Source organism: Enterobacter sp. BNK-29, from assembly GCF_048684785.1.
GTDB lineage: Bacteria > Pseudomonadota > Gammaproteobacteria > Enterobacterales > Enterobacteriaceae > Enterobacter > Enterobacter cloacae_M.
Genome location: NZ_JBLQTU010000001.1, coordinates 1,770,977 through 2,001,662 on the forward strand (window position 1 = coordinate 1,770,977; position 230,686 = coordinate 2,001,662).

194 protein-coding genes, 10 tRNA genes, 6 rRNA genes, 1 pseudogene and 1 riboswitch (2 of these 212 cut by a window edge) are annotated in these 230,686 nt (G+C 55.9%); of the genes and pseudogenes, 84 read left to right on the top strand and 127 right to left on the bottom strand.

Features of this window, described 5'->3' with window-relative positions:
* On the bottom strand, positions 1-483 hold the 5' portion of the coding sequence (locus tag ACMGGX_RS08505; RefSeq protein ID WP_008503103.1) for a phenolic acid decarboxylase. The gene continues 21 nt to the left of window position 1, outside the view; 483 of the gene's 504 nt are visible here — the first part of the coding sequence; it begins with the start codon at positions 481-483; the stop codon falls past the left edge of the window.
* Between the two features lie 99 nt (positions 484-582).
* Here ACMGGX_RS08505 and ACMGGX_RS08510 point away from each other — a divergent pair, with 99 nt between their 5' ends.
* Entirely contained in the window at positions 583-1,464 is an 882-nt protein-coding gene (locus tag ACMGGX_RS08510; RefSeq protein ID WP_032662157.1) for a LysR family transcriptional regulator, read from the top strand.
* A 32-nt stretch (positions 1,465-1,496) separates the two neighbouring features.
* Positions 1,497-2,291 carry an SDR family NAD(P)-dependent oxidoreductase gene (locus ACMGGX_RS08515; RefSeq protein WP_047646797.1) on the top strand — a complete coding sequence of 265 codons (795 nt, stop codon included), beginning with the start codon at positions 1,497-1,499 and terminating at the stop codon, positions 2,289-2,291.
* A gap of 5 nt (positions 2,292-2,296) precedes the next feature.
* Here the strand turns inward: ACMGGX_RS08515 and ACMGGX_RS08520 are convergent, their stop codons facing one another.
* Positions 2,297-2,824 carry an NlpC/P60 family protein gene (locus ACMGGX_RS08520; RefSeq protein WP_032667969.1) on the bottom strand — a complete coding sequence of 176 codons (528 nt, stop codon included), beginning with the start codon at positions 2,822-2,824 and terminating at the stop codon, positions 2,297-2,299.
* A 239-nt stretch (positions 2,825-3,063) separates the two neighbouring features.
* On the opposite strand from ACMGGX_RS08520, the gene ACMGGX_RS08525 reads away from it, so the two are divergent.
* Positions 3,064-3,726 carry an HAD family hydrolase gene (locus ACMGGX_RS08525; RefSeq protein ID WP_014885577.1) on the top strand — a complete coding sequence of 221 codons (663 nt, stop codon included), beginning with the start codon at positions 3,064-3,066 and terminating at the stop codon, positions 3,724-3,726.
* Between the two features lie 60 nt (positions 3,727-3,786).
* On the opposite strand, the gene ACMGGX_RS08530 is transcribed toward ACMGGX_RS08525, so the two are convergent.
* Together ACMGGX_RS08530 and ACMGGX_RS08535 are read right to left on the bottom strand one after the other, a co-directional pair.
* Complete coding sequence (locus tag ACMGGX_RS08530) at positions 3,787-4,812, bottom strand: TerC/Alx family metal homeostasis membrane protein (RefSeq protein ID WP_024908851.1); 1,026 nt, start codon at positions 4,810-4,812, stop codon at positions 3,787-3,789.
* A gap of 167 nt (positions 4,813-4,979) precedes the next feature.
* Positions 4,980-5,378: a potassium channel family protein gene (locus ACMGGX_RS08535; protein WP_023309546.1), complete on the bottom strand. Its 399-nt coding sequence runs from the start codon at positions 5,376-5,378 to the stop codon at positions 4,980-4,982.
* 317 nt (positions 5,379-5,695) lie between these two features.
* Between ACMGGX_RS08535 and ACMGGX_RS08540 the strand changes: the two genes are divergently transcribed.
* Positions 5,696-7,030, top strand: coding sequence for an MFS transporter (locus tag ACMGGX_RS08540; protein ID WP_181594001.1), 1,335 nt, complete (start codon positions 5,696-5,698; stop codon positions 7,028-7,030).
* A 37-nt stretch (positions 7,031-7,067) separates the two neighbouring features.
* Here the strand turns inward: ACMGGX_RS08540 and ACMGGX_RS08545 are convergent, their stop codons facing one another.
* Positions 7,068-7,805, bottom strand: a complete 738-nt coding sequence (locus ACMGGX_RS08545; RefSeq protein ID WP_023309548.1) for an IclR family transcriptional regulator — start codon at positions 7,803-7,805, stop codon at positions 7,068-7,070.
* A gap of 169 nt (positions 7,806-7,974) precedes the next feature.
* Between ACMGGX_RS08545 and ACMGGX_RS08550 the strand changes: the two genes are divergently transcribed.
* Together ACMGGX_RS08550 and ACMGGX_RS08555 are read left to right on the top strand one after the other, a co-directional pair.
* The gene (locus tag ACMGGX_RS08550; RefSeq protein WP_420298276.1) at positions 7,975-8,667 is read left to right on the top strand and encodes an RraA family protein; all 693 of its coding nucleotides are present in this window, start codon (positions 7,975-7,977) and stop codon (positions 8,665-8,667) included.
* Positions 8,667-9,605: an NAD(P)-dependent oxidoreductase gene (locus tag ACMGGX_RS08555; protein WP_420298751.1), complete on the top strand. Its 939-nt coding sequence runs from the start codon at positions 8,667-8,669 to the stop codon at positions 9,603-9,605. Before ACMGGX_RS08550 ends, ACMGGX_RS08555 begins: the two co-directional genes overlap by 1 nt.
* A 32-nt stretch (positions 9,606-9,637) precedes the next feature.
* On the opposite strand, the gene ACMGGX_RS08560 is transcribed toward ACMGGX_RS08555, so the two are convergent.
* Complete coding sequence (locus tag ACMGGX_RS08560; RefSeq protein WP_033147086.1) at positions 9,638-10,834, bottom strand: NAD(P)/FAD-dependent oxidoreductase; 1,197 nt, start codon at positions 10,832-10,834, stop codon at positions 9,638-9,640.
* Positions 10,835-11,062: 228 nt separating this feature from the next.
* Between ACMGGX_RS08560 and pitA the strand changes: the two genes are divergently transcribed.
* The 3 genes from pitA (at position 11,063) to ACMGGX_RS08575 (ending at position 13,512) form a co-directional block, all read left to right on the top strand.
* The gene (pitA, locus tag ACMGGX_RS08565; RefSeq protein ID WP_023309552.1) at positions 11,063-12,562 is read left to right on the top strand and encodes an inorganic phosphate transporter PitA; all 1,500 of its coding nucleotides are present in this window, start codon (positions 11,063-11,065) and stop codon (positions 12,560-12,562) included.
* Positions 12,563-12,737: 175 nt separating this feature from the next.
* Complete coding sequence (locus ACMGGX_RS08570) at positions 12,738-13,127, top strand: polymorphic toxin type 44 domain-containing protein (protein ID WP_063409084.1); 390 nt, start codon at positions 12,738-12,740, stop codon at positions 13,125-13,127.
* A complete protein-coding gene (locus ACMGGX_RS08575; protein WP_348562153.1) occupies positions 13,105-13,512 on the top strand; it encodes a hypothetical protein in 408 nt (135 codons plus the stop codon). Before ACMGGX_RS08570 ends, ACMGGX_RS08575 begins: the two co-directional genes overlap by 23 nt.
* Positions 13,513-13,555: 43 nt before the next feature.
* Here the strand turns inward: ACMGGX_RS08575 and uspB are convergent, their stop codons facing one another.
* Complete coding sequence (uspB, locus tag ACMGGX_RS08580) at positions 13,556-13,891, bottom strand: universal stress protein UspB (RefSeq protein WP_003861224.1); 336 nt, start codon at positions 13,889-13,891, stop codon at positions 13,556-13,558.
* Between the two features lie 283 nt (positions 13,892-14,174).
* Between uspB and uspA the strand changes: the two genes are divergently transcribed.
* A complete protein-coding gene (uspA, locus tag ACMGGX_RS08585; RefSeq protein ID WP_003861223.1) occupies positions 14,175-14,612 on the top strand; it encodes a universal stress protein UspA in 438 nt (145 codons plus the stop codon).
* A gap of 96 nt (positions 14,613-14,708) precedes the next feature.
* Here the strand turns inward: uspA and rsmJ are convergent, their stop codons facing one another.
* Together rsmJ and prlC are read right to left on the bottom strand one after the other, a co-directional pair.
* On the bottom strand, positions 14,709-15,461 hold the full coding sequence (rsmJ, locus tag ACMGGX_RS08590; RefSeq protein WP_420298277.1) for a 16S rRNA (guanine(1516)-N(2))-methyltransferase RsmJ: 753 nt from the start codon (positions 15,459-15,461) through the stop codon (positions 14,709-14,711).
* Between the two features lie 7 nt (positions 15,462-15,468).
* Complete coding sequence (gene prlC, locus ACMGGX_RS08595; RefSeq protein ID WP_420298278.1) at positions 15,469-17,511, bottom strand: oligopeptidase A; 2,043 nt, start codon at positions 17,509-17,511, stop codon at positions 15,469-15,471.
* Between the two features lie 207 nt (positions 17,512-17,718).
* Between prlC and ACMGGX_RS08600 the strand changes: the two genes are divergently transcribed.
* The 3 genes from ACMGGX_RS08600 to ACMGGX_RS08610 all read left to right on the top strand — a co-directional run bounded on the left by ACMGGX_RS08600 (position 17,719) and on the right by ACMGGX_RS08610 (position 21,816).
* Positions 17,719-18,561, top strand: a complete 843-nt coding sequence (locus ACMGGX_RS08600; RefSeq protein WP_181594004.1) for a 23S rRNA (adenine(2030)-N(6))-methyltransferase RlmJ — start codon at positions 17,719-17,721, stop codon at positions 18,559-18,561.
* Positions 18,562-18,632: 71 nt separating this feature from the next.
* Positions 18,633-19,985, top strand: a complete 1,353-nt coding sequence (gene gorA, locus ACMGGX_RS08605; RefSeq protein WP_181594005.1) for a glutathione-disulfide reductase — start codon at positions 18,633-18,635, stop codon at positions 19,983-19,985.
* Between the two features lie 181 nt (positions 19,986-20,166).
* Entirely contained in the window at positions 20,167-21,816 is a 1,650-nt protein-coding gene (locus tag ACMGGX_RS08610; RefSeq protein ID WP_420298279.1) for an alpha,alpha-trehalase, read from the top strand.
* A gap of 59 nt (positions 21,817-21,875) precedes the next feature.
* Here ACMGGX_RS08610 and ACMGGX_RS08615 read toward each other — a convergent pair whose 3' ends face one another.
* The gene (locus ACMGGX_RS08615) at positions 21,876-23,465 is read right to left on the bottom strand and encodes an STY4199 family HEPN domain-containing protein (protein ID WP_023309577.1); all 1,590 of its coding nucleotides are present in this window, start codon (positions 23,463-23,465) and stop codon (positions 21,876-21,878) included.
* A gap of 148 nt (positions 23,466-23,613) precedes the next feature.
* Here ACMGGX_RS08615 and ACMGGX_RS08620 point away from each other — a divergent pair, with 148 nt between their 5' ends.
* Positions 23,614-24,153 (top strand): GNAT family N-acetyltransferase, encoded by a 540-nt coding sequence (locus tag ACMGGX_RS08620; protein ID WP_420298280.1) that lies wholly within the window; start codon positions 23,614-23,616, stop codon positions 24,151-24,153.
* A 71-nt stretch (positions 24,154-24,224) separates the two neighbouring features.
* Positions 24,225-24,323 (top strand): annotated as a pseudogene (locus tag ACMGGX_RS08625) (lysozyme); the annotation flags it as partial.
* A gap of 97 nt (positions 24,324-24,420) precedes the next feature.
* Here ACMGGX_RS08625 and ACMGGX_RS08630 read toward each other — a convergent pair.
* Positions 24,421-25,179: an SDR family NAD(P)-dependent oxidoreductase gene (locus tag ACMGGX_RS08630; protein ID WP_085841549.1), complete on the bottom strand. Its 759-nt coding sequence runs from the start codon at positions 25,177-25,179 to the stop codon at positions 24,421-24,423.
* 119 nt (positions 25,180-25,298) lie between these two features.
* Here ACMGGX_RS08630 and ACMGGX_RS08635 point away from each other — a divergent pair, with 119 nt between their 5' ends.
* The 3 genes from ACMGGX_RS08635 to ACMGGX_RS08645 all read left to right on the top strand — a co-directional run bounded on the left by ACMGGX_RS08635 (position 25,299) and on the right by ACMGGX_RS08645 (position 28,859).
* Positions 25,299-26,198: a LysR family transcriptional regulator gene (locus ACMGGX_RS08635; RefSeq protein ID WP_181594008.1), complete on the top strand. Its 900-nt coding sequence runs from the start codon at positions 25,299-25,301 to the stop codon at positions 26,196-26,198.
* Between the two features lie 52 nt (positions 26,199-26,250).
* Entirely contained in the window at positions 26,251-27,276 is a 1,026-nt protein-coding gene (gene yhjD / locus ACMGGX_RS08640) for an inner membrane protein YhjD (protein ID WP_038417846.1), read from the top strand.
* Positions 27,277-27,536: 260 nt separating this feature from the next.
* Positions 27,537-28,859 carry an MFS transporter gene (locus ACMGGX_RS08645; RefSeq protein ID WP_023309582.1) on the top strand — a complete coding sequence of 441 codons (1,323 nt, stop codon included), beginning with the start codon at positions 27,537-27,539 and terminating at the stop codon, positions 28,857-28,859.
* Positions 28,860-28,965: 106 nt separating this feature from the next.
* Here ACMGGX_RS08645 and ACMGGX_RS08650 read toward each other — a convergent pair whose 3' ends face one another.
* Both ACMGGX_RS08650 and pdeH read right to left on the bottom strand, forming a co-directional pair.
* Entirely contained in the window at positions 28,966-31,008 is a 2,043-nt protein-coding gene (locus tag ACMGGX_RS08650) for an AsmA family protein (protein ID WP_181594009.1), read from the bottom strand.
* 65 nt (positions 31,009-31,073) lie between these two features.
* Positions 31,074-31,847 (bottom strand): cyclic-guanylate-specific phosphodiesterase, encoded by a 774-nt coding sequence (gene pdeH, locus ACMGGX_RS08655; protein WP_023309584.1) that lies wholly within the window; start codon positions 31,845-31,847, stop codon positions 31,074-31,076.
* Positions 31,848-32,076: 229 nt separating this feature from the next.
* Here pdeH and ACMGGX_RS08660 point away from each other — a divergent pair, with 229 nt between their 5' ends.
* The gene (locus ACMGGX_RS08660; RefSeq protein ID WP_181594011.1) at positions 32,077-33,006 is read left to right on the top strand and encodes a sugar kinase; all 930 of its coding nucleotides are present in this window, start codon (positions 32,077-32,079) and stop codon (positions 33,004-33,006) included.
* A gap of 66 nt (positions 33,007-33,072) precedes the next feature.
* On the opposite strand, the gene ACMGGX_RS08665 is transcribed toward ACMGGX_RS08660, so the two are convergent.
* The 9 genes from ACMGGX_RS08665 to bcsR form a co-directional block, all read right to left on the bottom strand.
* On the bottom strand, positions 33,073-34,566 hold the full coding sequence (locus ACMGGX_RS08665) for a M16 family metallopeptidase (RefSeq protein WP_047059905.1): 1,494 nt from the start codon (positions 34,564-34,566) through the stop codon (positions 33,073-33,075).
* 226 nt (positions 34,567-34,792) lie between these two features.
* Entirely contained in the window at positions 34,793-36,079 is a 1,287-nt protein-coding gene (locus ACMGGX_RS08670; RefSeq protein WP_023309587.1) for a dicarboxylate/amino acid:cation symporter, read from the bottom strand.
* 159 nt (positions 36,080-36,238) lie between these two features.
* On the bottom strand, positions 36,239-38,245 hold the full coding sequence (gene hmsP / locus ACMGGX_RS08675) for a biofilm formation regulator HmsP (RefSeq protein ID WP_047743411.1): 2,007 nt from the start codon (positions 38,243-38,245) through the stop codon (positions 36,239-36,241).
* A 119-nt stretch (positions 38,246-38,364) separates the two neighbouring features.
* Positions 38,365-41,847: a cellulose synthase complex outer membrane protein BcsC gene (gene bcsC / locus ACMGGX_RS08680; protein ID WP_348562146.1), complete on the bottom strand. Its 3,483-nt coding sequence runs from the start codon at positions 41,845-41,847 to the stop codon at positions 38,365-38,367.
* Positions 41,829-42,935: a cellulose synthase complex periplasmic endoglucanase BcsZ gene (bcsZ, locus tag ACMGGX_RS08685; protein WP_126304246.1), complete on the bottom strand. Its 1,107-nt coding sequence runs from the start codon at positions 42,933-42,935 to the stop codon at positions 41,829-41,831. The genes bcsC and bcsZ overlap by 19 nt, the downstream gene beginning before the upstream one ends.
* Positions 42,936-42,941: 6 nt before the next feature.
* Positions 42,942-45,362, bottom strand: coding sequence for a cellulose biosynthesis cyclic di-GMP-binding regulatory protein BcsB (gene bcsB / locus ACMGGX_RS08690; RefSeq protein ID WP_050583714.1), 2,421 nt, complete (start codon positions 45,360-45,362; stop codon positions 42,942-42,944).
* Positions 45,363-45,372: 10 nt separating this feature from the next.
* Positions 45,373-47,988, bottom strand: a complete 2,616-nt coding sequence (gene bcsA / locus ACMGGX_RS08695; protein ID WP_348562145.1) for a UDP-forming cellulose synthase catalytic subunit — start codon at positions 47,986-47,988, stop codon at positions 45,373-45,375.
* Positions 47,985-48,737: a cellulose biosynthesis protein BcsQ gene (gene bcsQ, locus ACMGGX_RS08700; RefSeq protein ID WP_023333774.1), complete on the bottom strand. Its 753-nt coding sequence runs from the start codon at positions 48,735-48,737 to the stop codon at positions 47,985-47,987. The genes bcsA and bcsQ overlap by 4 nt, the downstream gene beginning before the upstream one ends.
* A gap of 11 nt (positions 48,738-48,748) precedes the next feature.
* Entirely contained in the window at positions 48,749-48,937 is a 189-nt protein-coding gene (bcsR, locus tag ACMGGX_RS08705) for a cellulose biosynthesis protein BcsR (protein WP_008503237.1), read from the bottom strand.
* A 175-nt stretch (positions 48,938-49,112) separates the two neighbouring features.
* Here bcsR and bcsE point away from each other — a divergent pair, with 175 nt between their 5' ends.
* From bcsE to bcsG, 3 genes are read left to right on the top strand one after another with little or no spacing between them, the layout of a single operon-like run.
* Positions 49,113-50,675 carry a cellulose biosynthesis c-di-GMP-binding protein BcsE gene (gene bcsE, locus ACMGGX_RS08710; protein ID WP_368744112.1) on the top strand — a complete coding sequence of 521 codons (1,563 nt, stop codon included), beginning with the start codon at positions 49,113-49,115 and terminating at the stop codon, positions 50,673-50,675.
* Positions 50,672-50,866, top strand: coding sequence for a cellulose biosynthesis protein BcsF (gene bcsF / locus ACMGGX_RS08715; RefSeq protein ID WP_126349245.1), 195 nt, complete (start codon positions 50,672-50,674; stop codon positions 50,864-50,866). Before bcsE ends, bcsF begins: the two co-directional genes overlap by 4 nt.
* Entirely contained in the window at positions 50,859-52,538 is a 1,680-nt protein-coding gene (bcsG, locus tag ACMGGX_RS08720) for a cellulose biosynthesis protein BcsG (RefSeq protein WP_023309595.1), read from the top strand. Before bcsF ends, bcsG begins: the two co-directional genes overlap by 8 nt.
* A gap of 48 nt (positions 52,539-52,586) precedes the next feature.
* Here bcsG and ACMGGX_RS08725 read toward each other — a convergent pair whose 3' ends face one another.
* The 12 genes from ACMGGX_RS08725 to pepQ all read right to left on the bottom strand — a co-directional run bounded on the left by ACMGGX_RS08725 (position 52,587) and on the right by pepQ (position 65,135).
* Positions 52,587-53,579, bottom strand: a complete 993-nt coding sequence (locus tag ACMGGX_RS08725; RefSeq protein ID WP_047173989.1) for a glycosyl hydrolase family 8 — start codon at positions 53,577-53,579, stop codon at positions 52,587-52,589.
* 16 nt (positions 53,580-53,595) lie between these two features.
* On the bottom strand, positions 53,596-54,558 hold the full coding sequence (birA, locus tag ACMGGX_RS08730) for a bifunctional biotin--[acetyl-CoA-carboxylase] ligase/biotin operon repressor BirA (protein ID WP_420298281.1): 963 nt from the start codon (positions 54,556-54,558) through the stop codon (positions 53,596-53,598).
* Complete coding sequence (murB, locus tag ACMGGX_RS08735; RefSeq protein ID WP_063442130.1) at positions 54,555-55,583, bottom strand: UDP-N-acetylmuramate dehydrogenase; 1,029 nt, start codon at positions 55,581-55,583, stop codon at positions 54,555-54,557. The genes birA and murB overlap by 4 nt, the downstream gene beginning before the upstream one ends.
* Before the next feature lie 124 nt (positions 55,584-55,707).
* Positions 55,708-55,823 (bottom strand): 5S ribosomal RNA (gene rrf / locus ACMGGX_RS08740).
* A gap of 73 nt (positions 55,824-55,896) precedes the next feature.
* A 23S ribosomal RNA gene (locus ACMGGX_RS08745) occupies positions 55,897-58,801 on the bottom strand.
* Between the two features lie 181 nt (positions 58,802-58,982).
* Positions 58,983-59,058: transfer RNA gene (locus tag ACMGGX_RS08750), tRNA-Ala, on the bottom strand.
* Between the two features lie 42 nt (positions 59,059-59,100).
* Positions 59,101-59,177, bottom strand: a tRNA-Ile gene (locus ACMGGX_RS08755).
* 69 nt (positions 59,178-59,246) lie between these two features.
* Positions 59,247-60,786: ribosomal RNA gene (locus ACMGGX_RS08760) — 16S ribosomal RNA — on the bottom strand.
* The 16S, 23S and 5S rRNA genes sit together here with 2 tRNA genes alongside, the layout of an rRNA operon.
* Before the next feature lie 354 nt (positions 60,787-61,140).
* Positions 61,141-61,686 (bottom strand): menaquinone-dependent protoporphyrinogen IX dehydrogenase, encoded by a 546-nt coding sequence (gene hemG, locus ACMGGX_RS08765; protein WP_029739672.1) that lies wholly within the window; start codon positions 61,684-61,686, stop codon positions 61,141-61,143.
* Between the two features lie 10 nt (positions 61,687-61,696).
* Positions 61,697-63,148 (bottom strand): Trk system potassium transporter TrkH, encoded by a 1,452-nt coding sequence (trkH, locus tag ACMGGX_RS08770; protein WP_023309600.1) that lies wholly within the window; start codon positions 63,146-63,148, stop codon positions 61,697-61,699.
* A gap of 41 nt (positions 63,149-63,189) precedes the next feature.
* Positions 63,190-63,804: an IMPACT family protein gene (locus ACMGGX_RS08775; RefSeq protein WP_063442062.1), complete on the bottom strand. Its 615-nt coding sequence runs from the start codon at positions 63,802-63,804 to the stop codon at positions 63,190-63,192.
* Positions 63,804-65,135 (bottom strand): Xaa-Pro dipeptidase, encoded by a 1,332-nt coding sequence (gene pepQ, locus ACMGGX_RS08780; RefSeq protein ID WP_032662849.1) that lies wholly within the window; start codon positions 65,133-65,135, stop codon positions 63,804-63,806. Before pepQ ends, ACMGGX_RS08775 begins: the two co-directional genes overlap by 1 nt.
* Positions 65,136-65,325: 190 nt before the next feature.
* Here pepQ and fadB point away from each other — a divergent pair, with 190 nt between their 5' ends.
* Positions 65,326-67,515, top strand: a complete 2,190-nt coding sequence (fadB, locus tag ACMGGX_RS08785; protein ID WP_420298282.1) for a fatty acid oxidation complex subunit alpha FadB — start codon at positions 65,326-65,328, stop codon at positions 67,513-67,515.
* A 9-nt stretch (positions 67,516-67,524) separates the two neighbouring features.
* Positions 67,525-68,688, top strand: a complete 1,164-nt coding sequence (gene fadA, locus ACMGGX_RS08790; protein ID WP_109846471.1) for an acetyl-CoA C-acyltransferase FadA — start codon at positions 67,525-67,527, stop codon at positions 68,686-68,688.
* A gap of 182 nt (positions 68,689-68,870) precedes the next feature.
* Here fadA and fre read toward each other — a convergent pair whose 3' ends face one another.
* Together fre and ubiD are read right to left on the bottom strand one after the other, a co-directional pair.
* A complete protein-coding gene (fre, locus tag ACMGGX_RS08795) occupies positions 68,871-69,572 on the bottom strand; it encodes an NAD(P)H-flavin reductase (protein WP_008501516.1) in 702 nt (233 codons plus the stop codon).
* 42 nt (positions 69,573-69,614) lie between these two features.
* Positions 69,615-71,105, bottom strand: coding sequence for a 4-hydroxy-3-polyprenylbenzoate decarboxylase (gene ubiD / locus ACMGGX_RS08800; RefSeq protein WP_161496003.1), 1,491 nt, complete (start codon positions 71,103-71,105; stop codon positions 69,615-69,617).
* Positions 71,106-71,278: 173 nt separating this feature from the next.
* On the opposite strand from ubiD, the gene rfaH reads away from it, so the two are divergent.
* Complete coding sequence (gene rfaH / locus ACMGGX_RS08805) at positions 71,279-71,770, top strand: transcription/translation regulatory transformer protein RfaH (protein ID WP_033146887.1); 492 nt, start codon at positions 71,279-71,281, stop codon at positions 71,768-71,770.
* Here rfaH and tatD read toward each other — a convergent pair.
* The 9 genes from tatD to udp all read right to left on the bottom strand — a co-directional run bounded on the left by tatD (position 71,767) and on the right by udp (position 79,677).
* On the bottom strand, positions 71,767-72,549 hold the full coding sequence (tatD, locus tag ACMGGX_RS08810) for a 3'-5' ssDNA/RNA exonuclease TatD (protein ID WP_348562328.1): 783 nt from the start codon (positions 72,547-72,549) through the stop codon (positions 71,767-71,769). The two genes, rfaH and tatD, sit on opposite strands and share 4 nt — an antisense overlap.
* Positions 72,550-72,590: 41 nt before the next feature.
* Positions 72,591-73,361, bottom strand: coding sequence for a Sec-independent protein translocase subunit TatC (gene tatC, locus ACMGGX_RS08815; protein WP_023309607.1), 771 nt, complete (start codon positions 73,359-73,361; stop codon positions 72,591-72,593).
* 2 nt (positions 73,362-73,363) lie between these two features.
* Positions 73,364-73,906 (bottom strand): Sec-independent protein translocase protein TatB, encoded by a 543-nt coding sequence (gene tatB / locus ACMGGX_RS08820; protein ID WP_032662846.1) that lies wholly within the window; start codon positions 73,904-73,906, stop codon positions 73,364-73,366.
* A 3-nt stretch (positions 73,907-73,909) separates the two neighbouring features.
* A complete protein-coding gene (gene tatA / locus ACMGGX_RS08825) occupies positions 73,910-74,164 on the bottom strand; it encodes a Sec-independent protein translocase subunit TatA (RefSeq protein WP_023309609.1) in 255 nt (84 codons plus the stop codon).
* A 76-nt stretch (positions 74,165-74,240) separates the two neighbouring features.
* On the bottom strand, positions 74,241-75,881 hold the full coding sequence (gene ubiB / locus ACMGGX_RS08830; protein WP_348562329.1) for a ubiquinone biosynthesis regulatory protein kinase UbiB: 1,641 nt from the start codon (positions 75,879-75,881) through the stop codon (positions 74,241-74,243).
* Entirely contained in the window at positions 75,878-76,483 is a 606-nt protein-coding gene (gene ubiJ / locus ACMGGX_RS08835) for a ubiquinone biosynthesis protein UbiJ (protein WP_181594018.1), read from the bottom strand. The genes ubiB and ubiJ overlap by 4 nt, the downstream gene beginning before the upstream one ends.
* Positions 76,484-76,496: 13 nt before the next feature.
* Positions 76,497-77,252, bottom strand: coding sequence for a bifunctional demethylmenaquinone methyltransferase/2-methoxy-6-polyprenyl-1,4-benzoquinol methylase UbiE (gene ubiE / locus ACMGGX_RS08840; protein WP_023309612.1), 756 nt, complete (start codon positions 77,250-77,252; stop codon positions 76,497-76,499).
* 66 nt (positions 77,253-77,318) lie between these two features.
* Positions 77,319-78,776: a DNA recombination protein RmuC gene (gene rmuC, locus ACMGGX_RS08845; protein ID WP_348562330.1), complete on the bottom strand. Its 1,458-nt coding sequence runs from the start codon at positions 78,774-78,776 to the stop codon at positions 77,319-77,321.
* 139 nt (positions 78,777-78,915) lie between these two features.
* On the bottom strand, positions 78,916-79,677 hold the full coding sequence (gene udp / locus ACMGGX_RS08850; protein ID WP_003860792.1) for a uridine phosphorylase: 762 nt from the start codon (positions 79,675-79,677) through the stop codon (positions 78,916-78,918).
* 255 nt (positions 79,678-79,932) lie between these two features.
* Between udp and ACMGGX_RS08855 the strand changes: the two genes are divergently transcribed.
* Positions 79,933-80,739 (top strand): dienelactone hydrolase family protein, encoded by an 807-nt coding sequence (locus ACMGGX_RS08855; RefSeq protein WP_133551151.1) that lies wholly within the window; start codon positions 79,933-79,935, stop codon positions 80,737-80,739.
* 84 nt (positions 80,740-80,823) lie between these two features.
* On the opposite strand, the gene metE is transcribed toward ACMGGX_RS08855, so the two are convergent.
* Positions 80,824-83,085 carry a 5-methyltetrahydropteroyltriglutamate--homocysteine S-methyltransferase gene (gene metE / locus ACMGGX_RS08860; protein ID WP_420298283.1) on the bottom strand — a complete coding sequence of 754 codons (2,262 nt, stop codon included), beginning with the start codon at positions 83,083-83,085 and terminating at the stop codon, positions 80,824-80,826.
* A 236-nt stretch (positions 83,086-83,321) separates the two neighbouring features.
* Between metE and metR the strand changes: the two genes are divergently transcribed.
* Complete coding sequence (metR, locus tag ACMGGX_RS08865) at positions 83,322-84,275, top strand: HTH-type transcriptional regulator MetR (RefSeq protein WP_023309616.1); 954 nt, start codon at positions 83,322-83,324, stop codon at positions 84,273-84,275.
* Here the strand turns inward: metR and ACMGGX_RS08870 are convergent.
* From ACMGGX_RS08870 to pldB, 3 genes are all read right to left on the bottom strand, one after another.
* Positions 84,163-85,062, bottom strand: a complete 900-nt coding sequence (locus tag ACMGGX_RS08870; protein WP_032665167.1) for a carboxylate/amino acid/amine transporter — start codon at positions 85,060-85,062, stop codon at positions 84,163-84,165. The genes metR and ACMGGX_RS08870 overlap by 113 nt on opposite strands.
* Before the next feature lie 82 nt (positions 85,063-85,144).
* Positions 85,145-85,945 carry a sugar/pyridoxal phosphate phosphatase YigL gene (yigL, locus tag ACMGGX_RS08875; protein ID WP_029741831.1) on the bottom strand — a complete coding sequence of 267 codons (801 nt, stop codon included), beginning with the start codon at positions 85,943-85,945 and terminating at the stop codon, positions 85,145-85,147.
* A gap of 31 nt (positions 85,946-85,976) precedes the next feature.
* A complete protein-coding gene (gene pldB / locus ACMGGX_RS08880) occupies positions 85,977-86,969 on the bottom strand; it encodes a lysophospholipase L2 (protein WP_420298284.1) in 993 nt (330 codons plus the stop codon).
* A 110-nt stretch (positions 86,970-87,079) separates the two neighbouring features.
* Between pldB and rhtB the strand changes: the two genes are divergently transcribed.
* Positions 87,080-87,700 carry a homoserine/homoserine lactone efflux protein gene (rhtB, locus tag ACMGGX_RS08885; RefSeq protein WP_008501533.1) on the top strand — a complete coding sequence of 207 codons (621 nt, stop codon included), beginning with the start codon at positions 87,080-87,082 and terminating at the stop codon, positions 87,698-87,700.
* Here rhtB and rhtC read toward each other — a convergent pair.
* From rhtC to pldA, 3 genes are all read right to left on the bottom strand, one after another.
* Positions 87,697-88,317, bottom strand: a complete 621-nt coding sequence (gene rhtC, locus ACMGGX_RS08890) for a threonine export protein RhtC (RefSeq protein ID WP_025757538.1) — start codon at positions 88,315-88,317, stop codon at positions 87,697-87,699. The genes rhtB and rhtC overlap by 4 nt on opposite strands.
* A 61-nt stretch (positions 88,318-88,378) precedes the next feature.
* A complete protein-coding gene (gene recQ, locus ACMGGX_RS08895; RefSeq protein WP_029741834.1) occupies positions 88,379-90,208 on the bottom strand; it encodes an ATP-dependent DNA helicase RecQ in 1,830 nt (609 codons plus the stop codon).
* 90 nt (positions 90,209-90,298) lie between these two features.
* Positions 90,299-91,168 carry a phospholipase A gene (gene pldA, locus ACMGGX_RS08900; RefSeq protein WP_023333803.1) on the bottom strand — a complete coding sequence of 290 codons (870 nt, stop codon included), beginning with the start codon at positions 91,166-91,168 and terminating at the stop codon, positions 90,299-90,301.
* A gap of 163 nt (positions 91,169-91,331) precedes the next feature.
* On the opposite strand from pldA, the gene yigI reads away from it, so the two are divergent.
* Positions 91,332-91,799 (top strand): acyl-CoA thioesterase YigI, encoded by a 468-nt coding sequence (yigI, locus tag ACMGGX_RS08905; protein ID WP_008501538.1) that lies wholly within the window; start codon positions 91,332-91,334, stop codon positions 91,797-91,799.
* Between the two features lie 51 nt (positions 91,800-91,850).
* Positions 91,851-92,747, top strand: a complete 897-nt coding sequence (rarD, locus tag ACMGGX_RS08910) for an EamA family transporter RarD (protein ID WP_262771603.1) — start codon at positions 91,851-91,853, stop codon at positions 92,745-92,747.
* 77 nt (positions 92,748-92,824) lie between these two features.
* Here rarD and corA read toward each other — a convergent pair whose 3' ends face one another.
* The 8 genes from corA to lptM all read right to left on the bottom strand — a co-directional run bounded on the left by corA (position 92,825) and on the right by lptM (position 99,785).
* Positions 92,825-93,775 carry a magnesium/cobalt transporter CorA gene (corA, locus tag ACMGGX_RS08915; protein WP_008501540.1) on the bottom strand — a complete coding sequence of 317 codons (951 nt, stop codon included), beginning with the start codon at positions 93,773-93,775 and terminating at the stop codon, positions 92,825-92,827.
* Between the two features lie 151 nt (positions 93,776-93,926).
* Positions 93,927-93,983, bottom strand: a complete 57-nt coding sequence (gene ysgD / locus ACMGGX_RS08920; RefSeq protein WP_212743980.1) for a YsgD/CorL family protein — start codon at positions 93,981-93,983, stop codon at positions 93,927-93,929.
* A gap of 149 nt (positions 93,984-94,132) precedes the next feature.
* On the bottom strand, positions 94,133-96,295 hold the full coding sequence (gene uvrD, locus ACMGGX_RS08925) for a DNA helicase II (protein WP_033146899.1): 2,163 nt from the start codon (positions 96,293-96,295) through the stop codon (positions 94,133-94,135).
* A 107-nt stretch (positions 96,296-96,402) separates the two neighbouring features.
* Positions 96,403-97,119, bottom strand: a complete 717-nt coding sequence (gene yigB / locus ACMGGX_RS08930; protein WP_033146900.1) for a 5-amino-6-(5-phospho-D-ribitylamino)uracil phosphatase YigB — start codon at positions 97,117-97,119, stop codon at positions 96,403-96,405.
* The gene (gene xerC / locus ACMGGX_RS08935; RefSeq protein ID WP_023309625.1) at positions 97,119-98,021 is read right to left on the bottom strand and encodes a tyrosine recombinase XerC; all 903 of its coding nucleotides are present in this window, start codon (positions 98,019-98,021) and stop codon (positions 97,119-97,121) included. The genes yigB and xerC overlap by 1 nt, the downstream gene beginning before the upstream one ends.
* Positions 98,018-98,725 (bottom strand): DUF484 domain-containing protein, encoded by a 708-nt coding sequence (locus ACMGGX_RS08940; RefSeq protein ID WP_048989630.1) that lies wholly within the window; start codon positions 98,723-98,725, stop codon positions 98,018-98,020. Before ACMGGX_RS08940 ends, xerC begins: the two co-directional genes overlap by 4 nt.
* The gene (dapF, locus tag ACMGGX_RS08945; protein WP_008501545.1) at positions 98,722-99,546 is read right to left on the bottom strand and encodes a diaminopimelate epimerase; all 825 of its coding nucleotides are present in this window, start codon (positions 99,544-99,546) and stop codon (positions 98,722-98,724) included. The genes ACMGGX_RS08940 and dapF overlap by 4 nt, the downstream gene beginning before the upstream one ends.
* Positions 99,547-99,581: 35 nt before the next feature.
* Positions 99,582-99,785: an LPS translocon maturation chaperone LptM gene (gene lptM, locus ACMGGX_RS08950; RefSeq protein ID WP_420298285.1), complete on the bottom strand. Its 204-nt coding sequence runs from the start codon at positions 99,783-99,785 to the stop codon at positions 99,582-99,584.
* 135 nt (positions 99,786-99,920) lie between these two features.
* On the opposite strand from lptM, the gene cyaY reads away from it, so the two are divergent.
* Positions 99,921-100,241, top strand: coding sequence for an iron donor protein CyaY (gene cyaY, locus ACMGGX_RS08955; protein ID WP_023333807.1), 321 nt, complete (start codon positions 99,921-99,923; stop codon positions 100,239-100,241).
* Positions 100,242-100,336: 95 nt separating this feature from the next.
* Here the strand turns inward: cyaY and cyaA are convergent, their stop codons facing one another.
* Positions 100,337-102,880 (bottom strand): class I adenylate cyclase, encoded by a 2,544-nt coding sequence (gene cyaA, locus ACMGGX_RS08960; protein ID WP_023309629.1) that lies wholly within the window; start codon positions 102,878-102,880, stop codon positions 100,337-100,339.
* Positions 102,881-103,230: 350 nt separating this feature from the next.
* Between cyaA and hemC the strand changes: the two genes are divergently transcribed.
* From hemC to ACMGGX_RS08985, 5 genes are all read left to right on the top strand, one after another.
* Positions 103,231-104,172, top strand: coding sequence for a hydroxymethylbilane synthase (hemC, locus tag ACMGGX_RS08965; protein WP_033146903.1), 942 nt, complete (start codon positions 103,231-103,233; stop codon positions 104,170-104,172).
* Positions 104,169-104,909, top strand: a complete 741-nt coding sequence (gene hemD / locus ACMGGX_RS08970) for a uroporphyrinogen-III synthase (RefSeq protein ID WP_033146904.1) — start codon at positions 104,169-104,171, stop codon at positions 104,907-104,909. Before hemC ends, hemD begins: the two co-directional genes overlap by 4 nt.
* Positions 104,910-104,929: 20 nt before the next feature.
* Positions 104,930-106,132, top strand: a complete 1,203-nt coding sequence (gene hemX, locus ACMGGX_RS08975; RefSeq protein ID WP_420298286.1) for a uroporphyrinogen-III C-methyltransferase — start codon at positions 104,930-104,932, stop codon at positions 106,130-106,132.
* 2 nt (positions 106,133-106,134) lie between these two features.
* Positions 106,135-107,334 (top strand): protoheme IX biogenesis protein HemY, encoded by a 1,200-nt coding sequence (gene hemY, locus ACMGGX_RS08980; protein WP_008501551.1) that lies wholly within the window; start codon positions 106,135-106,137, stop codon positions 107,332-107,334.
* 172 nt (positions 107,335-107,506) lie between these two features.
* A complete protein-coding gene (locus ACMGGX_RS08985) occupies positions 107,507-108,718 on the top strand; it encodes an MFS transporter (RefSeq protein ID WP_348562343.1) in 1,212 nt (403 codons plus the stop codon).
* Between the two features lie 507 nt (positions 108,719-109,225).
* On the opposite strand, the gene ACMGGX_RS08990 is transcribed toward ACMGGX_RS08985, so the two are convergent.
* From ACMGGX_RS08990 to trxA, 17 genes are all read right to left on the bottom strand, one after another.
* A tRNA-Pro gene (locus ACMGGX_RS08990) sits at positions 109,226-109,302 on the bottom strand.
* A 45-nt stretch (positions 109,303-109,347) separates the two neighbouring features.
* Positions 109,348-109,432: transfer RNA gene (locus tag ACMGGX_RS08995), tRNA-Leu, on the bottom strand.
* A gap of 22 nt (positions 109,433-109,454) precedes the next feature.
* Positions 109,455-109,530: transfer RNA gene (locus ACMGGX_RS09000), tRNA-His, on the bottom strand.
* A gap of 67 nt (positions 109,531-109,597) precedes the next feature.
* Positions 109,598-109,674: transfer RNA gene (locus ACMGGX_RS09005), tRNA-Arg, on the bottom strand.
* Between the two features lie 102 nt (positions 109,675-109,776).
* Complete coding sequence (gene thrP / locus ACMGGX_RS09010; RefSeq protein WP_023309635.1) at positions 109,777-111,162, bottom strand: bifunctional threonine/serine APC transporter ThrP; 1,386 nt, start codon at positions 111,160-111,162, stop codon at positions 109,777-109,779.
* 197 nt (positions 111,163-111,359) lie between these two features.
* Positions 111,360-112,100 (bottom strand): lipopolysaccharide N-acetylmannosaminouronosyltransferase, encoded by a 741-nt coding sequence (wecG, locus tag ACMGGX_RS09015; protein ID WP_320711522.1) that lies wholly within the window; start codon positions 112,098-112,100, stop codon positions 111,360-111,362.
* A 12-nt stretch (positions 112,101-112,112) separates the two neighbouring features.
* A complete protein-coding gene (gene wzyE, locus ACMGGX_RS09020; RefSeq protein WP_047059105.1) occupies positions 112,113-113,465 on the bottom strand; it encodes an ECA oligosaccharide polymerase in 1,353 nt (450 codons plus the stop codon).
* The gene (locus tag ACMGGX_RS09025; protein ID WP_420298287.1) at positions 113,462-114,541 is read right to left on the bottom strand and encodes a TDP-N-acetylfucosamine:lipid II N-acetylfucosaminyltransferase; all 1,080 of its coding nucleotides are present in this window, start codon (positions 114,539-114,541) and stop codon (positions 113,462-113,464) included. Before ACMGGX_RS09025 ends, wzyE begins: the two co-directional genes overlap by 4 nt.
* Positions 114,538-115,788 carry a lipid III flippase WzxE gene (gene wzxE, locus ACMGGX_RS09030; RefSeq protein ID WP_420298288.1) on the bottom strand — a complete coding sequence of 417 codons (1,251 nt, stop codon included), beginning with the start codon at positions 115,786-115,788 and terminating at the stop codon, positions 114,538-114,540. The genes ACMGGX_RS09025 and wzxE overlap by 4 nt, the downstream gene beginning before the upstream one ends.
* Before the next feature lies 1 nt (position 115,789).
* Positions 115,790-116,920 carry a dTDP-4-amino-4,6-dideoxygalactose transaminase gene (gene rffA / locus ACMGGX_RS09035; protein ID WP_023309640.1) on the bottom strand — a complete coding sequence of 377 codons (1,131 nt, stop codon included), beginning with the start codon at positions 116,918-116,920 and terminating at the stop codon, positions 115,790-115,792.
* Between the two features lie 4 nt (positions 116,921-116,924).
* Positions 116,925-117,602, bottom strand: coding sequence for a dTDP-4-amino-4,6-dideoxy-D-galactose acyltransferase (gene rffC, locus ACMGGX_RS09040; RefSeq protein WP_348562347.1), 678 nt, complete (start codon positions 117,600-117,602; stop codon positions 116,925-116,927).
* Positions 117,599-118,861, bottom strand: coding sequence for a UDP-N-acetyl-D-mannosamine dehydrogenase (wecC, locus tag ACMGGX_RS09045; protein WP_181594035.1), 1,263 nt, complete (start codon positions 118,859-118,861; stop codon positions 117,599-117,601). The genes rffC and wecC overlap by 4 nt, the downstream gene beginning before the upstream one ends.
* On the bottom strand, positions 118,858-119,988 hold the full coding sequence (gene wecB, locus ACMGGX_RS09050; RefSeq protein ID WP_024907964.1) for a non-hydrolyzing UDP-N-acetylglucosamine 2-epimerase: 1,131 nt from the start codon (positions 119,986-119,988) through the stop codon (positions 118,858-118,860). Before wecB ends, wecC begins: the two co-directional genes overlap by 4 nt.
* Before the next feature lie 56 nt (positions 119,989-120,044).
* Entirely contained in the window at positions 120,045-121,091 is a 1,047-nt protein-coding gene (gene wzzE / locus ACMGGX_RS09055; RefSeq protein ID WP_420298289.1) for an ECA polysaccharide chain length modulation protein, read from the bottom strand.
* A gap of 13 nt (positions 121,092-121,104) precedes the next feature.
* A complete protein-coding gene (gene wecA, locus ACMGGX_RS09060) occupies positions 121,105-122,208 on the bottom strand; it encodes a UDP-N-acetylglucosamine--undecaprenyl-phosphate N-acetylglucosaminephosphotransferase (RefSeq protein ID WP_420298290.1) in 1,104 nt (367 codons plus the stop codon).
* 242 nt (positions 122,209-122,450) lie between these two features.
* Positions 122,451-123,710, bottom strand: a complete 1,260-nt coding sequence (gene rho / locus ACMGGX_RS09065; protein ID WP_008501566.1) for a transcription termination factor Rho — start codon at positions 123,708-123,710, stop codon at positions 122,451-122,453.
* 345 nt (positions 123,711-124,055) lie between these two features.
* Positions 124,056-124,385 (bottom strand): thioredoxin TrxA, encoded by a 330-nt coding sequence (gene trxA / locus ACMGGX_RS09070; RefSeq protein ID WP_006179218.1) that lies wholly within the window; start codon positions 124,383-124,385, stop codon positions 124,056-124,058.
* A 144-nt stretch (positions 124,386-124,529) separates the two neighbouring features.
* Here trxA and rhlB point away from each other — a divergent pair, with 144 nt between their 5' ends.
* Both rhlB and gppA read left to right on the top strand, forming a co-directional pair.
* Entirely contained in the window at positions 124,530-125,798 is a 1,269-nt protein-coding gene (gene rhlB, locus ACMGGX_RS09075; protein WP_023309646.1) for an ATP-dependent RNA helicase RhlB, read from the top strand.
* Between the two features lie 6 nt (positions 125,799-125,804).
* On the top strand, positions 125,805-127,289 hold the full coding sequence (gene gppA, locus ACMGGX_RS09080; protein ID WP_048975637.1) for a guanosine-5'-triphosphate,3'-diphosphate diphosphatase: 1,485 nt from the start codon (positions 125,805-125,807) through the stop codon (positions 127,287-127,289).
* Positions 127,290-127,347: 58 nt separating this feature from the next.
* Here gppA and rep read toward each other — a convergent pair whose 3' ends face one another.
* Positions 127,348-129,372: a DNA helicase Rep gene (rep, locus tag ACMGGX_RS09085; protein WP_023309648.1), complete on the bottom strand. Its 2,025-nt coding sequence runs from the start codon at positions 129,370-129,372 to the stop codon at positions 127,348-127,350.
* Between the two features lie 112 nt (positions 129,373-129,484).
* Here rep and ppiC (ACMGGX_RS09090) point away from each other — a divergent pair, with 112 nt between their 5' ends.
* Positions 129,485-129,766 (top strand): peptidylprolyl isomerase PpiC, encoded by a 282-nt coding sequence (gene ppiC / locus ACMGGX_RS09090; protein ID WP_023309649.1) that lies wholly within the window; start codon positions 129,485-129,487, stop codon positions 129,764-129,766.
* A gap of 50 nt (positions 129,767-129,816) precedes the next feature.
* A complete protein-coding gene (gene ppiC, locus ACMGGX_RS09095) occupies positions 129,817-130,098 on the top strand; it encodes a peptidylprolyl isomerase PpiC (RefSeq protein ID WP_420298291.1) in 282 nt (93 codons plus the stop codon).
* Positions 130,099-130,183: 85 nt separating this feature from the next.
* Here ppiC (ACMGGX_RS09095) and ilvC read toward each other — a convergent pair whose 3' ends face one another.
* A complete protein-coding gene (gene ilvC / locus ACMGGX_RS09100; RefSeq protein WP_023333828.1) occupies positions 130,184-131,659 on the bottom strand; it encodes a ketol-acid reductoisomerase in 1,476 nt (491 codons plus the stop codon).
* Between the two features lie 152 nt (positions 131,660-131,811).
* Between ilvC and ilvY the strand changes: the two genes are divergently transcribed.
* Positions 131,812-132,702: an HTH-type transcriptional activator IlvY gene (ilvY, locus tag ACMGGX_RS09105; protein ID WP_032641403.1), complete on the top strand. Its 891-nt coding sequence runs from the start codon at positions 131,812-131,814 to the stop codon at positions 132,700-132,702.
* Positions 132,703-132,747: 45 nt separating this feature from the next.
* Here ilvY and ilvA read toward each other — a convergent pair whose 3' ends face one another.
* The 7 genes from ilvA to ilvL all read right to left on the bottom strand — a co-directional run bounded on the left by ilvA (position 132,748) and on the right by ilvL (position 139,298).
* The gene (ilvA, locus tag ACMGGX_RS09110; RefSeq protein ID WP_024907958.1) at positions 132,748-134,292 is read right to left on the bottom strand and encodes a threonine ammonia-lyase, biosynthetic; all 1,545 of its coding nucleotides are present in this window, start codon (positions 134,290-134,292) and stop codon (positions 132,748-132,750) included.
* Positions 134,293-134,294: 2 nt separating this feature from the next.
* Positions 134,295-136,145 carry a dihydroxy-acid dehydratase gene (gene ilvD, locus ACMGGX_RS09115; RefSeq protein WP_047366694.1) on the bottom strand — a complete coding sequence of 617 codons (1,851 nt, stop codon included), beginning with the start codon at positions 136,143-136,145 and terminating at the stop codon, positions 134,295-134,297.
* A 60-nt stretch (positions 136,146-136,205) separates the two neighbouring features.
* Positions 136,206-137,135 carry a branched-chain-amino-acid transaminase gene (gene ilvE / locus ACMGGX_RS09120; protein WP_023326297.1) on the bottom strand — a complete coding sequence of 310 codons (930 nt, stop codon included), beginning with the start codon at positions 137,133-137,135 and terminating at the stop codon, positions 136,206-136,208.
* Between the two features lie 18 nt (positions 137,136-137,153).
* Positions 137,154-137,417 carry an acetolactate synthase 2 small subunit gene (gene ilvM, locus ACMGGX_RS09125; protein WP_024907956.1) on the bottom strand — a complete coding sequence of 88 codons (264 nt, stop codon included), beginning with the start codon at positions 137,415-137,417 and terminating at the stop codon, positions 137,154-137,156.
* Positions 137,414-139,060 (bottom strand): acetolactate synthase 2 catalytic subunit, encoded by a 1,647-nt coding sequence (gene ilvG, locus ACMGGX_RS09130; protein WP_348562358.1) that lies wholly within the window; start codon positions 139,058-139,060, stop codon positions 137,414-137,416. The genes ilvM and ilvG overlap by 4 nt, the downstream gene beginning before the upstream one ends.
* Positions 139,061-139,062: 2 nt before the next feature.
* The gene (gene ilvX, locus ACMGGX_RS09135) at positions 139,063-139,113 is read right to left on the bottom strand and encodes a peptide IlvX (protein WP_166792073.1); all 51 of its coding nucleotides are present in this window, start codon (positions 139,111-139,113) and stop codon (positions 139,063-139,065) included.
* Positions 139,114-139,199: 86 nt separating this feature from the next.
* Positions 139,200-139,298 (bottom strand): ilv operon leader peptide, encoded by a 99-nt coding sequence (gene ilvL, locus ACMGGX_RS09140; protein ID WP_001311244.1) that lies wholly within the window; start codon positions 139,296-139,298, stop codon positions 139,200-139,202.
* Between the two features lie 342 nt (positions 139,299-139,640).
* Here ilvL and ACMGGX_RS09145 point away from each other — a divergent pair, with 342 nt between their 5' ends.
* On the top strand, positions 139,641-141,161 hold the full coding sequence (locus tag ACMGGX_RS09145; RefSeq protein ID WP_420298292.1) for a YifB family Mg chelatase-like AAA ATPase: 1,521 nt from the start codon (positions 139,641-139,643) through the stop codon (positions 141,159-141,161).
* 30 nt (positions 141,162-141,191) lie between these two features.
* Here ACMGGX_RS09145 and ACMGGX_RS09150 read toward each other — a convergent pair whose 3' ends face one another.
* Positions 141,192-141,530 carry a DUF413 domain-containing protein gene (locus ACMGGX_RS09150; protein WP_023309658.1) on the bottom strand — a complete coding sequence of 113 codons (339 nt, stop codon included), beginning with the start codon at positions 141,528-141,530 and terminating at the stop codon, positions 141,192-141,194.
* 118 nt (positions 141,531-141,648) lie between these two features.
* Here ACMGGX_RS09150 and hdfR point away from each other — a divergent pair, with 118 nt between their 5' ends.
* Entirely contained in the window at positions 141,649-142,470 is an 822-nt protein-coding gene (gene hdfR, locus ACMGGX_RS09155; protein WP_023309659.1) for an HTH-type transcriptional regulator HdfR, read from the top strand.
* A 99-nt stretch (positions 142,471-142,569) separates the two neighbouring features.
* Here hdfR and ACMGGX_RS09160 read toward each other — a convergent pair.
* The 9 genes from ACMGGX_RS09160 to btuB form a co-directional block, all read right to left on the bottom strand.
* Positions 142,570-142,645 (bottom strand) — tRNA-Trp (locus tag ACMGGX_RS09160).
* 53 nt (positions 142,646-142,698) lie between these two features.
* A tRNA-Asp gene (locus tag ACMGGX_RS09165) sits at positions 142,699-142,775 on the bottom strand.
* A gap of 55 nt (positions 142,776-142,830) precedes the next feature.
* Positions 142,831-142,946, bottom strand: a 5S ribosomal RNA gene (gene rrf / locus ACMGGX_RS09170).
* 71 nt (positions 142,947-143,017) lie between these two features.
* Positions 143,018-145,923: ribosomal RNA gene (locus ACMGGX_RS09175) — 23S ribosomal RNA — on the bottom strand.
* A 181-nt stretch (positions 145,924-146,104) separates the two neighbouring features.
* Positions 146,105-146,180: transfer RNA gene (locus tag ACMGGX_RS09180), tRNA-Ala, on the bottom strand.
* A 42-nt stretch (positions 146,181-146,222) separates the two neighbouring features.
* Positions 146,223-146,299, bottom strand: a tRNA-Ile gene (locus ACMGGX_RS09185).
* 69 nt (positions 146,300-146,368) lie between these two features.
* Positions 146,369-147,908, bottom strand: a 16S ribosomal RNA gene (locus ACMGGX_RS09190).
* Positions 147,909-148,291: 383 nt separating this feature from the next.
* Positions 148,292-149,143: a glutamate racemase gene (murI, locus tag ACMGGX_RS09195; protein ID WP_420298293.1), complete on the bottom strand. Its 852-nt coding sequence runs from the start codon at positions 149,141-149,143 to the stop codon at positions 148,292-148,294.
* Complete coding sequence (gene btuB / locus ACMGGX_RS09200) at positions 149,088-150,935, bottom strand: TonB-dependent vitamin B12 receptor BtuB (protein ID WP_063439145.1); 1,848 nt, start codon at positions 150,933-150,935, stop codon at positions 149,088-149,090. The genes murI and btuB overlap by 56 nt, the downstream gene beginning before the upstream one ends.
* 65 nt (positions 150,936-151,000) lie before the next feature.
* Positions 151,001-151,177, bottom strand: a riboswitch (cobalamin riboswitch).
* 104 nt (positions 151,178-151,281) lie between these two features.
* On the opposite strand from btuB, the gene trmA reads away from it, so the two are divergent.
* Entirely contained in the window at positions 151,282-152,382 is a 1,101-nt protein-coding gene (trmA, locus tag ACMGGX_RS09205; protein ID WP_047059188.1) for a tRNA (uridine(54)-C5)-methyltransferase TrmA, read from the top strand.
* Between the two features lie 79 nt (positions 152,383-152,461).
* Here trmA and ACMGGX_RS09210 read toward each other — a convergent pair whose 3' ends face one another.
* Both ACMGGX_RS09210 and fabR read right to left on the bottom strand, forming a co-directional pair.
* Positions 152,462-152,821: a YijD family membrane protein gene (locus ACMGGX_RS09210; RefSeq protein ID WP_008501783.1), complete on the bottom strand. Its 360-nt coding sequence runs from the start codon at positions 152,819-152,821 to the stop codon at positions 152,462-152,464.
* Positions 152,822-152,830: 9 nt separating this feature from the next.
* Positions 152,831-153,469: an HTH-type transcriptional repressor FabR gene (fabR, locus tag ACMGGX_RS09215; RefSeq protein ID WP_008501784.1), complete on the bottom strand. Its 639-nt coding sequence runs from the start codon at positions 153,467-153,469 to the stop codon at positions 152,831-152,833.
* Between the two features lie 196 nt (positions 153,470-153,665).
* Here fabR and sthA point away from each other — a divergent pair, with 196 nt between their 5' ends.
* Complete coding sequence (sthA, locus tag ACMGGX_RS09220) at positions 153,666-155,066, top strand: Si-specific NAD(P)(+) transhydrogenase (protein WP_023333838.1); 1,401 nt, start codon at positions 153,666-153,668, stop codon at positions 155,064-155,066.
* On the opposite strand, the gene oxyR is transcribed toward sthA, so the two are convergent.
* The gene (oxyR, locus tag ACMGGX_RS09225; protein ID WP_023309664.1) at positions 155,049-155,966 is read right to left on the bottom strand and encodes a DNA-binding transcriptional regulator OxyR; all 918 of its coding nucleotides are present in this window, start codon (positions 155,964-155,966) and stop codon (positions 155,049-155,051) included. The genes sthA and oxyR overlap by 18 nt on opposite strands.
* Positions 155,967-156,456: 490 nt before the next feature.
* Between oxyR and ppc the strand changes: the two genes are divergently transcribed.
* The 4 genes from ppc to gldA all read left to right on the top strand — a co-directional run bounded on the left by ppc (position 156,457) and on the right by gldA (position 161,874).
* Entirely contained in the window at positions 156,457-159,108 is a 2,652-nt protein-coding gene (gene ppc, locus ACMGGX_RS09230; RefSeq protein WP_023309665.1) for a phosphoenolpyruvate carboxylase, read from the top strand.
* Between the two features lie 94 nt (positions 159,109-159,202).
* A complete protein-coding gene (locus tag ACMGGX_RS09235) occupies positions 159,203-159,967 on the top strand; it encodes a helix-turn-helix transcriptional regulator (RefSeq protein ID WP_420298294.1) in 765 nt (254 codons plus the stop codon).
* A 128-nt stretch (positions 159,968-160,095) separates the two neighbouring features.
* The gene (fsa, locus tag ACMGGX_RS09240; protein ID WP_420298295.1) at positions 160,096-160,758 is read left to right on the top strand and encodes a fructose-6-phosphate aldolase; all 663 of its coding nucleotides are present in this window, start codon (positions 160,096-160,098) and stop codon (positions 160,756-160,758) included.
* Between the two features lie 12 nt (positions 160,759-160,770).
* Complete coding sequence (gene gldA, locus ACMGGX_RS09245; RefSeq protein ID WP_008501794.1) at positions 160,771-161,874, top strand: bifunctional L-1,2-propanediol dehydrogenase/glycerol dehydrogenase; 1,104 nt, start codon at positions 160,771-160,773, stop codon at positions 161,872-161,874.
* A gap of 84 nt (positions 161,875-161,958) precedes the next feature.
* On the opposite strand, the gene katG is transcribed toward gldA, so the two are convergent.
* The 3 genes from katG to argE form a co-directional block, all read right to left on the bottom strand.
* A complete protein-coding gene (katG, locus tag ACMGGX_RS09250; RefSeq protein WP_045404251.1) occupies positions 161,959-164,139 on the bottom strand; it encodes a catalase/peroxidase HPI in 2,181 nt (726 codons plus the stop codon).
* A 147-nt stretch (positions 164,140-164,286) separates the two neighbouring features.
* Positions 164,287-165,174, bottom strand: coding sequence for a methylenetetrahydrofolate reductase (metF, locus tag ACMGGX_RS09255; RefSeq protein WP_023309676.1), 888 nt, complete (start codon positions 165,172-165,174; stop codon positions 164,287-164,289).
* Positions 165,175-165,444: 270 nt separating this feature from the next.
* Positions 165,445-166,596, bottom strand: coding sequence for an acetylornithine deacetylase (gene argE / locus ACMGGX_RS09260; protein WP_420298296.1), 1,152 nt, complete (start codon positions 166,594-166,596; stop codon positions 165,445-165,447).
* Between the two features lie 88 nt (positions 166,597-166,684).
* Between argE and argC the strand changes: the two genes are divergently transcribed.
* The 3 genes from argC to argH all read left to right on the top strand — a co-directional run bounded on the left by argC (position 166,685) and on the right by argH (position 169,920).
* Entirely contained in the window at positions 166,685-167,689 is a 1,005-nt protein-coding gene (gene argC, locus ACMGGX_RS09265) for an N-acetyl-gamma-glutamyl-phosphate reductase (protein WP_032662767.1), read from the top strand.
* A gap of 6 nt (positions 167,690-167,695) precedes the next feature.
* Positions 167,696-168,472, top strand: a complete 777-nt coding sequence (gene argB / locus ACMGGX_RS09270) for an acetylglutamate kinase (protein ID WP_090420882.1) — start codon at positions 167,696-167,698, stop codon at positions 168,470-168,472.
* A gap of 74 nt (positions 168,473-168,546) precedes the next feature.
* The gene (argH, locus tag ACMGGX_RS09275) at positions 168,547-169,920 is read left to right on the top strand and encodes an argininosuccinate lyase (RefSeq protein WP_023309680.1); all 1,374 of its coding nucleotides are present in this window, start codon (positions 168,547-168,549) and stop codon (positions 169,918-169,920) included.
* Between the two features lie 60 nt (positions 169,921-169,980).
* On the opposite strand, the gene ACMGGX_RS09280 is transcribed toward argH, so the two are convergent.
* Together ACMGGX_RS09280 and metB are read right to left on the bottom strand one after the other, a co-directional pair.
* Complete coding sequence (locus ACMGGX_RS09280) at positions 169,981-172,413, bottom strand: bifunctional aspartate kinase/homoserine dehydrogenase II (protein ID WP_032662744.1); 2,433 nt, start codon at positions 172,411-172,413, stop codon at positions 169,981-169,983.
* 2 nt (positions 172,414-172,415) lie between these two features.
* Entirely contained in the window at positions 172,416-173,576 is a 1,161-nt protein-coding gene (metB, locus tag ACMGGX_RS09285) for a cystathionine gamma-synthase (RefSeq protein WP_033146933.1), read from the bottom strand.
* A 276-nt stretch (positions 173,577-173,852) separates the two neighbouring features.
* Here metB and metJ point away from each other — a divergent pair, with 276 nt between their 5' ends.
* Positions 173,853-174,170, top strand: coding sequence for a met regulon transcriptional regulator MetJ (gene metJ / locus ACMGGX_RS09290; protein ID WP_007369220.1), 318 nt, complete (start codon positions 173,853-173,855; stop codon positions 174,168-174,170).
* A gap of 48 nt (positions 174,171-174,218) precedes the next feature.
* On the opposite strand, the gene rpmE is transcribed toward metJ, so the two are convergent.
* The gene (rpmE, locus tag ACMGGX_RS09295) at positions 174,219-174,431 is read right to left on the bottom strand and encodes a 50S ribosomal protein L31 (protein ID WP_003862040.1); all 213 of its coding nucleotides are present in this window, start codon (positions 174,429-174,431) and stop codon (positions 174,219-174,221) included.
* Positions 174,432-174,631: 200 nt separating this feature from the next.
* Here rpmE and priA point away from each other — a divergent pair, with 200 nt between their 5' ends.
* The 7 genes from priA to rraA all read left to right on the top strand — a co-directional run bounded on the left by priA (position 174,632) and on the right by rraA (position 182,588).
* Positions 174,632-176,827 carry a primosomal protein N' gene (priA, locus tag ACMGGX_RS09300; RefSeq protein WP_348562317.1) on the top strand — a complete coding sequence of 732 codons (2,196 nt, stop codon included), beginning with the start codon at positions 174,632-174,634 and terminating at the stop codon, positions 176,825-176,827.
* A 119-nt stretch (positions 176,828-176,946) separates the two neighbouring features.
* Entirely contained in the window at positions 176,947-177,972 is a 1,026-nt protein-coding gene (gene cytR, locus ACMGGX_RS09305) for a DNA-binding transcriptional regulator CytR (protein ID WP_023309683.1), read from the top strand.
* 93 nt (positions 177,973-178,065) lie between these two features.
* Entirely contained in the window at positions 178,066-179,052 is a 987-nt protein-coding gene (gene ftsN / locus ACMGGX_RS09310; protein WP_348562315.1) for a cell division protein FtsN, read from the top strand.
* Between the two features lie 94 nt (positions 179,053-179,146).
* Positions 179,147-179,677 (top strand): ATP-dependent protease subunit HslV, encoded by a 531-nt coding sequence (hslV, locus tag ACMGGX_RS09315; RefSeq protein WP_008501802.1) that lies wholly within the window; start codon positions 179,147-179,149, stop codon positions 179,675-179,677.
* 9 nt (positions 179,678-179,686) lie between these two features.
* Positions 179,687-181,021, top strand: coding sequence for an HslU--HslV peptidase ATPase subunit (gene hslU / locus ACMGGX_RS09320; RefSeq protein WP_023309685.1), 1,335 nt, complete (start codon positions 179,687-179,689; stop codon positions 181,019-181,021).
* Positions 181,022-181,089: 68 nt separating this feature from the next.
* Positions 181,090-182,010, top strand: a complete 921-nt coding sequence (gene menA / locus ACMGGX_RS09325) for a 1,4-dihydroxy-2-naphthoate polyprenyltransferase (RefSeq protein ID WP_033146936.1) — start codon at positions 181,090-181,092, stop codon at positions 182,008-182,010.
* Between the two features lie 92 nt (positions 182,011-182,102).
* Positions 182,103-182,588 (top strand): ribonuclease E activity regulator RraA, encoded by a 486-nt coding sequence (gene rraA, locus ACMGGX_RS09330; protein ID WP_023309687.1) that lies wholly within the window; start codon positions 182,103-182,105, stop codon positions 182,586-182,588.
* Positions 182,589-182,672: 84 nt separating this feature from the next.
* On the opposite strand, the gene zapB is transcribed toward rraA, so the two are convergent.
* Positions 182,673-182,912, bottom strand: coding sequence for a septal ring assembly protein ZapB (gene zapB, locus ACMGGX_RS09335; RefSeq protein WP_010436935.1), 240 nt, complete (start codon positions 182,910-182,912; stop codon positions 182,673-182,675).
* A gap of 399 nt (positions 182,913-183,311) precedes the next feature.
* Between zapB and ACMGGX_RS09340 the strand changes: the two genes are divergently transcribed.
* The 4 genes from ACMGGX_RS09340 (at position 183,312) to fpr (ending at position 187,695) form a co-directional block, all read left to right on the top strand.
* Positions 183,312-184,157 carry an MIP/aquaporin family protein gene (locus ACMGGX_RS09340; RefSeq protein WP_014885705.1) on the top strand — a complete coding sequence of 282 codons (846 nt, stop codon included), beginning with the start codon at positions 183,312-183,314 and terminating at the stop codon, positions 184,155-184,157.
* A gap of 21 nt (positions 184,158-184,178) precedes the next feature.
* A complete protein-coding gene (glpK, locus tag ACMGGX_RS09345; protein WP_023309688.1) occupies positions 184,179-185,687 on the top strand; it encodes a glycerol kinase GlpK in 1,509 nt (502 codons plus the stop codon).
* Between the two features lie 154 nt (positions 185,688-185,841).
* A complete protein-coding gene (gene glpX, locus ACMGGX_RS09350; protein ID WP_045355537.1) occupies positions 185,842-186,852 on the top strand; it encodes a class II fructose-bisphosphatase in 1,011 nt (336 codons plus the stop codon).
* Positions 186,853-186,948: 96 nt separating this feature from the next.
* A complete protein-coding gene (fpr, locus tag ACMGGX_RS09355; RefSeq protein ID WP_325760953.1) occupies positions 186,949-187,695 on the top strand; it encodes a ferredoxin--NADP(+) reductase in 747 nt (248 codons plus the stop codon).
* Here the strand turns inward: fpr and ACMGGX_RS09360 are convergent, their stop codons facing one another.
* Complete coding sequence (locus tag ACMGGX_RS09360; RefSeq protein ID WP_045404241.1) at positions 187,696-188,115, bottom strand: DUF805 domain-containing protein; 420 nt, start codon at positions 188,113-188,115, stop codon at positions 187,696-187,698.
* A gap of 112 nt (positions 188,116-188,227) precedes the next feature.
* On the opposite strand from ACMGGX_RS09360, the gene ACMGGX_RS09365 reads away from it, so the two are divergent.
* Positions 188,228-188,824, top strand: a complete 597-nt coding sequence (locus ACMGGX_RS09365; protein ID WP_023309692.1) for a DUF1454 family protein — start codon at positions 188,228-188,230, stop codon at positions 188,822-188,824.
* A gap of 111 nt (positions 188,825-188,935) precedes the next feature.
* Positions 188,936-189,703, top strand: coding sequence for a triose-phosphate isomerase (tpiA, locus tag ACMGGX_RS09370; RefSeq protein WP_014172206.1), 768 nt, complete (start codon positions 188,936-188,938; stop codon positions 189,701-189,703).
* A gap of 99 nt (positions 189,704-189,802) precedes the next feature.
* Here the strand turns inward: tpiA and ACMGGX_RS09375 are convergent, their stop codons facing one another.
* The 6 genes from ACMGGX_RS09375 to cpxP all read right to left on the bottom strand — a co-directional run bounded on the left by ACMGGX_RS09375 (position 189,803) and on the right by cpxP (position 195,943).
* Positions 189,803-191,107 (bottom strand): SLC13 family permease, encoded by a 1,305-nt coding sequence (locus ACMGGX_RS09375; RefSeq protein WP_420298297.1) that lies wholly within the window; start codon positions 191,105-191,107, stop codon positions 189,803-189,805.
* Positions 191,108-191,180: 73 nt separating this feature from the next.
* The gene (locus ACMGGX_RS09380; protein WP_420298298.1) at positions 191,181-191,924 is read right to left on the bottom strand and encodes a CDP-diacylglycerol diphosphatase; all 744 of its coding nucleotides are present in this window, start codon (positions 191,922-191,924) and stop codon (positions 191,181-191,183) included.
* Positions 191,925-192,031: 107 nt separating this feature from the next.
* Complete coding sequence (locus ACMGGX_RS09385) at positions 192,032-193,021, bottom strand: sulfate ABC transporter substrate-binding protein (protein WP_023309695.1); 990 nt, start codon at positions 193,019-193,021, stop codon at positions 192,032-192,034.
* Positions 193,022-193,253: 232 nt separating this feature from the next.
* Positions 193,254-194,216: a 6-phosphofructokinase gene (gene pfkA, locus ACMGGX_RS09390; protein ID WP_023309696.1), complete on the bottom strand. Its 963-nt coding sequence runs from the start codon at positions 194,214-194,216 to the stop codon at positions 193,254-193,256.
* A 174-nt stretch (positions 194,217-194,390) separates the two neighbouring features.
* Positions 194,391-195,284, bottom strand: coding sequence for a CDF family cation-efflux transporter FieF (gene fieF, locus ACMGGX_RS09395; RefSeq protein WP_181594054.1), 894 nt, complete (start codon positions 195,282-195,284; stop codon positions 194,391-194,393).
* A 152-nt stretch (positions 195,285-195,436) separates the two neighbouring features.
* Positions 195,437-195,943, bottom strand: coding sequence for a cell-envelope stress modulator CpxP (cpxP, locus tag ACMGGX_RS09400; protein WP_420298299.1), 507 nt, complete (start codon positions 195,941-195,943; stop codon positions 195,437-195,439).
* A gap of 150 nt (positions 195,944-196,093) precedes the next feature.
* On the opposite strand from cpxP, the gene cpxR reads away from it, so the two are divergent.
* Complete coding sequence (cpxR, locus tag ACMGGX_RS09405) at positions 196,094-196,792, top strand: envelope stress response regulator transcription factor CpxR (RefSeq protein WP_006179159.1); 699 nt, start codon at positions 196,094-196,096, stop codon at positions 196,790-196,792.
* A complete protein-coding gene (cpxA, locus tag ACMGGX_RS09410) occupies positions 196,789-198,162 on the top strand; it encodes an envelope stress sensor histidine kinase CpxA (protein ID WP_023309731.1) in 1,374 nt (457 codons plus the stop codon). Before cpxR ends, cpxA begins: the two co-directional genes overlap by 4 nt.
* Before the next feature lie 53 nt (positions 198,163-198,215).
* Here the strand turns inward: cpxA and yiiM are convergent, their stop codons facing one another.
* From yiiM to ACMGGX_RS09425, 3 genes are all read right to left on the bottom strand, one after another.
* Positions 198,216-198,890, bottom strand: coding sequence for a 6-hydroxyaminopurine reductase (gene yiiM / locus ACMGGX_RS09415; protein ID WP_420298300.1), 675 nt, complete (start codon positions 198,888-198,890; stop codon positions 198,216-198,218).
* Between the two features lie 194 nt (positions 198,891-199,084).
* Positions 199,085-199,705: a superoxide dismutase [Mn] gene (gene sodA, locus ACMGGX_RS09420; protein ID WP_004203668.1), complete on the bottom strand. Its 621-nt coding sequence runs from the start codon at positions 199,703-199,705 to the stop codon at positions 199,085-199,087.
* Positions 199,706-199,908: 203 nt separating this feature from the next.
* A complete protein-coding gene (locus tag ACMGGX_RS09425) occupies positions 199,909-200,457 on the bottom strand; it encodes a helix-turn-helix domain-containing protein (protein WP_202772744.1) in 549 nt (182 codons plus the stop codon).
* Between the two features lie 103 nt (positions 200,458-200,560).
* Between ACMGGX_RS09425 and ACMGGX_RS09430 the strand changes: the two genes are divergently transcribed.
* Together ACMGGX_RS09430 and ACMGGX_RS09435 are read left to right on the top strand one after the other, a co-directional pair.
* Complete coding sequence (locus tag ACMGGX_RS09430) at positions 200,561-201,220, top strand: AzlC family ABC transporter permease (protein WP_023309745.1); 660 nt, start codon at positions 200,561-200,563, stop codon at positions 201,218-201,220.
* Positions 201,220-201,543 carry an AzlD domain-containing protein gene (locus ACMGGX_RS09435; protein WP_032662707.1) on the top strand — a complete coding sequence of 108 codons (324 nt, stop codon included), beginning with the start codon at positions 201,220-201,222 and terminating at the stop codon, positions 201,541-201,543. The genes ACMGGX_RS09430 and ACMGGX_RS09435 overlap by 1 nt, the downstream gene beginning before the upstream one ends.
* 39 nt (positions 201,544-201,582) lie before the next feature.
* On the opposite strand, the gene ACMGGX_RS09440 is transcribed toward ACMGGX_RS09435, so the two are convergent.
* Both ACMGGX_RS09440 and fdhD read right to left on the bottom strand, forming a co-directional pair.
* Positions 201,583-201,795, bottom strand: coding sequence for a DUF1471 domain-containing protein (locus ACMGGX_RS09440; RefSeq protein WP_033146958.1), 213 nt, complete (start codon positions 201,793-201,795; stop codon positions 201,583-201,585).
* 114 nt (positions 201,796-201,909) lie between these two features.
* A complete protein-coding gene (fdhD, locus tag ACMGGX_RS09445; RefSeq protein WP_048976994.1) occupies positions 201,910-202,746 on the bottom strand; it encodes a formate dehydrogenase accessory sulfurtransferase FdhD in 837 nt (278 codons plus the stop codon).
* Between the two features lie 373 nt (positions 202,747-203,119).
* Between fdhD and fdnG the strand changes: the two genes are divergently transcribed.
* The 5 genes from fdnG (at position 203,120) to ACMGGX_RS09470 (ending at position 209,936) form a co-directional block, all read left to right on the top strand.
* The gene (gene fdnG, locus ACMGGX_RS09450; RefSeq protein WP_202772745.1) at positions 203,120-206,170 is read left to right on the top strand and encodes a formate dehydrogenase-N subunit alpha; all 3,051 of its coding nucleotides are present in this window, start codon (positions 203,120-203,122) and stop codon (positions 206,168-206,170) included.
* Positions 206,171-206,182: 12 nt separating this feature from the next.
* Complete coding sequence (fdxH, locus tag ACMGGX_RS09455; RefSeq protein WP_008501831.1) at positions 206,183-207,085, top strand: formate dehydrogenase subunit beta; 903 nt, start codon at positions 206,183-206,185, stop codon at positions 207,083-207,085.
* Positions 207,082-207,717 carry a formate dehydrogenase cytochrome b556 subunit gene (gene fdoI, locus ACMGGX_RS09460; protein ID WP_010436852.1) on the top strand — a complete coding sequence of 212 codons (636 nt, stop codon included), beginning with the start codon at positions 207,082-207,084 and terminating at the stop codon, positions 207,715-207,717. Before fdxH ends, fdoI begins: the two co-directional genes overlap by 4 nt.
* A complete protein-coding gene (fdhE, locus tag ACMGGX_RS09465; protein ID WP_181594060.1) occupies positions 207,714-208,643 on the top strand; it encodes a formate dehydrogenase accessory protein FdhE in 930 nt (309 codons plus the stop codon). The genes fdoI and fdhE overlap by 4 nt, the downstream gene beginning before the upstream one ends.
* Before the next feature lie 372 nt (positions 208,644-209,015).
* A complete protein-coding gene (locus ACMGGX_RS09470) occupies positions 209,016-209,936 on the top strand; it encodes an alpha/beta hydrolase (protein ID WP_420298301.1) in 921 nt (306 codons plus the stop codon).
* A gap of 8 nt (positions 209,937-209,944) precedes the next feature.
* On the opposite strand, the gene fabY is transcribed toward ACMGGX_RS09470, so the two are convergent.
* From fabY to yihX, 4 genes are read right to left on the bottom strand one after another with little or no spacing between them, the layout of a single operon-like run.
* Positions 209,945-210,886 (bottom strand): fatty acid biosynthesis protein FabY, encoded by a 942-nt coding sequence (fabY, locus tag ACMGGX_RS09475; RefSeq protein ID WP_023309755.1) that lies wholly within the window; start codon positions 210,884-210,886, stop codon positions 209,945-209,947.
* Between the two features lie 44 nt (positions 210,887-210,930).
* A complete protein-coding gene (dtd, locus tag ACMGGX_RS09480; protein WP_008501836.1) occupies positions 210,931-211,368 on the bottom strand; it encodes a D-aminoacyl-tRNA deacylase in 438 nt (145 codons plus the stop codon).
* Complete coding sequence (locus ACMGGX_RS09485; protein WP_045888499.1) at positions 211,365-212,246, bottom strand: virulence factor BrkB family protein; 882 nt, start codon at positions 212,244-212,246, stop codon at positions 211,365-211,367. The genes dtd and ACMGGX_RS09485 overlap by 4 nt, the downstream gene beginning before the upstream one ends.
* Positions 212,240-212,839 (bottom strand): glucose-1-phosphatase, encoded by a 600-nt coding sequence (gene yihX / locus ACMGGX_RS09490; RefSeq protein ID WP_143347721.1) that lies wholly within the window; start codon positions 212,837-212,839, stop codon positions 212,240-212,242. Before yihX ends, ACMGGX_RS09485 begins: the two co-directional genes overlap by 7 nt.
* 406 nt (positions 212,840-213,245) lie before the next feature.
* Here yihX and ACMGGX_RS09495 point away from each other — a divergent pair, with 406 nt between their 5' ends.
* The 4 genes from ACMGGX_RS09495 (at position 213,246) to ACMGGX_RS09510 (ending at position 217,762) form a co-directional block, all read left to right on the top strand.
* Positions 213,246-214,022, top strand: coding sequence for a hypothetical protein (locus ACMGGX_RS09495; RefSeq protein ID WP_023309758.1), 777 nt, complete (start codon positions 213,246-213,248; stop codon positions 214,020-214,022).
* 2 nt (positions 214,023-214,024) lie between these two features.
* The gene (locus ACMGGX_RS09500; protein WP_023309759.1) at positions 214,025-214,309 is read left to right on the top strand and encodes a hypothetical protein; all 285 of its coding nucleotides are present in this window, start codon (positions 214,025-214,027) and stop codon (positions 214,307-214,309) included.
* Between the two features lie 68 nt (positions 214,310-214,377).
* The gene (locus ACMGGX_RS09505) at positions 214,378-215,652 is read left to right on the top strand and encodes an HlyD family secretion protein (protein ID WP_420298302.1); all 1,275 of its coding nucleotides are present in this window, start codon (positions 214,378-214,380) and stop codon (positions 215,650-215,652) included.
* Positions 215,645-217,762, top strand: a complete 2,118-nt coding sequence (locus ACMGGX_RS09510; RefSeq protein WP_420298303.1) for a peptidase domain-containing ABC transporter — start codon at positions 215,645-215,647, stop codon at positions 217,760-217,762. Before ACMGGX_RS09505 ends, ACMGGX_RS09510 begins: the two co-directional genes overlap by 8 nt.
* Positions 217,763-217,917: 155 nt before the next feature.
* On the opposite strand, the gene typA is transcribed toward ACMGGX_RS09510, so the two are convergent.
* On the bottom strand, positions 217,918-219,741 hold the full coding sequence (typA, locus tag ACMGGX_RS09515; RefSeq protein ID WP_023309762.1) for a ribosome-dependent GTPase TypA: 1,824 nt from the start codon (positions 219,739-219,741) through the stop codon (positions 217,918-217,920).
* Between the two features lie 378 nt (positions 219,742-220,119).
* On the opposite strand from typA, the gene glnA reads away from it, so the two are divergent.
* The 4 genes from glnA (at position 220,120) to ACMGGX_RS09535 (ending at position 224,396) form a co-directional block, all read left to right on the top strand.
* Positions 220,120-221,529 carry a glutamate--ammonia ligase gene (gene glnA / locus ACMGGX_RS09520; protein ID WP_023309763.1) on the top strand — a complete coding sequence of 470 codons (1,410 nt, stop codon included), beginning with the start codon at positions 220,120-220,122 and terminating at the stop codon, positions 221,527-221,529.
* A 171-nt stretch (positions 221,530-221,700) separates the two neighbouring features.
* Positions 221,701-222,750 (top strand): nitrogen regulation protein NR(II), encoded by a 1,050-nt coding sequence (gene glnL, locus ACMGGX_RS09525; protein ID WP_008501857.1) that lies wholly within the window; start codon positions 221,701-221,703, stop codon positions 222,748-222,750.
* Positions 222,751-222,761: 11 nt separating this feature from the next.
* Positions 222,762-224,174: a nitrogen regulation protein NR(I) gene (gene glnG, locus ACMGGX_RS09530; protein WP_023309765.1), complete on the top strand. Its 1,413-nt coding sequence runs from the start codon at positions 222,762-222,764 to the stop codon at positions 224,172-224,174.
* A 111-nt stretch (positions 224,175-224,285) separates the two neighbouring features.
* Positions 224,286-224,396, top strand: coding sequence for a YshB family small membrane protein (locus ACMGGX_RS09535; protein WP_023333898.1), 111 nt, complete (start codon positions 224,286-224,288; stop codon positions 224,394-224,396).
* 72 nt (positions 224,397-224,468) lie between these two features.
* Here the strand turns inward: ACMGGX_RS09535 and hemN are convergent, their stop codons facing one another.
* Positions 224,469-225,842, bottom strand: coding sequence for an oxygen-independent coproporphyrinogen III oxidase (gene hemN / locus ACMGGX_RS09540; protein WP_348562302.1), 1,374 nt, complete (start codon positions 225,840-225,842; stop codon positions 224,469-224,471).
* Between the two features lie 188 nt (positions 225,843-226,030).
* Entirely contained in the window at positions 226,031-226,546 is a 516-nt protein-coding gene (yihI, locus tag ACMGGX_RS09545) for a Der GTPase-activating protein YihI (RefSeq protein ID WP_032644299.1), read from the bottom strand.
* A gap of 577 nt (positions 226,547-227,123) precedes the next feature.
* Here yihI and yihA point away from each other — a divergent pair.
* Complete coding sequence (gene yihA, locus ACMGGX_RS09550) at positions 227,124-227,753, top strand: ribosome biogenesis GTP-binding protein YihA/YsxC (protein ID WP_023309768.1); 630 nt, start codon at positions 227,124-227,126, stop codon at positions 227,751-227,753.
* A 310-nt stretch (positions 227,754-228,063) separates the two neighbouring features.
* On the opposite strand, the gene polA is transcribed toward yihA, so the two are convergent.
* Positions 228,064-230,686, bottom strand: partial view of a DNA polymerase I gene (gene polA / locus ACMGGX_RS09555; protein WP_420298304.1) — the 3' portion only. The gene runs 170 nt beyond the window's last position; the window shows 2,623 of its 2,793 coding nt (coding positions 171-2,793); its start codon lies off the right edge, out of view; it ends in the stop codon at positions 228,064-228,066.

Genomic DNA, 230,686 nt, shown 5'->3' on the forward strand with positions numbered 1-230,686 from the left:
TTTCGGTAATTCACTGGCCGCACAGGCGATAACGCTTTCATTATTGGCACCACAGTCGCGCACAAAGGTGATCGTAGCAAATTCATCAATCACTTCCGTAGGATACGCCGGACCCGCATCGCGATAGCTATTCATCAGCGGAATATGGTCGTTCTGGAAGCAGACGGTTTTTTCCGGATTGTTCATGACCCAGCGTGGGAAGAAGATAGTGCCATGGAACAGCTTGTCGCCCAGGTTCACGATCAGGCTGACGTCGGTGCCGGTTGGTTCGGTCCAGGAAATTTTATAGATGCTCTCGCCTACCCGCACGATATAAGCCTGCTGATCTTTCACCCAACGGTTGGCCACAAGACCGCTGTGAATACGGTAATCAAGCGTAGTCTCATTTTTTACGTAAATCTCGTAGTTCCAGCCGTTATCGTAGGTATATACAAGATGTTTACCAACAAAGCCGCTTAAGTCGTGTTTGTCGAAGGTGTTCATAAGATGTCTCCTTTGTTTTGATGAGACGATCGTACCCCTTCAAAAAATGAATGAATAACGCTATCTTTTAATCAAATTCATCCAAATTTTAGATAAATCATGCATAAGACGACGCTGGAACAATGGGCTTTACTGGAAAGAGTGGTGGAAGCGGGCAGCTTTGCCAAAGCCGCGGAAGAAACCCACCGCAGCCAGTCCTCGGTAAGCTATAACCTGTCGCTGCTGCAGGAGCGGCTCGGCGTGGCGCTGCTGGTCCCGGAGGGGCGACGGGCGGTGTTAACTCCGGCCGGAGAGCTTCTTCTCAACCAGGTTAAACCGCTGCTGAAAGCGTTTTCGTATGTTGAGACGCGCGCAGCGACCCTTCGCAACGGGATGCGCACGCGGTTAGATCTGGTGGTGGACTCCATTTTCCCGCGCCGCCGCCTGTTCGCTATTCTTCGTCAGTTCCAGCAGCAGTATCCGCAGACTCAGGTACGTCTGACCGAGGTGCTGGAAAATACCCGCGCCGATGCCATTAACGACGAAGCCGATGTGATGGTCTTAACCCGCCGCCAGGACATTACCGGGCTCGGAGAATGGCTGATGAATATCGACTTTGTTGCCGTGGCCCATTCCCGGCATCCCCTGTTTCACCTCGACGCGCCGCTCAATGATGAGATGCTGCGCCCGTGGCCGCTCATCCAGATTGCGGACAGCCAGCCCGCCGCGCGTGCTGCCGGCGAGTCGTGGACCTTCTCCACCATCGATGCCGCCATAGAGGCCGTCGTCTCTCAGGTCGGCTACGGCTGGCTGCCAGAGGAACGCATCCAGACCCAGCTGGATCAGGGCGTACTGAAACGCCTGCCGCTGAGCCACGGCGCGCGCAGGGCAACGCCGCTTCACCTGATTGTTAAGCGTTCCCTCGCCCCGCTTGATGAACAGGTTGAGACGCTGTTGCGCCTTTTTAGCCAGGAGCCGTCATCCTCACCTGCTACGCTTTAAGGTCCGAACGTTAAAACGATAAGGAGCAGATGATGAAAATCGACTTTGCGGGGAAAGTGGCGCTGGTGACCGCCTCAACCGGCGGGATCGGATTCGCCATTGCCAGAGGTCTGGCAGAAAGCGGTGCGGAAGTGATCGTCAATGGCCGCAGCACGGAATCGGTGAATAAAGGCATTCAGCAGCTCCAGCAGGTGGTGCCGGGCGTACAGGTCCGTGCCGCGATTGCCGATCTCAGCACGGCGGAAGGGGTCGAGTCGCTTCTGAAGGTGGCGAATAACGTCGATATTCTGGTCAACAACGCCGGGATTTACGGTCCGCAGGATTTCTATGCCACCGACGATGAGACCTGGGAGCGTTACTGGCAGACTAACGTGATGTCCGGCGTGCGTCTGTCCCGCGCCCTGCTGCCGGGTATGGTGCAGAAAGGCTGGGGACGCGTGGTGTTTATCTCCTCCGAGTCGGCCTGCAATATCCCGGCGGATATGATCCACTACGGCGTGACCAAAACGGCGCAGCTCTCGCTGGCGCGCGGTCTGGCGAAGTTTGTGGCGGGGAGCGGCGTGACGGTGAACAGCGTCCTGCCGGGCCCGACGATGTCTGACGGTTTCGCAGAGATGATGAAAGATGAAATCGAAAAGACCGGCAAATCGCTGGAGCAGCTGGCGAAAGAGTTTGTAATGGCCAACCGCCCCAGCTCGGTTATCCAGCGTGCCGCCACGGTTGAAGAGGTGGCCAATATGGTGATTTATGTCTGTTCGCCCCAGGCCTCCGCCACCTCGGGCGCGGCGCTGCGCGTCGACGGTGGCGTCGTGGATGACATCATCTGACGCTGTCAGGCCGCACTGCCTGCAATGCGACGGGCGGTAATGTAGTGTGCCTGCCAGTAATCATCCGTCAGGGTTGAAACCGTTACGCCCTGACTGGTTGAGGCATGAATAAACTGGTTTTCGCCAATATAAACGCCGACGTGCTTGCGGTTCGGGCCCGTCTGGAAGAAGACCAGATCGCCGGCTCTCAGGCGGTATTGCGCCACCTGCACGCCGCGATGGATCTGTTCACTCGTCGTGCGCGGCAAATTAAGATGCGCCGCATCGGTGAACAGGTGCTGCATGAGCGCGGAGCAATCTACCCCGCGATGCGTGGTTCCGCCCCACCGATACTGGGTGCCTTTCCACTTCTGGTATTGATCGAGAATACGCGAGCGCAGCGGGCCTGTTTCCTGATGCACCAGCGCAGATTTCGCCGGTGATGCTGCCAGTTCACTGTTCATCGATAACATCGATGCTGGAAGTTGAAAGCTGAACGCAGAAAACGAAGCAAAACTTAACGTGAGGATTGAAATAAGCGATCTAAGAGTCATATCAAAAAAGAAGTAGTGAGTGAGTTTTTCCTTACCTGTGGGGGCCAATGGTTCCCCTAAATATCTTGCGATGTGGCGATAATATAGACAGCTCGTTTTTTCACCAATTGTTATCGAGGCCAAAAATGGACTCACTTTGAGATCGCAAGAGCGAGAAAAAAAGAGTGGTGATATAAGGACTGTCCAGCTAAAGCAGGTAAACTGATCCGCAGAATGTGTATTTCAGCTAAGACGTATTTATGACCAATATGATTGCCGACGAGACGGTGGCTAAATCCAGCGTGCTCTCTGTCTTTGACTTTGACGGGACATTAACGCACCACGACAGCTTTATTCCTTTCCTGCGTTTTGCCTTCGGCAAACGTTACTTCGCGGGCCGCCTGGTGCGCATGGCGCTGCCTACGCTGCACTGCGTGCGTCGCAAGCTGACGCGCGATGAGCTGAAGGAAGTGCTGATTAAAACCTTCCTGACGGGCGTGGATGAACACTGGCTGCGCCAGCAGGCGGAAGCCTTTTGCGAAAAATACTGGAACAAGCTGATGCGCCCCGAAGGGGTTCTGGCGGTGGCGGCTGAGGTGAATTCTGGTGCGGAAGTGACCATCTGTTCCGCGTCCCCGGCGCTGGTGCTCCAGCCGTGGGCTGATAAGCTCGGCATTAAGCTGATTGGCACACAGCTGGAAGTGAAAGACGGCAAGCTGACGGGGCGCATCACGGGCAATAACTGCCGCTGCGCCCAGAAGGTGGCAAGGCTGGAGAAAGTGTATGGCGATCTGAACGCCTATCACCTGCGCGCCTGGGGCGACACCCGCGGCGACCACGAGCTGCTGGCGGCGGCGCAGGATCCGCACTGGCGGCACTTCCATCACCCGCGCAAGCGCCGGAATTCACCGATTAAGGGTTAGGTGCGGTCCGGTGCCCTCACCCCGGCCCTCTCCCACGGGGAGAGGGAGAAAGGTGGTACATCAGGCCTCACGTTTCCCCGGGAACATCACGCTCGCAATAATCCCCAGCGCCAGCACGCCAAGCACCACAAACAGGCTGGCCGTGGCGCCAATGCTGTAACCGTGATGCCAGAAGTGATCGGTGGCATTTAACCCCAGCTTGAACGCCACGAAGAACAGCAGCAGAACCACGGCTTTCTCAAGGTGCACCAGATACTGCTTCAGCGCTTCCAGCACGAAGTAAAGCGTACGCAGGCCGAGGATGGCGAACATCATGGCGCTGTAGATAATCAGCGGCTCGCGGCTCACGGCAATAATGGCCGGCACGGAGTCAAACGCGAACATGACGTCAGAGAGCTCGACGACGGCTACGCAAAGCAGCAGCGGCGTCGCATAGCGCTTCGCCTTCTTCACGCGTCCGACCATCACGTCCTGGTTTTCCGGTTTTTCGAGCTCCGCATCCACCTCTTTCTGAGTCAGAATAAAGGCGTTGCTGCTGATTTTCGGCCAGACCGGGTAGAAGCGCTTCACCAGGCGATAGGCGAGATGACCCGAGTAATCCTCAACTTCGTCGCTCTCTTCATTGCGCCTGAGCATCATCACCGCCGTCCAGCCGACGACCAGCGCGAAGATCACCTCAACGTACGGCCCCAGGCTTAACAGGCTGGTGCCGATAGCCACAAAGATGCCGCGGAAGACAATCGCCCCCAGCACGCCCCAGTAGAGAACGCGGTGACGGTACTTATCCGGCACGCCGAACCAGGCGAAGATCGCCATCATCACGAACAGGTTATCGACGGAGAGCACCTCTTCCAGCGCATAGCCGGTGAGGAACAGGCTCGCCATCTCGGCGCCGTGGTGAACATACAGGAATCCGGCGAAGGCCATCGCCATCATGACCCAGAAAATGGACCACATCGCCGCGCTTTTCAGCGAGACGGGTTTATCGTGACGGTGCATAAAGAGGTCGATAAACATCGCCCCAACGGCCATCACCACAAAGACAACAACGGTTTCCGTCGGGAAACCGAGATGAGCAGCAGACATACAAAACCCTTTTGGCAGACAAAACACAACACCATGCAAACTGGCGTAAACCAGGAACAGAAAAGGGCGAGCCGTTAATCAGCCTCTTCGCCCTCAAATTCGCGGCCTTCTGGCCGCGCAAGGAGGGGGTACTTTACCTTACCAGGCGGGGATCGCGCATCTGCCGTTTAGGCGCTCATGCCGCGCAAACGCTGCAGCACCGCCACCAGAACCGCCACGGACCAGCCCACCATCAACGCGCCCACCAGCCCTTCCACACCGCCGATGAGCCGCCAGTGCTGGGGTAACGTGACGTCGCCGTATCCCACGGTGGCGTAGCTGACCAGTGAAAAATAGAAGCTGGTGTTCCAGTCATTAAACGCGTCGATGACGAAATAAAACGCAGCAAACAGTCCGGCCTCAAGGAGGTGGGCGAAGATCATGGAGATCACGATACCGACGTTGCGTAAAACAATGCGGACCGCCGAATCGACTTCTAATTTGATGAACTTTAAAACACCAAACATCCACAGCGAATGGATCACTACGGTGAGGGTAAGCAAAATAATAATACTGAGTAGCTGCATGATGCGTGCTCGACCAAAAGGAATATGGCCCCGCGAACGAGGCGGGGCACCCGGTCGAAGCTTAGTTGAACGGAGAGGAAAAGTTGGTGCAATAATTGCGTTGCGTGATTATCCCCCTTGCGGCGTGCTCTCTTTGCGGCAGGTTCGACTACTGTGAACGATATATCTGAAGCGCACTATCTGTGAGTCACCTCTTATTTACATCATTTAAACCTTCCATTAACTGGATAAAAATAACGCGCCGTCGCTATAGTGGTTTTGTTTAATAAAACTAAGTTGTACCTAATAAAACAAAGAACAAACCCTGCGAGGACACAATGACAGAACATTTACGTAACGGCGCTACCGCCACTGAGGACATAGAAAGAGAGACGATGCGGAAGGTGATCTGGCGTATTCTCCCGTTTCTGATTGTCAGTTACCTGGTCTCCATTATCGATCGCGGGAATATCGGCATGGCTTCGCTGCAGATGAATGAGGACCTTGGCCTCAGCAAAGCGGCCTTTGGCTTCGCCAGCAGCCTTTACTTCGTGGCCTATTTTTTGTTTGAGGTGCCCAGCAACCTGGCCATGCAGAAAGTCGGCGCCCGGCTGTGGATCCCGCGCATTATGATCAGCTGGGGCATCGTTTCCATGTGTATGTCCCTGGTGCAGAACACCACGTCGCTCTATATCGTCCGTTTTCTTCTCGGTGCTGCAGAGGCGGGCTTCTTCCCGGGCGTCGTGCTGTATCTGACCTGGTGGATCCCGTCCCGCTACCGCGCACGCATTATTGCGTCCTTTATGGTCGCCATCCCTCTCGCTAACTTCATCGGCTCTCCGCTTTCCGGGTTGATACTGTCACTGGATGGCTGGCTGGGTCTTCGCGGCTGGCATCTGCTGTTCATTATTGAAGGCTTGCCGGCGGTGCTGCTGGGTATTGCAGCCTGGTTTATTCTCCGGGATCGCCCTCATCAGGCGAGCTGGCTTAGCAGAGAACAGAAACAGTGGCTGGAAACCACGCTGGAAACCGAGCGTAGCCAGCAAAAGAACATTGGACACCAGACGACGTGGCAGTTGCTGAAGCATCGCCAAATCTGGCTGATGGCGCTGATTTACGCAGGGGCGTCTTCCGCGGGCACCACCATCAGCGTCTGGTCTCCTCAACTGCTGAAATCCTTCCATCTCGATAACCTTGAGACAGGTCTGCTTAACGCTATTCCTTACGGTCTGGCATCTGTTCTGATGATTGTATGGGGACGGAATTCCGATCGTACCAACGAACGTCGCTGGCATACTGCACTCACGCTGTTCATGATTGCCGCCGGTGTGTTCGCCGCCTTTGTAAGCGTCTCGCTGTCTGCCACGATCGTTATCCTCAGCATTATGCTGATAGGCGCTTATTCAATGAAAGGGCCTTTCTGGGCGCTGGCATCCGGTTGGATGAGCAGTACCTCAGCGGCGGCGGGACTGGCCGCGATTGGCGCCATCGCAAACCTGATAGGCGGGGCGGTGATGGTAAACGCGTACGGCATTATCAATGAGCGGACAGGCAGCTACACGCTGGCAATGCTTCCGCTGGCCGCGCTGTGCGTGGCCGGGGGTATCGCGGTGCTCATTATGGGGCGGCAGGCCCGCCGCGCTCAGCTACACGAAAAACAGGTCACGCATTAACGATGACAGAAGCGGGACATTTGTCCCGCTTCTGCGTTTAAAGATTTTCTTCCGCCGCGTCGCTCGTTTCACCAAAGAACTGCTGACAGAAGGGCTTACTGGCTCCCATTTTCTGCGAAAGACGGCTTGCAGCCGCCTTCATCAACTGCCCTATTTCCTTCTCACGACGATCTTCCGTCAGCCGCGAGATGGGGCCGGTCAGGGCTAAGGCCGCAACCAGCTTGTCGTGAACGCCGAAGACAGGCATCGCAAACGCAGCGGTATGGGGATCGCGTGCGCCTGACGTGTAGAAAGGGAGTTCAGCGTCTTCCTCCGGCAGGCTTTCATTGAGCCCCCAATGACGCAATACCTTACTGATGGCCGAATTATCGAGCGGGAACTGGCTGCCGGGAAGATTGCTGTGTCGCAGGCCATGCGACGCTTCAGCGCGAAACAGGCAAAGCCGCTGCCCTCCCTCCAGCACATACCAGCTGGCACTCTCCTGAGACGCCAGGGATAAGGCCTGAAGCTCTGGCTGGACCACCCGGGAAAGGTGGAAAGATTGTTCATACAGCTTGCCGAGGTAAAGCAGACGTGGGCCCAGCGCATAATTGCCGTCTTCATGCCTGACGACGTAATTCATCCGTTCAAGAGAATTCATCAAGCGGTAAACCGTGGTTTTGTGATAACCCGACAGCTGTGCCAGCGCGGTCAGCGTCAGGCTCTCATCTCCAGGACGGAAGCAATCCAGTAAAGCCAGCGCTTTTTCAACCGCTACAACGCCTTCATTCCCCATCATTATCTCCTTGTTAGCCCGGCAGTGAGTGTACCTCAAATTTTGTGAGTCACTTCGTGTTTACATCACAAACGCCACCTCGGGTCTGGCTAAAAGGAAAGCAACACCGCTATAGTTGTTTTGTTCTGTACACCTGCATTGTACTCAGTAAAACAATATGGAGGCATTTATGTCCGTTACTGAAAAAAAACCGATTAATCGCCATTTCGAGCGCGTTTCTGCCGAGGACGTTCGTCGGGCTGCCGAGTATCAGGCAGCTATTCTGGCCGATGTGGCCGGTCGCCGCGGTACGCTTCATGGCCGCATCAAACCGCTGGCCCCACACATGTCCGTTGCAGGTCCGGCCATCACCGTTGAAGTTCGTCCGGGTGATAATCTGGCGATTCATGCCGCGATGGCGGTGGCGCAGCCCGGCGATGTCCTGATCGTCGATGGCAAAGGCGACCTGAGCTGCGCGCTGCTTGGGGAAATCATGGCCACTCAGGCTCAGGCGAGCGGCATTGCGGGCATTATTATTGATGGCGCTGTACGTGACGCAGATACCCTGAGCAAAGGTCACTACCCCGTCTTTTCTGCCGGTCTGAACCCCTGCGGCCCGACAAAGTTAATCTCTGGCCGGGTTAATCATCCCATTTCAGTCGCCGGGGCGACGGTTCAGGCCGGGGATCTGGTTGTCGCGGATATCGACGGCGTGGTCGTTATCCCGCGAGATGAGATTCAGGAGGTTATCGCTCTGGCAAAAGAAAAGCTGGAGATGGAGACCCGGCGTCTTGCCGCCATCCGTGAAGGCGATTTACGTCCACACTGGCTTGATGACGCGCTTCGTAAGGCAGGTATGTTGAGCGACGGGGAGACGCTGTGATGGGGGGCAAAGACGTAGTTCTGATTACCGGAAGCGACCTGGCGGAGCAGGCCATGGTGATGTTGCAGGGCTTTGAGGTAGTGTTTGCGGGCCGCCAGCCCACAGAAGATGACCTGATCGCGCTGTGTAAACGACACAATCCTGTGGCGATCCTGGTACGTTACGGCAGGATCACCGCGAAAGTTATGGATGCCGCCCCGGCTTTGCAGGTTATTTCCAAGCACGGAAGCGGGATCGATGTGATAGACCAGGAGGCAGCGGCCGAGCGCAACATCGCCGTCCGGGCTGCGCCAGGCGCAAACGCGGCGGCAGTGGCTGAACATACCTGGGCGCTGATCCTCGCCTGCGCAAAATCAGTGGTGCCTCTGGACAAGCGGCTGCGAGACGGGCACTGGGATAAGGCGACGCATAAATCCATTGAACTGGAGGGCTTAACGCTAGGGTTAATTGGGCTGGGTGCTATCGGCTCGCGCGTGGCGACTATTGGTCACGCTTTCGGCATGAAGGTGCTGGCTTACGATCCCTATGCTAAGACTATGCCTGCCCTGTGCGAACGCGCAGAAACGCTGAACGGACTTCTTTCCCGTTCCGATATCATCTCTTTGCACTGTCCGCTGACCGATGAGAATCGGGGGATGATCAATAGCGAGACGCTCGCACACTGCAAGCGGAACGCAATTCTGGTCAATACGGCACGCGGTGGACTGATCCACGATGAGTCGTTACTGGCGGCGCTCAGGGATGGCACGCTGCACAGCGCCGCGCTGGACAGCTTTACCCACGAGCCGCTGACCGCGCCGCATCTCTGGCAGTCCGTAGAAAACGTGGTTATTTCACCGCATATTGGCGGCGTTACCGCAGCGTCATATATCAAGATGGGGACCGTGGCCGCGAGCAATATTCTGGCCGTGACGGACGTCACCACCGTCGGTCCATAAAGCCAACCGTGACGAGTGGCTGTGCTCTTATGTCACTTGTCTTCTGCCAGCGCCTGAGCGCACGCCCAGGCACTTGCCCATGCCCACTGGAAGTTGTACCCGCCGAGCCAGCCGGTCACATCCATCACTTCGCCAATAAAATAGAGCCCCGGCACGTTGCGCGCTTCCATGGTGCGGGACGAGAGCTCATTCGTATCGACGCCACCCAGCGTGACCTCTGCCGTGCGGTAGCCTTCGGTGCCGTTTGGCTGAACGCGCCAGTTTGTCAGGGTCTCGACCAGCGTTTCCTGCTCGCGGCTGTTAAGCTGCTTAAGCGACACGTCCGGGATCTGCCCCAGCGCCTGCAAACATTCCACCAGACGTTTTGGCAGCTGCATTGCCAGGGTGTTTTTCAGGCTTTGATTCGGGTGCGCGGTACGCTGCTCGTTAAGGAACGCGTCGAGATCGCAATCGGGGAGCAGATTCACCGTGACAAACTCCCCCGGCTGCCAGTAGCTGGAGATTTGCAGTACCGCCGGGCCGGAGAGGCCGCGATGGGTAAAGAGCAGATTTTCGCGGAACACCGTCCCGTCTTCGGCGGTAATGACCGAGGGAACAGACACGCCGGACAGCGTCTGAAGCTGTTCAAGAAGCGGTTTATGCAGCGTAAACGGCACCAGCCCGGCGCGCGTGGGCAAGACTTTAAGGCCAAACTGTTCGGCAATCTTATAGCCGAACGGGGAGGCGCCCAGCCCCGGCATCGACAGGCCGCCGCTGGCGATCACCAGGCTATCCGCACTGACGGTTTCACCATTCAGCTGCAGCGTATAGCCCTGGTCGTCGCGGGCGACCTCCAGCACTTCCGTGCGCAGGCGCATGACGACGCCACCCTTCTCGCACTCGGCCACCAGCATATCGACAATCTGCTGCGCGGAGTCGTCGCAGAACAGCTGTCCCAGCGTCTTTTCATGCCACGCGATACCGTGCTTACCCACCAGGTCGATAAAATCCCATTGGGTGTAGCGCGCCAGCGCAGATTTACAAAAATGACGGTTTTGGCTCAAATAGGCCGCGGGTTCAACATACAGATTAGTAAAGTTGCAGCGCCCGCCGCCGGACATCAGGATCTTACGGCCGGGCTTTTTACCGTTATCCAGCAGCAGCACGCGACGACCCGCCTGTCCGGCCATTGCCGCACAAAACATACCCGCCGCACCGGCGCCAATTACCACGGCATCAAACCTTTCCACGTCAAAACCCTCTTTGTTAACTGCCGCGGATTGTAAAGTTTCCTCTGTGGTCACACCAGCGTAAAAAGATATTACAAAGCCATTCCATTGAAATTTAAAGAATATCCTTTCTGGTGCTTTTCTCAAATCAGGTGGTATGTCAAAAAAAGTCTATATTTCACTTTGCCCGCCGCGCATTTGTCCTGGATAATGCGCCGCGTTCATGTCCTCAAAATGGCGTAACGTCCTATGCTACATTTGTTTGCCGGCCTGGATTTACATACCGGGCTTTTATTATTGCTTGCTCTGGTTTTTGTACTGTTTTACGAAGCGATCAACGGCTTCCACGACACTGCAAACGCAGTAGCGACGGTTATCTACACTCGCGCAATGCGATCGCAGCTTGCGGTTGTTATGGCGGCGGTATTTAACTTTTTTGGTGTTCTCCTGGGCGGGCTGAGCGTTGCGTATGCCATCGTGCATATGCTGCCAACGGATCTGCTGCTTAACGTTAGTTCTGGCCATGGCCTCGCTATGGTGTTCTCAATGCTGCTTGCTGCAATTATCTGGAACCTCGGTACCTGGTATTTTGGCCTGCCTGCATCCAGTTCTCACACGCTCATCGGCGCGATTATCGGCATCGGGTTAACCAACGCCCTGATGACCGGGACATCGGTTGTTGATGCGCTGAACCTGCCTAAAGTATTGGGCATTTTCGGCTCCCTGATCATCTCCCCTATCGTGGGTCTGGTAGTCGCGGGGGGATTGATTTTCATCCTGCGTCGCTACTGGAGTAACACGAAAAAACGTGCGCGTATCCACCTGACGCCAGCAGAGCGTGAGAAGAAAGACGGCAAGAAAAAGCCGCCGTTCTGGACGCGTATCGCCCTGATCATTTCTGCTATCGGCGTGGCCTTCTCTCACGGCGCGAATGACGGGCAGAAGGGCATTGGTCTGGTGATGCTGGTTCTGATCGGCGTCGCACCGGCAGGCTTCGTGGTGAACATGAACGCCTCGGGTTACGAAATCACCCGTACCCGCGATGCGGTCAACAACGTTGAAACCTATTTCCAGCAGCATCCTGACCTGCTGAAAAAAGCGACCGGCGTTGATCAATTGATCCCTTCTCCGGAAGCCGGTGCAACCACCGCGCCTGGCGAGTTCCACTGCCATCCGGCAAACGCGATTAACGCGCTGGAACGTGCGAAAGGCATGCTGGGCGATATCGAAAGCTACGACAAACTGGCTGTAGAACAGCGTGGTCAGCTGCGTCGTATAATGCTCTGTATCTCTGATGTGACCGATAAAGTCGCGAAGCTGCCAGAGGTGAATGGTGACGACAAACGTCTGCTGAAGAAACTGAAAAGCGATATGCTCAACACCATTGAGTACGCGCCAATCTGGATCATCATGGCCGTCGCGCTGGCACTCGGTATCGGTACGATGATTGGCTGGCGTCGTGTGGCGACCACCATCGGCGAGAAGATCGGTAAGAAAGGCATGACCTATGCGCAGGGTATGTCCGCGCAGATGACGGCGGCAGTGTCTATCGGTCTGGCGAGCTACACCGGTATGCCGGTATCCACCACCCACGTACTCTCTTCGTCCGTGGCAGGTACCATGATTGTTGACGGAGGCGGTCTGCAGCGCAAAACCGTGACCAACATTCTGATGGCCTGGGTGTTCACCCTTCCGGCATCCATCCTGCTGTCTGGCGGTTTGTACTGGATTTCGCTGAAGCTGATTTAATCGGTTGAAGGCGACAAAAAAGCGGGTCAGGAAACTGACCCGCTTTTTTTATGGCAGTTATTTTCCATGAAGTATTTGATAACATGAGGATTTCCTGAACATTTTTTGTTCAATCTTAAAATACAGAAAAAACTATCATGGCGGCCAGAAGAAAAATCCAGACAAAGGAGAATGTATGGCTTCTGTACCTATCTCAGGACCGGGTTCAATCGTTATAGCGAACAATATGCGTGAGGCACGACTTAACGGAATGTCACGCAATATGGCTACGCCCTCAACGTATTATTGGTTCTACCAAAAAGTCCGAAATGGCGGTCCCTGGGATTATAAAAAATTCGACCCTTATTTTGCTGCATTTGGTAACTTCAACTTCGGAGCCGCCGGTACTGCGGCAGGTATCCCTGCAAACATCCTCCTTATGGGCGCAGGCTGGGCTCAAGGCCGGGCAGGTACCTCAAAACCGGAATGGGGAAAATGGTACGAAAAGCCGCCTTACGGAGACGACCCAACGGACCAACGCAACATCAGAGAAGGAATAGACTATGCCATTCAAAACGGCTATTAAATGGATTCATCGCCTTGTTACCTTTTCACTTCTGGTTCTGGTCATTGGATTTTTCTGGTTAAACCATCAGCCCAATCAGCGAAATAGCGATGAGCTACAGCGCGTTTATAAATTATCCGATAGCGTCTGGCTCTATATGACCTTTAACAATCAGGGTGGCACAACCGTACCACCAATCTACCGTTACTATCTCTCGGGGGCGCTTGCAGGGAAAGACACTGATATTATCCATCAGCTTGCGATGAAGTATCCGGTAATCGAAGGTACAGGCACGATAACCTCGGCCAGTATTGATACAAGCGGGGAAGTGAACATTGCCTATAGCGGAAAGGTTATTTCGATTGAGAACAATATCTCCAGTCTCCGGTTCTCAGTTAAGCCCTGAGCCAGATGAAAGAAGGCGGGGCTTTCCCCGCCTGCTGTGATGCTCAGTGCCAAATCATCAATGCAATCATACTGACCACGACCAGCCCGCACAGGGCGCTGGTCAAAATGAACTGACGACGCAGGCGCTCGCAGCGACGAATAAACTCTTCATCGTGATGATCGCGGTAGCGCTGGTAGTAGATGTATCCCACCAGACGCATCTGCTTGCTGGGCTGTCCATGCGAGGTGAAGAACCCTCCACCGTCCACATACTGATAAAGCAACGGATCGCAACCACGAAGTACCACTAACAGCGCACGTAACGATGAGAAGTAGCGCGCCATATTCACTATGCAAACCACGCATAACGCCCAAAACAATGCGACGGTGCTAATCATACATCCTCCCCGGCGTCCGCCCACGAAGCAAGGCTCCTGAGCTACCGCACCCCAATGCCCTGACAGACAGTTCAGTGAAAGAATGACCAGAAGTCGATCCGGTTCGCGTTTTAATATCCGAACGGCTCATTTAATAGTGTAGGAGATCCGTTAATTTTTTTGCCACAAGGTTAATCGTTATCAACACCAAAGCTTGAAAAATATGTTTAACTGGGCCGTAATGAAAGTATCAGACGACGGCATTCTCACTTAGTCATCGATAACTTAAGGAAGGAGTAACACTATGGCTTACAAACACATTCTCATCGCGGTTGACCTCTCCCCTGAGAGCAAAGTGCTGGTTGATAAAGCGGTATCCATGGCACGTCCCTACAACGCAAAAGTTTCGCTGATTCACGTTGACGTGAATTACTCCGACCTCTACACCGGTCTGATCGACGTGAATCTTGGCGATATGCAAAAACGCATTTCCGAAGAGACTCACCATGCCCTGAGTGAACTCTCCACCAACGCGGGCTATCCAATTACCGAAACCCTGAGCGGCAGCGGCGATCTGGGCCAGGTGCTGGTTGATGCGATCAAGAAATACGATATGGACCTGGTGGTTTGCGGTCACCATCAGGACTTCTGGAGCAAGCTGATGTCTTCAGCGCGCCAGCTGATTAACACCGTTCACGTGGATATGCTGATTGTTCCACTGCGTGACGAAGAAGATGAGTAAGTGCGTTAAATTCCCCTCACCCTAACCCTCTCCCAAAGGGAGAGGGGATAGATCGAGGACACAGGCCGGGTAAGGCGAAGCCGCCACCCGGCTTTTTTATTCCGGCGTACCCGGATAAATATCAAACCGGTGCCCTTTGGTGGTCACCGCGTTAGCGGTCGCAACATCCGCCAGCGGCGGTGCATAGTCCGGGCGCTTTACCACCACCCTCTTCGTGGCAAGCTGACGAGCCGGCTCCAGCAGGCCATCGGCATCCAAATCCGGCCCCACCAGCGACTGAAACACCCGCATCTCTTTCTTCACCAGCGCGCTTTTCTGCTTATGCGGGAACATAGGGTCGAGATAGACCACCTGCGGGCGCGGGGTGATATCCGTCAATGCCGTCAGGCTGGAGGCGTGGATCAGCTGCAAACGATCCTGCAGCCAGGTGCCGATTTCCGGGTCCGCGTAGCCTCGCGTCAGCCCGTCGTCGAGCAGCGCAGCGACCACCGGATTACGCTCCAGCATCCGCACGCGACAGCCGACAGACGCCAGCACAAACGCATCGCGCCCCAGTCCCGCCGTGGCATCGACCACGTCCGGGAGGTAGCTCCCTTTGATGCCGACCGCTTTGGCCACCGCTTCGCCGCGACCGCCGCCGAACTTGCGCCGGTGCGCCATCGCGCCGCCGACAAAGTCGACAAAAATCCCGCCGAGCTTCGGTTCGTCGCGCTTGCGTAATTCGAGATGTTCCGACGTCATAACCAGCGCCATCAGGTTTTCTTCATCGTGCTCCAGCCCCCAGCGGGCCGCCAGAACAGATAAGGCGCCGTCTCCGGCGCCTGTTTCATCTACTAAGCAGATCTTCACGTAACAATCAGCCTTTGATCCCGTAATGCTCAAGCATCGCATCCAGCTGCGGCTCGCGTCCGCGGAAGCGTTTGAACAGCACCATTGGCTCTTCAGACCCGCCTCGGGTCAGAATGTTATCGAGGAACGACTGGCCGGTTTCGCGGTTGAAGATCCCCTCTTCTTCGAAGCGGGAGAAGGCATCTGCCGCCAGCACGTCGGCCCACAGGTAGCTGTAGTAACCCGCCGCGTAGCCGCCGGCGAAGATATGGCTGAACGCGTGCGGGAAGCGGCCCCAGGTTGGCCCTGGAATAACGGCAACCTGCTTTTTAATCTCGGCCAGGGTCTCAAGGATTTTCGCACCCTGCTCCGGGCTAAACTCGGCGTGCAGGCGGAAATCGAACAGGCCGAACTCCAGCTGGCGCAGGATGAACATCGCCGCCTGGTAGTTTTTCGCCGCCAGCATTTTATCCAGCAGCGCTTTCGGCAGCGGTTCGCCGGTTTCATAGTGACCGGAGATAAACGCCAGCGCGTCCGGCTCCCAGCACCAGTTTTCCATAAACTGGCTTGGCAGCTCGACGGCATCCCACGGCACGCCGCTGATACCGGCCACGCCTGCGGTTTCGATGCGGGTCAGCATGTGGTGCAGACCGTGACCGAACTCGTGGAACAGGGTGATCACTTCATCGTGGGTGAAGAGCGCCGGTTTGCCGTTCACCGGACGGTTAAAGTTACAGGTCAGGTAGGCGACCGGCTTCTGCAGGGAACCGTCGGCTTTACGCATCTGGCCCACGCAGTCGTCCATCCACGCCCCGCCGCGCTTGTTCTCACGCGCGTAGAGATCGAGGTAGAAGCTGCCGCGCAGTTCGTTTTTCTCGTCATACAGCTCGAAGAAGCGCACGTCCGGGTGCCAGACGTCGATATCGGTACGCTCTTTGGCGGTGATGCCATAGATGCGTTTTACCACCTCGAACAGGCCGTTAACGGCTTTGTTTTCCGGGAAGTACGGGCGCAGCTGCTCGTCGCTGATGCTGTAGAGGTGCTGCTTCTGTTTTTCGCTGTAGTACGCGATATCCCACGGCTGCAGCTCGTCCACGCCGAACTCCGCTTTCGCGAAGGTGCGCAGCTGGGCCAGCTCTTTCTCACCCTGAGGACGGGCGCGTTTCGCCAGATCGGTCAGGAAGTCGAGTACCTGCTGCGGGTTTTCCGCCATTTTGGTGGCGAGGGATTTATCGGCGTAGTTTTCGAAGCCCAGCAGCTGCGCCAGCTCGTGACGCAGGGCGAGGATCTCCGCCATTACCGGGCTGTTGTCCCACTTACCGGCATTCGGCCCCTGATCGGAGGCGCGGGTGCTGTACGCGCGGTACATCTCTTCGCGCAGGGCCTGGTTGTCGCAGTAGGTCATCACCGGCAGATAGCTCGGGATATCCAGCGTTAACAGGAAACCTTCCTGCTCTTTCGCCTCGGCCTGGGCTTTTGCCGCTGCCAGCGCGCTTTCCGGCATACCCGCCAGCTCCGCTTCGTCGGTAATCAGCTTCGTCCAGCCCATGGTGGCGTCGAGCACGTTGTTGCTGTACTGGTTGCCCAGTTCGGACAGGCGCGCGGCAATTTCACCGTAGCGGGTCTGCTTCTCTTTTGGCAAACCGATACCGGACAGCTCAAAATCACGCAGGGCGTTATCGACCGATTTTTTCTGCGCCGTGTTCAGTTCGGCATAATGGTCGCCGTCGCGCAGGTCGCGGTAGGCTTTGTAGAGACCTTCGTGCTGGCCGACCCAGGTGCTGTACTCAGAGAGCAGCGGCAGCGTCTGTTCGTAGGCTTCGCGCAGTTCCGGGCTGTTTTTTACCGAGTTCAGGTGGCTCACCGGGGAGAAGATACGCCCCAGCACGTCGTCCACTTCGGCCAGCGGCTGACACAGATTTTCCCAGGTGTACGGCGCGCCCTGCGCTACCACGCTTTCTACCGCCGCGCGGCAGTTGTCCAGCGATTGCGTAACGGCTGGAACCACATGCTCAGGGAGGATTTTAGAAAACGGCGGCAACGAAAAAGGCGTCAGTAATGGATTGGTCATAAACGCTGTCCTGTTGAAATAGGTGAATGAAGCGCGCATCCGGCGCTGTGCATATGGGATCTAGAATGGGGTTAAGTGTAGAGGATTTCAATGCCGGACGTGGCGGAAAAGCGCCCGGTGGCGCTGCGCTTGCCGGGCCTACGGGTAATCTGCGCCGTTCTGCTGTAAACTGTGGCAAATCGTCAATTCAGCGGAATATCATTACCCATGCTCAGTTATCGCCACAGCTTCCACGCAGGCAACCACGCCGACGTCCTTAAACACACCGTTCAGAGCCTGATCATCGAATCGCTCAAAGAGAAAGAGAAGCCGTTTCTCTATCTGGACACGCACGCGGGCGCGGGCCGTTATCAGCTGAGCGGCGAGCATGCCGAGCGTACCGGTGAATATCTGGAAGGGATTGCCCGCATCTGGCAGCAGGACGATCTGCCTGCCGAGCTGGAGCCATACATCGGCGTGGTGAATCACTTCAACCGCAACGGCCAGCTGCGCTACTACCCGGGCTCGCCGCTGATTGCACGCCAGCTGCTGCGCGAGCAGGACAGCCTCCAGCTGACCGAGCTGCATCCGAGCGACTTCCCGCTGCTGCGTTCTGAATTCCAGAAAGACAGCCGCGCCCGCGTGGAAAAATCCGACGGCTACCAGCAGCTGAAAGCCAAGCTGCCGCCGGTTTCCCGTCGCGGCCTGGTGCTGATCGACCCGCCGTACGAAATCAAAACCGACTATCAGGCAGTGGTGACCGGTATCCACGAAGGCTACAAACGCTTCGCCACCGGGACATACGCCCTGTGGTACCCGGTGGTGCTGCGCGCGCAAATCAAACGCATGATCAAAGACCTGGAAGCGACCGGCATCCGCAAAATCCTGCAGATTGAGCTGGCGGTACGTCCGGACAGCGATCAGCGCGGCATGACCGCCTCCGGTATGATTGTGATCAACCCGCCGTGGAAGCTCGAAGCGCAGATCAACAACGTGCTGCCGTGGCTGCATAAAACGCTGGTGCCAGCGGGTACAGGCCACGCCACCGTCAGTTGGATCGTGCCGGAGTAATCGCAGCCATCGGTGGAAACTATTGATTTCAGGTATACAATCGCGGCAATTCACGATTAAGGACAAAAGCTATGACTAAGCATTATGACTACATCGCAATCGGCGGCGGCAGCGGCGGCATCGCCTCCATCAACCGTGCGGCCATGTACGGCCAGAAGTGCGCGCTGATTGAAGCCAAAGCGCTGGGCGGCACCTGCGTGAACGTGGGTTGTGTACCGAAGAAAGTGATGTGGCATGCGGCGCAGATCCGTGAAGCTATCCATATGTATGGCCCGGACTACGGCTTTGACACCACCATCAACCACTTCGACTGGGACAAGCTGATCGCCAGCCGTACCGCCTACATCGACCGTATTCACACCTCGTACGACAACGTGCTGGGTAAAAACAACGTTGACGTCATCCACGGCTTCGCCCGCTTTGTGGACGCGAAAACGATCGAAGTGAACGGCGAGACGATCACCGCCGATCGCATCCTGATCGCCACCGGTGGTCGTCCGAGCCACCCGAACATCCCGGGCGTGGAATACGGCATCGACTCCGACGGTTTCTTCGAGCTGCCTGCCCTGCCAAAACGCGTTGCCGTTGTTGGCGCGGGTTACATTGCGGTGGAACTGGCCGGCGTGATTAACGGCCTGGGCGCAGAAGCGCACCTGTTCGTACGTAAACACGCGCCGCTGCGCAGCTTTGACCCGCTGATTGTCGATACGCTGGTTGAAGTGATGAACACCGAAGGCCCGACCCTGCACACCAACGCCGTGCCAAAAGCGGTGGTGAAAAACGCGGACGGTAGCCTGACGCTTGAGCTGGAAGATGGCCGCAGCCAGACCGTCGATTGCCTGATCTGGGCGATTGGCCGTGAACCTGCGAACGATAATTTCAACCTGGGCGTGACCGGCGTAAAAACCGACGAAAAAGGCTATATCGTCGTCGATAAATTCCAGAACACCAGCGTACCGGGCATTTATGCGGTCGGCGATAATACCGGAGCGGTTGAGCTGACGCCGGTGGCCGTTGCGGCGGGTCGTCGTCTCTCCGAGCGCCTGTTCAATAACAAGCCGGACGAGCATCTGGACTACAGCAACATTCCGACCGTGGTCTTCAGCCATCCGCCAATCGGCACCGTCGGCTTAACCGAGCCGCAGGCGCGCGAAGAGTATGGCGACGATCAGGTGAAAGTGTATAAATCGGCGTTTACCGCGATGTACACCGCCGTCACCTCACACCGTCAGCCGTGCCGCATGAAGCTGGTCTGCGTAGGTCCGGAAGAGAAGATTGTCGGTATCCACGGCATCGGTTTCGGCATGGACGAGATCCTGCAGGGCTTCGCCGTAGCGCTGAAGATGGGCGCAACCAAGAAAGACTTCGACAACACGGTGGCCATCCACCCGACGGCCGCGGAAGAGTTTGTGACCATGCGTTAATCCTGATGCCCCTTCCCGGAGGGGCATTTTTTTAACATTCATAAATCGTTGCAAAACGAATGCTCCGAAAATAGTGATCTACCGCACATATCCCTCCCCATCTACCGAAGCGAATGTCTACGCTTATAAGACGCCCGGATAAACCTGTCTTTTGAACACACAACCGGAGGTCCCTATCACCATGTTCAACCAGAAACTACAGGCTGCCGAGAACATCGAGTTCGAGATTGCAGAAGAGCTGCGCTACGAGACCGATCCCTGCGAGTTGAAACTGGATGAAATGATTGAGGCGGAGCCGGAACCCGAAATGATCGAGGGGCTACCTGCCTCCGATGCGTTGACGCCCGCAGACCGCTATCTTGAACTGTTCGAGCATGTGCAGTCGACGCGGCTGTTTGAGGACAGTAAAACCTTCCCCGACTGCGCGCCGAAGATGGATCCGCTGGATATCCTGATCCGCTACCGCAAGGTCAGACGCCACCGGGATTTCGACCTGCGCCAGTTTGTGGAGAACCACTTCTGGATGCCGGAAACGTACGGTACAGAATATGTCTCCGACCCGGGACTCTCCCTGAAAGAGCACATTGATAACCTGTGGCCGGTGCTGACGCGCGAGCCGCAGGATCATATTCCCTGGTCTTCACTGCTGGCCTTGCCCCAGGCCTATATCGTCCCCGGCGGGCGATTCAGCGAGACCTACTACTGGGATTCCTATTTCTCCATGCTGGGGCTGGCGGAGAGCGGTCGTAACGATCTGCTCAAGTGTATGGCGGACAACTTCGCCTGGCTGATTGAACGCTACGGGCATATCCCCAACGGCAACCGCACCTATTATCTCAGCCGCTCGCAGCCGCCGGTCTTTGCCCTGATGGTGGAGCTGTTCGAGGAGGACGGCGTGCGCGGTGCGAAACGCTATCTGGAACACCTCAAAATGGAGTACGCCTTCTGGATGGACGGCGCGGAGTCGCTGCTGCTTAACCAGGCTTACCGCAGCGCCGTGCGTATGCCGGACGGTTCACTGCTCAACCGCTACTGGGACGACCGTGATACCCCGCGCGACGAATCATGGATTGAGGACGTGGAAACCGCCCGCCACTCGGGTCGTCCGCCCAATGAGGTATATCGCGACCTGCGCGCGGGGGCGGCGTCCGGCTGGGATTATTCGTCCCGCTGGCTGCGCGATCCGTCGCGGCTCGCCAGCATCCGCACGACGCAGTTTATCCCCATCGATCTGAACGCCTTCCTGTTCAAGCTGGAAAGCGCTATCGCCAATATCTCCGCGTCGAAAGGGGATAAAGAGACGGCAGAGGCGTTCCGCCAGAAAGCCAACGATCGCCGCGCGGCGGTGAACCGCTATCTGTGGGACGAGGAGAGCGGCTGCTACCGCGATTACGACTGGCGACGCGAAGAGCTGGCGCTGTTTTCTGCCGCCAGCATTGTGCCGCTGTATGTTGGAATGGCGACGCACGAGCAGGCAGAACGTTTGTCGGATGCGGTCAAATCGCGGCTGCTGACCCCGGGCGGAATTCTGGCGACCGAATACGAAACCGGCGAGCAGTGGGATAAACCCAACGGCTGGGCGCCGCTGCAGTGGATGGCAATTCAGGGGTTCAAGCAGTACGGCAACGACTCGCTGGGCGATGAGATCGCCTGGAGCTGGCTGCATACGGTGAACCATTTTTATAAGACGCATCACAAGCTGATTGAGAAGTACCACATCGCCAGCAGCACGCCGCGCGAAGGTGGCGGGGGTGAGTATCCGCTGCAGGACGGTTTCGGCTGGACGAACGGCGTGGTGCGGCGGCTGATTGGATTGTATGGGGAGCCTTAAGCGGGGTGCGGTCTGGTGCCCTCACCCCAGACCTCTCCCACAGGGAGAGGGAGAAGAAATCAGCGAATCACTTCATAAATGGCAGTCTGAATGGACTGCCATTTTTTCGTGGTGGCATCCGGCTGCGACTGCGCGCGGCGTGTGGCCATGTCGAGATCGTGCTGCTGGCGTTTCACCACGGCAGGCACGGTGCAGAACGCTTTGAGATACTCTTTACGAACCGAGGTCAGAGACTCGCCGTTCGACATGGCGTGGCTGAGCGTGTTGATGAAGCGACGGCACGGCTTCTCTTCCACCATGTTCTGTCGGTAGCGTAGCATCAGCTCCAGCACATCGTCATAGCCTGCCGACATCGCCTCTTCGGTCCAGGACAGCTTCCAGTCCATGCCGCCCTGCAAAAACAGCAGGGTCACGCGGGTATCGTTGCGGTTAATGGCCGAGCGGAAATTATTCTCGTCCCAGGTGACCCCCATGCGCGTGAGCGTTTCGCGCGAAGAAGGCGTCTCGCGCATTTCCTGCGGAGAAGCCGCTTCAGCCGCGCTGGCGGTTGCAGGCTGCGGTTTGCTGCTGGTCACCAGCCAGAAGCCCCCCGCCACGATAGCAATCACCATGACGCCAACCGCCCCCCATAGCGCACCGGAAATGAGCTGCTCGCGTTGTTCGGGGGTACGCGGCGCGCGCTGGGTCGGCTTTTCAATGGTGTCACGGACTTCAAACAGATCCCCACCGGTGACCCGATCCATTTTCTGCGCCTTTTCCCAGAAGGTATGCAATTCGCTGGCATCTACCGCCATGAATCCGGCCGGATTGACGCGCGTTCTCCCCTCTTCAAACGCGCGCTGAACGGGCCGCGCGATCTGCGCGTAGTAGTTATCCAGCAGCTGGATTTGCGCCGAGCTTAGCGTTTTCTGAACGGTAATGCTGTTGCGGATTTGCCGAATGTCATCGAGGAAGGTTTGCAGCGTTTTGCGCGGTTCAACCAGCAGCGTCAGCATGGACGGGTCGCTGAACAGCGAAGCGTAATAGCGGCTGAACTCTTTTTTATCCACCAGCATCTGCGCCAGTTCGCTGAACATCATGCCGCTGAGGACATCGTTGATCTCGCCAAGCTTCAGCCAGCGCCGCACGCGGTCAGCGTTAAACAGGGTCTTAAGATGGTTGTTCAGCCGCACCTGATCGGGCCAGGCCTGCTGGATGAGCCCTTTAATCATCAGCTCAATCGCGCGTACCTGCTTGTGCGCCTGCTGCTGCTGGAGTTCGCTTCCCGGTGCCAGGTCAGTGCTGTAGGTCAACAGCGGCTGCTGCAGCCGAAGATGTTCCAGCGCGGTCACAAACCGCATCGCCGCAATAAGCTGGTTTTCACTCACATCCTGTCCGCTTTCATACTGCGGAACGCGCTGCTGCAGCAGGCGCAGCTGGAGCGTAAATTCCGACATCTCGGCATCATTCAGATTGAGTTTTTTCGCAACGGCTCCCCAACCGCCCAGAGCTAATCGCGCGCTGTCGAGTTGTTCCAGGAACCAGCGTGGATCTTTGCCCTCAGAAGCATGTACATTCAGAAGGAGTAAAATTTCCACCGACGCATGGCGAATGACCGCCAGACAGTGTTCAAACTGTTCGCGAATATGATGTGATGTACTGAGAGTCATTGTTTTCCTTAAGCGACAACGAAGACATCCGGAATGGGCACGAAACGCCCTTTATTCTTTTTATTTATACGCGGTTAACCATACCTGACTTTCTGTTGAAATAAAGTGACAACCCTAAAATGATTTAAAATGTTTCAGGAGAATCTGAATGCCGGTTTTAATTACCTCTCGCCTGATCTGTTCGCCCCTGCAGGAACAAGACTGGCCCTTTTTTCTGGCGCTACAGCAGCACCCGGACGTGATGCGCTTTGTGGCGGAAGACCGTCCCGTCGCGGCGATCCGCGAGGCGTTTGATTCGCGCCTGACCCCATGGGCACCGGGCAGCGCGCACTGGCTTTGTCTCGTCGTACGTGACACCGCCTCACAGGCCCCGCTGGGCGTTACCGGATATATTCATCGGGAGGAGGACTGCGCAGAAGTGGGCTTCCTTTTCGCACCCGAGGCGCAGGGGAAAGGTTACGGCTTTGAATCCCTGAAAGCACTTTGCGATTACGCTTTTCATCAGGGCGGTATACGGCGACTCACCGCCACCGTCACCGCGGGAAATGTCGCGTCAAGACGCCTGCTGGAAAAAGCCCGCTTTCGTCTGGAAGGTGAATTACGCGAGAGCTATTACCTTGCGGGGCGCTGGCAAAATGACTGGCTATTTGGTTTATTACAGCAGGAATACCTGAATAATAATTCCTGACCAACCGCTTTTTAGCAGATATTTCCCGGACGTCGTTTCCTCTTTAATGTCACTATTAAGAGGAAACGAATATCAAACGTCATTCGCTGAAAATATTTTCAGCGGCCATTGCGTTAATAAAAAAACATCCAGATCTTTCTCTGGAGAAATATCGTGATGAAAAGGGGTTATCGGCTATGGCTGCCTGCGTTCTTCATCACTGTCAGTATGCAGACACATCCATACTAAGGGTTTCATTAAGGGGCTCCTTCCCCTTAAGCCCGCGCATCACAGGAACATACCGCCTGACACTTCAATACGTTGCGCATTCATCCAGCCCAGCTTATCGCTGAGCAGTGCCGCAACGGCATCGCCAATATCGTCCGGCAGCCCCACCCGTCCCAGCGCCGTCTGCGAGGCCAGAAGCTGATTCAGCTCCGCGTTGTCGCGCACGCGTCCGCCGCCAAAGTCAGTTTCTATCGCGCCCGGCGCAATGATATTGACGGAAATTCCGCGCGCGCCCAGCTCTTTCGCCTGATAACGCGTCAGCACTTCCATTGCCCCCTTCATGGCCGCGTAGGTCCCTGAGCCCGGCTGGGTAAAACGGGCCAGCCCGCTGGAGACGTTGAGGATACGTCCCCCGTCGTTAAGCAGCGGCAGCAGGCGCTGGGTCAGGAAGAAAGGTCCTTTGAAATGAATGTTCAGCGCTTCATCAAACTGAGCCTCCGTCGTGTCGGCATAGGGCGCGTATAAACCCGTTCCGGCATTGTTCAATAAATAGTCAAAGGTTTCGCGCTGCCAGACGGTCTTAAGGGTTTCCTGAAGCTGTCGGGCAAAATGATCAAAACTCGTAATATCACCGACGTTGAGCTGTAATGCCGCTGCGTTGACGCCTTTTTGCTGAATTTCATGCACAACATCCAGCGCTTCCTGCTGGCTACGGTTGTATGTCAGGACAATTCCCGTGCCGTCTGCCGCCAGCTTTAACGCAGCGTTTTTACCCAGACCACGGCTACCACCCGTCACTAATGCGATACGTTCACTCATCATAAACCTCGTTTTGGCTGTTAAGGAGATTGAGAAAGAGCTTATTAGGTGATAGAAAATCAATAAAGATGGGTTAAAACGCTTCACTGTTTCAACAGAAACAACAATGAGCTTCCTCTATGGATAAAATTCACGCAATGCAGTTGTTTGTCCGCGTCGCGGAACTGGAGAGTTTTTCCCGCGCGGCCGAAACATTAACCCTGCCGAAAGGCAGCGTCTCACGGCAAATTCAGGCCCTGGAAAACCGGCTTGGCACCCAGCTATTGCACCGCACAACGCGCCGCGTCAGCCTGACGCAGGACGGCATGGTCTATTACGAACGGGCGAAAGATCTGCTGGCAAACCTTGATGAACTCGACGGTATGTTCCAGCACGATCCCTCCAGCATCAGCGGTCGGCTCCGCGTGGATATGCCCGTCGGCGTTGCTCGAAATTTAGTCATCCCTAAACTGCCTGCTTTTCTGCAGCACTATCCGGGCATTGAACTCGAGCTCAGCAGCAGCGATCGTCTGGTGGATGTGATCCGCGAAGGGTTTGATTGCGTGGTGCGCGTCGGCACATTGAAGGATTCAGGGCTGATTGCCCGTCCGCTGGGCAAGCTGTCGGTGATTAACTGCGCCAGCCCGGATTATCTGACGCGATTTGGCTATCCGGAAACCCTGGACGATTTAGGCTCGCACGCAGTGATCCACTACGCCGCGATGCTGGGAACCCGCCCGCAGGGCTTTGAGTTTTATAACGGCAGTGCGACGCAGTGGATAAAAACGGGCGGGGTGTTAACCGTCAACAGCACGGAAACTTACCAGGCTGCCTGTCTCGCCGGGCTGGGCATTATTCAGGTTCCGCGGGTTGGGGTGCGCGATTTACTGCGCGCGAAGAAACTGATTGAGATCCTCCCGCAATACCGGGCCGAAGCGATGCCTGTCTCCCTGATTTACCCTCACCGCCGCAACCTCTCCCGCCGGGTCCATCTGTTCATGGAGTGGCTGACCGAACTCACAAAAGCTTACGTGGACTAGCCGCAAGCTATAATTCAAAAACACATCCAGCTCAACGAAAAGGAAAATGCGCGTGACGCCGGAAAACAACCCGCAACGACCCACCCAACATTTAGAGTATGAGCCCGTCAAAAAGATGGAAACCGGGCCCGAAGAGGCCAAAACGCCAGGCACCGCCAGCAAAGCGCTGGGGACCGTCACCGGCATCGCCGCGAGAATTCAGCAGTTTCCCATGGTTGCGCATCTGATACGCGCGACCGAGCGCTTTAATGACCGCATGGGGAACCAGTTTGGTGCCGCCATCACTTATTTTTCCTTCCTGTCGATGATCCCGATCCTGATGGTGTCGTTTGCAGCGGCCGGTTTTGTGCTCGCGTCGCACCCGACGCTGCTGCAGGATATCTTCAGTAAGATCCTGAATAACGTCAGTGACCCGACTCTTGCCAGCACGCTCAAGAGCACCATTAATACCGCCGTTCAGCAGCGAACCACCGTGGGTATTGTCGGTTTGCTGATTGCCCTTTACTCCGGCGTTAACTGGATGGGCAACCTGCGCGAGGCCATCCGCGCCCAGTCGCGCGACGTCTGGGAGCGTAAGCCGCAGGACCAGGAGAAAATCTGGGTAAAGTATCTCCGCGATTTTGTTTCGCTGATTGGCCTGCTCGTCGCGCTCATCGTGACGCTTTCCATTACCTCCGTGGCGGGCTCGGCGCAGCAGATGATCATCTCCGCGCTTTACCTTGATTACATCGAATGGCTGAAGCCCGCCTGGCGAGGCATTGGGCTGGCCATATCCATCTTCGCCAACTACCTGCTGTTCTTCTGGATCTTCTGGCGCTTGCCCCGCCATCGTCCGCGCAAGAAGGCGCTGATCCGCGGCACGTTGATTGCGGCGATCGGCTTTGAGGTGATCAAAATCGTGATGACCTACACGCTGCCGTCGCTGGTGAAATCCCCTTCTGGCGCGGCGTTTGGCTCGGTGCTGGGACTGATGGCCTTCTTCTACTTTTTCGCGCGCCTGACCCTGTTCTGCGCGGCATGGATTGCCACCGCCGAGTACAAAGGCGACACGCGAATGCCCGGTAAAACGCACCGCTAGCCCCGCTCTCGGGCTGAAATTTCAGCCCGATTCATCATTTCAGCATATAAATCCAGTCCGTAACTTTTATTTAACCAAATACCAGTTTAATTGACTGATATTTAAAATCTGTGAAGCATTTCATAGACGTGTTTTCGCTGGCCTGAAAATTATCCGCTTTTTGTTGCTTTTATCACCAGCGCGCGGCTTTGTTACAGATTGAAATGTCGCTTTTGCTGTGCGTAATATGGCCTTTCGTTCGACAAAAATAAGAAAATATTATGCAAGCAACAGCCACCACACTCGACTCAGGAACGGAAAACGTTCCGGTAAACTCGCGCAATAAAGTTGTCGTCGCCTCGCTGATTGGCACCGCCATTGAGTTCTTCGACTTTTATATTTATGCCACCGCCGCGGTCATCGTCTTCCCGCATATTTTCTTCCCGCAGGGCGATCCTACGGCGGCCACGCTGCAGTCTCTGGCGACCTTTGCCATCGCGTTTGTTGCGCGTCCGATTGGCTCTGCGCTGTTTGGACACTTTGGCGATCGCATTGGCCGCAAAGTCACCCTGGTGGCCTCGCTGCTGACGATGGGCATCTCTACCGTGGCCATCGGTCTGCTGCCGACCTATGAAACCATCGGCATTCTGGCGCCGGTCCTGCTGGCGCTGGCGCGTTTCGGTCAGGGTCTGGGGCTGGGCGGTGAATGGGGCGGCGCGGCGCTGCTGGCCACCGAGAACGCTCCGGCGCGCAAGCGAGCGCTGTACGGTTCATTCCCGCAGCTGGGCGCACCGATTGGCTTCTTCTTTGCCAACGGGACGTTCCTGCTGCTCTCCTGGCTGCTGACGGATGAACAGTTCATGAGCTGGGGCTGGCGTCTCCCGTTTATCTTCTCAGCCGTGCTGGTACTGATTGGCCTGTATGTGCGCGTTTCGCTGCATGAGACTCCTGTTTTTGCGAAAGTGGCCGCGGCGAACAAGCAGGTGAAAGTGCCGCTGGGTACGCTGCTGACCAAACACGTCCGCGTGACCGTGCTGGGCACGTTCATCATGCTGGCAACCTATACGCTGTTCTACATCATGACCGTCTACTCCATGACGTTCAGTACCGCCGCCGCGCCGGTTGGCCTGGGGCTGCCGCGTAACGAAGTGCTGTGGATGCTGATGATGGCGGTGATCGGGTTCGGGGTCATGGTACCGATTGCGGGCCTGCTTGCAGATAAATTCGGTCGTCGTGCAAGCATGATTACGATCACCACGCTCATCATTCTGTTTGCTCTGTTCGTCTTCCCGCCGCTGCTGGGTTCAGGTAGTCCGGCGCTGGTGATGGCCTATCTGCTGATTGGCCTGAGCCTGATGGGGCTGACCTTCGGCCCGATGGGCGCGCTGCTGCCTGAGCTGTTCCCGACGGAAGTGCGTTATACCGGCGCGTCGTTCTCCTACAACGTTGCCTCTATTCTGGGCGCGTCCGTTGCGCCGTATATCGCCACCTGGCTGCAGGCGAACTATGGTCTGTTCTATGTGGGGGTCTATCTGGCGGCCATGGCGGCGCTGACGCTGATTGCGCTGCTGCTGACGCACGAGACTAAGCATCAGGCTCTGTAATTCACTGCGGCCCGATGCCCTCACCCCGCCCCTCTCCCACAGGGAGAGGGAGAAAGTCCCGTAGGCCGGGTAAGCGCAGCGCCACCCGGCAAAAACGGGCCGCACCTTACTTCTTCATCTGCGACAAAATAGTACGGCACTGATTAGCCTCGCCCTCAGACGGCGAAATCAACGCCAGCAGCGCTGCGGCTGGGGTGACCAGCGTCGCCAGGGCCGCAGCCACCGCACCGCGCGCAATCAGCGGTCCGGGCTTCACGCCCGCCTGCGGGTTTTTGAAGGTTCCGCGCACGTAAAGCGGCGAGCGCAGGGTGATGATGCGGATCCCCTTACTTTCCGGGTCAATCGTCAAATCAAGCTGCTCCGAGGCCATGCTGGCGGTCCCGGTCACGTTAATCACCGCGTTTTCCGTGTCGAAGGCAAATATTTGCGGACGCGCCACGCCGTTAACCAGATCCAGATTGGCCGCCGCGCAGTTTACCCGCACCTCGTCATCACCGAAGATTTGCCCGATGACGTAGTTACCGACGTTCAGCCCCAGGATCTCCATCAGGTTTCGGCTCACCAGCCCGTCGTTCATCAGCAGCTTCAGGTTACCATTGCCGCTGCCCAGCAGCGCCGCCACCGAGTTTCCCACGCCGCGAATGTCAGCATCACCGTTCATTTCCCCGAGGGTTTTCTGCATCAGCTCTACGTTCGGCATCAGCTCTTTCAGCTTCAATCGACGCGCCTGGATCTCCGCTCTTCCCTGCATCGGCTTTTTATCACCTTCCAGATGAATGTTCGAAGAAATTGTCCCGCCCGCCATGCCGAACTTCAGCGGCTGCAGGCGCAGGTCAGCGTTTTTGAGGAGGATATGGGTCGAAAGATTGCTGATCGGCAGCGTACTGCCATGTTCAATTTTTCCGCCTTTGAAGCGCACATCCGCATCCATCACGTTCCATTTGTCGGTTTCGAAGCGATCGTATGGCAGCACTTTGCCGGCAGGCTGAACATCCTTTTTGACCTCTTTCGACTTGGTCCCTTTACCCGAGTCCACGCCAATTAGCGGGCCCAGGTCGGCCAGACGCAGCTGACGGGACTCAACATCCCCTTCCAGTTTCGGGCGCGGTTTTCCGGTGGTGTAGGTCAGCGTGCCGTGAATATCACTGTCGCCGATGCGGCCGTTGAAATCCCGGTAGTCAAAAACGGACGCTTTTTCGGTATCGATTTTGGCAACCAGATGCCCGTCCGTTTCGAACGGCGGGGTATCCGGCAGCAGCACGCCGGTCAGTTCATACAGCTCGCCCAGCGAATCGCCGGCAAATTTGAGCTGAAGGTCGACGCCGCCCATATTCATCGGATCGTTGACCGTGCCCACGAACGCCACGCGGGTGTTACCGGAACGGAAGTCCGCCTGAACCGGGAACGGCGTGCTTTCGCTCCGCAGCGCCAGCATGCCGCCTATTTTTCCTTTACCGCTGAGAGGCTGATCGTTGTAGCGTCCTTTTGCCGTCAGGCCGAAGACATAGTCACCCACGCTTGCCGCGTCGCCTTTTGCTTTTGTGCCCGTGACCTCGCTAAACGGTAGCGGTTTGCCCAGCGGATCGACGAGGATCTCCACATCCGCCTTGCTGACCTTATCGTCGATGGCGATCCGTCCGCGATCGAAAAGAATATTGTCGAGACGGAATGACCAGGAGGAAGGCTGGGCATTCGGATCTTTTTCGCTGTCGCTGGCAAGGTTAAACGTCCAGTTGTTGTTTTTTTCTGAAAGTCGGATCAGACGCGCATCGGGCTGCTGAAGTTTGATCCACGGCAGATAGACCGTTTTGGTGAAGAGCGCCAGCGGAGCCAGCGTGGCTTCAACGCGCGGCAGGTGGATCATGGTGACGTCCGGGATATCCGGCGGGTTGCCGAGAATGATGTCGTCGGCATGGACGTGTGGCCAGGGGATCCAGCTGCGCCAGCCGGGCTCCTCTTTCTGACGCTCCCATACCACCCCTAAATCACCGCGTATGGCGAAGGGGCGGTTCAGTTCGGTTGAGACTTTCTGGTTGATGGTCGGCTTGAGACGGTTCCAGTCAAACGTCGCAATAATGATGGCGACGACCACGATCAACAACAAGAAAATCCCTGCTGTCCAGGAGATTACCCTGGTTGTTCTCGTCATTTTTATCCCCTTTCCTGATGACCTGTCCTGTAAAACTATAGTCCAGACAAAGGGAAGCGGGCTTATCAGAGGGTCGTTATAACGCTATCGAGGCGATCCATGGGTACCGGGCGGGAGAGATAATAGCCTTGCGCCGCCGCTGCGGGGGAGTTTTGCACATCACGCCACTCTTCCAGTGTTTCCACACCTTCAACAATCACGCCCTGGCAATAGCGGTTCATCAGCTGTAATAACAGCGTAAACAGATTCCGCCCTTCCGGGGTTTGACGCAGCATAATGAACAGGTCGCGGGCCACTTTGATGTAGTCGTAGCGCACTTCACTCAGGGCGGAGAAGTTCGCCATGCCGGTGCCAAAGTCATCCAGCCACAGCGGGCCGTATTCGCATATCGAAGCAAACGAGGAATCCTGCGGCAGGCGGACATGCTCCACCAGCTCAAAGCGCATCCACGGCAGGGTGGCGATCAGCTCCTGCAATTTTGCGTTCTGACGCAGTGCCAGCAGGGTTGGACCATCGACGTTCACCGAGGCGAGGATATCGTGCTGTTCGAAAAAAGGTTGCTTCGTCGCCAGCATACGAAGCTGCTCTTCCAGCACGTCCAGACGCTGGCGAACGGCAACTTCGGCAAAATAGCGATCCGGCGCGATGCGCTGAGTAGGGTTTGAGGGATGCGTAACGACGGTCAAAATTTCAATTGCCATCAGTCGACCATCTGTTCGGTAGATCGGCTGATAGGTGTACGCACGCTCACATTGCAGCCAGTAGCGATGCTCCTGCAAGTTCTCAATACTTGCCTCAGGCGTAGTGCTCAGCCGCTGGATAACCTGCTCTGACTTCATTTCAGATGTCCTGTTGTTGGGATAGCCTTTCTGGACTCGTCACAGGATTATCGGCGCGACAATTGAGAACTTTATGTTCAATTCACCGGGAAAATGAAATTAAGATGACAGAAATGCGCGGGAACACGCGCTGGCTCAAACAAAATAATGGAACGTTGTTTTAATATAGTTGACCGGTTAATTCACTCAGCGCACACTGCTGATAATTCTTCTGTTCAGGTTCACGACTATGTCCAAAAAAATTGCCGTGATTGGCGAATGCATGATTGAGCTGTCACAAAAAGGCGCGGAAGTCAGCCGCGGATTTGGTGGCGATACGTTAAACACGTCCGTTTATATTGCCCGTCAGGTTGCACCTGAGGCGCTTACCGTGAACTACGTGACCGCCCTGGGCACGGACAGCTTCAGCCAGCAAATGCTGGAGGCCTGGCAGAGTGAACATGTCGAAACGTCGCTGATTCAGCGTATGGAGAACCGCCTCCCGGGGCTTTATTACATCGAAACCGACAGCACCGGCGAACGCACGTTTTATTACTGGCGTAACGAAGCCGCGGCCAAATTCTGGCTGGAGAGCGACGCGGCCGCGGCCATCTGCGAAGAGCTGGCGACCTTTGACTACCTCTATCTGAGCGGGATTAGCCTGGCGATCCTGAGCCCTACCAGCCGTGAAAAGCTGCTCTCGCTGCTGCGCGAATGCCGTGCAAACGGCGGCAAGGTTATTTTCGATAACAACTACCGCCCGCGCCTGTGGGCCAGCCGCGAAGAGACGCAGCAGGTCTATCAGCAGATGCTGCAGTGCACCGACATCGCCTTCTTGACGCTCGACGATGAAGACGCCCTGTGGGGTGAGAAACCGGTAGAGGACGTGATTGCACGCACGCAGGCGGCTGGGGTGAATGAAGTGGTGATTAAGCGCGGGGCGGATTCATGCCTGGTCGCGGTTGCGGGCGAAGCGCTGGTTGACGTTCCGGCGGTGAAGCTTGCCAAAGAGAAAGTGATTGATACCACGGCGGCCGGCGATTCATTCAGCGCGGGCTATCTGGCGGTACGTCTGACGGGTGGAACGCCGGAAGCGGCGGCACAGCGTGGTCACCTGACGGCCAGCACGGTGATTCAGTATCGCGGGGCGATTATTCCGCGTGAGGCGATGCCTGTTTAAAGAGGCTGCGGGCTGATGATGCCCGCAGCCTAACCCTCTCCCACAGGGAGAGGGAATGTTTAAGCATTACTGCCCCTGCGGAATATCCGTCGCGTCCGGATGTAAATCATCGGCCGTGGCGGCCTGCGCTGGCTGCGGCGCGGTAGCCATAATGGAATCCCAGGTCGTCTGAAGTTCCTTCATGTCATATTCCGGCTCGCCCTTCGGCTGCAGGAGGATCAACGCCATCTCCTGCGACAGCTGCTGACGAAGGTCCTGATTGAGCATCTCGACGGTCAGACCGTTCAGGAAGTCCTGACGAAGCTTCTGATACTGTTCCGGCGCAATGTCCACCACCTGATTCTGCAGGGAACGAATACGCTGGCTGATCAGAATGTCGGTATCGGCGCGAGCGTAGGTTGCAAACAGCTTCTGCAGCTCGAGTTTTTTCTGCGCCACGAGAGCGTTGAATTCCTCTTCGGAAAGCCCCTCTTTACGCACTTTTGCCAGTTCTTTTGCGACCACGCCCAGATTGGCATTCAGCTTATCGCCCGGCGATTCAACGTTGATGGCACATTGCGCACGCTGGAACAGCACGCGGCAGTCAAAGCCAAGACCGATATTCTTCACGTTGTTCTTGCTCAGCGTCTGCTGAACGTGCCAGAACAGCGCTTCACGCGCCAGATCGGCACGCCAGTAGCGCAACATCGCCGCGGACTCGCGGATGGGCTGCCAGGCGTTATCCCACATGACGGAGAGGCGATCCTGACGCACGGCGTCCGTCATAATGCTGACAGGCTCTGCACGCAGCGGTGAGAGCGTCGGGACAGGGGCTGGCGTTTCACGCTTGCCTTTCAAATCACCAAATGCTTTGTTGATCTGCTCCACCACCGCGCGGCTGTCCACGTTACCGACCACGATCAGCGTCATCGCGTCCGGGGTGTACCACTTCTGGTAGAACGATTTTACCTGTTCGGCGTCCACCGGCTGTTTCAGCGGTTCGGCCGGGTCATGTCCCAGCAGCGTCGAGCCCTTCAGGCGGTAACGCCACCAGCCCTCTTTGGTATCCCCGGGCCAGGTCGCCACCATGTCGCTGTTGCTCAGCGCATAGTTGACGGTGTCCGGCGTAATCGCCAGATTGCCGGAGGCATCGGAGAGATACGTAAGCGCTTCTTTTAGCAGATCGTTTCGGTTATTAGGCAGGCTCAGGTTAAACATGGTGTAGTCATACGAGACCACAGCCGGAGGGAGCGGGCGTTTCGGATCGATGGCCTGCTGCCAAAGCGAACGCACCTGAACCGCTTGCAGGCTGCCGCTCTGCGTGAGCGCCAGCCGGGGAATAAAATGGCTAAAACCGGTTTGCTGAGTGCTTTCCGCGAGGGAACCGGTATTAATGGACAGACGGATTTCTACACGGTCACTGGGACGTTGCGGAGTGGCTAAAACCTGCCACTGAAAACCGTTTGCTAATGTCCCTTGTTGCCAGGCCGGGTCTGGCTGGAGCGCATCTGCCTGCACATAACTGGCTGCTGCCATCATCAGCAAACCGCCGGTTAAGAGTCGAATTTTTGTGCCCTGCATGTGAACCCCTGATCAACATTCCTGGTTAAAAAGAGTGTTTCGCGACGCGCTTCACTCTTAAAGATGACGATGAAAACACGTCGATTAGACCGCGCGTTCGGCAAAACGTCACGGTCAGAAGTGAAATATACCCAAAAAAAATCTTGTCGAATTATGACAGGTACGAACAGTTATTATGCGCAGGAGCCCGCATCCCGACAAGGGAATACGGGCATTTGTGACAAGATTAAGAGGTTAAGCCAGGATTTTTGCTGTCAGTTGAACGATTATTCAGAGTATCGTCGAGCTTTTTGTGATCCAGCTCTTTCACCCATTTCGCCACCACCACCGTTGCCACGCCGTTACCCACCAGGTTGGTTAACGCACGCGCCTCTGACATGAAGCGGTCGATACCGAGAATCAACGCCAGACCCGCCACCGGCAGGTGACCCACAGCGGAAATAGTAGCAGCCAGCACGATAAAGCCACTGCCCGTCACGCCTGCCGCGCCTTTAGAGGAGAGCAGGAGCACCACCAGCAGGGTAATCTGATGGAAAATATCCATATGGCTGTTGGTCGCCTGAGCGATAAACACGGCCGCCATCGTCAGGTATATCGAGGTGCCGTCCAGGTTGAAGGAGTAGCCCGTCGGGATCACCAGCCCGACCACCGATTTACGGCACCCCAGCTTTTCCATCTTGTCGAGCATACGCGGCAGCGCGGATTCTGAAGAGGAGGTCCCCAGAACAATCAGCAGCTCTTCGCGGATGTAACGGATAAATTTGAAGATGTTGAAACCCGTCGCGCGGGCGATGGAGCCCAGCACCACGACCACGAAAAGGATACAGGTGATATAGAAGCAGATAATCAGCTGACCCAGCTGCACCAGCGTACCGACGCCATACTTACCGATGGTGAAAGCCATCGCACCGAAAGCACCTATCGGCGCCAGGCGCATGATCATATTGATGATGCCGAAAATTACCTGGGAGAAGCTTTCGATCACATTAAAGATAAGCTGGCCTTTGCTGCCCAGACGGTGCAGGGCAAAGCCAAACATCACGGCGAACAGCAGAACCTGCAGGATGTTTCCGCTGGCGAACGCGCCAATGACGCTGCCCGGTATCACGTCCAGCAGGAATGCCACCACGCCCTGATCCTTCGCCTGCTCGGCATACACCGCGACCGCTTTGGCATCCAGCGTTGACGGGTCTACGTTCATCCCCGCGCCCGGCTGCACCACGTTGACGATGATCAGACCGATAATCAGCGCAAGGGTACTGACCACTTCAAAATAGAGAAGCGCCACTGCACCGGTACGACCGACCGCCTTCATGCTTTCCATGCCAGCGATGCCCGTCACGACGGTACAGAAGATCACCGGCGCGATGACCATTTTAATGAGCTTAACGAACGCGTCGCCAAGCGGTTTCATTTGCGCGCCCAGCTCAGGGTAATAGTGACCCAGCAGAATACCGATGGCGATGGCTGTCAGGACCTGGAAATAAAGACTTTTGAAGAGTGAGGTTTTCATAAGGTGTCCTTGGGAAGAAAAACCACAGGCTTTGTAAGGTTATGGTTAACCTGCGGCTTTAAAATAACACCCACATAACAGGACAGAAATAAACTCAGTTCAAATTTGAAACACAAATGTTAAGAACTTTGAGCTGGCTCGCACAAGCCAGCAACAAAATTACACTTTTGCGTTATTGTCAGCACCAGAAAGGTATCGTTCTTCAAAGACATCCGAAGGAACAGCAGGGGCAAAAAGGAAGCCTTGTCCGCTCTCCACGCCCGCCTCTGCCAGCCAGGCGCGTTGCGCTTCGGTTTCAATTCCCTCGGCAATAAGATGCAGGTTGAGGCTGCGCGCCATCTGGATAATCGCCTGCACCATGCTGCTGTCGCCCGGCAGACCGTCGACAAACGCTTTATCAATTTTTAGCACATCCACCGGAAGGGTTTTCATATGCTGAAGCTGACGCAGCCCGGCGTATCCCATGCCAAAATCGTCCAGCGCAATGCGAATGCCGGCATTACGCAGCGGTTTCAGGATCGCGACTGCCTGATTAGGGTCGTCGATGCGTCGGCTCTCCGTCACTTCCAGAGTTAACGTATCAGGCTTGATTCGGTAACGATGGATCAGCTCCAGCATCTCTGAAACCATGGTCGGGTGCATAAGCTGCAGGGCAGACAAATTGACCGACAGCGGCAGCGTCACGCCGCGCTCCTGCCAGGCGGCAAGCTGACGGCAGGACTCTTCCAGCACCCAGTAGCCAACGGTAACCATCAGGCCACAGGACTCAATGCGCTCAATCAGCCCTTCCGGCAGCTCCCATGAGCCATCCGGCTGCTGCACGCGCAGCAGTGCCTCGGCGCTTTTCACTTCTCCCGTTAGCAAATTCACCTGCGGCTGTAGCCAGAGGGCAAACTGGCGGTTATCCAGCGCGGTCAGGATGTCGCTCTCTTCCGTCAGGCGCTGCTGCGCCTTTTCCATCTCTTCCGGCGCGAAGAACTGGATCTGATTTTTCCCTTTGCGCCGGGCGGTGAACGCCGCCGAGAACGCGCGATGATAAAGCTGCTCTGCCGTTAAATCGCCATAGTACATTGCAATACCGATACTGGCGCTTGGACGAAGCTGGATACCCTGAATGGGCAACCGCTCATTAATGACAGTGAGTACTTGCTGACCTAAAGTGATTGCATGCCAGGGTTCTTTTACGCCGTTGGCAATCACCACCAGGTCGTAACCGCTGACCTGGGTCAGCACCATGCGCGGGGCCAGGACAGATTTCACTTTTTCCACCAGGGTCAGCAGCAGCATTTCGCGCTGGCTCTCCTTGAGCACGCCAGCCGTGTCCTGCAGGGTTTCACAGGCGATAACCATCAGCGCCGTAGTTTGCTGACGGGCAACGGTCTGCTCCAGCATCGCCATCAGGAAGGCTTTATTAGGAAGCTCCGACACCGGGAAGCGCGTGGCGCTGCTGTTTAACTCATCCTGCTGGCGCTGGATGCGCTGCTGGTTGAGGTTGTAGCTGCGCACCAGCATACCTATCTCATCGTCATGATGCAGACGCGGTAGCTCAAGCTGATGCCCCATCTGATCCTGCGGCGCAAGCGTATTCAGCTCGCGGGCGATACGGCGCAGCGGATGAACAATCAGCCGGTTAATGCACCAGGTGAGCGCCACGCTGAGAATAAGCGTCATAAGTAAGCAAGTGGTCACTAACGTAACCACCCAGCTCATGACGAATTTATACATGCGGTAGGAGTCCGCCTGTAATACCAGGTAGGCCAGCGGCTGCGGGTTGGCAGGGCGTTCGAGTGAATAAACGGGCAGCGAAATTTGCACCGGCAGTTCAAACAGGCGCATCACCATCATCGGGACGGGACGCTCCGGGATAAAGCTCATCCGCAGCGCCTGAAACTGGTTGGGCAAGACGACGTCGGCGCGGCTCACGACGCCGGCAGGCTGAATGCGTTTTAAAATGGTTTCCGCTTCGGGAATATCCCCTTTCAGGATAGAGGCAGAGAGCGGGCCGCGCACCGAGCGCGCGATACTTTCTAACTGCGAAGCCGTGTTATAGCGATTCTGCTGTACGGAATGAAACAGCAAAATTACGCAGAAGAGCAGTACAAACAGCATGGTGACGGCAGAAACCATCGCCATCTGTTTGATTGTTAAGGAACGGCTGACACGCAAAATGACTCTCCACAAAACTCGAAGCGCAGGGCGCGCCAGGGTGTAAACCTGGCGCGCCTGAGTATACCCGATTGCCGCGCTATTAAGAGAGACTTACAAATGGATTAAGGAAAATCCGATTACCAGTCCGCGTAAGGGATAAGCGGCTGCGGCGGTAAGTCCATATCGCCCTGCCAGCCTGCAGCAGAGTAACGCACATAGATCAGCGCATGGCTTGGGGTATAGTCTTTCGCTTCCTGAATATCTACGCCCATGCCCACAAACCAGTTGGACGTTACGCGGCGTTCGATAATGGCCCGCGCGGTATAACCCGTGCCTGAGGAGCTGCTGCCGGTTTCCATCGCGCCCCGGTCGGTATAGCGGTCTGGCTCATCGGTCGGGATCAGGTTCTGAATCGGGTAGCGCAGCTCGTCTTTGGTTTTAGAGTGAGACCAGGACACCGAGCCGCCCAGCTCCCAGGACCAGTTCTCCGTGCGTTTACGCCAGGTCACCGGCAGTGCGAAGGAGACATACTCCTGCGGGCTGTAGTAGCCGCCCTGACCCAGGGTATAACCGCTCAGGTCTTTGTCATAGTGCCAGAGCATATTGGAGACGCCGACCGTCAGGCGCTCGTTGTTTTTATTAATGAGCTTGTAGTAGTAACCCGTCATCCAGCGGACGCGCCAGTTATCTTCCACATTTTTACCCGTCAGCGTTTCCGCGTTCAGGCTTGACCAGACGCCGTTCGCTTCCCCTTTGTCATAGCTCATGCTTACGCCGCCACCGGTGGCACGTACGCCGCCCCAGGTGGTGCCGGTGTTAGTATCTTTTTGCCCGGCGAACGCCAGCAGGGAGCTGGAGATTGGGCGGCGATGGGCGTTAACGGTATAGCCGATGGGGCCCAGATCGCTGCTGTAGCTGATACCGCCCACCACGTCGACGACGTCAAAGCCCATTGGCGTAGTGCCAATATCCATCGCCCAGGTTTTATTCTGCCAGCCGACGGCGACGCTTGCGCCATTGTCGGACTGATGGGTGTTGCCGCTACACGGCGTTTCGTAGCAGGTCCCCCATTTTGGATCGTAGGTCCCGTTATTGTTATCAAATGAACCGGCGTCCATGTTGACCAGATCGCTTCTGAAGAACATGCGCCCGTCAGACAGCGGGGCATCCACCTGCAGCATGGTAGTGTGCGCTTTCAGGTCGGAATAGCCGCCCGTGCCGCTGGAGCCCCAGTAGTCGTGCTGCAGCGTGACGTTAACATCCTGCTGACGGTACAAGTCACCAGCATCACTGCGCACGCCGCGCTTCAGCCAGTCATCTTTTTCATCGTTACGCGTCAGGCGGGTGAAGCTGTCGTTGTCGGCCGGACGCGTCGTGGTGATACCCGTCGACACCATCGCGTCTTTATAGGTTTCCAGCGCCTGCTGAGGCTGACCGTTTTGCGCCTGGAAACGCGCGGCATCACGTAACACCAGCGCGTTTTCCATGGAGCCGGGCTGCGATTTAGCCTGCGGAATGATTTTGTTGAAGGTCTGTTCTGCGGCAGCAGAATCGCCCAGGCCTGCCTGCGCCATCGCGATCCGGCGCTGCATGTTGAGCGACAGCGGCTGGCCGTTTTGCGCGGCGGGCAGTTTCGCCAGCTCTGCGCGCGCGGCATCTTTGTCACCCTGCGCGCTGTAAATCTCGGTCAGGCCGAGGATCGCGTCTTCGTTCTGCGGTTCACGCTGCAGAACGGCGCTGTACGTCGTTTTCGCCGACGCCAGATCGCCACGCTGCTGCGCCCAGTCCGCCAGCGTCAGGTCGATGCGGGTGGAGGTCGGCTGCTGACGCAGAAGGTTTTCCGCCTCCTGCTCTTTGCCGCTGTCGCGCAGACGGTTGGCGGTTTCCAGCACCTGGTTGCTTTGCAGGCGGTCGGCAAGCTCCTGAATATTGCCGTTCCACTGGCTGCGCGGCAGCGTGTCCAGATGCGCCAGCGCGGCGCGGTCCTGATCGTTACCGGAAAGGTAGAGCCCGTTGGCATACACCTGATCCGGGTCGGACGGTTTCTGGCTGACAAGCTGACGCATCAGGGTATCCGCCTGGCTGCGCTGACCCGCGCTGTAGAGATCGCGCGAGAGACGATAGGTTATCCACACGTCGCCGGGAGAGAGTGCCAGACGACGACGCTGAATCTCTGCCGCCTGGGCGTATTTCCCCTGATTTTCCAGCTGTTCTGCCTGAGCGGAGAGCTGCTCGTTGGTCAGGCTGCGTTCAATATCATCAATGCTCCGGCGCTGGCTGGCGGAGAGAGACTGGATAAACTGCGAGGCCTTCTCCGGGGACTGGGCACGGTAAATATTGGCCAGGCCGCGGACCGCATTGCTGTTGCCGCTGTCCATACGCAGCGCCTGGCGATAGTAACGTTCCGCCGCGTCGTTATCTTTACGCGCCGCGGCGGCATCGCCCAGCCCCAGCACCGCATAACTGTCGGTATTGTCGATACCGCGCGCCTGCTGATAGTAACGCTCCGCCTGCGCAGGGTTATTCGCCTTGAGGGCCGCATCGCCCTGCTGGATCAGCAGCCAGTAGCGGTTGACCTTCAGCAGACTGTCCCATTTACCCCGGTTATCGCTCTGGGGATCGAGGGCAATCGCCTTTTCAAACTGCGCCACCGCGCGAGCGCGGTCGCCTTTCTGGGAATAAGCCTGACCAAGGGCACCCACCGCTTCACTGTCGGCATGGTTGGCGCTGACGGCTTTTTGCAGCTCAGCCACCGCCTTACTCCCCTGCCCGGCATCCACCGCCGCCAGCCCTTCCGCTTTCGCGCGGAACGCCGGGTCAGCGAGCTGTTTTTGCTGTTCTTCGAGCTGCGCACGCGCCGCCGCGACGCTATCGCCGTCGCTGAATACGCTCAGGTATTTTTGCAGCGCGCTGACGCTGGCGCTGCTGGCAGGCTGGCCTTTGATTTGGTCATACCACATATCAGACGCCTGGCTGCGCCCGTTGGTCGATTTAGCCATCTCCTGCAATACGGCAAAGCCTTCATCACGGCGTCCGCTCTGGAACAAAAGCTGGGACAGCGTTGCCTGCAGCTGCGTATTTCCGGGGCTGCTGGTGTTGATTTTCTTGAGCTGGTTAATGGCCGCATTCCGGCGAGCAGGATCTTTCGCGACCACATTCCAGTATTCCGTCGCCACGTCGCCGCCCGGCGGGTTGCCGTCAAACAGCTTGTCATAGGCTGCAATCGCCTCCTGCGTGTGTCCCGTGGTGGCGAGCAAACGCGCCTGCTGGAGCTGCTGGCGACCATCCGGGGTGGAAAGCAGCATCGTATTGCGGGATGACTGGTACGCACTCGAGCCCGGCGCGATCCCTTTCAGACGATCCAGCTCTTTTTGCGCACCGGCGTTATCGCCCTGGCGCAGCAGGTAGCGAAAGCGTGCGGCAATGACGTCAGGGTTGTTCGGGTCAATCAGCTCAAGACGATAAAGCGACTGACGAACCAAATCCTCACGCTGTGTCGATTCGCCCAGCCGAACCTGTTCCAGCAGCTGTTTCTGCTGCGGAGAGTTGGCGGCCTCAGCCATCGGCATCAGTGCCAGGCCAAGCGATAAAGTGAGTAGATTTACTGTGAACTTGCGCATTCCTGGCCCCAATCCGGTATTAATTCACCTTTTGCGGTGAAGCGAAAACGATGCTGATCCCATCCTTGCCCAAAGAGAGTCAGCACGTAGCTGTAATAGGCATTATTATCGGGAAAATGGTCTGCAACGCGCTGGCGCTGAACCGCCTGGGCATCACGTTGTTGTAAAAACGGCAGCATGGCGGCAGAGAACCCGACCGGACCATTCCCGGTGCGTTTACCCGTCGCCACATCCACTTTCTCCGGCGGCACACCCCGTTTCATTGTCTTTGCCGCCATCGGCTGGAAGCGCGTCAGCAGCCGGGCTTTCTGAGGATCTTTATCACTCATCATTCCCACCCAGAGATAAACGCGGATGGCGTCGTAGCCGCCCACCAGCGATTTATCCTGCTGTAACCGCCAGCCTTTGTTTTTCTGATACTGAACCCAGTCCGGCGAAAAACCTTTCGGCGCGCTCTCCAGCAGCAGACGCTGATTGGTTTCACGAAGCTGGGTCCACGGGGTACCAAAGCGCGTGAAATAACTCGCTAACTGCGGAGGAAGATAGCTGGGGTTAAAACGCCAGACGTTTTCATCGGCAAAACCGACTTTACCGGGAAGCAGCATTGCGCCGAGCCCCGGCACTTTCACCACTTCCTCACTGACAATGCGTTTTAGCAGCGCCTTACCCGTGCGGGTATAGTCCGGATGTTTCCACAACCGGCCCGCTTCGAGCAGAGACCAGGCGATCCAGACATCGGCGTCAGAGGCGGAGTTGGTATCAATCACCGCCCACGTCTCTTTATCTTTCTGGCCCCATAGCCAGGCGGGCAGGTTGTCGTTGAGATTGCCGCTGGCAAGATTATCGCGCGTCCAGGTCAGCAGCTGGTCAAACGCGCTGCGATCGTTCGCCGCAAGGGCAAAGAACAAGGCGTAGCTTTGCCCTTCCGAGGTCGTAATTTTGCGCGTGTCGCTGGGATCAACGACACGCCCGCCCTCACTGATGTAATCCTTTTTAAACTGCTCCCAGGCAGGCCAGGTACAGGCGGCGCGAAGAGGAAGCGCCGCCAGCATCAACGCTGCTAATGCACACCAGCGAAAGGCTTTCATCACATCTTACTCATCCGGGTTCAGGCGACGACGGCTGATGATACGCAGCAGACGCCACAGCACCCATGCCAGCAAGACCACGCTGACCGCCGCCAGGATGGCGAGCAGAACCGGATGGTTAGCCAGCGCATACCACAGGCGTTCGAACCACGGCAGATGGCCCACGTAGTACACGTCGCCCACGCGCAGGCTATTGACGCCGGACTCACGGATCACCGAAACGGAACCAAACATCGCGGCACGTTTACCGCTGTCGTTCATGGCCGTATTGAGCAGTTCATACCCGCGCGGGCTATCCGCCAGGAGAGCCACCACGCTACGCTGTTCGTTGTAAGGTGACTGGAAGCCCACCACCGCGGCCATTGCCCCCTGAGACGTTACGGTCGTCTGCGCGCTGGCCTGACGGTCGTTCACATCCGGCATAATGCTCGGGAACTCGGTCTGGCGCAGCGGCGTGTTAACCCAGGACTGGGCCGCTTTCACCAGCAGATCGATACGTTTGTCATCCTTCAGCTTATCCGGAATGGTACCGATCACCATGATGTCAGCGTCTTTGTTCTGAATCTGGCTGCCATCGTCCGTCAACGTGACGTTAATCGCTGGTAATCCCGTCTGTCCCCCAACGGTCGCCATGGTATCCAGCAGGGTCGTGACCTGCCCTTCGCTTGGCGCTTTTGGCATCACAACGATGGACTCAGAGAGATCGGCCATGCGGCTGAACGGGAAGCCCGCGTTAGCAAAGGCGCGCAGATCCGGCATCGCCAGGAAGTGATAGTACTTCGAGAAGTCGATGGTCGACTCATCGCCAATCACAACGTGGTTCTGTACGGGCTGGAAGGTGATGCAGTTTTCCGCCGAGCCGCCAGGCATCGGGTTCATGTACTGGAAGTCGAAGCGCAGCTGGTTTATCGCACCCAGCTTCAGTGCCGGGATGGAGACATCCGTTTTACCGTCCAGCAGCCCCTGCAACACCGGCAGGCGAAGCATCAGGCGGTTAGTATCCTGCGTGCTTTGCAGGCTGAACGATTGCAGGAACTGGTTGTTCAGGCTGATATCCATGCGCGAGCTGTCTTTGGTCGCTGGCGCGGTATAGCGGTAGTTCAGATTGATATCAATGCCGTTGGTGCGCAGCAGGTACAGATCCGGCGGCAGATTCAGTGACAGGCTAATCGGCGCTGGCTCAAGCCCCGTCGCCTGCAGCTGTTCTTCATAGGTTTTCAGCTCGCCAAATGTCACCGCACGGTCGGTACGCACCCAGTTTGGCGCATCATAAGGTTTACGCGCCAGCAGCGGTTTGACCTCATCCACCACCACGCTGTCACCGCGGAAAAGGACGTTGCCCTGGGCAATGGCTTTTGCGGCCTGCACCAGATCTTTATCGTCGCGGCCAAAGACCACCAGCAGCTTCACGTACGGGTTTTCCGGATGGCTTATCATCTCAACGGTCGGCGCTTTGACGTCCGGATGATCGCGCAGGAAGGCCGGGCGTTTCGCGTTGGTCGCAAACACAATCGCATTTCTGTCCGGCAGTTTGTCATACATCGCCGGGAAGCTCTGTCCACGCCAGCCAGCACGTGAACCAAACCAGGACGCCACAATGGTGGCCGCCAGCTGCTCGGTCACGTCCGGGGATGATGCAAACACCATCGGCAGCGTGAGCGGACGGTTATCACGCGGATCAAAGAACGGAACCGGGAATGCCGAGAGATCGTTTTTCAGCGCCAGCGACTGGTAGGTCATCTGCAGCGAGGAGTTACGCCCGACGTCCATCCAAAGCGTGTTGCTGGCCGGGTTTTCGCAGACATCGCGGTAGTGGCCGACAAATTCCAGACGGATACGGTTAAAGTCGGTGATGAACAGCGGGTTGATCGGCACCTGAGCCTGGGTTTTCTTACCCAGCTGCTCTTTGGTAACCGGCAGTACGTCCATCAGCTCATCATTCAGGTAGACCTTCAGCTGAGACTGCGTCGGCAGCAGAGACGGCGACGGCGTGTATTCCAGGTTCAGCACCGCGTTAGAAACGACCTCATCGCTGCGCATGCCAAACTCAATGCCGCCGTTAGGGTTGATGCCGCGCAACACCATACTGCCCGGAGGCGGTGCAATTTGCGCGAAGGTCAGCTTCACGTCCCGCGACGGCGCATTGTCCGCAACGACGGGCGCATTCGCCCCCCGGACGCCCGGCATCACCTGCCCGATGACCTGGCCGTCTGCCGGCAGGGTGTTCCCCTCCGTAGGCTGGTTCGGCATGATATTTTCTGTTTGACCAGGTGCCGCGGTGACAACCGGATCGGTTGCCTGCGCGACGACAGGTACCGTTGGCGCAGGCGTTGCCGCTGCGTTACCAGGAGCTGCGTTAGCCATTGTTGCAGGGAGGACATTCATCCCCATTGCCACTGCACATAACCAGGAAAGTTTTGTTTTCATCGCGTTATCATCATTGTTGAGCCATAACCGGGTCCGCCTGCTTCGCCTCATCCCGCTCAGGACGACGAGGAATGAACGACACGACCCAGGAAACCAGCGAAGTAAGTGACCGGAAAATTAATTTCACCGACGACGGGGCGAATTCTGCAAGGTGACGATAGCCACGGAACCCCAGCTTCAGAATATCCAGCAGGCTTTCCAGAGGTTTATCTTCCGGGAAGCTGTCCTGCCAGAGAGCCCACGTATCCGCGCGGGCAAACGTACACTGCACAAAATCGATATGTTGCTTTTTGGTCAACGGCATCAGCTGCAAACCGACTTCATTGCCCGCCACGCGCACAACCTGCGTCGGGAAGACATACTCCTGCTGACCGCGCTTAAGCAGCAGGTTAACTTTCTGGCCTTCCAGCACCTTCGCCTGGCCGTTGATTTTGATCCCCAGACCACCGTCAGAGAAGTCGTGCACGGTACAGGAGAAGAGATGGCCATCTTCACGGGCGATCGCAGCAGGCATGCAGATTTCAACGCGATGCGCACGACGAACCTGCTTGCTCTCCACCGACACCGCTACCGCGCCGCCGAGGATAATCAGGTTGTAGAAGACCCAGGCCATACTCACAAAGACGGTCAGGATTTCGTTTTCCGGGCCGTAGAAGTAACGCCAGATACCGGCGATGACGCCAACGATATTCAGCAGTACCAGGAAGATATACGGACGGGAAATCACCCAGTCGACGTACTCTTCTTCCACCAGGCCGCCCTTCGCGGTGACATTAAATTTCCCTTTGTGCGGGTTAATCAGCGCCACCATCGTCGGCGGCGCGATATACCAGGCCAGCACCGTTTCGTAGATTTCACTCCAGAAGGAATGGCGGTATTTACCCTGTATCTTCGAGTTCGTCAGGCTCGCGTGGATCATGTGCGGCAGAACAAACAGCGCAATCATCAGCGCCGGGGCGTAAATGATATAAGCGTGAAGGAGCAGGAACGCCAGCGGCGCGGTCAGGAAGATCAGCCGCGGGATACCGGATAAGAAGTGGAACATGGCGTTGACGTAGCAGAGACGTTGCGCCAGCTTGAGCCCTTTCCCAATCAGTGGGTTATCGAGACGGAAAATCTGCACCATGCCGCGCGCCCAGCGAATACGCTGACCAATGTGCGCCGACAGTGACTCCGTTGCCAGACCGGCGGCCTGCGGAATACGCATATACGCCGAGGTATAGCCACGACGGTGCAGGCGCAGAGAGGTGTGCGCATCTTCAGTGACCGTTTCGACGGCGATACCGCCAATTTCATCCAGCGGCTTACGGCGGATAACCGCACACGAGCCGCAGAAGAAGGTGGCATCCCACATGTCGTTCCCGTCCTGCACCAGGCCATAGAACAGGGTGCCTTCGTTCGGGGTTTTTCGGAAGCGGCCAAGGTTACGTTCAAACGGATCCGGCGAGAAGAAGTGGTGCGGCGTCTGCATCATCGCCAGCTCTTTCTCCTTCAGGAACCAGCCCATGGTCATCTGCAGGAACGAGCGCGTCGGCACGTGGTCACAGTCAAAGATCGAGACAAACTCCCCTGTGGCATACTTCAACGCGTTGTTGATGTTCCCGGCTTTCGCATGCTCGTGAGTCGGACGGGCGATGTATTCGACGCCGACCTCCTCTGCGAACTGGCGGAACGCCGGACGGTTGCCGTCATCCAGGATCCAGACCTTGAGCTTGTCTTTCGGCCAGTCGATGCCCAGCGCGGCATAAATGGTATTTTTCACTACGCTCAAATCTTCGTTGTATGTCGGTACAAAGAGATCAACAGACGGCCACTGCGCGGTGTCTTTTGGCAGCGGAACCGGCTGGCGGTTGAGCGGCCAAATGACCTGGAAATAGCCCAGCACCAGCACGATCCAGGCGTAGGTTTCGGCAAACAGCAGCACCAGGCCGCACACCAGGCTGACCGGGTCGTCCCAGTTCAGGGTTGAGGTATAACGCCACCAGATGTAGCGACAGGAGACGGTCAACGACAACACAATAAGCATCAGCGCCGAGAAGCGGCCCGGAATACGGCGGACCAGCAGCGCCACGCCCCACAGCAGTATCAGGAAGGTGAACTGCGCCAGAGGGTTGAAAGGCTGCGTAATACAGACCAGCGCCAGAATGAGCGAGAACACGACGATCACGCCGAGGATAAAACGCCGCAGGCCCGGGTGAAGATGCCCGAGCTCTTTATGGTTATCCAGATGGCTGGTCTTATCGCTTACGCTGTTGGGCAGTCTGTCCAGCCACTGGTGGTAGCGCTCACGTAACTGCTGGACGCGGGAGAAGCTGCGCCAGTGCGGCGTTATTTTCTCTGAGCGGGATGACGTGACCACCAGCCAGATGGCCTGAATGAGATAGCGCGCCGGATCCAAAGGACGCGGCCGGTTGGGATTAATGTGCGGATATAGCTCACTGTGCCGGGCACGTATGCGCTGCCAGCGCGGGTGTTCGAGTGGAATAAACATCCAGGCCAGAATCATCCAGAAACAACCGAGCGCGGCGCTAAATGCCGAAGCACCGTGCCGGCGGAAATGCCGGTAATGATCGCTCAAACGCGAACTGACCGGTGGGATGAGTAACCAGCTGGCGAGACGACTCATACAGAACTCCCTGCATGCTCCGCCCTGTTGGCGAAGTTCAGCAGACACCAGTTAGCCAGCGTCAGGATCTCTTCTGCCGCCAGTGAATCGCTGCGGTATTCGCCGAGCGGTTGCTTAGACGCAAGGCATTCCGCCATCCCCTCATCACGATGGATGACAATGGGAAGCAGACGGCGCTGGCTTTGCAGCCAGACCTGATACAGATCGTCCTGGATCTGGCTGCCAATGCGCAAATCGTTAATCAGAAGGTGAGCGTTCTGAGGCAGCCCCTGCTGATGCAGGCGGATATGGCAGTTCGCATCGACGTTGACGATGGAAAGTATATGATCGCACTGGGCGATAAGCTGTCGGGTCAGCGTGCCGGCGCCGTGCGGCAGATCCAGCAGGATCCACTTGTAGTGTCCCTTTTCTTTCAGGGTTTGCAGCGCCAGCGTGAACTGCGAAAACAGGCGCTGATACGCGGCTTCATTCTCGCGTTCCGTGGTGGTCAGTTGCCCAAACGGCAGCAGATCGAGCTGGGAGGTATAGCGCATCCCTGCATCCTGCCAGTCTTTATCATCAAGCAGTGCCCGGGCCCAGCCCTCTTCACGAGAAAAGTCGACGTTAAACGACATACGCAACAAATTATCGGCGCAGGCGTCAATAACCAGCACCGATTCACCTAAAAGCTGTAATGACCACGCCAGCGCCGCGGTAACTGATGTGGTACCCACACCGCCACGGACACCCTGTAATCCGAGTATGGCCATCAATGGCTCCCTTATTGTTGATGGGCGAATTCAGCTAATAACGGCCAGCGTTTAATAGCCGCGGCCAACTGTTCCCGCTGGGAAATATCGGTGTAATCTATTTCAGGTAAAGAAAAGGCCTGCGTCAGCGCCAGAAAATCGTTTTGGAATGTGTAACCCAGAGTCGAGTCGACTGGGGTTCCAGGTTCGTTATTATCCATTCTTTTTCCATCCCTTTAAGGAAAATCGCACGCTAAAGAAGTTGCGGGGCTTCCTGCCCTGACAAATTTCATTTACATGCTAAATCTGATGTTCTTTAATTTCAATGTTAGGTTTATTTCTACGCTTTCGCTAGTAAACTGAGATACAGATAAATTAGACGAAAAGAGGGACACCGTGGACTCCATATTTTCTATTGGCATCCAGTCATTATGGGACGAATTGAGCCACATGCCAGTCGGAGGAGTCTGGTGGATTAATACGGACCGTAATGAAGATGCTATCAGTCTGGTAAACCAGACAATTGCTGCTCAGGATAAGGATTCCCGCGTGGCCGTCATTAGCATGGGCGAAGATCCGAAGAAAATTATTACGCTTGAAAGTGGTCGCGGCCCCCAGACGGTGCGATTATTTTCCATGACATCGGAAGCCGATAGTCTATACTTTTTGTCCCGCGACGTTCAGTGCTCTATTGATCCGGATCACTATTTAGTGATTCTGAAATGCGCAAATAACGTCCTGCAAAATATGCCCGCTGAAAAACTGCTGCCGTGGCTGGAAAAAATCAATAAATGGGCAAAATTTCAAAATTGCACGCTATTGATAGTCAATCCCGGCAGTAATAATGACAAGCTGTTCTCACTTTTAATGGCCGAATATCGCTCTCTGTTCGGTCTGGCAAGCGTTCGTGACCAGGCAGGCAGCTATCTCTACGATATTGCATTCTGGTGTAATGAAAAAGGCGTGAGCGCCAGGCAACAGCTTACGCTGAAACATATCGAGGGCGAGTGGCACCTGGCGCAGCAGGAAGAAACCGTGGTGCAGCCGCGCAGTGATGAAAAACGCATCCTGAGCCATATCGCGGTTTTAGAGGGGGCACCCGCCCTGTCGGAAAACTGGACGCTGTTTGATTCTAACGAAGCCCTCTTCCATGAAGCCCGCACAACCCAGGCGGCAACCCTTATTTTCTCGCTGATGCAGAATAACCAGATTGAGACGCTGGCACGGCAAATCCACACCTTACGCCGCCAGCGCGGAAGTGCGTTGAAAATCATCGTGCGCGAAAATAATACCAGCCTGCGCGCCACCGATGAGCGCCTGCTTCTGGGCTGCGGCGCCAATATGGTTATTCCCTGGAATGCGCCGTTGTCACGCTGCCTGACGCTTATCGAAAGCGTTCAGGGCCAGCAGTTTAGCCGCCACGTACCGGAAGATATTTCCACGCTGCTCTCCATGACGCAGCCGATGAAGCTGCGTGGGTACCAAAAATGGGATACCTTCTGCGACGCCGTGGGCAACATGATGAACAACACGCTTCTACCTGCTGACGGAAAAGGGGTCATGGTTGCCCTGCGTCCTGTACCGGGTATTCGCGTTGAACAGGCTCTCACCTTATGTCGCCCGAACCGTACAGGGGACATCATGACCATTGGCGACAATCGCCTGGTGCTGTTTTTGTCCTTCTGCCGGGTAAACGATCTCGATACGGCGCTTAACCACATCTTCCCCCTGCCTACAGGGGATATTTTCTCGAACCGTATGATTTGGTTCGAAGATAATACGATTAGCGCGGAGCTGGTGCAGATGCGTGCGCTCCAGCCTGAGCAATGGGCCAAACCGCTCGCAATCAAGAGCGATGCCAAACCGATCCTCAATGCCAGACATGATGGACACGTCTGGCGTCGGGTTCCGGAACCCCTTCGCTTATTAACAGACAACGCGGAGAACGCATCATCATGAACATCAGCGATATCATTCAACTGGTTATATTCTGTGCGCTGATCTTTTTCCCGCTTGGCTACTATGCGCGCCATTCCATACGCCGTATCCGTGATATGGCCAGAGTGCTGTTTATTAAACCTCGCTATGTAAAACCAGCCGGAACACTGACACGGGCATCACACGTCAAGGCAGACCGAAAACATGACTAATTCTACCTATACCGCTTCGTCACCCTCGCCGCTCTGGCAATACTGGCGCGGCCTTTCCGGCTGGAACTTCTACTTTCTGGTGAAGTTTGGCCTGCTGTGGGCAGGCTATCTGAATTTCCATCCCCTTCTCAACCTGGTGTTTATGGCCTTCCTGCTGATGCCGCTGCCGAATATCAGGCTACATCGCTTGCGCCACTGGGTCGCTATACCTGTCGGCTTTGCGCTGTTCTGGCATGATACCTGGCTACCGGGGCCGGACAGCATTATGAGCCAGGGGTCCCAAGTGGCGGGCTTTAGCGCCAGCTATGTCCTCGATCTGACCGAGCGCTTTATTAACTGGCAAATGATTGGCGCGGTATTTGTGCTGCTGGTTGCCTGGCTGTTCCTGTCACAGTGGATCCGCGTCACGGTGTTTGTCGTCGCGATTATGATCTGGCTTAACGTGCTGACGCTGGCTGGGCCGAACTTTTCGCTGTGGCCTGCCGGTCAACCGACCACCACGGTGACCACCACAGGGGGAAGCGCGGCGGCAACCGTCACAACGGCAGGCGATACGCCTGTGGTGGGCGATATCCCAACCCAGACCGCACCGCCGACCTCAACCAACCTGAACGCCTGGCTCTCCAGTTTCTATACCGCGGAAGACAAGCGACAGACTAAATTCCCGGATGCGCTGCCGGCGGATGCTCAGCCGTTTGAACTGCTGGTGATCAACATCTGCTCTCTTTCCTGGGCCGACGTGGACGCCGCCGGTTTGATGTCTCATCCGCTGTGGTCACACTTCGATATTCAGTTTAAAGATTTCAACTCTGCCACCTCGTACAGCGGCCCGGCGGCGATCCGCCTGCTGCGTGCAAGCTGCGGTCAGACATCGCATAAAAACCTGTATCAACCCGCAGGCAACCAGTGTTATCTGTTCGATAACCTCGCAAAGCTGGGCTTTACGCAGCACCTGATGCTGGGGCATAACGGACAGTTCGGTAACTTCCTGAAAGAGGTGCGCGAACAGGGCGGCATGCAGGCACCGCTGATGGATCAAACCGGTCTTCCTGTCTCTCTGCTGGGCTTCGACGGTTCGCCCGTTTATGACGATACTGCCGTCCTGCAGCGCTGGCTGCAGACCATCGAAAAAGACAGTAATCCGCGCAGCGCGACGTTCTTTAACACCCTGCCGCTCCACGACGGTAACCATTTCCCGGGCGTGAGCAAAACGGCTGATTATAAAGTGCGTGCGCAGAAGTTCTTTGACGAGCTGGACGCGTTCTTCACGGAGCTGGAAAAATCAGGCCGTAAAGTAATGGTGGTTGTGGTGCCTGAGCACGGTGGTGCGCTGAAAGGTGACAGAATGCAGGTGTCGGGTCTGCGTGATATCCCAAGCCCGTCCATCACTAACGTGCCTGCAGGCATTAAATTCTTTGGGATGAAGGCTCCGCATCAGGGCGCACCGATTGAGATTACACAGCCAACCAGCTATCTGGCGATCTCAGAACTGGTTGCCCGCGCCGTTGACGGGAAGCTGTTTGTGGAAGATAGCGTGAACTGGGATCAGCTCACCAGCAAACTGCCGCAAACGGCAGAAGTCTCAGAGAACGCTAACGCGGTCGTCATTCAGTATCAAAACAAACCTTACGTTCGCCTGAACGGCGGGGATTGGGTACCGTATCCGCAGTAACACGGTATGACGTCCCTCTCCCCATCGGGGAGAGGGACAATCTCGACATTATTGCTGGGCGATCCACACCAGCATTTTCAGACTTGCCGAATAGTAGTCGTCTTTAGCGGTGATTTCGGGTTCACCGGAAGACTGCCCCATCGTGAAATCACGTACAGCCAGCAGGCCGCCTTCCATCATGTAGGGCGCATATTCGTTGGTCGTCACGTTAACCCAGGCGGGCGTTTGTTCCCGGGGGAACTGGCCGAACCAGGCCTTCCACGGCGTCAGCAGCGGGCTTTGCTTATCAGACCAGGCAACGTACAGCGGAACACGAATCGCGTCATAGCTCATTCGCGGTGGCCAGCCTTTTGCGGGAGCCAGCTTGCCACCTGATGCCAGTGAAACCCAGTCAGTGGGCAGATTCGCTTTACCCGACCCCATTTTCCCCAGCAGGCGTTTCCCGTCCTTAATCAAATCGCGCCAGACCGGCAAATGACTGCGTCTGGAGAAGGCCTGCCAGGCCGGAAACACGAAATAGGAAGGATTGAGGACCACTTCACCCTCAAGCTTAAACCCCTGGACGCCGGGCAGCATCACGCGGTAACCGGCATAGCGGATCACGCTGTGGTCAATCAGTGCTTTTGTAATTGCATCCGATGCGGCGCTGTAGCGTTTGTCATGCCAGCGGGCGTCGGCTTTCAGCAACGCCCAGGCAATCAGCACGTCGCCGTCTGCAGCGTTGTTTTTGTCGGCGACCGGGTTGGACTCTGCGGGATTATAGCGCCAGTAAAACAGACCATTTTCTTTGTTCTTCAGCTGACTGTCTGTCCATTGCCAGAGCTTATCGAACGTGGCTTTATCGTCGTTGGCCACCGCCATCAGCATGGCAAAACCCTGACCTTCCGTATGCGACACGCCGCCATTACCGGTATCAACAATGCGGCCTTCCGGTTTGAAAAAGCGGGCCTTGTAACTCTCCCAGGCCCGATCCGCATGAGAGAGAGGCGAGAACAGCAGACTCATCATGACGGCCAGCGTTGCGCACACGGGTTTTCGCATAATTAACTCGATCCGGTTATTCGGCACTTCGCAGTGAAATCTCACCGCCCATCCAGGGTTTAATCACGCCATCCTGCTCCAGGAGCAGCGCGCCCTGTGCGTCAATACCGCGTGAAGTCCCGTAGATCTCTTTATCACCAATCAGCAGTTTCACCGGGCGGTTAATGAAGTTATCCAGCTTTTCCCAACGAGACAGGAACGGTGCCAGCCCTTCCTGCTCAAAAAGCGTGAGTGAACTGCGCAACTCTTTAATCATACGCACGGCAAGGGTGTTACGATCGATGACGATCCCCGCCTCCTGGAGGTTAGTCCAGGCCTGATTCACCACATCATTTTGTACATTGCGCATCACCATGTTGAGGCCTGCGCCAATGACGATTTGCGCCGCATCGCCCGTTTTTCCCGTCAGTTCGACCAGAATACCGGCAAGTTTACGATCGTTGAGGTAGAGGTCATTAGGCCACTTAACACGTACCTTATCCGCTCCCAGATCGTGCAGCACTTCCGCCATGACGATGCCGATGACCAGACTCAGGCCAATAGCAGCGGCCGGGCCCTGATCGAGTCGCCAGTACATAGACAAATAGAGGTTAGCGCCAAATGGCGAAAACCATTTGCGACCGCGACGGCCGCGACCGGCCTGTTGATATTCAGCAACGCAGGCATCGCCGGATGTCAGCTCAGGCAGACGATCCAGAAGATACTGGTTCGTCGAATCAATCACCGGCAGCACCGCAACATTGCCGTGTCCGATCTGGCTGCGGATCGTTTCTTCATTCAGCAATTGAATCGGCTCCGGCAGGCTGTAGCCTTTTCCAGGAACCGTGAACACATCAACACCCCAGTCGCGAAGCGTATGGATATGTTTATTGATAGCAGAACGGCTCATGCCAAGCTGTTCACCCAGCTGCTCGCCAGAATGAAACTCACCGTCAGCAAGGATGCCAATCAGGGTTAAGGGAATGGTATTGTCCTTCACGCGATAGCCTCCACGGCATTAACTTCACCTGTGCAGCCAATGAAGCGAACTTCTGGCTCCAGCCAGACGTTAAATTTTTCGCCCACACGCTGACGAACATAATGAGCCAGCTGTACAACATCATCGCTGGTCGCATCGCGCTGATTAATCAGCACCAGAGCCTGCTGCTGGTGAACGGCAGCACCGCCTACTGAAGTGCCTTTTAGCTGGCATTGATCGATAAGCCATCCTGCGGCAAGCTTCACGCTGCCATCCGCCTGAGGGTAATGTGGCGCGGCTGGCCATCCTTCAAGAAAGACTTTTGCATTTTCGCTGCTGATAACCGGGTTTTTGAAGAAACTTCCTGCGTTTCCGTTTACTTTTGGATCGGGAAGTTTGGTCATCCGCATATGGCAAACCGAGTCAAAAACGTCGCGGGCGGTTACGGTAGCCGGGTCGAGACGCGTTAAATCCCCGTAGGTCAACACGGGCTGCCAGTTCTTCGACAGGCACAGACCCACGGCGACAATCACGTAGCGATCCTGATATTCATGTTTGAAGATACTGTCACGATAGCCAAACCGGCACTGCTCCGCCGTTAAACGCTTAGCCGTTCCGGTCGCCAGTTCGATGCAGTCGACATATTCGCAGACGTGTTTCAGTTCGATGCCGTAGGCACCGATGTTTTGAATAGGTGACGATCCGGCGCAGCCTGGAATAAGCGCAAGGTTTTCCAGGCCCGGCATCCCTTTTTCGAGGGTGAATTGCACCAGATGATGCCAGTTTTCACCGGCCCCCACGTGCAGGTGCCAGCTGTCGGCACGCTCTTCAACATCAATCCCCATGATGCGGTTAACGATCACCGTTCCCGCAAAATCATCGAGAAACAGGACATTACTTCCTTCGCCCAGAATCAGTACGGGTTCGTTATTTTCTGTTGCGCTTTGCCATGCATCCAGCAGTTGCTGTGCAGTATCGGCACGTACAATTTGTTTAGCATTGCGTTGAATGCCAAAGGTATTCCAGGGCTTAAGGGAGTGGTTCATAGACGCTATCCTGATGCAAAAACGCAGGTAGTTTACCGTATAAGCAGGGCGTTGGGGGATTAGTTTGTGCAGCGTATAAACGCAAAAAGGCCATCCTTTCGGATGGCCTCTTCACTTATTTGATGCCTGGCAGTTCCCTACTCTCACATGGGGAGACCCCACACTACCATCGGCGCTACGGCGTTTCACTTCTGAGTTCGGCATGGGGTCAGGTGGGACCACCGCGCTAAAGCCGCCAGGCAAATTCTGTTAAATCTGTATCAGGCTGAAATTTGAATGTGTCGTCTCTTCGCCGAAACAGCTTCGGCGTTGTAAGGTTAAGCCTCACGGTTCATTAGTATCGGTTAGCTCAACGCATCGCTGCGCTTACACACCCGACCTATCAACGTCGTAGTCTTCAACGTTCCTTCAGGACCCTTAAAGGGTCAGGGAGAACTCATCTCGGGGCAAGTTTCGTGCTTAGATGCTTTCAGCACTTATCTTTTCCGCATTTAGCTACCGGGCAGTGCCATTGGCATGACAACCCGAACACCAGTGATGCGTCCACTCCGGTCCTCTCGTACTAGGAGCAGCCCCCCTCAATTCTCCAGCGCCCACGGCAGATAGGGACCGAACTGTCTCACGACGTTCTAAACCCAGCTCGCGTACCACTTTAAATGGCGAACAGCCATACCCTTGGGACCTACTTCAGCCCCAGGATGTGATGAGCCGACATCGAGGTGCCAAACACCGCCGTCGATATGAACTCTTGGGCGGTATCAGCCTGTTATCCCCGGAGTACCTTTTATCCGTTGAGCGATGGCCCTTCCATTCAGAACCACCGGATCACTATGACCTGCTTTCGCACCTGCTCGAGCCGTCACTCTCGCAGTCAAGCTAGCTTATGCCATTGCACTAACCTCCTGATGTCCGACCAGGATTAGCTAACCTTCGTGCTCCTCCGTTACTCTTTGGGAGGAGACCGCCCCAGTCAAACTACCCACCAGACACTGTCCGCAACCCGGATTACGGGTCTACGTTAGAACACCAGCCATTAAAGGGTGGTATTTCAAGGTTGGCTCCACGCAGACTGGCGTCCACGCTTCAAAGCCTCCCACCTATCCTACACATCAAGGACCAGTGTTCAGTGTCAAGCTATAGTAAAGGTTCACGGGGTCTTTCCGTCTTGCCGCGGGTACACTGCATCTTCACAGCGAGTTCAATTTCACTGAGTCTCGGGTGGAGACAGCCTGGCCATCATTACGCCATTCGTGCAGGTCGGAACTTACCCGACAAGGAATTTCGCTACCTTAGGACCGTTATAGTTACGGCCGCCGTTTACCGGGGCTTCGATCAAGAGCTTCGCGTTGCCGCTAACCCCATCAATTAACCTTCCGGCACCGGGCAGGCGTCACACCGTATACGTCCACTTTCGTGTTTGCACAGTGCTGTGTTTTTAATAAACAGTTGCAGCCAGCTGGTATCTTCGACTGATTTCAGCTCCACCCGCAGGGGCTTCACCTACATATCAGCGTGCCTTCTCCCGAAGTTACGGCACCATTTTGCCTAGTTCCTTCACCCGAGTTCTCTCAAGCGCCTTGGTATTCTCTACCTGACCACCTGTGTCGGTTTGGGGTACGATTTGATGTTACCTGATGCTTAGAGGCTTTTCCTGGAAGCAGGGCATTTGTTACTTCAGCACCGTAGTGCCTCGTCATCACACCTCAGCGTTAAAAGGTACCGGATTTACCTGGAACCTCCGCCTACATGCTTAAACCGGGACAACCGTCGCCCGGCTAACATAGCCTTCTCCGTCCCCCCTTCGCAGTAACACCAAGTACAGGAATATTAACCTGTTTCCCATCGACTACGCCTTTCGGCCTCGCCTTAGGGGTCGACTCACCCTGCCCCGATTAACGTTGGACAGGAACCCTTGGTCTTCCGGCGAGCGGGCTTTTCACCCGCTTTATCGTTACTTATGTCAGCATTCGCACTTCTGATACCTCCAGCATGCCTCACAGCACACCTTCAACGGCTTACAGAACGCTCCCCTACCCAACAACACTTAAGTGTCGCTGCCGCAGCTTCGGTGCATGGTTTAGCCCCGTTACATCTTCCGCGCAGGCCGACTCGACCAGTGAGCTATTACGCTTTCTTTAAATGATGGCTGCTTCTAAGCCAACATCCTGGCTGTCTGTGCCTTCCCACATCGTTTCCCACTTAACCATGACTTTGGGACCTTAGCTGGCGGTCTGGGTTGTTTCCCTCTTCACGACGGACGTTAGCACCCGCCGTGTGTCTCCCGTGATAACATTCTTCGGTATTCGTAGTTTGCATCGGGTTGGTAAGCCGGGATGGCCCCCTAGCCGAAACAGTGCTCTACCCCCGAAGATGAGTTCACGAGGCGCTACCTAAATAGCTTTCGGGGAGAACCAGCTATCTCCCGGTTTGATTGGCCTTTCACCCCCAGCCACAAGTCATCCGCTAATTTTTCAACATTAGTCGGTTCGGTCCTCCAGTTAGTGTTACCCAACCTTCAACCTGCCCATGGCTAGATCACCGGGTTTCGGGTCTATACCCTGCAACTTAACGCCCAGTTAAGACTCGGTTTCCCTTCGGCTCCCCTATACGGTTAACCTTGCTACAGAATATAAGTCGCTGACCCATTATACAAAAGGTACGCAGTCACACCACGAAGGTGCTCCCACTGCTTGTACGTACACGGTTTCAGGTTCTTTTTCACTCCCCTCGCCGGGGTTCTTTTCGCCTTTCCCTCACGGTACTGGTTCACTATCGGTCAGTCAGGAGTATTTAGCCTTGGAGGATGGTCCCCCCATATTCAGACAGGATACCACGTGTCCCGCCCTACTCTTCGAGTTCACAGCCTGTGTGCTTTCGTGTACGGGACTGTCACCCTGTACCGTGCGACTTTCCAGACGCTTCCACTAACACACAAGCTGATTCAGACTCTGGGCTGCTCCCCGTTCGCTCGCCGCTACTGGGGGAATCTCGGTTGATTTCTTTTCCTCGGGGTACTTAGATGTTTCAGTTCCCCCGGTTCGCCTCGTTAACCTATGTATTCAGTTAACGATAGTGTGACGAATCACACTGGGTTTCCCCATTCGGACATCGCCGGGTCAAAGGTTCATATCACCTCGCCGGCGCTTTTCGCAGATTAGCACGTCCTTCATCGCCTCTGACTGCCAGGGCATCCACCGTGTACGCTTAGTCGCTTAACCTCACAACCCGAAGATGTTTCTTTCGATTCATCATCGACTTGCGAAAATTTGAGAGACTCGAACACACCAATTAAGATGTGTCGTTTCAATTTTCAGCTTGATCCAGATTTTTAAAGAGCAAAACTTCGCAGTGCACCTTTTCAGGTTCACTCTGAAGTTTTTTTGGGTTCGCAGTAAAAGATGGTGGAGCTATGCGGGATCGAACCGCAGACCTCCTGCGTGCAAAGCAGGCGCTCTCCCAGCTGAGCTATAGCCCCATCGTTTATAATCTCTGTACCGCTCATCCTTTAAAAGGAGTTTGGTAGGCCTGAGTGGACTTGAACCACCGACCTCACCCTTATCAGGGGTGCGCTCTAACCACCTGAGCTACAAGCCTGCAGAGATTTTTACTGCTGTTTTTCATCAGACAATCTGTGTGAGCACTGCAAAGGCAGGTTCTTTAAGGTAAGGAGGTGATCCAACCGCAGGTTCCCCTACGGTTACCTTGTTACGACTTCACCCCAGTCATGAATCACAAAGTGGTAAGCGCCCTCCCGAAGGTTAAGCTACCTACTTCTTTTGCAACCCACTCCCATGGTGTGACGGGCGGTGTGTACAAGGCCCGGGAACGTATTCACCGTAGCATTCTGATCTACGATTACTAGCGATTCCGACTTCATGGAGTCGAGTTGCAGACTCCAATCCGGACTACGACGCACTTTATGAGGTCCGCTTGCTCTCGCGAGGTCGCTTCTCTTTGTATGCGCCATTGTAGCACGTGTGTAGCCCTACTCGTAAGGGCCATGATGACTTGACGTCATCCCCACCTTCCTCCAGTTTATCACTGGCAGTCTCCTTTGAGTTCCCGGCCGGACCGCTGGCAACAAAGGATAAGGGTTGCGCTCGTTGCGGGACTTAACCCAACATTTCACAACACGAGCTGACGACAGCCATGCAGCACCTGTCTCAGAGTTCCCGAAGGCACCAATCCATCTCTGGAAAGTTCTCTGGATGTCAAGAGTAGGTAAGGTTCTTCGCGTTGCATCGAATTAAACCACATGCTCCACCGCTTGTGCGGGCCCCCGTCAATTCATTTGAGTTTTAACCTTGCGGCCGTACTCCCCAGGCGGTCGACTTAACGCGTTAGCTCCGGAAGCCACGCCTCAAGGGCACAACCTCCAAGTCGACATCGTTTACGGCGTGGACTACCAGGGTATCTAATCCTGTTTGCTCCCCACGCTTTCGCACCTGAGCGTCAGTCTTTGTCCAGGGGGCCGCCTTCGCCACCGGTATTCCTCCAGATCTCTACGCATTTCACCGCTACACCTGGAATTCTACCCCCCTCTACAAGACTCTAGCCTGCCAGTTTCGAATGCAGTTCCCAGGTTGAGCCCGGGGATTTCACATCCGACTTGACAGACCGCCTGCGTGCGCTTTACGCCCAGTAATTCCGATTAACGCTTGCACCCTCCGTATTACCGCGGCTGCTGGCACGGAGTTAGCCGGTGCTTCTTCTGCGGGTAACGTCAATTGCTGAGGTTATTAACCTCAACACCTTCCTCCCCGCTGAAAGTACTTTACAACCCGAAGGCCTTCTTCATACACGCGGCATGGCTGCATCAGGCTTGCGCCCATTGTGCAATATTCCCCACTGCTGCCTCCCGTAGGAGTCTGGACCGTGTCTCAGTTCCAGTGTGGCTGGTCATCCTCTCAGACCAGCTAGGGATCGTCGCCTAGGTGAGCCGTTACCCCACCTACTAGCTAATCCCATCTGGGCACATCTGATGGCAAGAGGCCCGAAGGTCCCCCTCTTTGGTCTTGCGACGTTATGCGGTATTAGCTACCGTTTCCAGTAGTTATCCCCCTCCATCAGGCAGTTTCCCAGACATTACTCACCCGTCCGCCGCTCGTCACCCAGGAGCAAGCTCCCTGTGCTACCGCTCGACTTGCATGTGTTAGGCCTGCCGCCAGCGTTCAATCTGAGCCATGATCAAACTCTTCAATTTAAGTTTGATGCTCGTGAATTAAACTTCGTAATGAATTACGTATGTTCACTCAGAGACTTGGTATTCATTTATTGTCCGAAGACATTAAGAATCCATGTCACTTTGAGTGCCCACACAGATTGTCTGATAAATTGTTAAAGAGCAGTGCCGCTTCGCTTTTCGCTGCGGCGCGGGGTGTGCATATTACGCCTTCCCGCTTCAGAGTCAAGCGTTTATTTTCGCTTTTCTCTGCTGACCCGGCGGCGTGTGTGCCGTTGTTCCGTGTCAGTGGAGGCGCATTATAGGGAGTTATTCCGACGTGACAAGCATAAAATACAAAAAACTTTTCGTTCGCTCACTTTTCAAACTTAACGCTTATTTATGTCGCGAATCGCCCGTTAAATGTGCGATTTCCCGCGCAAAACTGGCCACCTGCGACCAGTCGGTATAAACCACTTCTTTACGCGTATCGGTTTCACCCCCGGTCATCTTCATAATCAGGCGGATCATAAAGCGGTCATACCAGCGGTAGCGAGGGTAGCGCAGCGCGCCGGCAAAGACGGCGCAAAGGTCAGGCTGCCACGGCGAGCTGAGCAAAAACTTGCGCGTGTAGCTGTTGGTCTGCGGCGTACGCTTCTCGGCTTTACGTGCGACCAGGTTGACCGAGTAAAAGGCACCGGGCAATTTGTTGAGCACCGCCGTGTGCTTTTTCACAAAGCGATCCAGCGCCGGATGGAAATGCCCGTAACGAATTGACGCGCCAATCACCACGCGATCGTACTCCTGCCAGGCAATCTGCTCCGCACGGTTCAGGTTCACCACATCAGAGTAAATACCCAGTTCTTTTAATTCCGACGCCAGATAAGCGGCAATCTCACGCGTTTGCCCGTCTCGCGTAGAGAAAAGAATCAATGTTTTCATCAACGGCTCCTCACTCGCGCCAGAATGTAGGGGTGAACAGCACCAGCAGCGTAAAGACCTCAAGACGACCAAACAGCATATTGGCGATGAGGATCCATTTCGCGACCGGGTTCATGCTGGCAAAGTTATCCGCCACAACGCCCAGACCGGGCCCGAGGTTATTCAATGTTGCTACGACGGACGCAAAGGCGGAGAAATCATCCACCCCCGTCGCGATAATCGCCAGCATACTGACGATAAAGACCAGCGCATACGCCGAGAAGAATCCCCACACCGCTTCGAGGATACGTTCCGGCAGCGCGCGGTTCCCCAGCTTAATGCTGTAAACCGCGTTCGGGTGGACCAGGCGCTTCAGCTCACGGTTCCCCTGCTTAAACAGCAGCAGAATACGAATCACCTTCAGGCCACCGCCCGTAGAACCCGCACAGCCCCCGATAAATGCCGAGCATAACAGCAGCACCGGCAGGAACAGCGGCCAGCGCGCGATGCTGTCGGTGGTAAACCCGGCGGTCGTCGCCATCGATACCACCTGGAAGAACGCCTGATTTAGCGTGGTCAGCGCGGAGTTGTAGACATCATGGAACCACAGCACCAGGGTACAGATGATCACCAGCGTAAGCTGGACGCCAATGAACATGCGGAACTCCGGGTCACGCCAGTATACTTTCAGGCTTCGCCCGCTCAGTAAAGAGAAGTGCAGACCGTAGTTACAGCCTGAAATCAGCAGGAAAATGGCAATAATCGTGTTAATCGTTGGGCTGTCGAAGTAGCCGACGCTGGCATCGTGGGTGGAAAACCCGCCGATAGCGATCGTCGCAAAGCTGTGTCCGATGGCGTCGAAAGCGGGCATCCCGGCAAACCATAGCGCCAGCGCACAGGCCACCGTCAGTAATACATAGATAAGCCAGAGGGTTTTCGCCGTCTCGGCAATACGCGGGCGCATTTTGTTATCTTTCAGCGGCCCGGGCATTTCAGCGCGATAGAGCTGCATGCCGCCAACGCCCAGAATAGGGAGAATAGCCACTGCCAGGACGATGATCCCCATCCCCCCGAACCACTGCAGCATCTGGCGATAAAAGAGAATGGCGTGCGGGAGAGAATCCAGACCCACCAGCGTCGTCGCCCCGGTGGTTGTTAAACCGGAGAACGATTCAAAAAAGGCATCCGTAATGCTCAGGTTAGGCTGTTCAGAGAAGATGAAGGGCAGCGAACCGACGCTCCCCAGCACCGTCCAGAACAGGACCACAATCAGAAATCCTTCGCGAGATTTCAGTTCACCTTTCTGACGACGGTTTGGCCACCACAGCAGCGAGCCAATCGCCAGCGCGACAAAGAAGGTCTGGGTAAATGCCCGCCCCGCGCCGTCCCGGTAGATAAGCGCCACCAGTCCTGGGAGAATCATCGTCCCGGAAAAGAGTATGACCAGTAGTCCAACGATTCGGGTTATGGCACGAAAATGCATCTCTGCCGCTTCCTTTGGTATTCAAAAAAGTGAGGTGGGGATTATTCTTCAATCGGCAGCAATTGCAACGAACCACGACTAAAATCAGCCAGTTTTGCTGAAAAAGCAGCCAGCTCCGCCTGAGGAAGCGCCACGCGTAATTGCACCATTGCCTGATATTCACTGTGCGCGATGACGCCGTTAAACTGTTTGAGCAGCGTTTCAATGCCCGATAGCTGAGCGTAATCGCACAACAAAGTATATTCGGTGAGCGGCGTTTTGCGGATAGTTGTGAGCATATTCAGTGCCTGCTGAACTCCGCCGCCATAGGCTTTTACCAGCCCACCCGTGCCTAACAGGATGCCGCCGTAGTAGCGCACCACCACGGCGGTAATTTCACCCACGCCGCTGCCCATCAGCTGCGAAAGCATGGGTTTACCGGCCGTGCCCGCCGGTTCACCGTCGTCGGAAAACCCCAGCTGTTGTGAATCATCCGGCGGCCCTGCCACCCACGCCACACAGTGGTGACGCGCGTCAGGATGTTCAGCCCGAACGGATTCGACAAACGCCTTTGCCGCCTCTACGCCGTCGGTATGCGCCAGCAGCGTAATAAAGCGGCTTTTCTTGATTTCCTCAACAAAGGTGACCGGTTCAGCCGGTATCAGCCAGCTTTCCATCAGGCCAGCTTCAGGTCTCGCGTCATATTCTCGATACCGTTTTCGTGAACCACCACGTTATCTTCGATGCGAATACCGCCAAACGGCTTCAGCGCGTCAATTTTTTCCCAGTTGAAGTGTTTGCTGAACTGGCCTTCACGCCACGGCGCCAGCAGGGATTCGATAAAGTAGATCCCCGGTTCAATCGTCAGCACCATACGCGGCTCCAGAATACGGGTGCAGCGCAGGTAAGGATATTTAGACGGTGCCGCCAGGTGCGTGCCGGTGTCATCCTGCATAAAGCCCGCAACGTCGTGAACCTGCAGGCCCAGCGGATGGCCGATACCGTGCGGCATAAATGGCCCGGTCAGATCGTTCTCGACCATCGCCTCTTCGCTCATGTCTTTCACAATCTGATGCTTACGCAGCAGTTTTGCGATGCGCTGATGGAACTGGATGTGGTAATCCACATAGCTGGTTCCCGCCTTCATAGTGGCAATCAGCGCCAGCTGTTCATCGTTTACGTCTTTAATCAGCTGCGCGAAATCGGTATCCGCATTCGCCGCCCAGGTACGGGTCAGGTCGGCCGCGTAACCGTTGTACTCGGCGCCTGCGTCAAGCAGGAAGCTGCGCATCTCCGACGGAACGTGGTGATCCAGTTTGGTGTAATGAAGCACAGACGCGTGCTCGTTCAGCGCGACGATATTGCTGTACGGCACGTCGGTATCACGGTGGCCCGTCGCGGTCAGATAGGCCTGATTGATGTCGAACTCGCTCATCCCCGACTGGAACGCTTCGTGCGCGGCACGGTGGCCATTCACCGCCGTTTTTTGCGCTTCACGCATGCAGTAAAGTTCGTAGTCGGTTTTATACGCGCGGTAATAGTGCAGGTAATCCAGCACGCCTTTCGGATTGAGTTTGTCTGCCGGAATATCCAGACCCAGCGCGCGCTCCGGAACAGGGCCAATGTAGCCGATGTTGCCTCGCGCGGCAGGCAGCTGGCTGCCAATGCCGTCCGCTTTCGGCAGTGCAATCACATCAATCTCTTCCGTCCAGAAAGAGGTCGGCAGCGGTTCTACGTTGTGCCAGTAATCGACCGGCAGGTAGAACCACAGTTTCGGCTTGTTCACGCCGTCTACCAGCAGCCAGCAATTTGGAACCTGAGTCACCGGCACCCAGGCTTTAAACTGCGGGTTCACCTTAAACGGATAAGCGTGGTCATCCAGAAAGGTATTCATCAGCTCGCCGGAGTGGATCAGCAGCGCATCCAGCTTAAAGCGGGCCAGTACATCGCGGGTACGTTCCTGTAGGGTAACGATATGATTTTTATAAAGCGAAGCCAGTGAGTCCATCATTCTTCCTTTCGTTTTTTTGACCTCAAGTCATCGCATCTTAGCACACCTCACTCCGGCTGCGTGATTTCCACCGACCGTGATCAATGCAGCATTTTCTTAATGAGTAATTTGCATTTTATTAACATAAATCCCACACTCCGATTCATCTGGTATGACCAGATCCAATTGCTGGATTCAGGAGACTGACATGCTCTACAAAGGCGACACCCTGTACCTCAACTGGCTGGAAGATGGCATTGCCGAACTGGTGTTCGATGCCCCCGGCTCAGTGAACAAGCTTGATACCGCGACGGTGGCCAGTCTTGGCCAGGCGCTGGATGTTCTTGAAAAACAACCTGAATTAAAAGGGCTGCTGCTGCGTTCGAACAAAGCGGCCTTTATTGTCGGTGCCGATATCACCGAGTTTCTTTCGCTGTTCCTGGTCCCGGAAGAACAGCTGAGCCAGTGGCTGCACTTTGCCAACAGCGTCTTTAATCGTCTGGAAGATCTGCCTGTCCCGACCATTTCCGCCGTTAACGGCTACGCGCTGGGCGGCGGCTGCGAGTGCGTACTGGCGACCGACTACCGTCTGGCGACGCCGGACCTGCGCATCGGCCTGCCGGAAACCAAGCTGGGCATTATGCCGGGCTTTGGCGGCTCCGTGCGTATGCCGCGCATGCTGGGTGCCGACAGCGCCCTTGAGATCATTGCCGCAGGTAAAGATGTCGGCGCAGAACAGGCTCAGAAAATCGGCCTGGTCGACGGCGTCGTGAAGCCAGAGAAACTGGTTGAAGGTGCACTCGCCATTCTGCGTCAGGCCATTAACGGCGATCTCGACTGGAAAGCCAAACGCCAGCCGAAGCTGGAACCGTTAAAACTCAGCAAGATTGAAGCCACCATGAGCTTCACCATCGCTAAAGGCATGGTGATGCAGACGGCGGGTAAACACTACCCGGCGCCGATCACGGCGGTGAAAACCATTGAAGCGGCTGCTCGTCTCGGACGCGATGAAGCGCTGAAGCTCGAAAATCAGAGCTTTGTCCCTCTGGCGCACACCAATGAAGCTCGCGCGCTGGTCGGTATCTTCCTCAACGATCAGTTCGTGAAGGGTAAAGCCAGGCAGCTGACTAAAAACGTTGAGACGCCAAAACATGCGGCGGTACTCGGCGCGGGCATTATGGGTGGCGGCATCGCTTACCAGTCGGCCTGGAAAGGCGTGCCGGTAGTGATGAAAGACATCAGCGAGAAATCCCTGACGCTGGGCATGACCGAAGCGGCCAAGCTGCTGAATAAACAGCTGGAGCGCGGAAAAATTGACGGGCTGAAGCTTGCAGGTGTGATCTCCACCATTCAGCCCGTGCTGGAATACAGCGGTTTCGACCGTGTCGATGTGGTGGTCGAAGCCGTCGTCGAAAACCCGAAAGTCAAAAAAGCGGTGCTGGCAGAAACGGAAGACAAAGTTCGTCCTGAGACCGTGCTTGCCTCTAACACCTCCACCATTCCAATCAGCGAACTGGCGAGCATGCTGAAGCGTCCGGAAAACTTCTGTGGGATGCACTTCTTCAACCCGGTACACCGTATGCCGCTGGTCGAAGTGATCCGCGGGGAAAAAACCTCTGACGAAACCATCGCTAAAGTGGTGGCATGGGCCAGCAAGATGGGCAAAACGCCGATCGTTGTTAACGACTGCCCGGGCTTCTTCGTCAACCGCGTGCTGTTCCCTTACTTCGCCGGCTTCAGCCAGCTGCTGCGCGACGGTGCGGACTTCCGCAAAATCGACAAAGTGATGGAGAAACAGTTCGGCTGGCCGATGGGCCCGGCGTATCTGCTGGACGTGGTCGGCATTGATACCGCTCACCACGCTCAGGCGGTGATGGCGGCAGGCTTCCCGCAGCGCATGCAGAAAGATTATCGCGACGCCATTGACGCTCTGTTCGACGCTAACCGCTTCGGCCAGAAAAACGGCCTGGGCTTCTGGCGCTATAAAGAAGACAGCAAAGGCAAACCGAAGAAAGAAGAAGATGCCGTGGTGGATGGCCTGCTGGCCGACGTTAGCCAGCCAAAACGCGACTTCACCGACGATGAGATCGTCGCCCGCATGATGATCCCGATGATCAACGAAGTGGTGCGTTGCCTCGAAGAAGGCATCATCGCCAGCCCGGCAGAAGCCGACATGGCGCTGGTGTACGGCCTTGGCTTCCCTCCGTTCCACGGCGGCGCGTTCCGCTGGCTGGACACGCTCGGCAGCGCCCGCTATCTCGATATGGCTCAGCAGTATCAGCACCTCGGCCCGCTTTATGAGGTGCCGGAAGGGCTGCGTAACAAAGCGCGCCATAACGAACCCTACTATCCAGCAGTTGAGCCAGCCCGTCCGGTTGGCGAGCTGAAAACGGCTTAAGGAGTCACAATGGAAAAGGTTGTCATTGTTGATGCGATTCGCACCCCGATGGGCCGTTCAAAAGGCGGCGCGTTCCGTAACGTGCGTGCAGAAGATCTCTCCGCGCATCTGATGCGTAGCCTGCTGGCGCGTAACCCGGCGCTGGATCCTGCTGCGCTGGACGATATCTACTGGGGCTGCGTGCAGCAGACCCTGGAGCAAGGTTTCAACATCGCCCGTAACGCGTCGCTGCTGGCGGAGATCCCGCATTCGGTTCCGGCCGTCACCGTCAACCGCCTGTGCGGTTCATCAATGCAGGCGCTGCACGACGCGGCACGCATGATCATGACCGGCGATGCGCAGGCCTGCCTGGTGGGCGGGGTCGAGCACATGGGTCACGTGCCGATGAGCCACGGGGTCGATTTTCATCCTGGCATGAGTCGTAACGTGGCGAAAGCCGCGGGGATGATGGGCCTGACCGCCGAGATGCTCTCTCGTCTGCACGGCATCAGCCGTGAAATGCAGGATGCCTTTGCCGCGCGCTCTCACGCTCGCGCATGGGCGGCGACGCAGTCCGGTGCCTTTAAGAATGAGATCATCCCGACCGGCGGCCACGACGCAGACGGCGTACTGAAGCAGTTCAGCTACGACGAAGTCATCCGCCCGGAAACCACCGTAGAAGCGCTTTCTACCCTGCGCCCTGCGTTTGATCCGGTCACCGGTACGGTAACAGCAGGTACTTCGTCAGCACTGTCCGACGGTGCCGCCGCGATGCTGGTGATGAGCGAAAGCCGCGCCCGCGAGCTGGGCTTAACGCCTCGCGCTCGGGTACGTTCGATGGCGGTCGTGGGCTGCGATCCTTCAATCATGGGTTACGGCCCGGTTCCGGCCTCGAAGCTGGCGCTGAAAAAAGCGGGATTAACCGCCGGCGACATCGACCTGTTTGAAATGAACGAAGCGTTCGCCGCGCAGATCCTGCCGTGCATTAAAGATCTGGGGTTAATGGAGCAGATCGACGAGAAGATTAACCTCAACGGCGGCGCGATCGCCCTCGGTCACCCGCTGGGCTGCTCCGGAGCGCGTATCAGCACAACGCTTATCAACCTGATGGAACGCAAAGATGCCCAGTTTGGTCTGGCAACGATGTGTATCGGGCTGGGTCAAGGTATCGCGACGGTGTTTGAGAGAGTGTAAATCAGGAAAAGTATCTCAAAGCCAATGGCGTCAGAACAAGGCGGCAAGCGAGCGAATCCCGATGAGCTTACTCAGGTAAGTGATTCGGGTGAACGAGCGCAGCCAACGCAGTTATGGCGTCATTGGCGAAGAGAGACAGTTTAGTTGCCGTTCTTCCCGCCTGTCAGGGGCGGGTTTTTTATTTAAATGAAGGCAAACGCATCGCCAAACAGGCGGTCTTCACGCGCGTCACGTTCGTTGCAGAACAGGTCGCGGGCAATTTTCGCCATCTCAAAACGGCCAGCAATGTAGATATCGTGCCCTGCCAGCGTGCCGTGATCCTGCAGCACCGCCGTCAGCACCGTCCCGCTACGACCACGCCATCCCTCTTCCGGCTGCTCAACCACCGGCTCAATGCGCAGGTTAGGATGGGTTACGCTCAGCGCTTCCAGCTCAGACAGGTCGTACAGATGTTTCTCTTCGCGGCCACCCCAGTAAATGGTGATGTCACGGTCAGGGTTACGCGCCAGGGCGGTCAACAGAATAGAGCGCACATAAGAGAAGCCCGTACCGCCAGCGATCAGGATCAGCGGACGGTCTTCGTCATCGCGCAGCCACGCATCACCGTGCGGAATATCCACCACGATTTCACGTTCCTTCAGGATCCGATCCATCACCGCCATCGCATACAGGTTAAGCTCTGACGCACCAATATGAAGCTCAATAAATTCCTGCTCCGCTGGCGTTGAGGCCATAGAGAAAGGACGCTTATCACGCTCATCCATCACAACCATCAGGTACTGACCCGCGCGGAAAGAGAATGGCGCTTCAGGCACTAAACGGACGCGATATACGGTGTCGGTGATGGCATCTACCGAGGTCACTTTACAGCTTAAGGTTGTCATTCGCTCTCTCTGTCGGGAAGTCTATAGGGCTTAACGGTTAGCTCAGGGTTTACCGTTATTCATTATGGCCAGCTCGTCCCAGATCGCGTCAATTCGCGCGGTCACTGCAGGATCTTTTTTGATCGGGCGACCCCATTCACGGTCGGTTTCGCCAGGCCATTTATTTGTGGCATCCAGTCCCATCTTTGAGCCAAGACCGGAAACCGGCGAGGCAAAATCCAGGTAATCTATCGGCGTGTTTTCGACTAACACCGTATCGCGCGCCGGGTCCATTCGCGTGGTAATGGCCCAGATTACGTCATTCCAGTCGCGGGCGTTAACGTCATCATCGCAGACAATAACAAATTTGGTATACATAAACTGGCGCAGGAAAGACCATACGCCCATCATCACGCGTTTAGCATGACCAGGATACTGCTTCTTCATCGTGACCACCGCCATGCGATACGAGCATCCTTCAGGCGGCAGATAAAAATCAACAATTTCCGGGAACTGCTTTTGCAGGATCGGCACAAACACTTCATTCAGCGCCACGCCCAGCACCGCCGGTTCATCCGGTGGACGTCCGGTATATGTGGAGTGATAAATCGCATCTTCACGCTGCGTAATGTGCGTCACGGTAAACACCGGGAAGTTATCCACTTCGTTGTAATAGCCGGTGTGGTCGCCGTAGGGGCCTTCTGGCGCCATTTCACCCTGCTCGAGGTAACCCTCCAGCACAATTTCCGCACTGGCCGGAACTTCGAGATCGTTAGAGATACACTTCACGACTTCGGTTTTAGTTCCGCGCAGCAGGCCTGCAAATGCATATTCAGAGAGCGTATCCGGCACGGGCGTGACGGCTCCCAGAATGGTGGCCGGATCGGCGCCTAAGGCGACAGACACCGGGAAACGCTCCCCCGGATGCGCAGCGCACCACTCCTGGAAATCCAGCGCGCCGCCGCGATGCGACAGCCAGCGCATGATGAGTTTATTCTTGCCAATCAACTGCTGGCGGTAAATACCGAGGTTTTGCCGCTCTTTGTGCGGGCCGCGCGTAACGGTCAGCCCCCAGGTGATCAGCGGAGCGGCATCTTCAGGCCAGCACTGCATGATAGGGATTTTGGTCAGATCAACCGCATCGCCTTCCAGCACTTTCTGCTGGCACGGCGCGCCGCGCAGGCGTTTGGTAGGCATGTTCAGCACCTGCTTAAACTGCGGCAGTTTGTCGAACAGATCGCGGAAGCCCTTCGGTGGCTCAGGCTCTTTCAGAAACGCCAGCAGTTTACCGACTTCACGCAGCGCAGAGACGTCTTCCTGCCCCATTCCCAGTGCAACACGACGCGGTGTACCAAACAGGTTGCACAGCACCGGCATGGAGTAACCTTTCGGATTTTCAAACAGTAATGCGGGGCCACCGGCACGCAGGGTGCGGTCAGCAATTTCTGTCATTTCCAGATAAGGATCGACAGGAAGTGTAATACGTTTGAGTTCACCCTGCTTTTCCAGCAGCGTCAGGAAGTCGCGGAGATCGTGGTATTTCATGCAGTTAATCATGGCCTCTCTGTAAGCGCTTCATTATACGGCGTAAGCCTGCTTGATGCTGTAATTTTGTTAAATAAGCGTGAACTTATGCGTTCTGTTCCATTTTCCCCCATTATAATCAACTTAGCGATCCCGCCAGGGTTTTGATATGCTTGCGCCCCGAACTAAGGGAAAGAGTGATTATGCAGGCCTGGTATTTACTGTATTGCAAACGCGGGCAACTTCAGCGCGCGCAGGAACATCTTGAACGTCAGTCTGTCAATTGCCTGACACCCGTGATCACGCTTGAAAAAATGCAGCGCGGGAAGCGCACAACCGTCAGTGAGCCGTTGTTCCCGAACTACTTGTTTGTGGAGTTCGACCCGGAAGTCATCCACACCACCACCATCAGCGCAACGCGCGGCGTCAGCCACTTCGTTCGTTTTGGTGCCCACCCGGCAACGGTTCCGTCGACGGTCATTCATCAGCTGTCGATTTATCAACAGCCTGAAGGGATCACCGACCCCGAAACTCCTTACTCGGGCGATAGCGTCGTGATTACCGAAGGCGCTTTCGAAGGCCTGCAAGCGATTTTTGCCGAGCCGGACGGGGAAGCGCGCTCTATGCTGTTGCTCAATCTGCTGAACAAGCAGGTGCTGCAGAGCGTTAAAAACACCGACTTCCGCAAGCTTTAAACGTTTATTCCGAACAGATTACGCACGTTGTCATCCGTCTGCGCCGAAAGCCAATGCGGATCCTCTCCGCGCCACTTCGCGACGCTCTCAACAATGTGCCCCAGATACGCGGGCTCATTCCGCCGCGATGCCGGTTTGGGCTTCATATCGCGCGGTAGCAGATAAGGCGCATCGGTTTCGAGGAGCAGCCGGTCAGCCGGGATTACCGGCAACAGCTCACGAAGTTCAAGCCCGCGGCGCTCATCGCACACCCAGCCGGTAATACCCAGATAAAGCCCTCGCTTCAGGCAATCCAGCGCTTCCTGCCGTGAACCGGTGAAGCAGTGCAGTACCGCGCCGGGCAGTTTCTCCAGCCACGGTTCCAGAAGTGCCAGGAAACGCTCATGCGCGTCGCGGCAGTGCATAAACACGGGCATTCCAAGCTCTGCTGCCAGCGCAAGCTGGGCAGTAAACGCCTTTTCCTGCTCTTCAGGTGTGGAAAAGTTACGGTTGAAATCGAGACCGCATTCGCCGATCGCCACAACCTCTGGCGTCTTCGCCAGCCTGTAGAGGGTGTCGCCACTTTCCGCTGTCCACTGGCTGCTGTCGTGAGGATGCACGCCCGCAGTAGACCAACAGCGATCGTATCGTTGCGCCAGCTGCTGCGCCTGCTCGCTCTCATGCAGGTTGGTGCCCGTCAGCAGCAGTCCTTTGACCGCGGCGGCAAACGCGCGCGCAACCACCTCATCACGATCTTTCGCAAACTGCGAGCTGGTCAGGTTGAGTCCGATATCAAACATGCAAATCCCCATATAACAACCGCCCTGACGGGCGGCTGGTTTTACTCTTCAGTGGTCTTGTCGGACGTATCGTCTTCGTCATCCGCTCGACGTCCTTTACCCACGTAGAAACGCGAGAAGAAAACGCCGACCTCAAACAGACAGTACATCGGTATGGCCAGCAGCGTCTGCGAGAACACATCCGGCGGTGTCAGCAGCATGCCGACCACGAAGGCGCCCACCAGAATATATGGACGCTTCTTACGCAGGTCATCCGGGGTCGTTACTCCTACCCAGCAAAGCAGCACAATGGCAACCGGCACTTCGAATGCCACGCCAAACGCCATAAACAGCGCCATCACAAAGCTGAGGTAGCTGGCGATATCCGTCGACACCTGGACCCCTTCCGGCGCGGTATGCGTCAGGAAGCCGAAGGCCAGCGGGAAGACGACGAAATAGGCAAACGCCATGCCGATATAGAAAAGCAGCGAGCTGGACACCAGCAGCGGGATCACCAGCTTGCGTTCATGCTTATACAGCGCTGGCGCCACAAACGCCCACACCTGGTAAAGAATGACCGGTGCAGAGGCAATCAACGACACCCAGAAGGTCAGCTTTATGGGGGTAAAGAATGGAGAAGCAACGTCTGTTGCAATCATCGTTGCGCCCAGCGGCATCTGCTTGATCAGCGGCGCAGAGACCACCTGATAGATATCGTTGGCAAAATAGACCAGGCACAGGAATATGAGCAAAACCGCAATAATGCAGTTTAACAGGCGCTTACGCAGCTCAATGAGGTGCGTAATCAGCGGTTGAGTATCATCTACTGCCATGTTTACGCTTTATCACTCGACGAAGGGGATGATTCGGAAACGGACGCAGCGGGCTTCACTTCCGCCGCTTTTGCCACCGGCTCTTCCGGCTGCGCCTGTTTTTTCAATTCGGTTTCCTGCGGCGTCTGTTCTGGTGCGGCAGCCTGATGTTCAGCACTGGCAGGCGTTACGCCCTCGCGCTGCTCCTCGCTGCCCTTAACCACCGGGTTATGGATGGTGTTCGCTTCATCGCTCGCTTTTTCAGGATCGTTAACGCTATAGGAGCGCTTCATCGATTCCGCCGCTTCGCGCAGCTCATCCATTGACGCTTTCAGTTCCGGCGTCAGGTTATCCATGCTCGCCTTCTCGACCTTTTTCAGGCTTTCCTGAAATTCCTGCAGCTTAAGCTCCTGCGCCAGTTCATTCTGAACGGTCGATGCCAGCGATCTCAGCGCACGAACCCAGCCCGCAACGGTTTTCACTGCCACCGGCAGACGCTGCGGCCCCAGCACAATCAGGCCAATCACAAAGACCAGCAGGAGCTCACTAAAACCAATGTCGAACACGACTTACACCTGCTCTTTATCGTGGCGTTTAGCGTCTTCCTTTTTGGCTTCTTCTTGCTTGTCGGCGATGGATTTAGCAGTAAAGTCAGCGTCCTGGCTGGTTTTATCCTGCTTGCTCTCATCATCGCTCATCGCTTTCTTGAAGCCTTTGATAGACGCGCCCAGATCGGAACCAATAGAACCGAGCTTTTTGGTGCCAAACAGCAGCACGACGATGACGGCAATAATGACTAATTGCCAGATACTGATACCACCCATACATGTTCCTCAGGGATAGATGATTAATGAGTCAGGTCGCATTATACGTATGCGACCCGTCGATAGCGACGCACGCTCAGCGCGTTTTTCGCCAGCCTGCTAGCCAGACTACCACCCCGCCAGCCATCAACCAGGCGGGCATCATCTGCCAGTCCGGACGGTTGATCAGCAGCAGCGTACCGCTCAGCAGCAGCGTTGCGCCAATTCCAAAGAGATAGCGTGACTGCCCCTGGCGAACACGGCTGGACTGAAGTTCGCGGGCGATTTTATCCATGCTGTGCTGAAGGTTCTTGCTCTGACGCAAACTGTCATAAACCAGTTCAGGAATTTCAGGCATTTTTTCTATCCAGAACGGGCCTTTCTCTTTCAGCGAGCGCACCAGCGCCGGAATGCCAACCTGATCCTTAATCCAGGATTCAAGGAAAGGTTTCGCGGTCTTCCACAAGTCTAACTGAGGATAGAGCTGTCGGCCTACACCCTCAACGTAAAGTAATGTTTTCTGAAGTAAAACTAGCTGTGGCTGAACTTCCATATTAAAACGGCGAGCCGTGTTGAACAGGTTTAACAGCACGTGCCCAAAGGAAATTTCCGCCAGCGGTTTTTCAAAAATCGGTTCACAAACGGTCCGGATCGCGAACTCGAACTCTTCTACGTTGGTATCCGGCGGCACCCAGCCGGAATCGACGTGCAGCTCGGCCACCTTACGGTAGTCGCGGTTGAAGAACGCGATGAAATTCTCAGCCAGATACCGTTTATCTTCCTTGTTCAGCGAACCCACAATTCCGCAGTCGATACCGATATACTTCGGATCCTCAGGATGCTCGTAGCTCACGAAGATATTGCCCGGATGCATGTCCGCATGGAAAAAGCTGTCGCGGAACACCTGGGTAAAGAAGACCTGTACGCCACGTTCGGCCAGGAGCTTCATGTTAGTTCCCTGTGCCTCCAGGGCCACCACATCCGAAACCGGAATACCGTAGATACGCTCCATCACCATCATGTTCTGGCTGCAGTAGTCAGAATAGACTTCAGGTACATAGAGCATCGGGCTGTTTTCAAAGTTGCGACGCAGCTGAATGGCGTTTGCCGATTCGCGCAGCAGGTTAAGCTCATCAATCAGCGTTTTTTCATATTCCCGCACCACTTCCAGCGGACGAAGACGACGCCCGTCCGGCAGCAGGCGTGGCACCCAGCGCGCCAGACGATAAATCAGCTTCATGTCCGCTTTGATGACTGGCAGGATATCCGGACGAATGACCTTAATAACGACTTCTTTGCCGTTTTCTTTCAGACGCGCGGTGTGCACCTGAGCAATAGAGGCCGATGCCAGTGGCTTAATGTCGAAATCGTCAAACCAGGTCTCGACGGGTACATTTCCCATCGCCTCTTCAATTTGCTTTTTCGCGCGCGCGCCGTCAAACGGTGCGACGCGATCCTGCAGCATCGCGAGCTCATCGGCAATCAGAGGCGGGAAGAGATCGCGGCGGGTCGACAGCATCTGCCCGAATTTAATCCAAACCGGACCAAGCTCCTGCAGCGCCAGGCGCAGACGCTCACCCAGCGGTTGACCTTTATGACGATTGGGCATCCAGAACAGCATCCGCCGCCAGATACGAAGCGGCAGCGTAATACGCATTTTGGGGATAAGTTCGTCGAGCCCGTAGCTCAAAAAGGTGCGAATAATAAAATAGAGGCGCCGAATTTCACCAGGCGTCATTTGCCCTCCAGTTTTTCCAGCCGTTTGGTTAACGCATCAACCGCACGTTCAACAGCAGCGGTCTCTTCCGCAAACCATGCAATTTCCAGTGGCCCGGGCGCCATTCGCCACTCCTCAGTCAGCACTTCCGCCGCATAGCGTTGCTGGCGCTGGAGGCTTTTACGCGCAAAGGAGGCGCCGCCATGAAGAACTTTCCCGATGCCTTCGGCGGCAATGTCGCCGATAAAAGGCGCGAGCAGCTCCGCCGGATCGAACTCCGCCAGATCGGTGAGCGCAACGAAGTTCTGCACGACCTGAATGTCGCCCTCCACTTCCAGCTCACCGCTGCGGATAAGCGCCGTTAACTGCTGGCGATCGCGCAGTTTTGGCAGCACGCTCATGTGCGTGATGACCGAGCAGTCGGCCTCACCTTCCCACGCCCCCAGAACGTCAAGCTGGCGTTCGCTGAATACCAGCACAAGCGGCGTCGAGAACTCTTTTAAAACAATACGTAATACCTTCCCGTTAAGCCGCTGACGTGCAGCTTTAAGCGCAGGAGCGCGATACAGAAAAGCGTTCAGTACATTCTCGACGCCTGCGGAGACTAAGGGTTTAAAGGGCACGGGACACCTCCACTCAGAATTTGTAACCGCGATGCAGCGCGACGACACCCGCCGTCAGGTTGAAATATTCAACGTTCTCAAATTCCGCGTCCTGCATCATGGCTTTTAATGTGTCCTGATCCGGGTGCATACGGATAGACTCCGCCAGATAGCGGTAGCTTTCAGCGTCGTTAGCCACCAGCTCGCCAATACGCGGCAGCACGTGGAAGGAATAGGCGTCGTAGGCTTTGCTCAGCGGCTCAATGATCGGTTTAGAGAACTCGAGCACCAGCAGACGTCCACCCGGCTTCAGCACGCGGTACATAGAGCGCAGCGCTTTTTCTTTATCGGTCACGTTACGCAGACCGAAAGAGATCGTGATGCAGTCAAAGGTATTGTCCGGGAATGGCAGCGCTTCGGCGTTTGCCTGCACATACTCCACATTCCCCACCACGCCAATGTTACGCAGCTTTTCGCGTCCCATTTTCAGCATGGAGTCATTAATATCGGCGAGAACAACGCGACCGGTTTCGCCCACCAGACGGGAGAATTTCGCGGTTAAATCGCCCGTACCACCGGCTAAATCCAGCACCGTTTGTCCACGACGTACGCCACTACAGTCAATGGTGAAGCGCTTCCACAAGCGATGAATGCCGAACGACATCAGGTCATTCATCACATCGTACTTCGCCGCCACGGAATGAAATACGTGGGCCACCATGTCAGCTTTCTGCGCTTTGGCGACAGTCTGAAAGCCAAAGTGCGTTGTGTCTTGTGAATCGTCAGCCATCTCAGAGCCTGCTTATCAGTAAAATGTTCGTGAAGTGTAACAGATTGGGCGCGTTTGCCCTACGTTTCAACCACCGCGAAAGAAACGCGCTGGAGTCTCGTCTGGTGATAAATCCGCCGCTAACGTATTGTCTTCACTGTTTGTATTTTGTTCGTCCGTACCTTCTCGCAGGCGAAACTCGTCGTCCTGGGCGGTGGCCTGTTCGACCAATTCCGGATTAATCTCGCGTTTAACCTCAACCCCCAGGCTACGGAATGATTCGGCCTGCGCCAGCAGATTGCCGCGTCCGGAGGCGAGTTTTTTCATCGCCTGGCGGTAGTTATCCTGCGCACGATCCAGGCTCTGCCCGACTGAAGACATGTCGTCCACGAAGAGGCGCATTTTGTCGTACAGCTTGCTGGCACGATCGGCAATCTGCTGAGCGTTGCGGCTCTGGTGCTCATAGCGCCACAGGTTCGCAATGGTGCGTAACGCCACCAGCAGCGTGGTGGGGCTGACCAGCATAATGTTATTTTTGAGCGCTTCGGTGATAAGTTCAGGCTGTCTGTCGAGTGCCAGCAGAAATGCGGGTTCTACCGGTATGAACATCAGAACATAGTCCAGCGAGCGCAGCCCCGGCAGCTGCTGGTAGTCTTTTCTGCCAAGCAGGCGAATATGGTTACGCACGGAGGCAATGTGCTCCTGTAGCGCAGACTCGCGGGTGTAGTCATCTTCCGCATTAAAGTAGCGTTCATACGCCACCAGCGTCATTTTGGCGTCAATCACCACATCTTTACCCTGCGGCAGCCGCACAATCACATCCGGCTGCATGCGAGAGCGGGCATCGTTTTCGATACTCACCTGCGTTTCGTATTCGTATCCTTCGCGCAGACCAGAGGCCTCCAGCACGCGGGTCAGCACCACTTCTCCCCAGTTGCCCTGGGTTTTGTTATCCCCTTTCAGCGCGCGGGTCAGGTTGACCGCTTCCTGCGCCATTTGCGCATTCAGCTGCTGAAGATTGCGAATCTCATGCGCCAGCGTGTGCCGCTCGCGGGCTTCCTGACCAAAGCTGTCCTGCACCTGACGGCGAAAACCGTCCAGCTGTTCGCGCAGCGGCGTCAGCAGGCTGTTGAGGCTCTGGCGGTTCTGTTCGTCAACGCGGCGGTTGCTGTGCTCAAAAATTCGGTTGGCGAGGTTCTCAAACTGTTCGCTGAGGCGCTGCTCGCTGTTGATCATCTGGCGGATTTTGTCTTCCGCATGCAGCTGGGTGGATTCAAGGCGGGTGGTCACTTCGCGGAGATCGGCCTCCAGCGAGGTGTTGATATCTCGCAGGTTGCGCAGCTCGTTGTTGAGCAGCTCGCACTCGTCGCGCCAGTGTTCGCTCAGAGCAAGCTGCTGTTTTGCCGCGCTTAAATCGGCGACCATCTCTTCTCGCTCGGCCAGCTGGTCGGCCTTCTGCTGCGCATGCTGGTAGCTGGAAATCAGCCAGCCAATCCCTAAGCCCACCAGCGCAATCACCGCGTAAATCAGGATTGAGATATCCACAAAACCCCCTGCATCAACGTATTACCCGCACAAAATAGAATTGTGCTGTATAAACGTCCAGTTTGAAAGGCTTTTCCTGCGAGGCGCTACGCAAAAAATAAAGGCCGAACGCGTCGGCCTTTGATGTCAGAAGAGAGGATTAGATCAGGCGACGCGCTGCTTCCACCACGATTTTCACTGCATGACTTTCGGTCTGCTTCATGGTTTCGGCGTTCGGGATCTCCTGCTGGGTACGGTTGACGATAACGCCCGCCACCATACCGGCACGCAGACCCTGGCTTGCGCACATGGTCAGCAGCGTTGCGGATTCCATTTCATAGTTCATCACGCCCATGGACTGCCACTCTTCCATTGAGCCTTTGAAACGGCTTACCACGCGGCCTGAGAAGGTGTCATAACGTTCCTGGCCCGGGTAGAAGGTGTCGGAAGAGGCGGTTACGCCCACGTGGGTGGTTGCGCCCACGGATTTCGCGGCTTCAACCAGCGCGGTGGTGCATTCGAAATCAGCCACTGCCGGGAATTCCATCGGTGCAAAGTGCAGGCTTGCGCCGTCCAGACGAACGGACGCGGTCGTGACCAGCACGTCGCCGACGTTAATGTGCGGCTGGATAGCGCCGGTGGTGCCGATACGCAGGAAAGTACGAATGCCCAGCTGTGCCAGCTCTTCAACAGCAATAGACGTAGACGGACCACCGATACCGGTAGAGCACACGATCACCGCTTTGCCATCCAGCTCTGCGCGCCAGGTGGTGAACTCACGATGGGCAGCCAGCTTGACCGGCTTATCCATCAGCGCGGCGATCTTTTCCACACGCTCAGGATCGCCAGGGACGATAGCGAGCGTAGCCCCTTGTAAATCGTTTTTGGTGAGGCCGAGATGAAAAACATCAGACTTAGACATAGGTGACTCCTCTGTGGGTCGGTTAGTCAGAAGAAGTAAAACGGTACTTTACAGAAGCAGTAAGCATATTTTCGTGACACACCTCACCATGAATGAAAATGATTACATTGAATTTCCATAAAAAAGTGATTCACATCACATTAACAAGTTATATCGCCAGGTGCTGCACAAAAGATAGACCGTTTAAGGCACTGTGAGTTGTTAACCTGGTGTCTATATTTACCTTTGCGCTAACTCATTGGTACGGAGAATGCCATGACTGAAAAAACCGGTTTTGCACCTGCTGCGGCCCCACATGCTTCAACCATCGTGTCGACGCCAGAAGCGGCAATTACCGCGGGTGAGACCTCCATTCCCTCGCAGGGGGAGAATATGCCTGCCTGGCACGCAAGGCCAAAATCGGCAGACGGTCCGCTGCCCATCGTGATTGTGATTCAGGAGATATTTGGTGTTCACGAACACATTCGCGACCTCTGCCGCCGGCTGGCGCTGGAAGGGTATCTGGCCGTTGCGCCAGAGCTCTACTTCCGTCAGGGCGATCCGAACGACTACAGCGATATTCCCACGCTGCTCAGCAACCTGGTGAGCAAAGTCCCGGACGCGCAGGTGCTGGCCGATCTCGACCACGTCGCCAGCTGGGCGGCGCGCAACGGCGGCGATCCGCATCGTCTTCTGGTCACCGGTTTCTGCTGGGGCGGACGCATTAGCTGGCTGTACGCCGCGCATAACCCGCAGCTCAAAGCCGCTGTCGCCTGGTACGGCAAACTGGTGGGTGAAAAAACGCTGAATTCGCCGAAACATCCCGTCGATATCGCCACCGAGTTAAACGCCCCCGTGTTAGGGCTTTACGGCGGTCAGGACACCGGTATTTCGCTGGATTCGGTTGAGACCATGCGCCATGCGCTCCGCGCGGCAAATGCGAAGGCGGAGATTGTGGTCTACCCGGATGCCGGGCACGCGTTTAACGCCGATTATCGTCCGAGCTATCACGCAGAATCAGCCAAAGATGGCTGGCAGAGAATGCTGGCGTGGTTTAGCCAGTACGGCGGTAAGAAAGCGTAATAAAAAAGCCCGGTGGCGGCTATGCCTTACCGGGCCAACAGGTAGGCCGGGTAAGCGTTGTCGCCACCCGGCAATCCAGCACCGCTACGCCTGACGCAAATTCTGCGCCGCCTTCACCATGTTCGCCAGCGCAGCGCGCGTCTCCGGCCAGCCGCGGGTTTTCAGTCCGCAGTCCGGGTTCACCCACAGGCGTTCTGACGGAATGCGCTGGGCCGCTTTTTTCAGCAGGGCTTCAATCCACTCCACGCTCGGCACGTTCGGGGAGTGAATGTCGTACACGCCCGGCCCGATTTCATTCGGGTAGTCGAACTCTTCAAACGACTCCAGCAGCTCCATGTCTGAACGCGAGGTCTCTATGGTGATCACGTCGGCGTCCAGCGCGGCAATCGAATCCATGATGTCGTTAAATTCGCAGTAACACATGTGGGTGTGGATCTGGGTGTCATCCTTCGCCACCGCAGCGTTGATGCGGAACGCCTCCACGCCCCACTGCAGGTAGGCATCCCAGTCGCTGCGGCGCAGCGGCAGGCCTTCGCGCAGAGCGGGCTCGTCAATCTGGATAATGCCAATGCCTGCCGCTTCCAGATCCGCCACCTCATCACGCAACGCCAGGGCAATCTGTTTGGCGATGGTTTCACGGGTCACGTCTTCACGCGGGAACGACCAGCAGAGAATGGTCACCGGACCGGTCAGCATCCCTTTTACCGGCTTGTCGGTCAGGGACTGGGCATACTTCGCCCACTCCACAGTGATCGCTTCCGGGCGGCTGACGTCACCGATAACCACCGGCGGCTTGACGCAGCGGGAGCCGTAGCTCTGCACCCAGCCGTTCTGGGTAAAGACGAAGCCGTCCAGGTGCTCGCCGAAGTATTCCACCATGTCGTTACGCTCGGCCTCGCCGTGCACCAGCACGTCCAGCCCCAGGTGCTCCTGTTCGATAATCGCCTGCTTGATGTGTTCGGCGATGCCGGTGCGGTAGTGATTCGCATCCAGATTGCCCTTCTTGAAGTCCAGACGCAGGCCGCGGATCTCCGTAGTTTGCGGGAAAGAACCGATCGTCGTTGTTGGCCACGCGGGCAGATTGAAGCGGGCGCGCTGCGCTTCGGCGCGCACCTCGTACGGGCTCTGACGCTGGCTGTCCCGGGCGGTGATGGCCGCCAGGCGTTTTTCCACCGCCGGGTTGTGCACGCGCGCCGAGTGACGGCGCGCCTGGATCGGTGCGCTCCATTCGGTAATCGCCGCCGTGTCGCCGCTGTTCAGCGCGTCGCGCAGCAGCGTCAGCTCTTCACATTTTTGCAGGGCGAAGGCAAACCAGCTTTTCACCTCGGCATCCAGACGCGTTTCCACGCTCAGATCGATCGGGCTGTGCAGCAGGGAACAAGATGAGGCCACCCACAGCTCACGTTTGCCGACGATGTCTTTGATTTGCGCATATTTTTCGGTGAGATCGGCGCGCCAGACGTTACGCCCGTTAATCAGCCCAGCAGAGAGCAGCCAGTCCGCTGGCAAACGCTTGTGCAATTCCGCGACATCGTCTTTACCGTGTACAAGATCAACGTGCAGGCCCTGAACCGGCAGCGCGGTAATGGTCTTCAGGTTCGGCGTCACGCCTTCAAAATAGGTCGTCAGCAGGAGTTTTACCTGACCGGTGAGCGCGTCATACGCCGGTTTGAAGGCATCGAGCCAGTCCTGCGGCAGCTCAAGCACCAGCGCCGGTTCGTCGATTTGCACCCACTGAATGCCGCGTTTGCCCAGCTCACTCAGCACCTGTTTGTAGACCGGCAGAATATCCTTCAGCAGGCTGAGTCGGTCAAACGGCTCGCCCTTTACTTTACCCAGCCACAGGTACGTTACCGGCCCGAGCAGCACCGGCTTCACCTGGTGGCCCAGCGCCAGCGCTTCATCCACTTCGTCCAGAAGCTGCGTCCAGGTCAGCCTGAACTGCTGGCCTTTGACGAACTCCGGCACCATATAGTGATAGTTGGTGTTAAACCACTTGGTCATTTCCGCCGCTGCCGCTGGCTCACCCGTTGGCGCGCGGCCACGGCCGATGCGGAACAGGGTATCGATATCTACCGATCCATCTTTGTTCTGATGACGAGCCGGTACGTTGCCAAGCAGCAGGCTGGTCGTCAGAACATGGTCGTACCAGGCGAAATCGCCCACCGGCAGCAGGTCAATGCCCGCCTGTTTTTGCTGATCCCAGTGGCGGGCGCGCAGCTCGCGTCCTACCGTCAGCAGCTCTTCACGGGTGGCATTACCCGCCCAGTAGCTTTCTTGCGCTTTTTTCAGCTCGCGACGCAGGCCGACGCGAGGGAAACCGAGAGTGTGATTGCGGATTGTCATGTTTTCTTCCTCTAATTAATTGTAAATCCTTTGGATTTTGAATTTAGGGAAGGCGGCAAGTTTGCTCATCCCCGGGAGCTTACATGAGTAAGTGACCGGGGTGAGTAAACGCAGCCAACGCACCATAAATTTAAAAGACGAAGGATTTTAGCCGTCCAGATGTTTACACATCCATAATTGGCAGTTACTGTATATTCCTCAAGCGCAAAATGTTCATGGCGAAGTGAAGGACTTTCATGATCGAGATTAAACACCTGAAAACGCTACAAGCGTTGCGGAACTGCGGTTCGCTCGCGGCGGCTGCGGCCACGCTGCACCAGACCCAGTCCGCCCTTTCTCACCAGTTCAGCGATCTGGAACAACGCCTCGGCTTCCGTCTTTTTGTGCGTAAGAGCCAGCCGCTACGCTTTACGCCGCAGGGTGAAATTCTTCTTCAGCTGGCGAATCAGGTACTTCCGCAAATCGCCAGCGCGCTGCAGGCGTGTAACGAACCGCAGCAGACCAAACTGCGTATCGCCATTGAATGCCACAGCTGTATTCAGTGGCTCACCCCCGCGCTTGAGAACTTCCGTCAGAAGTGGCCGCAGGTGGAGATGGACTTCAAATCCGGCGTGACCTTTGACCCGCAGCCGTCGCTGCAGCAGGGCGAGCTGGATCTGGTCATGACCTCTGACATCCTGCCGCGCAGCGGCCTGCACTATTCGCCGATGTTTGATTATGAAGTGCGCCTTGTGCTGGCGCCGGACCACCCGCTGGCCGCCAAAACGCGCATCACGCCGGAAGACCTGGCGACAGAAACGCTGCTGATTTACCCGGTCCAGCGTAGTCGTCTGGATATCTGGCGCCACTTCCTGCAGCCGGCCGGCATTAGCCCGCAGCTGAAAAGCGTGGATAACACCCTGCTGCTGATTCAGATGGTGGCGGCCAGAATGGGTATCGCGGCGCTGCCGCACTGGGTGGTGGAGAGTTTTGAACGCCAGGGTCTGGTGCAGACCAAAACCCTGGGTGAAGGATTGTGGAGCCGACTGTACGCCGCCGTGCGCGATGGCGAGCAGCGTCAGCCGATTACGGAGGCGTTTATTCGCTCAGCGCGGAACCACGCGTGCGACCATCTTCCGTTTGTGCGGAGCGCGGAGCGACCCATCGGCGATGGACCCACAGCGAAGCCAGGATCACCGCTCCCCCAATAATAAAGCTCGGCCAGTGCGGCTGTTGCTGCCAGATGGCGAGGTTGACCAGCAGCCCTGCCGGGACATGCACGTTGTTCATGATCCCCAGCGTACCGGCGTCTACCTGCGTAGCGCCGTAGTTCCACATGAAGTACCCCAGCCCTGACGCCACTACGCCCAGCCAGACCAGAACGCCCCACTGCACGGCGGTGGTCGGCAGCTTTTGCGGATTACCGAGCATAAACCACGCCGCTACCGCGACAATCGCGGCGCCCATATAGAACCACGCAAACGCGTTGTGCTGCGGCATCGGGCGGGTTTCCATCAGGCGTTTATAGCCCACCATGCCGATGGCGAAGCTGATGTTGGCGAGCTGGACGAACATCAGCCCGGTCCAGAAGTGATCGCTGACTTTGTCATAGCGAATAATCGCCGCGCCGATCACCGCCAGCGCCGCGCTCAGCAGGTATCCCCAGCGCAGACGGCGTCTGCTGAGCAGGTCGTAAATCAGCGTGATATAGAGCGGCGTCAACACGGTAAAGAGCAGGAATTCGGAGACGGACAGGTAGACGTAGGCCCGGAAGCTGAACAGATACATTATGCCGAGCTGCATCGCCCCCACCAGCATATACAGCACAATCGTTTTCAGCGATTGCCCGCGCGTGCGCAGAAACGGCAGGAACACCAGTGCCGCCAGCCCCACGCGCATCAGCACCGAGAAGTAGCTGTCGACCGAACCGGCAAGGTATTCGCCAATCAGGCTAAAGGAGAAGGCCCACAGGATAGTGGTGATAATGAGTAGCGCCACAATGCTTGTCTCTCAGAAAGAAGGAGAGGCATTGTAGCGAACTCTTTAGTTGACAACTGAGCAATAAACAACCGAATGAAGATTATTCAAGGAACAGTTTACGCAGATACTTCGGTACCGCGTTGTCAGCGTTAGAACCAATCACTTCCAGCTCAGGGTGCAGATCCTTCAGACGCTGGTGCGCGTTCTGCATGATGCAGCCCTTGCCCGCCATCGAAAGCATCTCGGCGTCGTTCATGCCGTCACCAAAGGCGATACAGTCTTTCAGCCCGAAGCCCAGACGTTTCGCAACCGCTTCCAGCGCGTGACCTTTAGAGACGCCACCCGCCATCACTTCCAGACAGGTCAGGGTTGAGAAGCTCACGTTGACGCGATCGCCCCAGCGGGCGTTGATCGCCTGTTCCAGCGGGAGCAGCTCTTCGTGGCTATCACAGGTGAAGAACACCTTGCTGATCCCTTCCGGCTCCAGCAGGCCCGGTTCGTAAAGGGAGTAGTTGAATACCGCTTCCTTGAAGAAACGCATTTCGTCCGGACGGTGGCGGTTCATAAACCAGTCGTCGTCGCGGTAAACGTTAGTGACGATAGCCGGGTTGTTATGCACCACGCCGAACAGATCGGCGGCAATATCGCGATCCAGATTGTGGGTAAAGATCAGATTGCCGTCGGTATCATGCACGCGCGCACCGTTGGAGGTGATCATGTACGATTTGATCTCAAGATTATCGCGGATCTGCCCCACGTCCACATGGTGGCGGCCGGTGGCGAACACAAAGTTCACGCCACGGGCAGTCAGGAGTTTTAAGGTCTCTTTCGCGTAAGGCGACAGGGTGTGGTCGGGGGAAAGCAGCGTGCCATCTAAATCAGATGCAACAACCTGGTACATAGGGATTTCAACCTCTGGTGGAAAACAAGAATCAATTATGCCTGTTGAAAAATTCAACAATGGCGTTAAGCGCGACTGAGCGCATAGCGTCCTTTTCAAAAAGGATCTCATGGAACGCGCCGTTAATGACCAGCGGTTTACCCCCTTCACAAGGGTGACCGGCTGCAGCGCGCAGTTCACAATAGCGGTCATGCATGCGGTTATCCACCACACGCTCTTCTTCCGCCTGGATCAGAAGCGTCGGCGTGTCATCATCGCCTACGCCCGCCAGCACCTGCTCACCGGCCAGAATCCCCTCCCGCACCCAGTGCCAGGTCGGGCCGCCGACGCGCAAGCGCGGTTCATCGGCATAAAAGCGCAGGTTGCGACGATAGCGCTGCCGGCTGTGGGTTAAGACGTTGATGGCGAACGGCAGCGCGCGCCAGCGTCCTGTGCCAATGGCGTAACCTTCACGAATGCGCTGATGGCCCTCAGCCCAATCAAGAAGATGGCGCACCATCCAGTCAGGAAAACGGATGACGATACCGTACATCGGCGCGGTGAGCGCAATGGCGTCGCACTCGTGCGCGTAACGCTGCAAAAACAGCGTCGAAATGGCGCCACCCATGGAGTGCGCAAGAATATACCGCTTGCGCCAGGGGCCGGGCTGCACTTCCTGCTGCCAGAACGCGGCAAAATCGTCGACGTAATCGCTGAAGCGATCGACGTGCCCGCGGTGCGTGTCCGGCAGCATACGTCCGGACAGCCCCTGTCCACGATGGTCGATGATCAGGACATCGAACCCCATATTGACCAGGTCGTAGGCCAGCTCGGCGTATTTAACGTAGCTTTCAATACGCCCGGGGCAGACCACAATCACCCGGTCATTTTTTTCATTTCGGAAACGAACGAAACGCACCGGGACGCCCCCGACGCCCGTAAACTCATCTTCCTCACGCTGCCGCCAGAAATCGGTCAGCGGCCCCATAGAGAAAGCAGCAAAAGCGTTTTCTCGTGTTTCCCAGTCCTTTTTCTGCTGAAACATTGGGTTTCCACTCACGTAATCCAGGGAATATCGTTTTTTTCGTCACCGGTCACAAAATGACTCAATAATAGCGTATTGTGGCATAAAAATAGACGGTTCGGGAGTTTCAAATGACCTTCGAATGGTGGTTCGCCTACCTGCTGACATCCATTATCCTCAGCCTTTCTCCGGGTTCGGGTGCTATTAACACCATGACCACCTCCATCAACCACGGCTACCGCGGTGCAGCGGCGTCGATTGCCGGTTTGCAGACCGGGCTGGGCATTCATATTGTGCTGGTCGGGATCGGTCTGGGAACCCTGTTCTCCCGCTCCGTGCTGGCCTTTGAGGTGCTGAAATGGGCCGGGGCAGCGTATCTGATTTGGCTCGGCATCCAGCAGTGGCGCGCGGCAGGCTCCATCAACCTGAATACGCTGGCTCAGACGCAAAACCGCGGCCATCTGTTTAAGCGCGCGGTGTTCGTCAACCTGACCAACCCGAAGAGCATCGTTTTCCTCGCCGCGCTGTTCCCGCAGTTTATCGTTCCGCATCAGCCGCAGGTGATGCAGTACGTGGTGCTGGGCGCGACCACCATTATCGTCGATATCATCGTGATGATTGGTTACGCGACACTGGCGCAGCGAATTGCGGCATGGATTAAAGGGCCTAAGCAGATGAAGGCCCTGAATAAAGTCTTTGGCTCGCTTTTTATGCTGGTTGGCGCGCTGCTTGCGTCAGCGCGTCACGCTTAGCGAGAAATGATGAGATGAATGCCGAAGCCGGCGAACAGCGCGCCGGCGAAGCCGTCAATCCACTTCGCGATACGCTGGTAGCCGCGGCGCATTGCCGGTAAAGCGAACAGGCTGGCCACGATGGTAAACCAGGCAAAGGTTTCAACGACGATCAGCAGGAAGATGCCCCAGCGTGCGCCCGCGCCGACGCTATCGCCGACAAACAGCGAGAACACCGAGCCGAAATAGATAATGGCTTTCGGGTTCGCCAGATTGGTCAGCAGCCCTTTTACAAAGCTGCGGCCGCCCGTTGCCAGCTCCACCTTCGGCTCTTGCGGTTTTTTCTCTTCTTTCTTCAGCGCCCCGCGCAGCATCTGGTAGCCCATCCAGCACAGGTACAGACCGCCGCCGACCATAATGATGTTATGCAGCCAGGCCATCTTCGCCAGGATAAGGTTCAGACCGAGCAGCGCAACGGCCGCCCAGACCATAACGCCCATGGTGATACCGAGCACGCCCATCATCGCCTCTTTGCGCGAGCGGCTGACGGCCGTTTGTGATACGAAGAAAAAATCCGGGCCGGGGCTCATCAGCGCAACGATGTGCACTAACGCCACGGTGAGAAATAGCATTAACATAATTAGCTCGCGGGGAAATAATTTAGTGAGTCATCATCCTGGCACTTTTTCGCCCGGCTGACTACTCCTCATCATCACCATCGGCGTGAGAGCGGATGAGCGCCATAAACTCTTTACCGAAGCGCTCCAGCTTGCGTGTTCCCACGCCGTTGACGCTGAGCATTTCGCTGGCGCTGAGCGGCATCTGCTCGGCCATCTCGATCAGCGTCGCGTCGTTGAACACCACGTAAGGCGGGATGTTTTCTTCGTCGGCGATGGCTTTACGCAGCTTGCGCAGTTTGGCGAACAGCTTGCGGTCGTAGTTGCCGCCGTAGGATTTCTGCATCACGCGCGGCTTCAGGGCGATGACGCGCGGCACGGCGAGCTTGAGTTCAACGTCACCGCGCAGGACCGGACGCGCCGCCTCGGTCAGCTGCAGGGCGGAGTGCTGGGCAATGTTCTGCGTGGCGAAGCCAAGGTGAATCAGCTGGCGAATGATACTCACCCAGTGCTCGTGGCTCTGCTCCTTGCCAATACCGTAGACCGGCAGCTTGTCGTGGCCCATATCGCGGATACGCTGGTTATTGGCGCCGCGCAGCACCTCCACCACGTAGCCCATTCCGAAGCGTTGATTCACACGGTAAATGGTCGAGAGCGCCTTACGCGCATCCATCAGGCCATCGTACTGCTTTGGCGGATCGAGGCAGATATCGCAGTTGCCGCACGGCTCCTGGCGCCCTTCACCAAAGTAGTTGAGCAGAACCAGACGGCGGCAGGTTTGCGCTTCGGCAAATGCGCCCATCGCGTTGAGCTTGTGGCGCTCGATATCCTGCAGCTGTCCCTGCGGCTTCTCTTCCAGACAGCGGCGCAGCCACGCCATATCGGCCGGATCGTAAAACAGCATCGCTTCCGCAGGCAGGCCGTCACGCCCGGCGCGGCCGGTTTCCTGATAGTAGGATTCGATATTGCGCGGAATGTCGAAGTGCACCACAAAGCGCACGTTCGGCTTGTTGATGCCCATTCCGAAGGCGACCGTCGCGACGACGATTTGCAGGTCATCGCGCTGGAATTTCTCCTGCACGTCGGCGCGGATGTGGTTCTCTAACCCGGCGTGATAGGCGGCGGCGCTAAATCCACGGTTTTGCAGACGCGCGGCGGTGTCTTCCACCTTCGCACGGCTGTTGCAGTAGATGATGCCGGACTTGCCGCGCTGCTCCTGGACGTAGCGCAGGAGCTGATCCAGCGGCTTGAACTTTTCCATCAGCATATAGCGGATGTTTGGGCGGTCGAAGCTGCTGACCTGAATATAGGGGTCGTTCAGCCCGAGCAGGCGAACGATATCCAGCCGCGTGGTGTCATCCGCCGTGGCGGTAAGCGCCATAAACGGCAGCTCGGGGAAACGCTGACGCAGCTGGCCGAGGGCCGCGTATTCCGGGCGGAAATCGTGTCCCCACTGGGAAATACAGTGCGCTTCATCCACCGCCAGCAGCACCGGGTTCCAGTGCGCCAGGTGGTCGAGGAAGTTATCCAGCATCAGGCGTTCCGGCGCGATATACAGCAGGCGGATCTGTCCGGTGCGACAACCGGCCATCACCTCTTGCTGCTGCTCCCTGGTTTGGGTCGAGTTGAGACAGGCCGCCGCCACGCCGTTGGCGAGCAGCTGGTCAACCTGGTCTTTCATCAGAGAAATAAGGGGGGATACCACGACCGTCAGGCCGTTAAGCACCAGCGCGGGCACCTGATAACAGAGGGACTTGCCGCCACCGGTCGGCATTACCACCAGGCAATCACGACCTTCCAGCACCGTTTCAATGATGGTTTCCTGGCCAGGGCGGAACTGCTGGTAGCCAAAGGTTTCATGCAAAACCTGTTTAGCCAGCGACTCCTGATTCAATACTTCCGCCTGCGCCACGTTAACCCCATATGCCAGAAATGAAACAGGCGCTATTTTCAGCGCCTGAGAGAGAAACATCAACGTTTAACGCAAAAACATTCGAACAGCCTAGAGAATATCGTTCAGCATCACGCCCACGCCGACGCGGGTCTGGTTGAAGTTGTAATCGATAAGCGACTCGCCGTAACCGCTGTACACCTGAGTATAGATGCGGACATGCTTCGTCATTGGATAGCTTAAGCCCACTTCCGCACCGCCGTAGCCGGTGTTCCAGTTGTACTGGCCTTTGGCGCTGAGCACGGCATCACCCAACTGATAGCCGACTTTGAGCTGGTAGTAGCCCATATATTTGGTGATATCCGGGTTATCATCGGTTTCGCCCACCACATACCACGGCTTCACTTCCACCATCCAGTTACCGTTCTGCGCCATCAAACGCGTATAGGCACGGTTCCAGCTGCGCGATGTCGGGTCAGAGCGACCGTTGGAATCGTGGTTAAAGCCCACTTCGACGTCACGCAGCGTCCAGCCCGCAAACTCATAATCCGTTGCAAAACCGAGGAACAGCTGCGGCTCATAGTTGGTTTCACGGAACGGTGAGGACTCTCCGCTGTTAGAGAGCTGCCACCAGGATTTCTGCGTGTAAGACGCCCCGAGCACCGAGTTCGGCCCCAGAATACCGCGCCAGAACGGGAACGCGAGGCTGAGCTGGAACTTCACCTCATCTTTACGCGCATTATCAGACCAGTTATAGGAGCTTATCGCCTCTTTGTTGAGATCGCTGGTCTGGGTATAAATCACATAGTTGGTGTCATACGGATAGAGCGTGAACGGATTGTCATGCTCCTGAAGAAGGTTCGCGATAATGCTACCGTGAACGGCAGGTTTATCATGCACCTCTTTAATCGTCGCTTCCTGCGCATATGCTGTGAGGGGCAGCGCAACCGCCGCCAGTAACCAGGCCAGATACGTCCGCATCGGTGGTGTTCTCCTGCAAAAGAGTAAAATTAGCTGAATAGTTATGTGGCGAACATTCTACAGACTTCTGCGACAACTGCTGCATCCTCGTTTCTGAAAGTGGAATTCCTTGTTGCCGAGGCATAAAATCAACATTTCGTTAACAATAAGGATGTGATGCCTCATGTCAGCCATGCTTACCGCCGAAGAAGTGTTAAAACTCGTGGGCGAGATTTTTGTTTACCATATGCCGTTTAACCGCGCGCTGGGACTGGAGCTGGAACGTTACGAGAAAGACTTTGCCCAGCTGAGCTTCAACAACCAGCCGATGATGGTGGGTAACTGGGCGCAAAGTATTTTGCACGGCGGCGTGATTGCCTCCGCGCTGGACGTGGCGGCAGGTCTGGTCTGCGTGGGCAGCACGCTGACCCGCCATGACACCATCAACGAAGACGAACTCCGCCAGCGTCTGGCGCGCATGGGCACCATTGATTTGCGCGTCGACTATCTTCGCCCGGGGCGCGGAAATCGCTTTACCTGTACCAGCAGCCTGCTGCGCGCGGGAAATAAAGTTGCCGTGGCGCGCGTTGAATTACACAACGAAGAACAGGTGTATATCGCCAGCGCAACCGCCACTTATATGGTGGGTTGAGGCGGCAAAATCGGGTAAAATTAATTCACTTTTTTGTAACGGATTTTCCCGATGGATGCTAAACAGACGCGGCAGGGCATTTTACTCGCCCTTGCCGCTTATTTTATTTGGGGTATCGCCCCGGCGTATTTCAAGCTTATCGCCTACGTTCCGGCCGATGAGATCCTGACTCACCGCGTTATCTGGTCATTCTTCTTTATGATTGCGCTGATGAGCCTCAGCCGTCAGTGGTCGGGCGTCAAAACGCTGCTGCAAACCCCGAAAAAGATTTTCCTGCTGGCGCTCTCAGCGGTGCTGATTGGCGGCAACTGGCTGCTGTTTATCTGGGCGGTGAATAATCATCACATGCTCGAAGCGAGCCTGGGGTACTTCATTAACCCGCTGGTGAATATCGTGCTGGGGATGATTTTCCTCGGTGAGCGCTTCCGCCGGATGCAGTGGGTGGCGGTGATTCTGGCCTTCTGCGGCGTACTGGTGCAGCTCTGGACCTTCGGCTCGCTGCCGATTATTGCCCTCGGCCTGGCGTTCAGCTTTGCGTTCTACGGCCTGGTGCGTAAGAAGATTGCGGTGGAAGCGCAGACGGGGATGCTATTTGAAACCCTGTGGCTGCTGCCCGTGGCGGCGATTTATCTCTTCGGCATCGCCGACAGCGCCACCAGTCATATGGGCAGCAACCCATGGTCGCTGAACCTGATGCTGATGGCGGCGGGCGTGGTGACCACCATTCCACTGCTGTGCTTCACCGGTGCCGCGACGCGTCTGCGTCTCTCCACGCTGGGCTTCTTCCAGTACATTGGCCCGACGCTGATGTTCCTGCTGGCGGTGGTGTTTTACGGCGAGGTGCCGGGGGCAGATAAGATGGTGACGTTCGCCTTTATCTGGGTGGCGCTGGCGATTTTCGTTGCCGATGCGATTTATACCCAGCGCAGGGTGCGCAAAGGGCTGTGATGTTGCCCTCACCCTCTCCCACAGGGAGAGGGAATTCGATCGTAGGGCGGGTAAGCGCAGCGCCACCCGCCAGATTTTTACAGCCAGTTCCGGCGCTTAAAGTACAGATACGGCGCCAGCCCCGCGAGGATCATAAAGATAATCGCCCCCGGGTAACCAAAGCTCCATTTCAGTTCCGGCATAAACTCAAAGTTCATCCCGTAGCTTGATGCCACCAGCGTCGGCGGCAGGAACACCACGGACACTACCGAGAAGATCTTGATGATGCGGTTCTGCTCGATGTTGATAAAGCCCATCGCCGCCTGCATCAGGAAGTTCACCTTCTGGAACAGGGATTCGTTGTGCGGCAGCAGGGATTCGATATCTCGTAAGATCTCGCGCGCCTGCTCCAGCTGACCGCCCGGCAGACGCGCCTTGCGCACCAGGAAGTTCAGCGCGCGCTGGGTATCCATCAGACACAAGCGCACCTTCCAGCCGATATCTTCCAGCTCCGCCAGCGTGGAGAGCGCTTCGTCGTACTCATCGCCCTGATGGCCTTCCATGATCACGCGGCTAAGCTTTTCCAGATCGCTGTAGATGTTTTCAATTTCGTCCGCCAGCTGTTCAATTTTGGTCTCGAACAGATCGAGCAGCAGCTCGTAAGCGTTACCGTCCACCATTGCCTGGCTGCGGGCGCGCATGCGGTAGAGGCGGAATGCCGGCAGCTCGCGCTCGCGCAGGGTAAACAGACGGCCGTCGCGAATGGTAAACGCCACGGTGGAGTTACCCGCGTGGTCTTCCGCATCTTCAAAGAAGAAGAAGGAGTGAATATGCAGACCGTCTTCGTCTTCAAAAAAACGCGCGGATGCTTCGATGTCTTCCAGTTCCGGGCGGGTTGCCAGGCTTTGCCCCAGTTCAGATTGTACGCGAAGGCGTTCATCGTCGTCCGGCTCGACCAGATCCACCCATACGGCATCAATGAGGGGCTGTGACTCTTCGGCTTCAAGCCGAGTCAGTCGGTTATTTTCGAGTTGAAATGCGCTCAACATGACCGGGACTCCCAATGCAAAAAATATCGGACAGTTCGGTGGGCACACAGAAACAAATTGGGTTTCAGACCATTAAACAGCCTGACTCAGCGCGACGGGAATAATGCAGGTCGCTGACAACCACTAAGGCCATCAGCAAGAGGAGATAGCCTTAGGAGTTGTTCCTGGATGACAGGGAATTGAGCCAGTATCTACTGGGTGTGTCCAAGGCGAATGTCCTCTTAGCGTAATCGTGCGCGCATGTTACGCCAGCTATAACTGTGGCGTCAACACGCAACGGAACGCTGAAGGGCATTAATTGACCTTCACTGTATAAGGCTAGCAGATTATTACAAAATAATGATATTTTTCTGAATGTTAGACTGTTTCCAGCTTCGCATAGGCCGCCACCAGCCATTTGATCCCCTGCCCCTGGAACGCCACCTGCAGGCGGCTGTGCTCGCCGCTGCCTTCCAGATTCACAATGGTGCCTTCGCCAAACTTCGAATGGCGCACGCGCTGGCCCAGCTTGTAGCCGGTGTCGGTTTCCGCAATCGGCGAGCCCATGCGCTGATGGCTGACCGGACGGCTGATGCTCGCCCGCAGACGCACCTCTTCCACGCACTCCTCCGGCAGTTCGCCGATAAAGCGCGACGGACGGTGATAGACCTCTTTACCGTACAGACGTCGGGTTTCGGCGTAGGTTAGCGTCAGCTTTTGCATCGCGCGCGTCACGCCCACGTAGGCCAGACGACGTTCCTCTTCCAGACGTCCGCCTTCATCCAGCGACATCTGGCTCGGGAACATCCCCTCTTCCATCCCGACGATAAACACCTGCGGGAACTCCAGACCTTTGGCAGAGTGCAGGGTCATCAGCTGAACCGCATCCTGCCAGGTGTCCGCCTGCCCTTCACCCGCTTCCAGCGCGGCGTGGGAGAGGAACGCCTGCAGCGGCATCAGGTCTTCGTCTTCTTCGTTGTAGCTGAACTGGCGCGTTGCCGTGACCAGTTCCTCTAAGTTCTCAATACGGGTCTGGCCCTTCTCGCCTTTCTCCTGCTCGTACATGGTTCGCAGGCCGGAGTCTTTAATCACCCGGTCGGTCTGCACGTGCAGCGGCATATCGGCCGTTTCCTGCGCCAGGGCGTCAATCAGCTCAAGGAAGCGCTGTAATGCGCTGGCGGCACGTCCGGCGAGCGCTTTTTCCTGCAGCAGCTCGCGGCACGCCTGCCACAGCGTCAGCTGGCGATCGCGCGAGGCCTGACGCACCACGTCCAGCGTGCGGTCGCCAATCCCGCGGGTCGGCGTATTGACCACGCGTTCAAACGCCGCGTCGTCGTTACGGTTCGCAATGAGGCGCAGATACGACAGCGCATCTTTGATTTCCTGGCGTTCGAAGAAGCGCATGCCGCCATAAATGCGGTACGGCATGCTCACCTGCAGCAGCGCCTCTTCCAGCACGCGCGACTGGGCGTTGCTGCGATAGAGAATGGCGCACTGCTCCAGCGCGCCGCCGTTGTCCTGCCAGGTTTTGATGCGGTTCACCACAAAGCGGGCTTCGTCGAGCTCGTTGAAGGCGCAGTAAATCGAAATCGGTTCGCCGTCGACGCCGTCGGTCCACAGCTTTTTACCCAGACGCCCGTTGTTGTTTTCAATCAGGGCATTGGCCGCGCTCAGGATGTTGCTGGTTGAACGGTAGTTCTGCTCCAGACGGATGGTTTCCGCGCCGGGGAAATCGTTGAGGAAGCGCTGGATGTTCTCCACCTGCGCCCCGCGCCAGCCGTAGATCGACTGGTCATCATCGCCCACGATCATCACCTTGCCGGTATCACCGGCCAGCAGGCGGATCCACGCGTACTGGATGTTGTTGGTATCCTGGAACTCGTCCACCAGGATATTGGTGAAGCGTTCACGGTAGTGCTGCAGGATGTGCGGCTTGTTGAGCCACAGCTCGTGGGCGCGCAGCAGCAGCTCGGCAAAATCCACCAGGCCGGCGCGATCGCACGCTTCCTGATAGGCCTTGTAGACGTTCTGCCAGGTCTGCTCGACCGGGTTGCCGAAGCTCTGAATGTGGTGCGGGCGCAGCCCCTCGTCCTTCTGGCCGTTGATGTACCACATCGCCTGACGCGGCGGCCACTGCTTCTCGTCGAGGTTCATCGCCTTGATCAGGCGCTTCAGCAAGCGGAGCTGGTCTTCGCTGTCGAGGATCTGGAAATCCTGCGGCAGGTTGGCGTCCATATGGTGCGCGCGCAGCAGGCGGTGCGCCAGGCCGTGGAAGGTGCCAACCCACATGCCGCCCTGGCTGGTGCCCATCAGCTGAGCGATACGGTGGCGCATCTCTGCTGCCGCCTTGTTGGTAAACGTCACCGCCATGATGGAGTACGGGGAGCAGTTCTCCACGCTCTGCAGCCAGGCGATACGGTGAACCAGCACGCGCGTCTTACCACTGCCCGCCCCAGCCAGTACCAGCATGTTGGTGCGCGAGGCGGCAACCGCGTCACGCTGTTTGTCATTAAGGCTGTCGAGCAGGTAAGAAACGTCCATTGGCACCGTCACATAGTATTCAGGAACACAGCGAAGCGCCCGGTGGCGCTTCGCTTACCGGGCCTACAACTGCAAACCCCTGGTAATTTATACAATATTACTGGTGATTATATCAGCGTCGTGAGGGATGCCAACCGTGAAATTTCCACGTGCGGCAGAAGACGGCTGTCGGTTGCGGTCATCAGCTCCGCATTTTCAGGCTTGATCCAGCAGGCCTGCATCCCGCAGCGAATAGCACCGGCCACGTCCGTGGTCAGGTCATCCCCAACGTGCAGAATGTTACCCAGCGGCAGGTTAAGCTTATCCGCCGCCAGATGATACATATCATTAAACGGCTTCGCGCGCCCGTGCGGACCAGCGCGCAGCACAAATTCAAAGTAATCGCTGAGGCCAAACAGCTCGGGCTGGGCATTGCCGTTGGTGATGGCCACCAGCGGCCACTTCTCGGCAAGCTTCGCCAGCGTGTCGTGGGTCTCCTGCGGCACGTCGATACGGCTGCGCCATTTGGCAAAGTTTTCCATGGCCGCTTCGGCACCGATGGCCGCATCCTGCGCGCTCAGGCCGGCATTGAGCATCGCCTGCTCGACCGCACGACGACGCCATTCGGTCACGTCGTGGTAAATGTCCGGCTCGGTTTCCCGCAGGGACTGACGCAGCTTCTGAAAGTCCTTGTTCTGTATCGCTTTCAGCGCGGGATGGTAGTTCTGCACAAACGCCAGCGACTCCTGCTCGGTACGCAGGATCACCTCGCGGTTGTCGTAAAGGGTGTCATCAAGGTCAAACGTCAGGGCTGAGATCTGACCGAGTGGGCGGTAAAAACGCATTATTTCCCCCGTTTGGCGCGTGGATGCGCCGCGTCATACACCGAGGCAAGGTGTTGGAAGTCTAAGTGGGTATAGATTTGAGTGGTCGACAGATTCGCGTGGCCAAGCAGTTCCTGCACGCCGCGCAGATCGCCGCTCGACTCAAGCATGTGTGTCGCAAAGGAGTGGCGCAGCTTGTGCGGATGAACGTGGCTGTTCAGCCCCTGCTTAATGCCCCACTCCGCAAAGCGCTTCTGGACGTTACGCGCCGAGATCCGTTTGCCAAGCTTCGACAGGAACAGCGCATCCTCTTCGCTGCCAAACAGCCCGCGCAGGTCAAGCCAGTGCTCAATCCAGGAAACCGCATTGCGGCCAATCGGCAGGCGGCGCTCTTTGCTGCCCTTGCCCATCACCCACACTTCACCGGACTCCAGATCGAGGTGTTTGATATCAAGATTAACCAGCTCGGACAGACGCAGCCCGGCACCGTACATCACCTCCAGCATCGCGCGGTCGCGTACGGCGAGCGGATCGTTAAGGTCGATATCCAGTAGGCGGTTTACGTCGTCAACGTCGATATTTTTAGGCAGATGGCGCGGCGCTTTCGGCGTGGCGATCCCCTTTGCCGGGTTGGCTTTTAAGCCCCCCTGGCTGACCAGCCAGTCGAAGAAACTGCGCAGCGCCGAGAGCCTGAGCGCCAGGCTTGCCGGGCTGAGATTTTTTTTACGGCTACGCACGACGAACCCGCGTACCGTCGCAGCGTCACATTGTTGCCAGCTTTTCAGGCCGATTTCGTCGGCGATCTGCATGATGGCATCAAGCTGACGCTGGTAGTTGAGCAGGGTAATGGGGCTAAGCTGACGCTCCACGCCCAGATAGCGCAGAAAGCGCGAGACGTCAGTGGCGAGCAGTCCGTCCGTCATACGCGCTCAATCCAGCGCTCCAGCAGCTCGGGCAGCATCAGGGCGATCTCCTGCAGCAGGTGCGTCGCTTGCCCCTGCTCATAGTGATGCGCATCGCGGCTGGTAAATAACATGACACCCAGATCGCCATCGCGCCCCATCAGCGACATCGCCACCGAGCCAATCGCTTTGGCTTCCGGTAACACCACCAGCAGCTCAGGCCCGTTCAGCGGCCCCAGATAGTGGTGCTCATGGCCCAGACGCTGAATGCGCAGCGGTTCAAACGCCTGACGGCTAAGAGCCAGATGGGTGAACCCCGACGGCGCACCGATGCGCCAGCGGTCAGGGAAAAGCCGAATCGTTGCGCCCGCCAGCCCCAGCTCGCGAGCCCAGCGGTGGAAGCGGCTGAGGAACTCGTCAAGACTGTGCGCCGACGCCAGACGCGCCTGTAGATGCAGCAGACGATAGAACAGGCTTTCGTTGGTGCTGGCCTGCTCCATCAGCAGCGTCATATTCTCTTCAAGCTGATTGATGTGGTTGCGCGCGCGCGCCATGTGCCATTCGACCAGCGACACGGTTCCGCGAACCGGATGCGGCACGCGCATCTCTTCGACGACGCGTGCATTGCGAATAAAAAACTCAGGATTGCGCAGCAGATAATCAACAACAGCTCTGTCGTCCAGTTCCGTCACTGTTTCCTGCAGTTCTTCCCCTGGTTGTTTCATAGATGGATAAACCCGTCATAGACATGTGCCGCCGGGCCAGTCATATACAGTGGATGACCCGGTCCTTTCCAGGCGATATCAAGCCGACCGCCCGGTAATTCCACGCGAACCTCTTCAGCCAGTAACCCCTGGGAGATGCCCACGGCCACCGCTGCACAGGCACCGCTTCCGCAGGCCTGAGTCTCGCCCGCGCCGCGCTCGTAAACCCGCAGGCGAATGTGCTCGCGCTTCACCACCTGCATAAAGCCGATGTTCGCGCGCTCCGGGAAACGTTCGTGGCTTTCCAGCACCGGGCCGAGCGTTTCGACCGCGGCGGTTTCCACATCATCAACCTGAATCACGCAGTGAGGGTTACCCATTGAGACGACGCCGCACAATACTGTCTGCTCGGCCGCACGCATAATATAGGTCTTTTCCGCTTTGTTTGCGCGAAACGGCACGACGGAGGGCTCGAAGTTAGGCTCGCCCATGTTCACGCGCACCAGCTCATCATCGGTGACGCTGAGCACCATGCGACCATTGGCCGTGCTGACGCGAATATCACGCTTGTTGGTCAGCCCTTTCAGGCGGACAAAGCGGGCAAAACAGCGCGCGCCGTTGCCGCACTGGTTAACTTCGCTGCCGTCCGCGTTAAAAATACGGTAGTGGAAATCGAGGTCGGGATCGTACGGTGGCTCGACCACCAGCAGCTGATCGAACCCCACGCCCAGATGCCGATCCGCCAGGCGACGGATCAATTCCGGGGAGAAAAACACATTCTGCGTTACCGCGTCGACGACCATAAAATCGTTGCCAAGGCCATGCATTTTAGAGAACTGCATCATTTGCTCCATTGCGCGGGTACAGAACGTTGTCGTCAGAGATTAACCTGAGTCGGGCCACCGTTGTCGCCACGATCGTTAGTATTTGGCGTGGTAGACTCAATGCCGCTTTGCTCGGGTTTCGTCGGCGGCGGCGCGGTTTTATCCGCCGGTGGGAAGTACAGTGGTCCCTTCAGTCCGCAGCCAGTCAGGCTAAACAGCGTGATGAGAACGGCAAGCGTTCGGAAAGCGTTTTTCATTATAAAGTTGCCCGTAAGTTCAAATCTGTTTCTATCATCGCAGGAGAAGACACAAAAGCAAGAGTTTGCCGCTTTCCTGCAACGGGAATTATTTAGGGTTATACTGCCGGCATCACGAAAAACAGGAACAAAACCATGAACGACAGTGAATTCCATCGCCTTGCCGACAACCTGTGGATGACCATCGAAGAGCGTCTTGACGACTGGGACGGCGACAGCGATATCGATTGTGAAATCAACGGCGGCATTCTGACCCTGAGCTTCGAAAATGGCAGCAAAATTATTATTAACCGCCAGGAGCCGCTTCACCAGGTCTGGCTGGCCGCGAAACAGGGCGGCTATCATTTCGATCTGAAGGACGGGGAATGGGTTTGCGACCGCAGCGGCGTACCGTTCTGGGATCTGCTGGAACAGGCGGCGACCGCGCAGGCGGGTGAGGCTGTGAGTTTCAGATAGTTTTGGTGCCGGGTGGCGCTGCGCTTACCCGACCTACGGGTTCGGGCTGTTGTAGGCCCGGTAAGGCGTAGCCGCCACCGGGCGAGCGAAAAGGCTCAGGAGAAATACTGCTGCAACAGCGGCGCGGTGTCCTGATTGGCAGGCGCGGCAGGCGTTACGGCCTGGGTGCGGAACGGGATCACCTGCGTACGACCGTCGACGTTCACAATCTGGTAGAACTGCGGCAGGTTAAAGTTGATAAAGCTTGAGCCGTAGGTGAAACGGTCATGCGAAGAGGAGTAGAAGCGGCTGACGTCGCGCACCAGCTCCTCTTTACTGCCTTCACAGTGGTGATACACCTCGGCGCGGTTGGTTTCATCCAGAATGTAGATGTTGAACCCGGCATCGTCGCCCGACTCTTCAAAGAAGAACTGAATAATCCCTTCGCTGGCGAATCCGTCCACCACCTGCGGCAGCTTAACGTGGTTGGTTTCCACCTGCACCGACAGGCCATGCAGCTTGTTGTGTGAAATCGCGCCGTAGAACTCGATGGCGTTTTCCAGCTTCTGTACCGACACGTTCAGACGTTCGAAGAACAGGCCCCAGGTCTGGCCAGAGACGCGCAGCGCTTTAAAGCGCCCGGTTTCCTGGCGAGTACTGGAGAGACGCAGTTCGATACACTCGGAAACCAGCTGCTGCACGCGGGTACGAATTAAACCGCGCAGGTGCTGGCTGTAGCAGAACACTTCGACGCTGTCCGGCGGTGCGGCATCCTGGTGCATCTTGCCGAGAATGGTTTTCAGCGCTTCGATCATCGCCTGCTCGCCGTTGAAATGCAGGGTACGCACTTCGTTCCACGAGTTGCGGTACAGCAGATCCACGCTGCCCACCAGGCAGTTTTGCTGCTCGCCAAAGCTGAAGACGTCCAGCTTGCGGAAGTCAAAGTGAACCACCTGATTGCGGAAGGCCGCCGTCGGGTCATATTCCAGGTTGACGATAATCGCCAGATGGCGAATTTCGCACGGGCTGTAGAGCGCTTTCGGCGTTGGGGCAGGCAGACGCAGCGGGAAGTGGTGCGAGACATCCGCGACCATCTCCTGCAGCTTAGCGAGATCAACCACCTCGTTGCCTTTGATAAACAGGCGCGTGCGCGAGGTCAGCAGGCCGTTAAACCAGGCCCAGGCCACCAGCTTGTTCAGGTAGCGGTTATACTCCAGCGGCTGATGGCTGATGATTGAGTCCATGCTTGGCGCACGGTTATACAGATACCACCCGGTGCGGTTTGCGCGGCCCGGCGGCACGTAGATAAAGGTCAGGTTCGGTTCTGACAGGTCTGGCGAAATCTGCGGGTTAACCAGGGTGACTTTACCCGGCAGCGCTTCAAACGCGGCGTACAGCTTGCGGGTCAAGACCCCGATGTCCTGCGGGCTGGCGGAAACGCTGAGGTTGTTACGGCGCGCAAAGCGGATCAGGTTACGATAGCTTTGCATCATCGCATCGAGCAGTTCGTTGTGCGCTTCACGCACCTGATCGATTTTCCAGTTGGCCCGGTTGTCGAGCATGGACAGACGCGCTTCGTCCCATCCCCACTCTTTCACTAACTGACTGACCACTTCACGACGCCAGCCCACGCAGGCGCGCTCGCGGCTCAATTTCTCACAGACTTTGAGATAGAAACATCGACGCACCAGGTCAAGACGCGTGGTGTCATCAATGGCTTTCAGGTATTCGGTCACGCGCTCCAGCATCATGCAGTAAGCATCCAGCCCGAAGGAGACGATCTCCCCGTCGTGCAGACGCTGCTTGATATCTTTCGCCAGCAGGCGCGGCGTAGGGTATTCCCAGGAATAGGCTTCCAGCAGCAGCGTTTTCAGCACCGCTTTGTACGGTGAGTCGATACTCTTATAGAGCTGCCAGAGGCTTGCGCCAAAGTACTCTTCGGCTGACAGAGAGCTGAGGCCGCCAAGATCCAGCCATTCGTTTGGCGTCAGTACGCCCTGCGCGTAAAGCGACATGACGTAGTCATCGTAATGCTCTTCTTCTTCGCACGGGACCATATTCCACAGAATACGCTTCCCGGCCAGACGCACAGCAGTACGGTAAAATTCATCCAGCAGTAAGATGTGCTGAGTCGAGCCGCAGTCCTCACCACCCAGACTGCCGCTTTCGTTATGGCGGAAACGGTTTTCATCAATCAGGAAGAAGCTTACTTCCACGCCGAGCGAGGCCGCCCAGCTCTCCAGCAGGCTGCACTTGCGCTGCAGCAGCTGACGCTCGTCGTTATCGAGCCAGGACTGATGGCAGACCCAGATGTCCAGGTCCGAAGAACAGCTTTGCCCTACCGATGAGGTGCTCCCCATAGAGTAAACGCCGGTAATCGGCAGTTCACCTTTCGGAGACTCCTGTGGCGGCATGCCGCGGTAGAGTTCCAGCTCGTTCAGGTAATGCTGTTGGGTTTCATCAGGCGTGAAAAGGCAAATGCCCTGGGGAACGTTACCGTCAAGGTAGCCAGGCATCAGCGGATGGTGATAGTGCAATAATGTCGGCAGCAGACTGTATACCTGCTGGAAAGCAGGGCCCATGGCAGCAAGCGCGCGATCCACACGCAGTTGATTAATGGCATCCAGTCTCTGTTTCAGAGTCTCAATATAGAGGTACAAGACGTATCGCCTGATGTTTCCGGGTGTCGCAAGCTATTCAAAACACGAATAACAGCGGACCCGCAGTATTTCAAAAAGATAACCGTTACCCTTTTTCGCCCTTATCATTTTTGGCGGTAGCGACGAAAAAATGGTCTAAAACGTGATCAATTTAACACCTTGCCGGTTGACCGTAAAGAAAGATGCGCTACATACAAGTGTAGCACCGTTCTGTACGTGTAAATTCCTGAATACGGCTATGGCTGACGAATACGCCGCCTTGTCCCTCTCACGCTTCATCAACCGTAAAACTGCCATCCCAGAGTCAACAATGTTAGGATGGTTAGCGATTGATAATGACGGTAACAAGCATGTTAGACAATGTTTTGAGAATTGCCACACGCCAAAGCCCCCTCGCGCTCTGGCAGGCACATTATGTGAAGCAGCGCCTTGAAGCCTGCCACAGTGGATTGCGCGTCGAGCTGGTGCCGATGGTCACGCGCGGTGACGTGATCCTCGATACGCCCCTGGCGAAAGTGGGCGGCAAAGGCCTGTTTGTCAAAGAACTGGAACTGGCATTGCTTGAGAACCGCGCCGATATCGCCGTACATTCAATGAAAGACGTGCCCGTCGAGTTCCCGGAAGGGCTGGGGCTGGTGACCATCTGCGAGCGCGAAGATCCGCGCGATGCGTTTGTCTCTAACCACTATGACTCGCTCGACGCGCTGCCGGAGGGTAGCGTGGTTGGCACGTCCAGTTTACGCCGTCAGTGTCAGCTGGCGGAACGTCGTCCTGACCTGATCATTCGCTCGTTGCGCGGTAACGTCGGAACGCGTCTGGGCAAGCTGGATAACGGCGATTACGATGCCATTATCCTCGCCGTTGCCGGCCTCAAGCGTCTGGGACTGGAGTCGCGCATTCGCGTGGCGTTGCCGCCAGAACTGTCGCTGCCGGCCGTGGGCCAGGGTGCCGTCGGCATCGAGTGCCGTCTGGACGATGCGCGTACCCGCGAACTGCTCGCACCGCTGAACCATGACGAGACCGCTATCCGCGTAAAAGCCGAGCGTGCGATGAATACCCGCCTCGAAGGAGGATGTCAGGTACCGATTGGCAGCTATGCTGAATTAACAGAAGGTGAGCTGTGGCTGCGCGCGCTGGTGGGCGCTCCGGACGGTTCCCAGATGGTACGCGGCGAACGTCGCGGTAAAGCGCAAGATGCCGAGCAGCTTGGCGTGTCGCTGGCGGAAGAGCTGCTGGATAACGGCGCCCGCGAGATTCTGGCTGACGTTTATAATGGAGAGCCCCCTGCATGAGTATTCTTGTCACCCGCCCTTCTCCCGCAGGAGAGCAGTTAGTGAGCCGTCTGCGCACACTGGGGCAGGTGGCCTGGAGTTTTCCGCTCATTGAATTCTCCCCCGGTCGGGAGCTCTCTGCGCTCGCCGACCAGATGAATACCCTTCAGGAAGGCGACCTGCTGTTTGCGCTGTCGCAACATGCCGTGGAATTTGCCCACGCGCAGCTGCAACAGCAGGGTTTAGCCTGGCCACTTGCCCCCCGCTATTTCGCGATTGGCCGCACAACGGCACTGGCGCTGCATACCGTAAGCAGCGCGGACGTTCGTTACCCGTTAGATCGGGAAATCAGCGAAGTCTTGCTACAATTACCTGAATTACAAACTATTGCCGGAAAGCGTGCGCTCATTTTGCGCGGCAACGGTGGTCGCGAGCTGCTGGGCGAAACGCTGCGTGAACGCGGTGCAGACGTAACGTTCGTTGAGTGCTATCAGCGCTGTGCAAAACACTACGATGGCGCGGAAGAGGCGATGCGCTGGCACGCGCGCGGCATTAATACGCTGGTGGTCACCAGCGGTGAAATGTTACAACAGCTTTGGTCGCTGATACCGCTCTGGTATCGCGAAAACTGGTTACTCCGCTGTCGGCTTCTGGTCGTCAGTGAGCGTCTGGCGAACCAGGCCCGGGAACTGGGCTGGCAGGATATTCGGATCGCTGATAACGCCGACAACGATGCGCTGCTGCGCGCATTACAATAACTCTCAAATGGGAAGCCATAATGACGGAACACGACAAATCCTCCGCCGTGGTTGAAGAGACCAGGGAGACTGTGGAGACGACGCCACAGCCAGAGACGACTGAGAAAACCGCTGAGAAGAAAAACGGCAGCAACAAAACGAGCCTCGCGCTGAGCGCGATTGCCATTGCCATTGCCATTGCGCTGGCAGCAGGGGTTGGCCTGTACGGCCTGGTGAAGCAACAGGGTGCGAATCAGACGTCCACCAGCGATGCGCTGGTGAATCAGCTCACTGCCCTGCAAAAAGCGCAGGAGACGCAGAAAACCGAGCTGGAAACGGTGATTAAGCAGCAGGCCGCCGCGCTTGCCGAGGCGAACAGCAAACAGGAAGAGCTGGCTAAACAGCTGGGCGACGTGCAGCAGAAAGTCGCCACGATTTCCGGTACCGATGCCAAAACCTGGCTGCTCTCGCAGGCTGACTTCCTGGTGAAGCTCGCCGGACGTAAGCTCTGGAGCGATCAGGACGTCACCACTGCCGCCGCGCTGCTGAAAAGCGCCGATGCGAGCCTGGCAGACATGAACGACCCGAGCCTTATCACCGCGCGTCGCGCGATCACCGAGGACATCGCCAGCCTCTCCGCCGTCTCGCAGGTGGATTACGACGGCATTATCCTAAAGGTGAACCAGCTGTCGAATCAGATTGATAACCTGCAGCTGGCGGATAATAACGACGACGACTCCCCGATGGATTCCGACGGTACCGAGCTTTCCAGCTCCCTGAGCGAATGGCGTATCAACCTGCAGAAAAGCTGGCAGAACTTTATGGACAGCTTCATCACTATCCGCCGTCGCGACGAAACCGCCGTGCCGCTGCTGGCGCCGAACCAGGATATCTATCTGCGCGAGAACATTCGTTCCCGCCTGCTGGTAGCGGCTCAGGCCGTGCCGCGTCATCAGGAAGAGACGTACAAACAGGCGCTGGATAACGTCTCGACGTGGGTACGCGCCTACTACAACACCGATGATGCGACGACCACCGCCTTCCTCGAAGACATTGATAAGCTGAGCCAGCAGAACATCACCATGAACGTGCCGGATAAGCTGGCCAGCCAGCCGATTCTGGAGAAGCTGATGCAGACGCGCGTACGTAACCTGCTGGCGCAGCCGGGCGTGCCGGCAGAGCCGTCGGGCGGAGCGGCACCTGCCCCGGCTCCGGCGCCTGAAAGCGCACCGCAAGGAGAGTAATGATGCTAAAAGTTCTCTTACTTTTCATCCTGCTGATCGCCGGGATCGTGCTGGGACCTATGCTTGCGGGCCATCAGGGTTACGTCCTTATCCAGACGGATAACTACAACATTGAAACCAGCGTAACCGGCCTGACGATCATTCTGATCCTCGGCGTGGTAGTGCTGTTTGCGATCGAGTGGATCCTGCGCCGCATTTTCCGCACCGGTGCCCACACGCGCGGCTGGTTCGTTGGCCGCAAACGCCGCCGCGCCCGTAAGCAGACCGAACAGGCGCTGCTTAAGCTTGCCGAGGGTGACTATCAGCAGGTTGAAAAGCTGATGTCGAAAAACGCCGACCATGCCGAACAGCCGGTGGTGAATTATCTGCTCGCTGCCGAAGCGGCGCAGCAGCGCGGTGACGAAGCCCGCGCCAATCAGCATCTGGAGCGGGCGGCTGAGCTGGCTCACGGCGACCCGATTCCTGTAGAAATCACGCGCGTTCGTCTGCAGCTGGCGCGCAATGAAAATCACGCGGCTCGCCACGGTATCGATCGCCTGCTGGAAGTTGCGCCACGTCATCCGGAAGTGCTGCGTCTTGCCGAGCAGGCGTATATTCGTACCGGCGCCTGGGGTTCGCTGCTGGACATCATTCCGTCAATGGCGAAGGCCGAGGTGGGTGACGATGAACATCGTGATGAGCTTCAGCGTCTGGCATGGATTGGCCTGATGGATCAGGCGCGCGCCGACCTGGGCAGCGACGGTCTGAAAACGTGGTGGAAGAATCAGAGCCGTAAGACGCGCCAGCAGGTTCCTCTGCAGGTCGCCATGGCGGAACATCTTATTGAATGTGACGATCATGACACGGCTCAGGAGATCCTCCTCGACGGCCTGAAGCGCCAGTATGACGATCGTCTGGTGATGGTGATCCCGCGCCTGAAAACCAATAATCCTGAGCAAATCGAAAAAGTGCTGCGTCAGCAGATTAAAACCGTCGGTGATCGCCCGCTGCTGTGGAGCACGCTTGGTCAGTCGCTGATGAAGCACGGAGAATGGCAGGAGGCGAGCCTCGCCTTCCGTGCGGCGCTGAAACAGCGTCCGGACGCGTTTGACTACGCATGGCTTGCAGATACGCTGGACAAGCAGCACAAGCCGGAAGAGGCAGCCGCCATGCGGCGTGACGGATTACTGCTAACGCTGCAAAATAACGGTACGCAGCAGTAAATAAAAAGGAGGCCAGAGGGCCTCCTTTTTTTATCGCCTTTCTCCTGCTACATTCTTTGCACCCACATCCGCAAACGAATCCGCCAATGTAACGATGTCTTTTCATTAACCTTTTTTCACACACGCGCACATTTTGCAGCGTGGACTAAATCGTTTTTGAAAGGAAATCTCAATGAACTCGCTTTTGTATGCGCTTATCCAGGCGCTGCGCTGCCACCGCTGGCTGCGCCTGCTTGCCTGTGCTTTTATCTTTTCGTCACTGGGGAATGGTCTAACCCAGGTTGTGGTCTTCGGTTTGCTGCTAGCGTGGTCAGCCCCGCCCGCTCTGCTCACTCTCGCTTTTCTTTTCGCTACGGTACCAGGTTTCATCGGCAGTATCTTCGGTGAGAAGCTGTGCTCACGCTTTTCGCCGATATCCCTGCTGATACTGACCGAGGGGCTGGGCCTGCTCGCCCTGCTCTTTCCCATGCTTGGCGTGGGTTACCACAGCGTTGCCGCATTGCTCGCCGTGCAATCCACCGAAGCCCTGCTCAGCGGGATGAGCTGGCCCGCGCTGACATTGCTCTTTAAGCGCGGACTTAGCGAAGCAGAGCTGCCTGCTGCGACCTGTCTGGAAAATGTGATTTTTGCTTCTCAGGTGTTGTTAGGGACCGGACTCGGCGTGGTGCTGTTTCAGAAGACATCCGTGTTTACCCTGCTGGCCATTGATGCCGCGAGCTTTCTGGGCTCATTAGTACTGCTATGGCTGGCTGGACGCCGGTTTTCTCCGACACCAGGCCCCACCACTATGGAAAAGGGGGATTCTGCAACATTACGCTGGCAGGCGTTGACCGTTCGGCAGAAACGCAGCCTGCTCATCCTGCCGGCGCTGGCCGCCGTCGGCTCACCGGCGATGGCGCTTCTTCCGGCACTGGCCCAGCAGCTCCGTCCTCAGGATGCGGCGGGCCTTGCTTTGCCTTTGCTTTTCGCGAGGAGTCTGGGGCAGCTTTGTGGCCCCCTGCTGCTAAAAAAAGAGAGCCTGACGCGCGTTGCGGCCCACACGCCGCGAATAATCGTTTGCCTGAGCATTTTTCTGGCCGCTTACGGCATGCTGCCTTTTTTGTCCGGGTGGACGGTATGCGCGCTGGGGATGATCTTTTTCGCGCATCTGGCCTCGAATGTTCTCTTCGCAGCGGGCACGTTTGGGGTACTCAGTAGTTTTCCTCTCACGCAAACCGCTTCGGCCAGCGGTAAAGCCTGGCGCTGGCAAACGCTCAGCGCCTCTCTTTTCACCGGCATTGCAGCGGCGGTGGCTTCAGGGTTTGGCTCAGCACAGGCGCTCTATGCTGTTTCTGCATCGGCCCTGCTGATGGTTGCCCTGATCATGCGCTTGTATCGGGAATAAGGCATAAAAAAACGCCTGCTATAAAAGCAGGCGTTAAAACAGGTCTGTAAGACAACATATTTGGTGCTTCACTCAACGTTGTGTCCATGGTGTCTGATGAGGCCGAAGCGACATCTGTCAGTGGACGATAAGCACCGTAAATGGCTCTGCGTCATTCCTGAGTTTATGAGGCACTAAGGCGAACATAAGAGATGGAATGAGCATCTACGCGTATATTATTGCACGTAACGTGCCAACATAACACCCAGAACTTTTACATGACGCAACATTTTAAGATAAAAGGAAATTATGCTGCTAAGCGCCGTCTTAAGCGCTACAACGTATCGGGAAAAGGCGGGAATATGTCGCCAGGAGGAGACAGCAAAACCCATAAATTGTTTTTTATTTAAATTTCAATGAGTTGCATGTCTCTGGATTGCGACAAAGAAAAAGGACGCTGTCGGAGAATGACTACAGGGATGAGAAGCCGCAGAAAACAAAAAACCCCGCCGAAGCGGGGTTCAAAATTGGTCGGCGAGAGAGGATTCGAACCTCCGACCCACTGGTCCCAAACCAGTTGCGCTACCAAGCTGCGCTACTCGCCGATGTACTGCTTTTTGAATTTTTAGTTCAATTCATTTAAAAAGTCGTGGTGCGAGGGGGGGACTCGAACCCCCACATCCAAAGGACACTAACACCTGAAGCTAGCGCGTCTACCAATTCCGCCACCTTCGCAATTCACAACTCTTTCAAATAATGGGGTGGCTAATGGGATTCGAACCCACGACAACTGGAATCACAATCCAGGGCTCTACCAACTGAGCTATAGCCACCACTGTATTCTTTCACGCGGTACTGACTACTTCTCAGACCACCGCAGCTCTAGCGCCGGGACTAAAATGGCGCGCCCGACAGGATTCGAACCTGAGACCTCTGCCTCCGGAGGGCAGCGCTCTATCCAGCTGAGCTACGGGCGCTTAGCGCCGTTGCGGGGCTGGATATTACGTACCTCCGTCCCCGCTGTCTAGTGCTTTTTTGAAAAAAATGCGCGTTTGGTTATGGTTTGCACATTTTGCCGCTTATTCCTCCACTTTCTGCGTGGTGCCGCGGCGACCCAGGCCAAAAAGCTTATATGCGGCCGTCACAGCCGCCAGGAAGATCATCCCGACAAACAGCGACATGCGGGTATCTTCATTAAAGTACATGCCGATTAATACGCAAATCAGGAACGCCATCGTCAAATAGTTCGCATAGGGGAACAGAATTGAGCGGAACGGATGGCTTTCGATCGCTTTTTTATGCGCATGGCGGAAACGCAGCTGGCTGATGAGGATAACAAACCACGGCACCATGCCCGGCAGTACGCTGGCGCTATAAACGTAAACGAACACGCGTTGCGGATTCGGGATGATGTAGTTCAGACAAGAGCCAATCAGCAGGATTACAATGGAGACCGCCACACCCGCCACCGGTACGCCGGCACGTGAGACTTTACTCATCGCCGCAGGCAGCTGGTTATTCTTCGAAAGCGCATAGAGCATACGCCCGCAGCTGTACATCCCGCTGTTACAGCCTGAAAGCGCTGCCGTCAGGACCACAAAGTTGATGATACCCGCCGCCGCCGTGATACCAATTTTGGCGAAGGTTAAAACAAACGGGCTACCCGTCGTGCCAATTTCGTTCCACGGGAAGATGGTCACGATGACGAAGATCGCGCCCACATAGAAAATCAGGATGCGCCACAGCACTTTGCCCACCGCGCTACGCAGCGTGACCTGCGGGTTTTTCGCTTCACCAGCGGTAATACCGATCAGTTCCACGCCCTGATACGAGGCCACAACGATACACAGCGCCGTCAGGAAGCCCTTCCAGCCGCCGGCAAAGAAGCCGCCGTTTTCGGTCAGGTTGCCAAAGCCGATAGCGTGTCCACCGTTGCCAAAGCCGAAGAAAATCACGCCCAGGCCGACGACAATCATCACGATAATCGTGGTGACTTTGATCATTGCGAACCAGAACTCAATTTCACCGTAAAGGCGCACGGCTGCCAGGTTTGCCAGCGCCACCAGCCCCACGGCAATGAGCGCGGGTATCCACTGGACCATGTCCGGGAACCAGAACTGGACGTAGACCCCTATCGCGGTGATCTCTGAGATGCCCACCGCCATCCACATAAACCAGTAAGACCAGGCCGTCAGGTAGCCGAAGAAGGGGCTCATATAGCGATGCGCGTAAACGGCGAAAGAGCCGGTTACCGGCTCCAGGAAGAGCATTTCGCCCATGGAACGCATAATGAAGAAAACAAACAGCCCGGCGATAATGTACGCCAGTAATACGGAAGGGCCTGCCCATTTGAGCGTGCTTGCGGAGCCCATAAACAGGCCCACGCCGATAGTGCCGCCCAGCGCTATCAGTTCAATATGACGAGCTTCCAGCCCACGCTGTAGCTCCGGTTGTTTCTCTGCCATAGATCCTCGATTGTGTTTGCTGTTTCCCGGCTTAATACCGGGTATTGTTTTTTAGGGGTACTAAAATACGGAGCGAATGGTTTCCTAAAATCTGCCAAATGGCAAACGATGCATTAAAAAAATGAATGCATTGCACAGATTATCAGCAGTTTTGCAGGCGAGTTGCAGCGCGAATAGCATATCGCGCTACATTTTAATTACATTTTCCCGGTGTAATGCCAGGCGAGGTAGCGAAGCAGACGGATCTGTCGTTTAATGCGCGTCGGTTGCGATAGCAGGCGGTACAGCCACTCCAGCCCCAGATTTTGCCAGACCTTTGGCGCACGCTTAACGTGGCCAGTAAAGACGTCGTACGTGCCGCCGACGCCCATGTAGAGGGCATCAGGACAGACCAGACGACAGTCACGCATCAGGATCTCCTGGCGCGGAGAGCCCATCGCCACGGTGACAATTTTCGCCCCGCTGTCACGAACGCGCTCAAACAGAGCCTGTCGATCTTCCGGTTTGAAGTAACCATCCTGGCTGCCGACGATATTAACATTCCATTGACGACGCAGTTTCCCCTCCGTCTGGGCCAGTATCTCCGGCTTTCCGCCAATCAGGAACACGGGCGTACCCTGCGCACCAGCCCGGGCCATAAGCTGCTCCCAGAGATCGGCCCCCGCCACACGGGATACATTAGCGTCAGGATACTTTTTACGGATAGAGCGGACCACGCTGATCCCGTCCGCGTATTTAAATTCAGCCGCTTCAATCAGGCTTTTGACTTCCGCATTATCCTCAACCGCCAGCATTTTTTCCGCGTTGATGGCCACCAGCGTACCGGATTTCATCTGGCCGTCGGCGAACAGAAAGTCCAGCGCGTGCTGCATGTCGCGCCAGCCAATAAGCTGCAGGCCACGTAGCGCGTAGCGCGGTGCAGAAATTTTATCAGTCATTACTATCCTTACTCAGACTTGCGACAGCGTTGTGCTGCCCTGCCGCTCGCGCTTGTGCACGAGCCCTGCGCTGTCAAACAGCCAGTACAACAGTTTGGCCAGCAACAGGCAGAGGCCGAAAACGACCATGAAGAACACCACGCGCGAAACGAACGAGTCCAGCCCTTCGCGCGCCAGAACGATCATATTGAAAATGGCACCAAAGCAGAAACTGTGCAAAATGGCGGCTTTATAGCGGTTGGTCTCTTCGTTGCCGCGCAGGTAAAGCCAGTCGAACCACTTGATAATCAGCCCCACGGCAACCGCCCCGGGCAGAATGAACCACGCCCCCCCCATCACCACCAGGGAACCAATCAGCGTTGGCGAGATTGCCAGACCGGAATGATTGTTCAGCACTTCCCAGGTAAAGTAATTTGCCGTGTTAAGCACCACGCCGGGCCGGTCCGGCCATAGCCAGGAAGGGATAAAAACGTAGAAGTCGCGAACAATCGGCGCCAGCCCCTGGAAATCAATCTTGTCGTAGTTTTGCAGCAGCAATGCCAGATTTTCCCACGGCGAGAAGGTATCACGCGTCAGGTAGAGGAACGTGTAAAACGCCTCATCCCCCGCCACGTTCATGCCGTAGCGCTTCAGCGCCAGCCAGAACATCCCCACAATGCCAAACACCCCTGCCGCAACCAGCATCCACAGCGAGATCCAGCCGCGAATGATGCCGATAAACAGGAAGATAGCGAAGGCGATAATAATGTTCGCGCGCGTGCCGCCCACAATCATGTAGGTCAGGATGCCAAACGCGACGGTGCTGACCAGAAAGAACAGCCACGCTTTGCTGTCCTGGCGCAGGAAAAAGACCACCAGCATCGCCGGAATGAAGAAGTAGAAGAAACGCTTAAGCGCCACGCCCGAGACTTCGGCCGAAAAAATCTGGCTGTAGGAGTGAAGCTTAAACAGCAGAAAGCCGTTATGCATGAAGAAGATACCGACGCTGACCAGAGCGATGGTCATCAGCATCACCCACGTCAGGTGGGTTTCCACCCGATTCATGGTAAAAAGCGGCCGACGCGGGGCTGCAGCCTGCGCTGAACGCAGACGCGTTTTATAGGTGACGTAGTAGACGGCATAGAAGCAAGTTGCCGCCAGAAGCGCCTGGAGCAGGATTTCCGGCGGCGCGACACTCACGTCAAAACGAAAGACCAGAATGCTGGTCAGCGGGAAGCCGAAAAAGAAGGTCAGCAGAAACAGTAACGAGAAGAAAACGTTAAAGTTGAAACGCACCCGGCGGAATTCAAACCAGGTAAGCGTGGCAATAAACAGGGCGCTCAGAAGCCAGACAACCAGTAAGCCGCTGAATTGCAACTGACTCATGCGTTGTCTCCTGAAGCGATACGCAGCGCACGGTGCCAAGGCGTGAGGTAATTCGGGCTGAAGAAATCGATGCTATTTTTATCCACCAGCGTGAGCTGGCGTTGGGCTTCCCGAACCACCTCAACATTCAGCGTGTCTGAGGTAAACAGCACAGGAATATGCTGCTCGGCCATGTCCTGCCAGAACGGGTTGTCGCGGTTGAGCACGCACGGTACACCCGCCTGAATCAGCAGACACAGCGTGCCGATTCCCTGCTGTCGGGCGAAGATGAAATAGCCAAGATCGCATTTTCTCAGCAGCGCAAGGTATTCATCAAATTCCAGCTTATCGCTAAGGATGTGCAGGTTTTCTGCACTAAACAGCGCAAGCCCTTGTTGGCGAACGTCAGCAATATAAGCGTCGTTGTTGGTGGGATAGCCCATCGGCACCACCACGTTCACCGTGTCGCCAAACTGCTGATGCACCGCCCTCAGCGCCGCGACGTGTTCGTTACTGCGATCGCCGGAATTCCCCACCAGGATCGTCAGCTTGCCTTCACGCACCGCGTCATTCGCCATGGCGTTCAGCGCCGGATCCATGCGGGTTGGAAAATAGAGTAGTTCTCCGCGCACGTTCGGGTGCTGTTTAGCAAAATAGTTGAGATCGCCGCGGGTGGCAAACACACAGCCTACGCGCCCCTGCGCCATGCGCCGCAGCGGATAGAAAAGACGGAATTTCCAGCCGCGGGAGACTTCGTAGAGATCGGCTCCCCAGATATGCCAGCTGCACTGGGAGGGTTTAATCCCCCCGCTGAGCAGTGCCAGCCACAGGCCGGTATTGAACTGCCCGTGGAAAAAGAAACGTTGCTTACGATCCGCTTTGGCTTTGGCAATGACCGCTTTCGCCAGCGCGGCCTTATCCGGCCAGAAGCGAATCGTCAGCGCCGGAAACGCCTCGCTCAGGCCCTTATCCTGACCTGCAACCATAAACTCACGCGCATCAGGATTACCCGATGCCAGCTCGTCGTTGAAGAACCGCAAAACGGTCTGGTTATGGTGTGGGATATCCGATCCCAGGATGTGAATCAGTGCAGTCATGCGCGTTTACGCCACAATAAAAATACGCCGCAACAGGCGGCGAAATAAACGATATAGGTTGCCATGTAGGCCTGAGCCGCCCCCAGCGCACCGTGCGAGGGTATTAGCCAGTGTGAAAATGCTGTCAGTAACGCAAACTGGCTAATTTCCGCCAGGATATACAGCCGCAGGGACGCTTTTGCAATTACCAGATAGCCGAAAACGTAAGCCCCCACTTTCAGCACATCACCCACCAGCTGCCATGCAAAGAGATCGCGCATGGCGGTGAACTTCGCCGAGAACAGCAGCCAGATGGCGACATCGCGCAGTAACCAGACGGTAAAGCTGGCCGCCGCGACGGCCGGCAGCACAAAGCGCAGAGATCGGAAAATCTCGCGCGTAATTTCTTGTCTGGACGTCAGGCGCGATAAGGTTGGCAGCAAATAGACGCTAAAGGAAGCCGTTATAAATTGGAGGTATGCATCGGAAATGCTGCTCACGCCCTGCCAAATCCCGACTTCATCCCAGCTATAATGCGCCGCCAGCAGGTTTCGCATCATCACGTAGGCTACCGGCAGCGTGACAGAGGTGATGAGCGCCATCAGGGTAAATTTACCCAGCTGGCTGGCGAGCATCGTGTCCCATTGCGGTTTCAGGTAGCTCAGAGGGATGACGCCCCGACGCATCAGCATAAATGTCGCAGGCACAACAACCAGGGCCGGGACCAGCGCAAGCCCCAGCAGCGCGCCTTCATAGCCGCCAAGGCGATAGCAGAAGTAATAGGCAATCACGCCGATGACGCTGCCCAGGATTAAGGCAAGCGCGTTCCCGGCGGCATCACGAAAACCTTTCATCAGCGCCAGCAGCAGGTTTGCCCAGGCAATGCCCATCTGAACCAACGCGACCAGACGCACCAGCCCCTGATAATGGGTGTGCCCGAACAATCCCTGGCTGATGGGCGCCGCCGCCAGCAGAAAGACAACCGCCATCAGGGTCGAAAAACCCGTGACCATCGCCGAAGAGGTGCCCACCACCCTGCGCAGCTGAGCCGCATCATCGTGATACTGCGCAACGTATTTGGTGACGCCGTTGAAAATACCGGCACCGGCCAGCACGCCAAGGACGGTAACGAGCTGGCGGAAATTACCCGCCAGCCCCACGCCAGAGGGGCCAAATGAGACGGCCAGCAGCTTGACGACCAGCAGCCCGGCGCCAATTTTTACAAGCGTGGACGCGGCGGTCCACACCGATGCTTTTGCCAGAGACATATCAGCCGAAATAACTCAGAAGGGTATTAATCACCGTTCGCTGGTTAACAGGCGCGAGGTTGTAGAACAGTGGCAGGCGAAGCAAACGCTCACTTTCTTTCGTGGTGTAACGATCTTCACCCGCGAACGTGCCAAACGCTTCGCCGGCCGGGCTGGAGTGCAGCGGGATGTAGTGGAACACCGCCATAATTTCGGCCTCTTTCAGCCAGGCGATGAGCTCGCTGCGGTCGTCGTTATCGCGCAGCTTAATGTAGAACATATGCGCATTGTGGACGCAATCCGCCGGGATGGTCGGCAGCTCAATGCGCCCGGCTTTGGCCAGCGGTTCAAGCGCATCGTAATACGTTTGCCACAGGGAAAGACGCTGAAGGTTGATACGTTCCGCCGCTTCTAGCTGCGCCCACAGATATGCCGCCTGCAGATCCGCCATCAGATAGCTGGAGCCGATGTCGCGCCAGGTGTATTTATCCACCTGTCCCCGGAAGAACTGGCTGCGGTTGGTGCCTTTTTCGCGGATCACTTCCGCACGCTCCACGAGAGCCCGGTCGTTAATCAGCGTCGCGCCACCTTCTCCGCCCGCCGTGTAGTTTTTGGTTTCGTGGAAGCTAAAGCAGCCAATGTGGCCGATAGTGCCCAGCGCGCGTCCCTTGTAGGTGGACATCACGCCCTGCGCGGCATCTTCCACCACGAACAGATTATGTTTTTTGGCGATGGCCATGATGGTGTCCATTTCACAGGCCACGCCCGCGTAGTGAACCGGCACGATCGCTCGCGTTTTGTCGGTGATCGCCGCTTCAATCAGCGTCTCATCAATGTTCATGGTATCCGGACGGATATCCACAAAGACGATTTTCGCTCCGCGCAGGACAAAGGCGTTTGCGGTGGAAACGAAGGTATAGCTCGGCATAATCACTTCATCACCGGGCTGGATATCCAGCAACAGTGCCGCCATTTCCAGCGATGCCGTACAGGACGGGGTCAGCAGCACTTTGGCGCTGCGAAAACGCTGTTCCATCCACTGCTGACAGCGACGGGTAAAACCGCCGTCACCACAGAGTTTGCCGCTGCCCATGGCAGACTGCATATAGTCGAGTTCAGTTCCGACAACGGGTGGTGCGTTAAATGGAATCATCTTGTCACCTGTATAACCAGTAGGCGGTGGCGTCGATGTTGGCACCACTCGCAATATAACGTTTAAGCGCGGCGGTGTTGCCCAGTTGGGTCGCGACCCGCAGCGTCACAAGCTGTTGCTGCTGCGCCCAGTGCAGCGCCGCCTGCATGAGTTTCTCACCCATGCCGCGCCCGGCTAATAAGCCAATACGCGCCTCGCGCTCGTTGAGCTTACGCAGCGAAACGAACCCCTGGATTTGACCGTCCCCTGCACGGAAAACCAGGCAGACGTGGTCAAAGGTGCCTTTGACCGCATTCTCTATCCACTGGGCATAGAAACGTCCGCTATCGTCAGGTGCATACCAGGGCGCACGAAAGCGACTCTGTGCAAATGCCTTGGCCGCCATCTGACGCAGCACGGGGATGTCCTGTTCGGTTGCAATTTCCGCGCCGGACGCATCGTGCCGGGTAAGGGTAATGGAAAGGTCTACCTCACCTTCAACCAGCTGAAAGCCGTGCTGCTGGAGCGCGTCAAGCAGATCGGCGCGCTCCGCCGGGATCTTAGCCTGCACCCGTTGCCAGGCGATAAAATCTGATTCAGCCAGCACCGGCGCGTCATCGCGCACACGTACGATGGCCGACGGCATACCGAAAAAGGCACTCTCCCACTGCAGGGACTCAAGCACCCCATTCAGGCTGTTCAACGCCAGACACCTTTGGTATCCACAATATACTGCTGACGAACGGCATCGCCGGACGTCGCTTTAAACTCTTTATGATCTACCAGCAGCACCAGCACGTCCGCCGTCGCCAGCGCGTCGTCCAGCGCCGTCAGCGTGCAGTGCCCCGCCAGTTTTGCCGGTAATTCATGGATATTCGGCTCAACCACCAGCGTTTCACCCTTGTGCCATTCGGCAATCATCTCGGCAATTTCCATCGCCGGGCTTTCACGCAGATCGTCAATATTGGGTTTAAATGCCAGACCAAAGCAGGCAATTTTCAGCTCGCTGGCGCGCTTGCCGCTCTCTGCCAGGCAATCCGCTACCGTCGCTTTAACCTGATTGAGCACCCAGTGAGGCTTGCTGTCGTTCACTTCACGCGCGGTGCGAATCAGACGCGCCTGCGCCGGATTCTGCGCCACGATAAACCACGGATCGACGGCGATACAGTGTCCACCCACGCCCGGGCCTGGCTGGAGAATGTTCACGCGAGGATGGCGATTCGCCAGGCTAATCAGCTCCCAGACGTTAATCCCCTGATCGGCGCAAATTAGCGACAGTTCGTTCGCAAAGGCGATATTGACGTCGCGGAAGCTGTTCTCCGTCAGCTTGCACATCTCGGCGGTGCGGGAGTTGGTCACCACGCACTCACCTTCCAGGAAAATCTTGTACAGCGCGCTGGCACGTTCGGAACAGACGGGCGTCATACCGCCAATGACGCGGTCGTTTTTAATCAGTTCGACCATCACCTGGCCCGGCAGCACGCGTTCCGGACAGTAGGCGATGTTGATATCCGCCTGCTCACCCGCCTGCTGCGGGAAACGTAAATCAGGACGCGCGTCGGCCAGCCACTGTGCCATCTGCTCGGTAGCGCCGACCGGAGAGGTCGATTCCAGGATCACCAGCGCCCCTTTCTTCAGCACAGGCGCTATGGATTTGGCCGCCGCCTCGACGAATGCCATGTCGGGCTCGTGGTCACCTTTAAACGGGGTAGGGACGGCAATCAGGTAGGCATCCGCTTCAACTGGCGTCGTGCTGGCACGCAGGAAGCCCCCCTCCACCGCCTCTTTCACCACGCGGTCAAGATCGGGCTCCACAATATGAATCTCGCCACGGTTAATGGTTTCTACCGCCCGTGCGTTGATATCCACACCAACAACCTGTTGCTGACGAGAGGCAAACGCGGCCGCAGTAGGTAAGCCAATGTAGCCAAGACCAATGACAGAGATGGTAGTAAAACTCATAGCGATACCCGATTGTGTTTAAGTGCATGCAAAATACGGCCACAAGCCTGCCCGTCTCCATACGGATTATGGGCCCGGCTCATCGCCTGATACGCTTCATCGTCATGCAGCAGGCGCGTGACCTCTTCGACGATGAGCTGCGCGTTGGTGCCGACCAGACGCACCGTACCGGCTTTGACGGCTTCCGGACGTTCGGTCGTTTCACGCATCACCAGCACCGGTTTGCCGAGGGATGGCGCTTCTTCCTGGATTCCGCCGGAATCGGTGAGGATCAGCCAGGCGTGGTTCATCAGCCAGACAAACGGCATGTAGTCCTGAGGTTCAATCAGAAGGACATTTTCGACATGGCCCAGGATCCGGTTAACCGGCTCGCTGACGTTAGGGTTAAGGTGTACTGGATAGACAATTTGCACATCGTCATTCTGCGCGGCAATTTCAGCCAGCGCGTGACAGATTTGCTCAAAACCCCGGCCAAAGCTCTCGCGACGGTGGCCAGTGACCAGAATGGTTTTTTTGCCGTTGTGAAGGAACGGATAGCGGGCAGCGAGCTCTTTCTGAAGATCGCTGTTTGCCAGGACGCGGTCACGTACCCAAATTAACGCGTCAATGACCGTATTGCCTGTCACAAAGATTTTGTTATCGGCGATATTTTCACGCAGCAGGTTCTGACGAGAGTTTTCCGTTGGCGCAAAGTGGTACATCGCCAGATGACCCGTTAACGTGCGGTTGGCCTCCTCCGGCCACGGCGAATAAAGATTGCCGGTACGCAGACCCGCCTCAACATGCCCCACGGGAATCCGCTGGTAAAACGCGGCCAGGCTTGTCGCCACGGTTGTGGTGGTGTCACCGTGTACCAGCACGACGTCAGGCTTGAATGACTCCAGGATCGGCTTAAGCTCTTGCAGAATGCGACAGGTTATCTCCGTTAACCCTTGCCCCGGTTTCATAATATTAAGGTCGTAATCCGGGACGATGGAGAAGAGCGTTAAAACCTGATCGAGCATCTCACGGTGTTGAGCCGTGACGCAGACTTTCGCTTCAATATCAGGATCGCAGGCCAGCGCATGAACCAGAGGTGCCATCTTAATGGCCTCCGGCCTGGTGCCAAATACGGTTAGTACTTTCACATCGATTCTCTTCGATTAGGCGATGAAGGCCGCAGCCTTCATCGTAGACGGCGTTCTTAGTTTTTGCGACGACGCGTTAACGCCACGCCAGCGCCCGTCAATGCGCCTACAATCCCCCACATGATCATCAGGAATGCACGACGCGGACTGTCGCGTTTTACAGGTTCTTCAGGCGTTCGCAAATAACGATAGGTCTGAAAACGAGGGTCCAGGGATGGGCCGACATTAAGCGTATTGAGCATCGCGCGATTTTGATCGTAATCGAGGTCAAAATCAGGACCGACGGCCTTCAGGTTTTCCAGACGCGCCTGCAGCATAGGGCGACCAAGAAGGAACATTTCAGAGTCAGGCAGCTCATCGGCCGGCACGTCCGTCTCAGTACGGGAAATATTGTGCTGTTCCGCAATTTTCAGCGCCTGCTCAATGTTATGCACGCGGCGACCGAAAATAGTATTCGCCACTTCTTCCTGACGTTTCACCTGGGCTTTCATCTGGATGGTACGAGCCGCCCAGGCACCTTTAAGCTCTTCGTTAAGATGGCTTGCGGCACGCTGGCTGGCAAACGCGACATACTGACGCAACAGGTTGTTGGCATCCGGCGCGGTTTCTGCAATCAGCTTGACGCTGTCATTCACGCTACGCAGCGCGTCGCCCGGCATAAACTGAATATTGTTAATCAGATCGTCCAGCAGGGCGGCATCGGCTTTTGTATTATCAACCCGGCGCTGCTTGTAGTAATCCGTCTGGGACCAGAAATCGCGGCGGGTATCCCACGATGCCAGCTGCATCACAAACTCTTTATAGGCTTCATCCATAACGGAAGCCTGGTCAGGCGTAGCAAGACTGGCTCTGATGTCCAGGTTACGCAGGAATTGCTGCTGGGAATAGTATCCCCCGAGCATGTTAACCGTTGGCTTGTCTGTGATTGCCGTGGCGCTCCACTCTTGCTTTGCAAAGAACGTATAGGCCAGCGCTAACAGGGCAAACCCCAGCGCGATCCCCGCAATCCAAAGTTTGCCTGCCCATAGCACGCGAAACAAACCCCGAATATCCAGTTCATTCTCAGTTACCACTGATTTCGCTCCCGCCAACGGTTGAGTCATCATAGTCCCGGTTTTACTTAGTTAATGTTGTATTTTTGCCATTGTTACGACGCATCCTGCGTTTAAGACGTTTAATAAATCGCGCCACTTTCCATGCGCGCTTAATGCAGTAGCCGTACAGGAAAAATGCCAGCAAGAATAATGCCAACATAACCCACTCAGGAATAATATGAGAATATTCTGCAGCCACACCAATTGCGGCCAAAATAGCGGCGGCCAGAGTAATCAGCACAAACGCCTGACGAGAAGTAAAACCCGCACGCATGATGAGGTGATGAATGTGTTGGCGGTCAGGAGAGAAAGGACTCATCCCTTTGCGCAGGCGGCGATACATAATCGCCACCATATCCATTAATGGAATGGCAATAATCCACAGCGCGGTTACGGGACTTATCGGATGGGTTTGACCCTGTGTGGTTTCTAACAGGATCCAGATAACCGTAAAACCAATCAGCGTACTGCCCGCGTCTCCCATAAAGACTTTATAGCGACGGCCCAGCACACCGAGGTTTAAGAGGATATAAGGCAGAATGGCGGCAATCATGGCAAAACACCACATTGCCAGACTGTACTGACCATCAAACCATAAAATAATGCCGATAGCGGCGAACGAGACGGATGACAACCCACCGAGCAGGCCGTCAATGCCATCCACCATGTTGAAAGCATTGATTGCCGCCCAGACGGCAAAGAGTGTCAGGAAGAAGCCAAATGGACCCAGGACTAACTCCCAGGGGCCAAACACATAGCCGAGGCTTCGCAGATACAGTCCACCCACAACCATCATCACCACGCCAATGGCCGCCTGAACGGTGGCGCGTATTTTCACCGCGATATCGAATCGGTCATCAAGAGCCCCGACTAACACCAGGACACCGGCGCATGCAATGTACAGGGCGGCATGTGGAATATAATAGTCGGCAATTCCAAACGTGAAGCAAATCCCTGCGTAAACAGAAATTCCGCCGACTAAAGGAATAAGACCCTGATGGCGTTTACGAAAATTAGGTTTATCCACCAACCCTATTCGTTTTGCCACCTTGCGTGCAATGAACAAAAAACAGGTTGTGAATAAAAAAATACTGATCAGTTCAGTAACGGCAGTGAATAGATTCACAATGGATTGCTCTCAACAATTGTTAGTCCCGGAAGTATAACCATGAAGCCACAACCTCAGAAGTAATAAAGATGGCTTCTAACAACTCCCTTTGTATATTTTTCAATCAATTATTTCTCAGGATGCAGAAACGGCTCTATTGTCGCACCGACCGGTCAAAATTGGGAGTAGGTAGTACTAGCGTATAGTCCATAAAAGGAAAACGCCACGTAAAAACGTGGCGTTCACTGGCTTTATTTACGTTACGAGCGTTTCATCATGTCGAAGAAATCGTCGTTGGTTTTGGTCATCGCCAGTTTATTAATGAGGAACTCCATCGCGTCAATTTCACCCATTGGATGGATGATTTTGCGCAGGATCCACATTTTCTGCAGCTCTTCCTGCGTGGTGAGCAGCTCTTCTTTACGGGTACCGGAACGGTTGTAGTCGATAGCCGGGAAGACGCGTTTTTCAGCGATTTTACGAGAAAGGTGCAGTTCCATGTTACCTGTACCTTTAAATTCTTCGTAAATCACTTCGTCCATTTTAGAACCGGTATCGATCAGCGCCGTCGCGATGATGGTCAGGCTTCCGCCCTCTTCCACGTTACGTGCGGCACCGAAGAAACGTTTCGGACGATGCAGGGCGTTAGCATCCACACCACCGGTCAGCACTTTACCAGACGCCGGAACCACGGTGTTGTAGGCACGCGCCAGACGGGTGATGGAGTCAAGCAGGATGATCACGTCTTTCTTGTGCTCAACCAGGCGTTTCGCCTTCTCGATAACCATTTCCGCAACCTGAACGTGGCGAGATGCTGGCTCGTCGAAGGTAGAAGCAACTACTTCACCTTTAACCAGACGCTGCATCTCGGTCACTTCTTCCGGACGTTCGTCAATCAGCAGCACCATCAGCACGCAATCTGGGTGGTTATAGGCAATGCTCTGCGCGATGTTCTGCAGCAGCATGGTTTTACCCGCTTTTGGCGGTGCCACAATCAGACCACGCTGGCCGCGACCAATTGGTGATGCCAGATCCAGAACACGCGCGGTTAAGTCTTCAGTAGAACCGTTACCACGCTCCATGCGCAGGCGAGAGTTCGCGTGCAGCGGCGTTAAGTTCTCGAAGAGGATCTTATTACGCGAGTTTTCCGGTTTGTCGAAGTTAACTTCATTGACTTTCAACAGCGCAAAGTAGCGTTCACCCTCTTTAGGAGGACGAATCTTACCTGAAATGGTGTCACCAGTGCGGAGGTTGAAACGGCGGATTTGGCTGGGGGATACGTAGATGTCGTCAGGGCCGGCGAGGTAGGAGCTGTCTGCAGAGCGGAGGAAACCAAATCCGTCTTGCAATATCTCCAGCACACCGTCGCCAAAGATATCTTCGCCACTCTTAGCGTGCTGCTTCAGGATGGCGAAAATGATGTCCTGCTTGCGCATACGAGCCTGGTTTTCCAGCCCCATATTTTCGCCGAGAGTGATCAGCTCAGAAACCGGCGTATTCTTTAATTCGGTAAGATTCATAATGGTGTGGGTTCTTAAACTCGGGGTGATTCTCGAACTTAATGTTGTGAATGGTATGGCAGGGTCATCCATGCCTGTTTAGCGGCCATCGACTCATGTCTGTTCGCTGTCTGGTCACAGGGAAAGAACGCAGAACTGAAACGACAAGACGGATTGAGTGACAAGCCCGGAATTTAGCCACTTCACGCAATGTTCATGTTAACAACGGGAAGTATCGGGTAAAACAAGATTCAAACAACAAGATATGTTTAAAACGAAGTCATAGCTAACTTAGCACGACTTCAGCCGGGCGTCCAGAGTTCCACATCATTTAGCCGGGAGCTCTGAACGCACAGCGGAGAAACCTTACGCCAGGTTAGCGTCCAGGAACTCTTTCAGTTGACCTTTGGACAGCGCGCCCACTTTGGTCGCTGCCACTTCGCCGTTTTTGAACAGCAGAAGGGTTGGGATGCCACGGATACCGTATTTTGGTGCGGTGCCCGGGTTCTGGTCGATGTTCAGCTTGGCAACGGTCAGTTTGCCCTGATATTCGTCGGCGATCTCATCCAGAATCGGGGCGATCATTTTGCAAGGACCACACCATTCAGCCCAGAAATCGACGAGGATCAGCCCGTCAGCCTTAAGTACGTCCGTGTCAAAACTATCGTCAGTCAGGTGAATAATTTTATCGCTCATATATAACTCCACAGGAATAAGCCTGGTACGTTGGTTTTGTCTCCACCAACGACGTGTTGATGTCGCATTAACCAACTAAAGGTTGACTTTATTTCACCGGATACGCTTTCGTAAAGCAATAGTAAGCTGATATTCTACCACACTATGAGCAAAACACATTTAACAGAACAGAAGTTTTCCGACTTCGCGCTGCACCCGAAGGTGATTGAAGCCCTTGAAAATAAAGGGTTTCACAACTGCACGCCCATTCAGGCCCTCGCGCTGCCGCTGACGCTGGCCGGTCGCGATGTTGCCGGGCAGGCGCAAACCGGTACCGGCAAAACGATGGCGTTTTTAACGTCAACGTTTCATTATTTACTTTCTCACCCAGCGATTGCAGACCGCAAAGTTAACCAGCCGCGCGCGCTAATTATGGCCCCGACGCGAGAACTTGCGGTACAGATCCACGCAGACGCTGAACCCCTGGCGCAGTCTACCGGCCTGAAGCTTGGCCTGGCCTATGGCGGCGACGGCTACGATAAACAGCTGAAAGTGCTGGAAAGCGGTGTGGATATCCTGATCGGTACCACCGGCCGTCTTATCGATTACGCCAAACAGAACCACATTAACCTCGGCGCAATCCAGGTTGTGGTGCTCGATGAAGCTGACCGCATGTACGATCTGGGCTTCATTAAAGATATTCGCTGGCTGTTCCGCCGCATGCCGCCGGCCAATCAGCGTCTGAATATGCTGTTCTCCGCTACCCTTTCTTATCGCGTACGCGAGCTGGCGTTCGAACAGATGAACAACGCCGAATATGTAGAAGTGGAGCCGGAGCAGAAAACGGGTCACCGCATTAAAGAAGAGCTCTTCTACCCTTCCAATGAAGAGAAAATGCGTCTGCTGCAAACGCTGATTGAAGAAGAGTGGCCAGATCGCGCCATTATCTTTGCGAACACCAAGCACCGTTGTGAAGACATCTGGGGCCATCTGGCTGCAGACGGTCACCGTGTTGGCCTGCTGACCGGCGACGTGGCGCAGAAAAAACGCCTGCGTATTCTGGAAGAGTTTACCCGTGGCGATCTTGATATTTTGGTCGCAACCGACGTTGCCGCTCGTGGTCTGCACATTCCGGCCGTGACGCACGTCTTTAACTACGATCTGCCAGACGACTGCGAAGACTACGTACACCGTATCGGTCGTACCGGTCGTGCGGGCGCAAGCGGTCACTCGATTAGCCTTGCGTGTGAAGAGTATGCGCTGAATCTCCCGGCCATTGAGACGTATATCGGTCACTCTATTCCGCAGAGCAAATACAATCCGGAAGCGCTGTTAAGCGAACTGCCGCCGCCTAAGCGTCTAACCCGCCCACGCTCCGGCAATGGTCCGCGTCGTTCAGGTGGCGCGCCGCGTAATCGTCGTCGTTCAGGTTAAGAAAATATGCTCAGCTCCACCTCGCTTTATGCGGCAATTGATCTCGGTTCGAATAGTTTTCATATGCTGGTTGTGCGCGAGGTGGCGGGAAGCATACAAACGCTGACGCGCATCAAGCGCAAGGTCCGCCTCGCGGCGGGCCTGAGCAGCGATAATCACCTCTCACCTGAGGCCATGGAACGTGGCTGGCAGTGTCTGCGGCTCTTTGCCGAACGTCTTCAGGATATCCCGCACGCCCAAATCACCGTGGTCGCCACTGCGACACTCCGCCTGGCGGTCAACGCCGTGGATTTCATTGCCAGAGCGCAGGAAATTCTGGGTTGTCCGGTACAGGTTATCAGCGGTGAAGAAGAAGCTCGCCTGATTTACCAGGGCGTTGCGCACACCACGGGAGGTGACGATCGCCGTCTGGTGGTGGATATTGGCGGTGCCAGTACCGAGCTTGTGACCGGCACCGGCGCGCAGGCAACGTCGCTGTTCAGCCTGTCGATGGGCTGCGTGACCTGGCTTGAGCGCTACTTTACCGATCGGAATCTGGCGAAAGAGAACTTCGACGAGGCAGAAAACGCCGCGCGCGAAGTGTTACGCCCGGTGATGGACGAGCTGCGCTATCACGGCTGGAAAGTCTGCGTGGGTGCCTCGGGTACCGTGCAGGCTCTGCAGGAAATCATGATGGCGCAGGGAATGGACGAGCGGATTACGCTTGCCAAACTTCAGCAGCTGAAACAGCGCGCCATTCAGTGCGGACGCCTGGAAGAGCTGGAAATTGAAGGCCTGACGCTGGAACGCGCGCTGGTCTTCCCGAGCGGGCTGGCTATTCTTATCGCCATTTTCACCGAGCTGAACATCCAGTGTATGACCCTGGCCGGCGGCGCGCTGCGCGAAGGTCTGGTCTACGGGATGTTACATCTTTCGGTCGATCAGGATATCCGCAGCCGTACTCTGCGCAATGTGCAGCGTCGTTTTCTGGTTGATATCGATCAGGCCGGACGCGTATCGCAGCTGGCGTCACGCTTCGCCGATCAGGTCGCTAACGTCTGGGATCTTGACCATCTGAGCCGGGATTTACTGCTGAGCGCCTGTGCGCTACATGAAGTGGGGCTGAGCATTGATTTTAAGCAGGCACCGGCTCATGCAGCGTATCTGGTACGAAACCTTGATTTACCGGGCTATACACCCGCGCAGAAAAAGCTGCTGGCAACGCTGCTGCTGAACCAGACCAATGCCGTCGATCTCTCCTCTTTGCATCAGCAAAACGCCGTACCGCCGCGCGTGGCCGAGCATCTGTGCCGCCTGTTGCGTCTGGCGATCCTGTTTGCCAGCCGCCGCCGCGATGATTTGCTGCCTGCCATTAATCTGGTGGCCGATGACGAGAAGCTTTCGCTAACGCTGCCGGAGAACTGGATTGATCGTCATCCGTTAGGGGCCGAGATGATCGAACAGGAGTGCCAGTGGCAGAGCTACGTGCACTGGGTGCTGGAAGTAAAGTAATACGCTGAACATTGCCGGGTGCGGCTTCGCCTTACCCGGCCAACAGATCCCTACGGAATTATCCTTTCTCTTTGGCTTTTGCCAGCATGGCGCGGATGTTTGCCACGTTAGCCTGACCCTTGTGCATCCGCTCTTCTGCGGTAATCACTTTGCGCTCCTGTTCCCAGATCAGGTCATCCTGCGGCAGTTCCAGCAGGAAACGACTCGGCTCCGGGCGTACCAGTTCACCATACTGGCGGCGCTCTTTACACAGCGTGAACGTCAGCTCTTTCTGCGCGCGGGTGATCCCCACGTAGGCCAGGCGACGCTCCTCGTCGACGTTGTCTTCATCAATGCTGCTCTGGTGCGGCAACAATCCCTCTTCCATGCCGACCAGATACACATACGGGAACTCCAGCCCTTTTGACGCATGCAGCGTCATCAGCTGAACCTGATCGGCCTCTTCTTCGCTCTCGCCGCGCTCCATCATGTCGCGCAGGGTAAAGCGAGTGACCACCTGCGTCAGGGTCATTGGCTCGTCGATCTCAGAGCCCTCCAGCATTTCGGTCATCCAGCTGAAGAGCTGGTTAACGTTTTTCATGCGCATCTCAGCCGCTTTCGGGCTGGCTGAGGTTTCATACAGCCAGGACTCATAGTCAATGCCGTGAATGAGATCGCGCACCGCCGCCACCGGCTCCCGCTCCGCGAGACGCTGCACTTCGCCGAGCCAGTGGGTGAAACGGGTTAACGAGTCATACCCGCGTCCGGTTAACGTCTGGCTCAGCCCCATGTCGAAGCTGGCGGTAAACATACTTTTGTTGCGGGTCATCGCCCACTCGCCGAGCTTTTGCAGCGTCGCCGGACCAATCTCGCGTTTAGGCGTATTCACGATGCGCAGAAACGCGCTGTCGTCATCCGGGTTAGTAAGCACGCGAAGATAGGCCAGCAGATCTTTGATTTCTGGCCGCGAGAAGAACGACGTGCCGCCCGAGATTTTGTACGGAATGCGGTTCTGCATCAGCATCTTTTCAAAGACGCGCGACTGGTGATTGCCGCGATAGAGGATCGCGTAATCCTTATATTCGGTTTTGTTGACGAAGTGGTGAGCGATGAGTTCGCCCGTCACGCGCTCCGCTTCATGATCCTCATTGTTGGCGCTGAGCACTTTCAGCTCCGTGCCGTAGCCCAGTTCGGAGAAGAGACGCTTCTCAAATACGTGCGGGTTATTGGCAATCAGGATGTTTGCCGCCTTCAGGATACGCCCGGAGGAGCGGTAGTTTTGCTCCAGCTTAATCACCTGCAGGGCCGGGAAATCTTTGCTCAGCAGCACCAGGTTTTGTGGGCGCGCACCGCGCCAGGAGTAAATTGACTGGTCGTCGTCGCCTACCACGGTGAAACGCGCGCGCTGCCCCACCAGCAGCTTCACCAGCTCGTACTGGCTGGTGTTGGTGTCCTGATATTCATCCACCAGCAGGTAGCGGATTTTATTCTGCCAGCGCTCGCGCACCTCTTCATTGCGCTGCAGCAGCAGCGTGGGCAGCAGGATCAGATCGTCAAAGTCCAGCACGTTACACGCTTTCATGTGCGCATCGTACAGACCGTAGCAGTGTGCGAAGATCCGATCCCGTTCACCTTTGGCGATCGCCGCGGCCTGGGCCGGCGTCATCAGATCGTTTTTCCAGTTAGAGATCGTCGAGATCAGCTGCTGCAACAGCACTTTGTCATCTTCGATCAGCCCCTCGGTGAGCTCTTTGAGCAGCGCCACCTGATCGGTGTCATCGAAGAGCGAGAAGTTGGACTTCATTCCCAGCGCCGCATACTCGCGTTTGATGATATCCAGCCCCAGCGTGTGGAAAGTGGAAATCATCAGGCCGCGAGCCTCTTTACGACCCAGCGTCTGACCGACGCGCTCTTTCATCTCGCGCGCCGCTTTATTGGTAAAGGTGACCGCCGCAATGTGTCGCGCCTGATATCCGCAGTTGTGGATCAGATGGGCGATTTTGTTGGTGATCACGCGGGTTTTACCCGAACCGGCCCCTGCCAGCACCAGGCATGGTCCAGTAACGAATTCGACCGCTTGTTGTTGTCCAGGGTTTAAACGCATGGGAGTGTTGCTCAATCTTCGAACGGGGTGTGGATTGTAGCAGAAAGCCGGGCGCAGATTTACCGGCTAATGATAAAGTGGAGAAATCGCGTTTAACCCGTAGAGCAGAACCATGAAAAAGACCGCAGCAGCCCTGCATATTCTGGTAAAAGAAGAGAAACTGGCTCAGGAGATCCTGGCCAAGCTGGAGCGCGGCATCAGCTTTGATCATCTGGCGAAGCGTTACTCTAAATGCCCGTCCGGACGCAATGGCGGGGATCTCGGCGAGTTTCAACAAGGTGCGATGGTCGGCCCGTTCGATCGGGCGGTCTTTAGCTGCCCGCTTCTGAAGCCCTACGGCCCGGTGAAAACCAAATTTGGCTACCATATCATTAAGGTGCTATATCGCCGCTGACGCGTGATATATTGCGCCCCGATTTATTTCAACCTATTCAAGGCACGATCATGGCAAAAACAGCAGCAGCAGTGCACATCCTCGTTAAAGAAGAGAAACTGGCTTTAGATCTTATGGAGCAGATTAAAAACGGTGCCGACTTCGGCAAGCTGGCGAAGAAGCATTCCATCTGCCCGTCAGGCAAGCGCGGCGGCGATCTGGGTGAGTTCCGCCAGGGCCAGATGGTTCCGGCGTTCGATAAAGTGGTGTTCTCCTGCCCGGTGCTGGAGCCAACCGGCCCGCTGCACACGCAGTTCGGGTATCACATTATTAAGGTACTCTATCGCAATTAAAAAGCCGGGTGGCGGCTACGCCTTACCCGGCCTACATCTTACGGTTTTGTAGGTCGGGTAAGCGAAGCGCCACCCGACAAGGTTGTTAACCCGCTACCGCAATACGCTTCATATCGGTCATGTAGCCACGCAGTTTGTGACCCACTTTCTCGATCTGGTGGCTGCGAATCGCTTCGTTCACATCGCGCAGCTGCGCGTTATCCACGGCACCTTCAGCAATCGCTTTACCCAGATCGCCCGTCTGCAGAGTGGTCATAAACTCTTTCAGCAGCGGTACGCAGGCGTAAGAGAACAGGTAGTTACCGTATTCTGCGGTATCAGAGATTACCACGTTCATTTCGTACAGACGCTTACGGGCGATGGTGTTCGCGATCAGCGGCAGCTCGTGCAGAGATTCGTAGTACGCAGACTCTTCGATGATGCCGGAATCAACCATGGTTTCGAACGCCAGCTCAACGCCTGCTTTCACCATGGCGATCATCAGTACGCCTTTATCGAAGTACTCCTGCTCGCCGATTTTACCTTCATACTGTGGCGCGGTTTCGAACGCGGTTTTACCGGTCTCTTCACGCCAGGTCAGCAGGTTTTTATCGTCGTTCGCCCAGTCCGCCATCATGCCGGAAGAGAATTCGCCGGAGATGATGTCGTCCATGTGTTTCTGGAACAGCGGTGCCATGATGGTTTTCAGCTGTTCAGACAGCGCGTAAGCACGCAGTTTTGCCGGGTTGGACAGACGGTCCATCATCAGCGTAATACCGCCCTGCTTCAGCGCTTCGGTGATGGTTTCCCAGCCGAACTGAATCAGTTTTTCCGCGTAGGCCGGGTCGGTACCTTCTTCTACCAGCTTGTCGAAGCACAGCAGAGAACCGGCCTGCAGCATGCCGCACAGAATGGTCTGCTCGCCCATCAGGTCAGATTTCACTTCGGCAACGAAGGAAGATTCCAGCACGCCCGCACGGTGGCCGCCGGTCGCCGCTGCCCACGCTTTGGCAATCGCCATGCCTTCGCCTTTCGGATCGTTTTCCGGGTGAACCGCGATCAGGGTCGGCACGCCGAAGCCACGTTTGTACTCTTCGCGTACTTCCGTACCCGGGCACTTCGGCGCCACCATCACCACGGTGATGTCTTTACGGATCTGCTCGCCCACTTCAACGATGTTGAAGCCGTGGGAGTAACCCAGCGCGGCGCCGTCTTTCATCAGCGGCTGTACGGAACGCACAACGTCAGAGTGCTGTTTGTCCGGGGTCAGGTTAACCACCAGATCCGCCTGCGGGATCAGCTCTTCGTAGGTGCCCACTTTGAAGCCGTTTTCGGTCGCTTTGCGCCAGGAAGCACGCTTCTCAGCAATCGCTTCTTTGCGCAGGGCGTAGGAGATATCCAGACCGGAGTCACGCATGTTCAGGCCCTGGTTCAGACCCTGTGCGCCACAGCCGACGATGACCACTTTTTTACCCTGAAGGTAGCTCGCGCCATCGGCAAATTCGTCGCGCGCCATGAAGCGGCATTTGCCCAGCTGCGCCAGCTGCTGGCGCAAGTTCAGTGTATTAAAGTAGTTAGCCATGGGTGATACCTCGTGATGTTGTGTGTCTTATTGTTCGGTTCGCGTTTCAGCGAGAATGTACCCACATTACAACAGGAAATTTATTGCGGAAATTGATATATTCACAACGTCATGTTGCAATTTTTGCAATATAAAAAGAGGGAGTGGAATCGGTGGATTTACGCGATCTGAAAATGTTCCTGCACCTGGCGGAAAGCCGCCATTTTGGCCGCAGCGCCCGGGCGATGCACGTTAGCCCCTCCACGCTTTCACGCCAGATCCAGCGGCTTGAGGAAGACCTCGGCCAGCCGCTGTTCGTGCGCGATAACCGCACCGTCACCCTCACGGAAGCGGGCGAAGAGCTGCGCATTTTTGCCCAGCAGACGCTGTTGCAGTACCAGCAGCTGCGGCACTCGATTGACCAGCAGGGGCCATCACTTTCCGGCGAGCTGCATATTTTCTGCTCCGTCACCGCCGCCTACAGCCATCTGCCGCCCATCCTTGACCGCTTCCGCGCGGCTCATCCGTCGGTTGAAATTAAGCTCACCACCGGCGACGCCTCCGACGCAATGGAAAAAGTGGTGACGGGCGAAGCGGATCTCGCCATCGCCGGAAAACCCGAAACCCTGCCGGGCGCGGTGGCATTCTCGATGCTGGAGAATCTGGCGGTGGTGCTGATCGCGCCGGCGCTGCCCTGCCCGGTGCGTAATCAGGTGTCGGTGGAAAAACCGGACTGGTCGACGGTGCCGTTTATCATGGCCGATCAGGGGCCGGTGCGCCGCCGCATCGAGCTGTGGTTCCGCCGTCAGAAAATCAGCAATCCGTCGATTTACGCCACGGTCAGCGGCCACGAGGCGATGGTGTCGATGGTGGCGCTGGGCTGCGGCGTGGCGCTGCTGCCGGAAGTGGTGCTGGAAAACAGCCCCGAACCGGTGCGCAATCGCGTGATGATTCTGGAGCGCAGCGACGAGAAGACGCCGTTTGAGCTTGGCGTGTGCGCACAAAAAAAGCGGCTGCATGAGCCGCTTATTGATGCGTTCTGGCAGATATTGCCGAACCACTAAAGCCGGATGGCGCTGCGCTTAACCGGCCGACACGCAGCTCAGCCCTTAGCCCGCGAGGAAGAAGCGGAACGCCGGGTTATGGGTTTCGTCGTGGCATTCATAGCCCAGCTCGTTCAGCCGCGTTTCGAAATCCGGCTCGTGCTCGCCCAGTTCGAACGCCGCCAGCACGCGGCCGTAGTCGGTGCCGTGGCTGCGGTAGTGGAACAGGGAAATGTTCCAGTGCGTTCCCAGCGTGTGCAGGAACTTGAGCAGCGCGCCCGGCGATTCCGGAAACTCGAAGCTGAACAGACGTTCCCTGAGCGGCTTTGATGGACGCCCGCCGACCATGTAGCGCACGTGCAGCTTCGCCATCTCATCGTCAGAAAGATCGACCACGCTGTAGCCGCCCTCATGCAGCAGGTTGAGGATCTCTTTGCGCTCCTCCACGCCGCGGCTCAGACGCACGCCGACAAAAATGCAGGCGTCTTTGGCATCGGCAAAACGGTAGTTGAACTCCGTCACCGAACGGCCGCCCAGCAGCTGGCAGAACTTCAGGAAGCTGCCTTTCTCTTCCGGAATCGTCACCGCCAGCAGCGCTTCCCGCTGTTCACCCAGCTCGCAGCGCTCGGAAACGTAGCGCAGACCGTGGAAGTTCACGTTCGCACCAGACAGCACGTGCGCCAGACGCTCGCCGCGAATGTTGTGCTGCGCGATGTATTTTTTCATCCCCGCCAGCGCCAGCGCGCCGGAAGGTTCAGCCACCGCGCGCACATCCTCGAACAGATCCTTCATCGCCGCGCAGATAGCATCGCTATCAACCGTGACGATATCGTCGAGATACTCCTGGCACAGGCGGAAGGTTTCATCCCCAATGCGCTTCACCGCAACGCCCTCGGCAAACAGCCCGACGCGCGGCAGGTCCACAGGATGCCCCGCATCCAGCGCCGCCTTCAGGCAGGCAGAGTCTTCCGCTTCAACGGCGATGACTTTGATCTGCGGCATCAGCTGTTTGATCAGCACCGCGACGCCTGCGGCTAAGCCACCGCCGCCAACCGGAACGAAGACGCGGTCGAGATGGGCATCCTGCTGCAGCAGTTCCAGCGCCAGCGTGCCCTGCCCGGCAATCACCATCGGGTGGTCGAACGGCGGTACCCAGGTGAAACCCTGCTGCTGCGCCAGCTCGATCGCTTTGGCTTTGGCTTCGTCAAAGTTGGCGCCGTGAAGCAGCACTTCGCCGCCGAAACCGCGCACCGCGTCGACTTTGATATCTGCGGTCGCAACCGGCATCACGATCAGCGCCTTCAGCCCCAGACGAGCAGACGAGAACGCTACGCCCTGGGCGTGGTTGCCCGCAGACGCGGTAATCACGCCGCGCGCTTTCTGCTCATCGGTCAGCCCGGCCATCATCGCGTAGGCGCCGCGTAGCTTGAAGCTGTGCACCGGCTGACGGTCTTCGCGCTTCACCAGAATGACGTTGTCGAGGCGCGAAGAGAGTTTTTCCATTTTCTGCAGGGGCGTAACCTGCACGGCTTCATAGACCGGCGCGCGCAGCACCGCTCTCAGGTATTCCGCCCCCTCAGGGGCGGCGGATAAGGGTTGTGACTCGGCCATCATTAGCCTCCAAGTTTAGATTTATCGCGCACCGCGCCTTTATCTGCACTGGTGGCAAGGCTCGCGTAGGCGCGCAGGGCGAAGGAGACTTCACGCTGGCGGTCTTTCGGCGTCCAGGCTTTGTCGCCGCGGGCTTCCTGCGCTTCACGACGGGCCGCAATTTCCTGGTCGCTCAGCTTCAGCTGAATGCCGCGATTCGGAATGTCGATTTCGATCAGGTCACCGTCTTCGATGATGGCGATGTTGCCGCCGCTTGCCGCTTCCGGCGAAACGTGGCCGATAGAGAGGCCGGAGGTGCCGCCGGAGAAACGCCCGTCGGTGATCAGCGCACACGCTTTACCGAGTCCCATGGATTTCAGGAAGGTGGTTGGGTAGAGCATCTCCTGCATGCCGGGACCGCCTTTCGGCCCTTCGTAGCGAATAACAACCACGTCGCCTTCCACCACTTTGCCGCCGAGAATCGCGTCTACCGCTTCATCCTGGCTTTCGTACACCTTCGCCGGACCGGTGAATTTCAGGATGCTGTCGTCCACGCCTGCGGTTTTCACGATGCAGCCGTTTTCCGCGAAGTTACCGTACAGCACGGCCAGACCGCCGTCTTTGCTGTAGGCATGTTCCAGCGAGCGGATGCAGCCTTCGGCGCGGTCATCGTCCAGCGTATCCCAGCGACAATCCTGCGAGAATGCCTGGGTGGTGCGAATACCCGCTGGACCGGCGCGGAACATTTTTTTCACCGCGTCGTCTTTGGTCAGCATGACGTCGTACTGGTCCAGCGACTCAGGCAGCGTCAGGCCAAGCACGTTTTTCACGTCACGGTTCAGCAGCCCGGCGCGATCCAGCTCGCCCAAAATACCGATTACGCCACCGGCACGGTGTACGTCCTCCATATGGTACTTCTGGGTGCTCGGCGCGACTTTACACAGCTGCGGGACTTTGCGGGACAGCTTGTCGATGTCGCTCATGGTGAAGTCGATTTCGGCTTCCTGCGCGGCGGCCAGCAGGTGCAGAACGGTGTTGGTGGAGCCGCCCATGGCGATATCCAGCGTCATCGCGTTTTCGAACGCAGCTTTGCTGGCAATGTTGCGCGGCAGCGCGCTGGCGTCGTCCTGCTCGTAGTAGCGTTTGGTCAGCTCAACGATGCGCTTACCGGCGTTGAGGAACAGCTGCTTACGGTCGGCGTGGGTCGCCAGCAGCGAGCCGTTACCCGGCTGAGAAAGACCCAGCGCTTCGGTCAGGCAGTTCATGGAGTTGGCGGTGAACATACCGGAACAGGAGCCGCAGGTCGGACACGCGGAGCGTTCCACCTGGTCGCTCTGCTCGTCAGAGACTTTCGGGTCCGCGCCCTGGATCATCGCATCGACCAGGTCGAGCTTGATGATTTTGTCGGAGAGCTTGGTTTTCCCCGCTTCCATCGGGCCGCCGGAGACGAAGATCACCGGAATGTTCAGGCGCAGGGAGGCCATCAGCATCCCCGGGGTGATTTTGTCGCAGTTGGAGATGCAGACCATCGCATCGGCGCAGTGGGCGTTCACCATATATTCTACGGAGTCGGCGATCAGCTCGCGCGACGGCAGTGAATAGAGCATGCCCCCGTGCCCCATCGCGATACCGTCATCCACCGCAATGGTGTTGAACTCTTTCGCCACGCCGCCGGAGGCTTCGATTTGCTCGGCAACCAGCTTACCGAGATCGCGCAGGTGCACGTGGCCCGGTACAAACTGGGTGAAGGAGTTCACCACGGCGATAATCGGCTTGCCGAAATCGGCGTCGGTCATTCCGGTGGCGCGCCACAGCGCGCGGGCTCCCGCCATATTACGGCCGTGGGTGGTGGTGGCTGAACGATACTTAGGCATGCTTTATTGACTCCCGTCTGACTATTTAATGGGACGGTGCGTGCCGTCCCAAATTTATGCTTAGTGATTAACCTGATCCAACCAGCCGTATTTATCTTCTGTTTCGCCGGTGAAGAGGCCAAAGAACGCTTGCTGAATACGTTTGGTGACCGGACCGCAGCGGCCTTCGCCCACCTGGATACCGTCCACGCTGCGTACCGGCGTGATTTCAGCCGCGGTACCGGACATAAACACTTCATCTGCCAGATACAGGGATTCGCGGGACAGTACCTGCTCGCGTACTTCGATACCCAGATCTTTCGCCAGCTTGATGATGGCATCACGGGTGATGCCCGGCAGCGCGGACGAGGTGAACGGCGGCGTGAACAAAATGCCGTCTTTCACTTCAAACAGGTTTTCACCCGCACCTTCAGAGATGTAGCCATTTACGTCCAGGGCGATACCTTCCTGATACCCGTGGCGGCGCGCTTCGCTACCGACCAGCAGGGAAGAAAGGTAGTTTCCGCCCGCTTTCGCGGCGGTCGGGATAGTGTTTGGCGCAACGCGATTCCAGGAAGAGACCATTGCGTCGATCCCCTGCTCCAGGGCTTCTGCACCCAGGTAAGCACCCCATGGGAACGCGGCAATGATCACATCGGTGTTGTACCCGGCAGGCGGGTTTACGCCCATGCCGACGTCGCCCACGAAGACCAGCGGACGAATATAGGCGCTGGTCAGGTTGTTTTTACGGATCACGTCGCGACAGGCTTCCATCAGCTCGTCGACGCTTTGAGAAACCGGGAAACGATAAATTTTGGCTGAGTCATGCAGACGCTGCATGTGTTCGCGATGGCGGAACACCACTGGCCCTTTGTGAGAATCGTAGCAGCGGATGCCTTCAAATACGGAGGTACCGTAGTGCAGCGCGTGGGACATCACGTGGACCTTCGCGTCCTCCCAGCGAACCATCTCACCGTTGAACCAAATGTAATCAGCTTTTTTTGTCGTCATTTTTTCGTCCTGTCACGCTTAAGCGCGGATTTGTTGTGATGTGGTTGTGCTCTGGCAGATGGCAACATGGGCAACGTCTACCAGCTTTGATAACTGACTAAACAGTAAGTCGACCGACCGCGGGCTGGCAACGGTTAATTCGATACTGATATTCCGGGCGTCAGTGGCCGTCTCCATATTCATAGAGCAAATCTGAAAACCACGATGACGCACCACACGCAAAACGCGTTCTAAGGTTTCCGGGTTGAAGCGAGCCTGTACGGCGACCTGATGCTGCATCATGATAATTTCTCCATCATTTGTGAGTTACTGGCACCAGGCGGTACCAACGGCCAGACGTTCTCGAGTTCGTCGATTGAGACATGAAGCAGGTAAGGCCCATCGCTGTTCAGCATGGTGTCGAGCGCCGCTTCAACCTGATCTTTACGGGTGATGTGCTGACCAGGGATGCCGAAGGCGCTGGCCAGGGTGAGGAAATCGGGGTTATCGGTGAGAGTCGTTTCGCTGTAGCGCTCCTGGAAGAACAGCTGTTGCCACTGGCGAACCATCCCTAAACGCTGGTTGTCGAGCAACACGATCTTCAGCGGCAACTGCTTGCGCTTAACGGTGCCGAGCTCCTGAACGTTCATCATGAAGGAGCCGTCACCGGAGATACAGATAACGGTATCGTTCGGGCGGGCTACCTGAGCGCCAACGGCTGCCGGCAGACCGAAGCCCATGGTACCCAAGCCGCTGGAGGTGATGAAGTTTTCCGGGCGGGTGTAGGTCATGTGCTGCGCGGACCACATCTGGTGCTGGCCTACGTCGGTTGTGACGACGCTGTCAGCAGGTTTACGGTCGGACAACTGCTTCAACAGCAGCGGCGCGTAGATAGCCTCGCCGGGATGGTCGTAACGCCAGGCGTGCTCGGTGCGCATGTCTGCGGTGTGCTGACGCCATGCGTTGATATCCAGCGGCTGCTGCAATGCCGGTAACACCGCGTTGAGATCGCCCTGCAAGGCGACATGCGCCTGACGCAGCTTGTTCATCTCCGCCGGGTCGATATCCATATGGATGACTTTGGCGTTCGGCGCAAAGGTATTCAGCTTGCCGGTGACGCGGTCGTCAAAACGGGCACCTACGGCGATGAGCAGATCGCACTCCTGCACCGCCAGGTTTGCCGCTTTGGTGCCGTGCATCCCCAGCATGCCCAGATAGTAGGGGTAATCCGCGTCGACAGCACCGAGACCTTTCAGCGTGCAGGTCGCTGGCATCTGCGTTGTTGCGATAAATTCGCGCAGGGCAGGAACGGCCTGTGCCATGCCTACGCCACCGCCGACGTACAGCATCGGCTGTTTCGCCTGCGCCAGCATCTGACGGGCCTCTTCAACTTCCGCTTCCGGAAACGCATCGTCGCTTTCAACGGTAGAGAAGTGCGGTTCCAGATCGCCGAGTGCTACCTGGATATCTTTCGGGATATCGACCAGAACCGGACCAGGACGGCCGGAGCTTGCCACTTCGAATGCTTCAGCCATTACGCGCGGCAGCTCTTCCAGAGACTGGACGAGGAAGCTGTGTTTGGTGCAGGCCAGCGATAAACCGAGGACGTCGACTTCCTGAAAAGCATCGGTACCAATGAACGGAGACGCCACCTGCCCGGTGATGGCGACAACGGGAACGGAATCCAGCAGCGCGTCAGCCAGGCCGGTGATCAGGTTCGTTGCGCCCGGGCCTGAAGTCGCCATACACACGCCAGTTTTACCTGTCGCGCGGGCATAACCGATGGCTGCCATCGCTGCGCCCTGCTCGTGTCGGCACAAGAGATGTTCCACGCCGCCGTCATACAGTGCATCGTAAATCGGCATAATTGCGCCACCCGGATAACCGAATACGGTTTCGACTCCCTGCGCGCGCAACGCATGTACTACCCACTGTGCCCCATTCATAGTTAGTTCCCCGTCATAAATCGGGAGAAACAGAATTTTGTGCTAGTCGTCATTCTCTGCTCCTCATTTACGTTTTTTAGTCATAAAAAAACCCCCGGACCTTTCGGTGCGGGGGTCTTAGTTCGTTAAGGCTTGATTTCTAAGCCTTTCCTCGTCCAAGTGCAGCCCCGCACGGTGGGATAATAATCACCACCACGCTAATCACGACCAGGCTAATCACTCGTAGAAGGGCTGTCATTTTCAGTTCTTTTTGCATCTTGTTCGAAGGAATACCTAAAGAGTTATCACAGTTTTTAAATCAAACACAAGATTTATTTATGACGGATTTGATTAGGCAGCGAATCATATTTCTTAAAACCGTTGTTTTATATACGGAAATTAGAAAATGAATATTTTTCATTTTTTTCACTGCGGTTCTTACCATCAAAACGGGGCTTTTTACATTCTGCGAGGAGGTTTCCACGGTTATGCAAGGGTTTCAGTGTGCGCCTAAAATCTCTGAACGGGCGGCGTAAATTCGCAAAATGACGCTAAACAGACAAAACTGGCGCTGGCATAGTCACACCAGGAGGTAGTGCAAATGTCACTGTCAGTTGTTTATACGCGTGCGGCTCTCGGGGTAAAGGCACCGCTTATTTCCGTCGAGGTTCATTTGAGCAATGGGCTACCCGGACTCACTCTTGTCGGGTTACCTGAAACGACGGTTAAAGAGGCCAGGGATCGCGTTCGCAGCGCAATAATAAATAGCGGTTATACCTTCCCCGCGAAGAAGATCACCATCAACCTTGCCCCCGCCGATCTGCCTAAAGAGGGGGGACGATACGATTTACCTATCGCAATTGCCCTTCTCGCGGCTTCTGAGCAGCTTAATACGACACGGCTAGGCTCGTATGAGTTCGTTGGCGAACTCGCGCTTACAGGCGCGTTAAGAGGCGTTCCCGGTGCGATATCGGGAGCGCTGGAAGCCATACGAGCGGGACGGCAAATCATTGTCGCCAATGAAAACGCATCAGAAGTGAGTCTTATCGCCGAGAAGGGGTGTCTCATCGCAGGGCATTTACAGGAAGTTTGTGCCTGGCTGGAAGGGCGTCATGAACTGTCCGAGCCGGAGGAGTGTGATGATGCTATAGCGGATGCACCAGATGATCTCAGCGAGATTATGGGACAGGAGCAAGGGAAACGGGCGCTGGAGATTACGGCTGCAGGTGGACACAATCTTCTGTTAATTGGCCCGCCGGGTACGGGTAAAACCATGCTGGCAAGCAGGTTGAGTGGGTTACTTCCACCGCTCAATAATCATGAAGCGCTGGAAAGTGCCGCCATATATAGCCTTATCAGTTCGACGTCGTTGCAAAAACAGTGGCGCCGCCGTCCTTTTCGTTCGCCGCATCATAGCGCTTCACTGACGGCAATGGTCGGCGGCGGGTCTATCCCTGGGCCGGGTGAGATCTCGCTGGCACACAATGGCATTCTGTTTCTCGATGAGCTGCCTGAGTTTGAGCGCCGCGTGCTGGATGCACTGAGGGAGCCCATTGAATCCGGTGAGATACATATCTCACGCGCACGAGCGAAAATAAGCTATCCCGCGCAGTTTCAGTTAATCGCGGCGATGAATCCCAGCCCGACGGGTCACTACCAGGGAAACCATAACCGCTGTACGCCAGAGCAGACGTTGCGTTATCTGGGTAAGTTATCCGGCCCGTTCCTCGACCGTTTCGATTTATCCCTCGAAATCCCCCTCCCCCCGCCGGGTCTCCTCAGGCAAACGGGCATAACGGGTGAAAGCTCAGCGGAGGTACGCGAACGGGTGGTTGCAGCCCAGACGCGGCAGTACGCTCGTCAGAACAGGCTGAATGCGCGGCTGGATAATGCCGGGATCCGGCAGTTTTGTTCTCTTAACGTTGAAGATGCGGGCTGGCTCGAGGAAACGTTAACGCGGTTCGGGCTGTCCATACGTGCGTGGCAGCGTTTGCTGAAGGTGGCCAGAACTATTGCTGACGTGGAGGGATGCACTGACATTGAGAGAAAGCATTTGCAGGAGGCGCTGAGCTACCGCGCTATCGATCGTTTGCTGCTGCATTTGCAGAAATTGCTGGCATAAAAAAAGGGGCCGTAGCCCCTTCTTTTCATTTTAGTCATCAGACTCGGTGTAGTCTTCTGCACCTTCCATCTGCGGCTTGCCGCCAGACAGCGTATGGAAGCGTTTTGGACGCTTAATGCGCGCCATGTATTTGATCCATACACGTTCCGCTTCGGACTCCGGCTCACGCTCACCACGGCAAACAGAAACAAACTGTTTTTCGTCTTCGGTTGCAGGTTCACGCTTACCCAGATCCAGCTCGTTAAAGGCATAACCATGGCGCTCAAGCAGTTGAGCTTCTTTGATGGTGAAATCGCCGTGACGAGAGAACCCGCGCGGATAATGTTTATTGTCGAAAAAACGATTAGTCGTCGTAAAGCTTTCCGCCATCCTACACGCTCCTAATTCTTTGGCCGAGCTATTTATGGCGCGGAGTATTAGTTACGCTTGACAGAGTGTAAAACAAAACATTTAAATCATAACGACAAATAATTTTGCGGAGAAAGATGTGGATACGGAATTGCTTAAAACTTTCCTTGAAGTGAGCAGAACACGCCACTTTGGGCGAGCAGCTGAAGCCCTTTACCTGACGCAGTCAGCAGTCAGTTTTCGTATTCGACAGCTGGAAAATCAACTGGGTGTGAATCTTTTCACCCGCCATCGCAACAATATTCGCTTAACGCCTGCCGGTGAGAAACTGCTGCCGTACGCAGAAACGCTCATGAATACCTGGCAGGCGGCACGTAAAGAGGTGGCACATACTTCGAGGCATAATGAGTTCTCGATAGGGGCCAGCGCTTCTCTGTGGGAATGCATGCTAAGTCAGTGGCTTACCCGGCTGTATCATTCACACGGCCACCTGCAATTTGAAGCCAGAATTGCGCAACGGCAGTCGCTGGTTAAGCAACTTCATGAACGTCAGCTTGATCTTCTGATCACAACCGAAGCCCCCAAGATGGACGAATTTAGCAGCCAGATTGTGGGCCAGTTTGGCCTGGCGCTTTATGCGTCTGAACCTTCGATGATGAAGGCAGACCTGACCTATTTACGCCTGGAATGGGGGCCGGATTTTCAGCAGCACGAGACGGGACTGATTGCACCTGATGATGTTCCGCAGTTAACGACCAGCTCGGCAGAGATCGCCTGTCAGCAGCTGCCCCTGCTGAAAGGTTGTACCTGGTTACCTGTTCGCTGGGCAGACACTAAAGCAGGGCTGCACACCGTGATGGATTCCACCACGCTTACCAGGCCGCTGTATGCAATTTGGCTGCAAAACAGTGATAAGCAATCACAGATAAAAGATCTATTAAAAATCAATGTAATGGATTGATGCATCAGCCAGCAGGGATGCTGGCTGAAAATTAAGAAGAGAGTTTTCTGCAATGTTTTAGGCAAAAAAAAATCCTTTGCCGAAGCAAAGGATTCTATATGGCAGGGGCGGAGAGACTCGAACTCGCGACACCCGGTTTTGGAGACCGGTGCTCTACCAACTGAGCTACGCCCCTAAAGTTTTTTGCCATTAAGCCTGCCAACAAGGCAGGCTTAATGTCTTAATAAGTGGCGGAACGGACGGGACTCGAACCCGCGACCCCCTGCGTGACAGGCAGGTATTCTAACCGACTGAACTACCGCTCCACCGAAGACTGCTGTAACCACCGGATTTATGCACCGGTTTACTACTTAATTTGATGCCTGGCAGTTCCCTACTCTCACATGGGGAGACCCCACACTACCATCGGCGCTACGGCGTTTCACTTCTGAGTTCGGCATGGGGTCAGGTGGGACCACCGCGCTAAAGCCGCCAGGCAAATTCTGTTAATCTGTATCAGGCTGAAACTTGATTGTCTGTCTCTTCGCCGAAACAGCTTCGGCGTTGTAAGGTTAAGCCTCACGGTTCATTAGTATCGGTTAGCTCAACGCATCGCTGCGCTTACACACCCGACCTATCAACGTCGTAGTCTTCAACGTTCCTTCAGGACCCTTAAAGGGTCAGGGAGAACTCATCTCGGGGCAAGTTTCGTGCTTAGATGCTTTCAGCACTTATCTCTTCCGCATTTAGCTACCGGGCAGTGCCATTGGCATGACAACCCGAACACCAGTGATGCGTCCACTCCGGTCCTCTCGTACTAGGAGCAGCCCCCCTCAATTCTCCAGCGCCCACGGCAGATAGGGACCGAACTGTCTCACGACGTTCTAAACCCAGCTCGCGTACCACTTTAAATGGCGAACAGCCATACCCTTGGGACCTACTTCAGCCCCAGGATGTGATGAGCCGACATCGAGGTGCCAAACACCGCCGTCGATATGAACTCTTGGGCGGTATCAGCCTGTTATCCCCGGAGTACCTTTTATCCGTTGAGCGATGGCCCTTCCATTCAGAACCACCGGATCACTATGACCTGCTTTCGCACCTGCTCGAGCCGTCACTCTCGCAGTCAAGCTAGCTTATGCCATTGCACTAACCTCCTGATGTCCGACCAGGATTAGCTAACCTTCGTGCTCCTCCGTTACTCTTTGGGAGGAGACCGCCCCAGTCAAACTACCCACCAGACACTGTCCGCAACCCGGATCACGGGTCTACGTTAGAACACCAGCCATTAAAGGGTGGTATTTCAAGGGCGGCTCCACGCAGACTGGCGTCCACGCTTCAAAGCCTCCCACCTATCCTACACATCAAGGACCAGTGTTCAGTGTCAAGCTATAGTAAAGGTTCACGGGGTCTTTCCGTCTTGCCGCGGGTACACTGCATCTTCACAGCGAGTTCAATTTCACTGAGTCTCGGGTGGAGACAGCCTGGCCATCATTACGCCATTCGTGCAGGTCGGAACTTACCCGACAAGGAATTTCGCTACCTTAGGACCGTTATAGTTACGGCCGCCGTTTACCGGGGCTTCGATCAAGAGCTTCGCGTTACCGCTAACCCCATCAATTAACCTTCCGGCACCGGGCAGGCGTCACACCGTATACGTCCACTTTCGTGTTTGCACAGTGCTGTGTTTTTAATAAACAGTTGCAGCCAGCTGGTATCTTCGACTGATTTCAGCTCCACCCGCAGGGGCTTCACCTACATATCAGCGTGCCTTCTCCCGAAGTTACGGCACCATTTTGCCTAGTTCCTTCACCCGAGTTCTCTCAAGCGCCTTGGTATTCTCTACCTGACCACCTGTGTCGGTTTGGGGTACGATTTGATGTTACCTGATGCTTAGAGGCTTTTCCTGGAAGCAGGGCATTTGTTACTTCAGCACCGTAGTGCCTCGTCATCACACCTCAGCGTTAATAAACGACCGGATTTACCTAATCGTTCCGCCTACATGCTTAAACCGGGACAACCGTCGCCCGGCTAACATAGCCTTCTCCGTCCCCCCTTCGCAGTAACACCAAGTACAGGAATATTAACCTGTTTCCCATCGACTACGCCTTTCGGCCTCGCCTTAGGGGTCGACTCACCCTGCCCCGATTAACGTTGGACAGGAACCCTTGGTCTTCCGGCGAGCGGGCTTTTCACCCGCTTTATCGTTACTTATGTCAGCATTCGCACTTCTGATACCTCCAGCATGCCTCACAGCACACCTTCAACGGCTTACAGAACGCTCCCCTACCCAACAACACCTAAGTGTCGCTGCCGCAGCTTCGGTGCATGGTTTAGCCCCGTTACATCTTCCGCGCAGGCCGACTCGACCAGTGAGCTATTACGCTTTCTTTAAATGATGGCTGCTTCTAAGCCAACATCCTGGCTGTCTGTGCCTTCCCACATCGTTTCCCACTTAACCATGACTTTGGGACCTTAGCTGGCGGTCTGGGTTGTTTCCCTCTTCACGACGGACGTTAGCACCCGCCGTGTGTCTCCCGTGATAACATTCTTCGGTATTCGTAGTTTGCATCGGGTTGGTAAGCCGGGATGGCCCCCTAGCCGAAACAGTGCTCTACCCCCGAAGATGAGTTCACGAGGCGCTACCTAAATAGCTTTCGGGGAGAACCAGCTATCTCCCGGTTTGATTGGCCTTTCACCCCCAGCCACAAGTCATCCGCTAATTTTTCAACATTAGTCGGTTCGGTCCTCCAGTTAGTGTTACCCAACCTTCAACCTGCCCATGGCTAGATCACCGGGTTTCGGGTCTATACCCTGCAACTTAACGCCCAGTTAAGACTCGGTTTCCCTTCGGCTCCCCTATACGGTTAACCTTGCTACAGAATATAAGTCGCTGACCCATTATACAAAAGGTACGCAGTCACACCACGAAGGTGCTCCCACTGCTTGTACGTACACGGTTTCAGGTTCTTTTTCACTCCCCTCGCCGGGGTTCTTTTCGCCTTTCCCTCACGGTACTGGTTCACTATCGGTCAGTCAGGAGTATTTAGCCTTGGAGGATGGTCCCCCCATATTCAGACAGGATACCACGTGTCCCGCCCTACTCTTCGAGTTCACAACCTGTGTGCTTTCGTGTACGGGACTGTCACCCTGTACCGTGCGACTTTCCAGACGCTTCCACTAACACACAAGCTGATTCAGACTCTGGGCTGCTCCCCGTTCGCTCGCCGCTACTGGGGGAATCTCGGTTGATTTCTTTTCCTCGGGGTACTTAGATGTTTCAGTTCCCCCGGTTCGCCTCGTTAACCTATGTATTCAGTTAACGATAGTGTGACGAATCACACTGGGTTTCCCCATTCGGACATCGCCGGGTCAAAGGTTCATATCACCTCGCCGGCGCTTTTCGCAGATTAGCACGTCCTTCATCGCCTCTGACTGCCAGGGCATCCACCGTGTACGCTTAGTCGCTTAACCTCACAACCCGAAGATGTTTCTTTCGATTCATCATCGACTTGCGAAAATTTGAGAGACTCGAACACACCAATTAAGATGTGTCGTTTCAATTTTCAGCTTGATCCAGATTTTTAAAGAGCAAAACTTCGCAGTGCACCTTTTCAGGTTCACTCTGAAGTTTTTTTGGGTTCGCAGTAAAAGATGGTGGAGCTATGCGGGATCGAACCGCAGACCTCCTGCGTGCAAAGCAGGCGCTCTCCCAGCTGAGCTATAGCCCCATCGTTTATAATCTCTGTACCGCTCATCCTTTAAAAGGAGTTTGGTAGGCCTGAGTGGACTTGAACCACCGACCTCACCCTTATCAGGGGTGCGCTCTAACCACCTGAGCTACAAGCCTGCAGAGATTTTTACTGCTGTTTTTCATCAGACAATCTGTGTGAGCACTGCAAAGGCAGGTTCTTTAAGGTAAGGAGGTGATCCAACCGCAGGTTCCCCTACGGTTACCTTGTTACGACTTCACCCCAGTCATGAATCACAAAGTGGTAAGCGCCCTCCCGAAGGTTAAGCTACCTACTTCTTTTGCAACCCACTCCCATGGTGTGACGGGCGGTGTGTACAAGGCCCGGGAACGTATTCACCGTAGCATTCTGATCTACGATTACTAGCGATTCCGACTTCATGGAGTCGAGTTGCAGACTCCAATCCGGACTACGACGCACTTTATGAGGTCCGCTTGCTCTCGCGAGGTCGCTTCTCTTTGTATGCGCCATTGTAGCACGTGTGTAGCCCTACTCGTAAGGGCCATGATGACTTGACGTCATCCCCACCTTCCTCCAGTTTATCACTGGCAGTCTCCTTTGAGTTCCCGGCCGGACCGCTGGCAACAAAGGATAAGGGTTGCGCTCGTTGCGGGACTTAACCCAACATTTCACAACACGAGCTGACGACAGCCATGCAGCACCTGTCTCAGAGTTCCCGAAGGCACCAATCCATCTCTGGAAAGTTCTCTGGATGTCAAGAGTAGGTAAGGTTCTTCGCGTTGCATCGAATTAAACCACATGCTCCACCGCTTGTGCGGGCCCCCGTCAATTCATTTGAGTTTTAACCTTGCGGCCGTACTCCCCAGGCGGTCGACTTAACGCGTTAGCTCCGGAAGCCACGCCTCAAGGGCACAACCTCCAAGTCGACATCGTTTACGGCGTGGACTACCAGGGTATCTAATCCTGTTTGCTCCCCACGCTTTCGCACCTGAGCGTCAGTCTTTGTCCAGGGGGCCGCCTTCGCCACCGGTATTCCTCCAGATCTCTACGCATTTCACCGCTACACCTGGAATTCTACCCCCCTCTACAAGACTCTAGCCTGCCAGTTTCGAATGCAGTTCCCAGGTTGAGCCCGGGGATTTCACATCCGACTTGACAGACCGCCTGCGTGCGCTTTACGCCCAGTAATTCCGATTAACGCTTGCACCCTCCGTATTACCGCGGCTGCTGGCACGGAGTTAGCCGGTGCTTCTTCTGCGGGTAACGTCAATTGCTGAGGTTATTAACCTCAGCACCTTCCTCCCCGCTGAAAGTACTTTACAACCCGAAGGCCTTCTTCATACACGCGGCATGGCTGCATCAGGCTTGCGCCCATTGTGCAATATTCCCCACTGCTGCCTCCCGTAGGAGTCTGGACCGTGTCTCAGTTCCAGTGTGGCTGGTCATCCTCTCAGACCAGCTAGGGATCGTCGCCTAGGTGAGCCGTTACCCCACCTACTAGCTAATCCCATCTGGGCACATCTGATGGCAAGAGGCCCGAAGGTCCCCCTCTTTGGTCTTGCGACGTTATGCGGTATTAGCTACCGTTTCCAGTAGTTATCCCCCTCCATCAGGCAGTTTCCCAGACATTACTCACCCGTCCGCCGCTCGTCACCCAGGAGCAAGCTCCCTGTGCTACCGCTCGACTTGCATGTGTTAGGCCTGCCGCCAGCGTTCAATCTGAGCCATGATCAAACTCTTCAATTTAAGTTTGATGCTCGTGAATTAAACTTCGTAATGAATTACGTATGTTCACTCAGAGACTTGGTATTCATTTATTGTCCGAAGACATTAAGAATCCATGTCACTTTGAGTGCCCACACAGATTGTCTGATAAATTGTTAAAGAGCAGTTGCAACGCGGCGTTAAGCTCACCGTTGCGAGGTCCCGTATATTACGTTTTCCTCATTCAGAGTCAAGCGATTATTTTTGCTTTTCTCTGCCGGCGTTCATCTCTGAACCCCACTAACCCGGCGGCCTGTAAGCCGTTGTTCCGTGTCAGTGGAGGCGCATTATAGGGAGTTCTCAGACGTTGACAACCCCTCTTTTAAAAAAAACTATCAACCGTCTCTTTTTTGCTCAAAACCGTGCTACAGCGCCAGTTTTTCGAGCGTTTCAAAGCCATAACGGCGTAAAACGGGTAAAAGTTGCTCAGTCTCTTTCGTGATGGCCATACAAAACGCGATATTCGCATCGGTAGATTTCGCATCCGGCGCTTCATGCTCCAGCAGCCAGGCCGTACGACGAGCGATAGCCGCGCCGGAATCCACCAGGCGCGTCCCCTCCGGCAACACCTCTAATAGCTCTTCCTGTAATAGCGGGAAGTGGGTGCAGCCCAGCACAACGGTATCCGGAGGTTCGGGCATCCGCAGCCACGGACGAAGAATACGACGCAGCTCGTCGAGTGATACCGCTTTTCCATGCAGCTTCGCTTCAGCCATCTCCACCAGCTCAGCCGAACCCAGCATCGCAATCTGGCATTCGTTGGCAAAACGGTCGATCAGCTCGCGGGTATAAGGACGCTTTACCGTGCCTCGCGTTGCCAGCAAACCCACAATGCCGTTCGCCGTCAGGCGCGCGGCAGGCTTTATCGCAGGAACAACGCCCACAACCGGGAACTGGAATTTTTCACGCAGGGCGGGAAGAGAAACGGTGCTCGCCGTATTACAGGCGATGACGGCCAGCGCAAGGTGATAGCGCTTTTGTACCGTGGTGACAATTTCAACCACACGCTCAACAATAAAATCTTCGCTCTTTTCCCCATACGGGAAAGCGACGTTATCGAAGGCGTAGATGTAATGGAGATCCGGCAGGAGATGCCGAATCTCATCATAGACCGAAAGCCCACCGACGCCGGAATCAAACACCAGCACGGTGGGACGCGGATTAGAAGGTGTAGCTGCCAGACAAGGTATATTCCCGTCCTGCAGTTTGGTAGCCATAAACTGTCTCGTAATCTTTATCGAACAGGTTGGCTATTTTACCACGAACTGTGAGATGTGAGGTGACAGGATACGAAACTGCGACATCCCACAGGCTGACACCGCCCATTTTTACTTTCTCAGACGGATAAGCACCAAAGTCAGTGTCGTAACGCGTACCGAGATAGTGATAAGTCAGGCTCCAGTCGAAATCATAGATCTGCGTGTCGAGCTGATATTTCACCTGCTGCTTAGCACGACGGTCCAGAAGTTCGTTGGTTGCGGCATTGCGGGCATCCACATAATCGTAGCCAACAGTATGCGTCAACGGACCCGTATCAAACGATGCTGTCGCTTCCACACCTTTAATGCGCGCTTTACCGACGTTGTAATATTGCTGAAGGTTATTATCGAAGTCGATGAGATTATCGACGTCATTACGGTAGCCGGAGACGCGCCAGCTCACGCCGGCCGTCAGGCCTTCAAACGCACCTTCCCACTGCTTACTCTCTTCTGGATCAAGATGGTCATTGCCATAGAAACCATAGAGTTGACCCAGATTCGGAGCCTTATAGGCCGTACCATAAGAAGCAACGAAGCGGTAACCCTCCACGAACTCCCAGGCCGCACTACTTTGCCAGGTGCCATGACGACCGAACTGAGAGTTGTCATCGCTGCGAACCGCACCTTCCAGAGTGAAGTCACCAAACTGCTGCAGCCCGGTCAGGTAAACGCCGGTGTTACGCAGGTCGTAGCCGTTGGTCACGTAGTTTGTACCCGGCTCGGTGCTCTGCTTCTGCCAGTCAACGCCCGCGCCAATGTTTCCATGGCCAACATCAACGGAGTTCAGCCACTGGACGTTGTACTGTTTGATTTCATCCAGGGTGGCTGTCGAATCGTAGCGGCCCAGATTTGGGTCGTAGTTATAGTCCTTGCTGTGGCTATAGCTGGTGAGCAGCTGTGAATGGAAGATGTCATCGTTGAAGCGCAATCCTGCATCCCAGGTCTGACTATAGAGCTGGCGGGTATCGACCAGTACATCGGGGGTAAATGAGCTGTAGTAACCGTCGTAGGCAGTACGGTTGCTATAGCCAAAGCCGCGAACAAATCCGCTCCACTGCTCCGAGAATGCGTGATCCACTGCACCATAGAGCGTTTTATTCATAAAGCCGTCGCGATCGGTCTGGGCAAGGCCACCATTGTTGCCGTCCGCAACCACATCAAACCCTTTGGTATAGGTGTAATCACCCGCAAGCGTGACGCGCGTGCTGTCGCCCAATGTTTGCTGAGTACTGCCGCCATAATTCTGGTAACCATGCGACCCTACACCAGCATTCAGCGTGGTACCGTCCTTCGCGCGAGTGGTAATAATGTTTACGACTCCGCCGATCGCGTCCGAGCCGTATACCGCCGAACGCGGTCCACGAACATATTCGATACGCTGCACCAGGGAGATCGGGAACTGGCTGAGATCGGACGACCCCGTGACGCCCGCCTGGTTAAGGCGGATCCCATCAACAAGGATCAGGACGTGGCTGGAGTTGGTGCCACGTATAAAGAGAGAAGAGAGTTGCCCCATCCCGCCACTTTGCGCCGTATCCACGCCGGGCAGGCGACGCATAACATCCAGGACTGAGGTTGATTGCCAACGGTCAATATCGGCACGCGTAACCACTGAGGTTGCAGCCAGAATAGTTTTTTCAGGTTGTTCAAAACGATTTGCCGTCACCACCAACGAGTCGGCGCTATCCTGCGCCCAGCCCGAAAATGCCGTGACGGACAACGCCGTCAACAGCGATACTTTTTTAATCATTGTTAAAGCATCCACAATATAAGAAGGATGCCGCAGGCCTCATCGATAGCACGCGATGATGAAACCAAATGCGACGTAATCCCGGCAGGTCTTCGGGCTAGGTGGCTATATAAGGATGAAGACTTCCCATTTTCACAGTGTCTACAACGCTCATCCCGCCAGACTTTACCGCTGCGCGTCAGCTCCAGATTTACACTGGATTCCCTTTTCACTCTCAGGAGACCGGAAACAGAATGCTACAATTAGACACGTATGGATGTCCAGACAGCTATTGCCCATTAAATCTGGACATCCCCTGAACAATGCCTACAATCCCCGCGTAATTCTTTATCACTCAGGACGCATCATGACCCCAGAACACCTCCCGACAGAACAGTACGACGCGCAGCTGGCAGAGAAAGTCGTCCGCCTGCAAAGTATGATGACGCCTTTCAACGCGCCCGTTCCCGAGGTGTTCCGCTCTCCCGTCAGCCACTACCGCATGCGCGCCGAATTCCGCATCTGGCACGACGGCGACGACCTGTACCACATCATTTTCGATCAGCAGACGAAGTCCCGTATCCGCGTGGACAGCTTTCCGGCGGCGAGCGAGCTCATTAACCAGTTGATGACGTTGATAATGGACGGCGTGCGCAACAATCCGGTACTGCGTAACAAGCTGTTCCAGATTGACTACCTGACCACGCAAAGCAATCAGGCAATTGTCTCTCTGCTGTACCACAAAGCGCTTAACGACGAGTGGCGCGAGCAGGCAGAAGCGCTGCGCGATGCGCTGCGCGCGCAGAACATCAACGTTCACCTGATTGGCCGGGCGACCAAAACCAAAATCATGCTGGATCAGGACTACATCGACGAGCGCCTACCGGTGGCAGGTAAAGAGATGGTGTATCGTCAGGTAGAGAACAGCTTCACCCAGCCGAACGCTGCGATGAACGTGCAGATGCTGGAGTGGGCGCTGAAGGCGACGGAAGGGTCAACGGGCGATCTGCTTGAGCTCTACTGCGGTAACGGCAACTTCTCGCTGGCGCTGGCGCGTAACTTCGATCGCGTGCTGGCAACGGAAATCGCAAAGCCGTCGGTGGCTGCCGCGCAGTACAACATTGCCGCTAACCATATCGACAACGTGCAGATCGTTCGTATGGCCGCAGAAGAGTTCACGCAGGCCATGAACGGCGTACGCCAGTTTAACCGTCTGGAAGGGATCGATCTCAAGAGCTACCAGTGTGAGACGATTTTTGTCGACCCGCCGCGCAGTGGCCTGGACAGCGAAACCGAGAAGATGGTGCAGGCGTACCCGCGTATTTTGTACATCTCCTGTAACCCGGAGACGCTGTGCAAGAACCTCGAAACATTAGGCCAGACGCACAAGGTTGAACGTCTGGCGCTGTTCGATCAGTTCCCGTATACGCACCATATGGAGTGCGGCGTTTTACTTACCGCACGGTGATCTGTAGGCCGGATAAGCGTAGCGCCATCCGGCGTTTTTGGCAGGTGGCGCTTCGCTTACCTGCCCTACAAATAATTCATTACTCTGGTAACTGGCTCTTACGGCTACGCATGCGCGAGCCAATCCAGAACACCAGCGCCACAGACAGTACGGCAGGGAAGAAGTTAGAGCCGATATCCGGATACTCCGCGCGAACCACGGTGCTATACAGCAATACGCCCAGAATAAAGCAGGCAGCGGCCAGCCCCGGTAACCCCACCGGCATGGTGCGGTTCAGGTAACGTTGATGCAGGCAGTAAACCGTCAGCACCAGCGCAATAAGCGGGAAAATCGAAAATGGAACGATTGAGCTAAAAATAGCGGCAAACGTACCATTAATGGATAAGCCAGCGATCAATGCCAGCAACAGCGTCCCTTTATCCTGACCTGACTGTTTCATTACTCACCTTCACTCTTCGGTTTGATGTGCCAGTTTCTCTTGTTCACGGCGATACCAGTAGTACGCGCCTTTGGAGATCATCCTGAGCTGCAATACCAGCCGCTCTTCGAGCTGTTTGCGTTGTTCAATGCTGACATCCAGCGCTTCGGCACCCGCGCTGAAAACAATCGTCACCATCGCCTCGGCCTGTGCTTCAGTAAACGCACGCGGCATATGGTTTTCGAGTTCAAGATAGTCGGCAAGTTCCGCGATGAAGTGCTGAATTTCACGCGCGACGGCGGCACGAAACGCCGCCGATGTGCCCGAACGCTCGCGCAGAAGAAGACGAAACGCGTTGGGGTTATTGCCGATAAATTCCATAAAGGTCGATACGGAGGTGCGGATCACGCTGCCCCCTTTGGCGATACGCTGACGCGCCTGGCGCATCAGCTGGCGCAGCATCAGACCGCTCTCGTCGACCATGGTCAGGCCCAGTTCATCCACATCACGGAAATGACGATAGAAGGACGTTGGCGCAATCCCGGCCTCGCGTGCGACTTCGCGCAGGCTCAAACTGGCAAAACTCCGCTCAGCACTCAGTTGACTGAATGCGGCTTCCACCAGCGAACGCCGGGTTTTCTCTTTTTGTTGTGCTCTTACGCCCATCACGATAGTTGAATCCTTCCAAAGGCCTGATGGCACTATACCAGAGAATAAAATTAATCTGTTTGCCTGGCTTTGTGAATGATTGTTTACGTGCGGTTTGTGCTCCACTGCCCGAAAAAAGCACAACGATAATTGGGTTACCCTGGCAATGATGTTATGATTCTGTTGCTTTTATGTATAAGAACAGGTAAGCCTTACCATGCCACATTCCTACGATTACGACGCAATAGTTATTGGTTCCGGCCCCGGCGGCGAAGGTGCTGCTATGGGTCTGGTGAAACAGGGAGCCAGAGTAGCGGTCATCGAGCGCTACCATAATGTCGGCGGCGGTTGCACCCACTGGGGCACCATCCCTTCGAAAGCCCTCCGCCACGCCGTTAGCCGCATTATCGAATTTAACCAGAACCCTCTTTACAGCGACCACTCCCGACTTCTTCGTTCATCCTTTGCTGACATCCTGAATCATGCGGATACCGTTATTAACCAGCAGACACGCATGCGTCAGGGATTTTATGAGCGTAACCATTGTGAAATTTTGCAGGGCAATGCGCATTTTGTGGATGAACACACCCTGGCACTCGAATGCCACGACGGTTCGGTTGAAACCATCACGGCTGAAAAATTTGTGATCGCCTGCGGCTCGCGCCCTTACCATCCCGCCGACGTGGACTTCTCGCACCCGCGCGTCTACGACAGCGACTCGATTCTGAGCCTGCACCATGAACCCCGCCACGTTATTATCTATGGCGCAGGGGTGATTGGTTGCGAATATGCGTCGATCTTCCGCGGAATGGACGTCAAAGTTGACCTGATCAACACCCGTGACCGCCTCCTGGCGTTCCTCGATCAGGAGATGTCGGATTCCCTCTCCTACCACTTCTGGAACAGCGGCGTGGTGATTCGCCACAACGAAGAGTACGAGAAAATCGAAGGCTGTGACGACGGGGTGATCATGCACCTGAAGTCCGGTAAGAAGCTGAAAGCAGACTGCCTGCTGTACGCCAACGGCCGAACCGGCAACACCGATTCACTGCAATTGCAGAACATCGGTCTTGAAACCGACAGCCGTGGTCAGCTGAAGGTCAACAGCATGTACCAGACCGCCCTGCCGCACGTTTACGCGGTTGGCGACGTGATTGGCTACCCGAGCCTGGCCTCTGCCGCTTACGACCAGGGACGCATTGCCGCACAGGCGCTGGTAAAAGGCGAAGCGACGGCGCACCTGATCGAAGATATTCCGACGGGCATCTATACCATCCCGGAAATCAGTTCAGTCGGGAAAACCGAGCAGCAGCTGACGTCAATGAAGGTGCCTTACGAGGTGGGACGTGCCCAGTTTAAACATCTGGCGCGGGCGCAAATCGTGGGGATGAGCGTGGGAACGCTGAAGATCCTGTTCCATCGCGAGACGAAAGAGATCCTCGGCATTCACTGCTTTGGTGAACGCGCGGCGGAAATCATTCATATCGGCCAGGCGATAATGGAGCAGAAAGGCGGTGGTAACACCATTGAGTACTTCGTTAACACCACCTTTAACTACCCGACCATGGCGGAAGCCTATCGGGTAGCCGCGCTGAACGGCTTAAACCGCCTGTTTTAACGCGCTGTCGAAATGGCCATCCATCGAACCGCGGATGGCCTCTGCCAGCTGCTCATAGCGGCTGCGCAGCGGTGAACCCGGACGATACACCAGGCCGATAGTGCGACGCGGCTCAGGCTTAATGCACGGCAGATAAACCACGCCATCACGTTTACGCTCGCGCGGCACGGCCAGCGCAGGCAGCAGCGTAATACCGCTTCCCGCCGCGACCATATTACGCAGCGTTTCCAGGCTGGTTGCGCGGAAATGGGTATCTTCATCCGCACCCGCTTCAAAGCAAAAGCCCATCGCCTGATCGCGCAGGCAGTGCCCATCTTCCAGCATCAGCAGCTTTTCACCGGCCAGATCGGCCATCGGTACGCGATCGCGGTTCGCCCACGGGTGATCTTCATAGATCGCCAGCATCATCGGCTCATCGAACAGCGGCACTTCAATAAAGGCTTCACTCTCTTTCACCAGCGCCAGAATGGCGCAATCGAGCTTGCCGCTGTCTAACTGCGCCAGCAGCTGATGGGTTTGCGCTTCATGCAGGTACATTTCGAGTTTCGGGAACGTCTGGTGCAGCATCGGAATGATGTGCGGCAACAGGTACGGGCCAACGGTTGGGATCAGGCCAATATGCAGCGGGCCGGACATCGCCTCCCCCTGCTGGCTTGCCATTTCCTTGAGCACTTTGACCTCGCGCAGCACGGTGCGCGCCTGATCCACTAGCAGCAGACCTGCCTGTGTGAACAGAACCTTACGACTGGTGCGCTCCAGCAGCATCACGCCCAGCTCGTCTTCCAGCTTGCGGATCTGACCGCTCAGCGTGGGCTGGCTGACGTGGCAGGAGTCTGCCGCGCGGCGAAAGTGACGATGCTCGGCTAACGCTACCAGGTATTCAAGATCACGAATATTCATTATTCATCCTCCGTCGCCACGATAGTTCATGGCGATAGATAGCATAGCAACGAACGATTATCCCTATCAAGCATTCTGTTGAATAATACACCACATAGACGAGGCGGCACGTGTTTGACCCTTGACGTCCCCGCACCGTCAGCGAGTTTCTCTCAAAACTCGAACAACTAAAGCCAACGTGAACTTTTGCGGACCCCGTGGTCCGCTTTTTTTTTTGCGTAAAAAAACCCGCAGATAAAAGCAAAATGGCAACCGAAGCTGCCATTTTTCGTGTTTACCCCTTTTCCCCGTGACATTTTCATAAGCATCTCTTATCTGGCGCAATGGGAATTAAATTTCGTAAATTGCCCGTATTTATTCGTTTGCTGAACCGTTTTCGCAGCAATTGACGACGGGGGTTTTACGTGGCTTTATAAAGGGAGATGACAAAATAATGTCCAGAAAATTTTCGCCTGGGCATAAACAAAAATGATGGGGTGACTGGGTTTTTATGAACGAACAATATTCCGCGTTGCGTAGTAATGTCAGTATGCTCGGCAAAGTGCTTGGAGATACCATCAAAGACGCGTTGGGGGAGAACATCCTTGACCGCGTTGAAACCATCCGCAAGCTGTCTAAATCTTCCCGTGCCGGTAACGAGGCCAGTCGTCAGGAGCTGCTCACCACCTTGCAGAACCTCTCTAACGATGAGCTGCTGCCCGTTGCACGCGCATTCAGCCAGTTCCTGAACCTGGCAAACACCGCTGAGCAATACCACAGCATTTCGCCAAATGGCGAAGCGGCAAGCAACCCGGAAGTCATTGCCCGCACCCTGCGTAAACTGAAAGACCAGCCAGACCTCAACGAAGCCACCATTAAAAAAGCGGTGGAGTCACTTTCGCTGGAGCTGGTGCTGACCGCACACCCCACTGAAATTACCCGTCGCACCCTGATCCACAAAATGGTGGAAGTGAACAACTGTCTGAAGCAGTTGGATAACAAAGACATTGCCGACTACGAACGCAACCAGCTGATGCGCCGTCTGCGCCAGCTGATTGCCCAGTCCTGGCACACCGATGAAATTCGTAAGCATCGTCCAAGCCCGGTCGACGAAGCCAAATGGGGCTTTGCAGTGGTGGAAAACAGCCTGTGGGAAGGGGTGCCTAACTACCTGCGCGAGCTGAACGAACAGCTGGAAGAGAACCTCGGCTACCGCCTGCCGGTCGACTTCGTTCCGGTCCGCTTCACCTCCTGGATGGGCGGCGACCGCGACGGCAACCCGAACGTGACCGCAGAAATTACCCGTCACGTCCTGCTGCTGAGCCGCTGGAAAGCGACCGACCTGTTCCTGAAAGATATTCAGGTGCTGATCTCCGAGCTATCGATGGTTGAAGCGACGCCGGAACTGCGCGCGCTGGCCGGAGAAGAAGGCGCCAGCGAGCCGTACCGTTTCCTGATGAAGAAACTGCGTGGTCAGCTGATGGCTACCCAGGCCTGGCTGGAAGCGCGTCTGAAAGGTCAGCGCCTGCCAAAACCAGAAGGTCTGCTCAGCCAGAACGAACAGCTCTGGGAGCCGCTCTACGCCTGCTATAAATCACTGCAGGCCTGCGGGATGGGCATCATCGCTAACGGCGAACTGCTCGATACCCTGCGCCGCGTGAAGTGCTTCGGCGTGCCGCTGGTGCGTATCGACGTACGTCAGGAAAGTACCCGTCATACCGAAGCGCTGGGCGAGCTGACCCGCTATCTCGGCATCGGCGACTATGAAAGCTGGTCCGAAGCCGACAAACAGGCCTTCCTGATCCGCGAGCTGAACTCGAAGCGCCCTCTGCTGCCGCGCAACTGGGAGCCAAGCAACGAAACCCGCGAAGTACTCAACACCTGTAAAGCGATCGTGGACGCGCCGAAAGGATCGGTGGCCGCCTATGTGATCTCCATGGCGAAGACGCCGTCCGACGTGCTGGGCGTTCACCTTCTGCTGAAAGAAGCGGGAATCGACTACGCTCTGCCGGTCGCCCCGCTGTTTGAGACCCTCGACGACCTGAACAACGCCAACGACGTCATGACCCAACTGCTGAATATCGACTGGTACCGCGGCTTTATTCAGGGCAAACAGATGGTGATGATTGGCTATTCCGACTCCGCGAAAGATGCGGGCGTGATGGCGGCATCCTGGGCGCAGTATCAGGCGCAGGACGCACTGATCAAAACCTGCGAGAAAGCCGGTATTGAGCTGACCCTGTTCCACGGACGCGGTGGCTCGATTGGCCGTGGCGGCGCGCCAGCACACGCAGCGCTGCTGTCGCAGCCGCCGGGAAGCCTGAAAGGCGGCCTGCGCGTCACCGAGCAGGGCGAGATGATCCGCTTCAAGTACGGTCTGCCGGAAGTGACCATCAGCAGCCTGTCGCTTTACACCAGCGCCATTCTGGAAGCAAACCTGCTGCCGCCGCCGGAGCCGAAAGCATCCTGGTGCCATATCATGGACGAGCTGTCTGATATCTCCTGCGATCTGTACCGCGGCTACGTGCGTGAAAACAAAGATTTCGTTCCTTACTTCCGCTCGGCCACGCCTGAGCAGGAGCTGGGTAAACTGCCGCTGGGCTCACGTCCTGCTAAGCGTCGCCCGACCGGTGGCGTAGAGTCTCTGCGCGCGATCCCGTGGATCTTCGCCTGGACGCAGAACCGTTTGATGCTGCCCGCCTGGCTGGGTGCCGGTGCCGCGCTGCAAAAAGTGGTGGAAGACGGTAAACAGAACGAACTGGAAACCATGTGCCGCGACTGGCCGTTCTTCTCTACCCGTCTGGGCATGCTGGAGATGGTCTTCTCGAAAGCCGACCTGTGGCTGGCGGAATACTACGACCAGCGTCTGGTGAAGCCAGAGCTGTGGGCGCTGGGTAAAGAGCTGCGCGAACTGCTGGAAGGCGACATCAAAGTGGTGCTGGACATCGCCAACGACTCACATCTGATGGCGGACCTGCCGTGGATTGCCGAGTCTATTCAGCTGCGTAACATCTACACCGACCCGCTGAACGTCCTGCAGGCAGAGCTGCTGCACCGTTCGCGTCTGGCGGAAGAAGAAGGTAAAGAGCCGGATCCGCGCGTTGAACAGGCGCTGATGGTGACGATTGCGGGCGTTGCTGCGGGCATGCGCAACACCGGCTAATACTCTATGCCTGGCGGCGCCGCGCTTGCCCGGACCTGTGACTGGTAGGCCGGGTAAGCGTTAGCGCCACCCGGCACATTTCGGTAGTCTTCTCATGCATTCCGATATCACCCGACTTTTGGCAGACCTGGTGAACCGCACGCTACCGCTGGGCCAGATTCATTTCTCAGCGCTGTCTGAACAGTACACCCGAACATCTCCCTGCCTCGTCATTACCCTTGATACCTCCTGTGAGGCGATATTTTCATCCTTTGGACACATAACGCAGCCATCGCCTGACGCCCTGAGCATACATTTCGGTAAGCAGCTGCTGACTATCGAGTTACAGCATGACAATACGCTTGTGCAGCAGCTCCAGGTTGCCCGCCGCGGTCCACGAACGGGTGCTTTTCTTCTGCAGACGCTAACCGAATTACAGATGCAGCCTGATGAGCAAGAGACCGCGATACTGGTGGTATTAAGCTTGCTCAGCCACTGCCGGGATCTGCTTGGCAGCGATATCCACACCGCCAGCCGCAGCCGCGCCCTGTTTGAGGCCATTCGCCGCTTCATCGAAGAACATCATGCTTCGGCGTTAACCCGTGAATCCGTAGCGCAGGCGTTCTACGTCTCGCCGAACTACCTTTCCCACCTCTTTCAGAAGATTGGCAACGTGGGGTTCAACGAATACCTGACCCAAACGCGACTCGAACACGCGCGCCAGCTGCTGAAAGGCTACGATCTTAAAATCAAAGATATCGCCGCAAGCTGCGGGTTTACAGACAGCAATTACTTCTGCCGTCTCTTTCGCAAGCACACCGAACGCTCTCCTTCCGAATATCGTCGCCAGTATCACAGCGAGCTGACCACCAAAAAATAGCATTGTGATCGCTCTCGCACTTCGCTAAGGACATTACATTTGTCCAGTATTTGGCAAAATTGGCCTGTATCCGCCCTGCCTGCCCGCGCCTTATCCTTTATTCAACCTTTCTGACTTAAGGAAAAATAATGGAACTGTACCTGGATACCGCCAACGTGGCGGAAGTTGAACGCCTGGCGCGCGTTTTCCCCATTGCGGGCGTCACCACCAACCCGAGCATCGTTGCCGCCAGCCGTGAATCCATCTGGGACGTGCTGCCGCGTCTGCAAAAAGCCATCGGACCGGAAGGCACGCTGTTTGCTCAAACCATGAGCCGCGATGCCGAAGGGATGGTGGCGGAGGCCAAACGCCTGAGTAACACGGTCCCTGGCATCGTGGTGAAAATCCCGGTGACGGCTCAGGGGCTCATCGCGATTAAAGCATTGAAAAAAGAAGGGATAACCACGCTTGGGACCGCCGTTTACGGCGCGGCACAGGGCCTGCTCGCCGCGCTGGCAGGCGCGAAATATGTCGCGCCGTATGTAAACCGCGTTGACGCGCAGGGCGGTGACGGCATTCGCATGGTCCAGGAGCTGCAATCCCTGCTGGAATTGCACGCGCCGGAAAGCAAAGTGCTGGCCGCCAGCTTCAAAACGCCGCGGCAGGCGCTGGACTGCCTGCTGGCGGGATGCGAGGCAATCACGCTTCCCTTAGACGTAGCGCAACAAATGCTCGGCACGCCAGCGGTAGAGTCAGCCATAGAGAAGTTCGAGCAGGACTGGAAAAACGCGTTTGGTAACCTCAACCTCTAAGGGAGAACTGTTATGGACCGTATCATTCAATCGCCGGGAAAATATATCCAGGGCGCTGATGTGCTTACCCGTCTCGGCGACTATCTGAAGCCTCTGGCCAATCGCTGGCTGGTTGTCGGCGATAAATTTGTGCTGGGTTTTGCCGAAGAGACCCTGCGTCAGAGTTTTAAAAAAGCCGAACTGCATGCCGAAATCGCGCCGTTTGGCGGCGAATGTTCACAAAATGAAATCGACCGACTGAAAAAACTGGCCGACAGCGCCGACTGTCTGGCGGTGCTGGGTATCGGCGGCGGTAAAACGCTCGATACCGCCAAAGCGCTGGCCCATTTTATGGACGTACCCGTCGCCATTGCGCCAACCATCGCCTCCACCGATGCGCCGTGCAGCGCCCTTTCCGTCATTTACACCGACAGCGGTGAATTCGATCGCTACCTGATGCTGCCGCACAACCCGAACATGGTTATCGTCGATACCAAAGTGGTAGCGGGCGCGCCGGCACGCCTGCTGGCCGCCGGGATTGGCGATGCGCTGGCGACGTGGTTTGAAGCACGCGCCTGCTCGCGCAGCGGCGCGACCACCATGGCGGGCGGCAAATGTACGCAGGCAGCACTCGCGCTGGCCGAGCTGTGCTACAACACGCTGGTTGAAGAGGGTGAAAAAGCGATGCTGGCGGCAGAACAGCATGTGGTGACGCCTGCTCTTGAACGCATTATCGAAGCCAATACCTATCTCAGCGGCGTAGGCTTTGAAAGCGGCGGGCTGGCGGCAGCACACGCTATTCATAACGGAATGACGGCGGTACCGGACGCGCACCACTTCTATCACGGTGAAAAAGTGGCGTTTGGCACGCTGACGCAGCTGGTGCTGGAAAACGCGCCGGTAGAAGAAATAGAGACCGTCGCCGCGCTTTGTCACAGCGTTGGGCTGCCGATCACGCTGGCGCAGCTTAACATCAAAGAGGATATTCCGGCCAAAATGCGTCTGATCGCGGAAGCCTCCTGTGCCGAAGGGGAAACTATCCACAACATGCCCGGCGGCGTAACGCCGGATCAGGTGTATGCGGCGCTGCTGGTGGCCGACCAGTATGGGCAGCGGTTCCTGCAGGAGTGGGAGTAAATAGCGTGAATAAAAATCCCCGCATCAGCGGGGATTTTTTTTGCCCGTAAGCCGGGTAAGCGTCAGCGCTACCCGGCACAGGGGTTACTGCAGGTCAAACCGGTCCAGATCCATCACCTTCGCCCATGCGGCAACGAAGTCGCGAACAAACTTCTCATGCGCATCATCACTGGCATAAACCTCTGCCAGCGCGCGCAGAACGGCGTTAGAACCGAAGACCAGATCGGCGCGGGTGGCGGTGTATTTCACTTCACCGCTGGCGCGATCGCTTCCGGCAAACAGTTCATTAGATTCGTCGGTCGCCTTCCACTGGGTGTTCATGTCCAGCAGGTTCACGAAGAAATCGTTGCTCAGCACGCCCTCGCGGTCGGTGAACACGCCATTCTTGCTGCCATCAAAGTTGGCACCCAGCACGCGCAGGCCACCGATCAGCACCGTCAGCTCAGGCGCGGTCAGCGTCAGCTGCTGGGCTTTATCAATCAGCAGTGACTCTGTCGTGGACACATCCACCTGCGCACGGTAGTTGCGGAAGCCGTCGGCAATCGGTTCGAGCAGATTAAACATCTCGATATCCGTCTGATCCTGACGCGCATCGACGCGGCCCGGGGTGAACGGAACGTTGACGTAAACGCCTGCAGCTTTCGCCGCCTGCTCAACGCCCACCACGCCCGCCAGCACGATGATATCGGCCAGAGAGGCTTTGTTGGTGGTGCGCTGGATAGCTTCCAGAGCCGGCAACGCGCGAACCGCTGCGGCGTTCACATCCCAGTCGCGCTGAGGGGCCAGCGCCAGACGCGCGCCGTTGGCGCCGCCGCGCTTGTCGCCGCCGCGGAAGGTCGACGCTGATGCCCAGGCAACGGAAATCAGTTCGCTCACGGAGAGGCCAGAGGCAGCGATTTCCGCCTTCAGGCTTTCAATGTCTTCTTTCGACGGATTGAACACCGCCTGCGGCAGCGGGTCCTGCCAGATCAGATCTTCTTTTGGCACTTCCGGGCCAAGGTAACGCGATTTTGGCCCCATATCGCGGTGGGTCAGCTTGTACCACGCGCGCGCGAAGGCTTCGTTGAAGGCCTGCGGATCGTTCAGGAAGCGGCGGGAAATTTTCTCGAATTCCGGGTCAAAACGCAGCGTCAGGTCGGTGACCAGCATGGTAGGTTTGCGTTTTTTCGACGGGTCGAACGGGTCAGGCATGATTTCCGGCGCATCCACGGCTTCAAACTGAATCGCTCCCGCCGGGCTGCGGGTCTGCACCCATTCGTATTTGAACAGGTTCTCGAAGAAGTAGTTGCTCCACTGGGTCGGGGTTTGCGACCAGATGACTTCCAGACCGGAGGTAATGGCATCTGCGCCAACGCCCGTGCCGTGCGTGCTGGCCCAGCCCAGGCCCTGCGCTTCAATCGGCGAGGCTTCCGGGTCGGTGCCGACGTGCGTGGCTTCACCCGCGCCGTGGGTTTTGCCGAGGGTGTGGCCGCCCGCGATCAGCGCAACGGTCTCTTCGTCGTTCATCCCCATGTTGCCGAAGGTCGCGCGAATGGCCGCCGCAGCAGACAGAGGTTCACCGCTGGCGTTTGGCCCTTCCGGGTTCACATAGATCAGGCCCATTTCGGTGGCGGCGAGAGGTCGCTTCGCCAGCGCCTCTGGGTCACGGTGGGTTAGCCAGGCTTTTTCATCACCCCAGTTCACGTCCAGGTCTGGTTCCCAGACGTCTTCACGCCCGGCACCAAAACCAAACGTACGGAAGCCGGAGTTCTCCAGCGCCACGTTACCCGCGAGGATAAACAGGTCGGCCCAGGAAATTTTTTGTCCGTATTTTTGCTTGATTGGCCACAGCAGACGGCGCGCCTTATCCAGGCTCACGTTATCCGGCCAGGAGTTCAGCGGCGCAAAGCGCTGTTGACCGCGGCCTGCGCCGCCGCGTCCGTCAACGGAGCGATAGGTACCCGCGCCGTGCCAGGCCATACGGATAAACAGGCCCGCATAGCTGCCCCAGTCGGCAGGCCACCACGGTTGAGAGTCGGTTAAAAGGGCTTTGAGGTCGCCTTTAAGGGCGGAGTAATCAAGTTTGCTGAATTCTTTGCGGTAGTCGAAGTCTTCACCCAGCGGGTTCGAACGATTGGAATGTTGATTAAGAAGATCGATGCGGAGTTGTTTTGGCCACCAGTCGCGGCTGCCTGTACCTGCCCCCGCGCTGTGATCGACGCCGCCCTGGTGGAACGGGCATTTGCCGACCGATGCCGCTTTATTGGTCTCGTCTGACGTGCTCATCGCTATGCTCCCTTTTACAGTGTTACCGTTACGATATACACCACTAGCAATAAGTTATAGTTGAATTAATCCACAGATTCGATAGCTAATACCTTTTAACTCTTCGCGTGACAAAAAAGCCCTCGTAAAACGAGGGCTTTGTGCTTATTACGCCGGACGAACGCCCAGCGTATGGCAAATGGCGTAGCTCATCTCCGCGCGGTTCAGCGTATAGAAGTGGAAATCTTTCACCCCTTCACGGCTTAAAATTTTCACCATGTCCATCGCGATATTCGCCCCCACCAGCTTGCGGGTTTCCGGATCATCGTCCAGCCCTTCGTACATTTTGGACATCCACAGCGGAATGCGGACATTGGTCATATCAGCGAATTTCTTCGCCTGTTTGAAGTTAGAGACCGGCAGAATACCCGGGATAATTTCAACGTCGATGCCCGCGGAGACGCAGCGGTCACGGAAACGCAGGTAGCTTTCCACATCAAAGAAGAACTGGGTAATGGCGCGGTTCGCGCCGGCGTCCACTTTACGCTTGAGGTTCAGCAGATCGGCCTGGGCACTTTTCGCTTCCGGATGCACCTCAGGATAAGCGGCAACGGAGATATCAAAGTCGGCCACGTCTTTCAGCAGCGCGACCAGATCGGCGGCATACATGTCCGGCTTACCGCTGCCCGGCGGCAGGTCACCGCGCAGTGCGACGATATGACGAATGCCGTTATTCCAGTAATCCTGGGCGATGGCCCGCAGCTCGTCGCGGGTCGCGTCGATACAGGTGAGATGCGGCGCCGCTTCCAGACCGGTACGATCTTTGATGCCTTTAATGATGCTGTGCGTACGGTCACGCTCGCCGGAGTTGGCACCGTAAGTCACGGAAACGAACTTCGGCTTCAGGCTGCTAAGACGATCGATAGAGCTCCACAGGGTTTGCTCCATTTCACTGGTGCGCGGCGGGAAAAATTCAAAAGAGACGTTAATCTGGCCGTTTACTTCGGCCAGGCTCTGATTCAGTGCTTCCCGCTGGTTGGCGTGAAAAAAGCTCATACCTTACCTCTATCAATCGCATGTCGTTATTTGTTGTGTTGTGAACTTCTATACGTTTAGACGTCCAGATGTAAAAATGACGGAAAAGCGGAGGGACGTCAACATAAATAATCAACAATAACGATGAGGTTTGCTCAGGAAAGATGAAGAAAGTTCATGATGGGTGGTAGGGAGTGAGACATCGCCTCCCCGGGACCGTACACCCCTTTGGGTAAAGGGGAAAAAACCGCATCGCGCAGTCCTCTCCCCTATGGGATGTACGGTGCGGTTTTAATGCCAGCAGAAGTGATGCACAACCTGGGTAATCAGTTCGCGGGTTGGCTTGATGAAGCGGGTTTCCAGATATTCATCCGGCTGGTGCGCCTGGTTGATGGAGCCGGGGCCCAGGACCAGCGTAGGGCAAAGCGTCTGAATAAACGGCGCTTCGGTGCAGTAGTTCACCACGTCGGTTTTCTCACCGAGCAGCTTTTCCACCACCTCAACCAGCTGATGGTCCGGCGGGCATTCGTAACCCGGGATCGGCGGATGCAGTTCGGAGACCGTCAGGCGGCCCGGCCAGCGCTCGCTCACCGGAGCCAGCGCTTCATTCAGCAGGCCGTCGAGATCGCTGAGGGTCATGCCCGGCAGCGGGCGGATGTCCATATGCAGTTCGCAGCAGGCGCAGATGCGGTTCGAGGCATCGCCGCCGTGCAGGCTGCCGAGGTTCAGGGTCGGATACGGCACGGTGAACGCCTCATAGCGGTAGCGCTCTTTCAGATCGTCGCGCAGGGTCATGATTCGGCCGATGGCGTCATGCATCAGTTCGATGGCGTTCACCCCGCGCGCCGGATCGCTGGAGTGGCCGGACTGGCCCAGCACGCGCACGGCGGTAGAAATATGGCCTTTGTGCGCGCGGATCGGCTGCAAAGACGTCGGCTCGCCGATGATCGCGAAGTCCGGGCGAATCGACGTATTTTCAGAGAAGTAGCGCGCGCCCGCCATGCTGGTTTCTTCATCGGCGGTCGCCAGAATGTAGAGCGGTTTTTTCAGCTTCGTCACGTCCACGTCACGCAGCGCGTCGAGGATAAAGGCGAAGAAGCCTTTCATGTCGGCGGTGCCCAGACCATAGAGCTTGTTGTCTTGCTCGGTCAGGGTGAACGGATCGCGCGTCCAGCGGCCTTCGTCAAACGGCACCGTATCGGTATGACCGGCCAGCAGCAGGCCGCCCGCACCGGTTCCGGTGCTGGCGAGCAGGTTAAATTTGTGGCGGGTTCCGGGGACGGGCTGAACCTCAACGTTAAACCCAAGATCGCTAAACCAACCCGCCAGCAGATTGATTAAAGACTCATTGCTCTGATCCAGCGCTTCTTCCGTTGCGCTGATGGACGGTGTGGCAATCAGGGCGCGGTAGATCTCGATAAATGGCGGTAAGTTCATTTTCATTGTTGACACACCTTAGGTCGTGATAGTATCAATATTCATGCAATAAATGTGAATAAAAATACACTAACGTTGAGCATAAAGGAACCCGATGTTGAATACGCTGATTGTAGGCGCTAGCGGTTATGCGGGCGCAGAGCTTGTAAGCTACGTGAATCGCCATCCACATATGACCATAACCGCTTTGACCGTGTCAGCGCAAAGCAATGATGCAGGAAAGTTAATTTCCGATTTGCATCCGCAGCTTAAGGGTCTTGTCGATCTGCCGCTGCAGCCCATGTCTGACATCAGCGAGTTTACCGACGGCGTCGACGTGGTGTTTTTAGCCACCGCGCACGAGGTCAGCCACGACCTGGCGCCGCAGTTCCTGGCGGCCGGCTGCGTGGTCTTCGACCTTTCCGGCGCGTTCCGCGTGAACGACGGCGCGTTTTATGAAAAATATTACGGTTTCACCCATCAGCATCCAGATCTGCTTGAAAAAGCGGTGTACGGCCTGGCGGAGTGGAGCGCAGATAAACTGAAAGAAGCGGACCTCATTGCCGTTCCGGGCTGCTACCCGACGGCGGCGCAGCTTTCCCTGAAGCCGCTGATCGACGCAGGTCTGCTGGATCTGAGCCAGTGGCCGGTGATCAACGCCACCAGCGGCGTGAGCGGTGCAGGACGCAAGGCCGCTATTTCCAACAGCTTCTGCGAAGTGAGCCTTCAGCCGTATGGCGTGTTTAATCACCGTCATCACCCTGAAATCACGACGCATCTGGGCGCGGACGTTATTTTCACCCCGCACCTGGGCAGCTTCCCGCGCGGGATCCTCGAAACTATTACCTGCCGCCTGAAGCCAGGCGTGACCAAAGAGCAGGTGAACGAGGCCTTCACGCAGGCGTATGCGGATAAACCGCTGGTGCGCCTGTACGATAAAGGCGTGCCGGCGCTGAAAAACGTGGTCGGCCTGCCGTTCTGCGACATCGGCTTTGCCGTGCAGGGCGAGCATCTCATCGTTGTCGCCGCAGAAGATAACTTACTCAAAGGCGCTGCCGCACAGGCAATGCAGTGTGCAAATATTCGTTTCGGTTTCCCGGAAACGCAGGCTCTTATTTAAGGTGTGATGATGAACCCATTAATTATCAAACTCGGTGGTGTACTGCTGGACAGCGAAGAAGCGCTGGAGCGTCTGTTTACCGCGCTGGTGAACTATCGCGAATCACACCAGCGTCCGCTGGTGATTGTGCATGGCGGCGGCTGCGTGGTGGACGAGCTGATGAAAGGGCTCAACCTGCCGGTGAAAAAGAAGAACGGCCTGCGCGTGACGCCTGCTGATCAGATTGACATCATTACCGGCGCGCTGGCGGGTACGGCGAACAAAACGCTGCTGGCGTGGGCAAAGAAACACCACATCGCTTCCGTTGGCCTCTATCTGGGCGATGGCGACAGCGTAAAAGTGACCCAGCTCGACGAAGAGCTCGGCCACGTTGGACTGGCGCAGCCAGGTTCGCCTAAGCTGATTAACACGCTGCTGGAAGGGGGGTTCCTGCCGGTGGTGAGCTCTATCGGCGTGACCGAAGAGGGCGAGCTGATGAACGTCAACGCTGACCAGGCGGCGACGGCACTGGCGGCAACGCTGGGCGCGGATCTGATCCTGCTCTCCGACGTGAGCGGCATTCTGGACGGTAAAGGCCAGCGCATTGCGGAAATGACGGCTGAGAAAGCCGAGCAGCTGATTGCTCAGGGCATTATTACCGACGGCATGATCGTCAAAGTGAACGCCGCGCTGGATGCCGCACGCACGCTGGGCCGTCCTGTGGATATCGCCTCCTGGCGTCACGCGGAACAACTGCCGGCGCTGTTTAACGGCACGCCGATTGGCACGCGTATTTTAGCGTAAGTTTTTATTGAATGACCGTAGGCCGGGTAAGCGAAGCGCCACCTGGCAGAACTAACGAATAAAGGAATCATGTTATGGCACTTTGGGGTGGGCGTTTTACACAGGCAGCGGATCAGCGGTTCAAACAGTTCAACGACTCTTTGCGCTTCGACTACCGCCTGGCCGAACAGGATATTGTCGGCTCTGTGGCCTGGTCCAAAGCGCTGGTGACGGTGGGCGTACTGACCGCAGACGAACAATTACGGCTGGAAGAGGCGCTGAACAATCTGCTGGAAGAGGTGCGTCTTAATCCGCAGCAGATCCTCGAAAGCGATGCTGAAGATATTCACAGCTGGGTGGAAGGCAAGCTTATCGACAAAGTCGGCCAGCTGGGTAAAAAGCTGCATACCGGCCGCAGCCGTAACGACCAGGTCGCCACCGACCTGAAGCTGTGGTGTAAAGATACCGTTGGCGAACTGCTGGCGGCCAACCGTCAGCTGCAGAGCGCGCTGGTGGAGACCGCGCAGAACAACCAGGACGCGGTGATGCCGGGTTATACCCACCTGCAGCGCGCGCAGCCGGTGACCTTCGCACACTGGTGTCTGGCCTACGTCGAGATGCTGGCGCGTGACGAAAGCCGTCTGCAGGATACCCTGAAACGTCTGGACGTCAGCCCGCTGGGCAGCGGCGCGCTGGCCGGTACGGCGTATGAAATCGACCGTGAGCAGCTGGCAGGCTGGCTGGGCTTTGCCTCCGCCACCCGTAACAGCCTGGACAGCGTGTCCGACCGCGACCACGTGCTGGAGCTGCTATCCAATGCGTCTATCGGAATGGTGCATCTGTCGCGCTTTGCCGAAGACCTGATCTTCTTTAACTCTGGCGAAGCGGGCTTCGTCGAGCTGTCCGACCGCGTGACCTCAGGCTCATCCCTGATGCCGCAGAAGAAAAACCCGGACGCGCTGGAGCTGATCCGCGGCAAATGTGGCCGCGTGCAGGGCGCGCTGACCGGCATGATGATGACCCTGAAAGGGCTGCCGCTGGCGTATAACAAAGACATGCAGGAAGACAAAGAAGGGCTGTTCGACGCGCTCGACACCTGGCTGGACTGTCTGCATATGGGCGCGCTGGTGCTGGACGGCATTCAGGTGAAACGTCCGCGCTGCCAGGAAGCGGCGCAGCAGGGCTATGCGAACTCTACCGAACTGGCGGATTATCTGGTGGCGAAAGGCGTACCGTTCCGTGAAGCTCACCATATTGTGGGTGAAGCGGTGGTGGAAGCCATTCGTCAGGGTAAACCGCTGGAAGATCTGGCGCTGGCCGACCTGCAGAAGTTCAGCGCGGTTATCGGGGATGATGTGTATCCGATCCTTGCGCTGCAGTCCTGCCTGGATAAACGTGCCGCGAAAGGCGGCGTGTCGCCTAAGCAGGTGGCGCAGGCGATAGCCGATGCGAAAAACCGGTTGGTTTAATCTGTCCTGACAGGTGCCCTCTCCCACTGTACGGTCCGGGAAGAGGGCCAGGGTGAGGAGTTACAGCAGCTTAGCCAGACGGTTGATGTCGGACTGTATGGCTCCAGCGGTGACATCGCGCCCCGCGCCCGGACCACGGATCACCAGCGGGTTATCGCGATACCAGCGGCTTTCGATGGCGAAGACGTTATCGCACGGCAGCAGCGCCGCCAGCGGATGTTCAGGACGCACCGCCTCGACGCCGACTCGCGCTTTTCCGTTGGCCTCGAAACGCGCCACGTAGCGCAGCACCAGCCCCATCTCGTTCGCCGCCTCCAGACGCTGTACCATCTGCTCGTTAAGCTCTTCACCATTTTCAAAGAAATGATCCACAGAACCTTCTTCACAGCCGGCAGGCACCAGCGATTCGACGCGTACGGCATCCGGTTCGATGTCGTAACCGGCCTCACGCGCCAGGATCACCAGCTTACGCATCACGTCTTTGCCGGAAAGGTCAACGCGCGGATCGGGCTCGGTTAAGCCCTGCTGCCACGCCTGATCCACCAGGTCGGTGAAGGGTACGGTGCCGTCAAACTGCAGGAACAGCCAGGAGAGCGTGCCGGAGAAGATACCGCTCAGCGCCAGAATGCTGTCGCCGCTTTCAATCAGGTCACGCACGGTGTGGTTAACCGGCAGGCCAGCCCCAACGGTGGCGTTATAAAGCCAGTGGCGCCCCGTTTTTTCAAACGCGTCGTGGATCTGGCGGTATTTATCGGTGCTGCTCGCCCCCGCCAGCTTGTTCGCACTAATAACGTGGAAACCGTGGCTGGCGAAATCCAGATACTGATCCGCAAGCTGTTCGCTGGCGGTAACGTCCAGCACCACCAGATCGTCATACGGGTGCGCGCGCATCCACAGGAACAGCGACTCTTCATCCTGCTCTACGGCTTCATCATTAAAGAAGGCAAGCGCGCGGCTGGCGTCCAGCCCTTCGTAGTTCAGCAGGCTGCGGCGGCTGTCCACCACGCCCGCAAGAATGAATTCGAATCCGGTACGCGCCGAGAGCGTCACCTGTTCGCGGGCAAACAGCTCCAGCCAGCGGGAACCGATGTTGCCTTTCCCGAACAGCACCAGACCGATACGCTTTTCCGCGCGGAACAGGGAGGTGTGCAGGCCCTGAATCAGGCTCTCGGTTGGCCCTTTGCGCAGGACGGCGACCAGGCTGATGCCCTCCTCCGACTGCCAGGTGAACTCCACCGGCTGGCCTTTCAGCTGCTGCCAGAAGCGGTGGCAGTGCAGCGGGTTACGGGTGACGCCCGCGCCCACCATCGCCACCAGCGCCAGCCCCTGACGCAGGCGAAGCTCGCCCGGCAGGCCCGCTTCATCCAGAATTTTCAGCGCGCTGTCCGCCACTTCAGCGGTGTAGCAGAACTGCAGCAGTTGACGATCGTTATGCACGCCAACGGCCAGCGGACGCACCTGGGCGCGTTTCAGGATCGTGTCGATATCTTTATGCGCCAGCTTGAAGTCCTGGCCCGCAGGCACCTGGAACTCAATCAGGCAGATGTCGTCGTGGCTGGTGACAATACGCGCCCCGGTACCGGACGCCAGCACGCGCTCAATGCGCGTGGAGCCTTGATCCGGGGTGTAACTGCAGCGCAGCTGGAGGTCGATATCGCTGCCGGAAACCGGCTGCAGCGTGCGCGCGTGCAGTACCGGCGCGGCCAGACGCGCCAGCTCGCTGGCTTCGTCGAGACGCAGCAGCGGCAGCAGGCAGGCATCTTTCACCTTACGCGGGTCCGCGCTGTACACACCGGCCACGTCGCTCCAGATGGTGACGCGGGACACGCCCGCCAGGGCACCAATCTGCGTTGCCGAGTAGTCAGAACCGTTACGGCCCAGCAGTACGGTTTCACCCGCGTTGCTGCGGCTGATAAAGCCGGTGACGACAATACGTTTGCCCGGATGCTGCACCAGCAGCTGTTGCAGCAGCGGGTAGGACAACCCTTCATCCACCTGCGGCTGCGCGGCGCGTTCGGCGCGCAGGAAATCACGCGCGTCGAGCCAGGCCGCTTCCACGCCCAGGTGTTGCAGCACGGCGGCCATCAGGCGCGCGGACCACACTTCACCGTGACCCACCACTTCGGCATACACCGCGTCGGTAATTCCGCTGTCCAGCAGGGCAGCCAGACGCTCAAGGTCATGCGTGAAGGCGCTGATCAGCCCGTCCGCCACGTCCGCAGGCAGCAGGCCGGCAATCAGCTCGCTCTGGTAGCGGCGTAAGGACTGTTGTACCTGATGCGCAGAAAGGCGATCGGTCTGGCTCAGTTTCAGCCAGCTAATCAACTGGTTGGTGGTGCTGCCCGCCGCCGAGACAACCATCATGTCACCCGGCTGTGAATATTCCGTCATGATGCCTGCAACGCGCAGGTAACATTTCACATCAGCAAGACTACTACCACCAAACTTGTGCAGTTGACGACCCTTCGCCCCTGCCTGCGCTATCACACTCATGATTACCCCTTGGCTGCGATCCGGAAGGCATTTTCCAGATCGGCAATTAAATCTTCAGAATCTTCAATGCCGGTTGAGATACGCAGCAGCGTCTCAGAAATTCCGGCGGCGGCACGAGCTTCCGGTGCCATACCTGCGTGCGTCATGGTCGCGGCGTGGGAGATCAAGCTTTCAACCCCACCTAAGGATTCCGCCAGCGTAAACAATGACAGCCCGCTCAGGAAGCGACGCAGCGTTTGCTCGTCACCGTCCAGTTCAAAACTTAACATCGCGCCAAACCCTTTCTGCTGACGCGCGGCAATCTCGTGCCCCTGATTTTCTGGCAGCGACGGGTGATAAAGCTTTTTCACCAGCGGCTGGGTTTTCAGGAAATCGACAATCGCCTGGGCATTGCGCTGCGCCACGTCCATGCGCGGCGACAGCGTGCGGATGCCGCGCAACAGCAGATAGCTGTCGAAGGCCCCAGCGGTGACGCCAATATTATTGGCCCACCATGCCAGTTCGGTGACAACGTCCGGATCTTTGGCAATCACCACGCCCGCCACCACATCAGAATGGCCGTTCAGATATTTAGTGCATGAATGCAATACCAGATCGGCACCCAGTGCGAGTGGGTTCTGAAGGGCCGGACTGAGGAACGTATTATCCACTACACTTATCGCTCCCGCATCCCTTGCGAGCTGACAAATTTTCGCAATATCGACAACGCGCAACAATGGATTGCTTGGACTTTCCACCAGAACCAGCTTCGGTTTCTCTGCCAGGGCCTGTTTCAGCGCCTGTTCGTCGTTTTGATCGACAAACAGCACGCGATAGCAGCCGCGTTTCGCCAGGCTGTCAAACAGGCGATAGCTGCCGCCGTAGCAGTCGTGCGGCGCGACCAGCAGATCGCCCGGTTTCAGGAACACCGTGGTCACCAGGTGAATGGCGGACATCCCCGTATTGGTTAATACTGCACCTGCGCCACCTTCCAGCTCGGCCAGCGCGCGCTGGGTCACGTCACGCGTAGGGTTGCCACGACGCGAATAATCATGCGCGCGGGGTTCATTAAATCCGGTGAAGTTATAGGTACTGGAAAGATGAATCGGCGGGACAACGCAGCCGTACTGCTCGTCATCATTTAATCCGCTACGCACTGCAATAGTGGCCTGTTTACGCGTCATGGTGAGGGCTTCCTGGCGAATGAGGTGAAAAGTCAGGCACCAGAGTAAACATTGAAAGTATGGACGTCAATACATCTGGACATCTAAACTTCTTTGCGTATAGATTGAGCAATGCGCAAATAGCCGTTAAAATTATATGCTTTAGTGCACGCTGCAGCGGCAATATCCGTGCCACGGTATCGTCTCTACGGTAAACTAGACAAGATTGCGGTTCAAAACGGGTGGTTACAGGTTTTGCACCTTTAAATAAATGACTGAGAGGATTAAAGGTATCTCATGGCTGAATGGAGCGGCGAATATATCAGCCCATACGCTGAGCACGGTAAGAAGAGTGAGCAAGTAAAGAAAATTACGGTTTCCATTCCTCTGAAGGTGTTGAAGATCCTCACCGATGAACGTACGCGTCGTCAGGTGAACAACCTGCGCCACGCGACCAACAGCGAACTGCTGTGCGAAGCGTTTCTGCATGCGTTTACCGGTCAACCGTTGCCGAACGATGAAGATCTGCGCAAAGAGCGCAGTGATGAAATCCCGGAAGAGGCGAAGGTGATCATGCGTGAACTGGGTATTGACCCGGATACGTGGGAATACTGAGAAGCGGATACAAAAAAGGCACCTTGCGGTGCCTTTTTTTCGGGAAACTTATTTAGCGCCCGGGATGCTGAAACGCTTGTTGAAGCGGTCAACACGGCCACCGGTTGCAACGTCACGCTGCTTACCAGTGTAGAACGGGTGGCATTTGCCGCACACGTCCAGGTTCAGATCGTGACCCACGGTAGAGCGGATCTGGATAGAGTTACCGCAAGAACAGTTTGCAGTAATCATTTCGTATTTCGGGTGAATATCTTTTTTCATGGGAGAACCTCAGTTAAGGCCGCGTCGCTCTTCCAGCCCTAACGCCAGACACCACGCGATGTTGATTGTAAGTTCTTTGGCGTAAAGTACACCAAAGGCGGCGAATCATACAGAATTTGACCAACGTATGCAAACTGATCCGCACGCCGCTTTTACTAATGTGTATACTAACGCGCCACTTTTCAAGTCAGGAAGATTCGATGCCCGTCGCTCACGTTGCCCTGCCCGTTCCGCTTCCCCGTACCTTTGACTACCTGCTGCCCGACAGCATGAGCGCCAAAGCGGGCTGCCGCGTGACCGTGCCGTTTGGCAAACAGCAGCGCGTGGGGATCGTCGTCTCCGTCAGCGATAAAAGCGAATTGCCGCTTAGCGAACTGAAGTCGGTCGTTGAGGTGCTGGACAGCGAGCCGGTTTACTCTACCAGCACCTGGCGACTGCTGCTGTGGGCGGCGGATTATTATCATCACCCGATTGGCGACGTCCTGTTCCATGCCCTGCCAATTATGCTGCGTCAGGGCAAGAGCGCCAGCCACGCGCCGATGTGGTACTGGTTTGCCACCGAGCAGGGCCAGGCGGTGGACATCAACAGCCTGAAGCGATCGCAAAAACAGCAGCAGGCGCTGGCGGCGCTGCGTCAGGGAAAAATCTGGCGACATCAGGTCGACGAGCTTGAGGTCAGCGAAACGGCGCTACAGGCCTTAAGAAAGAAAGGGCTGAGCGAACTGGCCAGCGAAACCCCCGCTCTTTACGACTGGCGGGAGAGTTTCTCTGTTTCAGGGGATCGCCTGCGTCTGAATACCGAGCAGGCCACCGCCGTGGGCGCGATTCATAGCGCCTCCGATCATTTTTCTGCCTGGCTGCTGGCGGGGGTCACCGGTTCCGGCAAGACCGAAGTCTACCTGAGCGTGCTGGAAAACGTGCTCGCGCAGGGCAAACAGGCGCTGGTGATGGTGCCGGAAATTGGCCTGACGCCGCAAACCATCGCCCGATTCCGCGAGCGCTTTAACGCGCCGATTGAGGTGCTGCACTCCGGCCTGAACGACAGCGAACGCCTCAGCGCCTGGCTGAAAGCGAAAAACGGCGAAGCGGCGATTGTGATCGGCACCCGCTCGTCGCTGTTTACGCCGTTTAAAAATCTTGGCGTTATCGTGATCGACGAAGAGCACGACAGCTCTTATAAACAGCAGGAAGGCTGGCGCTATCACGCCCGCGACCTGGCGGTTTATCGCGCGCACAGTGAGCAGATTCCTATTATTCTCGGCTCCGCCACACCTGCGCTCGAAACGCTGCACAACGTGCGCCAGCGTAAATACCATATGCTGCGCCTGACGCGTCGGGCGGGGAATGCCCGCCCGGCCATTCAGCACGTGCTTGATCTGAAAGGTCAGCAGGTTCAGGCCGGGCTAGCGCCTGCATTGATTACCCGCATGCGCCAGCACCTGCAGGCGGGGAACCAGGTCATTCTGTTCCTTAACCGACGCGGGTTCGCGCCCGCCCTGCTGTGCCACGACTGCGGCTGGATTGCCGAGTGTCCGCGCTGCGACCACTACTACACCTTCCATCAGGCCCAGCGGCATTTGCGCTGCCACCACTGCGACAGCCAGCGCCCGGTGCCGCGCCAGTGCCCGTCGTGTGGTTCAACGCATATCGTGCCGGTCGGTCTGGGGACGGAACAGCTGGAACAGGCGCTTGGCCCCTTCTTCCCGGACGTACCTATTTCGCGTATCGACCGGGACACCACCAGCCGCAAGGGCGCGCTGGAACAGCAGCTGGCGGAAGTGCATCGCGGCGGCGCACGCATTCTGATTGGAACGCAGATGCTGGCCAAAGGCCACCACTTCCCGGACGTCACGCTGGTTGCCCTGCTGGACGTAGACGGCGCGCTGTTTTCGGCAGATTTCCGCTCAGCCGAGCGCTTCGCCCAGCTTTATACCCAGGTGGCAGGGCGTGCCGGTCGCGCCGGTAAACAGGGCGAAGTGGTGCTGCAAACGCACCACCCTGAGCATCCGCTGCTGCAAACCCTGCTTCATAAAGGCTATGACGCCTTTGCAGAGCAGGCGCTGGCCGAACGCCAGACCATGCAGCTGCCGCCGTGGACCAGCCACGTCATCATCCGCGCGGAAGATCACAACAACCAGCAGGCGCCGCTTTTCCTGCAGCAGCTGAGAAACCTCCTGCAGGCCAGCCCGCTGGTGGATAATCAGCTGTGGATTTTGGGCCCGGTGCCGGCACTCGTACCAAAACGCGGCGGACGTTTCCGCTGGCAAATCTTACTTCAGCACCCCTCACGCGTTCGCCTGCAGCATATCGTCAGCGGCACGCTGGCGCTCATCAACACGCTGCCGGAAGCGCGAAAAGTGAAGTGGGTACTGGACGTCGATCCCATCGAAGGCTGAAGACGGATCGAAAAATTTAACGTTCCTCACACTTTTCATGAAAATTCTGTAACCGATTCCATTAACTATCTGTAAAAATGGTGATGTCAGAAGTTCGGTGTTCAGGCGAGGAGAAGACGTTGAAGTCCAGGAAAGAGGTTGCACCGGCGACCATGAAAGACGTTGCCCAGAAAGCACAAGTCTCTACGGCAACGGTATCCCGCGCATTAATGAACCCGGATAAAGTCTCCCAGGCGACCCGTAACCGGGTGGAGCAGGCTGCGCTTGAAGTGGGCTATTTCCCACAGGCAATGGGGCGTAACGTTAAACGCAATGAGTCGCGCACCATTCTGGTGATTGTGCCGGACATCTGTGACCCCTTCTTCAGCGAGATTATCCGCGGTATTGAAGTCACCGCAGCGGAACAGGGTTACCTGGTGCTGATTGGCGACTGTGCTCATCAGAACCAGCAGGAAAAAACCTTCATCGATCTCATTATCACCAAGCAGATCGACGGCATGCTGCTGCTTGGCTCTCGCCTGCCGTTTGATGCCAGCATTGAAGAGCAGCGTAATTTACCGCCGATGGTGATGGCGAACGAGTTTGCGCCGGAGCTGGAGCTGCCGACGGTCCACATTGATAACCTCACCGCCGCGTTCAACGCCGTAAACTATCTTCAGGAGCTGGGGCATAAGCGCATTGGCTGTATTGCCGGGCCTGAAGAGATGCCGCTGTGTCACTATCGCTTACAGGGCTACGTTCAGGCGCTGCGCCGTACCGGCGTCACCGTCGATCCGCACTACATTGCGCGCGGTGACTTTACCTTCGCCGCGGGTGGACAAGCGCTGGAGAAACTTCTGGACCTGCCTGAACCGCCAACCGCCGTATTTTGTCACAGCGACGTGATGGCGCTGGGCGCATTATCGTACGCTAAACGCCGCGGCCTGCGGATACCGAAAGATTTATCGATCATCGGATTCGACAATATTTCGCTTTCAGAATTTTGCGATCCGCCGCTCTCAACGGTCGCTCAGCCGCGCTACCAAATCGGCCGCGAAGCGATGCTGCTTCTGCTGGATCAGCTTCACGGTCAAACAGTTAGCAGCGGCTCGCGGTTGCTGGACTGTGAACTGATTGTCCGCGGCACTACCCAGGCATTGACTTAAAGTAAACGTCTTTCGGATACCCTTATCTGGTCAAAGCCCCGCCGCTTAAGTAACATGGCGGACTGACGAACGAATAAATACAGCGAAACGATAGTGGCACAACGAGATTATGTACGTCGCGGCCAGCCGGCACCTTCGCGACGCAAAAAGAGTAGCTCAAGGAAAAAGCAACGTAACCTGCCTGCTGTATCGCCAGCAATGGTCGCTATTGCTGCGGCTGTAGTCGTCGCCTTTATTGGTGGCCTGTACTTCATCACGCACCATAAAAAAGAAGAGTCTGAGGCGCTTCAGGCCAGTAAAGTTGCCGGAAATGGCCTTCCTCCGAAGCCTGAAGAGCGCTGGCGCTATATCAAAGAGCTGGAAAGCCGTCAGCCTGGGGTGCGTGCGCCAACCGAACCTTCTGCGGGTGGTGAAGTGCAGAATGCGAATCAGCTGACGGATGAACAGCGCCAGCTGCTGGCACAAATGCAGGCCGATATGCGCCAGCAGCCTACGCAGCTGAACGAAGTGCCGTGGAATGAGCAGACGCCGGCGCAGCGCCAGCAAACGCTGCAGCGACGTCAGGCGCAACAGCAGATCCAGCAGCAGCAGTGGGCGCAAACCCAGCCGGTGCAGCAGCCGAAAGCACAGCCGCGGGTAACGGAACAGCCATACCAGCAGCAGACGCGTACGGTGCAGTCTCAGCCTATTCAGCAGCAGCCGAAAACGCAGCCGCAGAAACAGGCGGCTCAGCCGTATCAGGATCTGCTCCAGACGCCAGCGCATACCACCGCGCAGCAGCCGAAAACGCAGCAGGCAGCGCCGGTGACCAAAGAGACCGAAGCGCCGAAGCAGACGGCAGAGAAAAAAGACGAGCGCCGCTGGATGGTACAGTGCGGTTCGTTCAAAGGCGCAGAGCAGGCGGAAACGGTGCGCGCGCAGCTGGCCTTTGAAGGGTTTGATTCGCGTATTACCACCAATAACGGCTGGAATCGCGTGGTGATTGGGCCGGTCAAAGGCAAAGAAAATGCCGATGGCACCATTTCGCGGTTGAAAATCGCCGGCCACACAAACTGCATTCGACTCGCCTCCGGGGGTTGAAACCCCCAAAATCCCCCCCATCTATCATTTAATTCAGCCCTGAGCACAGGCTCAGGGCTTCTGTTTCCCGATTCTGTAACCAGGGGGTCTGCTCGTGACAACAATAGTAAGTGTACGCCGTAACGGCCATGTGGTAATCGCCGGTGATGGCCAGGCCACGCTGGGTAATACCGTCATGAAAGGCAACGTGAAGAAAGTGCGCCGTCTCTACAACGACAAAGTGATCGCCGGTTTTGCTGGCGGCACGGCGGACGCCTTCACGCTGTTTGAACTGTTTGAACGCAAACTGGAAATGCACCAGGGTCATCTGGTGAAAGCTGCCGTTGAGCTGGCGAAAGACTGGCGTACCGACCGCATGCTGCGCAAGCTCGAAGCGCTGCTGGCCGTAGCCGATGAAACCGCCTCGCTGATCATCACCGGTAACGGTGACGTCATTCAGCCGGAAAATGACCTGATTGCCATCGGCTCTGGCGGCCCTTATGCCCAGGCTGCAGCCCGCGCGCTGTTGGAAAATACCGACATGAACGCGCGTGATATCGCGGTGAAGGCGTTGGATATTGCAGGTGATATCTGCATTTATACCAACCACAACCACACCATCGAAGAATTGACCTCCAAAGCGTAAGGATCTCCCATGTCTGAAATGACCCCACGCGAAATTGTCAGCGAACTGAACAAACACATTATCGGCCAGGATAACGCCAAGCGTTCCGTGGCTATCGCCCTGCGTAACCGCTGGCGTCGTATGCAGCTTGACGAAGAGTTGCGCCACGAAGTGACGCCGAAAAATATTCTGATGATCGGCCCGACCGGCGTCGGTAAAACCGAAATTGCCCGTCGTCTGGCGAAGCTGGCTAACGCGCCGTTCATCAAAGTTGAAGCCACCAAGTTCACCGAAGTGGGCTATGTGGGTAAAGAAGTGGACTCCATCATCCGCGATCTAACCGACTCGGCGATCAAGATGGTGCGCGTCCAGGCGATCGAGAAAAACCGCTATCGCGCGGAAGAGATGGCCGAAGAGCGCATTCTCGACGTGCTGATCCCACCGGCAAAAAACAACTGGGGCCAGGCAGAACAGCAGGCGGAACCGTCCGCTGCGCGCCAGGCATTCCGCAAGAAGCTGCGTGAAGGCCAGCTGGACGACAAAGAGATTGAGATCGATCTCGCTGCCGCACCAATGGGTGTGGAAATCATGGCGCCTCCGGGCATGGAAGAGATGACCAGCCAGCTGCAGTCCATGTTCCAGAACCTGGGCGGCCAGAAGCAGAAAGCGCGTAAGCTGAAAATTAAAGACGCGATGAAGCTGCTGATTGAAGAAGAAGCGGCGAAGCTGGTGAACCCGGAAGAGCTGAAGCAGGACGCTATCGACGCGGTTGAGCAGCACGGTATCGTGTTTATCGACGAAATCGACAAAATTTGTAAGCGCGGCGGCAACAGCTCCGGCCCGGACGTGTCCCGCGAAGGCGTTCAGCGCGACCTGCTGCCGCTGGTTGAAGGCTGCACCGTCTCCACCAAGCACGGCATGGTGAAAACGGACCACATCCTGTTTATCGCTTCAGGGGCGTTCCAGGTTGCCAGCCCGTCGGATCTGATCCCCGAACTGCAGGGGCGTCTGCCAATTCGCGTTGAGCTGCAGGCGCTGACCACCGAAGATTTCGAACGTATCCTGACCGAGCCAAACGCCTCTGCTACCGTACAGTACAAAGCGCTGATGGCGACCGAAGGCGTGAACCTCGAGTTCACCGAAGACGGTATCAAGCGTATTGCCCAAGCCGCATGGCAGGTCAACGAAACCACCGAGAACATCGGTGCGCGTCGCCTGCATACCGTGCTGGAACGCCTGGTTGAAGATATCTCTTACGACGCGAGCGACCTTAACGGTCAAACCGTTACCATTGACGCAGAATATGTGAGTAAACATCTGGATGCGTTAGTGGCAGATGAAGATCTGAGCCGTTTTATCCTATAATCGCGGTTACTGGATTCTCATCACGTTTAATGGGGGCTAATGCCCCCATTTTTATTGGCTAAATACTTATGACTGACATCAGCCGTACTCAGGCGTGGCTCGAAAGTCTGCGCCCTAAAACGCTTCCTCTGGCCTTTGCCGCAATTATCGTCGGCACCGCCCTTGCCTGGTGGCAGGGTTATTTTGATCCGCTGGTCGCCGCGCTGGCACTGATTACCGCCGGCCTGCTGCAAATTCTCTCCAATCTCGCCAACGACTATGGCGACGCGGTAAAAGGCAGCGACAAGCCGGACCGCATCGGACCGCTGCGCGGAATGCAGAAAGGGGTGATTACCCAGGCGCAGATGAAACGCGCGCTGATTATCACCGTAGTGCTGATCTGCGTATCCGGCCTGGCGCTGGTGACGGTGGCGTCTAAGACCACCAGCGATTTCATTGGCTTCCTGGTGCTGGGCTTACTGGCCATTATCGCGGCCATCACCTACACCGTCGGCACGCGTCCTTACGGTTATATTGGGCTCGGGGATATCTCCGTACTGGTGTTCTTCGGCTGGCTGAGCGTGATGGGAAGCTGGTACCTGCAGGCGCATACGGTGATCCCTGCCCTGTTCCTGCCCGCGACCGCCTGTGGTCTGCTGGCGACGGCGGTGCTCAACATCAACAACCTGCGCGACATCGACAGCGATCGCGAGAACGGCAAAAATACCCTGGCGGTTCGTCTGGGGCCGGTCAATGCGCGCCGCTATCACGCCTGCCTGCTCATTGGCGCGCTGGTTTGCCTGGCGCTGTTTAACCTGATTTCCTTGCAGAGCTTGTGGGGCTGGCTGTTTGTGCTTGCCGCGCCGCTGCTGATTAAGCAGGCCCGCTTTGTGATGCGTGAACTCAGCCCGTCCGCCATGCCGCCGATGCTGGAACGCACGGTAAAAGGCGCGTTGCTGACTAACCTGTTGTTCGTCATCGGGATTGTTTTAAGCCAGACGCTGCGTTAGCTGACAAATATCAATTAACAATTGATGATTTTGCCAACAACGCATTTCGCACGATATACTGAACACATTCGCAGCAACTGAGCGTTAAACCTATGAAATACGATACCTCCGAGCTTTGTGACATCTACCAGGAAGATGTCAACGTCGTTGAACCGCTGTTCTCCAATTTTGGTGGGAGGTCGTCGTTTGGCGGTCAAATCGTCACGGTGAAATGTTTCGAGGACAACGGGTTGCTGTACGATCTGCTCGAACAGAATGGCCGCGGCCGCGTTCTTGTGGTCGACGGCGGCGGTTCCGTGCGCCGTGCACTGATTGATGCTGAACTGGCCGGCATTGCCGTTCAGAATGAGTGGGAAGGCCTTGTGGTGTACGGTTCCGTGCGTCAGGTGGACGATCTGGAAGACCTGGATATCGGGATTCAGGCCATCGCGGCCATACCGGTAGGGGCGGCGGGTGACGGCATCGGTGAAAGCGACGTGCGCGTCAATTTCGGCGGCGTGACCTTCTTCTCCGGGGACCATCTCTACGCCGATAATACCGGCATTATCCTGTCGGAAGACCCGCTGGATATCGAGTAGTAAAAAAGTCAGCGAGAACCATAAAAAAGCCGGGTGGCGGCGACGCCTTACCCGGCTTATTTCATCTGTATTTCCCGAGAGAAATTAGACTTCTTCCATACGTCCCAGCAGCGCCTGCAGGCGATCCTGCCAGCCGTTCTGCTGTTCGCGCAGCTGGTTGTTTTCGCGCTCCAGTTCTTCGCGGCCGTGCTGAGCGTTCTGAACTTCCTGCGCCAGGCTGTTGTTCTTTTCTTTCAGCTCTTCAATTTCCATCTGCAGCAGGGTGATGGTGTCAATCGCCTGCTGTACTTTCGATTCCAGTTTCTCAAACACTTCTAAAGACATGATGCTACCTCTCCTGAATTGCAAGGCGACGCTTTAACATAAACGCGCACGACATATACCGTCGATTGTATGGAGCGCGGCGCTCTGTGTCCAGCGACACACCGCGCAGATCGCGGTTTGCAACACTTTTAGGTCTGGTCCTGGTGTGTTCGCGTCATATACCCCTAAATTGTTAACTGATTCGTTAATGAAATGATTCAGCTCACATTCCTGTACTGATGCAAAAATGTGCTTTATGGCGCGAAAACGCTCATTTTATTGACACAGACCACACATTTTGATTTCGATATTTCTCGTTTTTGCTCGTTAACGATAAATTAACACTATGTCTACAGGGCATCGTGGCTGTCACGGGCGGCCATGCTAACAATAAACATCAATTTCTTCAGGATTCCGATTATGAGTCAGACATCAACCTTAAAAGGCCAGTGCATTGCCGAGTTCCTTGGTACCGGGTTGTTGATATTCTTCGGAGTGGGCTGTGTTGCTGCACTGAAAGTGGCGGGTGCCAGTTTTGGTCAGTGGGAAATCAGTATCATCTGGGGTCTGGGCGTGGCGATGGCCATCTACCTGACTGCAGGGGTTTCTGGTGCACATCTTAACCCGGCGGTGACAATCGCACTGTGGCTGTTCGCGTGCTTCGACGGACGCAAAGTTGTTCCTTTCATTCTTTCTCAGTTTGCCGGCGCGTTTTGCGCAGCGGCGTTAGTTTACGGGCTTTATTACAATCTTTTCATCGACTTCGAACAGACGCATCATATGGTACGCGGCAGCGTCGAAAGTCTGGATCTGGCAGGCATCTTCTCAACCTACCCTAACCCGCATATCAATTTTGTGCAGGCGTTCGCAGTTGAAATGGTGATTACCGCTATTCTGATGGGCGTTATCCTGGCGCTGACCGACGACGGAAACGGCATTCCGCGCGGCCCGCTGGCACCCCTGCTGATTGGTTTGCTGATTGCGGTGATTGGCGCATCCATGGGCCCGCTGACCGGCTTCGCGATGAACCCGGCACGTGATATCGGACCAAAGGCCTTCGCCTTTATCGCTGGCTGGGGCGACGTCGCCTTCACCGGTGGCAAAGACATTCCTTACTTCCTGGTACCGCTGTTTGCGCCGGTTGTCGGGGCTGCGCTGGGTGCGTTTAGCTACCGCAAATTAATTGGTCGCCACTTACCGTGCGACACCTGTGTGGAAGAGGAGAAGGAAACGACTTCTACCGCACAACAAAAAGCTTCGCTGTAATCTGACTACGGGACACATACCATGACCGAAAAAAAATATATCGTTGCGCTCGACCAGGGCACTACCAGCTCCCGCGCTGTCGTAATGGATCATGACGCGAACATCGTCAGCGTGTCACAGCGCGAATTTGAGCAAATTTATCCTCGTCCAGGCTGGGTAGAACACGACCCGATGGAGATTTGGGCGTCACAAAGCTCCACGCTGGTCGAAGTGCTGGCGAAAGCCGATATCAGTTCCGACGAGATTGCCGCGATTGGTATTACCAACCAGCGTGAAACGACGATTGTCTGGGAACGTGAAACCGGTAAGCCCATTTACAACGCTATCGTCTGGCAGTGCCGCCGTACATCCGAGATCTGCGAACAGCTGAAGCGCGACGGTATGGAAGAGTACGTGCGCAGCGCCACTGGTCTGGTGGTTGACCCGTATTTCTCCGGCACCAAAGTGAAATGGATCCTCGACCACGTAGAAGGTTCACGCGAGCGTGCTAAACGCGGCGAGCTGCTTTTCGGTACCGTCGATACCTGGCTTATCTGGAAGATGACCCAGGGACGCGTTCACGTCACCGACTACACCAACGCCTCGCGTACCATGCTGTTCAACATCAACACCCTGGAGTGGGATGACAAGATGCTGGACGCGCTGGACATTCCGCGCGCGATGCTGCCTGAAGTGCGTAAGTCTTCAGAAGTATACGGCCAGACTAACATCGGCGGTAAAGGCGGCACCCGTATTCCTATCGCCGGTATCGCCGGTGACCAGCAGGCGGCGCTGTTCGGCCAGCTGTGCGTCAAGGAAGGGATGGCGAAGAACACCTACGGCACCGGCTGCTTTATGCTGATGAACACCGGCGAGAAGGCGGTGAAATCAGAAAACGGCCTGCTGACCACCATCGCCTGCGGTCCGCGCGGCGAAGTGAACTATGCGCTGGAAGGTGCGGTGTTCATGGCGGGTGCATCCATTCAGTGGCTGCGCGACGAAATGAAGCTGATCAGCGATGCGTTCGACTCCGAGTACTTCGCGACCAAAGTGAAAGACACCAACGGCGTGTACGTGGTGCCTGCGTTCACCGGTCTGGGCGCACCGTACTGGGACCCGTATGCACGCGGCGCAATTTTCGGGCTGACGCGCGGTGTGAACTCTAACCACATTATTCGCGCTACCCTGGAATCCATCGCCTACCAGACGCGCGACGTGCTGGAAGCGATGCAGGCTGACTCCGGTATTCGTCTGCACGCCCTGCGCGTGGACGGCGGTGCGGTAGCGAATAACTTCCTGATGCAGTTCCAGTCCGACATTCTCGGCACCCGCGTTGAGCGCCCTGAAGTGCGTGAAGTCACGGCGCTGGGCGCGGCGTACCTTGCCGGTCTGGCGGTAGGCTTCTGGCAGAACCTGGACGAGCTGCAGGAAAAAGCGGTTATCGAACGCGAGTTCCGCCCGGGCATCGAAACCACCGAGCGTAACTTCCGCTACAGCGGCTGGAAAAAAGCGGTGAAACGCGCCCTGGCGTGGGAAGAGCACGAAGAGTAATCCCCCTCACCCCGGCCCTCTCCCCAAAGGGGAGAGGGTGTTTTAAGTCCCCTCGCCCCTTTGGGGAGAGGGTTAGGGTGAGGGGAGTACAGACCGCACCTTACCCACTCTGTGATAAACTTCGTGCAATTCCTTTTGATTGCACGAGTACCTCATGAAACGTGAACTTGCTATCGAGTTTTCCCGCGTCACCGAAGCGGCCGCCCTTGCAGGCTATAAATGGCTGGGCCGTGGCGACAAAAATACCGCAGACGGCGCAGCCGTCCATGCCATGCGCATAGTACTTAACCAGGTCAACATTGACGGCACCATCGTGATCGGCGAAGGCGAGATCGACGAAGCGCCGATGCTCTATATCGGTGAAAAAGTCGGTACCGGCAAAGGCGATGCCGTGGATATCGCCGTCGACCCGATCGAAGGCACCCGCATGACGGCGATGGGTCAGGCCAATGCGTTAGCGGTGCTGGCCGTCGGCGATAAGGGCTGCTTCCTGAACGCGCCGGACATGTACATGGAAAAGCTGATTGTCGGTCCAGGCGCGAAGGGCGCAATCGACCTTAGCCTGCCGCTGGAAGAGAACCTGCAAAACATCGCCAAAGCCCTGGGCAAACCCCTTAGCGAACTTACCGTGACGATTCTGGCGAAACCGCGCCACGACGCCACCATCGCGCAGATGCAAAAGCTCGGCGTACGCGTGTTTGCTATCCCTGACGGTGACGTTGCCGCCTCGATCCTGACCTGCATGCCGGACAGCGAAGTCGACGTGCTGTACGGCATCGGCGGCGCGCCGGAAGGTGTGGTCTCCGCGGCAGTGATCCGCGCGCTGGATGGCGATATGCAGGCCCGTCTGCTGCCCCGCCATGAGGTGAAAGGCGACAGCGAAGAGAACCGCCGTATCGGGGAAAACGAGCTGGCGCGCTGCGAAGCGATGGGCATCGAGGCCAATAAAGTGCTGGCTCTGGACGAAATGGCGCGTAGCGATAACGTTGTCTTCTCGGCGACCGGCATCACCAAAGGCGATCTGCTGGACGGCATCACCCGCAAGGGTAATATGGCCACCACTGAAACCCTGCTGATCCGCGGTAAATCACGCACCATTCGCCGCATTCAATCTATCCACTATCTCGACCGCAAAGACCCGGACGTGCAGACGCACATTCTGTAAAACCGTTTGATCGATAGAGCTTTCCGGCCCTGACGGGCTGGAAATTATCACCACAAGTACGGAAGATAGAACAGAGAAACAGCACAGGAGAAGATCATGGCGGACTGGGTAACAGGTAAAGTCACAAAGGTACAGTTCTGGACCGATGCGCTATTTAGTCTCACCGTACATGCTCCCGTTCACCCGTTTAAAGCCGGACAATTTGCGAAGCTGGGGCTGGACGTCGACGGCGAGCGCGTGCAGCGCGCCTACTCTTACGTTAACGCGCCTGATAACCCGGATCTCGAGTTCTATCTGGTCACCGTTCCTGACGGTAAGCTCAGCCCGCGCCTTGCCGCCCTTAAGCCCGGCGACGACGTGCAAATTGTGAGTGAAGCGGCTGGCTTCTTCGTGCTCGAAGAGATCCCCGACTGCGACACGCTCTGGATGCTGGCAACCGGTACGGCCATCGGCCCTTATCTCTCTATTTTGCAGTACGGCAAAGATCTGGAGCGCTTTAAAAACATCGTGCTGGTGCACGCTGCGCGCTATTCCGCAGACCTGAGCTATTTGCCGCAGATGCAGGCGCTTGAACAGCAGTACGGCGGGAAGTTAAAGATTCAGACGGTGGTCAGCCGCGAAACCGTAGCAGGAGCGCTTACCGGCCGCGTGCCGGCATTAATTGAGAGTGGAGCCCTGGAAGACGCGGTGGGTTTGCCGCTGAACGCTGAAACCAGCCACGTCATGCTGTGCGGCAACCCGCAGATGGTGCGGGACACGCAGCAGCTTCTGAAGGATACCCGGCAGATGACGAAACATCTTCGCCGCCGACCGGGCCATATGACCGCCGAACACTACTGGTGATCAGCGGTATTTCACCTCAAGGGTGTCTTTACCGTATTTGTTTTCGCTCTGGGTGCCAATAAACGCGCCCAGATCGACAATCATCATCACGAAGATGACCGACGGCAGCAGCCTGCCCACGACCCACGGCAGAATGGACGGCAGCATCGCCCAGTTCCCCGCCACCAGCATCCACGCCAGAATAATCAAAAATGCCCACGCGCCGGAACGTCCGCGATCGTGCAGCCGTTTTACGACAACCGCCGCCGTTGGCCATAGCAGACAGACCAGCGCGAAGGCCGCCGTTTGCGTGCTCAGCCAGGCGTTGTAAGCAACGAAAAACAGAAGCAGCATGGCGATAACCCACGTCACCATCCAGATCCAGAAATCACGGCGTCCAATACGCCCTTTGAATGAAAACAGCCACTGCTGTATGGTCATGTAAGGTTCCTTATTATCGTATAGCGCGCATTTTACCCTGGAGTTGTGACCTTTTGACAAGCCGACCAGATATCGTTTTAATCATGAGCACTTACGGCCAGGGGCAATGTTGATGAAAAGTTCGGCACGTTCTCTTTTCCTGTGTTTAGCGCTGCTCAGCGCGGGTTATCCCCTGCACGCCGCCGAAACAACAGCCCCGACCACAGCACCCTATCTGCTGGCGGGCGCGCCGTCGTTCGATCAGTCCATCAGCCAGTTTCGTGAAACCTTCAATCAGACCAACCCCACGCTGCCGCTGGATGAGTTTCGCGCCATTGATGGCTCACGCGATACCCCCACACTGACCCGTGCGGCAAGCAAGATAAATGAGAATTTGTATGCTTCCACGGCGCTGGAGCGCGGTACGTTAAAAATCAAAAGCATGCAAATCACCTGGCTGCCGATACAGGGGCCAGAGCAGAAAGCCGCTAAGGCGAAAGCGCTGGAGTACATGAGCGCGGTACTGCAGGCCTTTACCCCTGCGCTGACGAAAAAGCAGAGTCAGCAAAAGCTGCAAAAACTCCTCACCGCCGGGAAAAATAAGCGTTACTACGCCGATACCGAAGGCGCGATCCGCTATGTTGTGGCGGACAACGGCGAAAAAGGACTGACCTTCGCTGTTGAACCGATTAAGCTGGCACTATCTGACACCCTCGGCGGGGCGAATTAATGACAAAAAGCAAAGCCTTTCGAGGGAAAATCTCTATACTGATTCACAGACCATGCTGCCCGACAGGGTGGCCATATTCCTTAATTCGCTTATTTAGCGTGGAGAATTGAAATGCGACATCCTTTAGTGATGGGTAACTGGAAACTGAACGGCAGCCGCCACATGGTAAACGAACTGGTTGCGAACCTGCGTAAAGAGCTGGCTGGCGTGACGGGTTGCGCGGTTGCTATCGCTCCGCCGGATATGTACCTGGATCTGGCTAAACACGCCGCTGACGGCAGCCACATCATCCTGGGCGCGCAGAACGTTGACGTTAACCTGTCTGGCGCGTTCACCGGTGAAACCTCCGCTGAAATGCTGAAAGATATCGGCGCGAAATACATCATCATCGGCCACTCCGAGCGTCGCACCTATCACAAAGAATCCGACGAGTTCATCGCGAAGAAATTCGCCGTGCTGAAAGAGCAGGGCCTGATCCCGGTTCTGTGCATCGGTGAAACCGAAGCGGAAAACGAAGCGGGCAAAACCGAAGAAGTATGTGCACGTCAGATCGACGCAGTGCTGAAAACCCAGGGCGCGGCAGCGTTCGAAGGCGCGGTAATCGCTTACGAGCCAGTCTGGGCGATCGGTACCGGCAAATCTGCAACCCCTGCGCAGGCTCAGGCGGTTCACAAATTCATTCGTGACCACATTGCTAAAGCCGACGCGAAGGTCGCTGAGCAAGTGATTATTCAGTACGGCGGTTCCGTAAACGCTTCCAACGCTGCTGAGCTGTTCACCCAGCCAGACATCGATGGCGCGCTGGTTGGCGGTGCATCCCTGAAAGCTGACGCTTTCGCGGTGATCGTTAAGGCAGCAGAAGCGGCTAAACAGGCGTAATTGCCTATGTGGCGGGTGGCGCTTGCGCTTGCCCGCCGCTCTTCTCCTCCCTCTCCCTTTGGGAGAGGGTTGGGGTGAGGGGAAACCGCTCGCACCGAACTACACTTTCCGCAGCAAACTAAACCACAGATAATCCAGCGGCAGCAGCACCAGATACGTTGCGATAGCCAGCGCCAGACAGAGCACCATCCCCGCCCTTGCAGGCACCTTTCCTAACCCCATTGCCACGACAATCGGCGACGCCTGATACGGCAGCAGCGGCGTGGAATAGCCCAGCACCTGAATCATGATCACCGAAAGCAGCGGGAAACCGGTCGCGTCCGAGAAGCTCTGCGCCAGCGTGGTGTAAAGCGCCGGCACGCCGTTGGCGGTCATAATGAAGTTGAGCGCCGTGGTAATACCGGTCAGCGCCAGGAAGCTGGTGAACGGTCTGTCTGCATCCAGCGGCATAATGCGAAGCAATGCCTCGCCCACGGCCGTTCCGATACCGGTTTGCGTCACCACGATCGCAAGCCCAAGAATGCCCGCGACGTAAATACAGGTGCGCATGTTCACGCCCGCTGAAAATTCTTCCCCGGTGATAAAGCCAACGCGCGGCAGCATGACGATGATCGACGCCGCCAGCCCCGTCCACGCCGGCCCCACGCCGTGCCAGCTCTCCGTGACCCACATCCCCAGCACCACCGCCAGCAGCCAGGCAAGACGCTTTTCATCCCGCCCCATAGGCTCTGACGGCGCCTGTTCCTTCGGCGGTTTTGGGCTGCCGGGAAATAGCCAGCAGATGAGGCCAATCAGGATCAGGCCTTTGAGAATACCGAGCACCGGCGTGTGCAGCAGCAGATACGGGACATAGTTCAGATGGATACCGTACGAACCTTCCGCCGCACCGCTCATTACCAGATTGGGGACGTTAGCAGGCAAGATCGTCGCCGAAAGCTGGAAAGTCCCGAACCCCACCGCCAGCGCCAGCCCGAACCAGGCGCGGGAGCCGTCGGCGATACCGGCGCGTTTTGCCATCGCCGCGACAATCGGCATCAGCAGCGCAATACGTCCCATGTTCGACGGCATCACAAACGCCAGCGCGTAGCTCAGCAGCACCACGCTCGCCACCATCAACACCCAGGAGTCAGTGAGCTTTGCCGACAGCGCCCGGGCGGCCCTGTCCGCCAGTCCGGTTTTACGGATCGCCACGCCAAGCACAAAGCCGCTGAATACCAGCCAGAAAGCCGACGAGGCAAAACCGCCGAAGATGACCTCCGGCGGGGCGATTCTGGCGGTCATCGCCGCCGTGAAGAACAGCAGCGCGGTGATAAATTCCGGCAATAGCGACGTCGCCCACAGCACGATGGTGACGCCAACAATCAGTGAGGGCAGCAGCAGAGGATACGTTAACCAGAGCGACATACCTGTCTCCTGTAGAATTTTTCAGCAAGTCTACGGTGACAGGCAGCCCGAGTAAACGCGATTTATGGTGGGGTTACTTCAGGATAGTGCATTGATGATCCTGCAGTTCCTCCGCAGACGCGCGGTTAAGCGTGAGCAGGTTACGCTCGGTCGCCAGCAAAACAAAAGAGCCATCCGACTGCTGCGCCATTGCCAGCGCGAAACGCCCCATATGGTCGCGCGCTTCCGGCAGCTCTTCCGCCAGCATCATAAACGGGCTGCGCTGGACCAGTTCATTCTCCGTCACGCGACGAGCAAGATATTCATGTCCTTCCAGCCCCCCCGGAAGAGGCAGCCACTGGGTGCTGATTTCTCCCTGTGCCGCGTTGAGCTTCTCGCGCACGTCCGGGCGCAGGCAGGAGATATGAATATGAAAATGATTCTGCGTGCGGCCAGTCGGCGAGTTAATCGTCAGCGAAATGGCGCTGTCAGGCACCTCGGATCCGCGCTTCAGGGTCATAAAGCTGCGCGACTGCCACGCCAGCCAGAAAAAGTTCGGCGTATGAGCGTCGGTCAGCAGCGGGCTCTCGGTGCCGTTGATGCGATAGGTTGGCATCAGCAGGTATTGCAGCGGCCCGTTGCGATCTTTAAATACCACATAGCCTGCATCCGTTTTCACCTGCGCACAGGGTGCCGGGTTACGGTTCTGGATCTGATTCGGCACACACTGGTCGAGAACGATATGGCGCAACGCATTCGGATTACCCGCCTTCATCCAGTACACGCCGCCAGCGGCAAGGGCGATGACAATGAGGATCAATAAGATAACTTTTTTCACAACGCGTTCCCTGTTTTCAATAGAGGCAAAAGAGTAACGCAAAATGATGACCAAATAAAAAACCCGGCGGATTTCTCACGCCGGGTCACCGTGTCACAGGCTAATGGTTAGCGCTGGCTAATTTGGTCGAAGGTACCGCCGTTGGAGAAGTGCTCTTTCTGCGCTTTCGTCCAGCCGCCGAACACATCGTCAATAGTGAATAGCTTCAGTTTTGGGAACTCACCTTCGTATTTCTTGGCGACCGCCGCATCGCGTGGACGATAGAAGTTTTTCGCCGCAATTTCCTGGCCTTCTGGCGAGTACAGATACTTCAGGTAGGCTTCCGCCACCGCTTTGGTATCTTTCTTCTCAACCACTTTATCGACCACGGAAACGGTCGGCTCAGCCAGAATCGATTCGCTCGGGGTCACGATCTCGAACTTGTCTTTACCCAGCTCGTGGGTCGCCAGCAGAGCTTCGTTTTCCCAGGCAATCAGCACGTCGCCAATCCCGCGCTCGACGAAGGTGTTGGTGGCGCCACGCGCGCCGGAGTCCAGCACCTCAACGTTTTTATACAGCGCCTTCACGAATTCCTGCGCTTTGGCCTGGTCGCCATTGTTGTGATGCAGTGCATAGCCCCACGCGCCGAGGTAGTTCCAGCGAGCGCCGCCGGAGCTTTTCGGGTTCGGGGTAATCACAGAAACGCCCGGTTTGATCAGGTCGTTCCAGTCTTTAATTTGTTTCGGGTTTCCTTTACGCACCAGGAAGACGATGGTCGAGGTGTATGGCGCGGAGTTATCCGGCAGGCGTTTGATCCAGTTTTTGTCGATGCGGCCGCGCTCGGCGATCGCGTCGACATCGTAGGCCAGCGCCAGGGTTACCACGTCGGCTTCAATACCGTTTATCACGGACGTCGCCTGCTTGCCGGAGCCGCCATGCGACTGGCGAACCACCACGTTGTCGCCGGTTTCCTGCTTCCAGTGTGCCGCGAACGCTTTGTTGTATTGCTCGTACAGTTCACGCGTCGGGTCGTATGACACGTTCAGTAACTGGATATCCTTAGCCAGAACGCTGGTCGATGCCAGCAATAATGTTAAACCCACGCCCCATTTATTCATCGCCCAGCTCTCTTGTGTAGTGTTTTGATGAATGCAGCGTGCCAGAAAGCGAATCGAGGATTAAAGAATAAAAAAAGATTGGCTATAACGTAGTGGAATAAAAGAAGTGGATGAGCGGCCTGATGCCCTCACTCCAACCCTCTCCCACGGGAGAGGGAGCAACCATAAAAAAACGGTAACCCAAGGGTTACCGTTTTGCATTTACCTTGCCGCCACCGGGCAACAGAGCCGATCAGTACAGTTTTTTCGCGCAGTCCAGCCAGTCACCTTTAAACGGACGCTTCATGTTTTCAATCGCGTCGATGATGTCGTGGTGAACCAGTTTTTCGTTCTGAATACCGACGCAGCGGCCGCCGTGACCCTGCAGCAGCAGATCGATAGCGTACGCGCCCATACGGGACGCCAGAATACGGTCGTACGGGCCTGGGGAACCGCCACGCTGGATGTGACCCAGTACGGTCGCGCGGGTTTCGCGTTTGGTTTCGGCTTCGATGTACTTCGCCAGCTCGTCAACGTCACAGATGTGCTCGGTGATAGCCACGATTGCGTGTTTTTTACCCTTCGCGATGCCCGCTTTGATTTCAGCCACCAGATCTTCACGGCTAAATTCGACTTCCGGCACGACGATAAATTCGCAACCGCCCGCAATGGCTGCCGCCAGCGTCAGGTCGCCGCAGTAACGGCCCATCACTTCAACGATAGAGATACGCTGGTGAGAAGAAGAGGTGTCACGCAGACGGTCAATCGCTTCAACAACGGTACCCAGTGCAGTAAAGAAGCCGATAGTGTAGTCAGTACCCTTGATGTCGTTGTCGATGGTGCCCGGCAGACCGATGCACGGGAAGCCCATTTCGGTCAGACGTTTTGCACCCATGTAGGAGCCGTCACCGCCGATAACCACCAGGGCGTCCAGGCCGCGTTTCTTCATGTTTTCGATAGCCACTTCACGAACGTGTTCATCACGGAATTCCGGGAAGCGCGCGGAACCGAGGAAAGTACCGCCACGGTTGATCATGTCAGACACGCTGTAACGGTCGAGCTGAACCATACGATCTTCATACAGGCCCAGATAACCGTCATAAACGCCAAAAACTTCCAGGCCTTCCGTCAGCGCTGCACGGACAACACCACGAATTGCCGCGTTCATGCCCGGCGCATCACCGCCGCTTGTCAACACACCGATTTTCTTAATCATGACTACCTCTGAACTTAGGAATGCAAAATTGAAATCTGTTGCCGGAAGAAACTTATCGACCAACGAATACTGCAAATAGTATATCAATCCCTTCCAGCTGAATTGATTCAGGTCAGACCAAACGGCGGTAATTTATACACAAAATGCTGGCCTGGCTCACTTTTTTACAACGAATTACGAAAGCCCAACATGACCGGGTACAACCGAGCAGGGATCCTGGTGAATGATGACGTCTGAACCAGGAAAACGCTGCAAAATCGCCTGCTCGACCTGCTCAGCAATAACGTGAGCCTGAACCAGTGGCAGGTTGTCTTCCATTTCAATATGAATCTGAATAAAGCGGGTCGGCCCTGACTGCCGCGTTCGAAGATCGTGTGCACCGCTAACGCCGGGCCAGGAGGTCACGATAGAAAAAATTTCACTACGTTCTGAGTCCGGGAGGGCGCGGTCAAGCAGTGATTGCACCGCTTCATACCCCATCCGCAGGGCGCTATATAAAATATAGATACCAATCCCTAACGCAAATAACGCATCGGCGCGATGCCAGCCATACCAGGCCAGACCGAGCGCAATAAGAATAGCTCCATTCATCATAACATCAGATTGATAATGAAGCATATCCGCCCGTACAGCCTGACTTTGCGTTTTGCGAACAACCCAGCGCTGGAACGTTACCAGAACAAGTGTGCATATAAGGGCAACGATCGTCACAACTACGCCTACGCCGGGATCGTTCATCGGTGTCGGCGAAACAAGATGCTGAATACCGGTTAAAAACAGGAACAGCGCAGAGCCGGAAATGAACATGCTTTGTGCCAGCGCGGCCAGCGACTCCGCTTTGCCGTGCCCAAATGTGTGCTCTTCATCCGCTGGCTGCAGCGAGTAACGCACCACCAGCAGGTTGGTCAACGAGGCGGCAATGTCCATCAGCGAGTCCACCAGCGCCGCCAGAATACTGACCGAGCCGGTATACCACCAGGCAAAGATTTTAATCAGTAACAGGCTGGAGGCCATGACGGTCGCCGCAATGGCGGCCCGGCTTACCAGTCTTCCATAGGATTGATCCATAAACGCTCCTGTCATGTCATGCCGCTAGTATAACGGAAGCATGGGGAGTCTAAGGATGAATAAACGGTTAACAGCGCGGATACGGGGCAAAAAAAACCCCCACATCATGTGGGGGAAGACAGGGATGGTGTCTATGGCAAGGAAAACAGGGTTTACTGGTTACTACGGGTACTGCTATTGCTACTGAAAAACGTCGTTTCTGAGCTTCGCTGCATCCGTGCAACCTCACGCAGCTGGTCCATTCGCTGCTGATGTCTGGCATTCAAAACCGCTTGCTGCTCGGGCGTTAGCAGGTGGAACATCTGGTTGCGGACCTTCGCCAACTCTACCTGGCGGGCAACCTGTTCCTGTGCCATTTTTTCGGCCTGAGCGCGAACAGCGCTTTCGTCAAAATATTCTGCGGTGACAAGGCGATGCATTGTCTCCATTTCGCTAACATTAACAGGGGGCTGGTCGTGTCGTGCCCTCTGCATCAGATCTCGCATCTGTTGACGCTGATGTTCGGTTAAACTTATGCCGTCAAACATATGGCTTTGGCTGCTGTTCTGCGTTGCGCCCTCTTGTAAGGGACTGTTATCGCTGATGATAGCTTCAGCAGCCTGGCTAAACGCACTGAACGCCAGCGTTGAGGCCATGACGGCAGCGGTAACTTTGCGCATCACTTGCTCCCAAAATCTTTCGTGTCGCGATTCAACGAGAGACAGTCTACGATTCAGGCTGCAAACATGCGTCAGGGGGTGTAAAACAACGTAAAGTCATGGATTAGACAGCCTTGATGTCGTAATTTCTGCCTCGGAGGTATTTAAACAATGAATAAAATCCTGTTAGTTGATGATGACCGAGAGCTCACATCCCTTTTAAAGGAGTTGCTCGACATGGAAGGTTTCAACGTCCTGGTTGCCCATGATGGCGAGCAGGCGCTGAGTCTCCTTGACGACAGCATCGATTTACTTTTGCTCGACGTGATGATGCCGAAGAAAAACGGTATTGATACGTTGAAAGAGCTTCGCCAGACACACCAGACTCCCGTAATCATGCTGACCGCGCGCGGCAGCGAACTTGACCGCGTACTCGGCCTTGAGCTGGGCGCGGATGACTATTTACCCAAGCCGTTTAACGACCGTGAACTGGTTGCCCGTATTCGCGCTATCCTGCGTCGTTCGCACTGGAGCGAGCAGCAGCAAAATACCGACAACAGCTCACCTACTCTTGAAGTCGACTCCCTGAGCCTGAACCCGGGCCGTCAGGAAGCGAGCTTTGATGGCCAGACGCTGGAACTGACCGGCACGGAGTTCACCCTGCTGTATCTGCTGGCGCAGCACCTAGGCCAGGTGGTTTCGCGTGAACATCTAAGCCAGGAAGTGCTGGGCAAACGCCTCACCCCGTTTGACCGCGCCATCGACATGCACATCTCTAACCTGCGCCGTAAGCTGCCGGAGCGTAAAGATGGTCACCCATGGTTTAAAACCCTGCGTGGTCGCGGTTATCTGATGGTTTCTGCTTCATGATAGGAAGCTTAACCGCCCGCATCTTCGCCATCTTCTGGCTGACGCTGGCACTGGTTTTAATGCTCGTACTGATGTTGCCAAAACTCGACTCACGCCAGATGACGGAGCTTCTCGACAGCGAGCAACGTCAGGGCGTGATGATCGAGCAGCACGTGGAAGCCGAGCTGGCAAACGATCCGCCGAACGATTTAATGTGGTGGCGCAGGCTGTTTCGCGCTATCGACAAGTGGGCGCCGCCCGGACAACGCCTGCTGCTGGTGACCAGCGAAGGCCGCGTGATTGGGGCCGATCGCAATGAAATGCAGATTATCCGCAACTTCATTGGCCAGGCGGATAACGCCGATCATCCCCAGAAGAAGAAATATGGCCGCGTAGAGATGGTGGGGCCTTTCTCCGTCAGAGACGGAGAGGATAATTATCAGCTCTACCTGATCCGTCCTGCGAGCAACTCTCAGTCTGATTTTATCAACCTGCTGTTTGACCGCCCTCTCCTGCTGCTGATTGTCACCATGCTCGTCAGCTCGCCGCTGCTGTTATGGCTGGCGTGGAGCCTGGCAAAACCGGCGCGCAAGCTGAAAAATGCCGCCGATGAAGTGGCGCAGGGTAACCTGCGACAGCACCCTGAACTGGAAGCAGGTCCGCAGGAGTTCCTTGCCGCCGGAACCAGTTTTAACCAGATGGTGAGCGCGCTCGACCGCATGATGACCGCTCAGCAACGTCTGCTGTCGGATATTTCGCACGAGCTGCGTACCCCGCTTACGCGCTTGCAGCTTGGCACCGCGCTGCTACGCCGCCGCAGCGGTGAGAGCAAAGAGCTCGAGCGTATTGAAACAGAAGCGCACCGCCTGGACAGCATGATCAACGACCTGCTGGTCATGTCGCGCAATCAGCAGAAAAACGCGCTGGTCAGCGAAACGGTGAAAGCGAATCACCTCTGGCACGAGGTGCTGGACAACGCGGCGTTCGAAGCGGAACAGATGGGTAAATCCTTCACCGTCAACTTCCCGCCGGGCCCGTGGCCGCTGTACGGTAACCCCAACACGCTGGAAAGCGCGCTGGAGAACATCGTGCGTAACGCTCTTCGCTACTCGCATACGAAGATTGAGGTGGCGTTCTCGGTGGATAAAGACGGGATCACCGTCATTGTCGATGACGACGGCCCTGGCGTGAGCCCGGAAGACCGCGAGCAGATTTTCCGTCCGTTCTATCGTACCGATGAGGCGCGCGACCGGGAATCGGGCGGTACGGGACTGGGTCTGGCGATTGTTGAAACCGCCATGCAGCAGCACCGCGGCTGGGTGAAAGCCGACGACAGCCCGCTGGGTGGACTACGGTTAACGCTGTGGCTACCGTTGTATAAGCGTTCGTAGCTGTTAGTGCCGGGTGGCGGCTTCGCCTTACCCGGCCTACTTTCTGCGGAGGACTATTTTCCCCACAATCTCCGCGAATTATCCTCGATCTTGCTGCTTAAACGCCGCTTCTGCATCGTTCTCGTCCAGCTGGTCGATAACCCCGCGGCCGACAGCAGGCGATGATACTGTTCGTCGTCAAACGGCATATGCCAGGCAATGGCGCAGGCTTCATAAACAGACACATCGCTCAGGCGCGACGCCAGCTCAAGCGGCGCGTCCGCTGAAACCTGCCCAGCCAGCACCACGCGATACAGCCAGCCGGTTTTACCCGCTTTTTGCAGCTGGGCTGACATATCCTGAATACCGAAATGGTAGTTGAGCTTGAAGCACGGCGAGCGCGGCTGCGTCACCTGAATCAGGGCATCGCCCCAGCGGTAGATATCACCTATAAACACGTTCTTTTCGGTGAGCCCTTCGGTGGAGAGATTCTCGCCAAACGCGGGGGCGACGAAGAGGTCCGCCTGCTCGGGAAACTCGGTTTTCCAGTGCTGATAGTGTTCACGCGGGTAGTGGCACAGCGCGCGCTCGGGCCCGCCGTGGATTTTCTTTTCGGCCTGCTCGTCACCCGCAAGCCCGAGGTCGGTTAACGTCAGCTCACCGTCGACCTGAATTTTGGCGATGGCACTCGGGCGGCTGCCGTCGTACTCCCTTACCTTGCCTGTAAATACATTCACCGGATAATGCATCGCTGCTCCTTTTATGCCCTAAATAATTCGAGTTGCAGGAAGGCGGCAAGAGAGTGAATCCCCAGGAGCTTTCTCAGGTAAGTGACTGGGGTGAGCGAACGCAGCCAACGCACCTGCAACTTGAAGTATGACGGGTATACAGATACAAAAAAAGCGAGTCATAAGACTCGCTTCTCACAGGCGTCAATGCAACCTTATTTTTTAGCGGCGAAACGCGCTGCTGCTTCGTCCCAGTTCACCACGTCCCAGAAGGCTTTGATGTAGTCCGGGCGACGGTTCTGGAATTTCAGGTAGTAAGCGTGTTCCCACACGTCCAGGCCCAGGATTGGGAAGCCGGATGCGCCAGAGATTGCTTCACCCATCAGCGGGGAGTCCTGGTTAGCAGTAGACACTACCGCCAGCTTGTCGCCTTTCAGAACCAGCCACGCCCAGCCAGAGCCGAAACGGGTTGCAGCGGCTTTTTCGAATTCCGCTTTGAAGTTGTCAACAGAGCCGAAGTCGCGCTCGATAGCCGCTTTCAGGTCGCCCTGAAGGGTGGTACCGGTCTTCAGGCCTTTCCAGAACAGGCTGTGGTTAGCGTGGCCACCAGCGTTGTTACGCAGAACGGTTTTCTTGTCCGCTGGCAGCTGGTCCAGCTTGGTGATCAGCTCTTCAGCAGACAGGTTAGCGAACTCTGGCAGGCTTTCCAGCGCGGCGTTCGCGTTGTTCACATAGGTCTGGTGGTGTTTAGTGTGATGGATTTCCATCGTCTGCTTGTCGAAATGCGGTTCCAGTGCGTCGTAGGCATACGGCAGGGATGGCAGTGTATAACTCATAATCCTCTCCATTATTGTCGGGCGGCACAGCTGTTAATGCCGCGTAAGCAGTTGGTTCATTATAGTTAATTAAATGATATTGAAAATGATTATCAATGCCGTAGTTTTTATAAGGTTATTCGCATTCTGACAAAAGCCAAAATGGGTAATTCACTCAGGAGGTTAACGGAAGATGCTGCCGCAATGATGGCAGCATTCTCGGGTTAGTTTTGTTCCGCCACCAGCAGCGCATACGTGTCTGGTTCCAGGGCCTTGAAGATATGCGGCCGATCGGCGGGGTAGCAGATGTAATCCCCTGCGCCGAGCTCTTCCGGCGCGTCAAGCAGGCCGACCAGCGCCCGCCCCTGCGTCACGATAATATGCTCGACCGAACCCGGTGAATGCGGCTGGGAGAGGCGATCGGCACCCGGCTGAGTCATCAGAAGATAGACATCGCGGCGCGCGCCGGGCGGACACGCCGCCAGCAAAATGGCTTCATAATTAGCCTGTCCGGCAACCACTTTCGTCCCTTCACCACGGCGGATCACCTGCGTGGTCGGCAACTGCGGCTCCAGCAGGCGGGCGAAAGGTATATCCAGCGCCACGCAAAGCGACCACAGCGTTTCCAGGCTAGGGTTACCGTTACCGGACTCCAGTTGGGAAAGGGTGGATTTAGCGATCCCGGCACGGCGGGCAATTTCCGCCAGTGAAAGCCCGGTTCGCAAGCGTTCCCGCACCAGACTTTTAGCGATCAGGCTGATTGGCTGCGTCATATAACGGCCTCATTGTTCTATAAACCGAACGAATCGTTCATCTTGAAAAACACTTCTGTTGCGTTCATTATAATGGATACACGTTCGATATGGCTAAAAATGTATGAAGCATCATCTCTCTTGCCTGAAAGGCGACACCATAAAAGCAATCATCCTGGTCTGCCTCGCGGTCGGCGTGGTCGGGATGTCATACGGCTCCCTGGCGATGGCCTACGGTTTCCCGGTCTGGGTACCGTTTGTACTCTCCATCACTGTACTCGCGGGCGCGTCAGAGTTTATGTTTATCGGCATTGTGGCAAGCGGCGGTAATCCGCTGGCGGCCGCAGCCGCGGGGTTGCTGGTCAACGCGCGGCACGTGCCGTTTGGCGTGACGGTGCGTGAGCTGGTCGGCAAACGTGGTCTGAGCCTGTTGGGCTGCCACATCATGAATGACGAAAGCGTGGTGTTTGGCCTGTCGCAAAAAACGCCCGAACAGCGCAAAGCGGCGTACTGGCTATGTGGTTTAGGCGTGGCGATTGTCTGGCCGCTGGGGGCCCTGCTGGGCGCCATGGTCGGCAAGCTGCTGCCGGACCCGGAAACCATCGGGCTGGATGCGGTATTCCCTGCGATACTGCTGGCGCTGGTGGTTCCCGCGTTTAAAAACCGCACCACGTTGATCCGCGCCTGCAGCGGCGCCGCGCTGTCACTGGCCGCCGTGCCGTTTGCCCCGGTGGGATTACCGGTGCTGCTCTCCTTACTGGGTCTCGCTGCGAGGAAAAAATAATGGGAAATATGACGTTTTTTATTCTCGGTATCGCCATTTTGTCTGCGGGAACATATCTGATGCGTCTTGGCGGGGCGAAACTGGGCAGCAGGCTGGCATTGTCAGAGCGTTCACAGGCGCTGCTGTCAGATGCGGCAACGGTATTGCTGTTTTCCGTGGCGCTGGCGACCACGTTTTATGAAGGTGACCACTTTGCCGGCATGGCGCGCGTGCTGGGCGTGGCGTTTGCGGTGTTTTTGGCCTGGCGGAAGATGCCGTTAATTGTGGTGATCGTGGCGGCGGCAGTGGTAACCGCGCTGCTGCGCGTGGCGGGCATAAGCTAAAAAAGCGCCCCGGGGGCGCTCTTTCGACGGTGTGACAGCTTATTTAGTCAGTTCAGCAGTCATGTGTACGCGGTTACCTGAGAACGCCTGGGTAATTTTGTAAGATGATGCGCCAGCATCCTGAGCCTGAGCCGCGATTTTAGCTTCTGCGCCATCAATGGTAGAGGCGGTTGCGGTCACGGTCTGTGCAGCGAAAGAACCGAAAGAAGTAGCCAGAGCGATTACAGCGACAAAAGTTTTGATGCTTTTCATGATATAAACCCTTTCATTAAGTTGTTTAGGTAAGGCACCGTGCCTTGATGAGATAAATACTAGACCTCATCACGAACAACTAAAAGCGGAAGGATTTGCTATTATCATTCAAAATTATTGATTAACAATTAATCGCTGAGGATGGGTATAAACGGTCGCCTTTCCCGGCTTGCAGAAGCCCACCAGCGTCAGGTTGCAGCGCTCCGCCACCTCCACCGCCAGCGTGGTCGCCGCCGACACCGCGAACAGAATTTCCACACCGCACATCGCCGATTTTTGCACCATCTCATAGCTGGCGCGGCTGGAAACGAGTGCCGCCCCCTGCCTCCAGACATCACTTTCACGCGCACGGCGACCGAGCAGCTTGTCCAGCGCCACGTGGCGGCCCACGTCCTCGTGTCCCCCGGCAATATCGCCCGACGGCAACACCCATGCCGCCGCGTGCGTGCAGCCGCTCAGCTGGCCGATGGGCTGTACATCATTCAGGTGCTCGAGCGCATGGTCGAGGTGAGCCAGATTAAAGGTCTGAGTAAACGGCAGTGGCGCAACGGGTTTGCCAATATCATTGAGCTGCTCAACGCCACACACGCCGCAGCCGGTACGTCCGGCCAGCGCGCGGCGGCGCTCTTTCAGCCCCATAAAGCGGCGGCTGGAGAGTTCGATTTGCACTTCAAGGCCGTTGCAAGCCTGCACCACGTCCATGCCGTAGATCTCCTGCGGATGGTCAATGATGCCTTCCGAGAGGGAAAAACCGATGGCGAACAGCTCGAGATCTTTCGGCGAAGCCATCATCACCACATGGGAGATACCGTTGTAAACGAGCGCAACGGGCACCTCTTCCGCCAGAAAATCCGGCGTGGCATGGGTAATGTGGGGCGGTCTGTGTACCGACAGTTCCACAATGCCCGCAGGCAGGGGGGACGAGTGGGGAGCACGGTTTTGTTTAGACACAGCGGTATTCCTGAACAACCACGGAGGTGAGCCTGCTATTGCATCACAAACAACAGGGCTTACGCATAGTATGGATCAACTTTTCAGCATCAAGTTTACCTACTCACTTGTGAGAGGTACAACAAAACGCATGCTACACCCCTTTAACATGCGTGGTTAATAATGTGATTAATATCACACTTTATAGTCAACAGGGTGATAATACGTTCACTTTGTATTAACGCCATTAGAACAGCTGTACCGACATTGTGGTATTCTGATGATATCCCTCGTGGAATTGAGGGATTAACGCAAATTTTTCTCCTTTGCGGTCAATTCTCAACCGCGAAGTTAAAACTACATATGTAAGCAATGTCGAAACAAGGAGTGACCCATGCAGGTCAGCAGAAGGCAGTTCTTTAAGATCTGCGCTGGCGGTATGGCAGGCACCACGGCAGCGGCACTGGGCTTTGCGCCCGGCGTAGCGCTGGCGGAAACGCGGCAGTATAAACTGCTGCGCACCCGTGAAACCCGTAATACCTGTACGTACTGCTCTGTCGGTTGCGGGCTGTTGATGTATAGCCTCGGCGACGGTGCTAAAAACGCCAAAGCGTCTATTTTCCATATCGAAGGCGACCCGGATCATCCGGTCAACCGCGGCGCATTGTGCCCGAAAGGGGCCGGTCTGGTGGACTTTATCCACTCCGAAAGCCGCCTCAAGTTCCCTGAATATCGCGCGCCTGGCTCCGATAAATGGCAGCAAATCAGCTGGGAAGAGGCGTTTGACCGCATCGCAAAACACATTAAAGAAGACCGCGATGCCAACTTTGTTGAGAAGAACGCCGACGGCGTCACGGTCAACCGCTGGCTCTCCACCGGGATGCTGTGTGCCTCTGCTTCCAGCAACGAAACCGGTTATTTAACCCAGAAATTTACGCGCGCACTCGGTATGCTCGCGGTCGACAACCAGGCGCGTGTCTGACACGGACCAACGGTAGCAAGTCTTGCTCCAACATTTGGTCGCGGTGCGATGACCAACCACTGGGTCGACATCAAGAACGCCAACCTCATTGTGGTGATGGGCGGTAACGCCGCTGAAGCGCACCCTGTCGGGTTCCGCTGGGCGATGGAAGCCAAAATCCACAACGGTGCGAAACTGATTGTGATCGATCCCCGCTTTACGCGTACTGCGTCAGTGGCGGATTTCTACACCCCAATTCGTTCAGGTACTGACATCACTTTCCTGTCAGGCGTATTGCTGTACCTGATGACCAACGAAAAATATAACCGCGAATACACCGAAGCTTATACCAACGCCAGCCTGATCGTGCGTGAGGATTACCACTTCGAAGATGGCCTGTTCAGCGGTTACGACGCCGAAAAACGCAAATACGACAAAACCAGCTGGAACTACGAGCTGGATGAAAAAGGCTTTGCGAAGCGCGACACCACCCTGCAACATCCGCGCTGCGTGTGGAACCTGCTGAAAGAGCACGTTTCCCGCTATACGCCGGAGGTGGTTGAGAATATCTGCGGTACGCCGAAGGCAGACTTCCTGAAGGTGTGCGAGCTTATCGCCGAGACCAGCGCGAAAGATAAAACCGCGTCGTTCCTGTACGCCCTCGGCTGGACGCAGCACTCCATCGGCGCGCAGAACATCCGTACCATGGCGATGGTTCAGCTCCTGCTCGGCAACATGGGGATGGCAGGCGGCGGCGTGAACGCCCTGCGCGGTCACTCCAACATTCAGGGTCTGACCGACCTCGGCCTGCTGTCTCAAAGCCTGCCGGGTTACATGAACCTGCCAAGCGAGAAACAGACCGATCTGCAAACCTACCTGACGGCCAGCACGCCTAAACCGCTGCTCGAAGGCCAGGTAAACTACTGGGGCAACTATCCGAAGTTCTTCGTCTCAATGATGAAAGCCTTCTTCGGCGACAAAGCGACGGCGGAAAACAGCTGGGGCTTTGACTGGCTGCCGAAGTGGGACAAGGGTTACGACGTTCTGCAGTATTTCGAGATGATGCATCAGGGCAAAGTGAACGGCTATCTGTGCCAGGGCTTTAACCCGGTTGCCTCGTTCCCGAACAAGAACAAGGTTGTTGAGTCTCTGTCGAAGCTGAAATTCCTGGTGACGATTGACCCGCTCAATACCGAGACCTCAACCTTCTGGCAGAACCACGGTGAGTCGAACGACGTCGATCCGTCGAAGATTCAGACTGAAGTGTTCCGTCTGCCGTCAACCTGCTTCGCGGAAGAGAACGGTTCTATCGTCAACTCCGGACGCTGGCTGCAGTGGCACTGGAAAGGCGCGGACGCCCCGGGCATCGCCATGAACGACGGCGAGATCCTGGCCGGTATCTTCTTACGCCTGCGTAAGATGTATGCGGAAGAAGGCGGCGCGAACCCGGAACCGGTGCTGAACATGACCTGGAACTACTCAACGCCGGAAAACCCTGCGCCAGAAGAAGTGGCGATGGAGAGCAACGGTAAGGCGCTGGCGGACGTTATCGACCCGGCCACCGGTACCGTGCTGGCGAAGAAAGGCGATCAGCTCAGCACCTTCGCGCACCTGCGCGATGACGGTACCACGTCAAGCGGCTGCTGGATCTTCGCCGGTAGCTGGACGCCAAAAGGCAACCAGATGGCCAACCGCGATAACGCCGACCCGTCGGGCCTTGGCAATACGCTGGGCTGGGCATGGGCGTGGCCGCTCAACCGCCGCATCCTCTATAACCGCGCATCCGCTGATCCGCAAGGCAACCCGTGGGATCCGAAGCGTCAGCTTCTGAAGTGGGACGGCGCGAAATGGGGCGGCGTGGATATTCCGGACTACAGCACTGCCGCACCGGGCAGCGACGTTGGGCCGTTTATCATGCAGCCTGAAGGGATGGGACGCCTGTTTGCTATCGATAAGATGGCGGAAGGTCCGTTCCCGGAACACTACGAGCCGTTTGAGACGCCGCTGGGTACCAACCCGCTGCACCCGAACGTGGTCTCTAACCCGGCAGCCCGTATCTTCAAGGGCGATTTCGACGCGCTGGGTAAAAAGGACAAGTTCCCGTACGTGGGTACCACCTACCGTCTGACCGAGCACTTCCACTACTGGACCAAGCACGCGCTGCTTAACGCCATCGCGCAGCCGGAACAGTTTGTGGAGATCGGCGAGAAGCTGGCGGGCAAGCTCGGCATTGCCCATGGCGATACCGTGAAGGTCTCCTCTAACCGCGGCTATATCAAGGCCAAGGCGGTGGTGACCAAGCGTATTCGCACGCTGAACGTTCACGGTCAGCAGGTGGATACCATCGGTATTCCGATCCACTGGGGCTATGAGGGCGTGGCGAAGAAAGGGTTCATTGCGAACACCCTGACGCCGTTCGTCGGCGATGCGAACACGCAGACGCCGGAGTTTAAGGCCTTCCTCGTGAACGTGGAAAAGGTGTAACGGAGACGACTTATGGCTTATCAATCTCAAGACATTATCCGTCGTTCCGCGACTAACGGTTTCACGCCCGCGCCTCAGGCGCGGGACCACCAGCAGGAAGTGGCGAAGCTTATCGACGTGACCACCTGTATCGGCTGTAAAGCCTGTCAGGTGGCGTGCTCGGAGTGGAACGACCTGCGTGACGAAGTGGGTCACAACGTCGGGGTGTACGACAACCCGGCGGACCTGACCGCCAAGTCCTGGACGGTGATGCGTTTCTCGGAAGTTGAGCAGAACGACAAACTGGAATGGCTTATCCGCAAAGACGGCTGTATGCACTGTGCGGATCCGGGCTGCCTGAAGGCATGTCCGTCAGAAGGGGCTATCATTCAGTATGCCAACGGTATCGTCGACTTCCAGTCCGAACAGTGCATCGGCTGCGGCTACTGCATCGCGGGCTGCCCGTTCGACGTACCGCGCCTGAACCCGGAAGACAACCGCGTCTACAAATGCACGCTGTGCGTAGACCGCGTCACCGTCGGCCAGGAGCCAGCGTGCGTGAAGACCTGCCCAACCGGCGCAATCCACTTTGGCTCCAAAGAGGATATGAAAACGCTGGCGGCAGAGCGCGTGGGCGAGCTGAAAACCCGTGGTTACGACAACGCGGGCCTGTACGATCCGGCCGGAGTTGGCGGTACGCACGTGATGTACGTGCTGCACCACGCCGACAAGCCGAACCTGTATCACGGCCTGCCGGAGAACCCGGAAATTAGCGCCACTGTGAAGTTCTGGAAAGGCATCTGGAAACCGCTGGCAGCGGTCGGTTTTGCTGCCACCTTCGCAGCGAGCATCTTCCACTACGTCGGCGTTGGTCCGAACCGCGCGGAAGAGGAAGACGACAACCTGCATGAAGAGAAAGACGAGGTGCGCAAATGAGAAAACGTGACACCATCGTGCGCTACACCGCGCCGGAACGCATCAACCACTGGGTCACCGCCTTCTGCTTCATGCTGGCGGCGATAAGCGGGCTGGGGTTCTTCTTCCCGTCCTTCAACTGGCTGATGCAGGTACTGGGTACGCCACAGCTGGCGCGCATCCTTCACCCGTTCGTGGGTGTGGTGATGTTTGCCTCGTTTATCATCATGTTTTTCCGCTACTGGCACCATAACCTAATCAATCGGGATGATATCTTTTGGGCGAAGAATATTCGTAAGATCGTCGTCAACGAGGAAGTGGGTGATACCGGGCGTTATAACTTCGGCCAGAAATGCGTATTCTGGGCGGCGATTATCTTCCTGGTCCTGTTGCTGGTGAGCGGCGTGATCATCTGGCGTCCGTACTTTGCGCCTGCTTTCTCAATCCCGGTGATCCGATTCGCGCTGATGCTGCATTCATTTGCCGCAGTGGCGTTAATTGTGGTTATCATGGTGCATATCTACGCCGCCCTTTGGGTGAAAGGCACCATTACCGCGATGGTGGAAGGATGGGTAACCAGTACGTGGGCGAAGAAACATCACCCGCGCTGGTACCGTGAAGTCCGCCAGAAACAGGAAAAGTCATCTGAATGAGTATTCGCATAATCCCGCAAGATGAGCTGGGGTCGAGCGAGAAACGCACGGCGGATTATATTCCGCCGTTGTTATTCCCCAGACTCAAGAACCTCTACAACCGCCGCGCAGAGCGTCTGCGCGAGCTGGCAGAGAACAACCCGCTGGGCGATTTTCTGCGCTTTGCCGCGCTGGTTGCCCACGCGCAGGAAGTGGTGCTGTACGACCACCCGCTGCAAATGGATCTGACCGCGCGCATCAAAGAAGCCAACGCGCAGGGCAAGCCGCCGCTGGACATTCACGTCCTGCCGCGCGACAAGCACTGGCAAAAGCTGCTGCATTCGCTCATTGCCGAGCTGAAGCCGGAGATGAGCGGCACCGCGCTGGCGGTCATTGAGAATCTGGAAAAGGCCTCTGACCTGGAGCTGGAAGAGATGGCGAGCGCGCTGTTTGCCTCCGACTTCGCTCTGGTGAGCAGCGATAAAGCGCCGTTTATCTGGGCTGCGCTGTCGCTCTACTGGGCGCAAATGGCAAGCCTGATCCCCGGTAAAGCCCGCGCCGAATACGGCGAGGCGCGCCAGTTCTGCCCGGTCTGCGGCTCCATGCCGGTATCAAGCATGGTGCAAATCGGCACGACTCAGGGGCTGCGCTACCTGCACTGCAACCTGTGTGAAACCGAGTGGCACGTGGTGCGCATAAAGTGCAGCAACTGCGAGCAGACCCGCGATCTGAATTACTGGTCGCTGGAAAATGAAGAAGCGGCAGTGAAAGCCGAAAGCTGCGGCGACTGCGGCACTTACCTGAAGATTATGTATCAGGAAAAAGACCCGAAAGTCGAAGCGGTGGCCGACGATCTCGCCTCGCTGATTCTGGACGCGAAGATGGAGCAGGAGGGCTTTGCCCGCAGCTCGATCAACCCGTTCCTGTTCCCGGGTGAAGGGGAGTAATTCCCTCTGACAGTGCCGGGCGGCGCGAGCTTGCCCGGCCTACAGCTGTTAAGGTGAAACGACCCCAATAATGCCCGAATAGTCTTTCGTGCTTGAGATTATCCAGCCGTAGAATCACGACATCAGATAAACCGATAAGTATTCTGCCCATATCAGGGCCCGCCAAAGAACTCATATCCCCCCTGACTATTTCATCCCTGATTATTTCCAGGCAAGGCATACGCTTTACAGGTGTGGCTGAAGCAGATAATAAAAACATGACTCACCTTTGCGGGCCGCTTTCCGGTTTTTTGTCCTCGACAATATTCTTGTTTTCTTTTGAATCAAACCAGGTTATAAAACTGTATATCCATACAGTTAAAGGGAATTTTCATGGCACTGGAACAGGGTATTGCACAGCTGGTTCAGGGGTTTATCGCTGCAGGCCGGCCTTCGTCACGTCGACAGACCATTGAGGTAAGACGAGCAGGGTACATTGCCAGCACGGGGCTTGCTGGGAAGACAGAAACGCGCGTTCAGGTGGAGACGCTAGTGCTTGAGGGCCTTACCATTCGGGTATTTTCACCTCTTAATGCCCCTGAAATATTGCCTGCTGCCATCTACTATCACGGCGGATGCTTTATCAGCGGCGGCTTTGATACCCATGACAACCAACTCCGTCAGTTAGCCTGCTACGGCAATTGCCGGGTGATCGCGGTTCAGTACAGGTTAGCGCCGGAGCATACCTTCCCCGCCGCACATGACGATGCTGAAAGAGGTGCAGATCTGGTCTGGCAGTATGCGGACAAATTAGGCGTGGATAAGAACCGGCTCACCCTCTGTGGAGACAGTGCAGGAGGGCATCTGGCGCTGGTAACGGCGCTGAGGCTTAAGGTTAAAAAGTTATGGCAACCTGTACAGCTTATTCTTATCTATCCCATGCTCGACGCCACGGCCAGTTTTGAAAGCTATGCCCTTAATGGCACGGATTATATTATCACCCGCGATACCCTGCTCAGCGGGTATGAAATGTATCTCGCAGAGACTGACCGCCAGCATCCGGAAACCAGCCCGCTGTGGCGCGATGATTTTTACGGACTTCCGCCAGTGCACATCATTACCGCAGAGTACGATCCGCTGTGCGATGAGGGAGAAATGTTGTATCAGCATCTGACTGAGCAGGGTGTGAAATGTACTGCTCAGCGCTGGCTGGGCGTCATCCATGGCTTCTTTCAGCTTGGCGGCGTCAGCCAGTCAGCGCGAGACCTAATGCGGGATATCGCCGGGCGGATTAAGCACGCCCGAGATGAATGAACAGAAGATTACTCCTCCTCGTTCCCACCCTCTTCATACGCGCCGAAGGGCTTCGCTGGAAGAACAATGTAGGTGCCTTCAAACACCGCACCCGGTGTTTTATCACCAAACAGCTCAACCTGCATTTGTACGCGTGCTTTGCGGCCGCGTGCCAGGCGGTCGAGATCGCCACCCAGTGACCCCAGATCGGCCACGGCGCTCGGCTTGCCGCTTATCGGTGCGCTATAGCGAATGTGGGCATCGGCGAGAATGATGGTGCCGCCCAGATGACGCTCGCGAAGCATCAGCCAGATGAGACCCCAGCCGGTGAGCGTGGCAAGTGAGAAAAGACTTCCGGCAAACAGGGTGTGGTGCGGGTTCTGATTGCCGGTTTCCGGCATGGTGGTAATAAATTTTTGTCCGGTGTACTGCTGAATGCGCACGCCCATTTTTTCGCTGAGCGGAATGTGCTGATACCAGGCCTGCTGCAGCTGTCCACACCAGTCGGCGCGATGAAGAATATCATCCAGCGTGGCGATGGGTTTGATCATCAAAAAATGACGAATCGGCGTGGTTTGCGGGGTTGTGATTTCCCCCTGATTCACAAAACCGAGCTTGGCAAAAAATTCTACGGCATCTTCGCGGGCGCTACAGGTGACGCGCTTAACGCCTTCCTGACGGGCGACGGACTCAAGGGTCATCGCCATTAGCGTTCCCAGACCTTTGTCCTGAACGGAGGGATGAACCGCCATAAAGCGAATCGACGCTTCGTTATCGGCGTTGATATACAAGCGCCCGACGGCGACGAGGTTACCCTCTTCGTCCATCACCATCTGATGGTGAGCCATCGCATCCCAGGCGTCGCGTTCAGATCCTTTTGGCTGATGCAGTGGCTTGCGCAGCATTTCCCAGCGGAACTGGTAATAAGCGTCTAACTCTTCTTCCGTTTGCGGTACTCGAAGGTGATACATAGCTGTACTCTCTCTTGTTACCCGCGGCCACGCCGCCAGTTGGCTCATACCTGGAGCCAGAATGTGACGGGGCCATCGTTCACCAGCGAAACCTGCATATCTGCAGCGAATCGTCCGGTTTGCGTATTCATTTCCTGCTGGCGACAACGCTCAACAAAGTACTCGTAAAGTGCTTCCGCACGATCCGGCGCGGCGCCTTTAGAGAAGCTCGGGCGCATGCCGCGCTCGGTATCCGCAGCCAGCGTAAACTGGGAAACCACCAGCACGCTGCCGCCCGCCTGCTGGACGTTCAGGTTCATCTTGCCTTCCGCATCGCTGAAAATACGGTAGCCCAGCACGCGCTCACACAAGCGGTTGGCTTTTTGTTCGTCGTCATCCTTTTCGACACCTAACAACACCAAAAGTCCTGGGCCAATTTCACCCGTCACCTCTCCCTCCACGGTGACGCTGGCACGGGTTACGCGCTGTATCAATGCAATCATGGTTGGTCTGCTTCTAATTGTTTTTCAGCTTCTGCTGCTTTTTTAAGTTCGCGGTACACACCGAGAGTGACAGTTATTTCGGCACCAAGCAAGACGATACACCAGGTCCAGTAGACCCAGACAAACAAAATGGGGATCACCGCCAGCACGCCGTAAATCAGCTGATAGGATGGAAACATGGTGATGTAGAGGGCAAACCCTTTTTTACCGAGCTCAAAAAGCAACGCCGCCACCAGCGCCCCCACAACCGCATCGCGGTTAGGCACGCGCGTGGTCGGCACGACGCTATAGAGCAGCCAGAACGAGAGCCACGACAGGATCAACGGGAAGATGCGAAGCGCATTATCAATTACACCGTTTAACTCACTCGCCCAGCGCAAGGAGAGAAGATACGAGCTGATCGCCAGGCTCGCCCCGGCCAGCAGCGGCCCCAGCGTGAGGATCATCCAGTACACGGCAAAGGAATATACCTTTGGCCGCGCTTTTTTACTCCGCCAGATCGTGTTCAGCGCGTTATCAATGGCATACATCAACAGCAGCGCGGTAACGATAAGACCGCACGCCCCCACTGCCGTCATCTTGCTGGAATTGGCAACAAACTGCTCAATGTAGTTCTGGATGACATCCCCGGTTGCAGGAATGAAATTCGCGAAGACAAAATGACGAAGCTGCAGGCTGACGTCCGCAAACATCGGAAAGGCGGAAAACAGGGCAAAGATGACCGCCACCAGCGGCACTAATGAGAGCAACGACACGTAGGCGAGGTTACCCGCCAGCGTGGTCATGTTGTCCTCATCAATACGGTGCCAGAGCAGTTTCAGCCATGCTCTCAGCGGGCGAGTATGATGCGTGGCTTTTTGATGAACGGTTTTTAGCATAGCTGCTTCGCAAAGTAGTTTGGTATCGTCTCTTTTCCGGTCACCAGAATTGACGTTATACCTAACTGGTTAGCTCCCTCTATATTATCGGCGTTGTCGTCGAAAAAGACCGCATCGGCCGCGGTGAATCCCTCTGACTGCAGAACAGCCTGATAAATTCGCGCTTCAGGCTTACGCATCCCCATCTCCTGCGAAAGATAGATCTTGTCGGCCGCCGCCTTAACTTCAGGGTATTCCTCAGGCCAGAACGTCGTGTGCAGACGGTTGGTATTGGACAACACAACGACCCGATGGCCCTGCTCGCGAAGCTTATGCATGATGTCGATCACTTCAGGCCGGATGGCGACAAATACTGCCTGCCAGCCGTGTGAAAACTGCTCGTAGCTCAACGGTAGATCCATCTCCTGACAGAAACGTTCAGCGAATTCTTCATCGTCGATCTCGCCGCGTTCATGCTGATGGAAGGTCTCGCCCATCGCGAAATTCTGCTTCAGTGTCGCCAGCGGAACGCGGCTAAAGTCGCTCCACGCACCCAGCACGCGATTAAAATCGATATCGACGATTACGTTTCCTAAATCAAAGATATAAAGCATGGTTATCTCCTGCTCGCCGTGGAGAGGTAACTGTAGCGGGAAAGATAAAGTTTGGCTATGCACGAGATTCAGCTGAGAGGGAGCAGTATGAAGAACAAAAATTTAGCCCAGGAAGATGATATTGGCTTTCGGGCGATAGGTTGGGATGGGTTTTATTTAAGTGCGTTTTTGCGAAGATATACGTTTTAGTTCATTTTGCAAAAAATTATAGAAAAACGCTTCCATAAACTTTTTATCATCACCATATTCCCCCAGTTTTTGCCATGGCAATCCCATTTCTCGCGGCTTTGCGAGAAATTGCAACAAGTTCACTTTACTTAAATTTACATTTAGATACAAATACTCTATTTATCTTCTTTTTTATAATGCTAAGTTTACATTACTTTACACATGGAGCTGCACTTTCGTGAAGATTAAAAAGGGATACGTCCTCAGTGCCGTTTTAATAGCAATACTCTGCGCATTCGCTATTTATTCATACAATGCCTACCAATTTAAAAAAGCCAGCAGAGATATTTTATATCAACTCTCTAGCCAATTAATTGTGAAGCAAGGGCTTGAACCAAAATCTTCAACCCACCTCGTTTTTGATACGTTATATATCGACGGAAACATATCCAAAGATGATGACAAAATCATTGTGGGACTTATCAAAAAAAACCTTATCCCTGTCAGAACAATATCGATAAATAGTGGTGGTGGTGATGTCGAAACTGCAATCAATATAGCACGAATTATTCATGATAAAGAAATTAACATTGAGGTCAGGCGATTATGCCTTTCTTCATGTGCTAACTATCTTTTCCCAGCGGCAAAAAACAAAATCATCAACTATGGTTCGATTATTGGTTTCCATGGGTCACCTAATTCTGATGACAATAAGTTAACAACTACAGTTAATGGAGAAATCAATACAGACACAACGATAACAGATCGCATTTTCTCAGAAATAAGAAAAACGGATAAAGCATTCTACAAAGAAATAAATGTGTCATGGATGATGCCACTTTGCGGGCAAAAAGAAAATATTGGTGATCCAGACACAGGTCTGTCGACGTACAGCGAAAAGGATTTTACGCGTTTTGGCGTAAAAAACATTTCATTCACGGATGGTGAAATGGTATGGAAAAAGTCTATGGATATTATGGGTATACCTTTTGCTCACTATTGCAAGGAACATTAATAATGCGTGAACTCAATGAAAGTGAATTAAGTAACGTCAGCGGCGCAGGAATGTGGGGTTCTATCGGTAGTGCGATTGGTGGGATGTTCGGTGGTGGTAGTGCTGGTTGTAATGGCAGCTATTCTCACACCAGCACCACTAATAAAGATGGTTCTCACTCTGAAAGCACATCCTTTAGCGGTGGTTGCTCGGTTAACGTTGGTGGTAAAAGCGGTGGTTCATCAAAAGGTAATGGTGGTTCGAAAAGTGGTGGTGGCCGCCAGGGTAATGATCACGGAAGACATTAATTCCTGAATCATTATAACTCATAGCCGCTGATATTTAGCGGCTATTTCCACCCTGCAAGAGGCCAGATATGTTTCGCAAGGAAGCTATTGAATATCAGAGTACCCGGTGGGAAGGGAAAGCCGTTCTTCTGCCGGGCATCCCTTTTGCTTTTATCATACTGCTCAGCATTGTTTTTATTGCTTCCATTTCTATTTTTATTACCAAAGGTTCCTATACCCGTCGCGTCATCGTTCACGGTGAGGTAACCACTTTCCCTGGCTCAGTGAATATCTCTGCATCAATGCAGGGTACAGTCGTGAAGAGTTTTGTTAATGAAGGCGATCGCGTAAAAAAAGGTGACGCCCTCTTTCTCATTCATTCAGGTGTATCGACGCAATCAGGCCTGGTTGATGAAAATAAAAAAAAGGAGATCGCGCTACAGATAAACAGTATAAGCGTAATGATGGCAAATTTGAACTCTTCTAAAAAACGTACTCTCGCTGCGCTAACAACTCAAAAAGATCATTATCAGTCCAGTTTTAATACCTCATCTGGGTTCCTCGTGCAGGCTGAACGGGAACTGAATCAGATTGAGAAGAACGTTAACGATTACCGTAGTTATCAGGAAAAAGGTCTGGTCACCAAAGACCAGATGAGCAGTCAAAACGCACTACTCTATCAACAGCAGAGCAATGTTTCTGACCTGGTCGCCAGAAAATCACAAGACCAGGTTCAGGTCGATACGCTCAATCAGCAGATCCAGTCCCAGGGCGCTGATTATGACCATCAGATTTACCAGCTTGAGCAACAAAAATACGAGCTGGAAAAAGAAAAGTTAAATACAGAAGCGGAAGGTAATTATGTCATCGAGGCAACAGCCGATGGCTTAATCGACTCCATCAATACGGCGCAAGGTAAGATGATCGGCGCAGGCGATGTACTGGCGCGAGTTCAGCAGAATATCCATTCACCATGCTATCTCGAAACCTGGGTTCCCGATGAAGTTCTTCCTTATCTGGCGATTGGCCAGCGCGTTAATGTCAGTTACGACGCCTTTCCTTATGAAAAATTTGGTCAGTTCAGGGCATCAATATCAGCAATATCCAGGCTTCCGGCATCGAAGCCAGAACTTCTGTCAAAACAGACCATCGCACACGAATTCTATGACGATAAAAAGTCCTGGTACAAAATCATGATCAAACCTGACCTACAGTCTGTGCAAGTTCATGGAAAACAACTCGCACTGAGCCAGGGAGCCAAAGCGCAGATTTCTCTTTTCCTTGAAAAGAGACATATCTATGAGTGGTTATTATCGCCCTTTTACGAAATGAAAATGAGCGTAACGGACGCGGGTAATGAATAAACTTTATACACTTGAGACGCTGCTGCGCAAGTTGGATTTGAGGATATTTAAACGCATCCCAGTTGTCTTTCAAACTGAAGCGTCCGAATGTGGCCTGGCCTGTCTTTCAATGATATGCAGTTTTTATGGCAAGCAGGTCGATCTACTGCAACTCCGGCAACAATTCAATTTGTCATCACGTGGGGTCAACCTCCATGCGATAAAAGCAATTGCCAGTGAACTGGAGATGTCGTCACGCGCATTGTCCGTGGACCTTCAGGAATTACATGCCGTGCGTAAGCCCTGCATATTGCATTGGGATTTTAACCATTTTGTCGTACTGATTAAGGTCGATAAGAACAGCGCGGTGATCCACGACCCTGCGTTTGGACGACGGGTGATTAGCATGCCTGAATTGTCCCAACATTTTACTGGTGTTGTGCTTGAGGTATGGCCGGGAACCACTTTCTCAGTTCAAAAGAAGCAACACAGGTTAAAAGCCACCACATTATTAAAGAATGTCAATGGACTGATGACATCACTGGCGAAGATATTTTTCTTATCGCTGGTGATTGAGTTGATCAGCCTGCTGTTGCCTGTGGGAACACAATTAGTCACGGATCATGTCATTGCATCCGGAGATTACGGTTTACTTAATATCATCTGTCTGGGGCTGTTTATTCTGATTCTGTTACGTTTGACGGTCAGTGTCATACGCTCCTGGACCACGCTGATACTGGGAACACTCATCGACGTCCAGTGGAGTTTTAGCCTTTTTTCTCACCTTATTAAGCTACCAACCACCTATTTTGAAAGACGCAAACTGGGAGACATTCAGTCTCGTTTCCACTCGCTTGATGTTATACGGGCCACTTTTACCACAGGTTTAACTGGTAGCATTATTGATACGCTAATGCTCATGGGTTTGCTGGTAATGATGTTTTTATACAACCTTCAGCTCAGCATGATAGTGGTCTCTTTTACCGCAATATACACCTTCATTCGGTTTGCTACCTATCGATACTATCGCCAGTTATCCGAAGAAGAGTTAATCAAGGAAGCACGTCTTAATTCTTATTTTATGGAAACCCTGTACGGTATCGCGACGATTAAGATTCAGGGGATGACTGACCTGAGAATCAATAACTGGTTTAATCTTTTTTCAGATAAGGTCAATACCGGCATTCGTTTGACGCGAATGGATCTCTTCTTTGGTGGTGTCGTCTCTTTTATCGCTGCCTGCGACCAAATTGTTATCCTGTGGGTTAGCGGCAGGCTGATGATGGATAGTTATTTAACCATCGGTATGTTTATCGCGTTTAATACCTTCAGGAGTCAGTTCTATGACCGAATAAATGCCCTGATCAACTTTATCATTCAGCTGAAGCTCATCAATTTACATAATGAACGCGTAGCCGATATTGCGCTGCAGGAAGCATCTTCTTCAACGGCCACCAGCCCGCTGCGTTTACCACACGGAGCCTTAACGCTCGAAACTCAGGATCTGACCTACCGTTATGATAACCATGCGGACCCTATATTCAGCAAACTGAATCTGACCATTCATGCCGGGGAGAGTATTGCTATTACGGGCGTATCGGGTGCAGGTAAAAGCACCTTGATGAAAGTGTTGTGCGGTTTATTCGAACCGTCGAACGGCTGCGTCCGAATTAATGGCATTGATATTAAGCAACTTGGTTTTGAGCATTATGCTGAACGCATTGCCTGTATCATGCAGGAAGATAAGTTGTTTTCAGGCTCTATCAAAGAGAATATCGCCGGTTTTCGGCCTGACATTGACGAGCAGTGGATGGTGCAATGCGCCATCGCAAGCCATATTCATAATGACATTTTAAAGCTACCAATGGGTTACGAGACATTGATTGGTGAACTTGGGGAAGGGTTGTCCGGGGGTCAAAAACAGCGGATTTATATTGCCCGGGCATTATACCGCAAACCGGGTATTTTATTCATGGACGAAGCGACCAGCCACCTTGATAAAACCAGTGAAAGTCAGGTCAATCAGTCTATACAGGAGATGAACATCACCAGGATTATTATCGCGCATCGCGAAACCACGATTGCATCGGCAGATCGGGTGTTCGTGATAAATGGAGCAGAGTTACCCTAATCCCTGAATTTCGCAGGAAAGAGATAGCTTCGGGACATAACGCCCCAGGTAATGAAGAATTCTGGCGATCATCGAATAAAAAAGCCGCTGAGAGATCAGCGGCTTTTTAGTTGCCGGGTGGCGCTCACGCTTACCCGGCCTACGGATTGACCGTATTACTCTTCTTTCGCACCGCGCATAGCACGTTTACGATCGTTCTCGGTCAGGTGACGTTTACGGATACGAATTGACTGTGGAGTCACTTCTACCAGTTCGTCATCATCGATGAATTCCAGAGCCTGCTCCAGAGTCATCTTGATCGGTGGAACCAGAACCGTTGCTTCGTCAGTACCGGACGCACGCATGTTGGTCAGTTTCTTACCGGTCAGGCAGTTTACGGTCAGGTCGTTAGAGCGACTGTGAATACCGATGATCTGGCCTTCATAAACTTCAGCACCGTGACCCAGGAACAGCTTACCGCGATCCTGCAGACCGAACAGCGCAAACGCAACCGCTTTACCCTGACCGTTGGAGATCAGTACGCCGTTGTTACGCTGGCCCACTTCGCCCGGACGAACGTCGTCATAGTGGCTGAAGGTGGAGTACAGCAGGCCGGTACCGGAGGTCATGGTCATGAACTCAGAACGGAAGCCGATCAGGCCACGGCTTGGGATCACGTAGTCGAGACGTACGCGGCCTTTGCCATCTGGATTCATGTTTTTCAGGTCGCCTTTACGCTCACCCAGAGCCTGCATCACAGAACCCTGATGCTGCTCTTCAACGTCCAGCGTTACGTTTTCGAACGGCTCTTGTTTACGGCCGTCGATCTCGCGGAAGATTACTTTCGGACGGGAAACCGCCATTTCGAAACCTTCACGACGCATGTTCTCAATCAGAACAGACAGGTGCAGCTCACCACGACCAGAAACGCGGAATGCATCAGCATCTTCGGTTTCTTCAACGCGCAGCGCAACGTTGTGCACCAGCTCTTTGTTCAGGCGGTCAAGGATCTGACGAGAGGTAACGAATTTACCTTCTTTACCACAGAACGGAGAGGTGTTGACGTTGAAGAACATGGATACGGTTGGTTCATCAACGGACAGGGCTGGCAGCGCTTCGACGTTCTGCGGATCGCAGATGGTGTCGGAGATGTTCAGCTCACCCAGACCGGTGATAGCGATGATGTCGCCCGCTTCCGCAACGTCACTCTCGATACGCTCAAGACCCAGGTGAGTCAGTACTTTACCGACTTTACCGTTACGGGTTTTGCCTTCGCTATCGATGATAGTAACCTGCTGGTTAGGCTTCACTTTACCGCGCTTGATACGACCAATGCCGATTACGCCAACGTAGTTGTTGTAGTCGAGCTGAGAGATCTGCATCTGCAGGGTGCCGTCGAGATCGACGTTTGGCGCAGGAACACGGTCAACAATCGCCTGATACAGCGGGGTCATGTCTTCAGCCATGTCTTCGTGGTCCAGACCTGCGATACCGTTCAGCGCAGATGCGTAAACGATAGGGAAGTCCAGCTGCTCGTCGGTCGCGTCGAGGTTAACGAACAGGTCGAAGACCTGGTCAACAACCCAGTCAGGACGCGCGCCAGGGCGGTCAACTTTGTTGATAACAACGATTGGCTTCAGACCATGGGCAAAAGCTTTTTTGGTCACGAAGCGCGTCTGTGGCATTGGGCCATCCATTGCGTCAACGACCAGCAGAACGGAGTCTACCATGGACATTACACGTTCAACTTCACCACCGAAGTCGGCGTGCCCTGGGGTATCAACGATGTTGATACGGTAGTCATTCCATTTAATCGCGGTGTTTTTCGCGAGGATGGTAATCCCACGCTCTTTCTCCAAATCGTTGGAGTCCATCACGCGTTCTTGGGTTTCGGCACGCGCATCAAACGTACCGGATTGCTGCAGCAGCTTGTCAACCAGGGTAGTTTTACCATGGTCTACGTGCGCGATGATGGCGATGTTACGCAAATTTTCGATCACAACTTTGCCTCAGGCATTTAGAAATAGCGCGTTATTGTACACGGATTAATCGCACTACAAAACAGGATCACAAACATCCCCCGCAAACAAGTATTGCAGAGATGCTTTGTGATCGCTTTCACGGAGCGGTAAAAGGGCACTTTAACGTAAATTGCACCAATATGGTGCTCAATGTTCACATTGAAGCACTATACTGGTGCAACAAATCCATTGTGGTGCAGCCCTTTTGCACTATGGTGCGCATGATAACGCCTTTTTGGGGTGATTTAAAAGTTGGCACAGATTTCGCTTTATAAAAAATACATGGCACCAGCCAGTACAAACAGAAATTGAAGACCTCGTTACCACGACGACAATGACCAATCTGGAGAGTTAAGTATGTCCGCTGAACACGTTTTGACGATGCTGAACGAACATGAAGTGAAGTTTGTTGATCTGCGCTTCACCGATACCAAAGGTAAAGAACAGCACGTCACAATCCCTGCTCATCAGGTGAACGCCGAATTCTTTGAAGAAGGCAAAATGTTTGACGGCTCCTCCATTGGTGGCTGGAAAGGCATTAACGAATCCGACATGGTTCTGATGCCAGACGCGACCACTGCGGTCATTGATCCGTTCTTCGAAGAACCAACCCTGATCATCCGTTGCGACATCCTCGAGCCAGGCACGCTGCAGGGCTACGACCGCGACCCACGTTCTATCGCGAAACGCGCTGAAGAGTACCTGCGTTCTACCGGCATCGCAGACACCGTTCTGTTCGGGCCAGAGCCAGAATTCTTCCTGTTCGATGACATCCGTTTCGGTGCCTCTATTTCTGGCTCCCACGTGGCTATCGACGACATCGAAGGTGCATGGAACTCTTCCACCAAATACGAAGGCGGTAACAAAGGTCACCGTCCTGGCGTGAAAGGCGGTTACTTCCCGGTTCCTCCGGTCGACTCTGCACAGGACATTCGTTCCACCATGTGTCTGGTGATGGAAGAGATGGGCCTGGTTGTTGAAGCTCACCACCACGAAGTGGCGACTGCTGGTCAGAACGAAGTGGCAACCCGCTTCAACACCATGACCAAAAAAGCGGACGAAATTCAGATCTACAAATACGTTGTGCACAACGTTGCGCACCGTTTCGGTAAAACCGCGACCTTCATGCCAAAACCAATGTTTGGCGATAACGGTTCCGGTATGCACTGCCACATGTCTCTGTCCAAGAACGGTACCAACCTGTTCTCTGGCGACAAATATGCCGGTCTGTCCGAGCAGGCGCTGTATTACATCGGTGGTGTTATCAAACACGCTAAAGCGATCAACGCCCTGGCGAACCCAACCACGAACTCCTACAAGCGTCTGGTCCCGGGCTACGAAGCGCCAGTGATGCTGGCCTACTCTGCACGTAACCGTTCTGCTTCTATCCGTATTCCGGTGGTGGCTTCTCCTAAAGCGCGTCGTATCGAAGTTCGCTTCCCGGACCCAGCGGCTAACCCATACCTGTGCTTCGCAGCACTGCTGATGGCCGGTCTGGACGGTATCAAGAACAAGATTCATCCGGGCGAAGCGATGGACAAAAACCTGTACGACCTGCCGCCAGAAGAGGCGAAAGAGATCCCACAGGTTGCTGGCTCTCTGGAAGAAGCCCTGCAGGCGCTGGACGCAGACCGCGAGTTCCTGACTGCAGGTGGCGTATTCACTGACGACGCTATCGATGCATACATCGCCCTGCGTATGGAAGAGAACGACCGCGTGCGTATGACTCCACACCCGGTTGAGTTCGAACTGTACTACAGCGTTTAATAAAAGTTGTTTTACCCGGCGTGATAAGCGCCGGGGGTAGTTGCCGTGGAAACTTTTAGCCCATCTCCGGATGGGCTTTTTTCTCCACCAACAACCTGATCTCACGCGCTTTTTACGCCGAAAACGCTATACTGCACTAAATTAGTGCAAACGACTCCAGGAGACTGCTGAATGGCAACTGGCACGCTGCCCGATGCTGGGCAGATCCTCAATTCTTTGATTAACAGCATATTGCTGGTCGACGACGAGCTGGCCGTTCATTACGCCAACCCGGCCGCGCAGCAGCTGCTCGCCCAAAGCGCACGTAAACTGTTCGGCACCCCGCTTCCTGAACTCCTGAGCTATTTTTCGCTGAATATTGGCCTGATGCAGGAAAGTTTGCAGGCTGGCCAGGGGTTTACCGATAACGAAGTCACGCTGGTGATCGACGGGCGCTCGCACATTCTGTCGCTAACGGCGCAACGTCTTCCCGAAGGTCTGATCCTGCTGGAAATGGCGCCGATGGATAATCAGCGTCGACTGAGCCAGGAGCAGCTTCAGCATGCGCAGCAGATTGCCGCCCGTGACCTGGTGCGCGGTCTGGCGCATGAAATCAAAAACCCGCTGGGTGGATTACGCGGCGCGGCGCAGCTTCTGACCAAGGCGCTGCCCGATCCCGCGCTGGCGGAATATACCAACGTCATCATTGAGCAGGCGGACCGTCTGCGGAATCTGGTAGACCGTCTTCTCGGTCCGCAGCAGCCGGGAATGCACGTCACAGAAAGCATCCATAAAGTGGCTGAGCGGGTGGTGAAGCTCGTCTCAATGGAGCTGCCAGAGAACGTCACGCTGGTACGTGATTACGACCCAAGCCTGCCGGAACTGGCCCATGACCCGGACCAGATTGAGCAAGTCCTGTTGAATATTGTGCGTAATGCCCTGCAGGCGCTGGGGCCTGAAGGCGGTGAGATTATTTTACGCACCCGCACCGCCTTCCAGCTCACGTTACACGGCGTGCGCTACCGGCTGGCCGCCCGAATCGACGTTGAAGATAACGGGCCCGGCATTCCATCGCATTTGCAGGACACCCTGTTCTACCCGATGGTAAGCGGTCGCGAAGGCGGAACCGGCCTGGGCTTATCCATTGCCCGCAGTTTGATCGATCAACACTCCGGGAAAATTGAATTTACCAGTTGGCCGGGACATACCGAGTTTTCGGTTTTCCTGCCGATTAAAAAATAAAGGTGACGTTTATGCAACGAGGGATAGTCTGGGTAGTCGATGACGATAGCTCCATCCGTTGGGTGCTTGAACGCGCGCTCACAGGGGCAGGATTAAGCTGCACGACGTTTGAGAGCGGCAGCGAAGTGCTCGACGCACTCACCACCAAAACGCCAGATGTTCTGCTTTCGGATATTCGTATGCCGGGCATGGACGGGCTGGCGCTGTTAAAGCAGATCAAACAACGCCACCCTATGCTTCCGGTCATCATAATGACCGCGCACTCCGATCTGGATGCCGCAGTAAGCGCCTATCAGCAAGGGGCGTTTGATTACCTGCCCAAACCGTTTGATATCGACGAAGCGGTGGCGCTGGTTGAGCGCGCGATTAGTCATTATCAGGAGCAGCAACAGCCGCGCCACGCGCCCGATTTTGGGCCAACCACAGATATCATCGGTGAAGCGCCGGCGATGCAGGACGTGTTTCGCATTATTGGTCGTTTATCCCGCTCGTCCATCAGCGTATTGATTAACGGTGAGTCGGGAACCGGTAAAGAGCTTGTGGCGCATGCATTGCACCGCCACAGCCCGCGGGCAAAAGCGCCGTTCATCGCCCTGAATATGGCGGCGATCCCGAAGGATTTGATTGAGTCCGAACTGTTCGGCCATGAAAAAGGGGCATTTACCGGCGCCAATACCATTCGCCAGGGGCGGTTTGAACAGGCTGACGGCGGTACGCTGTTCCTGGATGAGATCGGCGATATGCCGCTGGATGTCCAGACACGCCTGCTGCGCGTGCTGGCCGACGGGCAGTTTTATCGCGTGGGCGGCTATGCGCCGGTGAAGGTGGACGTGCGTATTATCGCCGCGACCCACCAGAACCTGGAGCAACGCGTTCAGGAAGGAAAATTCCGTGAGGATTTATTCCACCGTCTGAACGTCATCCGCGTTCATCTGCCGCCGCTGCGTGAGCGTCGGGAAGATATTCCCCGCCTGGCACGTCATTTTCTGCAGGTAGCCGCCCGCGAGCTGGGTGTGGAAGCCAAGCAGCTTCACCCGGAAACCGATGCCGCTCTGACGCGTCTGGCATGGCCGGGCAACGTGCGTCAGCTGGAAAACACCTGTCGCTGGTTAACCGTGATGGCCGCCGGGCAGGAGGTGCTGATTCAGGATTTACCGGCCGAGCTGTTTGAAGCAACCGCGCCTGAAAGCAGTACCGGGCACGCGCTGCCGGACAGCTGGGCGACGCTGCTGGCGCAGTGGGCCGATCGCGCGCTGCGTTCCGGTCATCAAAACCTGCTGTCTGAAGCTCAGCCAGAGATGGAGCGTACGCTGTTAACCACCGCGCTTCGTCATACGCAGGGTCATAAGCAGGAAGCCGCTCGCCTGCTGGGATGGGGACGTAATACCCTGACGCGCAAGCTTAAAGAGCTGGGAATGGAGTGATCGTACGCCGCTGTGTAAAGGTTATTAATTGAGCGCAAATTGCCGTTATTTTGCGCTTTACTGTTCCGATGAGTTTTGTATGATCGTGCCCGGAAATTGGGGGTGAACATCATGCTGGAAACAATCGTGAATATGCTCTCTAGCGGAGCCGCTGAAAGCCACACGCCACAAACAGCCGTTGCGGCTATGTTGTGTGCGGCGCTGGTTGGGCTGTTTAGCTAGCGAGTTGAACGTAAAAGCCGGGTGGCGGCTTCGCCTTACCCGGCCTACGTTTAGTGCTTTTGGCAATGCGCCTTAAATCACCCGCGAGAACTGCTGCAGTCGCGCTTTCTGACGCAGATACGCGTCAAAGCACATGCAGATATTACGAATCAACAGACGCCCTTTCGGCGTGACCTCAATCGCGCTCTCCGACACATCCACCAGCCCGTCTTTCGCCAGCGGTGCAATCAGCTTCAGGTCTTCCGCAAAATAATCGCTGAAGTGCAGATCCCACTGCGACTCAACGTCGCTGAAATCGAGACGGAAGTTGCAGATTAGCGCTTTAATCACATCCCGACGGATGCAGTCGTCGCGCGTTAACGCGATGCCTCGCCACAGCGCGTTGCCCGTTTCATCAACCTGCTGGTAGTAAAGCTTCAGCTCTTTCTGATTTTGCGCGTAACAGTCGCCAATCATGCTGATAGCGGAGACGCCCATCCCCAGCAAATCGGTATCGCCCTGGGTTGTGTAGCCCTGGAAGTTACGGTGCAGAACGCCTTCACGCTGCGCAATCGCCAGCTCGTCATCCGGACGAGCAAAGTGATCCATCCCGATAAACTGATAGCCGGTTTCGGTCAGCGAGGTAATGGTTTCCTGCAGAATATCCAGCTTCTGCTGGGCAGAAGGAAGATCGGCATCTTTTATTTTGCGCTGAGCGGCAAAGAGCGTCGGCAGATGCGCATAGTTAAAGACGCTCAGGCGGTCCGGGTTGAGTTCGGCCACGCGCTTCAGGGTGAAGGCGAAGCTTTCCGGCGTCTGCTTTGGCAGGCCGTATATCAGGTCAATATTGGTCGAGGTGAAACCAATCTCACGCGCGTGATTGAGTAAGGCAAAGATAAATTCTTCGTCCTGCTCGCGGTTCACCAGACGCTGAACCTCTTTATTGAAATCCTGCACGCCCATGCTCAGACGATTGAAGCCTTCGGCGCGTAAGTGATCCAGTACATCAAGCTCAATTTCACGCGGATCGACTTCGATCGAGATTTCAGCGTCGGCGTTAAAACTGAAATTGCCGCGCAGCAGGGTCATCAGGCGGCTTATTTGCGCTTTATTCAGATAGGTTGGCGTCCCGCCGCCCCAGTGCAGCTGGCTGACGTGACGGCCAGTAAACAGCGGCGCGCGATGCACAATTTCTTGTTCGAGCGCGTCAAGATACTGATCGGCTTTATGCTGCTGACGGGTAACAATTTTATTGCAGCCGCAGAAGTAGCAGAGCTTGTGGCAGAACGGAATATGGACGTAGAGCGACAGCGGACGCTCAGGATAGCGCGCGACAGCCTGCTGGAAATCAGCCTCGCCGAAGGCATCGGAGAACTCCAGCGCGGTGGGGTATGACGTATAACGCGGCCCGGAATAGTTATATTTCTGGATTAGGGCCAAATCCCAGTCGATAGTTGGTGCTGACATGCTCACTCCTTCCGTTGGTGTCGCGTTCGTATACGGCGGCCCGTTCTGGCCCCATCGCGGGCCATCATTCGGGTGCGCAGCCACTTCTGTCGCCGCGACAACCGCCGTAGTTTAACGAATAACCACACCAGATAACATATAACCGGAAGGGTTATAAGCAGGACTATCGTGCCTGCCGGGTGCAAATGTTAGTTTCCACCCTTCAGAAGACGCATCATATCTTCCTGCTTCTCGTCTTCTTCTTCATCTTCGTCATCGTCGTATGACAGGCCCAGCTTCTGCATCAGTTCATCGATACGATCCAGTTTGGCATCCACCCATGACTGCTCTTCAGCGGTCAGGGTTTCACCCTCTTCAAGACGTTCCAGCAGCGCGTCCAGGCGCTCATCGTTCTCCAGCAAATCCAGCTCAGCCTGCGGTGAAAGCATAGGTTTCTCGCTCTTTGGTTTGTGCTGCTTAGTGACCGGGGTGTCTGTCACGCCCAGTGGAATGGGAGTTTTACTGCCGATACGAGGGTCTTTCTGCTGTTTGCCTTTTGCAGAAGCACCCGCTGCACCACCACCGTTGGCACGGCTACCCGCAGCATGACCGCGATGTTTTTTGTCGCGTTTGCGATCGCGCGCTTCCTGGTTCAGTTCTTCGCGCGTTTTGCGGCGTGCTTTTGCGGGGCGTTTCGCGCCCGCAGCGGAGGTTGGTTTTTTCATGATGTTTTATCTTTAAGTCGTTTTCTTCAGTATAGAATTGCGGCGAAATCTAGCAGAAAGCAAGCAAAGAAAAAAGGCGACAGAGCAATCTGTCGCCTTTTTTCCTGACTCACAACCCTTAGCGGGTCAGACTTTCCGTGTTTGCCAACAACAAACCCTGTTTATCCCTTGGCTAATACCGTCCGTGATACGGTTCCATTTCCTTTTAAAACGCCTCCTGGCGCTGGTCATCCTGACAATCCTGCGTCTTCGCCTCCTGGCGCTCCTGACCCTAATCCTTAAGTCGATTTCCTGTTGGCTTCCTCGCCCTGACGCACACTTTACCTTGTTCCGTTAAACTAACAAGCAACGAAACGGTACAAAAAAGGTTTTTCAGATAATTACCTGGAAATAAACTTATGATTTAAAACAGTTTGCCTTTTTTGACGCCTGCGATTTCTCTGAAATCTCCCATAGCATCACTGGCCGATCTCTCACACCGGTTGTGGCATTCGTCTACTGCTCATAGCAATCAGAAAAGCCTTTTGCCTGCATTCGGGTATAATCCCCTTCAGATTACGATTTTGGAGACGACCACGTGACTACCTGGAACTACCAACAGACGCATTTTGTCACCAGTGCGCCCGATATTCGCCACCTTCCTTCTGATACCGGTATTGAAGTGGCATTTGCTGGCCGCTCCAATGCGGGGAAATCCAGCGCCCTGAATACGCTGACCAATCAGAAGAGCCTGGCGCGCACCTCAAAAACACCTGGCCGTACCCAGCTGATCAACCTGTTTGAAGTCGCAGAGGGCAAACGCCTGGTCGACTTACCGGGCTACGGTTACGCGCAGGTACCGGAAGAGATGAAAATCAAGTGGCAGCGTGCGCTGGGTGAATACCTGGAAAAACGCCTGTGCCTGAAGGGTCTGGTGGTGCTGATGGATATTCGCCATCCCCTGAAAGATCTGGATCAGCAGATGATCGACTGGGCGGTAGCAAGTGATATCGCCGTGCTGGTGCTGCTGACGAAAGCCGATAAGCTGGCGAGCGGCGCGCGCAAAGCGCAGGTGAATATGGTTCGCGAAGCGGTGCTTGCGTTCAACGGTGATGTGCAGGTTGAGCCGTTCTCCTCGCTGAAAAAGCAGGGCGTGGACAAGCTGCGTCAGAAGCTCGATACCTGGTTTAGCGAGCTGGAACCCGCGACGGAAGCGGAAGAAGAGTAATACCGAGCGCGGCGATAGCCGCGTTTTTTTGCCTGAATTTTTCTTTGCCGCAATAAAAAACGCCCCAGTCATTACTGACTGGGGCGGCTAAAATATTCAGCCAAATCCGATTACGTGAAGTAAAAGGTCTGAAAGATAGAACATCTTACCTCTGTACCCTACGCCGACAACTCTACCCCTTTTTGTGCTGCAGAAAAAGCACTTTTTGTAGTTTTTTTTCATTCTTTACATAGGGAATTCTAATGATTGTCACAAAACGCGCGTTGTTATGTTGCAAACTTACATAAAAAGCGCGTTATGCGAAGAACCCTTAGTGAGCCTGATCCCAATTTTCGCCACTTCCTACTTCCACCAGCAACGGCACATCGAGCGTCATGCTGCTTTCCATCAGTTCGTGGATCTTCTTCGACACGGCGTCGAGGTCGTCTTTGTGCACTTCAAATACCAGTTCATCGTGTACCTGCATGATCATTTTCACGCGAGGCTTCTCTTTTTCCAGCCAGGCATCAACGGCGATCATTGCACGCTTAATAATGTCCGCCGCGGTACCCTGCATCGGGGCGTTGATCGCCGCACGCTCTGCGCCAGCGCGACGCGCCGCGTTGCTGGATTTGATGTCCGGTAAGTAGAGACGGCGGCCATCAAGGGTTTCGACGTAACCTTTTTCCTTCGCCTGCGCGCGGGTGCGTTCCATATATTCCAGCACGCCCGGATAACGCTCGAAATAGAGATCCATATACTTCTGCGACTCTTTGCGCGGAATGTTGAGCTGGCGCGAAAGACCAAATGCGCTCATGCCGTAAATCAGACCGAAGTTGATCGCCTTAGCACTGCGGCGCTGCTCGTTGGTCACGCTGTCCAGCGGCAAGCCGAAGACTTCCGCCGCGGTTGCCCGGTGGATATCCTTCCCTTCGGCAAACGCGGTCAGCAGGCCTTTGTCGCGGGACAGATGCGCCATAATACGCAGCTCAATTTGCGAGTAGTCAGCAGAGACAATCAGATAATCCTCTGGTGCGATGAAAGCCTGGCGAATACGGCGGCCTTCTTCGTTACGTACCGGGATGTTCTGCAGGTTAGGATCGGTTGATGAGAGACGACCGGTCGCCGCGACAGCCTGATGGTACGACGTGTGCACACGACCCGTTTTCGGGTTAATCATCAGCGGGAGCTTGTCGGTGTACGTAGACTTCAGCTTCGCGAGGCCTCGGTACTGCAGAATCACTTTTGGCAGCGGGTAATCCAGCGCCAGCTCTTCCAGCACCTCTTCAGAGGTTGACGGCGCGCCGCCAGGGGTCTTCTTCAGCGGCTTGATGCCCTGCTTTTCAAACAGAATGGTTTGCAGCTGCTTCGGCGAAGAGAGGTTAAACGGCTCGCCTGCAAGCTCATGCGCTTTTTGCTCGAGCTCGGTCAAACGCTGCGCCAGCTCCCCGGAGTGGTTATGCAGCACCGTTGGGTCAATCTTCACGCCGTTGCGTTCAATGCGTGACAGCACGGGCACCAGCGGCATCTCGATATGCTGGAACACGTTCAGCGGACCTTCATGCTTCTGCAGTTTTGGCCACATCTTCAGGTGCAGCTGCAGCGTGACATCAGCGTCTTCCGCCGCGTAGCGCCCCGCTTCTTCCAGAGCAATCTGGTTAAAGGTGAGCTGATTTTTCCCTTTACCGGCAATCTCTTCAAAGGTGATCGTTTTGTGCTTGAGCCAGCGGTCAGATAAGGAATCCATATCATGGCGGCCCGCGACGCTGTCCAGAATGTAGGATTCAAGCATGGTGTCGAAGGCAATCCCGCGCAGTTCAATGCCGTAATTTTGCAAAATGCCGCGGTCGTACTTGAGGTTTTGCCCGACCTTGAGCGCCTTTTCGTCTTCCAGGATTGGCTTCAGCAGCTCAAGCACGCGTTCACGGGAAATTTGCTCCGGCGCATCCAGGTAATCGTGCGCCACGGGAACGTAGGCGGCAATACCCGGCTCTGTTGCAAATGACAGGCCAACCATATTGGCAGAGATGTTATCGAGGCTGTCGGTTTCGGTATCAAAGGCGAAGACCGGCGCCTTTTTCAGTTTATCGATCCAGGCGATCAGCCGTGACTCTTCAAAAATGGTTTCGTAGTTGTCGAAGGAAAGCGCCACGGCTTCTTCTTCCGCCTGCTCTTCTGCGTCAACGACGATTGTCTCCTTCGGCTTTGCAGCAGGTTTAGCCCCTTTCGCCTGCAGCCATTTACCGGCTTCCACGTCAGCGGTCCAGCGCTTGAATTCGTATTTCTTAAACAGGCTCAGCAGATCGTCAGCGGAAGGCTGTTGCACTTCAAGCTGCTCACAGCCCAACTCCAGTTCGACATCGGTTTTGATTGTGGCCAGCTTATAGGAGAGATAAGCCACCTCTTTGTTCTCTTCCAGTTTTCCGGCCATGGTTTTTGCGCCACGGAAGGAGAGCCCGGCGATTTTGTCCGGCTCCGCGTAGAGCGTATCCAGACCACCCAGCCCCTGGAGCAGCGCCTGCGCGGTTTTTTCACCGACACCAGGGACACCCGGGATGTTATCCGAGGAGTCGCCCATCAACGCGAGGAAGTCGATAATCAGCTCAGGCGGCACGCCATACTTTGTGACCACTTCTTCTGGCCCCAGAATAGTGTTGGTCATGGTATTAATCAGGGTGATGCCTGGCGTCACCAGCTGCGCCATATCTTTATCACCGGTGCTGATCAGCACAGGACGACCCATCTTTTCTGCTTCACGCGCCAGCGTGCCGATAACGTCATCAGCCTCAACGCCAGAGACGGCCAGCAGCGGCAGCCCCATCGCTTTTACCATGGTGTGCAGCGGCTCAATTTGCGCACGCAGATCGTCTGGCATTGGCGGACGGTGAGATTTGTAATGCTCAAACAGCTCATCGCGGAAAGTTTTACCTTTCGCATCAAAGACCACAGCCGCA

What these genes read in the sequence shown, in the direction of transcription:
- ACMGGX_RS08510 (WP_032662157.1), top strand. Translation starts at nt 583, where the DNA reads ATGCATAAGACGACGCTGGAACAATGGGCTTTACTGGAAAGAGTGGTG.
- ACMGGX_RS08515 (WP_047646797.1), top strand. Translation starts at nt 1,497, where the DNA reads ATGAAAATCGACTTTGCGGGGAAAGTGGCGCTGGTGACCGCCTCAACC.
- ACMGGX_RS08520 (WP_032667969.1), bottom strand. Translation starts at nt 2,824, where the DNA reads ATGACTCTTAGATCGCTTATTTCAATCCTCACGTTAAGTTTTGCTTCG.
- ACMGGX_RS08525 (WP_014885577.1), top strand. Translation starts at nt 3,064, where the DNA reads ATGACCAATATGATTGCCGACGAGACGGTGGCTAAATCCAGCGTGCTC.
- ACMGGX_RS08530 (WP_024908851.1), bottom strand. Translation starts at nt 4,812, where the DNA reads ATGTCTGCTGCTCATCTCGGTTTCCCGACGGAAACCGTTGTTGTCTTT.
- ACMGGX_RS08535 (WP_023309546.1), bottom strand. Translation starts at nt 5,378, where the DNA reads ATGCAGCTACTCAGTATTATTATTTTGCTTACCCTCACCGTAGTGATC.
- ACMGGX_RS08540 (WP_181594001.1), top strand. Translation starts at nt 5,696, where the DNA reads ATGACAGAACATTTACGTAACGGCGCTACCGCCACTGAGGACATAGAA.
- ACMGGX_RS08545 (WP_023309548.1), bottom strand. Translation starts at nt 7,805, where the DNA reads ATGGGGAATGAAGGCGTTGTAGCGGTTGAAAAAGCGCTGGCTTTACTG.
- ACMGGX_RS08550 (WP_420298276.1), top strand. Translation starts at nt 7,975, where the DNA reads ATGTCCGTTACTGAAAAAAAACCGATTAATCGCCATTTCGAGCGCGTT.
- ACMGGX_RS08555 (WP_420298751.1), top strand. Translation starts at nt 8,667, where the DNA reads ATGGGGGGCAAAGACGTAGTTCTGATTACCGGAAGCGACCTGGCGGAG.
- pitA (WP_023309552.1), top strand. Translation starts at nt 11,063, where the DNA reads ATGCTACATTTGTTTGCCGGCCTGGATTTACATACCGGGCTTTTATTA.
- ACMGGX_RS08570 (WP_063409084.1), top strand. Translation starts at nt 12,738, where the DNA reads ATGGCTTCTGTACCTATCTCAGGACCGGGTTCAATCGTTATAGCGAAC.
- ACMGGX_RS08575 (WP_348562153.1), top strand. Translation starts at nt 13,105, where the DNA reads ATGCCATTCAAAACGGCTATTAAATGGATTCATCGCCTTGTTACCTTT.
- uspB (WP_003861224.1), bottom strand. Translation starts at nt 13,891, where the DNA reads ATGATTAGCACCGTCGCATTGTTTTGGGCGTTATGCGTGGTTTGCATA.
- uspA (WP_003861223.1), top strand. Translation starts at nt 14,175, where the DNA reads ATGGCTTACAAACACATTCTCATCGCGGTTGACCTCTCCCCTGAGAGC.
- prlC (WP_420298278.1), bottom strand. Translation starts at nt 17,511, where the DNA reads ATGACCAATCCATTACTGACGCCTTTTTCGTTGCCGCCGTTTTCTAAA.
- ACMGGX_RS08600 (WP_181594004.1), top strand. Translation starts at nt 17,719, where the DNA reads ATGCTCAGTTATCGCCACAGCTTCCACGCAGGCAACCACGCCGACGTC.
- gorA (WP_181594005.1), top strand. Translation starts at nt 18,633, where the DNA reads ATGACTAAGCATTATGACTACATCGCAATCGGCGGCGGCAGCGGCGGC.
- ACMGGX_RS08610 (WP_420298279.1), top strand. Translation starts at nt 20,167, where the DNA reads ATGTTCAACCAGAAACTACAGGCTGCCGAGAACATCGAGTTCGAGATT.
- ACMGGX_RS08615 (WP_023309577.1), bottom strand. Translation starts at nt 23,465, where the DNA reads ATGACTCTCAGTACATCACATCATATTCGCGAACAGTTTGAACACTGT.
- ACMGGX_RS08620 (WP_420298280.1), top strand. Translation starts at nt 23,614, where the DNA reads ATGCCGGTTTTAATTACCTCTCGCCTGATCTGTTCGCCCCTGCAGGAA.
- ACMGGX_RS08630 (WP_085841549.1), bottom strand. Translation starts at nt 25,179, where the DNA reads ATGAGTGAACGTATCGCATTAGTGACGGGTGGTAGCCGTGGTCTGGGT.
- ACMGGX_RS08635 (WP_181594008.1), top strand. Translation starts at nt 25,299, where the DNA reads ATGGATAAAATTCACGCAATGCAGTTGTTTGTCCGCGTCGCGGAACTG.
- ACMGGX_RS08645 (WP_023309582.1), top strand. Translation starts at nt 27,537, where the DNA reads ATGCAAGCAACAGCCACCACACTCGACTCAGGAACGGAAAACGTTCCG.
- ACMGGX_RS08650 (WP_181594009.1), bottom strand. Translation starts at nt 31,008, where the DNA reads ATGACGAGAACAACCAGGGTAATCTCCTGGACAGCAGGGATTTTCTTG.
- pdeH (WP_023309584.1), bottom strand. Translation starts at nt 31,847, where the DNA reads ATGAAGTCAGAGCAGGTTATCCAGCGGCTGAGCACTACGCCTGAGGCA.
- ACMGGX_RS08660 (WP_181594011.1), top strand. Translation starts at nt 32,077, where the DNA reads ATGTCCAAAAAAATTGCCGTGATTGGCGAATGCATGATTGAGCTGTCA.
- ACMGGX_RS08665 (WP_047059905.1), bottom strand. Translation starts at nt 34,566, where the DNA reads ATGCAGGGCACAAAAATTCGACTCTTAACCGGCGGTTTGCTGATGATG.
- ACMGGX_RS08670 (WP_023309587.1), bottom strand. Translation starts at nt 36,079, where the DNA reads ATGAAAACCTCACTCTTCAAAAGTCTTTATTTCCAGGTCCTGACAGCC.
- bcsC (WP_348562146.1), bottom strand. Translation starts at nt 41,847, where the DNA reads ATGCGCAAGTTCACAGTAAATCTACTCACTTTATCGCTTGGCCTGGCA.
- bcsZ (WP_126304246.1), bottom strand. Translation starts at nt 42,935, where the DNA reads ATGAAAGCCTTTCGCTGGTGTGCATTAGCAGCGTTGATGCTGGCGGCG.
- bcsB (WP_050583714.1), bottom strand. Translation starts at nt 45,362, where the DNA reads ATGAAAACAAAACTTTCCTGGTTATGTGCAGTGGCAATGGGGATGAAT.
- bcsA (WP_348562145.1), bottom strand. Translation starts at nt 47,988, where the DNA reads ATGAGTCGTCTCGCCAGCTGGTTACTCATCCCACCGGTCAGTTCGCGT.
- bcsQ (WP_023333774.1), bottom strand. Translation starts at nt 48,737, where the DNA reads ATGGCCATACTCGGATTACAGGGTGTCCGTGGCGGTGTGGGTACCACA.
- bcsR (WP_008503237.1), bottom strand. Translation starts at nt 48,937, where the DNA reads ATGGATAATAACGAACCTGGAACCCCAGTCGACTCGACTCTGGGTTAC.
- bcsF (WP_126349245.1), top strand. Translation starts at nt 50,672, where the DNA reads ATGAACATCAGCGATATCATTCAACTGGTTATATTCTGTGCGCTGATC.
- bcsG (WP_023309595.1), top strand. Translation starts at nt 50,859, where the DNA reads ATGACTAATTCTACCTATACCGCTTCGTCACCCTCGCCGCTCTGGCAA.
- ACMGGX_RS08725 (WP_047173989.1), bottom strand. Translation starts at nt 53,579, where the DNA reads ATGCGAAAACCCGTGTGCGCAACGCTGGCCGTCATGATGAGTCTGCTG.
- murB (WP_063442130.1), bottom strand. Translation starts at nt 55,583, where the DNA reads ATGAACCACTCCCTTAAGCCCTGGAATACCTTTGGCATTCAACGCAAT.
- hemG (WP_029739672.1), bottom strand. Translation starts at nt 61,686, where the DNA reads ATGAAAACATTGATTCTTTTCTCTACGCGAGACGGGCAAACGCGTGAG.
- trkH (WP_023309600.1), bottom strand. Translation starts at nt 63,148, where the DNA reads ATGCATTTTCGTGCCATAACCCGAATCGTTGGACTACTGGTCATACTC.
- ACMGGX_RS08775 (WP_063442062.1), bottom strand. Translation starts at nt 63,804, where the DNA reads ATGGAAAGCTGGCTGATACCGGCTGAACCGGTCACCTTTGTTGAGGAA.
- pepQ (WP_032662849.1), bottom strand. Translation starts at nt 65,135, where the DNA reads ATGGACTCACTGGCTTCGCTTTATAAAAATCATATCGTTACCCTACAG.
- fadB (WP_420298282.1), top strand. Translation starts at nt 65,326, where the DNA reads ATGCTCTACAAAGGCGACACCCTGTACCTCAACTGGCTGGAAGATGGC.
- fadA (WP_109846471.1), top strand. Translation starts at nt 67,525, where the DNA reads ATGGAAAAGGTTGTCATTGTTGATGCGATTCGCACCCCGATGGGCCGT.
- fre (WP_008501516.1), bottom strand. Translation starts at nt 69,572, where the DNA reads ATGACAACCTTAAGCTGTAAAGTGACCTCGGTAGATGCCATCACCGAC.
- rfaH (WP_033146887.1), top strand. Translation starts at nt 71,279, where the DNA reads ATGCAGGCCTGGTATTTACTGTATTGCAAACGCGGGCAACTTCAGCGC.
- tatD (WP_348562328.1), bottom strand. Translation starts at nt 72,549, where the DNA reads ATGTTTGATATCGGACTCAACCTGACCAGCTCGCAGTTTGCGAAAGAT.
- tatC (WP_023309607.1), bottom strand. Translation starts at nt 73,361, where the DNA reads ATGGCAGTAGATGATACTCAACCGCTGATTACGCACCTCATTGAGCTG.
- tatA (WP_023309609.1), bottom strand. Translation starts at nt 74,164, where the DNA reads ATGGGTGGTATCAGTATCTGGCAATTAGTCATTATTGCCGTCATCGTC.
- ubiB (WP_348562329.1), bottom strand. Translation starts at nt 75,881, where the DNA reads ATGACGCCTGGTGAAATTCGGCGCCTCTATTTTATTATTCGCACCTTT.
- ubiE (WP_023309612.1), bottom strand. Translation starts at nt 77,252, where the DNA reads ATGGCTGACGATTCACAAGACACAACGCACTTTGGCTTTCAGACTGTC.
- udp (WP_003860792.1), bottom strand. Translation starts at nt 79,677, where the DNA reads ATGTCTAAGTCTGATGTTTTTCATCTCGGCCTCACCAAAAACGATTTA.
- ACMGGX_RS08855 (WP_133551151.1), top strand. Translation starts at nt 79,933, where the DNA reads ATGACTGAAAAAACCGGTTTTGCACCTGCTGCGGCCCCACATGCTTCA.
- metE (WP_420298283.1), bottom strand. Translation starts at nt 83,085, where the DNA reads ATGACAATCCGCAATCACACTCTCGGTTTCCCTCGCGTCGGCCTGCGT.
- metR (WP_023309616.1), top strand. Translation starts at nt 83,322, where the DNA reads ATGATCGAGATTAAACACCTGAAAACGCTACAAGCGTTGCGGAACTGC.
- yigL (WP_029741831.1), bottom strand. Translation starts at nt 85,945, where the DNA reads ATGTACCAGGTTGTTGCATCTGATTTAGATGGCACGCTGCTTTCCCCC.
- pldB (WP_420298284.1), bottom strand. Translation starts at nt 86,969, where the DNA reads ATGTTTCAGCAGAAAAAGGACTGGGAAACACGAGAAAACGCTTTTGCT.
- rhtB (WP_008501533.1), top strand. Translation starts at nt 87,080, where the DNA reads ATGACCTTCGAATGGTGGTTCGCCTACCTGCTGACATCCATTATCCTC.
- rhtC (WP_025757538.1), bottom strand. Translation starts at nt 88,317, where the DNA reads ATGTTAATGCTATTTCTCACCGTGGCGTTAGTGCACATCGTTGCGCTG.
- pldA (WP_023333803.1), bottom strand. Translation starts at nt 91,168, where the DNA reads ATGCGGACGTATCTGGCCTGGTTACTGGCGGCGGTTGCGCTGCCCCTC.
- yigI (WP_008501538.1), top strand. Translation starts at nt 91,332, where the DNA reads ATGTCAGCCATGCTTACCGCCGAAGAAGTGTTAAAACTCGTGGGCGAG.
- rarD (WP_262771603.1), top strand. Translation starts at nt 91,851, where the DNA reads ATGGATGCTAAACAGACGCGGCAGGGCATTTTACTCGCCCTTGCCGCT.
- corA (WP_008501540.1), bottom strand. Translation starts at nt 93,775, where the DNA reads ATGTTGAGCGCATTTCAACTCGAAAATAACCGACTGACTCGGCTTGAA.
- uvrD (WP_033146899.1), bottom strand. Translation starts at nt 96,295, where the DNA reads ATGGACGTTTCTTACCTGCTCGACAGCCTTAATGACAAACAGCGTGAC.
- yigB (WP_033146900.1), bottom strand. Translation starts at nt 97,119, where the DNA reads ATGCGTTTTTACCGCCCACTCGGTCAGATCTCAGCCCTGACGTTTGAC.
- xerC (WP_023309625.1), bottom strand. Translation starts at nt 98,021, where the DNA reads ATGACGGACGGACTGCTCGCCACTGACGTCTCGCGCTTTCTGCGCTAT.
- ACMGGX_RS08940 (WP_048989630.1), bottom strand. Translation starts at nt 98,725, where the DNA reads ATGAAACAACCAGGGGAAGAACTGCAGGAAACAGTGACGGAACTGGAC.
- dapF (WP_008501545.1), bottom strand. Translation starts at nt 99,546, where the DNA reads ATGCAGTTCTCTAAAATGCATGGCCTTGGCAACGATTTTATGGTCGTC.
- lptM (WP_420298285.1), bottom strand. Translation starts at nt 99,785, where the DNA reads ATGAAAAACGCTTTCCGAACGCTTGCCGTTCTCATCACGCTGTTTAGC.
- cyaY (WP_023333807.1), top strand. Translation starts at nt 99,921, where the DNA reads ATGAACGACAGTGAATTCCATCGCCTTGCCGACAACCTGTGGATGACC.
- hemC (WP_033146903.1), top strand. Translation starts at nt 103,231, where the DNA reads ATGTTAGACAATGTTTTGAGAATTGCCACACGCCAAAGCCCCCTCGCG.
- hemD (WP_033146904.1), top strand. Translation starts at nt 104,169, where the DNA reads ATGAGTATTCTTGTCACCCGCCCTTCTCCCGCAGGAGAGCAGTTAGTG.
- hemX (WP_420298286.1), top strand. Translation starts at nt 104,930, where the DNA reads ATGACGGAACACGACAAATCCTCCGCCGTGGTTGAAGAGACCAGGGAG.
- hemY (WP_008501551.1), top strand. Translation starts at nt 106,135, where the DNA reads ATGCTAAAAGTTCTCTTACTTTTCATCCTGCTGATCGCCGGGATCGTG.
- ACMGGX_RS08985 (WP_348562343.1), top strand. Translation starts at nt 107,507, where the DNA reads ATGAACTCGCTTTTGTATGCGCTTATCCAGGCGCTGCGCTGCCACCGC.
- thrP (WP_023309635.1), bottom strand. Translation starts at nt 111,162, where the DNA reads ATGGCAGAGAAACAACCGGAGCTACAGCGTGGGCTGGAAGCTCGTCAT.
- wecG (WP_320711522.1), bottom strand. Translation starts at nt 112,100, where the DNA reads ATGACTGATAAAATTTCTGCACCGCGCTACGCGCTACGTGGCCTGCAG.
- wzyE (WP_047059105.1), bottom strand. Translation starts at nt 113,465, where the DNA reads ATGAGTCAGTTGCAATTCAGCGGCTTACTGGTTGTCTGGCTTCTGAGC.
- ACMGGX_RS09025 (WP_420298287.1), bottom strand. Translation starts at nt 114,541, where the DNA reads ATGACTGCACTGATTCACATCCTGGGATCGGATATCCCACACCATAAC.
- wzxE (WP_420298288.1), bottom strand. Translation starts at nt 115,788, where the DNA reads ATGTCTCTGGCAAAAGCATCGGTGTGGACCGCCGCGTCCACGCTTGTA.
- rffA (WP_023309640.1), bottom strand. Translation starts at nt 116,920, where the DNA reads ATGATTCCATTTAACGCACCACCCGTTGTCGGAACTGAACTCGACTAT.
- wecC (WP_181594035.1), bottom strand. Translation starts at nt 118,861, where the DNA reads ATGAGTTTTACTACCATCTCTGTCATTGGTCTTGGCTACATTGGCTTA.
- wzzE (WP_420298289.1), bottom strand. Translation starts at nt 121,091, where the DNA reads ATGACTCAACCGTTGGCGGGAGCGAAATCAGTGGTAACTGAGAATGAA.
- rho (WP_008501566.1), bottom strand. Translation starts at nt 123,710, where the DNA reads ATGAATCTTACCGAATTAAAGAATACGCCGGTTTCTGAGCTGATCACT.
- trxA (WP_006179218.1), bottom strand. Translation starts at nt 124,385, where the DNA reads ATGAGCGATAAAATTATTCACCTGACTGACGATAGTTTTGACACGGAC.
- rhlB (WP_023309646.1), top strand. Translation starts at nt 124,530, where the DNA reads ATGAGCAAAACACATTTAACAGAACAGAAGTTTTCCGACTTCGCGCTG.
- gppA (WP_048975637.1), top strand. Translation starts at nt 125,805, where the DNA reads ATGCTCAGCTCCACCTCGCTTTATGCGGCAATTGATCTCGGTTCGAAT.
- rep (WP_023309648.1), bottom strand. Translation starts at nt 129,372, where the DNA reads ATGCGTTTAAACCCTGGACAACAACAAGCGGTCGAATTCGTTACTGGA.
- ppiC (WP_023309649.1), top strand. Translation starts at nt 129,485, where the DNA reads ATGAAAAAGACCGCAGCAGCCCTGCATATTCTGGTAAAAGAAGAGAAA.
- ppiC (WP_420298291.1), top strand. Translation starts at nt 129,817, where the DNA reads ATGGCAAAAACAGCAGCAGCAGTGCACATCCTCGTTAAAGAAGAGAAA.
- ilvC (WP_023333828.1), bottom strand. Translation starts at nt 131,659, where the DNA reads ATGGCTAACTACTTTAATACACTGAACTTGCGCCAGCAGCTGGCGCAG.
- ilvA (WP_024907958.1), bottom strand. Translation starts at nt 134,292, where the DNA reads ATGGCCGAGTCACAACCCTTATCCGCCGCCCCTGAGGGGGCGGAATAC.
- ilvD (WP_047366694.1), bottom strand. Translation starts at nt 136,145, where the DNA reads ATGCCTAAGTATCGTTCAGCCACCACCACCCACGGCCGTAATATGGCG.
- ilvE (WP_023326297.1), bottom strand. Translation starts at nt 137,135, where the DNA reads ATGACGACAAAAAAAGCTGATTACATTTGGTTCAACGGTGAGATGGTT.
- ilvM (WP_024907956.1), bottom strand. Translation starts at nt 137,417, where the DNA reads ATGATGCAGCATCAGGTCGCCGTACAGGCTCGCTTCAACCCGGAAACC.
- ilvG (WP_348562358.1), bottom strand. Translation starts at nt 139,060, where the DNA reads ATGAATGGGGCACAGTGGGTAGTACATGCGTTGCGCGCGCAGGGAGTC.
- ilvL (WP_001311244.1), bottom strand. Translation starts at nt 139,298, where the DNA reads ATGACAGCCCTTCTACGAGTGATTAGCCTGGTCGTGATTAGCGTGGTG.
- ACMGGX_RS09145 (WP_420298292.1), top strand. Translation starts at nt 139,641, where the DNA reads ATGTCACTGTCAGTTGTTTATACGCGTGCGGCTCTCGGGGTAAAGGCA.
- ACMGGX_RS09150 (WP_023309658.1), bottom strand. Translation starts at nt 141,530, where the DNA reads ATGGCGGAAAGCTTTACGACGACTAATCGTTTTTTCGACAATAAACAT.
- murI (WP_420298293.1), bottom strand. Translation starts at nt 149,143, where the DNA reads ATGGCTACCAAACTGCAGGACGGGAATATACCTTGTCTGGCAGCTACA.
- btuB (WP_063439145.1), bottom strand. Translation starts at nt 150,935, where the DNA reads ATGATTAAAAAAGTATCGCTGTTGACGGCGTTGTCCGTCACGGCATTT.
- trmA (WP_047059188.1), top strand. Translation starts at nt 151,282, where the DNA reads ATGACCCCAGAACACCTCCCGACAGAACAGTACGACGCGCAGCTGGCA.
- ACMGGX_RS09210 (WP_008501783.1), bottom strand. Translation starts at nt 152,821, where the DNA reads ATGAAACAGTCAGGTCAGGATAAAGGGACGCTGTTGCTGGCATTGATC.
- sthA (WP_023333838.1), top strand. Translation starts at nt 153,666, where the DNA reads ATGCCACATTCCTACGATTACGACGCAATAGTTATTGGTTCCGGCCCC.
- oxyR (WP_023309664.1), bottom strand. Translation starts at nt 155,966, where the DNA reads ATGAATATTCGTGATCTTGAATACCTGGTAGCGTTAGCCGAGCATCGT.
- ppc (WP_023309665.1), top strand. Translation starts at nt 156,457, where the DNA reads ATGAACGAACAATATTCCGCGTTGCGTAGTAATGTCAGTATGCTCGGC.
- ACMGGX_RS09235 (WP_420298294.1), top strand. Translation starts at nt 159,203, where the DNA reads ATGCATTCCGATATCACCCGACTTTTGGCAGACCTGGTGAACCGCACG.
- fsa (WP_420298295.1), top strand. Translation starts at nt 160,096, where the DNA reads ATGGAACTGTACCTGGATACCGCCAACGTGGCGGAAGTTGAACGCCTG.
- gldA (WP_008501794.1), top strand. Translation starts at nt 160,771, where the DNA reads ATGGACCGTATCATTCAATCGCCGGGAAAATATATCCAGGGCGCTGAT.
- katG (WP_045404251.1), bottom strand. Translation starts at nt 164,139, where the DNA reads ATGAGCACGTCAGACGAGACCAATAAAGCGGCATCGGTCGGCAAATGC.
- metF (WP_023309676.1), bottom strand. Translation starts at nt 165,174, where the DNA reads ATGAGCTTTTTTCACGCCAACCAGCGGGAAGCACTGAATCAGAGCCTG.
- argE (WP_420298296.1), bottom strand. Translation starts at nt 166,596, where the DNA reads ATGAAAATGAACTTACCGCCATTTATCGAGATCTACCGCGCCCTGATT.
- argC (WP_032662767.1), top strand. Translation starts at nt 166,685, where the DNA reads ATGTTGAATACGCTGATTGTAGGCGCTAGCGGTTATGCGGGCGCAGAG.
- argB (WP_090420882.1), top strand. Translation starts at nt 167,696, where the DNA reads ATGATGAACCCATTAATTATCAAACTCGGTGGTGTACTGCTGGACAGC.
- argH (WP_023309680.1), top strand. Translation starts at nt 168,547, where the DNA reads ATGGCACTTTGGGGTGGGCGTTTTACACAGGCAGCGGATCAGCGGTTC.
- ACMGGX_RS09280 (WP_032662744.1), bottom strand. Translation starts at nt 172,413, where the DNA reads ATGAGTGTGATAGCGCAGGCAGGGGCGAAGGGTCGTCAACTGCACAAG.
- metB (WP_033146933.1), bottom strand. Translation starts at nt 173,576, where the DNA reads ATGACGCGTAAACAGGCCACTATTGCAGTGCGTAGCGGATTAAATGAT.
- metJ (WP_007369220.1), top strand. Translation starts at nt 173,853, where the DNA reads ATGGCTGAATGGAGCGGCGAATATATCAGCCCATACGCTGAGCACGGT.
- rpmE (WP_003862040.1), bottom strand. Translation starts at nt 174,431, where the DNA reads ATGAAAAAAGATATTCACCCGAAATACGAAATGATTACTGCAAACTGT.
- priA (WP_348562317.1), top strand. Translation starts at nt 174,632, where the DNA reads ATGCCCGTCGCTCACGTTGCCCTGCCCGTTCCGCTTCCCCGTACCTTT.
- hslU (WP_023309685.1), top strand. Translation starts at nt 179,687, where the DNA reads ATGTCTGAAATGACCCCACGCGAAATTGTCAGCGAACTGAACAAACAC.
- menA (WP_033146936.1), top strand. Translation starts at nt 181,090, where the DNA reads ATGACTGACATCAGCCGTACTCAGGCGTGGCTCGAAAGTCTGCGCCCT.
- rraA (WP_023309687.1), top strand. Translation starts at nt 182,103, where the DNA reads ATGAAATACGATACCTCCGAGCTTTGTGACATCTACCAGGAAGATGTC.
- zapB (WP_010436935.1), bottom strand. Translation starts at nt 182,912, where the DNA reads ATGTCTTTAGAAGTGTTTGAGAAACTGGAATCGAAAGTACAGCAGGCG.
- ACMGGX_RS09340 (WP_014885705.1), top strand. Translation starts at nt 183,312, where the DNA reads ATGAGTCAGACATCAACCTTAAAAGGCCAGTGCATTGCCGAGTTCCTT.
- glpK (WP_023309688.1), top strand. Translation starts at nt 184,179, where the DNA reads ATGACCGAAAAAAAATATATCGTTGCGCTCGACCAGGGCACTACCAGC.
- glpX (WP_045355537.1), top strand. Translation starts at nt 185,842, where the DNA reads ATGAAACGTGAACTTGCTATCGAGTTTTCCCGCGTCACCGAAGCGGCC.
- fpr (WP_325760953.1), top strand. Translation starts at nt 186,949, where the DNA reads ATGGCGGACTGGGTAACAGGTAAAGTCACAAAGGTACAGTTCTGGACC.
- ACMGGX_RS09360 (WP_045404241.1), bottom strand. Translation starts at nt 188,115, where the DNA reads ATGACCATACAGCAGTGGCTGTTTTCATTCAAAGGGCGTATTGGACGC.
- ACMGGX_RS09365 (WP_023309692.1), top strand. Translation starts at nt 188,228, where the DNA reads ATGAAAAGTTCGGCACGTTCTCTTTTCCTGTGTTTAGCGCTGCTCAGC.
- tpiA (WP_014172206.1), top strand. Translation starts at nt 188,936, where the DNA reads ATGCGACATCCTTTAGTGATGGGTAACTGGAAACTGAACGGCAGCCGC.
- ACMGGX_RS09375 (WP_420298297.1), bottom strand. Translation starts at nt 191,107, where the DNA reads ATGTCGCTCTGGTTAACGTATCCTCTGCTGCTGCCCTCACTGATTGTT.
- ACMGGX_RS09385 (WP_023309695.1), bottom strand. Translation starts at nt 193,021, where the DNA reads ATGAATAAATGGGGCGTGGGTTTAACATTATTGCTGGCATCGACCAGC.
- pfkA (WP_023309696.1), bottom strand. Translation starts at nt 194,216, where the DNA reads ATGATTAAGAAAATCGGTGTGTTGACAAGCGGCGGTGATGCGCCGGGC.
- fieF (WP_181594054.1), bottom strand. Translation starts at nt 195,284, where the DNA reads ATGGATCAATCCTATGGAAGACTGGTAAGCCGGGCCGCCATTGCGGCG.
- cpxP (WP_420298299.1), bottom strand. Translation starts at nt 195,943, where the DNA reads ATGCGCAAAGTTACCGCTGCCGTCATGGCCTCAACGCTGGCGTTCAGT.
- cpxR (WP_006179159.1), top strand. Translation starts at nt 196,094, where the DNA reads ATGAATAAAATCCTGTTAGTTGATGATGACCGAGAGCTCACATCCCTT.
- cpxA (WP_023309731.1), top strand. Translation starts at nt 196,789, where the DNA reads ATGATAGGAAGCTTAACCGCCCGCATCTTCGCCATCTTCTGGCTGACG.
- yiiM (WP_420298300.1), bottom strand. Translation starts at nt 198,890, where the DNA reads ATGCATTATCCGGTGAATGTATTTACAGGCAAGGTAAGGGAGTACGAC.
- sodA (WP_004203668.1), bottom strand. Translation starts at nt 199,705, where the DNA reads ATGAGTTATACACTGCCATCCCTGCCGTATGCCTACGACGCACTGGAA.
- ACMGGX_RS09425 (WP_202772744.1), bottom strand. Translation starts at nt 200,457, where the DNA reads ATGACGCAGCCAATCAGCCTGATCGCTAAAAGTCTGGTGCGGGAACGC.
- ACMGGX_RS09430 (WP_023309745.1), top strand. Translation starts at nt 200,561, where the DNA reads ATGAAGCATCATCTCTCTTGCCTGAAAGGCGACACCATAAAAGCAATC.
- ACMGGX_RS09435 (WP_032662707.1), top strand. Translation starts at nt 201,220, where the DNA reads ATGGGAAATATGACGTTTTTTATTCTCGGTATCGCCATTTTGTCTGCG.
- ACMGGX_RS09440 (WP_033146958.1), bottom strand. Translation starts at nt 201,795, where the DNA reads ATGAAAAGCATCAAAACTTTTGTCGCTGTAATCGCTCTGGCTACTTCT.
- fdxH (WP_008501831.1), top strand. Translation starts at nt 206,183, where the DNA reads ATGGCTTATCAATCTCAAGACATTATCCGTCGTTCCGCGACTAACGGT.
- fdoI (WP_010436852.1), top strand. Translation starts at nt 207,082, where the DNA reads ATGAGAAAACGTGACACCATCGTGCGCTACACCGCGCCGGAACGCATC.
- fdhE (WP_181594060.1), top strand. Translation starts at nt 207,714, where the DNA reads ATGAGTATTCGCATAATCCCGCAAGATGAGCTGGGGTCGAGCGAGAAA.
- ACMGGX_RS09470 (WP_420298301.1), top strand. Translation starts at nt 209,016, where the DNA reads ATGGCACTGGAACAGGGTATTGCACAGCTGGTTCAGGGGTTTATCGCT.
- fabY (WP_023309755.1), bottom strand. Translation starts at nt 210,886, where the DNA reads ATGTATCACCTTCGAGTACCGCAAACGGAAGAAGAGTTAGACGCTTAT.
- dtd (WP_008501836.1), bottom strand. Translation starts at nt 211,368, where the DNA reads ATGATTGCATTGATACAGCGCGTAACCCGTGCCAGCGTCACCGTGGAG.
- ACMGGX_RS09485 (WP_045888499.1), bottom strand. Translation starts at nt 212,246, where the DNA reads ATGCTAAAAACCGTTCATCAAAAAGCCACGCATCATACTCGCCCGCTG.
- yihX (WP_143347721.1), bottom strand. Translation starts at nt 212,839, where the DNA reads ATGCTTTATATCTTTGATTTAGGAAACGTAATCGTCGATATCGATTTT.
- ACMGGX_RS09500 (WP_023309759.1), top strand. Translation starts at nt 214,025, where the DNA reads ATGCGTGAACTCAATGAAAGTGAATTAAGTAACGTCAGCGGCGCAGGA.
- ACMGGX_RS09505 (WP_420298302.1), top strand. Translation starts at nt 214,378, where the DNA reads ATGTTTCGCAAGGAAGCTATTGAATATCAGAGTACCCGGTGGGAAGGG.
- ACMGGX_RS09510 (WP_420298303.1), top strand. Translation starts at nt 215,645, where the DNA reads ATGAATAAACTTTATACACTTGAGACGCTGCTGCGCAAGTTGGATTTG.
- glnA (WP_023309763.1), top strand. Translation starts at nt 220,120, where the DNA reads ATGTCCGCTGAACACGTTTTGACGATGCTGAACGAACATGAAGTGAAG.
- glnL (WP_008501857.1), top strand. Translation starts at nt 221,701, where the DNA reads ATGGCAACTGGCACGCTGCCCGATGCTGGGCAGATCCTCAATTCTTTG.
- glnG (WP_023309765.1), top strand. Translation starts at nt 222,762, where the DNA reads ATGCAACGAGGGATAGTCTGGGTAGTCGATGACGATAGCTCCATCCGT.
- ACMGGX_RS09535 (WP_023333898.1), top strand. Translation starts at nt 224,286, where the DNA reads ATGCTGGAAACAATCGTGAATATGCTCTCTAGCGGAGCCGCTGAAAGC.
- hemN (WP_348562302.1), bottom strand. Translation starts at nt 225,842, where the DNA reads ATGTCAGCACCAACTATCGACTGGGATTTGGCCCTAATCCAGAAATAT.
- yihI (WP_032644299.1), bottom strand. Translation starts at nt 226,546, where the DNA reads ATGAAAAAACCAACCTCCGCTGCGGGCGCGAAACGCCCCGCAAAAGCA.